This is a genomic window from Caballeronia sp. GAWG1-5s-s (assembly GCF_023631445.1).
In the GTDB taxonomy this organism is placed as follows: Bacteria; Pseudomonadota; Gammaproteobacteria; order Burkholderiales; family Burkholderiaceae; genus Caballeronia.
Genome location: NZ_JALQDC010000004.1, coordinates 1 through 223,411, shown reverse-complemented (window position 1 = coordinate 223,411; position 223,411 = coordinate 1). Strand labels below are relative to the sequence as shown.

222 protein-coding genes, 5 tRNA genes and 2 pseudogenes (1 of these 229 cut by a window edge) are annotated in these 223,411 nt (G+C 64.8%); 82 read left to right on the top strand and 147 right to left on the bottom strand.

The annotated features are described in order from the left end of the window. From NCR34_RS06940 to NCR34_RS06905, 8 genes are all read right to left on the bottom strand, one after another. Window positions 1-985, bottom strand: the 5' portion of a protein-coding gene (locus NCR34_RS06940) for an inorganic phosphate transporter (protein ID WP_175940243.1). It extends 26 nt beyond the left edge of the window; 985 of the gene's 1,011 nt are visible here — the first part of the coding sequence; the start codon lies at window positions 983-985; the stop codon falls past the left edge of the window. Window positions 986-1,087: 102 nt separating this feature from the next. Next, on the bottom strand, window positions 1,088-1,714 hold the full coding sequence (locus tag NCR34_RS06935; RefSeq protein ID WP_175940242.1) for a DUF47 domain-containing protein: 627 nt from the start codon (window positions 1,712-1,714) through the stop codon (window positions 1,088-1,090). Between the two features lie 138 nt (window positions 1,715-1,852). Then, window positions 1,853-3,241, bottom strand: a complete 1,389-nt coding sequence (locus tag NCR34_RS06930; protein ID WP_175940241.1) for a replicative DNA helicase — start codon at window positions 3,239-3,241, stop codon at window positions 1,853-1,855. Between the two features lie 122 nt (window positions 3,242-3,363). Beyond that, window positions 3,364-3,819 (bottom strand): 50S ribosomal protein L9, encoded by a 456-nt coding sequence (gene rplI / locus NCR34_RS06925; protein ID WP_175940240.1) that lies wholly within the window; start codon window positions 3,817-3,819, stop codon window positions 3,364-3,366. A 28-nt stretch (window positions 3,820-3,847) separates the two neighbouring features. Beyond that, window positions 3,848-4,123 carry a 30S ribosomal protein S18 gene (gene rpsR / locus NCR34_RS06920; RefSeq protein WP_007000150.1) on the bottom strand — a complete coding sequence of 92 codons (276 nt, stop codon included), beginning with the start codon at window positions 4,121-4,123 and terminating at the stop codon, window positions 3,848-3,850. A 2-nt stretch (window positions 4,124-4,125) separates the two neighbouring features. Next, window positions 4,126-4,425, bottom strand: coding sequence for a primosomal replication protein N (gene priB / locus NCR34_RS06915; RefSeq protein WP_159836079.1), 300 nt, complete (start codon window positions 4,423-4,425; stop codon window positions 4,126-4,128). A gap of 45 nt (window positions 4,426-4,470) precedes the next feature. Then, complete coding sequence (rpsF, locus tag NCR34_RS06910) at window positions 4,471-4,842, bottom strand: 30S ribosomal protein S6 (protein WP_061117413.1); 372 nt, start codon at window positions 4,840-4,842, stop codon at window positions 4,471-4,473. 142 nt (window positions 4,843-4,984) lie between these two features. After that, the gene (locus tag NCR34_RS06905; protein WP_250499433.1) at window positions 4,985-5,947 is read right to left on the bottom strand and encodes a LysR family transcriptional regulator; all 963 of its coding nucleotides are present in this window, start codon (window positions 5,945-5,947) and stop codon (window positions 4,985-4,987) included. Between the two features lie 171 nt (window positions 5,948-6,118). Here NCR34_RS06905 and gcl point away from each other — a divergent pair, with 171 nt between their 5' ends. From gcl to NCR34_RS06890, 3 genes are read left to right on the top strand one after another with little or no spacing between them, the layout of a single operon-like run. Next, window positions 6,119-7,894 (top strand): glyoxylate carboligase, encoded by a 1,776-nt coding sequence (gene gcl, locus NCR34_RS06900; protein ID WP_250499432.1) that lies wholly within the window; start codon window positions 6,119-6,121, stop codon window positions 7,892-7,894. 44 nt (window positions 7,895-7,938) lie between these two features. Beyond that, complete coding sequence (gene hyi / locus NCR34_RS06895; protein ID WP_250499430.1) at window positions 7,939-8,739, top strand: hydroxypyruvate isomerase; 801 nt, start codon at window positions 7,939-7,941, stop codon at window positions 8,737-8,739. A 28-nt stretch (window positions 8,740-8,767) separates the two neighbouring features. Beyond that, window positions 8,768-9,676: a 2-hydroxy-3-oxopropionate reductase gene (locus NCR34_RS06890; protein ID WP_175940236.1), complete on the top strand. Its 909-nt coding sequence runs from the start codon at window positions 8,768-8,770 to the stop codon at window positions 9,674-9,676. 163 nt (window positions 9,677-9,839) lie between these two features. On the opposite strand, the gene NCR34_RS06885 is transcribed toward NCR34_RS06890, so the two are convergent. From NCR34_RS06885 to NCR34_RS06860, 6 genes are all read right to left on the bottom strand, one after another. Next, on the bottom strand, window positions 9,840-10,841 hold the full coding sequence (locus NCR34_RS06885) for an asparaginase (RefSeq protein WP_250499428.1): 1,002 nt from the start codon (window positions 10,839-10,841) through the stop codon (window positions 9,840-9,842). Between the two features lie 33 nt (window positions 10,842-10,874). Continuing rightward, window positions 10,875-11,801: a CysB family HTH-type transcriptional regulator gene (locus NCR34_RS06880; RefSeq protein WP_175940234.1), complete on the bottom strand. Its 927-nt coding sequence runs from the start codon at window positions 11,799-11,801 to the stop codon at window positions 10,875-10,877. A gap of 39 nt (window positions 11,802-11,840) precedes the next feature. Next, window positions 11,841-12,911 carry a sulfate/molybdate ABC transporter ATP-binding protein gene (locus NCR34_RS06875; protein WP_250499427.1) on the bottom strand — a complete coding sequence of 357 codons (1,071 nt, stop codon included), beginning with the start codon at window positions 12,909-12,911 and terminating at the stop codon, window positions 11,841-11,843. Between the two features lie 15 nt (window positions 12,912-12,926). Then, on the bottom strand, window positions 12,927-13,829 hold the full coding sequence (gene cysW, locus NCR34_RS06870; RefSeq protein WP_250499425.1) for a sulfate ABC transporter permease subunit CysW: 903 nt from the start codon (window positions 13,827-13,829) through the stop codon (window positions 12,927-12,929). Then, complete coding sequence (gene cysT / locus NCR34_RS06865) at window positions 13,826-14,719, bottom strand: sulfate ABC transporter permease subunit CysT (RefSeq protein ID WP_250499423.1); 894 nt, start codon at window positions 14,717-14,719, stop codon at window positions 13,826-13,828. Before cysT ends, cysW begins: the two co-directional genes overlap by 4 nt. A 129-nt stretch (window positions 14,720-14,848) precedes the next feature. Further along, window positions 14,849-15,895 carry a sulfate ABC transporter substrate-binding protein gene (locus tag NCR34_RS06860; protein ID WP_250499422.1) on the bottom strand — a complete coding sequence of 349 codons (1,047 nt, stop codon included), beginning with the start codon at window positions 15,893-15,895 and terminating at the stop codon, window positions 14,849-14,851. Window positions 15,896-16,143: 248 nt separating this feature from the next. Between NCR34_RS06860 and lexA the strand changes: the two genes are divergently transcribed. From lexA to NCR34_RS06845, 3 genes are all read left to right on the top strand, one after another. Further along, window positions 16,144-16,812, top strand: a complete 669-nt coding sequence (lexA, locus tag NCR34_RS06855; protein ID WP_175940229.1) for a transcriptional repressor LexA — start codon at window positions 16,144-16,146, stop codon at window positions 16,810-16,812. A 140-nt stretch (window positions 16,813-16,952) separates the two neighbouring features. Continuing rightward, a complete protein-coding gene (locus NCR34_RS06850; protein WP_250499420.1) occupies window positions 16,953-17,288 on the top strand; it encodes a hypothetical protein in 336 nt (111 codons plus the stop codon). A gap of 80 nt (window positions 17,289-17,368) precedes the next feature. Beyond that, on the top strand, window positions 17,369-17,962 hold the full coding sequence (locus tag NCR34_RS06845) for a DUF2939 domain-containing protein (protein WP_250499418.1): 594 nt from the start codon (window positions 17,369-17,371) through the stop codon (window positions 17,960-17,962). 23 nt (window positions 17,963-17,985) lie between these two features. Here NCR34_RS06845 and NCR34_RS06840 read toward each other — a convergent pair whose 3' ends face one another. Then, window positions 17,986-18,495, bottom strand: coding sequence for a universal stress protein (locus tag NCR34_RS06840; RefSeq protein ID WP_175940227.1), 510 nt, complete (start codon window positions 18,493-18,495; stop codon window positions 17,986-17,988). Window positions 18,496-18,791: 296 nt separating this feature from the next. On the opposite strand from NCR34_RS06840, the gene nodI reads away from it, so the two are divergent. Further along, complete coding sequence (nodI, locus tag NCR34_RS06835) at window positions 18,792-19,745, top strand: nodulation factor ABC transporter ATP-binding protein NodI (RefSeq protein ID WP_250499416.1); 954 nt, start codon at window positions 18,792-18,794, stop codon at window positions 19,743-19,745. Window positions 19,746-19,750: 5 nt separating this feature from the next. Next, complete coding sequence (locus NCR34_RS06830; RefSeq protein ID WP_284506493.1) at window positions 19,751-20,599, top strand: ABC transporter permease; 849 nt, start codon at window positions 19,751-19,753, stop codon at window positions 20,597-20,599. Window positions 20,600-20,653: 54 nt separating this feature from the next. On the opposite strand, the gene gnd is transcribed toward NCR34_RS06830, so the two are convergent. The 3 genes from gnd to NCR34_RS06815 all read right to left on the bottom strand — a co-directional run bounded on the left by gnd (window position 20,654) and on the right by NCR34_RS06815 (window position 25,112). Next, complete coding sequence (gene gnd / locus NCR34_RS06825; RefSeq protein ID WP_250499515.1) at window positions 20,654-21,658, bottom strand: phosphogluconate dehydrogenase (NAD(+)-dependent, decarboxylating); 1,005 nt, start codon at window positions 21,656-21,658, stop codon at window positions 20,654-20,656. Further along, entirely contained in the window at window positions 21,640-23,733 is a 2,094-nt protein-coding gene (gene tkt, locus NCR34_RS06820) for a transketolase (RefSeq protein WP_250499415.1), read from the bottom strand. Before tkt ends, gnd begins: the two co-directional genes overlap by 19 nt. A gap of 326 nt (window positions 23,734-24,059) precedes the next feature. Further along, complete coding sequence (locus tag NCR34_RS06815) at window positions 24,060-25,112, bottom strand: NADP(H)-dependent aldo-keto reductase (RefSeq protein ID WP_250499412.1); 1,053 nt, start codon at window positions 25,110-25,112, stop codon at window positions 24,060-24,062. Window positions 25,113-25,314: 202 nt separating this feature from the next. Between NCR34_RS06815 and NCR34_RS06810 the strand changes: the two genes are divergently transcribed. Beyond that, on the top strand, window positions 25,315-26,763 hold the full coding sequence (locus NCR34_RS06810) for an MFS transporter (protein WP_250499410.1): 1,449 nt from the start codon (window positions 25,315-25,317) through the stop codon (window positions 26,761-26,763). Between the two features lie 308 nt (window positions 26,764-27,071). Next, window positions 27,072-27,287, top strand: coding sequence for a hypothetical protein (locus NCR34_RS06805; protein WP_250499409.1), 216 nt, complete (start codon window positions 27,072-27,074; stop codon window positions 27,285-27,287). Here NCR34_RS06805 and NCR34_RS06800 read toward each other — a convergent pair. The 6 genes from NCR34_RS06800 to dusA form a co-directional block, all read right to left on the bottom strand. Continuing rightward, complete coding sequence (locus NCR34_RS06800) at window positions 27,284-27,652, bottom strand: hypothetical protein (RefSeq protein WP_250499407.1); 369 nt, start codon at window positions 27,650-27,652, stop codon at window positions 27,284-27,286. The genes NCR34_RS06805 and NCR34_RS06800 overlap by 4 nt on opposite strands. Window positions 27,653-27,680: 28 nt before the next feature. Beyond that, entirely contained in the window at window positions 27,681-27,884 is a 204-nt protein-coding gene (locus NCR34_RS06795) for a hypothetical protein (RefSeq protein WP_248322154.1), read from the bottom strand. A gap of 33 nt (window positions 27,885-27,917) precedes the next feature. Then, window positions 27,918-28,307 carry a DUF5594 family protein gene (locus tag NCR34_RS06790; RefSeq protein ID WP_284506492.1) on the bottom strand — a complete coding sequence of 130 codons (390 nt, stop codon included), beginning with the start codon at window positions 28,305-28,307 and terminating at the stop codon, window positions 27,918-27,920. Window positions 28,308-28,328: 21 nt separating this feature from the next. After that, complete coding sequence (locus tag NCR34_RS06785; protein WP_206468076.1) at window positions 28,329-28,631, bottom strand: hypothetical protein; 303 nt, start codon at window positions 28,629-28,631, stop codon at window positions 28,329-28,331. A 151-nt stretch (window positions 28,632-28,782) separates the two neighbouring features. Then, window positions 28,783-28,858: transfer RNA gene (locus NCR34_RS06780), tRNA-His, on the bottom strand. Window positions 28,859-28,998: 140 nt separating this feature from the next. Next, a complete protein-coding gene (gene dusA / locus NCR34_RS06775) occupies window positions 28,999-30,003 on the bottom strand; it encodes a tRNA dihydrouridine(20/20a) synthase DusA (RefSeq protein ID WP_250499405.1) in 1,005 nt (334 codons plus the stop codon). A gap of 143 nt (window positions 30,004-30,146) precedes the next feature. Here dusA and NCR34_RS06770 point away from each other — a divergent pair, with 143 nt between their 5' ends. Both NCR34_RS06770 and NCR34_RS06765 read left to right on the top strand, forming a co-directional pair. Beyond that, window positions 30,147-30,395 (top strand): hypothetical protein, encoded by a 249-nt coding sequence (locus NCR34_RS06770; RefSeq protein ID WP_250499404.1) that lies wholly within the window; start codon window positions 30,147-30,149, stop codon window positions 30,393-30,395. Between the two features lie 93 nt (window positions 30,396-30,488). Then, window positions 30,489-30,914: a hypothetical protein gene (locus tag NCR34_RS06765; protein WP_175940213.1), complete on the top strand. Its 426-nt coding sequence runs from the start codon at window positions 30,489-30,491 to the stop codon at window positions 30,912-30,914. A gap of 33 nt (window positions 30,915-30,947) precedes the next feature. Here the strand turns inward: NCR34_RS06765 and NCR34_RS06760 are convergent, their stop codons facing one another. From NCR34_RS06760 to NCR34_RS06735, 6 genes are all read right to left on the bottom strand, one after another. Continuing rightward, window positions 30,948-32,060 carry an enoyl-CoA hydratase/isomerase family protein gene (locus NCR34_RS06760; RefSeq protein WP_250499403.1) on the bottom strand — a complete coding sequence of 371 codons (1,113 nt, stop codon included), beginning with the start codon at window positions 32,058-32,060 and terminating at the stop codon, window positions 30,948-30,950. 39 nt (window positions 32,061-32,099) lie between these two features. Next, window positions 32,100-32,729 (bottom strand): TetR/AcrR family transcriptional regulator, encoded by a 630-nt coding sequence (locus NCR34_RS06755; protein ID WP_250499401.1) that lies wholly within the window; start codon window positions 32,727-32,729, stop codon window positions 32,100-32,102. 73 nt (window positions 32,730-32,802) lie between these two features. Next, window positions 32,803-32,991, bottom strand: a complete 189-nt coding sequence (locus NCR34_RS06750; RefSeq protein WP_175940211.1) for a hypothetical protein — start codon at window positions 32,989-32,991, stop codon at window positions 32,803-32,805. 199 nt (window positions 32,992-33,190) lie between these two features. After that, a complete protein-coding gene (locus NCR34_RS06745; protein ID WP_248322148.1) occupies window positions 33,191-33,478 on the bottom strand; it encodes a DUF1488 family protein in 288 nt (95 codons plus the stop codon). 176 nt (window positions 33,479-33,654) lie between these two features. Continuing rightward, window positions 33,655-34,017, bottom strand: a complete 363-nt coding sequence (locus NCR34_RS06740) for a hypothetical protein (RefSeq protein ID WP_175940209.1) — start codon at window positions 34,015-34,017, stop codon at window positions 33,655-33,657. Next, entirely contained in the window at window positions 34,014-34,286 is a 273-nt protein-coding gene (locus tag NCR34_RS06735) for a hypothetical protein (protein WP_248322147.1), read from the bottom strand. Before NCR34_RS06735 ends, NCR34_RS06740 begins: the two co-directional genes overlap by 4 nt. Before the next feature lie 326 nt (window positions 34,287-34,612). Here NCR34_RS06735 and NCR34_RS06730 point away from each other — a divergent pair, with 326 nt between their 5' ends. Beyond that, entirely contained in the window at window positions 34,613-34,930 is a 318-nt protein-coding gene (locus NCR34_RS06730; protein WP_502800060.1) for a hypothetical protein, read from the top strand. A gap of 46 nt (window positions 34,931-34,976) precedes the next feature. Here NCR34_RS06730 and NCR34_RS06725 read toward each other — a convergent pair whose 3' ends face one another. Next, the gene (locus NCR34_RS06725; protein WP_250499397.1) at window positions 34,977-35,474 is read right to left on the bottom strand and encodes a heme-degrading domain-containing protein; all 498 of its coding nucleotides are present in this window, start codon (window positions 35,472-35,474) and stop codon (window positions 34,977-34,979) included. 164 nt (window positions 35,475-35,638) lie between these two features. Further along, window positions 35,639-35,715: transfer RNA gene (locus NCR34_RS06720), tRNA-Met, on the bottom strand. Between the two features lie 235 nt (window positions 35,716-35,950). Between NCR34_RS06720 and NCR34_RS06715 the strand changes: the two genes are divergently transcribed. The 3 genes from NCR34_RS06715 to NCR34_RS06705 all read left to right on the top strand — a co-directional run bounded on the left by NCR34_RS06715 (window position 35,951) and on the right by NCR34_RS06705 (window position 37,217). After that, a complete protein-coding gene (locus NCR34_RS06715) occupies window positions 35,951-36,313 on the top strand; it encodes a DUF2946 domain-containing protein (RefSeq protein ID WP_250499395.1) in 363 nt (120 codons plus the stop codon). A gap of 84 nt (window positions 36,314-36,397) precedes the next feature. After that, window positions 36,398-36,760, top strand: a complete 363-nt coding sequence (locus tag NCR34_RS06710) for a copper resistance CopC family protein (protein WP_250499394.1) — start codon at window positions 36,398-36,400, stop codon at window positions 36,758-36,760. 7 nt (window positions 36,761-36,767) lie between these two features. Further along, the gene (locus NCR34_RS06705) at window positions 36,768-37,217 is read left to right on the top strand and encodes a copper chaperone PCu(A)C (protein ID WP_250499393.1); all 450 of its coding nucleotides are present in this window, start codon (window positions 36,768-36,770) and stop codon (window positions 37,215-37,217) included. 59 nt (window positions 37,218-37,276) lie between these two features. Here the strand turns inward: NCR34_RS06705 and NCR34_RS06700 are convergent, their stop codons facing one another. Then, window positions 37,277-39,820, bottom strand: a complete 2,544-nt coding sequence (locus NCR34_RS06700; RefSeq protein ID WP_250499391.1) for a penicillin-binding protein 1A — start codon at window positions 39,818-39,820, stop codon at window positions 37,277-37,279. 557 nt (window positions 39,821-40,377) lie between these two features. On the opposite strand from NCR34_RS06700, the pseudogene NCR34_RS28330 reads away from it, so the two are divergent. The 3 genes and pseudogenes from NCR34_RS28330 to NCR34_RS06685 all read left to right on the top strand — a co-directional run. Further along, window positions 40,378-40,605 (top strand): annotated as a pseudogene (locus NCR34_RS28330) (plasmid mobilization protein); the annotation flags it as partial. Between the two features lie 436 nt (window positions 40,606-41,041). Beyond that, a complete protein-coding gene (locus NCR34_RS06690) occupies window positions 41,042-41,722 on the top strand; it encodes a PspA/IM30 family protein (protein WP_248322139.1) in 681 nt (226 codons plus the stop codon). Between the two features lie 123 nt (window positions 41,723-41,845). Next, a complete protein-coding gene (locus NCR34_RS06685; protein ID WP_250499387.1) occupies window positions 41,846-43,087 on the top strand; it encodes a tetratricopeptide repeat protein in 1,242 nt (413 codons plus the stop codon). A gap of 324 nt (window positions 43,088-43,411) precedes the next feature. Here NCR34_RS06685 and glgX read toward each other — a convergent pair whose 3' ends face one another. Then, window positions 43,412-45,625 (bottom strand): glycogen debranching protein GlgX, encoded by a 2,214-nt coding sequence (glgX, locus tag NCR34_RS06680; RefSeq protein WP_250499386.1) that lies wholly within the window; start codon window positions 45,623-45,625, stop codon window positions 43,412-43,414. Window positions 45,626-45,830: 205 nt separating this feature from the next. Here glgX and NCR34_RS06675 point away from each other — a divergent pair, with 205 nt between their 5' ends. The 4 genes from NCR34_RS06675 to NCR34_RS06660 all read left to right on the top strand — a co-directional run bounded on the left by NCR34_RS06675 (window position 45,831) and on the right by NCR34_RS06660 (window position 48,980). After that, window positions 45,831-47,216, top strand: coding sequence for a DUF2252 domain-containing protein (locus NCR34_RS06675; RefSeq protein WP_250499384.1), 1,386 nt, complete (start codon window positions 45,831-45,833; stop codon window positions 47,214-47,216). A 173-nt stretch (window positions 47,217-47,389) separates the two neighbouring features. Further along, window positions 47,390-47,833 (top strand): large conductance mechanosensitive channel protein MscL, encoded by a 444-nt coding sequence (gene mscL / locus NCR34_RS06670; RefSeq protein WP_250499383.1) that lies wholly within the window; start codon window positions 47,390-47,392, stop codon window positions 47,831-47,833. Between the two features lie 338 nt (window positions 47,834-48,171). Then, the gene (locus NCR34_RS06665; RefSeq protein WP_206468060.1) at window positions 48,172-48,663 is read left to right on the top strand and encodes a hypothetical protein; all 492 of its coding nucleotides are present in this window, start codon (window positions 48,172-48,174) and stop codon (window positions 48,661-48,663) included. 107 nt (window positions 48,664-48,770) lie between these two features. Then, entirely contained in the window at window positions 48,771-48,980 is a 210-nt protein-coding gene (locus tag NCR34_RS06660) for a dodecin (protein WP_175940183.1), read from the top strand. Window positions 48,981-49,061: 81 nt separating this feature from the next. Here NCR34_RS06660 and NCR34_RS06655 read toward each other — a convergent pair whose 3' ends face one another. The 4 genes from NCR34_RS06655 to NCR34_RS06640 form a co-directional block, all read right to left on the bottom strand. Beyond that, the gene (locus NCR34_RS06655; protein WP_250499381.1) at window positions 49,062-50,147 is read right to left on the bottom strand and encodes a BMP family ABC transporter substrate-binding protein; all 1,086 of its coding nucleotides are present in this window, start codon (window positions 50,145-50,147) and stop codon (window positions 49,062-49,064) included. A gap of 189 nt (window positions 50,148-50,336) precedes the next feature. Beyond that, window positions 50,337-51,266 (bottom strand): ABC transporter permease, encoded by a 930-nt coding sequence (locus NCR34_RS06650; RefSeq protein ID WP_248322133.1) that lies wholly within the window; start codon window positions 51,264-51,266, stop codon window positions 50,337-50,339. A gap of 22 nt (window positions 51,267-51,288) precedes the next feature. After that, window positions 51,289-52,395 carry an ABC transporter permease gene (locus tag NCR34_RS06645; protein WP_250499380.1) on the bottom strand — a complete coding sequence of 369 codons (1,107 nt, stop codon included), beginning with the start codon at window positions 52,393-52,395 and terminating at the stop codon, window positions 51,289-51,291. A 2-nt stretch (window positions 52,396-52,397) separates the two neighbouring features. Then, window positions 52,398-53,969: an ABC transporter ATP-binding protein gene (locus NCR34_RS06640; RefSeq protein WP_250499379.1), complete on the bottom strand. Its 1,572-nt coding sequence runs from the start codon at window positions 53,967-53,969 to the stop codon at window positions 52,398-52,400. A 271-nt stretch (window positions 53,970-54,240) separates the two neighbouring features. Here NCR34_RS06640 and NCR34_RS06635 point away from each other — a divergent pair, with 271 nt between their 5' ends. Then, window positions 54,241-55,173: a LysR substrate-binding domain-containing protein gene (locus NCR34_RS06635; RefSeq protein ID WP_175940178.1), complete on the top strand. Its 933-nt coding sequence runs from the start codon at window positions 54,241-54,243 to the stop codon at window positions 55,171-55,173. A gap of 148 nt (window positions 55,174-55,321) precedes the next feature. Here NCR34_RS06635 and NCR34_RS06630 read toward each other — a convergent pair whose 3' ends face one another. Further along, window positions 55,322-56,692 (bottom strand): 8-oxoguanine deaminase, encoded by a 1,371-nt coding sequence (locus NCR34_RS06630; protein ID WP_250499377.1) that lies wholly within the window; start codon window positions 56,690-56,692, stop codon window positions 55,322-55,324. 466 nt (window positions 56,693-57,158) lie between these two features. Here NCR34_RS06630 and uraH point away from each other — a divergent pair, with 466 nt between their 5' ends. Both uraH and NCR34_RS06620 read left to right on the top strand, forming a co-directional pair. Beyond that, window positions 57,159-57,512: a hydroxyisourate hydrolase gene (gene uraH, locus NCR34_RS06625; RefSeq protein ID WP_250499376.1), complete on the top strand. Its 354-nt coding sequence runs from the start codon at window positions 57,159-57,161 to the stop codon at window positions 57,510-57,512. A 75-nt stretch (window positions 57,513-57,587) separates the two neighbouring features. After that, a complete protein-coding gene (locus NCR34_RS06620) occupies window positions 57,588-58,781 on the top strand; it encodes a urate hydroxylase PuuD (RefSeq protein ID WP_250499375.1) in 1,194 nt (397 codons plus the stop codon). A gap of 54 nt (window positions 58,782-58,835) precedes the next feature. Here NCR34_RS06620 and ltaE read toward each other — a convergent pair whose 3' ends face one another. The 23 genes from ltaE to guaB all read right to left on the bottom strand — a co-directional run bounded on the left by ltaE (window position 58,836) and on the right by guaB (window position 81,643). Then, on the bottom strand, window positions 58,836-59,855 hold the full coding sequence (ltaE, locus tag NCR34_RS06615; RefSeq protein WP_250499373.1) for a low-specificity L-threonine aldolase: 1,020 nt from the start codon (window positions 59,853-59,855) through the stop codon (window positions 58,836-58,838). A 126-nt stretch (window positions 59,856-59,981) separates the two neighbouring features. After that, complete coding sequence (locus tag NCR34_RS06610) at window positions 59,982-60,482, bottom strand: ureidoglycolate lyase (protein WP_250499514.1); 501 nt, start codon at window positions 60,480-60,482, stop codon at window positions 59,982-59,984. Next, on the bottom strand, window positions 60,482-61,492 hold the full coding sequence (gene alc, locus NCR34_RS06605) for an allantoicase (protein WP_175940172.1): 1,011 nt from the start codon (window positions 61,490-61,492) through the stop codon (window positions 60,482-60,484). Before alc ends, NCR34_RS06610 begins: the two co-directional genes overlap by 1 nt. 32 nt (window positions 61,493-61,524) lie before the next feature. Continuing rightward, on the bottom strand, window positions 61,525-62,046 hold the full coding sequence (gene uraD / locus NCR34_RS06600) for a 2-oxo-4-hydroxy-4-carboxy-5-ureidoimidazoline decarboxylase (RefSeq protein WP_250499371.1): 522 nt from the start codon (window positions 62,044-62,046) through the stop codon (window positions 61,525-61,527). After that, window positions 62,043-62,999, bottom strand: coding sequence for an allantoinase PuuE (gene puuE, locus NCR34_RS06595; protein WP_206468054.1), 957 nt, complete (start codon window positions 62,997-62,999; stop codon window positions 62,043-62,045). The genes uraD and puuE overlap by 4 nt, the downstream gene beginning before the upstream one ends. A 133-nt stretch (window positions 63,000-63,132) precedes the next feature. Next, a complete protein-coding gene (locus tag NCR34_RS06590; RefSeq protein WP_250499370.1) occupies window positions 63,133-63,867 on the bottom strand; it encodes an aspartate/glutamate racemase family protein in 735 nt (244 codons plus the stop codon). Window positions 63,868-63,936: 69 nt separating this feature from the next. After that, window positions 63,937-65,439 (bottom strand): NCS1 family nucleobase:cation symporter-1, encoded by a 1,503-nt coding sequence (locus NCR34_RS06585; protein WP_250499369.1) that lies wholly within the window; start codon window positions 65,437-65,439, stop codon window positions 63,937-63,939. 328 nt (window positions 65,440-65,767) lie between these two features. Beyond that, window positions 65,768-66,523, bottom strand: a complete 756-nt coding sequence (locus tag NCR34_RS06580; RefSeq protein WP_250499367.1) for a GntR family transcriptional regulator — start codon at window positions 66,521-66,523, stop codon at window positions 65,768-65,770. Between the two features lie 297 nt (window positions 66,524-66,820). Next, window positions 66,821-67,744, bottom strand: a complete 924-nt coding sequence (gene ldcA / locus NCR34_RS06575; protein ID WP_250499513.1) for a muramoyltetrapeptide carboxypeptidase — start codon at window positions 67,742-67,744, stop codon at window positions 66,821-66,823. Further along, window positions 67,738-68,319: a tRNA adenosine(34) deaminase TadA gene (gene tadA, locus NCR34_RS06570; RefSeq protein WP_502800053.1), complete on the bottom strand. Its 582-nt coding sequence runs from the start codon at window positions 68,317-68,319 to the stop codon at window positions 67,738-67,740. The genes ldcA and tadA overlap by 7 nt, the downstream gene beginning before the upstream one ends. Next, window positions 68,316-68,714 carry a DnaJ family domain-containing protein gene (locus NCR34_RS06565; protein ID WP_159836014.1) on the bottom strand — a complete coding sequence of 133 codons (399 nt, stop codon included), beginning with the start codon at window positions 68,712-68,714 and terminating at the stop codon, window positions 68,316-68,318. Before NCR34_RS06565 ends, tadA begins: the two co-directional genes overlap by 4 nt. A 250-nt stretch (window positions 68,715-68,964) precedes the next feature. Next, a complete protein-coding gene (locus tag NCR34_RS06560; protein ID WP_250499366.1) occupies window positions 68,965-69,714 on the bottom strand; it encodes an ABC transporter ATP-binding protein in 750 nt (249 codons plus the stop codon). Further along, window positions 69,711-70,580 (bottom strand): ABC transporter ATP-binding protein, encoded by an 870-nt coding sequence (locus NCR34_RS06555; RefSeq protein ID WP_250499365.1) that lies wholly within the window; start codon window positions 70,578-70,580, stop codon window positions 69,711-69,713. The genes NCR34_RS06560 and NCR34_RS06555 overlap by 4 nt, the downstream gene beginning before the upstream one ends. A gap of 1 nt (window position 70,581) precedes the next feature. Continuing rightward, window positions 70,582-71,493 (bottom strand): nickel transporter permease, encoded by a 912-nt coding sequence (gene nikC / locus NCR34_RS06550; protein WP_250499511.1) that lies wholly within the window; start codon window positions 71,491-71,493, stop codon window positions 70,582-70,584. 46 nt (window positions 71,494-71,539) lie between these two features. Next, a complete protein-coding gene (locus NCR34_RS06545; protein WP_250499364.1) occupies window positions 71,540-72,610 on the bottom strand; it encodes an ABC transporter permease in 1,071 nt (356 codons plus the stop codon). Window positions 72,611-72,614: 4 nt separating this feature from the next. Then, complete coding sequence (locus tag NCR34_RS06540; protein WP_250499363.1) at window positions 72,615-74,204, bottom strand: ABC transporter substrate-binding protein; 1,590 nt, start codon at window positions 74,202-74,204, stop codon at window positions 72,615-72,617. Window positions 74,205-74,219: 15 nt separating this feature from the next. Further along, window positions 74,220-74,783 (bottom strand): D-alanyl-D-alanine dipeptidase, encoded by a 564-nt coding sequence (ddpX, locus tag NCR34_RS06535; protein ID WP_175940159.1) that lies wholly within the window; start codon window positions 74,781-74,783, stop codon window positions 74,220-74,222. A 63-nt stretch (window positions 74,784-74,846) separates the two neighbouring features. After that, window positions 74,847-75,428, bottom strand: coding sequence for an RNA 2',3'-cyclic phosphodiesterase (thpR, locus tag NCR34_RS06530; RefSeq protein WP_250499362.1), 582 nt, complete (start codon window positions 75,426-75,428; stop codon window positions 74,847-74,849). 171 nt (window positions 75,429-75,599) lie between these two features. Then, window positions 75,600-76,847 (bottom strand): type II toxin-antitoxin system HipA family toxin, encoded by a 1,248-nt coding sequence (locus tag NCR34_RS06525; RefSeq protein WP_250499361.1) that lies wholly within the window; start codon window positions 76,845-76,847, stop codon window positions 75,600-75,602. Next, window positions 76,840-77,178 (bottom strand): helix-turn-helix domain-containing protein, encoded by a 339-nt coding sequence (locus NCR34_RS06520; protein WP_250499360.1) that lies wholly within the window; start codon window positions 77,176-77,178, stop codon window positions 76,840-76,842. The genes NCR34_RS06525 and NCR34_RS06520 overlap by 8 nt, the downstream gene beginning before the upstream one ends. Before the next feature lie 374 nt (window positions 77,179-77,552). After that, window positions 77,553-79,136, bottom strand: a complete 1,584-nt coding sequence (guaA, locus tag NCR34_RS06515; protein ID WP_248322116.1) for a glutamine-hydrolyzing GMP synthase — start codon at window positions 79,134-79,136, stop codon at window positions 77,553-77,555. Window positions 79,137-79,296: 160 nt separating this feature from the next. Beyond that, window positions 79,297-80,127 (bottom strand): hypothetical protein, encoded by an 831-nt coding sequence (locus tag NCR34_RS06510; RefSeq protein WP_250499359.1) that lies wholly within the window; start codon window positions 80,125-80,127, stop codon window positions 79,297-79,299. A gap of 55 nt (window positions 80,128-80,182) precedes the next feature. Further along, window positions 80,183-81,643: an IMP dehydrogenase gene (gene guaB, locus NCR34_RS06505; RefSeq protein WP_175940153.1), complete on the bottom strand. Its 1,461-nt coding sequence runs from the start codon at window positions 81,641-81,643 to the stop codon at window positions 80,183-80,185. A 195-nt stretch (window positions 81,644-81,838) separates the two neighbouring features. Between guaB and NCR34_RS06500 the strand changes: the two genes are divergently transcribed. Further along, complete coding sequence (locus NCR34_RS06500; RefSeq protein ID WP_250499357.1) at window positions 81,839-82,813, top strand: DMT family transporter; 975 nt, start codon at window positions 81,839-81,841, stop codon at window positions 82,811-82,813. Window positions 82,814-82,825: 12 nt separating this feature from the next. Here the strand turns inward: NCR34_RS06500 and NCR34_RS06495 are convergent, their stop codons facing one another. Both NCR34_RS06495 and NCR34_RS06490 read right to left on the bottom strand, forming a co-directional pair. Beyond that, window positions 82,826-83,155: an RnfH family protein gene (locus NCR34_RS06495; protein ID WP_250499356.1), complete on the bottom strand. Its 330-nt coding sequence runs from the start codon at window positions 83,153-83,155 to the stop codon at window positions 82,826-82,828. Next, complete coding sequence (locus tag NCR34_RS06490; protein WP_175940150.1) at window positions 83,152-83,589, bottom strand: type II toxin-antitoxin system RatA family toxin; 438 nt, start codon at window positions 83,587-83,589, stop codon at window positions 83,152-83,154. The genes NCR34_RS06495 and NCR34_RS06490 overlap by 4 nt, the downstream gene beginning before the upstream one ends. A 131-nt stretch (window positions 83,590-83,720) precedes the next feature. On the opposite strand from NCR34_RS06490, the gene smpB reads away from it, so the two are divergent. Further along, on the top strand, window positions 83,721-84,170 hold the full coding sequence (gene smpB / locus NCR34_RS06485) for an SsrA-binding protein SmpB (protein WP_175940149.1): 450 nt from the start codon (window positions 83,721-83,723) through the stop codon (window positions 84,168-84,170). A gap of 51 nt (window positions 84,171-84,221) precedes the next feature. Here smpB and NCR34_RS06480 read toward each other — a convergent pair whose 3' ends face one another. The 3 genes from NCR34_RS06480 to ppsA all read right to left on the bottom strand — a co-directional run bounded on the left by NCR34_RS06480 (window position 84,222) and on the right by ppsA (window position 88,128). Continuing rightward, window positions 84,222-85,148 carry an SPFH domain-containing protein gene (locus NCR34_RS06480; protein WP_250499354.1) on the bottom strand — a complete coding sequence of 309 codons (927 nt, stop codon included), beginning with the start codon at window positions 85,146-85,148 and terminating at the stop codon, window positions 84,222-84,224. A gap of 40 nt (window positions 85,149-85,188) precedes the next feature. Beyond that, window positions 85,189-85,617 (bottom strand): NfeD family protein, encoded by a 429-nt coding sequence (locus NCR34_RS06475; RefSeq protein WP_250499352.1) that lies wholly within the window; start codon window positions 85,615-85,617, stop codon window positions 85,189-85,191. A 93-nt stretch (window positions 85,618-85,710) separates the two neighbouring features. Continuing rightward, the gene (gene ppsA, locus NCR34_RS06470) at window positions 85,711-88,128 is read right to left on the bottom strand and encodes a phosphoenolpyruvate synthase (protein ID WP_248322110.1); all 2,418 of its coding nucleotides are present in this window, start codon (window positions 88,126-88,128) and stop codon (window positions 85,711-85,713) included. Window positions 88,129-88,569: 441 nt separating this feature from the next. Between ppsA and ppsR the strand changes: the two genes are divergently transcribed. Next, window positions 88,570-89,388 (top strand): posphoenolpyruvate synthetase regulatory kinase/phosphorylase PpsR, encoded by an 819-nt coding sequence (gene ppsR / locus NCR34_RS06465; RefSeq protein WP_175940145.1) that lies wholly within the window; start codon window positions 88,570-88,572, stop codon window positions 89,386-89,388. Between the two features lie 12 nt (window positions 89,389-89,400). Here ppsR and NCR34_RS06460 read toward each other — a convergent pair whose 3' ends face one another. From NCR34_RS06460 to rpsB, 16 genes are all read right to left on the bottom strand, one after another. Beyond that, window positions 89,401-90,177, bottom strand: coding sequence for a TrmH family RNA methyltransferase (locus NCR34_RS06460; protein WP_250499351.1), 777 nt, complete (start codon window positions 90,175-90,177; stop codon window positions 89,401-89,403). 24 nt (window positions 90,178-90,201) lie between these two features. Then, window positions 90,202-90,906 carry a ribonuclease HII gene (rnhB, locus tag NCR34_RS06455; RefSeq protein ID WP_250499350.1) on the bottom strand — a complete coding sequence of 235 codons (705 nt, stop codon included), beginning with the start codon at window positions 90,904-90,906 and terminating at the stop codon, window positions 90,202-90,204. Continuing rightward, window positions 90,903-92,069 (bottom strand): lipid-A-disaccharide synthase, encoded by a 1,167-nt coding sequence (gene lpxB / locus NCR34_RS06450; RefSeq protein ID WP_250499349.1) that lies wholly within the window; start codon window positions 92,067-92,069, stop codon window positions 90,903-90,905. The genes rnhB and lpxB overlap by 4 nt, the downstream gene beginning before the upstream one ends. 12 nt (window positions 92,070-92,081) lie before the next feature. Continuing rightward, window positions 92,082-92,870, bottom strand: coding sequence for an acyl-ACP--UDP-N-acetylglucosamine O-acyltransferase (gene lpxA, locus NCR34_RS06445; protein WP_175940141.1), 789 nt, complete (start codon window positions 92,868-92,870; stop codon window positions 92,082-92,084). A 45-nt stretch (window positions 92,871-92,915) separates the two neighbouring features. Next, a complete protein-coding gene (gene fabZ, locus NCR34_RS06440) occupies window positions 92,916-93,380 on the bottom strand; it encodes a 3-hydroxyacyl-ACP dehydratase FabZ (protein WP_175940140.1) in 465 nt (154 codons plus the stop codon). Window positions 93,381-93,498: 118 nt separating this feature from the next. Then, entirely contained in the window at window positions 93,499-94,587 is a 1,089-nt protein-coding gene (gene lpxD / locus NCR34_RS06435) for a UDP-3-O-(3-hydroxymyristoyl)glucosamine N-acyltransferase (RefSeq protein WP_250499510.1), read from the bottom strand. A 30-nt stretch (window positions 94,588-94,617) separates the two neighbouring features. After that, on the bottom strand, window positions 94,618-95,157 hold the full coding sequence (locus tag NCR34_RS06430) for an OmpH/Skp family outer membrane protein (protein WP_175940139.1): 540 nt from the start codon (window positions 95,155-95,157) through the stop codon (window positions 94,618-94,620). Between the two features lie 73 nt (window positions 95,158-95,230). Then, complete coding sequence (gene bamA, locus NCR34_RS06425; protein WP_250499348.1) at window positions 95,231-97,543, bottom strand: outer membrane protein assembly factor BamA; 2,313 nt, start codon at window positions 97,541-97,543, stop codon at window positions 95,231-95,233. 77 nt (window positions 97,544-97,620) lie between these two features. Further along, window positions 97,621-99,003 (bottom strand): RIP metalloprotease RseP, encoded by a 1,383-nt coding sequence (gene rseP, locus NCR34_RS06420; protein WP_250499346.1) that lies wholly within the window; start codon window positions 99,001-99,003, stop codon window positions 97,621-97,623. A gap of 7 nt (window positions 99,004-99,010) precedes the next feature. Beyond that, window positions 99,011-100,228 carry a 1-deoxy-D-xylulose-5-phosphate reductoisomerase gene (locus NCR34_RS06415; RefSeq protein WP_250499345.1) on the bottom strand — a complete coding sequence of 406 codons (1,218 nt, stop codon included), beginning with the start codon at window positions 100,226-100,228 and terminating at the stop codon, window positions 99,011-99,013. 19 nt (window positions 100,229-100,247) lie between these two features. Continuing rightward, a complete protein-coding gene (locus tag NCR34_RS06410) occupies window positions 100,248-101,060 on the bottom strand; it encodes a phosphatidate cytidylyltransferase (RefSeq protein ID WP_250499344.1) in 813 nt (270 codons plus the stop codon). Continuing rightward, the gene (gene uppS / locus NCR34_RS06405; RefSeq protein ID WP_175940134.1) at window positions 101,054-101,836 is read right to left on the bottom strand and encodes a polyprenyl diphosphate synthase; all 783 of its coding nucleotides are present in this window, start codon (window positions 101,834-101,836) and stop codon (window positions 101,054-101,056) included. Before uppS ends, NCR34_RS06410 begins: the two co-directional genes overlap by 7 nt. Window positions 101,837-101,921: 85 nt before the next feature. After that, a complete protein-coding gene (gene frr, locus NCR34_RS06400) occupies window positions 101,922-102,482 on the bottom strand; it encodes a ribosome recycling factor (RefSeq protein ID WP_159835988.1) in 561 nt (186 codons plus the stop codon). Window positions 102,483-102,586: 104 nt separating this feature from the next. Then, window positions 102,587-103,300: a UMP kinase gene (gene pyrH, locus NCR34_RS06395; RefSeq protein WP_159835987.1), complete on the bottom strand. Its 714-nt coding sequence runs from the start codon at window positions 103,298-103,300 to the stop codon at window positions 102,587-102,589. A 251-nt stretch (window positions 103,301-103,551) separates the two neighbouring features. After that, window positions 103,552-104,433: a translation elongation factor Ts gene (tsf, locus tag NCR34_RS06390; protein ID WP_175940133.1), complete on the bottom strand. Its 882-nt coding sequence runs from the start codon at window positions 104,431-104,433 to the stop codon at window positions 103,552-103,554. 134 nt (window positions 104,434-104,567) lie between these two features. Beyond that, window positions 104,568-105,320 carry a 30S ribosomal protein S2 gene (rpsB, locus tag NCR34_RS06385; protein ID WP_087043768.1) on the bottom strand — a complete coding sequence of 251 codons (753 nt, stop codon included), beginning with the start codon at window positions 105,318-105,320 and terminating at the stop codon, window positions 104,568-104,570. Window positions 105,321-105,707: 387 nt separating this feature from the next. Here rpsB and map point away from each other — a divergent pair, with 387 nt between their 5' ends. From map to NCR34_RS06365, 5 genes are all read left to right on the top strand, one after another. After that, window positions 105,708-106,517 carry a type I methionyl aminopeptidase gene (map, locus tag NCR34_RS06380; RefSeq protein WP_175940132.1) on the top strand — a complete coding sequence of 270 codons (810 nt, stop codon included), beginning with the start codon at window positions 105,708-105,710 and terminating at the stop codon, window positions 106,515-106,517. Between the two features lie 88 nt (window positions 106,518-106,605). Continuing rightward, window positions 106,606-109,191 (top strand): [protein-PII] uridylyltransferase, encoded by a 2,586-nt coding sequence (locus NCR34_RS06375; RefSeq protein WP_250499343.1) that lies wholly within the window; start codon window positions 106,606-106,608, stop codon window positions 109,189-109,191. Window positions 109,192-109,465: 274 nt separating this feature from the next. After that, complete coding sequence (locus NCR34_RS28185; RefSeq protein WP_350029425.1) at window positions 109,466-110,329, top strand: hypothetical protein; 864 nt, start codon at window positions 109,466-109,468, stop codon at window positions 110,327-110,329. After that, window positions 110,326-111,108 (top strand): pseudouridine synthase, encoded by a 783-nt coding sequence (locus NCR34_RS28180; protein ID WP_350029424.1) that lies wholly within the window; start codon window positions 110,326-110,328, stop codon window positions 111,106-111,108. The genes NCR34_RS28185 and NCR34_RS28180 overlap by 4 nt, the downstream gene beginning before the upstream one ends. Window positions 111,109-111,324: 216 nt before the next feature. Beyond that, window positions 111,325-111,561 (top strand): hypothetical protein, encoded by a 237-nt coding sequence (locus NCR34_RS06365; protein WP_175940129.1) that lies wholly within the window; start codon window positions 111,325-111,327, stop codon window positions 111,559-111,561. Between the two features lie 61 nt (window positions 111,562-111,622). On the opposite strand, the gene def is transcribed toward NCR34_RS06365, so the two are convergent. From def to NCR34_RS06340, 5 genes are all read right to left on the bottom strand, one after another. Further along, window positions 111,623-112,156, bottom strand: a complete 534-nt coding sequence (gene def, locus NCR34_RS06360; protein ID WP_175940128.1) for a peptide deformylase — start codon at window positions 112,154-112,156, stop codon at window positions 111,623-111,625. Further along, window positions 112,153-114,231: an NAD-dependent DNA ligase LigA gene (gene ligA / locus NCR34_RS06355; RefSeq protein WP_250499340.1), complete on the bottom strand. Its 2,079-nt coding sequence runs from the start codon at window positions 114,229-114,231 to the stop codon at window positions 112,153-112,155. The genes def and ligA overlap by 4 nt, the downstream gene beginning before the upstream one ends. Before the next feature lie 180 nt (window positions 114,232-114,411). Next, window positions 114,412-115,677, bottom strand: coding sequence for a cell division protein ZipA C-terminal FtsZ-binding domain-containing protein (locus NCR34_RS06350; protein ID WP_250499339.1), 1,266 nt, complete (start codon window positions 115,675-115,677; stop codon window positions 114,412-114,414). A 124-nt stretch (window positions 115,678-115,801) separates the two neighbouring features. Continuing rightward, window positions 115,802-119,317: a chromosome segregation protein SMC gene (smc, locus tag NCR34_RS06345; protein ID WP_250499338.1), complete on the bottom strand. Its 3,516-nt coding sequence runs from the start codon at window positions 119,315-119,317 to the stop codon at window positions 115,802-115,804. Between the two features lie 123 nt (window positions 119,318-119,440). Next, on the bottom strand, window positions 119,441-120,397 hold the full coding sequence (locus NCR34_RS06340; RefSeq protein WP_250499336.1) for a DMT family transporter: 957 nt from the start codon (window positions 120,395-120,397) through the stop codon (window positions 119,441-119,443). 203 nt (window positions 120,398-120,600) lie between these two features. On the opposite strand from NCR34_RS06340, the gene dapC reads away from it, so the two are divergent. The 6 genes from dapC (at window position 120,601) to cls (ending at window position 126,902) form a co-directional block, all read left to right on the top strand. Then, window positions 120,601-121,827 (top strand): succinyldiaminopimelate transaminase, encoded by a 1,227-nt coding sequence (dapC, locus tag NCR34_RS06335; protein WP_250499335.1) that lies wholly within the window; start codon window positions 120,601-120,603, stop codon window positions 121,825-121,827. 48 nt (window positions 121,828-121,875) lie between these two features. Then, the gene (dapD, locus tag NCR34_RS06330) at window positions 121,876-122,703 is read left to right on the top strand and encodes a 2,3,4,5-tetrahydropyridine-2,6-dicarboxylate N-succinyltransferase (RefSeq protein ID WP_248322092.1); all 828 of its coding nucleotides are present in this window, start codon (window positions 121,876-121,878) and stop codon (window positions 122,701-122,703) included. Window positions 122,704-122,705: 2 nt separating this feature from the next. Next, window positions 122,706-123,077 carry an ArsC family reductase gene (locus NCR34_RS06325; RefSeq protein ID WP_175940121.1) on the top strand — a complete coding sequence of 124 codons (372 nt, stop codon included), beginning with the start codon at window positions 122,706-122,708 and terminating at the stop codon, window positions 123,075-123,077. A gap of 111 nt (window positions 123,078-123,188) precedes the next feature. Further along, window positions 123,189-124,328: a succinyl-diaminopimelate desuccinylase gene (dapE, locus tag NCR34_RS06320; RefSeq protein ID WP_250499333.1), complete on the top strand. Its 1,140-nt coding sequence runs from the start codon at window positions 123,189-123,191 to the stop codon at window positions 124,326-124,328. Window positions 124,329-124,361: 33 nt separating this feature from the next. Further along, on the top strand, window positions 124,362-125,246 hold the full coding sequence (gene prmB / locus NCR34_RS06315; protein WP_250499331.1) for a 50S ribosomal protein L3 N(5)-glutamine methyltransferase: 885 nt from the start codon (window positions 124,362-124,364) through the stop codon (window positions 125,244-125,246). 162 nt (window positions 125,247-125,408) lie between these two features. Continuing rightward, window positions 125,409-126,902, top strand: coding sequence for a cardiolipin synthase (gene cls, locus NCR34_RS06310; RefSeq protein ID WP_250499330.1), 1,494 nt, complete (start codon window positions 125,409-125,411; stop codon window positions 126,900-126,902). A gap of 5 nt (window positions 126,903-126,907) precedes the next feature. Here cls and NCR34_RS06305 read toward each other — a convergent pair whose 3' ends face one another. Then, window positions 126,908-127,399: a glutathione peroxidase gene (locus NCR34_RS06305; RefSeq protein ID WP_250499329.1), complete on the bottom strand. Its 492-nt coding sequence runs from the start codon at window positions 127,397-127,399 to the stop codon at window positions 126,908-126,910. Between the two features lie 169 nt (window positions 127,400-127,568). Here NCR34_RS06305 and NCR34_RS06300 point away from each other — a divergent pair, with 169 nt between their 5' ends. Together NCR34_RS06300 and NCR34_RS06295 are read left to right on the top strand one after the other, a co-directional pair. Further along, complete coding sequence (locus NCR34_RS06300; protein ID WP_250499327.1) at window positions 127,569-129,515, top strand: ATP-binding cassette domain-containing protein; 1,947 nt, start codon at window positions 127,569-127,571, stop codon at window positions 129,513-129,515. Between the two features lie 21 nt (window positions 129,516-129,536). Then, on the top strand, window positions 129,537-130,568 hold the full coding sequence (locus NCR34_RS06295; RefSeq protein ID WP_250499325.1) for a CaiB/BaiF CoA transferase family protein: 1,032 nt from the start codon (window positions 129,537-129,539) through the stop codon (window positions 130,566-130,568). Here NCR34_RS06295 and NCR34_RS06290 read toward each other — a convergent pair. The 3 genes from NCR34_RS06290 to alr form a co-directional block, all read right to left on the bottom strand. After that, on the bottom strand, window positions 130,565-130,828 hold the full coding sequence (locus tag NCR34_RS06290; RefSeq protein ID WP_241269851.1) for a DUF2866 domain-containing protein: 264 nt from the start codon (window positions 130,826-130,828) through the stop codon (window positions 130,565-130,567). The two genes, NCR34_RS06295 and NCR34_RS06290, sit on opposite strands and share 4 nt — an antisense overlap. 158 nt (window positions 130,829-130,986) lie before the next feature. Continuing rightward, complete coding sequence (gene radA, locus NCR34_RS06285) at window positions 130,987-132,375, bottom strand: DNA repair protein RadA (protein WP_175940113.1); 1,389 nt, start codon at window positions 132,373-132,375, stop codon at window positions 130,987-130,989. A gap of 44 nt (window positions 132,376-132,419) precedes the next feature. After that, window positions 132,420-133,490 carry an alanine racemase gene (gene alr / locus NCR34_RS06280; RefSeq protein WP_250499324.1) on the bottom strand — a complete coding sequence of 357 codons (1,071 nt, stop codon included), beginning with the start codon at window positions 133,488-133,490 and terminating at the stop codon, window positions 132,420-132,422. 302 nt (window positions 133,491-133,792) lie between these two features. Here alr and lplT point away from each other — a divergent pair, with 302 nt between their 5' ends. The 5 genes and pseudogenes from lplT to NCR34_RS06250 all read left to right on the top strand — a co-directional run. Next, window positions 133,793-135,100 (top strand): lysophospholipid transporter LplT, encoded by a 1,308-nt coding sequence (gene lplT / locus NCR34_RS06275; protein WP_206468015.1) that lies wholly within the window; start codon window positions 133,793-133,795, stop codon window positions 135,098-135,100. 52 nt (window positions 135,101-135,152) lie between these two features. Beyond that, entirely contained in the window at window positions 135,153-135,968 is an 816-nt protein-coding gene (gene thiM / locus NCR34_RS06270; RefSeq protein ID WP_250499323.1) for a hydroxyethylthiazole kinase, read from the top strand. Continuing rightward, the gene (thiE, locus tag NCR34_RS06265) at window positions 135,965-136,618 is read left to right on the top strand and encodes a thiamine phosphate synthase (protein WP_250499322.1); all 654 of its coding nucleotides are present in this window, start codon (window positions 135,965-135,967) and stop codon (window positions 136,616-136,618) included. Before thiM ends, thiE begins: the two co-directional genes overlap by 4 nt. 8 nt (window positions 136,619-136,626) lie before the next feature. Then, the gene (gene thiD / locus NCR34_RS06260) at window positions 136,627-137,439 is read left to right on the top strand and encodes a bifunctional hydroxymethylpyrimidine kinase/phosphomethylpyrimidine kinase (RefSeq protein WP_250499321.1); all 813 of its coding nucleotides are present in this window, start codon (window positions 136,627-136,629) and stop codon (window positions 137,437-137,439) included. Window positions 137,440-138,074: 635 nt separating this feature from the next. Then, a pseudogene (locus NCR34_RS06250) lies at window positions 138,075-138,176 on the top strand (bifunctional hydroxymethylpyrimidine kinase/phosphomethylpyrimidine kinase); the annotation flags it as partial. 138 nt (window positions 138,177-138,314) lie between these two features. Here the strand turns inward: NCR34_RS06250 and NCR34_RS06245 are convergent. From NCR34_RS06245 to tsaB, 4 genes are read right to left on the bottom strand one after another with little or no spacing between them, the layout of a single operon-like run. Then, entirely contained in the window at window positions 138,315-139,307 is a 993-nt protein-coding gene (locus NCR34_RS06245) for a DUF1853 family protein (RefSeq protein ID WP_250499320.1), read from the bottom strand. Further along, entirely contained in the window at window positions 139,304-140,476 is a 1,173-nt protein-coding gene (locus NCR34_RS06240; RefSeq protein ID WP_250499319.1) for a uracil-DNA glycosylase family protein, read from the bottom strand. The genes NCR34_RS06245 and NCR34_RS06240 overlap by 4 nt, the downstream gene beginning before the upstream one ends. Then, the gene (gene rimI / locus NCR34_RS06235) at window positions 140,463-140,954 is read right to left on the bottom strand and encodes a ribosomal protein S18-alanine N-acetyltransferase (protein WP_175940106.1); all 492 of its coding nucleotides are present in this window, start codon (window positions 140,952-140,954) and stop codon (window positions 140,463-140,465) included. The genes NCR34_RS06240 and rimI overlap by 14 nt, the downstream gene beginning before the upstream one ends. Next, complete coding sequence (gene tsaB / locus NCR34_RS06230) at window positions 140,951-141,775, bottom strand: tRNA (adenosine(37)-N6)-threonylcarbamoyltransferase complex dimerization subunit type 1 TsaB (RefSeq protein ID WP_250499318.1); 825 nt, start codon at window positions 141,773-141,775, stop codon at window positions 140,951-140,953. Before tsaB ends, rimI begins: the two co-directional genes overlap by 4 nt. Window positions 141,776-141,975: 200 nt before the next feature. On the opposite strand from tsaB, the gene NCR34_RS06225 reads away from it, so the two are divergent. The 3 genes from NCR34_RS06225 (at window position 141,976) to aceA (ending at window position 146,026) form a co-directional block, all read left to right on the top strand. Continuing rightward, window positions 141,976-142,245 carry an acyl-CoA-binding protein gene (locus NCR34_RS06225; RefSeq protein WP_175940104.1) on the top strand — a complete coding sequence of 90 codons (270 nt, stop codon included), beginning with the start codon at window positions 141,976-141,978 and terminating at the stop codon, window positions 142,243-142,245. A gap of 438 nt (window positions 142,246-142,683) precedes the next feature. Then, a complete protein-coding gene (locus NCR34_RS06220; protein WP_250499317.1) occupies window positions 142,684-144,336 on the top strand; it encodes a DEAD/DEAH box helicase in 1,653 nt (550 codons plus the stop codon). 382 nt (window positions 144,337-144,718) lie between these two features. Beyond that, a complete protein-coding gene (gene aceA, locus NCR34_RS06215) occupies window positions 144,719-146,026 on the top strand; it encodes an isocitrate lyase (RefSeq protein ID WP_175940102.1) in 1,308 nt (435 codons plus the stop codon). Window positions 146,027-146,116: 90 nt separating this feature from the next. On the opposite strand, the gene NCR34_RS06210 is transcribed toward aceA, so the two are convergent. Then, window positions 146,117-146,551, bottom strand: coding sequence for a universal stress protein (locus NCR34_RS06210; RefSeq protein ID WP_159835955.1), 435 nt, complete (start codon window positions 146,549-146,551; stop codon window positions 146,117-146,119). Between the two features lie 103 nt (window positions 146,552-146,654). Further along, on the bottom strand, window positions 146,655-147,569 hold the full coding sequence (locus NCR34_RS06205; RefSeq protein WP_250499316.1) for a LysR family transcriptional regulator: 915 nt from the start codon (window positions 147,567-147,569) through the stop codon (window positions 146,655-146,657). Between the two features lie 139 nt (window positions 147,570-147,708). On the opposite strand from NCR34_RS06205, the gene NCR34_RS06200 reads away from it, so the two are divergent. The 3 genes from NCR34_RS06200 (at window position 147,709) to NCR34_RS06190 (ending at window position 150,596) form a co-directional block, all read left to right on the top strand. Then, entirely contained in the window at window positions 147,709-148,518 is an 810-nt protein-coding gene (locus NCR34_RS06200; protein ID WP_250499315.1) for a haloacid dehalogenase type II, read from the top strand. A gap of 42 nt (window positions 148,519-148,560) precedes the next feature. Beyond that, window positions 148,561-150,171: a malate synthase A gene (gene aceB / locus NCR34_RS06195; RefSeq protein WP_250499314.1), complete on the top strand. Its 1,611-nt coding sequence runs from the start codon at window positions 148,561-148,563 to the stop codon at window positions 150,169-150,171. A gap of 164 nt (window positions 150,172-150,335) precedes the next feature. Further along, window positions 150,336-150,596 carry a DNA-binding protein gene (locus NCR34_RS06190; RefSeq protein WP_175940097.1) on the top strand — a complete coding sequence of 87 codons (261 nt, stop codon included), beginning with the start codon at window positions 150,336-150,338 and terminating at the stop codon, window positions 150,594-150,596. Window positions 150,597-150,621: 25 nt separating this feature from the next. Here the strand turns inward: NCR34_RS06190 and NCR34_RS06185 are convergent, their stop codons facing one another. Then, window positions 150,622-150,912, bottom strand: coding sequence for a putative quinol monooxygenase (locus NCR34_RS06185; protein ID WP_250499313.1), 291 nt, complete (start codon window positions 150,910-150,912; stop codon window positions 150,622-150,624). A gap of 476 nt (window positions 150,913-151,388) precedes the next feature. Beyond that, window positions 151,389-152,591 carry an NlpB/DapX family lipoprotein gene (bamC, locus tag NCR34_RS06180; protein ID WP_248322068.1) on the bottom strand — a complete coding sequence of 401 codons (1,203 nt, stop codon included), beginning with the start codon at window positions 152,589-152,591 and terminating at the stop codon, window positions 151,389-151,391. A gap of 398 nt (window positions 152,592-152,989) precedes the next feature. Here bamC and NCR34_RS06175 point away from each other — a divergent pair, with 398 nt between their 5' ends. After that, entirely contained in the window at window positions 152,990-153,448 is a 459-nt protein-coding gene (locus NCR34_RS06175; protein WP_250499312.1) for a DUF2844 domain-containing protein, read from the top strand. Between the two features lie 17 nt (window positions 153,449-153,465). Continuing rightward, window positions 153,466-154,743 (top strand): DUF3443 domain-containing protein, encoded by a 1,278-nt coding sequence (locus tag NCR34_RS06170; protein ID WP_250499311.1) that lies wholly within the window; start codon window positions 153,466-153,468, stop codon window positions 154,741-154,743. A gap of 55 nt (window positions 154,744-154,798) precedes the next feature. Here NCR34_RS06170 and pcaC read toward each other — a convergent pair whose 3' ends face one another. From pcaC to NCR34_RS06140, 6 genes are read right to left on the bottom strand one after another with little or no spacing between them, the layout of a single operon-like run. Beyond that, window positions 154,799-155,191, bottom strand: a complete 393-nt coding sequence (gene pcaC / locus NCR34_RS06165; RefSeq protein WP_175940092.1) for a 4-carboxymuconolactone decarboxylase — start codon at window positions 155,189-155,191, stop codon at window positions 154,799-154,801. Next, window positions 155,188-155,982, bottom strand: coding sequence for a 3-oxoadipate enol-lactonase (gene pcaD, locus NCR34_RS06160; RefSeq protein ID WP_250499310.1), 795 nt, complete (start codon window positions 155,980-155,982; stop codon window positions 155,188-155,190). The genes pcaC and pcaD overlap by 4 nt, the downstream gene beginning before the upstream one ends. A 4-nt stretch (window positions 155,983-155,986) precedes the next feature. Next, the gene (locus tag NCR34_RS06155) at window positions 155,987-157,363 is read right to left on the bottom strand and encodes a 3-carboxy-cis,cis-muconate cycloisomerase (protein WP_250499309.1); all 1,377 of its coding nucleotides are present in this window, start codon (window positions 157,361-157,363) and stop codon (window positions 155,987-155,989) included. A gap of 4 nt (window positions 157,364-157,367) precedes the next feature. Then, complete coding sequence (pcaF, locus tag NCR34_RS06150; RefSeq protein WP_250499308.1) at window positions 157,368-158,570, bottom strand: 3-oxoadipyl-CoA thiolase; 1,203 nt, start codon at window positions 158,568-158,570, stop codon at window positions 157,368-157,370. A gap of 37 nt (window positions 158,571-158,607) precedes the next feature. Continuing rightward, window positions 158,608-159,264, bottom strand: coding sequence for a 3-oxoacid CoA-transferase subunit B (locus tag NCR34_RS06145; RefSeq protein WP_175940088.1), 657 nt, complete (start codon window positions 159,262-159,264; stop codon window positions 158,608-158,610). A 12-nt stretch (window positions 159,265-159,276) separates the two neighbouring features. Beyond that, entirely contained in the window at window positions 159,277-159,978 is a 702-nt protein-coding gene (locus tag NCR34_RS06140) for a 3-oxoacid CoA-transferase subunit A (protein ID WP_250499307.1), read from the bottom strand. A gap of 220 nt (window positions 159,979-160,198) precedes the next feature. Between NCR34_RS06140 and NCR34_RS06135 the strand changes: the two genes are divergently transcribed. From NCR34_RS06135 to NCR34_RS06110, 6 genes are all read left to right on the top strand, one after another. Continuing rightward, window positions 160,199-161,017: an IclR family transcriptional regulator gene (locus tag NCR34_RS06135; protein WP_250499306.1), complete on the top strand. Its 819-nt coding sequence runs from the start codon at window positions 160,199-160,201 to the stop codon at window positions 161,015-161,017. 21 nt (window positions 161,018-161,038) lie between these two features. Beyond that, complete coding sequence (locus NCR34_RS06130) at window positions 161,039-161,962, top strand: LysR family transcriptional regulator (RefSeq protein ID WP_175940085.1); 924 nt, start codon at window positions 161,039-161,041, stop codon at window positions 161,960-161,962. A gap of 43 nt (window positions 161,963-162,005) precedes the next feature. Continuing rightward, window positions 162,006-162,896 carry a LysR family transcriptional regulator gene (locus tag NCR34_RS06125; protein ID WP_250499305.1) on the top strand — a complete coding sequence of 297 codons (891 nt, stop codon included), beginning with the start codon at window positions 162,006-162,008 and terminating at the stop codon, window positions 162,894-162,896. 103 nt (window positions 162,897-162,999) lie between these two features. Next, window positions 163,000-163,389: a hypothetical protein gene (locus NCR34_RS06120; protein WP_250499304.1), complete on the top strand. Its 390-nt coding sequence runs from the start codon at window positions 163,000-163,002 to the stop codon at window positions 163,387-163,389. Window positions 163,390-163,484: 95 nt separating this feature from the next. After that, window positions 163,485-163,561: transfer RNA gene (locus tag NCR34_RS06115), tRNA-Pro, on the top strand. Between the two features lie 190 nt (window positions 163,562-163,751). Then, the gene (locus NCR34_RS06110; protein WP_250499303.1) at window positions 163,752-164,075 is read left to right on the top strand and encodes a hypothetical protein; all 324 of its coding nucleotides are present in this window, start codon (window positions 163,752-163,754) and stop codon (window positions 164,073-164,075) included. A 6-nt stretch (window positions 164,076-164,081) separates the two neighbouring features. Here NCR34_RS06110 and NCR34_RS06105 read toward each other — a convergent pair whose 3' ends face one another. The 15 genes from NCR34_RS06105 to NCR34_RS06035 form a co-directional block, all read right to left on the bottom strand. Beyond that, window positions 164,082-164,681, bottom strand: coding sequence for a short chain dehydrogenase (locus NCR34_RS06105; protein WP_250499302.1), 600 nt, complete (start codon window positions 164,679-164,681; stop codon window positions 164,082-164,084). A gap of 127 nt (window positions 164,682-164,808) precedes the next feature. Beyond that, window positions 164,809-165,192: a MerR family transcriptional regulator gene (locus tag NCR34_RS06100; RefSeq protein WP_250499301.1), complete on the bottom strand. Its 384-nt coding sequence runs from the start codon at window positions 165,190-165,192 to the stop codon at window positions 164,809-164,811. An 83-nt stretch (window positions 165,193-165,275) separates the two neighbouring features. Then, window positions 165,276-165,683, bottom strand: a complete 408-nt coding sequence (locus tag NCR34_RS06095) for an integration host factor subunit alpha (protein WP_159835930.1) — start codon at window positions 165,681-165,683, stop codon at window positions 165,276-165,278. Between the two features lie 47 nt (window positions 165,684-165,730). Continuing rightward, on the bottom strand, window positions 165,731-168,163 hold the full coding sequence (gene pheT, locus NCR34_RS06090) for a phenylalanine--tRNA ligase subunit beta (RefSeq protein ID WP_250499300.1): 2,433 nt from the start codon (window positions 168,161-168,163) through the stop codon (window positions 165,731-165,733). A gap of 77 nt (window positions 168,164-168,240) precedes the next feature. Beyond that, window positions 168,241-169,254 (bottom strand): phenylalanine--tRNA ligase subunit alpha, encoded by a 1,014-nt coding sequence (pheS, locus tag NCR34_RS06085; protein ID WP_250499299.1) that lies wholly within the window; start codon window positions 169,252-169,254, stop codon window positions 168,241-168,243. A gap of 206 nt (window positions 169,255-169,460) precedes the next feature. After that, window positions 169,461-169,820: a 50S ribosomal protein L20 gene (gene rplT / locus NCR34_RS06080; RefSeq protein ID WP_008350196.1), complete on the bottom strand. Its 360-nt coding sequence runs from the start codon at window positions 169,818-169,820 to the stop codon at window positions 169,461-169,463. A 25-nt stretch (window positions 169,821-169,845) separates the two neighbouring features. Continuing rightward, complete coding sequence (gene rpmI, locus NCR34_RS06075; RefSeq protein WP_004191477.1) at window positions 169,846-170,043, bottom strand: 50S ribosomal protein L35; 198 nt, start codon at window positions 170,041-170,043, stop codon at window positions 169,846-169,848. A 241-nt stretch (window positions 170,044-170,284) separates the two neighbouring features. Next, on the bottom strand, window positions 170,285-170,812 hold the full coding sequence (gene infC, locus NCR34_RS06070; RefSeq protein WP_175940639.1) for a translation initiation factor IF-3: 528 nt from the start codon (window positions 170,810-170,812) through the stop codon (window positions 170,285-170,287). Window positions 170,813-170,859: 47 nt separating this feature from the next. Further along, the gene (gene thrS / locus NCR34_RS06065) at window positions 170,860-172,767 is read right to left on the bottom strand and encodes a threonine--tRNA ligase (protein ID WP_175940077.1); all 1,908 of its coding nucleotides are present in this window, start codon (window positions 172,765-172,767) and stop codon (window positions 170,860-170,862) included. A 302-nt stretch (window positions 172,768-173,069) separates the two neighbouring features. After that, window positions 173,070-173,146, bottom strand: a tRNA-Val gene (locus NCR34_RS06060). Between the two features lie 117 nt (window positions 173,147-173,263). Next, window positions 173,264-175,486: a RelA/SpoT family protein gene (locus NCR34_RS06055; protein WP_250499298.1), complete on the bottom strand. Its 2,223-nt coding sequence runs from the start codon at window positions 175,484-175,486 to the stop codon at window positions 173,264-173,266. Window positions 175,487-175,521: 35 nt separating this feature from the next. After that, window positions 175,522-175,875 (bottom strand): RidA family protein, encoded by a 354-nt coding sequence (locus NCR34_RS06050; RefSeq protein WP_250499297.1) that lies wholly within the window; start codon window positions 175,873-175,875, stop codon window positions 175,522-175,524. Window positions 175,876-175,937: 62 nt separating this feature from the next. Then, a complete protein-coding gene (locus NCR34_RS06045) occupies window positions 175,938-176,858 on the bottom strand; it encodes an alpha/beta fold hydrolase (protein WP_250499296.1) in 921 nt (306 codons plus the stop codon). 154 nt (window positions 176,859-177,012) lie between these two features. Further along, complete coding sequence (locus tag NCR34_RS06040; protein WP_248321967.1) at window positions 177,013-177,654, bottom strand: CoA transferase subunit B; 642 nt, start codon at window positions 177,652-177,654, stop codon at window positions 177,013-177,015. Window positions 177,655-177,656: 2 nt separating this feature from the next. Beyond that, window positions 177,657-178,361 carry a CoA transferase subunit A gene (locus NCR34_RS06035; protein WP_206467987.1) on the bottom strand — a complete coding sequence of 235 codons (705 nt, stop codon included), beginning with the start codon at window positions 178,359-178,361 and terminating at the stop codon, window positions 177,657-177,659. Between the two features lie 188 nt (window positions 178,362-178,549). Here NCR34_RS06035 and NCR34_RS06030 point away from each other — a divergent pair, with 188 nt between their 5' ends. Then, window positions 178,550-179,095, top strand: a complete 546-nt coding sequence (locus NCR34_RS06030) for a LuxR C-terminal-related transcriptional regulator (RefSeq protein ID WP_175940071.1) — start codon at window positions 178,550-178,552, stop codon at window positions 179,093-179,095. 10 nt (window positions 179,096-179,105) lie between these two features. Here NCR34_RS06030 and NCR34_RS06025 read toward each other — a convergent pair whose 3' ends face one another. After that, window positions 179,106-179,576 carry an acyl-CoA thioesterase gene (locus NCR34_RS06025; protein ID WP_250499295.1) on the bottom strand — a complete coding sequence of 157 codons (471 nt, stop codon included), beginning with the start codon at window positions 179,574-179,576 and terminating at the stop codon, window positions 179,106-179,108. A 55-nt stretch (window positions 179,577-179,631) separates the two neighbouring features. Further along, the gene (locus NCR34_RS06020) at window positions 179,632-180,405 is read right to left on the bottom strand and encodes an SDR family oxidoreductase (RefSeq protein WP_244848441.1); all 774 of its coding nucleotides are present in this window, start codon (window positions 180,403-180,405) and stop codon (window positions 179,632-179,634) included. Between the two features lie 213 nt (window positions 180,406-180,618). Between NCR34_RS06020 and NCR34_RS06015 the strand changes: the two genes are divergently transcribed. Then, window positions 180,619-182,292: an electron transfer flavoprotein-ubiquinone oxidoreductase gene (locus NCR34_RS06015; RefSeq protein ID WP_250499294.1), complete on the top strand. Its 1,674-nt coding sequence runs from the start codon at window positions 180,619-180,621 to the stop codon at window positions 182,290-182,292. Window positions 182,293-182,336: 44 nt separating this feature from the next. Here the strand turns inward: NCR34_RS06015 and aroC are convergent, their stop codons facing one another. From aroC to NCR34_RS06000, 3 genes are all read right to left on the bottom strand, one after another. Continuing rightward, window positions 182,337-183,443, bottom strand: coding sequence for a chorismate synthase (gene aroC, locus NCR34_RS06010; RefSeq protein ID WP_250499293.1), 1,107 nt, complete (start codon window positions 183,441-183,443; stop codon window positions 182,337-182,339). Window positions 183,444-183,509: 66 nt separating this feature from the next. Next, the gene (locus NCR34_RS06005) at window positions 183,510-185,462 is read right to left on the bottom strand and encodes an MFS transporter (protein WP_250499292.1); all 1,953 of its coding nucleotides are present in this window, start codon (window positions 185,460-185,462) and stop codon (window positions 183,510-183,512) included. A 159-nt stretch (window positions 185,463-185,621) separates the two neighbouring features. Continuing rightward, window positions 185,622-186,089, bottom strand: coding sequence for a CBS domain-containing protein (locus tag NCR34_RS06000; protein ID WP_175940065.1), 468 nt, complete (start codon window positions 186,087-186,089; stop codon window positions 185,622-185,624). Between the two features lie 230 nt (window positions 186,090-186,319). On the opposite strand from NCR34_RS06000, the gene NCR34_RS05995 reads away from it, so the two are divergent. The 3 genes from NCR34_RS05995 to NCR34_RS05985 all read left to right on the top strand — a co-directional run bounded on the left by NCR34_RS05995 (window position 186,320) and on the right by NCR34_RS05985 (window position 188,898). Beyond that, entirely contained in the window at window positions 186,320-187,654 is a 1,335-nt protein-coding gene (locus NCR34_RS05995; RefSeq protein WP_250499291.1) for an O-acetylhomoserine aminocarboxypropyltransferase, read from the top strand. Continuing rightward, a complete protein-coding gene (locus NCR34_RS05990; protein WP_250499290.1) occupies window positions 187,651-188,481 on the top strand; it encodes an alpha/beta fold hydrolase in 831 nt (276 codons plus the stop codon). The genes NCR34_RS05995 and NCR34_RS05990 overlap by 4 nt, the downstream gene beginning before the upstream one ends. Window positions 188,482-188,577: 96 nt before the next feature. After that, window positions 188,578-188,898, top strand: a complete 321-nt coding sequence (locus NCR34_RS05985) for an Mpo1-like protein (RefSeq protein WP_250499289.1) — start codon at window positions 188,578-188,580, stop codon at window positions 188,896-188,898. A gap of 6 nt (window positions 188,899-188,904) precedes the next feature. Here the strand turns inward: NCR34_RS05985 and NCR34_RS05980 are convergent, their stop codons facing one another. After that, complete coding sequence (locus NCR34_RS05980) at window positions 188,905-190,212, bottom strand: YihY family inner membrane protein (RefSeq protein ID WP_371747394.1); 1,308 nt, start codon at window positions 190,210-190,212, stop codon at window positions 188,905-188,907. A 118-nt stretch (window positions 190,213-190,330) separates the two neighbouring features. Here NCR34_RS05980 and wrbA point away from each other — a divergent pair, with 118 nt between their 5' ends. The 5 genes from wrbA to NCR34_RS05955 all read left to right on the top strand — a co-directional run bounded on the left by wrbA (window position 190,331) and on the right by NCR34_RS05955 (window position 194,492). Further along, on the top strand, window positions 190,331-190,948 hold the full coding sequence (gene wrbA / locus NCR34_RS05975) for an NAD(P)H:quinone oxidoreductase (protein ID WP_175940060.1): 618 nt from the start codon (window positions 190,331-190,333) through the stop codon (window positions 190,946-190,948). Between the two features lie 7 nt (window positions 190,949-190,955). Further along, window positions 190,956-191,348 carry a DUF2069 domain-containing protein gene (locus NCR34_RS05970; protein WP_250499288.1) on the top strand — a complete coding sequence of 131 codons (393 nt, stop codon included), beginning with the start codon at window positions 190,956-190,958 and terminating at the stop codon, window positions 191,346-191,348. Between the two features lie 158 nt (window positions 191,349-191,506). Then, a complete protein-coding gene (locus NCR34_RS05965) occupies window positions 191,507-192,964 on the top strand; it encodes an FAD-binding oxidoreductase (RefSeq protein ID WP_250499287.1) in 1,458 nt (485 codons plus the stop codon). Next, the gene (locus NCR34_RS05960) at window positions 192,961-193,764 is read left to right on the top strand and encodes a metallophosphoesterase (protein WP_250499286.1); all 804 of its coding nucleotides are present in this window, start codon (window positions 192,961-192,963) and stop codon (window positions 193,762-193,764) included. The genes NCR34_RS05965 and NCR34_RS05960 overlap by 4 nt, the downstream gene beginning before the upstream one ends. A gap of 20 nt (window positions 193,765-193,784) precedes the next feature. Beyond that, window positions 193,785-194,492 (top strand): SOS response-associated peptidase, encoded by a 708-nt coding sequence (locus NCR34_RS05955; protein WP_250499285.1) that lies wholly within the window; start codon window positions 193,785-193,787, stop codon window positions 194,490-194,492. On the opposite strand, the gene NCR34_RS05950 is transcribed toward NCR34_RS05955, so the two are convergent. Then, window positions 194,489-194,641, bottom strand: coding sequence for a hypothetical protein (locus NCR34_RS05950; RefSeq protein WP_206467974.1), 153 nt, complete (start codon window positions 194,639-194,641; stop codon window positions 194,489-194,491). The two genes, NCR34_RS05955 and NCR34_RS05950, sit on opposite strands and share 4 nt — an antisense overlap. 155 nt (window positions 194,642-194,796) lie before the next feature. Beyond that, complete coding sequence (locus NCR34_RS05945; RefSeq protein ID WP_175940054.1) at window positions 194,797-195,735, bottom strand: LysR family transcriptional regulator; 939 nt, start codon at window positions 195,733-195,735, stop codon at window positions 194,797-194,799. Window positions 195,736-195,987: 252 nt separating this feature from the next. Here NCR34_RS05945 and NCR34_RS05940 point away from each other — a divergent pair, with 252 nt between their 5' ends. The 6 genes from NCR34_RS05940 to NCR34_RS05915 are packed head-to-tail and all read left to right on the top strand — an operon-like array spanning window position 195,988 to window position 201,305. Next, a complete protein-coding gene (locus tag NCR34_RS05940; protein ID WP_250499284.1) occupies window positions 195,988-197,457 on the top strand; it encodes an efflux transporter outer membrane subunit in 1,470 nt (489 codons plus the stop codon). A gap of 11 nt (window positions 197,458-197,468) precedes the next feature. Further along, window positions 197,469-199,649, top strand: coding sequence for an FUSC family protein (locus tag NCR34_RS05935; protein WP_250499283.1), 2,181 nt, complete (start codon window positions 197,469-197,471; stop codon window positions 199,647-199,649). After that, window positions 199,639-199,839: a DUF1656 domain-containing protein gene (locus tag NCR34_RS05930; protein WP_250499282.1), complete on the top strand. Its 201-nt coding sequence runs from the start codon at window positions 199,639-199,641 to the stop codon at window positions 199,837-199,839. Before NCR34_RS05935 ends, NCR34_RS05930 begins: the two co-directional genes overlap by 11 nt. A gap of 50 nt (window positions 199,840-199,889) precedes the next feature. Next, window positions 199,890-200,753, top strand: coding sequence for an efflux RND transporter periplasmic adaptor subunit (locus tag NCR34_RS05925; RefSeq protein WP_250499281.1), 864 nt, complete (start codon window positions 199,890-199,892; stop codon window positions 200,751-200,753). Between the two features lie 18 nt (window positions 200,754-200,771). Continuing rightward, window positions 200,772-200,975: a hypothetical protein gene (locus NCR34_RS05920; RefSeq protein ID WP_250499280.1), complete on the top strand. Its 204-nt coding sequence runs from the start codon at window positions 200,772-200,774 to the stop codon at window positions 200,973-200,975. A 36-nt stretch (window positions 200,976-201,011) separates the two neighbouring features. After that, on the top strand, window positions 201,012-201,305 hold the full coding sequence (locus tag NCR34_RS05915; RefSeq protein ID WP_250499279.1) for a hypothetical protein: 294 nt from the start codon (window positions 201,012-201,014) through the stop codon (window positions 201,303-201,305). A 64-nt stretch (window positions 201,306-201,369) separates the two neighbouring features. On the opposite strand, the gene NCR34_RS05910 is transcribed toward NCR34_RS05915, so the two are convergent. The 13 genes from NCR34_RS05910 to NCR34_RS05850 all read right to left on the bottom strand — a co-directional run bounded on the left by NCR34_RS05910 (window position 201,370) and on the right by NCR34_RS05850 (window position 215,362). Further along, a complete protein-coding gene (locus NCR34_RS05910; protein WP_175940047.1) occupies window positions 201,370-202,182 on the bottom strand; it encodes an ABC transporter substrate-binding protein in 813 nt (270 codons plus the stop codon). A gap of 262 nt (window positions 202,183-202,444) precedes the next feature. Further along, window positions 202,445-203,458 carry a succinylglutamate desuccinylase gene (astE, locus tag NCR34_RS05905; protein WP_250499278.1) on the bottom strand — a complete coding sequence of 338 codons (1,014 nt, stop codon included), beginning with the start codon at window positions 203,456-203,458 and terminating at the stop codon, window positions 202,445-202,447. Beyond that, entirely contained in the window at window positions 203,442-204,818 is a 1,377-nt protein-coding gene (gene astB, locus NCR34_RS05900) for an N-succinylarginine dihydrolase (protein ID WP_250499277.1), read from the bottom strand. Before astB ends, astE begins: the two co-directional genes overlap by 17 nt. Before the next feature lie 15 nt (window positions 204,819-204,833). Beyond that, a complete protein-coding gene (astD, locus tag NCR34_RS05895) occupies window positions 204,834-206,306 on the bottom strand; it encodes a succinylglutamate-semialdehyde dehydrogenase (RefSeq protein ID WP_250499276.1) in 1,473 nt (490 codons plus the stop codon). Window positions 206,307-206,318: 12 nt separating this feature from the next. Continuing rightward, complete coding sequence (astA, locus tag NCR34_RS05890) at window positions 206,319-207,347, bottom strand: arginine N-succinyltransferase (protein WP_250499275.1); 1,029 nt, start codon at window positions 207,345-207,347, stop codon at window positions 206,319-206,321. Continuing rightward, window positions 207,344-208,390, bottom strand: a complete 1,047-nt coding sequence (gene aruF / locus NCR34_RS05885; protein ID WP_250499274.1) for an arginine/ornithine succinyltransferase subunit alpha — start codon at window positions 208,388-208,390, stop codon at window positions 207,344-207,346. The genes astA and aruF overlap by 4 nt, the downstream gene beginning before the upstream one ends. A gap of 34 nt (window positions 208,391-208,424) precedes the next feature. Beyond that, window positions 208,425-209,654, bottom strand: a complete 1,230-nt coding sequence (locus tag NCR34_RS05880) for an aspartate aminotransferase family protein (protein ID WP_250499273.1) — start codon at window positions 209,652-209,654, stop codon at window positions 208,425-208,427. A gap of 130 nt (window positions 209,655-209,784) precedes the next feature. After that, window positions 209,785-210,753, bottom strand: a complete 969-nt coding sequence (locus NCR34_RS05875; protein ID WP_250499509.1) for a GlxA family transcriptional regulator — start codon at window positions 210,751-210,753, stop codon at window positions 209,785-209,787. Window positions 210,754-210,823: 70 nt separating this feature from the next. Continuing rightward, complete coding sequence (locus NCR34_RS05870) at window positions 210,824-211,639, bottom strand: ABC transporter ATP-binding protein (RefSeq protein ID WP_175940039.1); 816 nt, start codon at window positions 211,637-211,639, stop codon at window positions 210,824-210,826. A gap of 33 nt (window positions 211,640-211,672) precedes the next feature. Next, window positions 211,673-212,386, bottom strand: coding sequence for an ABC transporter permease (locus tag NCR34_RS05865; protein ID WP_206467961.1), 714 nt, complete (start codon window positions 212,384-212,386; stop codon window positions 211,673-211,675). 11 nt (window positions 212,387-212,397) lie between these two features. Beyond that, entirely contained in the window at window positions 212,398-213,087 is a 690-nt protein-coding gene (locus NCR34_RS05860) for an ABC transporter permease (protein ID WP_175940037.1), read from the bottom strand. Between the two features lie 270 nt (window positions 213,088-213,357). Then, on the bottom strand, window positions 213,358-213,756 hold the full coding sequence (locus NCR34_RS05855) for a hypothetical protein (protein ID WP_250499272.1): 399 nt from the start codon (window positions 213,754-213,756) through the stop codon (window positions 213,358-213,360). Between the two features lie 19 nt (window positions 213,757-213,775). After that, window positions 213,776-215,362: an EAL domain-containing protein gene (locus NCR34_RS05850; protein WP_250499271.1), complete on the bottom strand. Its 1,587-nt coding sequence runs from the start codon at window positions 215,360-215,362 to the stop codon at window positions 213,776-213,778. A 332-nt stretch (window positions 215,363-215,694) separates the two neighbouring features. On the opposite strand from NCR34_RS05850, the gene NCR34_RS05845 reads away from it, so the two are divergent. From NCR34_RS05845 to rpsU, 4 genes are all read left to right on the top strand, one after another. Continuing rightward, entirely contained in the window at window positions 215,695-216,222 is a 528-nt protein-coding gene (locus NCR34_RS05845) for a GNAT family N-acetyltransferase (RefSeq protein ID WP_250499270.1), read from the top strand. A 31-nt stretch (window positions 216,223-216,253) separates the two neighbouring features. Further along, window positions 216,254-216,847 carry an IMPACT family protein gene (locus tag NCR34_RS05840; RefSeq protein WP_250499269.1) on the top strand — a complete coding sequence of 198 codons (594 nt, stop codon included), beginning with the start codon at window positions 216,254-216,256 and terminating at the stop codon, window positions 216,845-216,847. After that, window positions 216,844-217,176, top strand: a complete 333-nt coding sequence (locus tag NCR34_RS05835; RefSeq protein WP_502800051.1) for a 2Fe-2S iron-sulfur cluster-binding protein — start codon at window positions 216,844-216,846, stop codon at window positions 217,174-217,176. Before NCR34_RS05840 ends, NCR34_RS05835 begins: the two co-directional genes overlap by 4 nt. Before the next feature lie 175 nt (window positions 217,177-217,351). After that, window positions 217,352-217,564 carry a 30S ribosomal protein S21 gene (gene rpsU, locus NCR34_RS05830; RefSeq protein ID WP_006999077.1) on the top strand — a complete coding sequence of 71 codons (213 nt, stop codon included), beginning with the start codon at window positions 217,352-217,354 and terminating at the stop codon, window positions 217,562-217,564. Between the two features lie 468 nt (window positions 217,565-218,032). Here the strand turns inward: rpsU and NCR34_RS05825 are convergent. From NCR34_RS05825 to NCR34_RS05810, 4 genes are all read right to left on the bottom strand, one after another. Further along, a tRNA-Met gene (locus NCR34_RS05825) sits at window positions 218,033-218,109 on the bottom strand. A gap of 39 nt (window positions 218,110-218,148) precedes the next feature. Then, window positions 218,149-219,708, bottom strand: a complete 1,560-nt coding sequence (locus NCR34_RS05820; protein WP_250499268.1) for a peptide MFS transporter — start codon at window positions 219,706-219,708, stop codon at window positions 218,149-218,151. A gap of 249 nt (window positions 219,709-219,957) precedes the next feature. Next, window positions 219,958-220,584, bottom strand: coding sequence for a LysE family translocator (locus tag NCR34_RS05815; protein ID WP_250499267.1), 627 nt, complete (start codon window positions 220,582-220,584; stop codon window positions 219,958-219,960). A 46-nt stretch (window positions 220,585-220,630) separates the two neighbouring features. Beyond that, window positions 220,631-221,809: a porin gene (locus NCR34_RS05810; RefSeq protein ID WP_250499266.1), complete on the bottom strand. Its 1,179-nt coding sequence runs from the start codon at window positions 221,807-221,809 to the stop codon at window positions 220,631-220,633. A gap of 204 nt (window positions 221,810-222,013) precedes the next feature. Here NCR34_RS05810 and NCR34_RS05805 point away from each other — a divergent pair, with 204 nt between their 5' ends. Continuing rightward, a complete protein-coding gene (locus NCR34_RS05805) occupies window positions 222,014-222,757 on the top strand; it encodes an SDR family oxidoreductase (RefSeq protein WP_250499265.1) in 744 nt (247 codons plus the stop codon). Between the two features lie 3 nt (window positions 222,758-222,760). Here NCR34_RS05805 and NCR34_RS05800 read toward each other — a convergent pair whose 3' ends face one another. Further along, window positions 222,761-223,321, bottom strand: a complete 561-nt coding sequence (locus tag NCR34_RS05800; protein WP_250499264.1) for a ribonuclease HI family protein — start codon at window positions 223,319-223,321, stop codon at window positions 222,761-222,763. Window positions 223,322-223,411: the final 90 nt, after the last annotated feature.

Sequence of the window (223,411 nt, the reverse complement as noted above, 5' to 3'; positions counted from 1 at the left end):
AGCCCGCCGCGGCGAGCGCCGAGGAAGCCGGAATCGTCAAAATCCACGCCCACACGATGTTGCCCGCGACGCCCCAGCGCACCGCGCTGAACTTCTGCGTCGCGCCCACGCCGACGATCGCGCCGGTGATGGTGTGCGTCGTGGAAACGGGAATGCCGAGGAACGACGCGACGAAGAGCGTGATCGCCCCGCCCGTCTCCGCGCAGAAGCCGCCGACGGGCTTGAGCTTCGTGATCTTCTGGCCCATCGTCCGCACGATGCGCCATCCGCCGAACAGCGTGCCGAGTCCCATCGACAGATAGCAGAGCCCGATGACCCAGATCGGCGGCGCGTCCGAGCCTACGGAGGCGTAGCCGGTCGCGATCAGCAGCATCCAGATGATGCCGATGGTCTTCTGCGCGTCGTTGCCGCCGTGTCCGAGCGAATACAGCCCGGCCGAAAGCAATTGCAGACGCCGGAAACGCCGGTCCACTTTCGACGGCGGCGTGCGGAAATACAGCCACGATACGAGCAGCATGAAAAACGAGCCGAGCACGAAGCCGAGCAGCGGCGAGATGAAGATGAACGCGACCGTCTTCAGGAGCCCGTCCCAGTTGAGCGAGCCCCAGCCCGACTTCGCGAGCGCCGCGCCGACGAGCCCGCCGATCAGCGCATGCGACGAACTCGACGGAATGCCGTACACCCACGTGACGATGTTCCAGCCGATCGCGCCCACGAGCGCGCCGAAGATGACGTAGTGATCGACAATGTCCGGGTCGATCGTGCCCCTGCCGACCGTCGCGGCGACCTTCAGGTGGAAGATGAAATACGCGATGACGTTGAACGCGGCCGCGAACGCGACGGCTTGCTGCGGCTTCAGCACGCCGGTCGAAACGACCGTCGCGATGGAGTTGGCGGCGTCGTGAAAGCCGTTCATGAAGTCGAACACGAGTGCGACCATGACGAGCGTAGCGACTGCCCAGATAGCGAGTTGAATCGAATGCATCAGTTGGTGTGGTATTGACCGGCGCTGTACTGACGGCCGGTCTGTGTCGTCATCGCCCGCCGCATCCGATAAGTCCTGCGCGAACGGGCTCGGGCGGCATGATCAGGCGTTTTCCAGCACGATGCCTTCGATGATGTTCGCGACATCCTCGCACTTGTCGGTGATCGTCTCCAGAAGCTCGTAGATGGCCTTGAGCTTGATGAGCGTCTTCACGTCGTCTTCTTCGCGGAAGAGCTTTGACATGGCCGAGCGCAGCACGCGGTCAGCATCCGACTCCAGACGGTCGATTTCTTCGCAGATCTTGAGGATTTCGCTCGCGCGTTTCATGTCTTCGAGCAGACTCACGGCCTGCTGCACGCGCAGACACGTGGCCGTGCAGATATGCGCGAGCTGGCTCGCTTCCGACGTCACCGCGCGCACGTCGTACAGCGAAATGGCCGTGGCGACGTCCTCCATCAGGTCGAGGATGTCGTCCATCGTCGTGATGAGCTTGTGAATTTCGTCGCGGTCGAGCGGCGTGATGAACGTCTTGTGCAGCAGATCGATGGTTTCGTGCGTGAGCTTGTCGGCACGCTTTTCGTTGGTCTGGACGTTCTGCTTGTGAACCTCGGCTTCGTCGAGGTTGTCGATCAGCAGTTCGAGCTCGCGGCTTGCATCGACCATGCATTTCGCGTGCGCGTTAAAAATCTCGAAGAATTTGCCCTCGGTGGGCATGAAACGACCGAACATGAAAGTCCCGATAGATGGGTCAATGAGGCTGACATCAAACCGACATATTGTACCTGCGCCCAGCACCCCGCGCACCGCGCTCGGACGCCGCGTGCATGGGGCTCTGATCGAAGGCTTGACAGTCTTGCGCGAACGAGGCTATTCGCCGCCGTAGAAGCTCTGAACGCCGGCGAAGTTGTCGAACTTCGTGTATTGGCCGTGGAACGTCAAGCGGACCGGTCCGATGGGACCATTACGCTGCTTGCCGATGATGATTTCCGCGGTGCCTTTGTCCGGGCTGTCAGGGTTATACACCTCGTCGCGGTAGATGAAGAGGATCACGTCCGCGTCCTGCTCGATAGCGCCGGATTCGCGCAGGTCGGACATGATCGGCCGCTTGTTCGGACGCTGCTCCAGACCGCGATTGAGCTGCGACAGCGCGATCACCGGCACGTCGAGTTCCTTCGCGAGCCCCTTCAGCGAACGCGAGATCTCGGAGATTTCGGTCGCGCGGTTCTCGCCGCCGCCGGAGCCCGACATCAGCTGCAAGTAGTCGACGATGATCAGCCCAAGCTTGCCGCACTGGCGCGACAGACGCCGCGCCCGCGAGCGCAGTTCCATCGGATTGAGGCCGCCGGTTTCGTCGATGAAAAGCTGCGCCTCGCTCATTTTCTGCACGGCATGGGTGAGCTTCGGCCAGTCTTCGTCGGTGAGCCGGCCCGTGCGCATGCGGTGCTGGTCGAGCCGGCCGACCGAACCGAGCATACGCATGGTCAATTGCGTGCCGGGCATTTCCATCGAGAACACGGCAACGGGCAAGCCGTACTCCACGGCCACGTATTCGCCGATGTTCATCGAGAACGCCGTCTTACCCATCGACGGGCGCCCCGCCACGATAATCAGTTCGCCGCCGTGCATGCCCGAGGTCATGCGGTCGAGATCGACAAAGCCGGTCGGCGTGCCCGTCACGTCGCTCGGATTCGCGGTGTGATACAGCGTATCGATGCGCTCGACGACTTGCGTCAGCAGCGGTCCGATTTCGAGGAAGCCTTGCGTCCCGCGCGCGCCGTCTTCGGCGATCGAGAACACGCGCGCTTCGGCTTCGTCCAGAATCTGCCGGACTTCCTTGCCTTGCGGATTGAATGCGTCGGCGGAGATTTCATCCGCCACGGACACGAGACGGCGCAGCACCGCGCGGTCGCGCACGATTTCCGCATAGCGGCGGATATTCGCCGCGCTCGGCGTGTTCTGCGCGAGCGCGTTCAGATACGCGAGGCCGCCCACTTCCTCGGCCTTGCCGGCCATCGTGAGCGATTCGTAGACGGTGATCACGTCGGCCGGCCGCGTCGCGGCGATCAGCTTGCCGATGTGCTCGTAAATGATGCGATGGTCGTAGCGATAGAAGTCGCTCTGCGACATCACGTCGGCGATGCGGTCCCATGCCGCGTTATCCAGCAGCAAGCCGCCGATCACCGATTGCTCGGCTTCGATCGAGTGCGGCGGAACCTTCAGCGCGTCGAGTTGCGGATCTTTGGACGGTGCGTTCATGGGGTGGAATTATCGACGAAATCGGCCATGCGGTGTATTGATCGGACAAACAAAAAAGGCAGGAACCCGCGAAGGTTCCTGCCCTTTCTTACTGCTCGCGAAGCCGAAGCCCCGCGTGAAACTTAGGCGTGTTCGCCGAGCACCGACACCGTAACGTCGACCACGACGTCCGTGTGCAGCGCCACTTGAACCGGATGGTCGCCGACCATCTTCAGCGGGCCTTGCGGCAGACGCACTTGCGCCTTTTCCACTTCCGCGAAGCCTTGCGACTTCAGTGCTTCGGCGATGTCCGCGTTCGTGACCGAACCGAACAGACGGCCGTCGACGCCAGCCTTCTGCGAGATCTGAACCGTGAAGCCGTTCAGCTTGTCGCCTTGAGCTTGCGCTGCAGCCAGCTTTTCAGCGGCGTTCTTTTCGAGTTCGGCGCGGCGAACTTCGAATTCGGCGATCGCGTCCTTGGTCGCGCGGCGAGCCTTCTTGCCGGGGATCAGGAAGTTACGTGCGTAGCCGTCCTTGACCTTGACGATGTCGCCTAGGTTGCCCAGGTTGACGACCTTTTCCAAAAGAATGATTTGCATTTTTGGCTATTCCTTATGCGTCGTCTGATTAGGCCTTGTGCAGGTCGGTGTACGGCAGGAGCGCGAGGAAACGCGCGCGCTTGATTGCCGTGTCGAGCTGGCGCTGATAGTGCGCCTTCGTGCCAGTCAGACGAGCCGGCGTGATCTTGCCGTTTTCGCCGATGAAGTCCTTCAGCGTTTCCGTGTCCTTGTAGTCGATGTACTCGACGCCGGCTGCCGTGAAGCGGCAGAACTTCTTGCGCTTGAAGAGCGGGTTTTGTTGCTGACGACGCTTGTCGAATTTCTTACCAGTCGGGCGGGGCATGTTCAGTCCTTTCCAATGTCCTGCAATTCTGTGATGTGAAACACCAGGGTTCGTGAGTTACGGCCCTTCTTCGCCAGAAAGCCCGTGAAGCGCGTTTCGACGCCCATCGGACAGCTTTCCAGCCTGCCGCTCGCTTCTCCGGCAGCGACCGCGGGCAGTGTCAGTTCGATCTTTCGGGCGATGCCCGCTTCGACGACTTCCGCCGCGTGTTGCAACGTGCAGCTTGCGATCGGGATGCCGGCGGGCGTGTATCGCACCGGTTCGCGTTCCACGACGCTCGCTGTCAGTTGCAGCCGGTTCACGAGTGAGTTTCGGTTCCCTGGTGGCTTGACAGTGTTGAACTGTCCTTAAGCCTGCGCTTCGGACGGCTGGCTGGCCGCCTTCTTGGCTTCTTCGCGCTGCACTTCCTTCATCATCGGCGACGGGCCGGTTTCGGCCTTCTTCATCTTGACGATGAGGTGGCGCAGAACGGCGTCGTTGAACTTGAACGCGTGTTCCAGTTCTTCGAGCGTCGCCTGGTCGCATTCGATGTTCATGCAGACGTAGTGAGCCTTCGCGAGTTTCTCGATCATGTAGGCCAGTTGGCGGCGGCCCCAGTCCTCGATACGGTGGATCTGGCCACCGTGCGACGTGATCGTGCTCTTGTAACGCTCGATCATCGCGGGCACTTGCTCGCTTTGATCGGGATGCACGATAAAGACGATTTCGTAATGACGCATATTCACTCCTTTTGGCTACTTGTGGATTAAAGCCGCCCGGGCGTCGGACCGGTGCGGCAAGTGAGAAGCCAGCGAGTATATACCGTTTGGCGGTCGGACGGCAAGCCAAACCGGAGTTTTCCGACTGACTTTCGCCATTTTTTCAATCATTTAGCGCGCCCGCGCCCGGCTGCCGGTGCGCTTCGCCGGGCGGCTCGACCGCGCGGCTCCAATAACCGGGCTGCGCGTAGATTTCCTTCAGATAATCAATGAAGTAGCGCACGCGCGCCGGCACGTAGCGTTGTTGCGGGTAGACGGCGAGGATGTCGTAGTCGGGCAACTCGTACTCGTCGAGCACGGTTTCGAGTTCGCCCGCCGCCAGTTGGCGCTGGATCTCCCACGTGGAGCGCCAGCCGAGCCCGAGTCCTTCCGACACCCAGCGATGCAGCAATTCCCCGTCGTTGCAGTCGAGGTTGCCGCTCACGCGCACGGTCACGAGTTTGCCGTTGCGCCGGAAGTACCAGCCGCGGTTCTGCCCGCCTTGCAGGTTGAACGCGAGGCAGTTGTGATTCGGCAGATCGTCGAGCGATTTCGGCTTGCCGTGCTTGCGGAAGTACGCGGGCGTGCCGCACACCACGCGCCGGTTGCTCGCCAGCTTCACCGCGACGAAGTTCGGATCGACCGTGCCGCCGATGCGAATCGACAGATCGTAGCCCTCGCGCACCAGATCCACGACGCGGTCGGTCAGATTGAACGACATCTGCAATTCCGGCTTGTCGGCAAGGAACGCCGGCGCGTGCGGGGCGACGTGCATGCGCCCGAATGCCGCCGGCGCCGACACGATCAGATGCCCGCCGACCGCGCGCCGCCCCGCCGCGAGTTCGTTTTCCGCCTGGTCCCACTCGGCGAGCAGATTCTTGCAGCGGTCGAGGAATGCCGCGCCCTCTTCGCTGACGACGAGCCGCCGCGTCGAGCGGTACATCAGCTTGACGCCGAGGCGCTTCTCGAGCGCGTCGATGCGCCGTCCGAGAATGACCGGCGACACGCCCTCTTCCAGCGCCGCCGCCGCGAGGCTACCGGCTTCCGCGACGCGCACGAACGTCTCGATCTGCTTAAAGCGGTCCATTTCCTTGTCTCCTGTGCCGAGCCGCGCCGCTGCGTCATTCGAAACTTTTTGTTTGGGAAAAAGCGACTCCGACTGATCTTATCAAACCTTTTTCACAATCTTAAAGTGCAACGGAACCCTGCTTCGATGCAGACAGCGATAACGGAAAGAGACTGAAGGAAGGAGACATTCATGGCCAAGATGAGAGCCGTCGACGCAGCCGTCCTCGTGCTGGAAAAGGAAGGTATCGATACCGCGTTCGGCGTGCCGGGCGCCGCGATCAACCCGTTCTACTCGGCGATGAAAAAGTCGGGCAGCATCAGCCACGTGCTCGCGCGCCACGTCGAAGGCGCGTCGCACATGGCCGAAGGTTATACGCGCGCCGCGCCCGGCAACATCGGGGTATGCATCGGCACGTCGGGGCCGGCGGGCACGGACATGATCACGGGCCTCTATTCCGCTTCTGCCGATTCCATCCCGATTCTCGCGATCACCGGCCAGGCGCCGCGCGCGCGTCTCTACAAGGAAGACTTCCAGGCGGTCGATATTGAATCGATCGCCAAGCCGGTCACGAAGTGGGCGGTGACCGTGCGCGAGCCGGCGCTCGTGCCGCGCGTGTTCCAGCAGGCGTTCCATCTGATGCGCTCGGGCCGCCCCGGTCCCGTGCTGGTGGATCTGCCGATCGACGTGCAGCTCGCCGAGATCGAATTCGACATCGACACGTACGAGCCGCTCCCGGTCTACAAGCCGAAAGCGACGCGCGCGCAGATCGAAAAGGCGCTCGCGATGCTCAACGACGCCGACAAGCCGCTCATCGTGTCCGGCGGCGGCGTGCTGAACGCAGCGGCCGAAGACCTGCTCGTGCAATTCGCCGAAACGCTGGGCGTGCCCGTCATCCCGACGCTGATGTCGTGGGGCGCGATCCCCGACGATCACCCGCTCATGGCCGGCATGGTCGGCTTGCAGACGTCGCATCGCTACGGCAACGCGACGATGCTCGCATCGGACTTCGTGCTCGGCATCGGCAATCGCTGGGCGAACCGGCATACGGGCAGCATCGAGGTCTACACGAAGGGCCGCAAGTTCGTTCACGTCGATATCGAGCCGACGCAAATCGGCCGCGTGTTCGGACCGGATCTCGGCATCGTCTCGGATGCGAAGGCGGCGCTCGAACTCTTCGTCGAAGTGGCGAAGGAATGGAAAGCCGCAGGCAAGCTGAAGGACCGCGGCGCGTGGGTCGCGGACTGCCAGCAGCGCAAGCGCACGATGCAGCGCAAGACGCACTTCGACAACGTGCCGATGAAGCCGCAGCGCGTCTACGAAGAGATGAACCTGGCGTTCGACCGCGACACCTGTTTCGTCACGACGATCGGTCTTTCGCAGATCGCCGGTGCGCAGTTTCTGCACGTGTTCAAGGCGCGCAACTGGATCAACTGCGGTCAGGCCGGCCCGCTCGGCTGGACGATTCCCGCTGCGCTCGGCGTGCGCGCGGCGGACCCGCAGCGCAAGATCGTCGCGCTCTCGGGCGATTACGACTTCCAGTTCATGATCGAAGAACTCGCCGTCGGCGCGCAGTTCAAGCTGCCGTACGTGCATGTCGTCGTGAACAACTCGTACCTCGGTCTCATTCGACAGGCGCAGCGCGGCTTCGACATGGACTACTGCGTGCAACTCGCGTTCGACAACATCAACGCGCCGGAACTCGAAGGCTACGGCGTGGATCACGTCGCGGTCGCCGAAGGCCTCGGCTGCAAGGCGCTGCGCGTGTTCAAGCCGGAGGACATCGCCGGTGCGCTGAAGCAGGCACAGGCGCTTGCGGCCGAACATCAGGTGCCGGTCGTCGTGGAGATGATCCTTGAACGCGTGACCAACATCGCGATGGGCACCGAGATCGACGCGATCAACGAGTTCGAAGAGCTCGCCGAGAGCCGTGCCGACGCGCCCACCGCCGTCACGCCGCTCGACTGAAGCATCAACTGACGACCCACTGACCGACCATCAGGAAAAGAACAATGCCGAAATTCGCCGCGAATCTGACGATGCTCTTCAACGAAGTCCCGTTCCTCGACCGCTTTGCGGCGGCGGCGAACGCGGGCTTCGAGGCAGTCGAATTCCTGTTTCCGTATCCGTATTCGATCAGCGATCTCAAAGCGCGCGTGCGGGACAGCGGCTTGCAGATCGTCTTGCACAACCTGCCTGCCGGTAACTGGGAAGCAGGCGAGCGTGGGATTGCGTGTCTGCCGGATCGCATCGCCGAGTTTCGCGACGGCGTGCCGCGCGCGATCGAATACGCGAAGGCGCTGAACGTGCCGCAACTGAACTGCCTCGTCGGCATTCCGACGGCGGGCGTCTCGGCGCAACAGGCGCGCGAAACGATCATCGAGAACCTCCGTTTCGCCGCCGATGCGCTGAAGCAGGAAGGCATCCGTCTGCTCGTCGAGCCGTGCAATTCATACGATATTCCGGGCTTCGCGCTGAACCGTTCGCACGAGGGACTCGACGTGATTCGCGCGGTCGGCTCCGACAATCTCTTCCTGCAATACGACATCTATCACATGCAGCGCATGGAGGGCGAACTGGCCGCGACGATCAAGAAGAATCTGCCGTCGATCGCGCATATTCAGCTTGCCGACAACCCCGGCCGCAACGAACCCGGCACCGGCGAAATCAACTACGCGTTCCTGTTCGATCTGCTCGATTCGATCGGCTACGACGGCTGGATCGGCTGCGAATATAAGCCGCTCGCGGGCACGGAAGCCGGGCTCGGCTGGCTGCGCTCGATCGCGACGGACAAGGCGCGCGCCGCTGCCTGAACCACGACACAAAGGAGGAGCACACAGTATGGCAACGATCGGTTTCATTGGCCTCGGCATCATGGGCGCGCATATGGCGCGCAACCTCATCAAGGGCGGTCACGCGCTCGTCGTGAACGGCAAGTATCCGGTGCCCGACGATATCCGCGCGCAAACGAAAGTCGTCGCGGACTCGACGGCCGTTGCGCAGGCAAGCGAGATCGTCATCACGATGGTGCCCGACACGCCCGATGTCGCCAACGTCTTGTTCGCCGATGACGGCGTGGCCAACGGCTTGAGCCAGGGCAAGCTCGTGATCGACATGAGCTCGATCAACCCGCTCGACACGCAGGAGTTCGCGAAGAAGATCAACGCGCTCGGCTGCGATTACCTCGATGCGCCCGTGTCCGGCGGCGAAGTCGGCGCGCGCGAAGCGACGCTCACGATCATGGTGGGCGGCCCGGAGAAGTCGTTCAACATCGCGAAGCCGCTCTTCGAACTGATGGGCAAGAACATCTCGCTCATCGGAGACAACGGCGCGGGACAGACCTGCAAGGTGGCGAATCAGATCATCGTCGCGCTGAACATCGAAGCGGTCGCGGAGGCATTGCTTTTCGCGTCGCGCTCGGGCGCCGATCCGGAACGCGTGCGCAAGGCGCTCATGGGCGGGTTCGCATCGTCGCGCATTCTCGAAGTGCACGGCGAGCGCATGACGAAGCGCACGTTCAATCCCGGCTTCAGGATCGAACTGCATCAGAAGGACCTGAACCTCGCGCTCGACGGCGCGCGCAAGATGGGCCTCGCGCTGCCTCACACTGCGAGCGCGCAGCAGTTGTTCAGCGTGTGCGCAGCCAATGGCGGCAAAGCGTGGGATCACTCGGCGCTGGTGCGGGCGCTCGAGATCATGTCGAATTTCCAGGTGGCGGAAGAACCGCAGCAAGCGAAGGCTGCTGCGTAGGCTCGCGCCTGAACCGTGGGGCGTCCCGCGTATGGGCACGCGGGACAAATGCCGCTCTGGGCTGAGGGCGGCAAGTAAGGTCCGAGAGCGGCATCCGGCGGCGCGCCGGGTTAGCCTTGGTCGGTCAGACGGTTTGCCGTCGGGTGTCCGCGTCGGATTGCATTCAGTAGGTATCGAAGAGGCGTTGCAGCGCCGCGGCGTCCTTCATGCCGGCCGATAGCGCCAGCAGCAACAGCACGCGCGCCTTGTAGGGATTCAACGTGCCCGCGCTGACCGTGCCGAGCACATCGTCGCTGGCTGCGCCGTTGCGCATCACATGTCCCGAGCCGACGCGCGACGCCCGCACGACCGCGACGCCCGACTTCACCGCATCGCTCACGGCTTCTGCGATGCTCTCGTGCATCGAGCCGTTACCCGTCCCCGCGACGACGATTCCCTTCACGCCCGCCGCGACGAGCGCATCAATCGCCACGCGCGAGGCGCCCGCATAGCTCGCGACGATCTCGACCATCGGCCAGTTTTCCGGCACGGTGAATTCGCTTGCCGTCGTATGCGGCTTCGTCACCATACGCTGGAATTCCACGCGGCCGTCCTGCACGAAACCGAGCACGCCGGTTTCGGGCGAGCGAAAGGCATCGACGGCATACGTGCTCGTCTTCGTGACATCGCGGGCGCTGTGGATCTGGTTGTTGAACGCGACGAGCACGCCCTGCCCCGATGCTTGTTTCGACGCCGCGACCGTGACCGCGTTGAGCAGATTGAGCGGACCATCGGCGGATAGCGCGGTCGATGGCCGCATCGCAGCGGTCAGCACGACAGGCTTCGCAGTCTTCACGGTCAAGTGCAGCAAATACGCCGTTTCTTCGAGCGTGTCGGTGCCGTGCGTGATGACGATGCCGTCGATGTCGTCCTGCGCGGCGAGTTCATTGATGCGCGCGGCGAGCGTCGTCCATAGCGCAAGGCTCACGTCCTTGCTGTCGATGCTCGCGATCTGCTCGGCATGAATTCGCGCGACGGAAGCGAGCGCAGGCACGGCGTCGAGCAGCTTGTCGACGCCTACGACGCCTGCCTTATAACCGGCCGTGGACGCGGCATTGCCGGCCTGTCCGGCAATCGTGCCGCCCGTTGCAAGGACGGCGATGCGAGGGAGAGTCTGTGTGTTCATGCCGGCGATTGTAAATCAGCCGGCATGCGTGTTTCAGGCCGCTTCGCGCAGTTGCGCGGCGATCTGCGCTTCGTCGAGTTGCGGCGCGAACATTTCGATCAGCCGGTACGCATACGCGCGCAGGAACGCGCCCTTGCGCAAGCCCACGCGCGTGGTGCTCGCTTCGAACAAGTGCTGCGTATCGAGCGCGACGAGTTCGGTGTCGCGCTTGGCGTCATAGGCCATCGCCGCGACGATGCCGATGCCCATGCCGAGTTCCACATACGTCTTGATCACGTCCGCGTCGATGGCGGTGAGCACGATGTCGGGCATCGCGCCCGCGCTCGCGAACGCCTGGTCGACGTGTGAACGCCCCGTGAAATCCTGATCGTAGGTGACGATCGGATACTCCGCGATCTGCTCCAGCGTGATGTCTTTACGCCCGACGAGCGGATGGTCCTTCGGCACCACAACTGTGTGATGCCACGAATAGCACGGAAACGTGACGATGTCGGGATAGCGGTCGAGCGCTTCGGTCGAGATGCCGATATCCGCCTCGCCGTTCACGATCATCTGCGCGATCTGTTGCGGACTACCCTGCCGCAGCGCCAGATGCACCTTCGGGAATACTTCGGTGAACTGACGGATCACTTTCGGCAGCGCGTAGCGGGCTTGCGTGTGCGTCGTGGCGACCACGAGATGCCCGTTGTCCTGATCCGCGAACTGGCGCGCCACGCGCCGAAGGTTCTCCGCATCGAGCAGCATACGTTCGATCAGCTGATGCACCTGCTTGCCCGGCTCGGTCAGCCCCGTGAGCCGCTTGCCGCGCCGGATGAAGATATCGACGCCCAGTTCGTCTTCGAGATCCTTGATCTGCTTGGACACGCCCGATTGCGACGTGTACAGCACGTTCGCTACTTCCGTCAGATTCATGTTCTGACGCACGGCCTCGCGCACGAAGCGCAGTTGCTGGAAGTTCATGGTTCGCCTCTCTTGTCTTGCTGCCGTTTTATGGATGTCTCATTGCGCCGGAAAGACGCGCAGCGCGCGCGGCACGGCGCGCACGCCATCGCCGATATCGAGCTTCAGCGCGCGCCACGCTTCCCGATCCAGTTCCGCTTCGAGCACGCCGCCCGCGTCGCCTTCCAGTTCCACACGTACCGAGCCGCCGAGCGTCACCACGCGCCGCACGCCGACCACGATACCGTCGCGATGCGCGAGACCCGCGGCATCGTCGGCGCGGTACAACGCGAGGTCATGCGGCCGCACGTAAGCGAGCGCGCGTCCGCTGAAGTGCGCTTGCGCGGCGATGGCTTGCGCCGCGCCATCCGCGACGAAGCCGCCTGCATCGACATGACCCTGAAGGCGATTCGCCGCGCCGAGAAACTCATACACGAACGATGTCTGCGGATGATCGTACACATCCTGCGGGCTGCCGACCTGCTCCACGCGACCATGATTCATCACGACGATGCGATCCGCCACTTCGAGCGCCTCTTCCTGATCGTGCGTGACGAAGAGCGTGGAGATATGCAGATCGTCGTGCAGGCGGCGCAGCCAGCTTCGCAGTTCCTTGCGCACCTTCGCATCGAGCGCGCCGAACGGCTCGTCGAGCAGCAGCACTTTCGGTTCGACAGCGAGCGCGCGCGCAAGCGCAATGCGTTGCCGCTGCCCGCCCGAGAGCTCGGAAGGAAACCGCTGCGCGAGCCAGTCCAGTTGCACGAGCTTCAGCAATTCGTGCACTTTCTCGCGGATCACGGCTTCAGACGGACGCTCGCGGCGCGGCTTCACGCGCAGACCGAACGCGACGTTTTCGAACACCGTCATGTGCCGGAACAGCGCGTAATGCTGGAAGACGAAGCCCACTTGCCGGTCGCGCGCGCCCACTTGCGCGACGTCTTCGCCGTTGAGCACGACCTGGCCGGCATCGGCAAATTCGAGGCCTGCGATCACGCGCAGCAGCGTGGTCTTGCCGCATCCCGACGGCCCGAGTAGCGCGACGAGTTCGCCTGCGGGGAAGTCGAGCGTGACGTTGTCGAGCGCCGTGAAATCGCCGAAGCGCTTTTGCAGATTGCGAACGATGATGCTCATGATGTGTCCTTTGCCTTAATTCGTGGCGCCTGCATCGGCGAGCGATTGCGACATGCGGCGTTCCGCGACGAGCTTGAGCCCGAGCGTCACGAGCGCAAGCAACGCGAGCAGCGAGGCCACGGCGAACGCGGCCGAAAAGTTGTATTCGTTATAGAGGATCTCGACGTGCAGCGGCATCGTGTCGGTCTGTCCGCGAATGTGGCCCGATACCACCGAAACCGCGCCGAACTCGCCCATCGCGCGTGCATTGCAGAGAATCACGCCATACAGCAGGCCCCACTTCACGTTCGGCAGCGTCACGCGGCGAAAGATCTGCCAGCCCGAAGCGCCCAGCACATGCGCGGCTTCTTCCTCGTCGTTGCCTTGCGCTTGCATCAGCGGAATCAGTTCGCGCGCGACGAACGGGAACGTCACGAAGATGGTCGCGAGCACGATGCCCGGCACCGCGAAGATGATCTGCACGTCGTGCGCCGCGAGCCACGGACCGAACCAGCCTTGCGCGCCGAACATCAGCACGTAGATCAGGCCGGAAATCACGGGCGAAACCGAGAACGGCAAGTCGATGAGCGTGGTCAGCAGCGCCTTGCCGCGGAAGTCGAACTTCGCGATCGCCCACGATGCCGCGAGGCCGAACACGACGTTGAGCGGCACGGCAATCGCCGCCGTCGTCAACGTGAGCTTGATCGCAGACCACGCGTCCGGGTCTTTGAGCGACTCGAAGTAATAGTCGATGCCCTTCGCGAACGCTTGCGCGAACACCGCGACGAGCGGCACCACGAGGAAGAGCGCGAGGAACAGCAGCGCGGTGCCCGTGAGCAGCCAGCGCACCGCGCGCGGTTCGGTGACGGGATCGAGCGTGCGGGCATCGCGCGGCGCAGCGGTGTTCATCGCGATGGCTTTGGTGTCGGGCGTGCTCATGCGTGGCTCCCTTGCGCGGACGCGGCATGCGCGGCGTGCGCAGGGATCGCGCCCGTGCGGCTCGTGCGCCGTTGCAGGAACCATTGCAGCGTGTTGATGAGGAGCAGCATCAGGAACGACACGCACAGCATGACGACGGCGAGCGCCGTAGCGCCCGCATAGTCATACTGTTCGAGCTTCGTGATGATGAGAAGCGACGTGATTTCCGACTTCATCGGCACGTTGCCCGCGATGAAAATCACCGAGCCGTATTCGCCCAGCGCGCGCGCGAACGCCAGCGCGAAGCCCGTCAGCAGCGCCGGGAAAAGCGACGGCAACACGACGCGGCGAAACGTCAGCCAGCGCGTCGCGCCGAGGCACGCGGCGGCTTCTTCCTGCTCGCGCTCGAAGTCTTCGAGCACCGGCTGCACCGTGCGCACGACGAACGGCAAGCCGATGAACGTCAGCGCCACGAGCACGCCGAGCGGCGTGAACGCGACCTTGACGCCGAGCGGCGCGAGATACTGCCCGATCCAGCCGTTGCCCGCATACACGGCCGCGAGCGAGATGCCCGCGACGGAAGTCGGCAGCGCGAACGGCAAATCGACGATGGCATCCACGATGCGCTTCATCGGAAACGTGTAGCGCACGAGCACCCACGCGACCAGAAAGCCGAACACCGCGTTGATGAGCGCCCCGCCGAGCGCCGCGCCGAAGGTCAGCCGATACGACGCCAGCACGCGCGGCGATGTCACCGCGCGGACGAACTGCGCCCAGTCGAGCGTCGCCGTCTTCGCGAACGTGGCGGCGAGCGGTATCAACACCACGAGGCTCAGATACGCGAGCGTGATGCCGAGCGTCAGGCCGAAGCCCGGTAGCGCGCTCGGCTTGCGCAAAGTGAAAGTCGTCATCCTTGCTTTCGTCCTGTTCCAGTGCGCCGGGGAGCGCGTGTCATCGAATGCTTGTGTGACCGGCGGCGTCATGGCGCGCCGCTTCGGTTTGCTTACGTTTTGCGCTTACTGCGGCTGTTATTGCGGTTCTTATTGCGGCTGATAGATGGAATCGAACACGCCGCCATCCGCGAAATGCGTCTTCTGCGCCTTGGTCCAGCCGCCGAACGTGTCGTCGATGGTGTAGAGCTTGATCTTCGGGAACTGCTTCGTGAGGTCGGCCGGCACCTTGTCCGAGCGCGGACGATAGAAGTTGCGCGCGGCGATCTGCTGGCCTTCGTCGCTATACAGATACTTCAGATACGCCTCGGCGAGCTTGCGCGTGCCGTGCTTGTCGACGACCTTGTCGACCACCGCGACCGGCGGCTCGGCCAGAATGCTCACCGAAGGCACCACGATCTCGAACTTGTCCGGACCGAACTCCTTCAGCGACAGAAACGCCTCGTTCTCCCACGCGATCAGCACGTCGCCCTGGCCGCGCTGCACGAAGCTCGTCGTGGCGCCGCGCGCGCCGGAGTCGAGCACGCCCGCGTTCTTGTACAGCTTTGCGACGAAGTCCTTCGCGGTTTGCTCGTTGCCGCCCGGCTTGTGCTGCGCGTAGGCCCACGCGGCGAGATAGTTCCAGCGCGCCCCGCCCGACGTTTTCGGGTTCGGCGTGACGATGGAGACGCCCGGCTTCGTGAGATCGTCCCAGTCCTTGATGTGCTTCGGGTTGCCCTTGCGTACGAGGAACACGATCGTCGACGTGTACGGCGAGGCGTTATCCGGCAGCCGCTTCTGCCAGTCCGCGGCCACGAGTCCCTTGCCCGCGAGCGCATCGATGTCATAGGCGAGCGCGAGTGTGACGACATCCGCCTGCAGGCCGTCGATGACCGCGCGCGCCTGTCCGCCCGACCCGCCATGCGACTGCTTGAACGTGACGGTCTCGCCGGTTTCGGCTTTCCACTTCTTGGCGAATGCCTGATTGAAGTCCTGATAGAGCTCGCGCGTCGGGTCATACGACACATTCAGAAACGACGTCTGCGCGTGGCCTTGCGTGCTCGCCGCGACCATCGCGCCGATGCCCGCCGCCGTCAGCGCCAGCGCGGTCAGCGCTTTGCGTGCCCTGGTCCCCAATCCCGCTTTCGTGCTTTGCATTCCCCGTTCTCCGTCTTATCCAATTGACGGAATCAGTCTATCGGCGGGCCTATATGAACAGAAATAATCGTTTTTCAGTCTTTTATATCGAAAGCTGCTAAAGCGAGTCGCCGGCGGTCCCGCAGGGCCGAACGTCGGAGCGTGTTGCGGTTTCGAGCCGAACTTAAAGTAATGCTTGAAAAGCTCTGAATACTGTATAAAAATACAGTCATCTGTTGATCCATACAGTGCACGAGAGGCCCGAGCCAGTGACCAGAACCTCAAAACTTACCGCGCGTCAGCAGCAGGTCTTCGAACTGCTCCAGCGCGCAATCGAGCGCACCGGCTTTCCGCCGACCCGCGCGGAGATTGCCGCTGAGCTCGGCTTCAGCTCCGCGAACTCTGCGGAAGAGCATCTGCGGGCACTGGCGCGCAAGGGCGTCATCGAACTGGCGGCGGGGTCGTCGCGCGGCATCCGGCTGATTGGCGACGCAGGACGTTCAGAAGACGTGCCGCACCAGTTCACGTTGCCGCATGCGAGCATCATGCAGCTCTCGCTGCCGCTCGTGGGCCGTGTTGCAGCGGGCAGTCCCATCCTCGCGCAGGAGCATATCTCGCAGCATTACGCGTGCGATCCCGCGCTCTTCTCGAGCAAGCCCGACTATCTGCTGAAAGTGCGCGGCTTGTCGATGCGCGACGCCGGCATTCTGGACGGCGACCTGCTCGCCGTTCAGAAGCGCACCGAGGCGAAGGACGGACAAATCGTCGTTGCGCGGCTCGGCGACGACGTCACGGTCAAGCGTTGGAAGCGACGTCCCGACGGCGTCGAGCTCATCGCGGAGAACCCGGACTACGAGAACATTTTCGTGCGGTCCGGCAGCGGAGACTTCGCGCTGGAAGGCATTGCAGTGGGCCTGATCCGCTCGGGCGAGTTCTAGTCAGCGGCGGCAGCGCGCGTTCATGCGTCGCTGAGCGCCTCTTCACGCCACGCAAGACGCGGCGCGTTTCGAGTACATCAAGCACGGACGGCAGCCGCTCGCGGCATGCCGCGGTGCGTCCTATCGTCTGGAGAGTCATGATGGAACGTTTTGCCCGTTTGCTGCCCTTTCGCCAGTTCGGCCGTCTGCGTCATCTGCGTGCGTTGATTCCTTGCGGCACCGCGGCGCCTTCGCGGGCCGAAGCTGCGCCGGATCTCTTCTATTCCATGCCCGCACTGCCGTCTCGCCAGCCTGCGTTCGCGCGCGTGTCGCTCACGCAGACGGTTCACGCGGAGCCGCCGCGGAGCACGCCCGTGCGCGTGTACCGGAGCGAGTCGCGGTTGATCCTCGTCGGCAAGATCGGCGAAGTGTCGCGCATGATCGACCGCTGCATCGACGAAGAGCGCGCCGGTCTCACGGGCGGCACGGTGGCGTGAACTGGCGGCGAGTTGGGGAATTAGTCGTGCGTCGGCGCGGTCAATCCTGCATTGACCTCCGCTGAAGGCTTGGCCGTCGCATGTCCCGCACCGCTCGTTTCATTGTCGCCACGCTCGCCGCCGTATTGCTCGTCGCGGCGCTGGGCTTCGTCTATGCGTCGCCGTATATCGTGCTGGACCGCGTCAAGCGCGCGGCCGACGCGCGAGACGCCCAAACGGTCAACCAATACGTCGATTTCCCCGCGTTGCGCGCGAGCTTGAAGGATCAGATCGCCGCGCTGCTCACGCGGCGCATCGATGTGCAGAAGAGCGGCAACCCGCTCGCGATCATCGGCGCGATGATCGGCGCGGCGCTGGTCGGCCCGCTCGTGGATTCATACGCGACGCCGGACGGAGTCGCCGCGATCCTGAACGGCATACCGCCGCGCGGCAATCCCGGCGAACGTCCGCCCGCGGCCGGCCAGGCCGATGCAAATGCGTCGGCGCCGGCGAGCGTGTCCGTGAGCGCATCGAATCCGGCTCCGCAACCGCCGCAGACGACGGCCGGCTATCGCAGCATCAACACGTTCGTCGTGACGTACCAGCACGGCGCAGGCGACGCCCGCTATTCCGCCATATTTCACCGCAGCGGGCTGGTGTCATGGAAGCTCGTCGCCGTCAATCTCAACGGCTGACGTGCGCCGCCAGCCATCCACGCTCAGGCGCCCGCTTCGGCCTTCGCAGGCTTCGCGGCATACGCAGCGGCATCTTCCGCTTCCGCCGATTCGCCTGCCTGACAGACGGCAACCAGAATGCTGCACGACACGCGATCCAGCAAAGGCGTGTTGCCCGCGCCCATCCACCAACGAGCGAGCCCGCTCCGGCAGCGGTGCCCCACGACGACGAGATCGACCTTGAGGCTGTCGGCCAGCGCGGCGATTTCGTCGATCGGATGGCCGAACGCGAAATGCCCCTGCGCCGACAGGCCACGCTCGCGCAGCCACTCGACGCCTTCCTGCAAGATATCGCGCGCCGCGTCTTCGAAGCGCCCGCAGGCCATATCGGTCAGCAATCCGGCGCTCTGCGCGATGCTCGACCGCATGTCGACCACCGCGAGCACGTGCGTTTCCGCGTTGAGGTCGAGCGCGAGATTCGCGCCCTGTCGCAACGCCTTGCGGCCCTCTCTGGAACCGTCGTAGCACAGCAGAATCTTTCTATAGCTTGTCATGATGCCTCCCTGCCGCATCGCAGATTGACTGCGGCGTAACTTCATGATCCTGTGCCGCGCCGGACGTGGCAACGATGGAAAACGCTAACTTCACGCAGTAGCGCGCCGAACCCGCGCCACGTTGGACTCATGACTAGCTGGCCGCGTGCCAGATTGCGACGAAGCCCGTCGCACAAGGCTTCGCGGCTTTCGGCATGCACGCACGACTCTCCCGGCGCACCGCTTCTGCCCGCACAAGCGCCGCGCCGGTGCATTCGATTACACTAGCTCGCTGGACTTTCCCCGGCACAAAACGCATGACACAGCGCACCACGCGCGAGCACGCCCCGGAATCAGCCGGCGCGCCCGCCATCGATTTCAGCGAAGTCATAAAAAGCTACGGCGCGAAGAACGTCGTCGACGGCCTCTCGTTCGACGTGCGTCCCGGCGAATGCTTCGGCCTGCTCGGGCCGAACGGCGCGGGCAAGACGACAACGCTCAGGATGCTGCTCGGCATGACGTCGCCCGATCACGGAAATATTCGGCTCGTCGGCGAACCTGTGCCGTCGCGCGCGCGTTTCGCCCGCGAACGCGTCGGCGTCGTGCCGCAGTTCGATAATCTCGATCCCGACTTCAGCGTACGCGAGAACCTCGTCGTCTTCGGCCGCTACTTCGGCATCGCGGGCGCGCGCATGGACGCGCTCGTGCCGTCGCTGCTCGAATTCGCGCGGCTCGAAAACAAGGCGGATGCGCGCGTCGGCGAATTGTCCGGCGGCATGAAGCGGCGGCTGACCTTGGCGCGCGCCCTCGTCAACGATCCCGACGTGCTGATCATGGACGAACCGACCACCGGTCTCGACCCTCAGGCCCGCCATCTCATCTGGGAACGTCTGCGCTCGCTGCTGGCGCGCGGCAAGACCATGCTGCTCACGACGCATTTCATGGAAGAAGCCGAGCGCCTGTGCGACCGCGTTTGCGTGATCGAAGAAGGCCGGAAAATTGCCGAAGGCCGTCCGCGCGACCTGATCGCGTCGGTGATCGGCTCGGACGTGATCGAAATCTACGGCCCCGACCCGCAGGCGCTGGCCGCCGAACTGCAACCGCTCGTCGAGCGCATGGAAGTGAGCGGCGAGACGCTTTTTTGCTACGTCGACGATCCGCAAGCGGTCCACGCGCGCGTCAAGGGGCGCGAGGGCGTGCGTTATCTGCATCGTCCGGCGAATCTGGAAGATGTTTTCTTGCGCCTGACCGGGCGTGAAATGGTGGATTAATCGCGATGGAAACCTTCGATCAACCGCGCGTCGCCAGCAAAAAGCCGAGCGAGACGCACGCGCGCGACGCCGCGCCGCTCACCAACGCGCTGCCCGCCAACGCGACGCACTGGATGTCGGTCTGGCGGCGCAATTACCTCGTCTGGAAGAAACTCGCGGTCGCCTCGATGATCGGGAACCTCGCCGACCCGATGATCTATCTGTTCGGCCTCGGACTCGGTCTCGGCCTGATGGTCGGCCACGTCGAGGGCGTGTCGTATATCGCGTTTCTCGCCGCGGGCACGGTGGCCTCCAGCGTGATGATGTCCGCGAGCTTCGAGGCGATGTACTCCGGCTTCTCGCGCATGCACGTCCAGCGCACGTGGGAAGCGATCATGCACACGCCGCTCACGCTCGGCGATATCGTGCTCGGCGAAGTGGTGTGGGCCGCAAGCAAGTCGGTGCTCTCGGGCGTCGCGATCATGCTGGTCGCGGGCGCGCTCGGCTACGCGAATTTTCCGTCGATGCTGCTCGCGCTGCCGGTCATCGTGTTGACCGGGCTGGCGTTCGCGAGCACCGCGATGATCGTCACGGCCATCGCGCCGAGCTACGACTTCTTCATGTTCTATCAGACGCTCGCGCTCACGCCGATGCTGCTCCTGTCCGGCGTCTTCTTTCCGGTCGCGCAACTACCCGCGCTCGCGCAGCATGTGACGCAGGCGCTGCCGCTCGTTCACGCCGTCGAACTGATTCGCCCCGCGATGCTCGGCCGCCCGCTCGACGGTTTCGCGCTGCACGCAGGCGTGCTCGCCGCTTATGCCGTGCTGCCGTTCTTCGTCTGCGCGTGGCTCTTCCGCCGTCGCATGATGAAATGAAAAACGGCGATGGACCGTCGCGGTCCATCGCCGTCTAACCGGACGCTCAGCGCGTTACTTCGCCAGAAACTCCTTGTGGCCGCCGAAGCCGAAGCGCATCGCAGAGAGCATGCGCTCGGGGAACAGATCGGCGTCGCGCGAGCGGAAGCGCGTGTACAGCGCCGCCGAGAGCACCTGCGCGGGCACGGCTTCCTCGATGGCCGCCTCGATCGTCCAGCGCCCTTCGCCGCTGTCCGCCACGATGGTCGAAAAGTGTTCGAGCCCGCCGTCGCTCGCGAGCGCGCCCGCCGTCAGGTCCAGCAGCCACGACGACACCACGCTGCCGCGCCGCCACACTTCCGCGATATCCGCGAGGTCGAGCGAATAGCGCTCGTTCTCGGGAAGGTCCGTCGATTCCTTGTGCTTCAGAATGTGGAAGCCTTCCGCATACGCCTGCATCAGCCCGTACTCGATGCCGTTGTGCACCATCTTCACGAAGTGCCCCGACCCGACCGGCCCGCAATACATGTAGCCGTTCTCGACGCGCGGATCGCGTCCTTCGCGGCCCGGCGTCGCGGGAATGTCGCCGCGTCCCGGCGCGAGCGTCGCGAAGATCGGATCGAGCCGGCGCACGACGGCCTCGTCGCCGCCGATCATCATGCAGTAGCCGCGCTCCAGTCCCCAGATGCCGCCCGACGTGCCCACATCGACATAATGCACGCCCTGCTCCCTGAACTGCGCGGCGCGGCGAATGTCGTCCTTGTAGAAGCTGTTGCCGCCGTCGATCACTACATCGTCCGCTTGCAGGATCTTGTGCAGGTCCGAAAGCGTGTCCTCGGTGATCTTGCCGGCCGGCAGCATCAGCCAGATGACGCGCGGCGCGGCGAGCTTCGCGACGAGATCGCCGAGATCGTTCGCGCCGGTCGCGCCTTCGCTCGCGAGCGCGTCGGTGGCTTGCGGATTGTGGTCGTACACGACGCATTCGTGTCCGTCGCGCATCAGGCGGCGGCCGATGTTGCCGCCCATGCGCCCTAGCCCTACGATGCCGATCTGCATGTCGATCACTCCCCGGCGGCGGATTTGACGCGCTCGATCTGCTTTTTCGCCGCTTCGTAGACGCCTTCGAGCGTGAAGCCGAACTTCGTCTTCAGCGCCTTCAGCGGCGCGGACGCGCCGAACGTGTGCATCACGATGGTCGCGCCGAAGCGCCCCACGTAGCGGTCCCAGCCAAGCGTCGCGGCCTGCTCGACGGCCACGCGCGCATGCACGTCGGGCGGCAGCACCGAGTCCTTGTACGCGTCGTCCTGCTTCTCGAAGATGTCCCACGACGGCATCGACACGACACGCGCCGCGATCCCCTCGCTCGTGAGCTTCTCCCATGCCTCGACGCACAGCGACACTTCGCTGCCGGTCGCGAGCAGCAGCACTTCCGGCTTCTTGCCGCCATCGGCATCGGCGAGCACGTAGGCTCCGCGCCGCACGCCTTCAGCCGAGCCGAACTTCGTGCGGTCGAACGTCGGCAGCGGCTGGCGCGTGACGACGATGCACGACGGCTCCTTCGGGAACGACAGCGCCACGCGCCACGCCTCGCTCACTTCGTTCGCATCGGCCGGCCGCAGTGTGCAGAGTCCCGGCACGCCGCGCAGCGAAGCCAGTTGCTCGATCGGCTGATGCGTCGGGCCGTCCTCGCCCACGCCGATGGAATCGTGCGTGAACACATAGATGACCGGCACTTCCATGATCGCGGAGAGCCGGATCGGCGGCTTCATGTAGTCGCTGAAAATCAGGAACGTGGACGCGAACGGCCGCATGTTCGAGAGCGCGAGCCCGTTGGCGACGGAACCCATGCCGTGCTCGCGAATGCCGAAGTGCAGATTGCGCCCGGCGTAGTTGTCATGCTCGAAACTGCCCGCGCCTTCGAACTTGAGATTCGTCTTCGTCGATGGCGCGAGGTCCGCCGCGCCGCCGATCATCCACGGAATGCGCTTTGCGATGGCGTTGAGCACCTTGCCCGACGATTCGCGCGTCGCCATGCCCTTCGCGTCAGCCTCGAACGTCGGGATGTCGGCGTCCCAGTCATCGGGCAGCTTGGATTCGAGCATCTGCCAGAGCTGTTTCGCCAAATCCGGGTTCTGCTTCTCGTAGTCGTCGAAGCGTTGCTTCCACTGGGCATGCGCCGCCTTGCCGCGCGCGCCCATGCCTTCGGCGACGTGCTGCATGACGCCGTCGGGCACGAGGAACTGCGCGTCTTCCGGCCAGCCGTAGAACTTTTTCGCGAGCTTGATTTCCTCGTCGCCGAGCGCCTCGCCGTGCGCCGCCGCCGTGTCCTGCTTGTTCGGCGCGCCCCAGCCGATGATGCTCTTCACGACGATCAGCGTCGGCTTGTCGGTCGTCGCCTTCGCTTGCTTGAGCGCGGCTTCGAGCGCGTTGGCGTCGTTGGCGTCGTCGACGTGCAGCGTGTTCCAGTTGTAGCCGCGAAAGCGCGATTCCACGTCGTCGCTGTATGCGAGGTCGGTGTGGCCTTCGATCGTCACGCGATTGCTGTCGTAAATCCAGATGAGGTTGGACAGCTTCAGATGCCCCGCGAGCGATGCCGCTTCGTGCGAGATGCCTTCCATCATGTCGCCGTCGCCGCACAGCGCGTAGACGCGGTAATCGAAAAGCGGCGCGCCCGACTTGTTGAAGTGCGCTTCCTTCCAGCGCGCGGCCATCGCCATGCCGACGCTGTTGCCGAGGCCCTGGCCGAGCGGCCCGGTCGTGGTTTCGACGCCGGCCGTCATCCGGAACTCCGGGTGGCCGGGCGTCTTGCTGTCGAGCTGGCGGAACTGCTTGATATCGTCGAGCGACACGGCCGGGTTGCCGGTCGGCTTGCCGCTTTCGTCCACTTCCTTGACACCCGCGAGGTGCAGCAGCGAATACAGCAGCATCGACGCGTGCCCGACCGACAGCACGAAGCGGTCGCGGTTCGGCCAGAGCGGCGCGTCGGGGTCGTAGCGAAGATGGTATTGCCAGAGATGGAACGCGACGGGGGCGAGCGCCATCGGCGTGCCGGGGTGGCCGGAATTGGCCTTCTGCACGGCGTCCATCGACAGCGTGCGGATCGTGTCGATCGTGAGGCGATCCAGATCTTGGGACTGCGGCGTTGCTTGAGACATGAGCGACGACTCCTTTCGCGAAGAGCGCGCTGAGGCACGACGGGCGCCTCAGCGGCAACCAGGACCATCGAGCAAGCGCAGTGCCTTGCTAAAAGGCACCGCGCCCGGGTGCGAGCGGCCGCGCGCAGCCGTTTGATGCTGGCGCGGCGGCTTTCGGCAGGACGCGAACGCGCGGTGTTCGGATGCGCGTTCGGTGTTTCAGCCGGGCGACGCGATGCAACGAAGGCGCATCGCCCGGATAGTGCATGCAGCTTCTGAGCCGCGAAAGCGCCCGAACATCAATGCTGACACATTCGCGGCGCGGCGGCCCAAATCATGCCTATGACTTACGGCGCCGGATTCGGCTGGCGCTCGTGCAGCGCCTCGATCTCGGCCAGAATCTCATCGGACAGTTCGATGTCCACGCTCGCGATATTCTCCTGCAACTGCGCCATCGACGTCGCGCCGATGAGCGTGCTCGTCGTGAACGGCCGCGTGTTGACGAACGCGAGCGCGAGCTGCGTCGGGCTCAAACCGTGGCGCTTCGCCAGTTCGACGTAAGACGACGTCGCGGCGATCGCTTGCGGCTTGCTGTAACGCTGGAACCGCTCGAAGAGCGTGATCCGCGCGCCGGCCGGACGCGCCCCGCCCTCGTACTTGCCCGAGAGCCAGCCGAACGCGAGGGGCGAGTACGCGAGCAGACCGATGCCTTCCTTGTGCGTGAATTCGGACAAGCCCAGTTCGTAGGTACGATTCACGAGACTGTACGGATTCTGAATGCTGACGATGCGCGGCAGCCCGGCCTTCTCCGCCGCGCGCAGGAATTGCGACACGCCCCACGGCGTTTCGTTCGACACGCCGACATAGCGAATCTTTCCTGCCTTGACGAGATCGCCGAGCGCGGCGAGCGTTTCCTCGATCGGCACCGCGTATTCGTCGTCGATGTACGGATACGCCGAACGGCCGAAGGTCATCGTGCTGCGGTCCGGCCAGTGCAGCTGGTACAGGTCGACGTAATCCGTCTGCAGGCGCTTGAGGCTGCTGTCGATCGCCTCGTTGATGTTCTTGCGGTCGAACTGGTTGCCCGCGCCGCGAATGTGACGCGGATTGTGCGGCTGGCGCGCGGGCCCGGCGATCTTGGTCGCGAGCACGATATCGCCGCGTTTGCCCGCGTTCTTCGCGAGCCACGTGCCGATGTATTCCTCGGTGCGGCCCTGCGTCTCGGGGCGCGGCGGGACCGGGTACATTTCGGCGGCGTCGATCAGGTTCACGCCTTGCGCAAGCGCATAGTCGATTTGCTCGTGCGCCTCGCTCTCGGTGTTCTGCTCGCCCCAGGTCATGGTGCCGAGCCCGATGAGGCTCACGTCGACGCCCGAATCGCCCAGTTTCCGATACTTCATCGCTTCGTTCCTTTTTGTTGACGCCTGCTGGCGCGGTTCCACGGCGGCATTGCCGACAAGCGCAGAAGCTACCATAGGCGCGCGAGGTCTGCTCCGCCGATAGAATGCAGAGCTTAGCGATGCAGCGGAACCGGTTCCCGAGCTTGCAGTTCGCTTGATATGGCTTACCGAAAACGTCTTCCAACGACAAACCACGCAGCCGATGTCATCCTCCACGACGCCCAGCCAGTCCGACGAAGCGAAGCCCGGTTCGTCGCTGATCGTTTCCCTCGTCGCCGCGACATTCTTCATGGAGAACCTGGACGGCACGATCATCGCGACCGCCATGCCGCAGATGGCGCACTCGTTCGGCGTGCATCCGGCCGACATGAGCCTCGGCATCACCGCGTATCTTCTGACGCTCGCCGTCTTCATTCCGATCAGCGGCTGGGCGGCCGACCGCTTCGGGCTGCGCACGGTGTTCGGCAGCGCGATCGCGGTGTTCACGGCGGCCTCCGTGCTGTGCGGCGCGACATCGACGTTGCCGGCGTTCGCCGCGGCGCGCGTGCTGCAAGGCATCGGCGGCGCGATGATGGTGCCGGTCGGTCGACTGGCCGTGCTGCGCGCCACGCCGAAGGACGGACTGATGCGCGCGATCGCCATCATCACCTGGCCGGGGCTCGTCGCGCCGGTGATCGGACCGCCCCTCGGCGGCTTCATCACCACGTATTCGTCGTGGCGCTGGATCTTCTATCTCAACGTGCCGCTCGGTCTGATCGGCTTGCTGCTGACGCTGCGCCATATCGACAACGTGCGCGAAGACGCCAACCGCCGCTTCGATTTCGCGGGCTTCGTGCTGTGCGGCATCGCCTGCACGACGCTGCTCTACGCGATGGAACTGATCGGGCGCAACGACGCGTCGTGGAGCATGATCGGCGCGCTCGTCGCAGTGGGCGCGGCGGCAGGCATCGCGTCGTGGCGATATCTGATGCGGGCGACACAGCCGGTGGTCGATTTGTCGGCGCTGAAGGTGCACACCTTCGCCGTGGCGATGGGCGGCGGGTCGCTCTTTCGAATCGCGATCAGCGCCGCGCCGTTCCTCTTGCCGCTGATGTTCCAGGTCGGCTTCGGCATGAACGCGTTCATGTCCGGACTGCTCACGCTCTCCGTCTTCGCCGGCAATCTGGCGATGAAACTCGTCACCACGCCCGTGATGCGGCGCTTCGGCTTCAGGCCGGTGCTGGTGGTCAACGGGCTCATCGCCGCGCTATCCCTTGCCGCGATGAGCCTGCTCGCGCCTTCGACGCCCACGCTCGTCATCGTCGTCGTCTTGTTCGTGAGCGGCTTGTCGCGTTCGCTGCAATTCACGGCGCTCAATACGCTCAGCTTCGCCGACGTGCCGAAGACGCAGATGAGCGGCGCCTCCGCGCTATCCAGCACGCTGTTTCAAATGTCGATGGGCGTGGGCGTCGCGGCCGGCGCGATCGCGCTGCGCATCGGCGAGTGGTTGCACGGGCATGATGCGCACTCCATCGGTCCGGAAGATTTCGGCGTGGCGTTTCTGATCGTGGCGTTGATCGGGGCGCTGGGCGTGATCGATCTGTGGCGTCTTCCCAAGGATGCAGGCGCGCTGGTTTCGGGGCATGTCAGAGGGAAAGCTACGGAGCGTTAGGCGCGTGAGAGGCGCGCAATGCGAGCCTTGCAGAACTGGAAGCGTTGGTGTCCTGCAAGGCTCGCACGGGCGGAGACGCTTACAAGACTCCGAGCGGTTCAGAGGTTCGGAACGGCTGCTGGTTCGAAGCTCTCGAAAGGTCGCCAGGCACCAAAGGCTCGGACGGTTTGGGACGCTTTCAAGACTGCCAACAGGTCCAGGGTTCGGAACGGCTGCTGGCTTGGCGCCTCGGAAAGGTCGCCCGGTTCCACAGGCTGGCAAGATCGGACCAGGTTAAAGGTTTGCGCCCTTGCGCCGTAAACCCGCGTATGAATCTGCAAAGTCTCGAATCCCTCGCCGCGTTGAGCGAAGCCGTCGCCGTGATCCGCCATGCGCGCGGGCTGAAGAATCCGGACGACCTGCCGACCGGCACGCCCGAATGGCAAGCCGCCAGCGACGCCTTTGCGGACGACTTCCTGCGCGCGCTCGACGGCGAGCCGACCGTGCGCGCGTGGTGGACCATCTTGGCTTCGCCGAACACCTAGCGTCTGAGTGAATCCAGCCAGCCCAGCGCAATCGCCAAATTGACGATCACGCCCGCTGTCGCCGCCAGTGCCGCGATCATCGTCCAGAACGCCGACCGGCGCGATGCCTCCGCGGATTCGCGAGCGAGTTGCGCCGCGTCGTTGGCCGACGACACCGACGCGAACATCGCCCGGAACTGCTCGTCCTGACGCGCGGTGTCCTTCGCGTGCAGCCATGCGCGCTTGTGCGCCGCTTCGGGGTCGGCGGAGGGCGCCGCGTCGAGTTGCGCGCGTATCGACGCTTCGCCGGCCGCTTCGTAGCTACGAAACCGCGCTTCTCGCGCCTCGCGCGCCTCGTCCGCGTCTTCTCGTTGCTGCTCGGCCATACCCGCTCGCGCGCCGCTGACCGTGCGGCTACCGATCGTTCGACATCGCCTTCAGGCGATCGTTGCCGGCATCGCGCGCGGCGTCGGCCGTGGCGAAGTTGTCTTCGGACACCAACGCGCGCTTGACCTCGCCCGCCGCGAAATCGACGAGCGTGATGACCCACACGAACCCGCCGCCCTGTTCCGCCGTCTGCACGAATGCACGCAGCTTGCCTTCATTCGACGATGCCATCTGATCCTCCACGATCGTCCAAGCGATAGACACTCACGCCTCGAAGTCGAGCCCGCCGAGCAGCACCGACGGCTCCGCCTGCGAGCGCGTCGGCACATCCACTTCGCGGGCGTCCTGCCATGCGCGCAGCTTGTCGCCGAGCGCGTCGAGATAACGCTGCAAACGTGCTTCGCCGCCGGGACGCAGCAATCGCTCGATTTCTTCGTCGTCCCAGGTCAGGAAGACGTTCATGTCGAACGGATAACGCCGCGAGCGCGCGCCATCGTCCGACGGCGGCGCGCTCACGCGTAGCCGCGCCGGCTCGCGCGGACTGCCGCCGGGTACGATTTCGACGCGCAATTTCGCATCGACCACGCGGGCCACGCCCTCGGCGATGCGCGGCATGATTTCGGTTTCGAACCTGTGCGCCTGTTCGCGATTCAACGCCTTCCTCTCAAACCAGATTCAGACGTGCGGCAAGTCTTCGAGCGATTTCTCGATCTGCCCTTCCTGCACGCGCGCCTCGATGCCCACGTGGCCGTTCGAGTACGGCAATGCGGTGACTTTGGGTCCGAGAAACGTGCGGCCGCCTAGCCTGAAGAGCGTGCGCACTTCCTTGCCGCTTTTGATGGCGTCCACGACTTGATGGACGTCGACGATGGCGGTCGGCGCCGTCCAGTCGTTCGTCGCGGAATCGAAGCTGCCCCAGCGCACATTGGTCACGCGGTCGTTGACCCAACGCACGCCGTCGATCGCCAAAGTAGCCATAGCTGTCTCCGTGGTCGTTCGTTCGGGGTGGTGGTGCGTTGATGCTAGCACGGTGCGGGCGCGGTGCGGGGGCTGTGTTTAGCGGCGGAAAAGCAAAAAGCAGAAAGCAAAAAGCCCGGTCGCGATGACCGGGCTTTTCGTATGAATTCTTTGGGGTGGCTGATGGGACTCGAACCCACGACGACAGGAATCACAATCCTGGACTCTACCAACTGAGCTACAGCCACCGCTGACAACTGATTTGCTACTTCGCTTTGTTACTTCTCGACTTCGCAAGATTGCCTGCCAATCGAGAAGCGAGATTATACGAACAAAGTATTTGCTTGCCTAGTCCTCTTGAGCATTCTTTTACGATCGACGCGTACTGTCATGACTCGACCGCTTCCGCCGCTTCGCGCAAGTACGCGCGCGCCTCGTCGAAGATGCTCAGGTCGCCCTTCGCAAGCCGGCGGCTGTCCGACAGCGTGCGCCGCCATCCGCGCGCGCCCGCGACGCCGCGATATAGCCCCAGCGCATGGCGCGTCACCGCGCCGAGATACGTGCCGCGCGCGAGCTCGGCCCGCGCGTAGTCGATCAACTTGGCTTCGATTTTTTCGCGCGTCGGCACCGGCGTCGTCGCGCCGTAGAACCGCGTATCGACGCGCGCCAGCACATAAGGATTGTGGTACGCCTCGCGCCCGAGCATGACGCCATCGACATGCTTCAGGTGCTCCTCCACTTCGTCGAGCGTCGTGATGCCGCCGTTGATCGAGATCTCGAGATGCGGGAAGTCGCGCTTCAACCGGTACGCGTAGTCGTACTTGAGCGGCGGAATCTCGCGGTTCTCTTTCGGACTCAGGCCCTTCAGGATCGCATTGCGCGCATGGACGATGAACACGTCGCAGCCCGCCTGCGCGACCGTGCCGACGAAATCGCGCACGAACGCATAGTCCTCGACCGCATCGACGCCGATGCGATGTTTGACCGTCACCGGAATCGACACCGCGTCGCGCATCGCCTTCACGCAGTCCGCGACGAGTTCCGGCTCCTTCATCAGGCATGCGCCGAACGCGCCCCGCTGCACGCGCTCAGACGGGCAGCCGCAGTTCAGGTTGATCTCGTCGTAGCCCCATTGTTCGCCGAGCTTCGCGCTCTTGGCGAGGTCGGCCGGTTCGCTGCCGCCCAGTTGCAGCGCGACGGGCGCCTCGGCCGGCGTGAACGCGAGATGACGCGCGACATCGCCGTAAAGCAGCGCGCCCGTCGTGACCATTTCGGTGTAAAGCCACGCGTGATGCGACACCATCCGATGCAGCGAGCGGCAATGGCGGTCGGTCCAGTCCATCATGGGAGCGACGGACACGCGGCGGGGACTGGTTTTCGAAGCGGCGGACATGGCAGACGTCTGTTTCAGCTAATCCGCAATTTTACCGCAGCGCGCAACGGGCGGTTCTGGGCGCGCATCCCGAATCTTTCCCCGCGCCCGCTGTCACACCGAACATGCGACGCCCGCGTGCGTCGAGCCTCGCGGAGACTGACATGAAAAGCAAATCGATCGCGGCCGCTGCGCTTCTGTGCATGGCGTTCGCCGCACAGGCGCAAACCGCGCGACCGGGACCGGACGAAGGCGCGTCCATGGTCAAGCCGCCCAGCGCGCCGGGTTCGCCGGCAACGAGCGCCGCGCGCCCCGACAATCCCGACAACATGCCGGTCAAGCGCCCCGCGCCGCCGCCCAACAGCGACCGCATGCTGCATCACAGTCCCGCAAGCGACGCCATCGCGAAGTAGGCATCGGCTCCGGCTGGCGGGCGCGCGCCCCTATAATGGCGCTCGTCCCGATTCTCGCGCGAACCGCGGTCTCGCCCGCCAGCGGGTAAGCCAATGCAAAAACTCATTCTGCCGTTCGTCTCCGGTTTTCTCGCCGCACTCTTCTTTCGCGAATCGACGCTCGCGCTGCTGCATGCAGCCGGAATGATCGACGCCGCCGGCTTTTCGACCGCGCCGTTCCTGCCGCTCGGCATTCCGGAATTCATCGCCAATGCGTTGTGGAGCGCCGTGTTCGGCGTATTGATGGCGTGGCTGTTGCGCGTCGCGCCGGAACACCGCGCGCCGTGGATCGGTGCGCTCGTGTTCGGCGGCATCGTGCTGACGGCGGTCAGCGCGTTCGTGATCGATCCGGCGCGCGGCATCTGGCCGAGCGGCAACATGCTGCCGCGCCTCGCGCCGGGCTTCATCGCAAACGCTATCTGGGGCTGGGGCGCGCTGGTTTTCATGCGCGCTTTCATGGCGGGCAGCGAGACCGCCTGAACGCAAGCACAAGCGGCCAAGCGGCCGCTTCCGTTAATCCTTCAACGACCGCAGCGGATGCGTCGCCGGCGTCCAGGCGCTGTCGAACATGCGCTCGACGTCATCGGGCCGCACGTCTTCTGCGCGCGCCACTTTCCATTGCGGCTGGTTGTCCTTGTCGACGATGCGCGCCCGGATGCCTTCCAGCACGTCGCCCCGCTCGAAGACGGAGCGCGTGAGATCGAGATCGCGGCGCAGCGTTTCGGCCATCGTCGAGAAGCGCGCGCGGTCGACCTGCTGAAGCGACACATCCACGGAGAGCGGCGAGCGCTCGCGCAATGCGGCCGCCGTGGCGCGCAGCCATTCGTTGCCGGATGCATCCGCGTCCCGCTCCAGCGAAGCGAGAATGGCCGCGCCGTTGCCGGCGGCGAAATGCTTGTCGATGAGCGTGCGCGCCTCGGCGAGCGCGCTCGTATCCGGAATCGGCGAGACCTTGTACTTCGTGGTCTCGTTCTCGACGAAGCGCACGATGGCGACGCCATCCAGGAAACGCTGATGACGCAGCGATTCGATCAGGCCGGGCAGCGCGCCGTCGTCGAGATACGCGTCGGCCAGGCGGGCATAGAGCGCGTCCGCCGGGCCGATGCTCGCGCCGGTGGCGGCGAGATAGCGGCCGATCGCGCCGGGCGCGCGGGCGAGAAACCAGCTCACGCCGACATCCGGAAAAAGACCGATGCGCGTTTCCGGCATGGCCATCTTCGTGGATTGCGTGACGATGCGCAGTCCGCCCGTATGATGCGCGCCCTGCGAAATGCCCATTCCGCCGCCCATCACGACGCCGTTCACCACGGCGATATACGGCTTCGGAAACGTGAAGATGGCGTGATTGAGCTTGTATTCTTCCGTGAAAAAGGCGTCGATCGAATCGCGGTCGTCGGCCTTCGCGGCTTCATAGAGGAAACGGATGTCGCCGCCGGCGCAAAACGCGCGCACATGCGGGCTGTAGACGATTACGGCGCGAATCGCCTGATCGTGACGCCACGCGCGCAACGCCTCGCCGATGGCGTGCAGCATCGAGGGCGTCAGCGCGTTCAACGCTTTCGGGCGATCGAGCGCAATGAAGCCGATGCCGTTAGCGGTGTCAATACGAATGTCTTCGGTGGTCATCGTGTCGAGAAGTCGAAACGGTTCGTACGGTCACTTCACTCAGCAGGCGGCGAGCCACGCATCGAGCGACAACTCGACGAGTTCTCTCGCCGCGACGTCGGCGCTTGCCGCGCCGTTCAATTGTAGCGCGGTGATGCCATGCAGGTTCGCCCAGAAAGCCTGCGCGCAGGCAGCGGCAGCCGCGCCGGACGGCAGCCTTACGAGCCGGTTCGCTGCCTGAAGTTCAAGGAATGCGTCTGCTATCAGCGAGAGCATGGCGGCGTTGTCGTCCGACACGTTCCCGCTGTTGGCGTTCGCGTTGTCCATGAACATCAGGCGGTACGTTTCCGGCTCGTTCAGTCCGAACTGCACATAGGCGAGGCCGATTGCTCTCAGGCGCGCAGCGGCATCCGCGATGCTCGCGTGCGGCTCGAACGCCGCGCGCAGTTGCGCATGCCCTTCTTCGCGCAACGCCCGCTCGATCTCGCCGCGATTCCGAAAATGCAGATACAGCGCGGCGGGCGAGTAATCGATCGCCTCCGCGAGCTTGCGCATCGAGAGCGACGCGAGCCCTTCCCTTTTGACAATGCCGCGCGAGACTTCGAGTATGCGCTCGCGCAGCGCGTCGCGCTGCTGCTTCTTATGTCGTGACTGGCGCGTGGGCGCGTCGTCGACACTCATACGAGGCATGGTCGGCTCCGCCCGTTTTGATGCCGCTTTCGAAGACGAGCCGCGTGCTGGCCGACTCGCAGACCGGAGACGGTCAGACGATCATCGGACCGTCGTCGTCGCGGCGAGATCCCGAAGCCGCGCGATACAGCGGCTCCTCTGAGTCGCCTAGCACGACCGACGAAAACACGATGCAAAAGCCCAGAATCAGGACACCGACCGCCGCCCAGATGAGCCACAGTGCATTGGACTCGACGAGCGCGTGAAGAAAGGAATGGAACATGACGACCCCGCGCGATTTTTATAATGGCTGCTCAACGCTTACAAAGACTGGTGAGCAAGTGACATGCCGTGCGAATCGCATCGCAAGCGGCAGAATGACAGGATTTTACTCCGTTGCTGCGCCGCGGGAAAGCACGCGCAGCCTTTTCAGGCGCGGCTGGACGGTCGATTAACGCTCGAAGCCGTTAGATGCGCTGCCGCTATTCGACGATCACGCGCCCCGGCGGAAAGTGGCCGCTTTTCAGCAGCACCGGCATGCCCTGCGTGACCTGCAGATGTTCGCGCGCCACGGCTTCGATGCGGGCGCGGCCTGCATCGAAGGCATCGATCCAGCCCGCGCTGTCGAAGGTCTTCGCGCCGAAATGGTCTTCAAGCGCTTCGACGGAAATGGCGCATGGCACGCGTCGGCCATCGACGAGCGCAGCGAATTCGATCGTGAGATTGGAATCGCGATAATCGGGCGCGTCGGAAAGAAAACGAATGTTCATGAGACTCTCGTGGATCGGGCGGCGAGCGGCAGGCGGTGCCTGCGCCCGCACGCGATGAGGTTGACGCACTCGGTTCGGTACGCGGCACCGTATCGCTTGCGTGCGCGTGAATCGATTCGCGGTCTATGGTACTCGCGCTCGCGCCGCGGGGTCCAGCGGCGCGGCGCGCAAGCACCTCACGGATCGAGCACGTCTTCGTTCACGTCGACGACGAGCAGCGAGCTCGCGAGCGGGTCGGCGTAGTTGAAGTCGAGCGAGCGCGTCATGTCGCGCACGCGCTCGCAGACGCGCTGCCGCGCTTCATCCGACAGAGGCGGATAGTCGCGCAGCACTCGCGCGTCGAAGCGGTAATGCACGCCCCAGCCGATATTGCCCGCATGATTCGCCACCCCGCCCGTGCGCCAGCTTACGAACAGCGCGGGCGCGACATCGGCTCCGCCTCCGATTTCGATGATGTCCGCGCCGATCGGAAACAGGTCGACGAGGCAGTTCGCGATATCGTAGAGCACCGCATGGCGAAGATGGATCGGGCGCATCATGTCGGTTGCAGCAATCGGTCGATGTAATCGCGCGCCGCCTTCTCGACGCTCGCGAGCGCTTCGTCTTCGGTGGCGAAGCGCTGCTCGGGACCGAGATCGACCAGCGCCTCGAAATGACGCGGCTCGTCGGGGCCGTTCTGCGCAAGACTCACGGACCCGACATAGATTGCCGTGCCGGGCTCACCCGGCTTCGCGTCGTGCGCCGGAACGAGCCGCGCCGATGCGCTGATGTAATAGCCTCGATACGGGCCCGTCACTCTGTCGACCATTCCCTTGCCTCCGTATGTGTTCCGGGATGTGTGTTCGGCCGCGCTCCATCATGCGTTCGACGGCAAATCGAACCGATGCCCCAGTAGCATAAGGCGCGCGACCCGGAAAATAGTTCACGGCTCATCAGCCGCGATCGATGACGCGAGTTCGTCGATTCAGGCATCGCAAGCATTGCGCCCGCACTGCTTCATCCCGTGCGCTCGGCTTCCTGCAAGCGGCCTATGGGACAATGCTCATCCCAAAATACGGCGGCTCCGAACACAACGAGGAAAAGATGAATCGAAACGATCGGCCGATGCGCCGACTCCCGGCGTGCGCAAGCACGATGCCGAAAGCATGGCGCGCGGCGAGCATTAGCGCGGCCATGGTACTGGTCGCGAGCCTCGGCGCATGCGCGTCGTCGAACGAAGCGTCGCTGATTAATTTGCCGGATGGCCAGACGGGCTATGCCGTCAATTGCAGCGGCGCCGACGCGGGCTCGAGCTGGGCGAGCTGCTATGTGCTCGCGGGCAAGGCGTGCGGCGCGACGGGCTATGACATCGTCTCGAAGGACAACGAGGAAGGCGGGCCGAGCGGCGGCGGCATTAGCAACGTGATCTCGGCGAACGTGAAGAACCGTTCGATGATCGTGCGGTGCAAGTAGAGGCAACCGGCAACGACAAGGCGCGCTCGCCCGCGTGGCGGGAGCTTCAACTATGGTCCAGCGACAGTGCCGCGAAGCTATGGCCGAGCACGGCGCAGAGCGCTTCGACGACCATCTGGTGATCGCCGCGCTGCGGCAGGCCCGACACCGTCACGGACCCGATGACGCCGGCACTCGCGACGCGGATCGGGAAACTGCCGCCGTGCGATGCAAACTGCGCGGGATCGAGGCCGAACTTGTCGGCGAGCGTGGTGCCCGCCTGTTGCAGCGTGAGACCGATGGCATACGAGCTGCGTCGAAAGTGCTCGACCGTCTTCGATTTGCGCTCGGCCCAGCGCGCGTTGTCCGGGCTCGTGCCATCGAGCGCGGCGAAGAAGAGCCGTTGACCGAAGGTGCGCACGTCGATCACCACGGCAGCATCGCGTGCCAGCGCCATCTCGCGCAATTGCGTGCCGACTTGCCACGCCTGATCGGCGTGAAACTGCGCAAAGACGAGCGTGTTTTCCTGATGCGCGATGGTTTGCAGGTCGTGCGGAATGTCCATGAGCGGCGCCTCTTCGTTAGCGTGGTGGCTGTTGTCGAATGCAGGATTTTGACACGGGCGCGCGCTAGGGTGAGCGATTCGATAGGAATACTGACGCTCGGAGAAAATACCCGGCGGAAAAACAGAAAGGGGTTACAGGCCGAAGCACTGTAACCCCTTGAATTTGGTTGCGGGGGTAGGATTTGAACCTACGACCTTCGGGTTATGAGCCCGACGAGCTGCCAGACTGCTCCACCCCGCGTCCGTCGAAGAAAAGATTATAGAGCATCGTTTATGGAAAAGCAACGGCAACGGTCCATGACGATCAATACTCGAAACGATGCCCGCGCGCTGCGTCGATTCGACTCGTTACGCACCGGGCGCATCAGGAAAGCCGCACTTTCGTGCATGGCATAATCGCCCGTTCAGCGGCATCGGTTATGCGGTTATTGGTTATCGGCTCGGGAACAGGCATGCATTCCTTGCGGCGCGGCATCATGAGAAAGATCGGCGGCATCGCGGCGGTATGGGCGATGCTGCTCCTCTCGCTCGCGCCCGCCGTATCGCAGACGCTGAAGGCCGAGCCGTTCGAAGCGCTGCTCGCATCGATATGCGCGTCGCGCATCGATACGCCCGACATCCACTCGGCGCACCATGCCGGGCACAGCGCCGTCGGCGCGCTCGACGCCTGCGGCTATTGCGGCTTCGTCGGACACGCGCCGGCGCCGCCGAGCTTCGTTCGCGCGAGTATCTTCGCGCGCTTCCCTCGCGACGCTTTCTCGGTAGCTAACGCCGACAGCGCGTCGCCTCTTTCGCGCTTCGCTAACGCGCAACCTCGCGCTCCGCCTGCATTCGGCTGAGTCGCTCATCATCCGCACGCGTGGACCGCTTCTTTCCGAAGCGATAAGGCGCGTCGCGACACCATGTTTTCGACAGGACACACCATGACGTTTCAATCCGCATTGCGGAGCGTGCTCGCGTTCGCGCTGGCCGCTTCCACGCAACTGGCGTTCGCTCACGCGCTGCCGAAGCTCCAGCAGCCCGGCCCGGGCGCGACGGTCAGCGCGCCGCACGAAGTCTCCATCGAGTTCGGTGAACGCATCGAGCCGACTTTCAGTTCGCTTCTCGTCACCGACGCGCACGGCACGCAAGTCAACACCGCGAAGTCGGCCGTCGATGCGAGCGACAAGAAGCACATGAGCGTCGCCCTCGGCGATCTCGCGCCGGGCGTCTATACGGTGCAATGGACCGCGGTCGCAGCCGACGGTCATCGCACGCAAGGTCACTATAACTTCACGGTCAAGTGAGGCCGCTTTGAACAAGAACACATTCCTCTCGGGCGCGCTCGCATGCGCGTCGTTCGCCGTCTTCGCCAGCGCCGCGCACGCGGCCACGCTCGAAGCGCATGATTGCTGGGTCCGCGCGATGCCGCCGAGTCTGCCGTCATCGGGCTACTTCGTCGTGTTGAACACCGGCGACGCGCCCGCGACGCTCACCGCCGCAACGAGTCCCGCGTTCGCCATGACGATGATGCACAAGTCGGAGAACAAGGGCGGCACGGCAACGATGGCGCCCGTCGATACCGTCGAGGTGCCCGCGCACGGCTCGCTGGAATTCGCGCCGAAGGGCTATCACCTGATGATGGAACAGCCCGCCAAGCCGCTCAAGATCGGCTCGACGATTCCGCTTGCCCTCACCTTCGCCGACAAAAGCACGCTCAACGTGGAGTGCGCGGTGAAATCGGCGGCGACAGTCGGCAAGTAAGTCGCCGCCGACGCAAAAAAACGCGCCATCACGGCGCGTTTTTCTTTGCAGCAAGCCGATCAGGGCCGGTTGAACATGTCCATGATCTGCTTGCGCTCGTCGGTGGTGACTTGCGGGACCGGCGGCGCCTGCATGCCCGCCGGGCCGACGCCGCCCGCGGTCGTCGAATCGCCGGCCATCGGATTCGTATTGTCGAGACCGATACTCGCGACGAAGCCCGCGCCCGGCGTGCGGTCCGCATAGAACAGTTCGCCGTCGACCGTCGTCACGCCGTCGGGCATTGCCATCTGCTGTTGCGGGATGCCGCGCAGCGCGCGTCCCATGTACTCGACCCAGATCGGCAACGCGAGCTGCGCGCCGAACTCCTTCGTGCCGAGCGACTTCGGCTGGTCGTAACCCATCCACGCCACCGCGACGAGCTGATGCTGATAGCCCGCGAACCAGCCGTCCTTCGCGTCGTTGGTCGTGCCGGTCTTGCCCTGCAAGTCGTTGCGCTTGAGCACGTTGGTGCCCGAGCCCGTACCCGAAGTCGCGACCGTGTGCAGCAGGCTGTTCATCACGTACGCGTTGCGCGGTTCGAGCGTCTGCGGCGCATTCGCGCCCGCGGTCAGCGGATCGGCGCGCGAAATCACTGTGCCGCGCGCATCGGCGACCTGCGCGATCAGATACGGATTGATGCGATAGCCGCCGTTCGCGAACACCGAATACGCGCCGCTCAGCTGCAACGGCGTGACGAGCCCGGCCCCCAGGGCGAGCGGCAGATACGGCGGCGTCTTGTCCTTGTCGAAGCCGAACTTCTGCGTGACGAAGTCCTGCGCGTAGCCCGTGCCGATATACGACAGGATACGGATCGACACGAGGTTCTTCGACTTCTGCAAGCCGGTGCGCATGGACATCGGGCCGTCGGGCTGATCGTCGTCCTTCGGCTCCCACGGCTCGCCGCCCGCGGGCGCCGGGAAGTACAGTGGCGCGTCGTTGATGATGGTCGCCGGTCCGAGACCCTTGTCGAGCGCCGCCGAGTAGATGAACGGCTTGAAGCTCGAACCCGGCTGACGCCACGCCTGCGTGACGTGATTGAATTTGTTCTTGTTGAAGTCGAAGCCGCCCACGAGCGCGCGGATCGCGCCGTCCTGCGGCACCATCGAAACGAGCGCGCCTTCCACCTGCGGCAACTGCGTGACTTGCCAGTTGTCCTTCGCGTCCTTCGTCAGGCGGATGATCGACCCCGGTCGGATCGCGAGCGCCTTCGACGCATTGCTGCGCAACGCCGCTGCCACGAAGCGCAGCCCTTCGCCGGAGATCGTCGCCGTTTCGCCGCCGACGAACTGCACGTTCACCTGCTTCGGGCTCCCCGCCGTCACCACGGCCGCGACGAGATCGCCATTGTCCGGGTGATCGACGAGCGCGTCTTCGATGGCTTCGGCGCGGTCATCCGCCGCCGACGGCAGCGCGATGTTGCCCTCCGGCCCGCGATAGCCGTGACGCCGCTCGTAGTCCATCACGCCCTTGCGCACGGCGCGGTAAGCGGCGTCCTGATCGGCGGAATCGATAGTCGTCGTCACCGTCAGGCCGCGCGTGTAGGTCTCTTCCTTGTACTGCGCGTACATCATCTGCCGGACCATTTCCGCGACGTATTCCGCATGCACGCCGTACTCGGTGCCCGCCGACTTCGTGTGGATTTCCTCGGCGACGGCCTGATCGTACTGCTCGCGCGTGATGAAGTTGAGATCCAGCATGCGCTTCAGGATGTACTGCTGGCGCACTTTCGCGCGCTTCGGATTCACGACCGGGTTATACGCGGACGGCGCCTTGGGCAGACCCGCGAGCATCGCGGCTTCGGCGAGCGTGATGTCCTTCAGGTCCTTGCCGAAGTACACGCGCGCCGCGGCCGAAAAACCGTATGCGCGCTCGCCCAGATAGATCTGGTTCATGTACAGCTCGAGAATCTGGTCCTTCGTGAGCGCGCGCTCGATCTTATACGCGAGCAGCATCTCGTAGACCTTGCGCGTGTACGTCTTCTCGCTGGAAAGAAAGAAGTTGCGCGCCACCTGCATCGTGATCGTGCTCGCGCCCTGCGATGCGCCGCCGTGCATCAGGTCGGTCACGCCCGCGCGCAGGATGCCGACGAAGTCGACGCCGCCGTGATCGTAGAAGCGGTAGTCTTCGATCGCGAGGACCGCTTTTTTCATCTGGTCCGGGATGTCCTGGAAGCGCACGAGGCTGCGCCGCTCTTCGCCGAATTCGCCGATCAGCACGTGATCCGCCGTGTAGACGCGCAGCGGCACCTTCGGCCGATAGTCGATGAGCGCATTGAGCGACGGCAGGTTCGGCTCCATCACGACGAGCGCATAGCCCACAATCAGCGCGCCGACCACTGCCGCCACTGCGGCAAGACCCGCGAACCACAGCGCGATGCGCGCGAACACCGAGCGGCCGCCATCGCGCCGGTCCCCGCCACTGCCATTGTTCCGGCCGTTGCGGCCGTTTCCACCGCTACCGCCGCCGTCGCGGCCTGCCCCCGAGTCGTTGCGTGAGTCGTTCCAGCGCGGCTCGCGATCGTGTCGCGATGAATTCGAAGAGTCGGGGCGTTTGATGATAGGCATGACTGGGATGGTTCGGCGCGCTTTATAGCGCGCTTGGTAGCGCGCACTGCGCGGCGTATCGAAAGAAGCGGATCAGGCGGCGGATCAAGGCGCGCGTGGAACAACGCAAGCGCGGCAAAGACCGGCGAGCGAATGCATGAGCCGGTCCGACCGAAGAGTAACGGCACATTTTAAAGAATTCGGGCGGCCCGCTACAGAATGGGCGGGCATTTTTTGTAAGCAAATGCCGCCGGTCGACTCGAAGATGCAGGCCAAAGACAAACGTGCGCTTACCCACAGAAAGTGTTGAGAGCCTTGTGGACAACCCTAAGAGAAAATAGCCAAGCCATTGAACGGACGCGTTTTTTCGTGCACGCTCATACGATGATCCAGGACGCGCATTCGGTGGACGCTGCAAAACAGCCAGCACGCACAGCCGCCTCGCGAACCGATATGATGGATACATGTATAGCCGGGGCTTTTCGCCGGCGAACGACCTGCGGTAACGAAGTGAGCGATCCCGGCGCCGGGACCGCGCATGCGATGTTTGCAATCGCCTTACTGTCTGCGAGCCGCTCATGACGACCAAGCCTACCGAACGCATCGTTGTATTCGTGACCCCCGCGCAGAAGCTCGCCATCAGCAAGACCGCGGACGACCTCGGCATCAGCGTGAGCGAACTCATGCGGCGGGCGGTGCTCAACTTCAACGCGACGAGCGAGCAGATCAAGGTGGCGGGCATCGTCGACCGTCTGCGCGCGCCGAAAGCCCCCGATCCGCTCGATGTCGCGCTACGCAGCGTGGCCGCTAAAGCAGCGGCCCGCGAAGCGCGCGAAGCTGCCGCGGGCGCGGCCAAGATCGCGCGATCGCAGGCGGCGGCCGCGGCTGCATCAACGGTAGCGACGGTGGCGACGGTGGCGACGGTGGCGACGACAAGCGTTCCCGTCAGCCGCGACGACACCGAAAGCGCCGGCGAAGACGCTTCGCTGACCGGCGACGAACGGCTCGGCGGCTAGGCTCGTCGGCACGCCTCCCTCTTCACGGCGCGCGTCTGCGCAGCCGTTACATTCCTTCACCTTGCTTAAGTCCATATTAAGTCGCGACGTGCTCTAATGAACGGGTAAACCCGCGCGTGAATGCCGCGCGCTTGCGCTTGCATTCCGGGCGCGGCGCCTCACATTCGATGCGCGGCGCGCCAGCCGCGGTCTAGTGGTCCGTGGTTTTCATCCAGGAGATACATACATGTCGCTTTTCGATTCCATCTCGCGCACGGTCAAAGGTCTGCTGAACGATGCGGCCGACACCATGCAGGATCCCTCGCGCGACGCCCGCCAGATCGTGCGCGAACTGGACGACAGCATCGCGAAGGCGGAGAACTCGCTGATCGAGATCGAGGCGCAGGTCGCCACGCAGCAAAGCAAGCGCGACGCCGCCGCCGAGAAAGCGAAGAAGTACGAAGACGGCGCCAAGCGCGCGCTGCAAAGCGGCGACGAAGGTCTCGCGCGCGAAGCGCTCGCGGCGCAAGCCAATGCCGAAACGGAGCGCGACGCGCTCGCGGCCGAGCTGCAAACGCTCGTGCCTTCGGTCGATCACCTGAAGCAGCAGATCGCCGACATGCGCCAGCGCCGCAACGATCTCAACGCGCGCTCCAACATCCTTCAGGCGAAGCAGCAGATCGCGCAGGCGAAGGACACGGCGGCGACCGCGCTGGGCGGCATCGGCGGAAGAAACCTGTCGGAAGATTTTCAGAAGCTGGAGGACAAGGTCCAGCTCGCGAACGCCCGCTCCGACGCGCGCCTGAATTCGGCGGACCAAAAGTCCGGCAAGGCGCTCGATGACAAGCTCGCGGCGCTCAATCGCGGCCCTTCGGTGGAAGACCGTCTGGAAGCCCTGAAAAAGCAGCTGAATACGCCGGCGCAGTAACCCCGGCGGCTGCCGCCGTCGCTTCGCGGACTTTTGCGCTTTCGGGTATCCGCCTTGCGATGTCTCGGCAATCACCGATCGCAGCTTCGAATGGAGACGGGCGTCGCAACGCCCGGCCCGCACATGAAAAAGACTTTGACGGCTCTCGCCTTATCGATGTCCCTCGCGCTGGCGGTCGCCTCGCCGCTCGCATCGGCCGCCGTGCCGACCGCGCAGCAGGTCGAGCAATCGATGACGCAGGGCAACTGGCAGAAAGCCGACGCGCAGTTGAGCGAAGTGCTCGACGCGCATCCGAACAACGCGCACGCCCACTATCTGTACGCGCAGGTGCTGGACCGCGAAGGCCGCGCGAGCGACGCGCTTTCCCACTTGCAGCAGGCGAAGACGCTCGATCCGTCGCTGAGCTTCACAGACCCGTCGCGATTCGCGTCCACCGAGGCGCGCATCCGCAGCGACGCCAACCGCGCCAATGCGACGACCAATCGCGGCTCCAACGGCTCAGTCGCGCTGAATCCGTTCAACCCGGCGCAAGCCGCCGCGCCGCAGAAGCATGGGCCGTCGATGGGCATGTGGATCGGCCTGGCGGTGCTGATCGCGGCGATTGCGCTGGTGCTGCGCTGGGGCCTGCGACGCGCCCGCGCCCGTGACGACGGCCGCAGCGAAGACGACCGCCGCGCGCAGCTCAAACGCGCGACCGAGTTGCTCAACGATGTGCGCACGCTGAAGCTGGACGTGAGGCTCTCGACCGCGCCCGGTCATGAGGCGCTTCTGCGCGACGTCGAGGGCGCGGAGACGCAGTTGCGCGAGATGGTGGAGTCGCTCTCGAACGCGAAGAACCCGGTGCCGCCCTATGCGATCGAGGATCTCGAGAATCAGGTGGCGAGCCTGAAGGCGCGCGCCGAAGGCCGGCCGGATCCAAATGCGGCGAATGCGGCGAATGCCGGTGCGCAAGGGCAGTCGCCGTTCGCGCAGGAAGCCGAGCGCTTCGGGCGCGGCCAGCAGCCCTATGGTCCGCAGGCGCCGTATCCGCAGCAGGGACCGTATCCGCCGCAACCAGGGCAGCAGCCGCCCGTCATCATCCAGCAAGGCGGCGGCGGCTTCGGTGGCGGCATGGGCGGTCTTTTGACCGGCGTGCTGCTCGGCGAAGCCATGTCGCACGGACGCGACCGCGTGATCGAGCGCGAAGTGCCGGTCGAACGCCGCGACGTCGGCAACGACAATGGCGGGCTGGACTTCGGCAACAACAACGGCGGCGGCCTGGACTTCGGCAACGGATCGAACGACTGGGATGACGGCAGCGGCGGCGGAGGCGGCGGAGGCGGTCTCGATCTCGGCAGCAACGACGACAACTGGCGCGACACCTGAAGCGCTTTGTCGAGCCGCAAGCAAGCAAGGCCCCGTTCGCGGGGCCTTCTTTTTTCGTATGCGCGCCTCAGCCGCCGCCCAGAAAACGCAGCAGCGCCCACAGAAACTTGAAGAAGCCGACGACGAATTCCCAGATGCGTTCGAGCTGATCCCACGTCGCCACGCGCAACAACGTGTGCAGGATCATGCGAGGGAGCGTGGGACGGAACGTGAAGAAGGCATCGTGGAAACAAAAAAGGCGGCTTGCGCCGCCTTTTGCGATTGCAAAGATCGCATGATAACCAATCGGCGCGAGCTCCCGCGTGATCGGCGGGAGCCCGTGCGTCAACTGGCGGACGGCGTGTCGCCCTGCTCCGGCGGCACCTCGTCGGTCAGCGCTTCTTCCAGCCGCTCGAACACGCGTTTCGTGGCCCCGCGCGCCTGAAGCGCGAAAAGCAGCAGCGACCGGCCCGTGACCTGATACACATCGCCCGAATCGAACTGCGGCAGTTCCTCGCGGACCGGCGCGTTCGTGTCGATCAGACAGCTCCACTGATCGGGGCCGGGAATGTCCGGCAGCGTGAAATCGACGACATCGTGGTACGCGTTCACGATCAAGAGAAGCGTCGCGTCCGATGCCGGCTTGCGGATGCCGGTGGCCTGCGCGCGGCCGTCGATCACGAGGCCGAAACAGCGCATGCCGGGGTCGCCCCACTGCTCGGGCGTGAGCGCGTCGCCGCTCGGACTCAGCCATTTGACGTCGGCCACGCCCATATCCTCGCGGACTTCGCCCGTCAGGAAGCGCTGGCGTCGCAGCACCGGCAGCGTGTGACGCAGCGTCGTCAGCTTGCGCACGAACTCGGTCAGCGCGCGGCCGTCGTCGTCGATGCCCTCCCAGTCCACCCAGCTGATCTCGTTGTCCTGACAATACGCGTTGTTGTTGCCCTGCTGCGTGCGGCCGAACTCGTCGCCCGCGAGAACCATCGGCGTGCCTTGCGAGAACAGCAGCGTCGCGAGCAGATTGCGCTTCTGGCGCTCGCGCAGCGCGCGGATCTCCGGGTCGTCGGTCGGGCCTTCGACGCCGCAGTTCCACGATTTGTTGTCCGAATGACCGTCCTTGTTGTCCTCGCCGTTCGCCTCGTTGTGCTTGTCGTTGTACGAAACGAGATCGTTGAGCGTGAAGCCGTCGTGCGCCGTGATGAAGTTCACGCTCGCCCACGGACGACGCCCGCGCTTGTTGAACTTGTCGCCCGAAGCGGTGATGCGCGTCGCCAGTTCTGCGGATTCGCCCTCGTCGCCCTTCCAGAACGCGCGCACGGTATCGCGATAGCGGTCGTTCCATTCGGCCCAGCCCGGCGGGAAGCCGCCGACCTGATAGCCGCCAGGACCGCAATCCCACGGTTCCGCGATCAGCTTGACGCTGGAGAGAATCGGGTCCTGCCGGCAACTGTCGAGGAAGCCGCCGCCCTCGTCGAAGCCATACGGCTCGCGGCCGAGAATGGTCGCGAGATCGAAACGGAAGCCGTCGACGTTCATCTCCGTCACCCAGTAGCGCAGGCTGTCGGTGACCATCTGCAAGACGCGCGGATGCGAGAGATTGAGCGTGTTGCCGGTGCCCGTGTCGTTGATGTAGTAGCGCGTCTGGTCCGGCATCAGCCGGTAGTACGACGCATTGTCGATGCCGCGGAACGACAGCGTCGGCCCGCGCTCGTTGCCTTCGGCCGTATGGTTATAGACCACGTCGAGAATCACTTCGAGGCCGGCTTCGTGCAAGCGGTCGACCATCTCCTTGAACTCCGCGACCACGCCGGCTCCGCGCGAGAAATAGCGCGGATCGGCCGCGAAGAAGCCGATGGTGTTATAGCCCCAGTAGTTCGTCAGGCCCTTGTCGAGCAGATAGCTGTCGTTCACGAATGCGTGAATCGGCAGCAGCTCGACGGAGGTGACGCCGAGGCTCTTGATGTAATCGACCACTTCCTTCTGTCCGAGCCCTTCGAACGTGCCGCGCATGTTTTCCGAAATCGCCGGGTGCCGCTTCGTGAAGCCGCGCACGTGCGTCTCGTAGAAGATCGTGTGTTCCCAGGGCACGCGCACGCGCGTCGCATGCGTCCACGTGAAGTTCTGGTCGATCACCTGGCATTTCTGCATGAACGGCGCGCTGTCGCGTTCGTCGAAGGTCAGATCGTCGCCTTCCGCGTTGAGCGTATAGCCGAAGAGCGCCGGGTCGAACTTCATCTCGCCGACGTGCGCCTTCGCGTACGGGTCGAGCAGCAGCTTGTTCGGGTTGAAACGATGCCCGTTCTCCGGCTCGTAGGGCCCGTGCACGCGGTAGCCGTACACGGCGCCCGGCGCCAGGCCATGCAGATAGACGTGCCAGACTTCGTCGGTGTATTCGGGCAGTTCGATGCGCTGCGTTTCCTTTTCGCCTTTCTCGTCGAAGAGGCACAGTTCGACTTTCGTCGCGTTCGCTGAAAACAGGGCGAAGTTGACGCCGTTTCCGTCCCACGTGGCGCCAAGCGGAAACGGGGACCCTTCGGCAATGCGGAATTGATTCGGCATGAGATGATCGGCAGAGAATGACGCGCGATGCGTCGGGATAAGGGTGCCGCATTGCACGGCATTAAGCGGATTGGGTTAGAGCAAGGCACGTGCCCGGCATCGGCGAAGCAGCGCTTCCCGAGTTGCGCCCCGTTACCGCGCGCGATCTGCGGTATGCTGGCCTGTCCATCGCACATGCAGCATTCGCTCGCCGAAGGAGGCACGTTTGTCCACGCGCTTCAGCTCCATCCCGACGACCTCGCAAGCCAGCGGCACCGCCGACGAAAGCCGCGCCGCCGGCCGCGCGCTGCGCGACGCCATCCCTTTCGAAGCCCACGCGAACTGGCAGCCGGAGCCGGACCGCCCCGATCCCGTCGAGCGCGTGCTCGCCGTCAACGCCGGACGACAGGAACGGCTCGTGCCGCTGCGCATGTCGCGCATGGCCGAATCGCCGTTCGCGTTTCTGCGCGGCGCGGCGACCGTCATGGCGTGGGATCTGTCGAGATCGCCGTCGATCGGCCACAACGTGATGATCGACGGCGACGCGCACATCAATAACTTCGGACTCTTTCGCACGCCGCGTCAGGACGTCGTGTTCGATCTGAACGATTTCGACGAGACGATCGTGGCTCCGTGGGAATGGGACCTCAAGCGCCTGACCGCGAGCATCAACGTCGCGGCCCGCGAAAACAGCGTGGACATGGAAGGCCGCGAGCGCGCCGTGCGTTCCGCGTGCGAGGCGTACCGCACGACGATGAACGAACTGCGCCAGGTGAGCCCGTACGATTTGTGGCAGATGCGCTCTTACGCGAGCGCGCTGCACATCGACGCGCCCACGCATCTCGACGCCGACGAAAAAGCCACCATCGAGCGCACCGTCGAGCGCGCGATGAAACGCTCGCACGCGACGATGCTCGCCAAGGTCGCGGAGCCGGCCGGCAAGAGTTGGCGCTTCAAGGTCGATCCGCCGATCCTGACGCAACTCGACGCCGCCGAGAAGAATCACGTCATTGACGGCTTCAGGGCGTATCTGCAGACCATCGCGGGCGAGTGGCGCATGATGCTCGAACGCTACGATGTCGTGGATGTCGCGCATCGGGTGGTCGGCGTCGGAAGCGTCGGCACGCGTGCGTATCTGGTGCTGTTGATCGGCCGCGCGCTCGGCGATCCGATCTTCATGCAGGTGAAGGAAGGCATCGTGCCGGCCGCCGCGCCGTTCGTTCCGCCGCTCGAAGAGCCGTTCCGGCATCAAGGCAGGCGCGTCGTGCATGGTCAGCGGCTCCTGCAAAGCTCATCCGATGCGCTGCTCGGCTGGACGACCATTGCCGGGCGCGATTTCTACGTACGCCAGATGAAGCAGATTCGCGGCTCCGTTCCCGTCGACTGGCTGCACGGCGCCACGTTCGACTTCTACGCGTGGTGTCTCGGGCTGCTGCTTGCCCGCGCCCATGCGCGCACCGGCGACCCGGCGCTGATCGCGGGCTACTGCGGCGCATCAGACAAGCTCGACGCCGCCTACGCGGTCTGGGCCGAGCGATACGGCGCTCAGACCGTCGCGGATCACGCGGCCTTTTGCGCGGCGATCAGCGTGGGGCGCGTCAAGGCCGCGTAGCCGTACGTGTCGCCCGCGCAGTCACTCGCCGCGCGACGCGCCACCGGATTGACTATCATTGCCTTGCCTGCGAGCAAAACGCACGGCTTGCGTAAGTACTGCTCGCGCTCGATGCAGCGGCCCGCCGCACCCTCACAACAATCGTTTCGGACCTGAAAAGGAGGAATCCCCGCATGAGCATGATCGAGGAATTCAAGAATTTCGCCCTCAAGGGCAACGTCATGGACCTCGCAGTCGGCGTCATCATCGGGGGCGCGTTCTCGACTATCGTGAACTCCGTCGTCAAGGATTTGATCATGCCGGTCGTCGGCCTCGCGACAGGCGGGCTCGATTTCTCGAATCTCTTCATCCGGCTCGGCCACATACCGCCGACCTTCAAAGGCAATCCCGATTCGTACAAAGATCTGCAAACCGCGGGCGTCGCGGTGTTCGGCTACGGCTCGTTTATTACCGTGCTGATCAACTTCATCATCCTCGCATTCATCATCTTTCTGATGGTCAAGTTCATCAACAATCTGCGCAAGTCCACCGAAACGCCGGCGCCCGCCGCGCCGCCCGAAGACGTGCTGCTTTTGCGCGAAATCCGCGATGAACTCAAGAGGACGCCGCGCGTCTAGATCAGCAAGTGCGTCCAGCGCCACGAACGGGCCCTGAGAGCCCCGCTTTAGGGCACGCTATCCGCCTTTCGTTAGCATGGGCGCTTTTTTTCTTCGCGAAGTCTGTCCGCGCGGCTCGCAGCAGGACTATTATTGAGACAGATGTCAGATAGATACCCATAGGAAATGCCGAGGGGATGCCAGCGGGCCGCCAACGGGTCATCGGCACGATTCGTGCGCTTCTGACGCCTGTCGGCATTTTGCCGATCGCGCGTTCCGGAGGCCCGAATCACCGTGACCCGATCACATCGATGCGCTATAAAAGATCGACGTGCGGCACGCAAGACGGGAGTGGCCGCATGAGGACGCTGCGTTTCTTGCAATTCTTTTTCAGGCGAGTTTTTATGTCCTTCCCGAAAAAGCGTAGACGCGTGAAGGCTGATGGCGATGAGTCGTTTCTCGCCGTGCTGAGGCATTTCAAGCCGTTCGGCCAGCTCGATACCAAGATTGCACGCGCTCGCGCGCAGGACGAACCGGTGCTGTATGCCCATGCGCTGCCAGGACTCGATGTCCTGCTGTGCAGCGTGCGCGGCGCCCAGCCGCCCTACCCGGCCATCGACGAGCTGCACCGGCGCTGCGTCGAATCCATCACGAATGCGCTGGAGCAGCCGCTCGACGGACTCGAGAACGGCGGCTACTGGTATGAGGCGAACGGCTTCGGCTTTCTTGTCTTTGCAAGCCGCGCCCGCACGCAGATTCTGAGCGAATTCGGCGCGACCGTTTCGGCTCGCAGACGCCGCGGCACGCGCCGTCAGGATGCGGGCGACGCCGCTTCGCGTCCGCTGCGTTGAACGCCGGCATTTTGCATTCGATGTCTCTTGCGTGACACGGCAGTCTCGATGCGCCGTGGCGCGCGCCTTGCTGGATCGCAGTCCGAGCACACCACAAGGAGAACAGCATGTCGGATCACGTCTATAAGCAGATCGAACTCACCGGCTCCTCGACTCAATCGAGCGATGACGCCGTGCGCGTCGCGCTGGCGAAGGCCTCGAAGACCTTGCGCAATATGCACTGGTTCGAAGTGACCGAGACGCGCGGGCATATCGAGAACGGCGAGGTCCTGCACTGGCAGGTGACGATCAAGGTGGGGCTGCGGATCGATGACTGAGCGTCGAGTGTTGGCGTTTTGCATGCGATAACTGAAAACCGCGCCCTCGGGCGCGGTTTTCGTTTCGGCTGACGACGCGCCTTACTTCGGCAGCGACCCGTCCACGCCTTCCACATACCAGTTAATACGCTGCAGCTCCGGATCCGTCAGCGTCTTGCCCGTCGACACCTTTTCCGCGCCCGACTGATCCTTGATCGGGCCGCTGAACACATCCCACTTGCCCGAGTGCAATTCGTCACGCTTGGCGGCAACAGCCTGCACCGCCTTCGCCGGAATCGCGCCGGTGTTCAGATCCTCCAGGTCCACGGCCTTCTGCGGAATGCCGAGCCAGACCGGATCGTTCTTCCACTTGCCGTCGAGCACCTTCTGAATCACGTCGTTGTAGTACACGCCCCAATGCGCGACCACGGAACCCAGATGCGCGTCCGGTCCGAACTTCTTCATGTTCGAATCCCAGCCGAACGCATGCACATGCTTTTCGTTCGCGGTGTTGAGCGTCGCGTTCGAATCGGTGTTTTGCAGCAGCACGTCCGCGCCCTGTCCGATCAGCGTCTCGGCCGCCTGCTTTTCCTTGCCCGGATCGAACCAGCTATTGATCCAGATCACCTTCGTATGGATCTTCGGATTCACCGAACGCGCGCCCAACGTGTACGCGTTGATGTTGCGGACCACTTCGGGAATCGGCACGGACGCGACGAAGCCGAGCGTATTCGTCTTCGTCACATAGGCCGCCGCGACGCCGGCGAGGTACGCGCCCTGATACATGCGCACGTCGTACGTGCCGAAGTTCTTCGCCTTCTTGAAGCCCGTCGCGGTCAGGAAGATCGTGTCGGGAAAGTCCTTCGCGACCTTCAGCTGAAAGTCCTGATAGCCGAAGCTCGTGCCGAAGATGACCTTGTTGCCCTTGTTAGCCAGATCGCGGAACACGCGTTCGGAGTCCGCGGATTCCGGCACGTTCTCGACGCGCGTGATCTTGATCTTGTTGCCGAACTTCGCCTCGGCTTCCTTGCTGCCGGCGTCGTGCGCGAAGGTCCAGCCCGCATCGCCCGGATTGCCGAGATAGACGAAGGCGACGCCGGGGGCGTCGGCGGCTTGCGCACTCGCGGCGGCGAGCGTCGCGGAGAGCGCGACAGTGGCCGTGATCGCCTTCAGCCAGGTTTTCTGCATCGTGATGCTCCTCTTTGGATGTTGTATGCAAAACGGAAAACGGTTCGCCTGAAGTTTCGTCGGTCAAAAAACGCGGCGGAACCTCAGGCGCATGCGGTGCGGTGGCGGAACAACACACCGACCGCGCGAATTGAATGCAGCACTTTGCATGCGGTACCGCGAATGCAAAATGCCGTCGTGCCACAAGCATTAACTCGCTGCGAAAAACGGCTTGCCGAGCGATGCAGGCGCGTTGAGCTTGATCGTGTTCGGGTTGCGCGAGATCAGCACGAGCACGACGATGGTCGCGATATACGGCAGCATCGCGAGGAACTGCGTCGGCACCGGCACGCCGATGGCCTGCGCGTAGAACTGAAGCGCCATCACCGCGCCGAACAGCAGCGCGCCGATCAAGAGACGCCCCGGCCGCCACGTCGCGAAGACGACGAGCGCGAGCGCGATCCAGCCGCGGCCTGAAGTCAGTTGCTCCTGCCAGACATGCAGATAGACGATCGAGTAGTAGCCGCCCGCGATGCCCGCCATGCCGCCGCCGAAAAGGGTCGCGCCGTAGCGCACGCCGACCACCGGGAAGCCGACCGAATGCGCCACCGCCGGCGATTCGCCGACCGAGCGCAGCACGAGCCCCGCGCGGGTCTTGTACAGAAACCAGCCGATCACCGCGAACATGAAGAACGCCAGGTAGCCGAGCGGCGTCAACGAGAAGATGGCCGGGCCGAGAACGGGAATCGACGAGAGGCCGGGAATCGGCACCACGTCGATGGTCGCGCGCACCGCGGCCGACGTGTACGGCTTGCCGACATACGCCGAGAATCCGATGCCGAAAATCGTCAGCGACAAGCCCGTGGCGACCTGATTCGCAAGCATGGTGATGGTGAGGAAGCCGAAAAGCAGCGCCATCGCGAGCCCGGCGAATACCGACGCGACGATGCCGAGCCACGGACTGCCCGTGATCGACGTGACTGCGTAACCCGTCACCGCGCCCATCAGCATCATGCCTTCGACGCCCAGATTGAGCACGCCGGACTTTTCCGCGACGAGTTCGCCCGCGCCCGCGTACATCAGCGGAATGGCCGCGATGACCGCGCTCGATGCGAGATTGCTGGCTTGATTGATATCCATCTTCGAGTTCTCTTATGCGGTCTCAAGCAGCGCGGTGCGCCGCGGCCCTGCGCCTGATGCGGTAAATCACGAACAGATCGCAGCCGAGCAGACAAAACAGCAGCAACCCCTGAAACACGCCCGCGAGCGCCTGCGGCAATTGCAGCGATGTCTGCACCGCTTCGCCGCCGAGATACAGCAGCGCCATCAACAGACTCGCGAGCACGATTCCCACCGGATGCAGCCGCCCGACGAACACGACGATGATCGCGGTGAAGCCGTAGCCCGGCGACCAGCCGGCCTGAAGTTGCCCGATCGGTCCCGCGACTTCGCCCACGCCCGCGAGACCCGCGAGTCCGCCGGAAAGCAGCAGTGAAGTCCAGATGGTCTTCTTGTCCGAGAAGCCCGCGTAACGCGCGGCGAGCGGCGCGAGGCCGCCGACGTTCATCCGGAAGCCCGCGAAACTCTTGCGCATGAAAAGCCAGATGAGCGGAATCGCGATCACCGTCAGAAACACCGACGCGTTGATGCGCGTGCCCTTCAGGAAGCTCCAATGCCAGTCGCCGTAGAGACGCGGGAACAAGGCGTCGTCGACGAACATCGCGGAAATCGGGAAGTTCATGCCTTCCGGGTCGCGCCACGGGCCGCTCACGAGATAGATCAGCAGTTGCGTCGCGACGTACGTGAGCATCAGGCTCGTGAGAATCTCGTTGGTGTTGAAGCGGCTCTTGAGCAACGCGGGAATGGCGGCCCACAGCATGCCGCCCGCGATGCCGCCGATGACCATGAGCGGCAGCGTCCACCAGCCGGACGCATCGCCGACGTGTATCGCAATGCCGCCCGCGACGATGCCGCCGAGCAGCATCTGCCCTTCCGCGCCGATGTTCCATACGTTCGCGCGATAGCCGACCGCGAGCCCGAGTCCGATCAGGCACAACGGCGACGCCTTCAGCACGAGTTCGGACCAGCCGTTCACGGTCGAGAGCGGCTCGATGAAGAACGCGTGCATCGCGCGTAGCGGATCCTGGCCGACGACGCTAAAAATCAGGAAGCCGATGACCAGCGTCGCGACGGCCGCCACGACCGGAACCGCAAGCTGCATGGCGCGCGAGGGCGTCGGGCGCGCTTCGAGTCGATAGGGAAAGATCATGCTTATTTGCTCAAAGAATCCAGTTCGGCCGCGGCCGCGCGCTTGCCTTCGAAGAGCCCCGCCATGAAGAGGCCGATTTCCTCGGCGTTCGTCTCGCCCGTCGCGCGCACCGGCGAGAGCTTGCCGCGCGCGAGCACCGCGAGCCGGTCGCAGATGTCGAACAGTTCTTCGAGCTCTTCCGAGATCACGAGAATGGCGACGCCGCGCGACGCAAGATCCAGCAGTTGCTGGCGGATGAAGCCGGCCGCGCCGACATCGACGCCCCAGGTCGGCTGCGCGACGACGAGCACCTTCGGCGCCTGCAGAATCTCGCGTCCGACGATGAACTTCTGCAAGTTGCCGCCCGACAAGCTTTGCGCGAGCGCGCCGCTGCCGCCACAGCGCACGTCGAACGCCTGGATGCAGCGGTCAGCGAAGCTGCGCACCGCGCCCGCGCGAATCCAGCCGCCGCGCACCATCTGTTGCCGATGCGCGGTCAGCAGACCGTTTTCCGCGAGCGACATCGCCGGGACCGCGCCGCGCCCGAGCCGTTCTTCCGGCACGAACGCAAAGCCGAGCCGCCGCCGCGCGCCCGCCGTGAGCCGCGCCGCGGGCGTGCCGCAGATCCGCACGGCATCGGCCGGGACGTGGCGATCGCGAATCTCGCCCGACAGCGCCGCGAGAAGTTCCGCCTGGCCATTGCCCGACACACCCGCGATGCCGAAGATTTCGCCCGCGCGCACCTCGAACGACACGTTCTGGAGCGACGTGCCGAACGGGTCCGGACTCGCCACCGAAAGATCCTTGACCGCGAGCAGCGCCTCGCCCGGCGTGTGGGCGCGACGCGTGTAGTCGGGCAGCGAATGACCGACCATCAACTGCGCGAGCGACGCATGCGTCTCCTTGCGCGGATCGACATTGCCGGTCACGCGGCCGCCGCGCATCACGGTGGCGTTTTCGCAAAGCGCCTGGATCTCGTCGAGCTTGTGGCTGATATAGAGAATGCTGCAGCCCTCGGCCGCGAGCCGGCGCAGCACCGTAAAGAGCTTCTGCACCGCCTGCGGCGTGAGCACGGAAGTCGGCTCGTCCATGATCAGCAGCCGCGGATTCTGCAAAAGGCACCGCACGATCTCCACGCGCTGCCGCTCGCCCACCGTCAGGCTATGAACGTGCCGCTGCGGATCGACATCGAGGCCGTAGTCCTTCGACACGTCGCGAATGCGCTTCGAAAGCGCTTTCATGTCGAACTTCTCGTCGAGCGCGAGCGCGATGTTTTCGGCGACCGTCAGCGTTTCGAACAGCGAGAAGTGCTGAAACACCATGCCGATGCCGAGCTTGCGCGCCGCCGCCGGACTGCCGATGTCGACGGTCTCGCCCTGCCAGCGGATCTCGCCTTCGTCCGGGCGCACCGCGCCGTAGATGATCTTCATCAGCGTGGACTTGCCCGCGCCGTTTTCGCCGAGCACCGCGTGGATCTCGCCGGGCATGACGACGAGATTCACGCCGTCGTTCGCCTTGACGGACGGGTACTGCTTGCTGATGCCGGACAACGCCAGGCGCGGTGGCGTTGTCGACTTTTGAATGGCGTCGCCCATTGAGCTCTGAATATGCGTCCGGCCACCGAGCAGGCCGGACTGGGAAGAATTACCGCGAGAGCGAGCGCAAGACACCGTTGTCGCACGAACTCATATCGCGGGCAGAATTTACAGAATTCGAGGCACTAAGTCGATCACTCAAAATTAGCGCGACTCCCCCGCCTAGCGAGCATTTGCGGGTTAGCCACACCTTGACGCAAAGTCTATGTCATATTAAAAATGATATGTTGTACCCCGCCGTCGATCAGCCAGAACATATAGTGGAGATAACATGAGTCAGCAACGCGAGGCGATCGATACGTACTTATTGCGCGTCTTGCATACCTTGCTGATGGAACGCAGCGTCACCCGCGCGGCCGTCAAGCTCAATCAGTCGCAACCCGCCATCAGCGCCGCGCTGCGCCGCCTGCGCGACATCACCGGCGACCCGCTCCTCGTGCGCGGCAAATCCGGCATGGTGCCGACCGAATACGGCCTGCGCCTGCTCGAACCGACGCAGAACGCGCTGCGCGAAATCGAGCGGATCAAGGTCCAGCAGCACAACTTCGACCCTTCGACGTCCGTGCGGTGCTATCGCATCGGCTGTCCCGACTATCTGAACGTGCTCTTCGTGCCGACGGTCGTCGAGCGTTTCCGGCAGGCCGCGCCGAACGCGACGCTCGAGTTTCATTCGCTCGGCCCCGCGTTCGATTACGAACTGGCGCTCGAAGACGGCAAGCTCGATATCGTCGTCGGCAACTGGCCGGAACCGCCCGAGCAACTGCATCTGTCGAATCTCTTCGTCGACAAGATTGTGTGTCTCGTCAGCAACACGCATCCGTTCGCGAAGCGCGGCGGGCTCACGCTCGACCAGTATCTGAACGCGCCGCACCTCGCGCCGACGCCCTATTCCGTCGGTCAGCGCGGAGCAATCGACGTGCATCTGGCGCGCGAGCGCCTGAAGCGCCATGTCGTCGTCACGCTGCCGTACTTCAATCTTGCGCCTTACGTGCTCATCAAGTCGGACCTCGTGTTCACGACCACGCGCCTTTTCGCCGCCCATTACGCGAAGTTCCTGCCGCTCGCGGTGGTTCCCGCGCCGCTCGACTTCCCGCCCATGCAGTATTACCAGCTTTGGCATGAGCGCTGCCACTACTCCGACGAAGTTCGCTGGCTGCGTAGTCTCGTCGCCGAGGCGACGCGCTCGCTGATCGACCAGCCTTGACCTCGCAAGAGGCGCGGCGCACCTTCAGCGCGCCGCGTTCGCCAGTTCACGCGCCAGCGTTTTGTGCGGCGCTATGACCGCACTCTTTCACGACCACTTCCGCGCACTGGGAGGCCACGCGCTTCGCCCTTAAGCGGGCTCCACGCCTTCAGTGCGCGGCGTTCGCCAGCTCACACGCCAGCGCGTTATGCCGGTCGACGACCGCGCGCAGATCCACCGTCGTCAGCCGCCCTTCCTTCACAACCACTTTCCCGTCGATGACGCTCGTCGCGACCTGCGACGGCGCGCAGAACACGAGCGCCGCGACGGGATCGTGCAGCGCGCCCGCGAACGCCGGCTGCGACAGATCGAACGAGACGAAATCCGCCGCCATGCCGGGCGCGAGCGCGCCGATGTCGTCGCGGTTCAGTACCTTCGCCCCGCCGAGCGTCGCGATTTCGAGCGCTTCGCGCGCGGTCATCGCGTCCGGCCCGAAGCCGACGCGCTGGAGCAAAAGCGCCTGCCGCACTTCGGCGACCATTTGCGCGCCATCGTTCGATGCCGAGCCGTCCACGCCCAAGCCCACCGGCACGCCCGCGTCGCGCATCGCGCGGATCGGCGCGATGCCGGACGCGAGCCGCATGTTCGAGCACGGACAATGCGCCACGCCCGTTCCCGTGCGCGCGAAAAGCTCGATGCCCGGCTTGTCGAGCTGGACACAATGCGCATGCCATACGTCATGGCCGACCCAGCCCAGGTCTTCGGCATATTCGGCCGGCGTCATGCCGAACTTCTCGCGGCTGTACGCAACATCGTTCACGTTTTCCGCCAGATGCGTGTGCAGCGAGACGCCATACTGACGCGCAAGCGCCGCGGAATCGCGCATCAACTCGCGGCTCACCGAAAACGGCGAGCACGGCGCGACGACCACGCGCAGCATCGCGTAGCGGCCTTCGTCGTGATACGTCTCGATGAGGCGCTGCGAGTCCTTCAGGATCGCGTCTTCCTTCTCGACGACCGAATCCGGCGGCAGCCCGCCGTCTTTCTGGCCGACGCTCATGCTGCCGCGCGCCGCGTGAAAGCGCATGCCGATCTCGCGCGCCGCCGCGATGCTGTCGTCCAGACGGCTGCCGTTCGGATAGATATACAGGTGATCGCTCGATGTCGTGCAGCCGGAGAGCAGCAGTTCGGCCATCGCGGTCGTCGTGGAGACGGAGATCATCTCGGGCGTCAGATGCGCCCAGATCTTGTAGAGGTTCGTGAGCCAGCCGAAAAGCTCGGCGTTCTGCGCGGCCGGAACCGCCCGCGTCAGGCTCTGGTACATGTGGTGATGCGTGTTGACGAGACCGGGAATGACGAGATGCCCGCGCATGTCGAGCACGTCGTCGGCGGTCTGCGGAAGCTCGCTCGTCGGCCCGACCGCGACGATGCGGTTACCCTCGATATACAGGCCGCCATCGGCGATTTCGCGGCGCTCTGCGTCCATCGTGACGAGCATGTGGGCGTTCTTGACGAGCAGGCTGCGGGGTGTCGCATTCATCGAATGTTCTCCGGGAACGGGTTGCATCAGGGTAAGAGGACCAGTGAAAGCCCCGGTTACCCAGCGTGGAACGCCGTCTTCGGGACGCGGCTCGATTGCGCGCGGTGTCACTGTCGGCAGCCAAAAACATGGCGGCAATCACGGAGCCGTCATAGTCGAGTTCAGCCCGGCGATATATTTGTGAATTTTGGCGCAGGTAGCATCGCAGCAAAAGCCGTGCAGATTGTCCGCGGGCCGTGGCTTTGCGCGAGCGGCGGCGCTCATGCGCCCGGCATTATCTTTCCTATCGCGGACGCACAGCGCGTCTCGAATTTCTACAATGCTGTACACGGCGCGCATCTGAAACGCCGACGGGTATGTAGCCACTGACGTGGAGCCTCGATCCGCCGCCGCCGCACGGTTCCCCACAGTGCGGATTTCGGATCGATGCGCGAGCCGGACATCGCACAACACAAGGAACATGCGAATGGGCAAGCTCACCACCCACGTCCTCGACACCGCGCACGGCCGCCCCGGCGCGAGCATCCAAGTCGAGCTCTTCGCGCTATCCGGCGACACCCGGCGCGCAATCAAGACCACCCTGACCAACGACGACGGCCGCTGCGACGCGCCGCTGCTCGAAGGCGCGGAACTCGAAGCCGGCGAATACGAACTGGTCTTTCACGCGGGCGATTATTTCGCCGCGCTTGGCGTGAAAGTGCCCGAGCCGCGCTTCGTCGATCGCGTCGTGCTGCGCTTCGGCATCGCGGACGCCGCCGCGCATTATCACGTGCCGCTCTTGGTCTCGCCGTGGGCGTACAGCACGTATCGCGGCAGCTAACACGCGCCAAGCAAGCGACCAGAGCACGCCGCGCATCGACGGCGTGCGCATAACGAATCGGTAGTGGAGGAGTTCATGGAAGGCTTTATCACCGACTGGCTGAACCTGGTCTTGCGCTGTCTGCACGTGATCGTGGCGATCGCGTGGATCGGCGAGTCGTTCTATTTCGTCGCGCTCGACAACAGCCTGAAACCGCCGCAGGACCCGAACGCGCGCCGGCGCGGCGTGTTCGGCGACTTCTGGCACGTCCACGGCGGCGGCTTCTATCACATGCAGAAGTATTCGGTCGCGCCGCAGGACATGCCGGAGAACCTGCACTGGTCGTTCTGGCCGTCCTACACCACGTGGATGTCCGGCTTCGGCCTCTTCTTCGTGCTGTATCTGCTCTCCCCGAGCACCTATCTGATCGACAAGAACGTGCTCGACATGGGACCGGTCGTTGCGGTGTCGGCGGCGCTCGGCTTTCTGATGGCCGGCTGGATCGTCTACGATTCGCTGTGCCGCCTGCTCGGCCACAACGACAAGCTGCTCGGCATCTGCGTCGGCATCTACGTGCTGATCGCGGCGTTCGTCGCGTGTCACGTATTCTCGGGCCGCGCGGCGTATCTGATCACCGGCGCGATGATCGCGACGATCATGTCGGCGAACGTGTTCTTCGTCATCATTCCGGGACAGCGCAAGATGGTCGCGGCGATGCTCAAGGGCGAAACGCCGAACGCCATCTACGGCAAGCGCGGCAAGCAACGTTCCGTGCACAACACGTACTTCACGCTGCCGGTCGTCTTCGCGATGCTGTCCAACCACTACGCGATGACCTACACGCACAAGTACAACTGGGTGATCCTCGTGCTCATCATGCTGGCGGGCGCGCTCATCCGGCAGTTCTTCGTGATGCGTCACCGTGGGCAGGTGCTCTGGTACATGCCGGTCGCGGGTCTCGTGCTGGTGCTCGGCGCATTTGCGTGGACGATGCCCGCGCCGACGGTGCCGGTCGCGCAAGCCGCAGGCGCGCCGACGATCAAGGTCGCCGATATCCAGCCGATCATCCAGCAGCGTTGCGCGGCGTGCCACTCCGCGCATCCGACGATGATGGGCAGCGCGCCCGCAGGCGTTCTGCTCGATACGCCCGCGGAAATTCGCCAGAACGCGCAGCGCGTGCATCAGCAGGCTGTGACGTTGAAAGCGATGCCGCTTGGCAACGTCACGCAAATGACGGATGCCGAGCGTCAGAAGATCGCTGCATGGTTTCACGGAGGCGCGGTGCAGTAAGCATCGCTGCCGATGCGAGACGGGCCGATCGGTTAGCGCCGATCGGCCCGTTTTTCATTGCGCGGCGAAGTAGGCTTTGACCGCGTCGATGACCGTGTCGATATCTTCGCGCGACACATCACGATGCGTCACGAACCGCGATGCGTAGAGCATCTGCGTGAGAACGCCGCGTTCTTTCAGCCACGCTTCGAGCGGCGCGCAGTGCTTCTCGGGAATTTGCGCGAACACCATGTTGGTGGCTTGCGACTGAATCACGATTCCGTCGATTGCACCAAGCCCCGCTGCGAGCCGCGCCGCGTTGTCGTGATCCTGCGCGAGGCCGTCGACATGATGATCGAGCGCATGAAGGCACGCCGCCGCGAGCACGCCCGCCTGCCGCATGCCGCCGCCGAGCACCTTGCGCCAGCGGTGCGCGACATCGACGAGCGCCTTGCTGCCGACCAGCACCGACCCGACCGGCGCGCCGAGCCCTTTCGAAAAGCAGATGGAGACGGTATGGAACGGCGCGCACAACTCGCTCACAGGCCGCTCCGACGCCACCACCGCGTTGAAGATGCGCGCGCCGTCCAGATGCGTCGAAAGCCCGCGATCGCGGGCCAGCTTCGTCGCCTGCGCCACGTAGTCGGCCGGCAGCACTTTCCCGCCGATGGTGTTCTCCAGCGCGAGCAGGCGCGAACGCGCGAAGTGGTCGTCGATGGGCTTGATCGCCGCCGCGATCTTTTCGAGCGGCAACGAGCCGTCCGGCGCGTTCTCGATAGGCTGCGGCTGAATGCTGCCGAGCACCGCCGCCCCGCCGCCTTCGTATTTGTACGTATGCGCCGCCTGCCCGACGATGTACTCGTCGCCGCGCGCGCAGTGCGCCATCAGCGCGGCGAGGTTGCTTTGCGTGCCGCTCGGAAAGAACAGGCCCGCTTCCTTGCCGGTGCGCTCCGCGAGCGTGGACTGGAGCTTGAGCACCGTGGGATCGTCGCCCCAGACGTCGTCGCCTACTTCGGCGGCTGACATGGCGGCGAGCATCGCTTGGCTCGGGCGGGTGACGGTATCGCTGCGTAGGTCGATCTGGCGTGCTGGCATCGTGAGTCGCTTGGTCGGGGTGAGCGGCATAGTGTAGCGCGCAACAAAAAAGACCGGCCATGCTGCGCCGGTCTTTCCGTGACTGCTATGGGCAATACGCGCAATACGTGCAATACGCGCGACGACTCAGCGCAGCGCCTCTTGTGTCAGCCACAACGACTCTCTCAGGTCCTGCTCGTTCAGATTCAAGCCATCGCCACCGCGATCGACGACGATGAAATCGCTGACCTTATCCAGCGCAATCAGCGGATGATGCCAGACGCCTTTCGCGTAATTCACGCCCTGCCAGCCGCGCGTGACGAACGCGCGGATCTGCGACTCGTCGAGTTCTCCCGCCGGCGCGACGACCACGAGATACGGCCGCTCGTCGAGCGGAATGAACGCCTGCGAGCCGAGCGGATGACGCTCCATCATCTTCACTTCGAACGGCAGCACGCGCGGCTGTCCGCGAAAGAGATTTACGAGCGTTCGGCCGCCCTCGTCGGTCACGTCGACCTTGCACAGATCGTGAAAGCGGATCGTCGTGCCGAGGTTGATCGGAATCTGCTTCGCGCCGTCGAGCTCGATCACATCGCCGAAAGGCTCGAACGCCGCGCGCGTCAACGGTTCGATCGCGAGCGTCTTCATCATGCAAGCGTTCCGAAAAGACGCAGGCGCGACACGCCGCCGTCCGGGTAGATGTTGAAGCGCACGTGCGTGACCGGGCCGAGCGCCGCGAGTTCGGACTCGAAGAAGTGCTGCTTGTCCATCTGCAGCTTCTGTTCCGACAGCAGCACCGGCCAGAACATGGCCTGCGTAACGAGCGAGCTGTCCGTGCCGCCCTTCACATACGCCGCCTGCAAAGAGCAGCGGTCGGGGAAGTTGCCCTTGAAGTGCGCGGTATCCACTTCGACTTTCTTGATGATGCCCGGCTGCGCGAGCGCGACGATACACCAGTCGTTGCCAGGCTCGCGGCGGCGGCGCGTTTCCCAGCCGTCGCCCATGTTGACGCCGCGGCCCGGCATCAGCAGCGTCGACGCGAGACCGAAGTGCTGGTTGTTCGTGCCGACCATGTACGCGCCGTTTTCCATCGCGGCGAGATCGAACAGTTCATTGCGATCCGCGTTGCGCCAGTCCAGTTGCGGCTGACCGTACACGCGCAACCGCGCGATGCCGCCGTCCGGATAGATGTTCACGCGCAAGTGCGTGAACGGCTCGGCCGAGGCGACGTCGAGATAATGATGGCTATTGCCCTGCAGCGTCGTGGACGGCACGATTTCCGTCCATTGCGTGGACTGGCTCGGCGCGCCATCCGCGACATGCGCGCCTTCGATCGACGCCGCCGGCGGGAAGTTGCCCGTGAAGTGGCTCGTATCCAGATCGATGCCCTTGATCACGCCCGGCCGCGCCAGCTTGACGATGCACCAGTCGTAGCCCGTCGTGCGCTTGCGTCGCGTTTCCCAGCCGTCCATCCACTTGCCGTGTTCGTCGTATTTGCCGGGGATAAACACGGCCGGCTCGGGGTTCAGCATGCGTTCCTTCGGCGCGAAGAAATCGTCGCTCGCCTCGAGTGCCTGCGCGCCCAGACGCGGGTCCGCGAGATTCACATAGCGGCGCGTGAAGTCGGGCGCGTTGGGATCGAGTGTCGGAATTGCCATTGTCTTCGTCCTATTGTCGTTGCAAGGGGGGATCAGGCGCGGATCAGGTCGTCGAGCCTGAAGCGCGCGATCCGGTAAATCTGGTCGAGACTCGTGCGAAGCTCTTCGTCGCGGTCGTGATTCACGCGGGCCTCGAAGTTCGCGATGATGCCGTGACGGTCATAGCCGCGCACCGCGAGAATGAACGGGAAGCCGAACTTCTCGCGATACGCCGTGTTGAGCGACTGGAGCTTGTCGAACTCTTCCTGCGTGCAGAGGTTCAGCCCCGCGCCGCTCTGCTCACGCGTCGATTCGGCCGTGAGTTCGCCGCGCACGGCGGCCTTACCCGCGAGTTCCGGGTGAGCGTTGATGAGCGCGAGTTGCTTCTCTTCGCCCGCTGTCTCCACCGCTTGCGACATGGTCGCGTGCAATTCGTCGATGCTCGAAAACGGGCGCTTCTCAGCCGCGATCTCCGCGACCCACGGCGAATGCTCGAAGATGCCGGCGAGCACGGTCACGAACGCGTCGGCGGGCATGGTGTTGAGTTGATCGAGTGTGGTTTGCATCGCCTTCATGCCGCCGTCCCGTTGTCTGCCTGCGTTTGATCGTAAGGGTGATGTTCGCGCCAGTGCCGCGCGATATCCACGCGCCGCGTCACCCAGACGCGGTCGTGCTTTTCGATGTGATCGAGAAACTTCTGCAGCCCGCGAAAGCGCCCCGGCCGGCCGAGTAGCCGGCAGTGCATGCCGATGGACAGCATCTTCGGTGCTTCGTCGCCTTCTTCGTACAGCACGTCGAACGCATCGCGCAGGTATGTGAAGAAGTGGTCGCCCGTATTGAAGCCTTGCGGCGTGGCGAAACGCATGTCGTTGGTGTCGAGCGTGTACGGCACGATGAGTTGTGGCGTGCTCTTGCCGTTGCCGAGCTCGACGTCCATCCAGAACGGCAGGTCGTCGCCGTAGTAGTCCGAGTCGTAAAGGAAGCCGCCGTATTCGGCCACCAGCCGATGCGTGTTCGGACTGTCGCGGCCCGTGTACCAGCCGAGCGGCCGCACGCCCGTCACGCGTTCGATGGCTTCCATGCCGAGACGCATATGCTCTGCTTCGCGCTCCGGCGACATGTCCTGATAGTGAATCCAGCGATACCCGTGGCACGCGATCTCATGCCCCAGCTCCACGAACGCCCGCGAAAGCTCGGGATGCCGCTCCATCGCCATGCCGACGCCGAACACGGTCAGCGGCAGGCCGCGCTTCTCGAACTCGCGCAAGATGCGCCAGACGCCTGCGCGCGAGCCGTATTCGTAAATGGACTCCATGCTCATATGACGCGCCGGATACGATGCCGCGCCCACGATCTCCGACAAGAACTGCTCGGAGCCGGGATCGCCGTGCAGCACGCAGTTTTCGCCGCCTTCTTCGTAATTGAGCACGAATTGCACGGCGACGCGCGCGCGGCCCGGCCAGTTCGCCTGCACGGGATGGCGGCCGTAGCCGATCAGGTCGCGTGGATAGTTCGGATCTAGAGACATGGCTGGGTCAGGAAACGGGCGTTGGGAAGCGGAATGTCGACGATTCAGTGTAGCGAAAACGCCCGGATGCGCCCATACAGCGGCGCAGATATTGCGGGTCACGTCACCGGTATGTGTCGATCGTTTCGGGCGTTCAGCGCGGGCCGAAATCGGCGAGCACGCCGTCGTAGCGTTTCGGGAGCGGCCGCGCGAAGTCGCCGCGCTTCGCCGTATGCAGCCTGAGCGCGATGAGCGCCTCGGTCCATTTGACGGCCGCCGTCACGCCTTCGACGACCGGCGCGCCGATAGCGTCTTCCACTTCGCGGCAGAATTCCGCCATGCCCGCGCAGCCGAGCACGATGGCGTCCGAGCCGTCTTCGTCGAGCGCGCGCCGGCATTCGTCGATGATCGTCTGCCGCGCCGCCGAGCCCGGCTCGTCGAGTTCGAGCACCGCGACGTCCGTCGCACGCACGTTCTTGCAGAAGCGCGTCATGCCGTAGCGCTCGGCGAGATGCCATGCCATGCCGCACGTGCGCCGCAGCGTCGTCACGACCGAGAAGCCCGGCGCGATGACGCTCGCCGCGTGCATCGCCGCTTCCGCGATGCCGATGACCGGCCCGCGCGCCAGTTCGCGCGCCGCATAGAGCGCCGGATCGCCGAAACACGCGATCACGTAGCCGTCGAAGCCCTGCCGCTCGCCCGCCTCCACTTCGGCGAGCAGCCCGAGCGAGGCAATGGCTTCATCGTAATAGCCTTCGATGGAAGGCGGACCCATCGTCGGGCTCACCGCGATGATTTCCGTGCCCGGCGCGGCGACCTCGCGCGCGCAGCGGGCCATCGATTCGGTCATGCGCTGCGTGGTGTTCGGGTTGATCAGTTTGATGCGCATTGCTGCCTCCTGCTCATTGCGTCTTTCCGTCCGCCGCGACGTGTCGCGGCGGCTCGGGTTGCCTTCACTTCAAGCCGCGTGCTTGCGATCCGCCAGCATCCAGTAGAACAACGCGCCGAGCCCCGCGCCGATGAACCACGAGAAGTTCGCGGCGCCTTCGAGCGAAGGCAGCATCACACACAGAATCGCGATGACTGCGGCGGGCAAGAGCGCCATCACTGCGCGACGATTCACGCCCTTCGTGTACCAGTACTTGCCGGTGTCGGACGTCGTGTAGAGGTCGTTCACCGCGAGCTTGCCGCGCTTGAGCAAATAGAAGTCGAGGATCAGCACGCCGTACAACGGTCCGATGAAGCTGCCGAGAATGTCCAGCGTGTAGTGGATCACCGCGGGATTGTTGAAGAGGTTCCACGGCGTGATGAAGATCGACGCGGTCGCGGCCATCATCCCGCCCATGCGCCAGCTGATGAGACGCGGCGCGACGTTGGAGAAGTCGAACGCCGGCGACACGAAGTTCGCCACGATATTGATGCCGATGGTCGCGATGGTGAACGTCAGCGCGCCGAGAATGACGGCCGTCGGATGATCGATGCGGCCCACCGTCTCCACTGGATCGGTAATCAGTTGTCCGAACACCGGCAAGGTGGCCGCGGTCGTGATGACCGTCACCAGCGAGAACGCGAGGAAGTTGACCGGCAGCCCCCAGAAATTGCCGCGCTTCACGCTGCGAAAGCTCTTGCAGTAGCGCGAGAAGTCGCCGAAGTTCAGCATCGGCCCGGAGAAATAGGACACGACGAGCGAGATCGCGGTAATCATCACCGGCACGACTTCCATGCCGTGATACTTCACGCCGCCGAGATTCAGCCCGATGTTGCGGATGCCCGCGCGCCACACCATGTATCCGGCGAGCCCGAACATCACGACATACACGGCAGGTCCCGCGAAGTCGATGAACTTCTTGATCATCTCCATGCCGCGCCAAAACACGACCGCCTGCAACACCCACAGCAGCATGAAACCGGCCCAGCCGAGCGCCGACAGCCCGACGAAGCCATAGCGATGCACGTCCGCATAAGGCATCAGCGACGGCACGAACTTCAGCACGACGATCACGAGCGCGCTCGAAGCCAGATACGTCTGGATGCCGTACCACGCCACGGCGATCAACCCGCGAATCACGGCAGGAATGTTCGCGCCGAGCACGCCGAACGTCGCGCGGCACGCGACCGGATACGGCACGCCCGCCACCTGACTCGGCTTTGCGATGAGATTGCACAGCAGATTCACGAGCCCGATGCCGATGAGAAGCGACACGAGCACTTGCCAGCTCGTCAGCCCGAGCGCGAAGAGACTGCCCGCGAACACATAGCCGCCGACGCTATGCACGTCCGACATCCAGAACGCAAAGATGTTGTACGCGCCCCACGTCTGATTTCTGAGCGGCGCGAGATCTTCGTTGTACAGACGATCGCTGTAGCCGGCGGGCAAGCCGGTATCGTGCTCGGAAGATTCGTACGGGGTTTCATACGGCGGCAGTGCTGAACTGCCGGGCGTTGCACTGAACTGAGCCATGACCTCTCCTTGGATGGGCGGCTTGCGTCATGAAAAAGCGGCAATTGCTTGGGATCAAGCGTCGTCGGATACCTTCGCGAACGGGCTCGCCGCCACGCTCGCGCGGTACTCTTCGGATTTGCTCCATCGCCTGCGGCGTAGTGCCGAGAGCGAGCGGGCTTCGGCCCAACTCGCTCGCCGTCAGGCGCTTTTCATTGCACGCTCATCGATGAGCGTCTCGTTCAGTGCGGCGCATGCTGCGAAGGGGGTCGCGCGTGCGTCTCGCCACGCGTGCGCTGCATCAGCGCGGGCGCGGTCTCCAGTCATGTGTGTTCGTGCTACGGCTTGGCTACGCGCCGAACGCCTTCTCGCGTTCGCCCGGCCTTGCGAATACTTCCTTCAGATCGACCGCGCCACGGGCGGGCCGCTCCAGCATCTTCAATTCGACATCGCGCAGATGTTGCGCCATCAGATCCGCGGCTTTCGCGGCGTCGCCGGCATCGAGCGCAGCGAGAATCGCTTCGTGATCTTCGAACGAGCACGAGCTCTTGCCGAGCGATTCATACAGCGCCGAGATCAGCGTCGAGCGCGCGACGAGTCCGGACAGACAATCGCACAGCACGGCGTTGCCGGTGAGCGCGGCCAGTTCGGTGTGGAACTCGCCCGACAGCCGAATCCACGCGGAGAAATCGCGGTTCTCGAAGGCTCGTCTTTCGCGCCCGATGGTCGCGCCGATCGACTTCAACCGCCGCGTGCCGTGCCCTTTGCAGATGCGCTCGACGACAGCCAGCTCGACGATGCGTCGCATCTCGAACACGTCGTGCACTTCCTGCAGCGACGGACTCGCGACGAACGCGCCGCGATTCGGTTCGAGATCGACGAGCCGCTCGCCTGCCAGTTGCGACAGCGCCTGGCGCACCGGGCCGCGTTTCACGTCGAACACTTCGCACAACTGCGCTTCGGTCAGCTTCGCGCCCGGAGCAAGCCGGTGTTCGAGGATCGCGGCGCGGATGTTCTCGGCGATCGACTCGGGGCTCGCTGCGACGGCTCCGTTCAGAGAACCGGCGGAAGCGTTCGATGCAGCACTCGTTTTACGGTCGGACATGATGTTCTCGCTTGCATGATGACCATCTTAGAATCGACATAAAGATTGTCAACAATTCAAATTAAAAATCTTCGCGGAGGACGGGGTCGCGCGAGATGATGTCTGCCTGCAAGCCAATACCGGCAAGCCATTCAGGCGATTACGCCACTTTTTGTCGGCATTGCCGGCCGGATTTTGTCGACAATCCGGTGTGCTCGAATGGTGCATCGCGATTCACGGTGACGCACAAGAAAGACCGTTAGTTGCGCCACCAGTCGAACAAAAAGGCACTTGCCACGAGTGCCCTCACCCGCAAAGTCAAGCCAGATGCGGATAGTCCGACAGCGCCAGCGTGAAACCGCGCTCGTTTGCGACGAGGTGTGCAGTCGCACCAAAAGGCAGCGTGAGCAGATTATCGACGTGTCCGAACTGCAAGCCCGTCACGAACGGCACGCCGGTCGCCGCCCTCATCTGCTCGATCACCGCGTCGAGCGAGAAGCCGTTGTCGTAGTCGGACAGGCGCCCGCCCGAGAACTCGCCCATGATGACCGCCTGCTGCCGTCCGAGCACGCCCGCCTGATGCAGCTGATAGATCATCCGTTCGATGCGGAACGGATGCTCGTTCACGTCTTCGATGAAGAGAATCCCGCCATCCACAGGCGGCAGATACGGCGTGCCGACGAGCGCGGCGAGTATCGCGAGGTTGCCGCCCCACAGCATGCCGGTCACATCCACTGACTGGCGCTGCGGCGCGTGGCTCGTCACGGTGAAGCTCGGCTGCGAGATCGCCTGCCAGAAGTGGTGCATGGTGAACGCGCTCAGCTGCTCCGCGCCGAAGTTCCCGGCGAACATCGGGCCGCCGAAGCTCTTCACCGCCGAACGCGCGTACAACGCGCACTGAATCGCCGTGAAATCGCTATGGCCGACGAGCGCCACGGGTTCATCGGCCAAGCGCCGCAGGCCGTCGTAATCGAGGCCGTGCAGGATGCGCGATGCGCCATACCCGCCGCGCACGGCCAGCACGATATCGGGCAGCGGCCGCGACGGATCGGCGAGACGGTTCAGATCGGCGGCGCGTTCGCTGTCGGTGCCGCCGAATCGCTGGAAGCGCCGGCGCGTCGCATCGAGATTTTCGAGCCGATGACCCTGCGCCCGCAAACGCCCGATGCCCCGCTCGACAGCGGCGGAATCGTGCGGATAGCCGGACGGCGCGATGAGGTCGATGGTGCGTGATTTCACGATGTTCGGTTCGTGTTGGTGATGGAATCGGCTGTTAGGCGAGCGGCGCGCTCTTCCCGCGCGAGAAGCCGGCGCTCGGCGAAGAAGTTCTTGAGCGCGTGGCCGCATTCGTCGGCAAGCACGCCGCCCGTCACGGCCGTGTGATGATTCAGCCGCTCGTTCCCGAACATATCGACGACGCTGCCGCACGCGCCGGTCTTCGGGTCGGCCGCGCCGTACACGACCCGCGCGATGCGCGCGTGCATGATCGCGCCAGCGCACATCAGGCACGGCTCCAGCGTCACGTAAAGCTCGCAGCCCGGCAGCCGATAGTTCCGCAGCGTCTGCGCGGCGGCCCGCAGCGCGACCATTTCGGCGTGCGCGGACGGATCGTGCCCGCGAATCGGATGATTGAACCCCGTGGCGATGACTTCATCGCCCAGCACGACGACCGCGCCCACCGGCACTTCGCCGGCGCGACGCGCTTCGTCGGCGGCGCGTTGCGCGAGCGCCATGAAGCGGCGATCGCGGTCGCTGGCGGGAGCGGTGTTTTCTGATGTGTCGGGAGAAGCGCCGGGCAGCGGCTCGGTGAGCGTCAAGGCTGCTCCGGCTCCGTGTCGCCGCGCGCCGCGACGCGCTCGGAGAGCCGCTCAGCGATGCGCCGGCGATATTCGTGCGGCACGCAGCCGCCGCCGCGCAGCGATTCGAGCGCCATGTCGAGCGCGAGCATCTTCACCTGAATGCGGCAGCGGGCGGCAGGATCGGTCACTTTGTCGAGTTCGTCCTGCAGGCCGCGCAGTGCGCGAAGCTGCTCGACGGCGGGCGGAACGAAACCCGCGTTTTTGAGAATACGGTTGGCGACGCGCACTTCCTCGGGAACGAGAAGATCGTCGTCCAACTGAAGCGGCGCGCCTGCGCCCGGCAAGTTGTTCAACTCGCCGCGAGACACGGCTTCGTTGATCCGCTGTTCTACCAGAGCATCTAGCAATTTCATCGGGGATTACGACCGGCTTTCGAATGACGCCGAAGCGGTCTGTCACGATTTGCGGGGTTAGCGTGAAGTCGGAGCCGCCGGAACAACGCGCTCGCGCGTGGTTCGGCTGGCTTCGACAATTCATCTCGTATTCTATCAGCGGCGGCCCTGATTGCTTCGCGCGGCGCACGGCCGTTCGCGCGCGCCGGCCGTATAGCCAAGATATGCGGGGTTTTCGCGACATCGCTTGCCGCGCGTCGGCCGTCTGTGCTTACGAGCGCACAGGCTCGCGCGTGTAGCCTTGCGTCGCGAGGAAAAGCCGCCGCGTGTATTCGTGCTTGACGTCGCGCGCCCTCACCGCCTCCACGCCGAGTTGTTCGACGACTTCGCCGTTGCGCATGACGGCCACGCGCTGACACAGGAAGCCGACGACCGCAAGATTGTGGCTCACGAGGATCATCGTGAGCTTGCGCTCGCGATGCAGACGCCGCAGCAGGTTCAGGATTTCGGCCTGCACGGAGACATCGAGCGCGGACGTCGGCTCGTCGAGCAGAAGCACGCGCGGCTCGACGATCAGCGCGCGAGCAATCGACACGCGTTGCCGCTGCCCGCCCGACAACTGATGCGGATAGCGAAAGCGGAACGCGGCCCCGAGGCCGACTTCGGTGAGCGCATCGAGAATGCGCGCGTCCTGATTGCCGATGCCGTTGATCGCGAGCGGCTCGCGCAATGTCCGGTCGACGGTGAAGCGCGGATGCAGCGAGCCGTACGGGTCCTGAAACACCATTTGCACGTCGCGCTGCGGCCGATGCGCGACGGCCTGCCCGTCGATGCGCATGCCGCCTTCTGCAAGCGGCACGAGGCCAGCGAGCGCGCGCAGCAGCGTCGACTTGCCGCTGCCCGACTCGCCGACGAGACCGAATACTTCGCCATCCTCAACGCGCAGCGACACGTCGCGCACGGCATCGACGTGGCCGGTCTTCGTCTTGAAGCGAATGTGCGCGTGGTCGATCTCGATCATCGCGCGGCGTCCTCGATCGTTTCCGCGAGCCACGACGGATCGCGGCGCAGCGTCGGCAATTCGTCGGGCGGATTGGTCAGCGGCGGGCTGGCCGCGAGCAGTCCGCGCGTGTACGGATGCCGCGCGTTGGCCAGTTCACGCGCCGCGCACGTTTCCACGACGCGCCCGCCGTACATCACCGCGACGCGATCGCAGAACGACATGACGAGCGGCAAGTCGTGGCTGATGAACACGAGCCCCGTGCGATGACGCTCGATCATCTCGTCGAGGACGGCGAGCACCTGCATCGACACGAGCACGTCGAGCGCGCTCGTCGGTTCGTCGGCAATCAAAAGGCGCGGACCGGCGCTGACCATCATCGCGATCATCACGCGCTGGCCCATGCCGCCGGACAACTCGTGCGGATACGCATCCGCCACGCGCTCCGGATCGCGGATATGCACGGCCGCGAGCGCCTCCACGATGCGCGCACGCATCGCGCGCCGGCTCAAGCCGCCGTCCTGACGCGCGATGGTTTCGCGCATCTGCTGCGCGACCGTCATCACCGGATTGAGCGAGTACTTCGGGTCTTGCAGGATCATGCTCATCTGCGTGCCGCAGAGGCGCCGGCGCGCGCTCGGCTTCATCGCGAGCAGATCGTGGCCATCGAAGCGCAAAGCCTTGGCCGACCATCGCGCTTCGGGCGGCAAGAGGCCGAGCAGCGCGCGGCCGGTCAGCGACTTCCCCGAGCCCGATTCGCCGACGATGCCGAGCCGCTCGCCGCGCCGCACCGTGAGCGAGACGCCGCGCACCGCGGGCATCGCGACGCCGTCGTGGCCGGCGAAGGCGACTTCGAGACCGTCGATTTCAGCGAGCGCATCTTCCATGTCAGACTCCATGACGCGGATCGAAGACATCGCGCAAACCGTCGCCGAGCAGATTGAACGCGAGGCTCACCGCGAGTATCGCGAGGCCGGGAATGGTCGCGACCCACCAGGCGTCGAGCAGCACGTTGCGGCCCGAGGCGACCATGTAGCCCCATTCCGGGCTCGGCGGCTGCGCGCCCAGCCCGAGAAAGCCGAGCCCCGCGACCGCGAGAATGATGCCGGCCATATCGAGCGTCGCGCGCACGATCACCGACGACGAGCACAGCGGCACGATATAGCGCAGCAGGATGCGTGTATGCGATGCGCCCGCGAGCCGTGCCGCGTGGATGAAATCCGCCTGCGCGAGCCGCAGCGATTCGGCCCGCGCGAGCCGCGCATAAGGCGGCCACGCGGTGATGGAAATGGCGATGACCGCGTTCAGCACGCCCGGCCCCAACGCCGCCGCGAACGCGAGCGCCAGCACGATCTTCGGGAACGCGAGCGCGACATCGGTCACACGCATGAGCGCCGTGTCGACGAATCCGCCGCAATAGCCCGCCAGCGTGCCGATCAGGAGTCCGACGGGCACGACGAGCACGACGACGAGCATCGCGATGGATAGCGTGAGACGCGAGCCATTTACCAGTCTCGACAGGATGTCGCGGCCGAGTTGATCCGTGCCGAACCAGTGCGCCGCGCCCGGCGGCATCAGACGATCGGGGAGCACCTGCCGCAGCGGGTCCTGCGTGACCAAAAGCGGCCCGACGGCCGCCGCCACGACGAGCACGATGAGAATGACGAGGCCCAGCATGCTGAGCGGATTTCCCGAAAACCGCCGCCAGCGCCGGTACGCGCGCCCGAGCGCGGCCTGTCGCGGGGACGCGGGCGTGTCGGTCAGGAGCCACGCGCGCCAGGTGGTCGGCGCGGGTTTCATCGGCGTGCGCTTGGCGGGCGAATGCATGCGGCTAAGTTCTCCGTTGTCAGCGAGCGCGCGGATCGAATACGCGGTAGAGCGCATCGGTCAGCAGATTGAGCGCGATGAACGTCGCGCCGATCACGAGCGTGCTGCCGAGCACCGCGTTCATGTCGGCGTTCAGCAGCGCGCCCGTCAGATACGAGCCGATGCCCGGCCACGCGAACACGATCTCGGTCAGCACCGAGCCTTCCAGCAAATAGCTGTACGCGAGCGCGATCACCGTGAGCAACGGCACCGCGATATTGCCGAACGCATGACGCCAGATCACGCGGCGCTCGGGCAGACCCTTCGCGCGCGCCGTGGTCACGTATTCCTGGCTCAGTTGTTCGAGCATGAACGAGCGCGTCATGCGCGACAGATACGCGATCGAATAGAACGCGAGCACGCCCGCCGGCAGCGCAATATGCGAGAACGCGTTGGCGAACACGTCCCACTCGCGGGCGATGAGCGCATCGATCAGAAGACTGCCGGTGCGCGTATCGACCATACCGTCGTACAGCGGATCGATGCGGCCCGGTCCCGACACCCAGTGCAGCCGCGCGTAGAACAGCAGCAGCCCCATCAGCGCGAGCCAGAACACCGGCACTGAACTGCCCGCGAGGCCGATCACACGCGCGATGTGATCCACGATGCGATTGTGGCGCACCGCCGCGATCACGCCGAGCGGCACGCCGATCATCACGCCGATGAACGTCGAGAGCGTCGCCAGTTCGAGCGTCGCGGGAAAGACGCGCCGGATATCGTCGATGACCGGATTCGCCGTCAGCAGCGACACGCCGAGATTGCCGTGCAGCACGTCGCGGGCATAGATCAGGAATTGATCGACGAGCGGCTTGTCGAGCCCGAGCTGCACGCGCGCCGCGGCATACGCGCTCGCCGATGCGCGGTCGCCGAGAATCGCGAGCACGGGGTCGATCGGAATCTTTCGCCCGATGAAGAACGTGATCGCGAGCAAGCCGGTGAACGTGACGGCGAGCATCGCGATCCAGCGCAGCAGCGCCAGCGCGATCCGCGCGCCGCCGCGATTCGCGTTCGCGGCGCGCAGGCGGTCGAGCACGGTCGGATGCGGCGTCATCGCGTCACTGCTTCTTCAGATTGCGATACGACACGAGGTCATTGATCGGCCCGACTTCGAGACCGGTCACGCCCGGACGCGCCGCCACTTGCGACACCTTCTGGAACATGATGACGAACGGCGACTTCGCGAGCACTTCGCGCTGCATCTTCTCGTACATTTGTGCGCGCTTCGTGGTCGAGCTTTCCGCGAGCGCCGCGTTGGTTTCCTTCGTCAGATCGGGAATATTCCACGCATTGCGCCACGCGAGCATCTTGAAGCTGGACGCATCCGAGTTGTCCGGATTCCACACGAAGCCCTGCGCGTTGCTGTGCGGATCGATATAGTCCGCCGACCATTCGCCGATATAGATGTCATGCGCGCGCGCCCGGTAGCGGCCGAGCGTCTGCTTGTTGTCGCTCGGAATGAGCTGCACCTTGATGTTCGCGAGCGCGAGATTCGCCTGCACCGCCTGCGCGATCTCGCTGTACGGATAGTCGTTGCGCACGTCCATCTTCACGGTGAAGCCGTCCGCGAGCCCGGCTTTGGCGAGCAGCGCCTTCGCTTTCGCGACGTCCTGGTGATACGGGTTCTCGTTGAGCGCGCCGAGAAAGCCTTCGGGCAGAAACGTTTCGTGGACCTTGTACGTCGTGCGAATCACGTTCTTCTGGATGCCCTGATAGTCGATCAGCCACTTCATCGCTTCCCAGACTTCCGGCTTCGCCAGGTACTGATTCTTGTTGTTCAGACCGAGATACATGAGCGTCGCCTGCGGCACGGCCGTCGCCTTGATGACGCCGTTCTTCGAGAGCGTGTCGAGGTCGTCGGGGCTCAAATCGCGCGCCACGTCGATATCGCCGTTCTGGATCATCAGGCGCTGGCTCGCCGCCTCGGTCACATGGCGCAGCACGATGCGCTTCATCGCGAGCGGCAGGCGATACCCGTCGAAACGTTGCAGCACGATGCTGTCGTTCGCCGTCCACTTCACGAGCTTGTACGCGCCGGAACCGGCCTCGTCGGTCTTGAGCCAGTCGTTGCCGTAGTCGTTACCCTTCGCGTGCGATTCCAGCAGCTTGCGGTCCACCACCGACGCCGGCCACGCGCCCAGCACGTTGAGCACGAAAGTCGGCGCGTAGCGTTGATCGGTCGTTACGGACACCGTGGTGTCGTCGATCTTCTTCACGTTCGCGAGCGCGTTGGCCTTCGTGATGCCGATGCCCGCGAGCACCGCCGCCGCGCCCTTGTCGAGCAACGCCGTGCGCTGGATGGACCACGCGACGTCATCGGCCGTGAGCGGATTGCCGGAATGGAACTTGAGGCCGGAGCGGATCTTGAACGTGAACGTGAGCCCGTCCGGGCTGACCGTCCACGACTGCGCGACGTCGCCGTTGAACTTCGAGGGGTCTTTCAGATCGACGCGCACCAGCCGGTCGTACGTGTTCGCGACGTATTCCTCCGGCACGAGCTCGTAGACTTCGCCCGGATCGAGCGTGGTGAATTCGTCGAGCAGCGTCGCCATGACGAACATGTCTTTCGGCGTCGCCGCGTGCGCTGCGCAGGCGACGCTCAACGCCAGCGTCATCGCGACAAGGGCCTTTCGTGCGCTCAGTCTCATGGTTGTTTTTCCCGTTCACATCAGCCGCAAGGGGCCGCTTTCTTCGTTGTCGATGAGCGCGAGTTCGCGCGATCCGGGTAACTCGTAATGCCACCATTCGCTCGGAATATGCGCGAAGCCCGCGCCGTGCATCACGCCGAGCAACAGCGTGCGATTGCGCTGCACGTGAGCCGGCAGTCCCGCGTGGAAGTGGCCGGACTCCGGCACCATCGCGTCGAAGCCGGTGCCCATGTCGAACTCGATGCCGTCGCTATCGACGAGCGTCAGGTCCACCGCCGTGCCGCGGCTGTGATTCGAGCCGCGGCCGAGATCGGCGATGAACGTGGGATCGGGCAGGAAGTTCCACAGCACTTCCTGCGCTTGCGGCGGGCGGTAGGCGTCGAAGATCTTCAGCGTCGCGCCGAAGCTCTGCGCGATCGTCACCGCTTGGCGCAATGCCGCTTCGGCGGGTTCGAGCAGCAGGCAATGCTGCGTCTTGTAGATGGGCTTGCCGGTGAGATTGCGATCGGTCGCGTAGACGAGGTCGATCTGGACGTGATGCGTTTCGGGCGTGACGGGCAGCAGACGGGATCGAGTCATGTATTCGGAATCCTTGGGTCGAACCCTTCAACCTTAACCCGGACGAAAAATCCGCGAAACAGTTTATTCCGAATGTGCGGTGTCTTGTGCGTCGAGCGGCCAGCGTTCGATGACCTGATGTTCCGAGCGTCCGAGCAGACTGCGCACGAGCACGAACTCGCGCACGGTCCATGTGATCGGCTCGACGGCTTGCCGCGCGACGCGATGCTCGTCGTAGAGCAACGTCACGTGCGGGATGAAGCGCGGATGCGATTTGACGAAGATGCCGACCGATTGCAGCGACTTGTCGAGCGTATCGACGAAAGCGGAGAACGCGTCGCCCGGCTCGCCGGCTATGACGAGCGGCCGCTTGGGACGGCGCGTGGCGAAGGTTTCGACGCGGTCGAGCGTCACGTCGAACGACGGCATGTGGACCGATGACGCCGCCGCGCGCGCTGCCGCCAGCGTGTCGGCCGGCACGCCCGCGAAGGCGCCGAGGTAATGCAGCGTGATGTGCACGCGGTCGGTGGGAATGGGCCGCGCCTTCAGCGCATGCGCGGCGCGAAGCCGGGCCGCGTGGTCCCCGATGCGCGCGGCTGCGGCGGCGTCGGGGTAGACCGCGAAGAAGAGGGAGTCGGTGGGGTGGTTAGGGCGAGGGGTGTTCATGCGTCTTAATACGTTTAACTGGCATTCTTATCTTTGACGGCTGACGTCGGCACACACCGAATCAGCGCCCATGTTGTTTGGAAATTACGAACATTGTCTGTCTGAGGCGACTTGTCAGCGCCTTACCGTCATTGATACTGTTCGACGCATTAAAAAGAGGTCGAGATACCGTCACAACCGCAATGCCGCATCAAGATCATCATGTTCGAAAGCACTTGCCATGCGAGCAATCTCTGCGCGCCGGCAACCGACTTCCTGAGCAACCGCTTGCCATGTACGGGTCACGGCAGCCACCTCGCGGATCGCGGCCCGAGCCTGCTTCACCGACAAACCGAAGAACTCCGCCGCGCTCTCTAGCAGGTCGAGCGAACACGTCCCCTCGTCAAGATCGATGTTGGTCGTCAGAATGCGCGCCTTGAGGTCGGTTGGCGTGGGGTTGAGGTCATAGGCCGGTGACAACACCCAGCCGTCGCGGCCGGTCCAGAGGAAACCATGATTACGCAGATGGTCATCGACATTGGAAACCAGTACGTTGAAGGCCACGCGGCGATACAACTGGGCAGCGTCGGCTCTCGCCCTGGCACCATGTTGTGTCAGTGCATCAACCAGTTCGGGATAGCTGCCGCGTTGGCCGTCCCGAGATCCTGTCATCGACATTGCCGAGAGAAAGGGAATGCGAACACCGCCAGCGCGATCGAAGCGGCGCGACAACAGCACAGGCTTGCCCGCTACCTGTAGCAGTTCGTGATGCGGGGTCGAAATGCCGGCGCGTTCAGCCAATCGGAGGGCGACTTCCTCCCAGGCCTCGATGCTGTATTCGTCGAGCTCCTTCGGGAATTTGGCAATCGACAAATGACCGTACTGGTCGATGACCGACGCCTTGGGACGCGCGCCACCGAGCGATGATCCAGGCGCGAAGATCAGTTGCAAATCTTCATCGGTTTCCTCGTCTCGCAGGATACGCTCGGTGATTTGAAGCAGCCGGCCCAATTCGATCAGCGCGGGGACACCCGCGGGCACGGGAGCCTGGAATTCACATTCTCCGCCCCAACGGAATCGCAGCGCGCCGAGACGCGTTTCATCCGCCACGCCCAACAAGTAGTCAAGTTCACCAAGCGTCCGGACGCGCCGCCCCTCCCGTTCGGCCTGTCGACGCTCCGCGCGTTGCATGAGTCGCCGTCCCCAGGTATCGGGCGCTGAATCGCCGATCGAACCGAAAATGGACTGGTCTGGCGGCGGTGGAAAAACGCCGCGCGTCAACGCCAGCGCCGGCTCAATCGAGAACCGCCCGTCGTCGGCCAGCCATGTCTCGTCGTATTCGAACGTGACCGTTTCTTCTCGACGCGACGCATGACGCCTGAGGAGGCCTACCGGACGCGGCGAGCCATCTAGATCGATGTGCACCTCGACATCAGTCATGATCGCCCTTTCCTCTACCGCTGCGAGGCAACCTGACGCGCTGAGGCAACGCGGCGGTTGCCAGCGACTGCCCGACGGTGTCCCGCGAGGCGTCGGCGACCTGAGTCAGTCCGTCCAGCAGCCCAAGCGCCTGTAACACGGCCGCGTAGATGCCGATGCTTACCCCCGGATCGCCCGCCTCGACGCGCTGCAAAGTCGCTCTCGACGTGAACGCACGGTCGGCGACCACCGCCATGGTCAGTCGGCGACGGCGGCGGGCGTCGTGAATATCGGCGCCCAATTTGCGCAGCGCGCGCCGGACGCCGGCCGGAGGCGCGTGAGGTGTTGGCATGTTGCTAACTTCGTGAGTCTTTAGAGCTCTTAATGTATCACGAAGTTGGCATTCCCCAACCGTTGGAGTCAGAGGGAAACTTGACGTCGGGCGATACTTGAAACGCGTTCTCGTCGAGCCAGGTATTTGACCATGACCAGCCTGTAGCGCGCCGCCGGGTCATAGTCCCCGGAAGGGCCCCGGCAGGTCTCTTGCACACGGCCCCCGCATACCGTCAGCACTACCGTAGAATCGCGCCCGCTACAAGCCGGCACGAATGGATCGACGAGAAATCCTTGTAGCTTTTGATTGGTTAAAAAAGAACCCGGCAAGCGATAAACAAGCACCGACTAGTCACCGGTCGCAGGAGCCAATACTGCGACCATTTACTCCCCTCACTCCCACTCGATCGTCGCAGGCGGCTTGCCCGAGATGTCATACACGACCCGATTGATCCCGCGCACTTCGTTGATGATGCGGTTGCTCACATGCCCGAGCAGTTCATGCGGCAGATGCGCCCAGTGCGCGGTCATGAAGTCCATCGTCTGCACGGCGCGCAGCGCGACGACGTAATCGTAGGTCCGGCCATCGCCCATCACGCCGACGCTCTTCACCGGCAGAAACACCGCGAACGCCTGGCTCGTCAACTCGTACCACGACTTGCCGGTTTCCTTGTCGATGGTATTGCGCAGCGTCTCGATGAAAATGGCATCCGCGCGGCGCAGCAGATCGGCGAACTCGCGCTTCACTTCGCCGAGAATCCGCACGCCGAGACCGGGACCGGGGAACGGATGGCGATACACCATCGCGGGCGGCAGTCCCAGCTTCACGCCGAGTTCGCGCACTTCGTCCTTGAAAAGCTCGCGCAGCGGTTCGAGCAGCTTCAGCTTCAGCGTCTCGGGCAGTCCGCCGACGTTGTGGTGGCTCTTGATCGTATGCGCGCCCTTCTTGCCCTTGCCCGCCGATTCGATCACGTCCGGATAAATGGTGCCCTGCGCAAGCCATTTAGCGTCGGTGAGCTTGTGCGATTCGGCGTCGAACACTTCGATGAACTCCGCGCCGATGATCTTGCGCTTCGCCTCCGGATCCGTCACGCCGGCGAGCTTCTCGAGAAACGCTTCGCTCGCATCGACATGAATGACCTTCACGCCCAGATGATCCGCGAACGTCGACATGACCTGCTCGGCTTCGTTCTCGCGCAAGAGGCCGTGATCGACGAACACGCACGTCAGTTGGTTGCCGATCGCGCGATGCAAAAGCGCCGCGGCCACCGACGAATCCACGCCGCCCGACAAGCCGAGAATGACGTGCTCGTCGCCGACCTGCGCGCGAATTTTCGCAACGGCTTCGTCGATGTAATGGCCCATCTCCCAGTCCGCCTTCGCGCCGCACAGTTCGAGCACGAAGCGGTCGAGCATCGCGCGGCCCTGCACCGTGTGCGTGACTTCCGGGTGCCACTGCACGCCGTAGAAGCGGCGGTCGTCGTCGGCCATCGCGGCTATCGGGCACGCGGGCGTCGAGGCCATCAGCTTGAAGCCGGCCGGCATGTCGGCCACCTTGTCGCCGTGGCTCATCCAGACCTTGAGCATCGACTCGCCTTCAGCGGTCTTGAAGTCTTCGATGCCTTCCAGAAAGCCCGTGTGGTTCAGCGCCTGCACTTCCGCGTAGCCGAACTCGCGCACCTTGCCGAGCTCGACCTTGCCGCCGAGCTGGTCGGCCATCGTCTGCATGCCATAACAGATGCCGAGCACCGGTACGCCGAGATCGAACACGATCTGCGGGGCGCGCGGCGACTTCGCCTCGGTGACCGAATTCGGGCCGCCCGACAGGATGATGCCCTTCGGCGCGAACTCGCGGATGAACGTCTCGTCGACGTCGTACGGATGGATTTCCGAGTAGACGTGCGACTCGCGGATGCGCCGGGCGATCAGCTGGGTGACTTGGGAGCCGAAATCGAGAATCAGGATTTTGTCGTGCATGGCTGCGGCCAAAGGCTAAGTGAACGAATGGTGTGGGCGGCCGTCCCGGTGCTGCCGGGTCCGGCTGCCAATAAATCGACGGCCGGCGCGAAGGCCGACCGTCCTTGTGTTTCCTTGCTGCGCGCGTCGCCGCGCTCGCTTTCGCGCATCTGCGGGCGCCTCAGCGCGGCGTCCCGCTTGCCGGGTCCGGCGCCACGCGGCCTGTCAGCGGGTCCACGCGCCGTCCGGTGGCCGGATCGATGTCGCTGCCGATCACCGGGTCGATGCGCCTGCCGGTGGCCGGATCGATCTCGCGGCCCGTTTGCGCATCGAGCGTGCGGCCCGTGACCGGATCGACGACGCCGGCTTCCGTGCGCGTGCGCGCAACCGGTGGCGTGGTATCGGCATCGATCGGACGCCCCGCCGGATCGACGGCGCGGCCGGTGACGGGATCGATGGCAGTGGCTTCGGGCGCGCGGGCGGCGGGACGCGTTGCCGTATCCGACGGCGACACGGCGGTCGTGGCAGGCGGCCGCGTTTCGTCGCGCTTTTGCGCCGCCTTCTTTTCCGCCCGCTCCGCCGATGCCGCGCCGGCCAGTGCCGCGCGTTCCCGCCGCCGCACCGCGCCCGCGAGCCTCACGCTGCCGAGGCCGAGCACCAGCAACACGATGCCGATCAGCGCCGCGCCGACCTGCCCGAAGCCGTCGACCTCAGGCGTGCGCAGGCCGAGCAGCCAGACCAGCACGACGATGCCCGACAGCCATTCGACATGGCCCGACGCCCTTGCGGCTGCGGCGGTCAGCGCACCGTCGATGGCCGCGTGCAGCGACAGCCACGCGAAACCGATCAGCGCGATGCCGAGCAGTTGCCCGGCGAACGCCGGTTCCACTCGCATCGCGTCGAGTTGCAGCGCGTCGTAGAGTCCCGCCCACGGCGTCAGCAGGAACAGCACGCCGAACACCAGAAAAATGAGGGCATTGACGACCAGCACGACGCGCAGCAACGGTTTCATGATCGGTCCACGAGGTTATCGGCGCAAAAGCCGGGAGACGGCGCGAGCAAGCCGGTCAGTCGACGTGATAGTTCGGCGCTTCCTTGGTGATCTGCACGTCATGCACGTGCGATTCGCGCATGCCCGCCGCCGTGATCTGCACGAATTCCGCCTTGTCGTGCAGTTCCGCGATGGTGCGGCAGCCACAATAGCCCATGCTCGCGCGCACGCCGCCGACGACCTGGAACAGGATGGCGTTGACCGAGCCCTTGTAGGCCACGCGGCCTTCGATGCCTTCCGGCACGAGCTTGTCGATGTTCGCCGAGTTGTCCTGGAAATAGCGATCCGCCGCGCCGTCCTTCATCGCGCCGACCGAGCCCATGCCGCGGTACGCCTTGTACTGACGGCCCTGGAACAGGAACACGTCGCCCGGCGACTCTTCGGTGCCGGCCAGCATGCTGCCCATCATCACGACGTTCGCGCCTGCCGCGAGCGCCTTCGCCACATCGCCCGAGAAACGCACGCCGCCGTCCGCGATAACCGGCACGCCGCTGCCGCGCAGCGCCTCGGACACGTTCGCGATAGCCGTGATCTGCGGCACGCCCACGCCCGCGACGATACGCGTCGTGCAGATGGAGCCCGGGCCGATGCCGACCTTCACGGCGTCCGCGCCGTACTCGACGAGCGCCTTGGCCGCCGCCGCCGTCGCGATGTTGCCGCCGATCACCTGCACGCGCGGATAGTTCTGCTTGACCCAGCGCACGCGCTCCAGCACGCCCTGGCTATGTCCGTGCGCCGTGTCGACGACGATCACGTCCACGCCCGCCTGCGCCAGCAGATCGACACGCTCTTCGTTGTCCGGGCCCACGCCGACCGCCGCGCCCACGCGCAGCTTGCCGTCTTCGTCCTTGCAGGCGTCCGGGTTCTCGGTCTGCTTCGTGATGTCCTTCACGGTCATCAGGCCGCGCAGTTCGAACGCGTCGTTGACCACCAGCACGCGTTCCAGGCGATGGCTGTGCATCAGCGCCTTCGCTTCGGCGAGCGACGTGCCTTCCTTGACCGTCACGAGACGCTCGCGCGGCGTCATGATGTTGCGCACCGGTTCGTCGAGCCGCTCTTCGAAACGCAGGTCGCGGTTGGTGACGATGCCGATGAGTTGCGTGCCTTCCACCACCGGGAAGCCCGAGATGCCGTGCTGCTGCGTGAGCGCGATGACATCGCGCACGCGCATTTGCGGCGGCACGGTGATCGGGTCGCGCACGACGCCGGACTCGAAGCGCTTGACCTTCGCGACTTCGCGCGCCTGTTCCTTCGCGGTGAGATTCTTGTGAACGATGCCGATGCCGCCCATCTGCGCCATGGCGATGGCGAGCCGGCCTTCGGTGACCGTGTCCATGGCGGCGGACACGAGGGGCATATTCAGGGAGATGTTGCGAGTCAGCTGGGATTTCAGGCTGGTATCGCGCGGAAGAACGCTGGAGAACGCAGGCACGAGGAGCACGTCATCGAACGTGAGTGCTTTCTGGATCAGACGCATGGCAAATCCTATGGGCGCAAAAGCAGATTATACCGATAGTTCCCCGCATTTTCACTGCCCGAACAGCAGGTTACGGCCGATCGACGCAAAATCCGGGCCGGCGGCGGCGCGCCACGCGGTGCAGGTTTGAACAAGACGCGGGCGGCGCGCCGCGCTACGCTTTCGCGTCATTCGAGTGCAAGTCGGAGTCGGTTCATGCAGCGCGGTGTCGCTTACGGAATGCTGGCGGGAGCCATCTGGGGTTTCATTTTTCTCGCGCCGCGCCTGTTGCCGGACTTCTCGCCGCTCATGCTGAGCATCGGGCGCTACGTGATGTATGGCGTCGTGTCGCTGGCCGCCGCCCTGCCGTTCGCGCGACGGCTCGCCGCGAAGCTCACGCGCGCCGATGTGATCGCGCTCGTGAAGCTTGCGCTCGTCGGCAATCTGCTCTACTACATGCTGCTCGCGAGCGCGGTGCAACTCGTGGGCGTGGCGCCGTCTTCGCTAATCGTCGGCATTCTGCCGGTGACGGTGACGCTCGCGGGCCGGCGCGATCATGGCGCGGTCGAGCTCAAGCGCCTCGCCGCGCCGCTCTTGCTGGTGCTCGCGGGCATCGCGTGCATCAATCTGGACGTGTTCAGCGACGTCTTCACGCCTCACGGCGACGCAAGTGCGAGTAGCGTGCTCACGCGCCTTGCCGGGCTCGCGTGCGCGGTCGGCGCGCTGGCGTCGTGGACGTGGTATGCGGTTGTCAACGCGCGCTATCTGCAGGCGAACCGCCACTTCGACGGCAACGAGTGGTCCGTGCTGTGGGGCATCGTGACAGGCGTGCTCGGCGCGGTCCTCGGGGCGGTTGTCTGGATGTTGCCCGCCGGTGTCGCGCAGGCGAGCGTGCCGGCCGCGCGCTGGCATCTGTTCTGGACCGTGTGCTTCGCGCTGGCGACGGGCGGTTCGTGGCTCGGCAACATGCTGTGGAACGCGGCGGCGAAACGCCTGCCGCTCACGCTTTCCGGGCAGATGATCGCGTTCGAAACGCTCTTCGCCCTGCTCTATGCTTTTGTCTACGACGCCCGCTGGCCGCGCGCTCCGGAAATGCTGGCTATCGTGCTGCTGCTGGCGGGCGTGAGCTGGTCGGTGCGGCAACATACCGTCGAGCCGGCGGCGGCATCGAAGGAAGCGCCCGCGCATTGATGCGATCGTGGATCAGCGGGAATCCTTCGACTGCCACTTGCGCCCTTCGATGGACCCCGCCTTGCGGGCCTTGTCCACGCGGCGCTGGCGCGCGGTCTTCGGATCGACCTTCAGCGGCCGATAAATCTCGACGCGGTCGAAATCGGCGAGCGCCGCATCGAGCGCCTGCAGCTTGCCGAACACGCCGACCTTCTGCGTCGTCAAGTCGATCTCGGGATGCGCTCTCAGCACGCCGCTCGCCTCGATGGCTTCGCGCACGGTCGCGCCGTCGCGCAGATCGACGCGCGCGAGAAAGCTCTTGCCGCCCGGCAGGCCGTAGCAGACATCGATATGCAGATTCATTTCTTGCCGTACCGCTGATCCGCGCGCTTCACGAACGAATCGACGAAGGTGTTCGCGATATGGCTGAACACCGGCCCGATGATTTTCTCGAGAATCAAATTCGAGAACTCGTAGTGCAGCGCGAATTCGATCTTGCACGCGTCCGCGCGCAGCGGCGTGAAGCGCCAGTAGCCCGTGAACTTCTTGAAAGGGCCGCTCAGGAACTCCATATCGATGTTCGTCGGGCGCTTCTGCACGTTGCGCGTCGCGAAGTGCTGCTTGATGCCCTTGAAGTTGATGTCGATCTTCGCTTCCATGCCGGTCTCGTCCTGGCGGCCGATCTCGACGCCGCCGCACCACGGCAGGAAGTTGGGGTAGTCGGCGACATCGGTGACGAGGTCGAACATTTCTTCCGCTGAATGGCGGATCAATACGGTTTTCTGGACGTCGGCCATAAGGGCGCAGCGGGTTACTGGATCGGGTGGCGGCGCGTGCGGCTTTAAGCGATGAGCTATGTCTGCCCATCGTGCGTCAAGCGGCGCGCTGCTAAAATCGTGATTTTAAACGAGTTGGGCACTTTCCATTCATGAGCATCATTGACAACAGAAAAGCCTTCTTCGATTACTTCATCGAAGAACGCTACGAGGCCGGTCTCGTGCTCGAAGGCTGGGAAGTCAAGGCGCTGCGCGAAGGCCGCGGGCAGATCAAGGAAGGCTATGTCGTGATCAAGAACGGCGAACTGTTCCTGATCGGCACGCACATCAGCCCGCTGCCCGAGGCGTCGAAGTTCGCCAATCTGGACCCGGTGCGCACGCGCAAGCTGCTCTTGCATCGCGAGCAGATCGACAAACTCATCGGCAAGGTGGAGCAGCGCGGCCATACGCTCGTGCCGCTCAATTTCCATTACAAGGAAGGCCGCGTGAAGTGCGAGATCGGCCTGGCGAAGGGCAAGAAGCTGCACGACAAGCGCGAGACCGAGAAGAAGCGCGACTGGGAACGCGAGCGCGCGCGCCTGATGCGCACGGCCGCGCGCTGATCGTTCACGGTTGCATACAACAAGGGGCGCTTCGAAGCGCCCCTTCTTGCATCAACTCGTTCGGATGACGCCGCCGCCCTCGCCCTTCACGATGGCGAGCGCCGACGCGATCATCGAACTCATGTCGGACATGTTGCCCGGCACGATCAGCGTGTTGCCGGTCTTCGCGATGTTCGCGAACGCGCCGACATACTGCTCCGCGACCTTCAGGTTCACCGCGTCCATGCCGCCCGCCGACTGAATGGCGGCGCCGATCTTCTCGATGGCCTGCGCGTTCGCCTCGGCCACCGCGAGAATCGCCGATGCCTCGCCCTGCGCCTGATTGATCGCCGCCTGACGTTCGCCCTCGGACTTCTGGATGGCCGCTTCGCGCGCGCCCGACGCCAGATTGATCTGCTCCTGCTTGCGCCCTTCCGACGCCGCGATCAGCGCGCGCTTCTCGCGCTCGGCGGTGATCTGCGCCTGCATCGCGTGGAGAATCTCCTTCGGCGGCGTCAGGTCCTTGATCTCATAGCGCAGCACCTTCACGCCCCAGTTGGACGCAGCTTCGTCGAGCGCATTCACGATGCTGTGATTGATGTACTCGCGCTCCTCGAACGTTTTGTCGAGCTCCAGCTTGCCTATGACCGAGCGCAGCGTGGTCTGCGAAAGCTGCGTGATGGCCAGCACAAAGTTGCTCGAACCGTACGACGCCTTCATCGGGTCGGTGACCTGGAAGTACAGCACGCCGTCCACCTGAAGTTGCGTGTTGTCGCGCGTGATGCAGACCTGGCTCGGCACGTCGAGCGGAATTTCCTTGAGCACGTGCTTGTACGCGATCCGATCGACGAACGGCAACACGATGTTCAGCCCCGGCGTGAGCGTGGCGTGATAGCGGCCGAGGCGTTCCAGCACCCACGCGTGCTGTTGCGGAACGATCTTGACCGTGTTGACCACGATCACGATTGCGATGACGAGCAGGACGACGGCGATAGTCATGTGTGACTCCTTCAGTTCTTATGCGGCGAGTGTGCGTGCTCTAGCGTTTGGCGGCGACCACGAGCCGGCTTCCGTCGAGCGCGGTGATGCGATACCAGCGCGCGCTTTCCGATTCGCCCGGCGCCAGCTCGACGTCCCACTCCGCGCCGCGGTACATCGCGCGGGCGCGGCGGTCGTGCCATTCGGCGACTTCCAGCGTCGCGCCGATGTCGAGGTTCACGGCGGCATCGCGCGAGGCGTCGCGCCGCTTGCGGCTTCCGAAGCGGGAACGACGCAATGCGGCGACGGCGATCAATGCGACGAGCGCCGCGACGCCCAGTTGCACGTGCAGCGCAAGCCCGACGGCGAACGCGATGCCGCCCGCGATCATCCCGAGCGCGATCATCAACAGATAGAACGTGCCGGTGAAAAGCTCGGTGACGATCAGCGCGCCGGCTGCTATCCACCAGATGAGTTCATGGGTCGCCATGCCAGTCTCCAAACGAAAACACCCCGGAGGGTCCGGGGTGTTTTTTATAGCACGCAGCGCCTTCCCGAAAGCATCCGGAAAGGCGTGACCGACTTATTTTGACAATGTGGTCGCGAGCTTCTGCCACGTGTCGATGATCGTGTCCGGGTTCAGCGACATCGATTCGATGCCCTGCTTCGCCAGCCACTCGGCGAGGTCCGGATGATCCGACGGCCCCTGGCCGCAGATGCCCACGTACTTGTTCAGTCTCAGGCACGTTTCGATGGCGCGCTTCAGCATGAACTGCACGGCTTCGTCGCGCTCGTCGAAGTCGGCCGCGAGCAGTTCCATGCCGGAGTCACGGTCGAGACCGAGCGTCAACTGCGTCAGGTCGTTCGAGCCGATCGAGAAACCGTCGAAGTATTCGAGGAACTGTTCGGCGAGAATCGCGTTGCTCGGCACTTCGCACATCATCACGAGCTTGAGACCGTTCACGCCGCGCTTCAGGCCGAACTTCTCGAGCAGCCCGACCACGCGCTCCGCCTGCTTCAGCGTGCGCACGAACGGCACCATGATCTCGACGTTGTCCAGACCCATTTCCTCGCGCACCTTCTTCAGCGCGATGCATTCCATGTGGAACGCCTCGGCGAAGTCTTCCGCGATGTAGCGCGACGCGCCGCGGAAACCGAGCATCGGGTTCTCTTCGTCCGGCTCGTAGCGCGAACCGCCGATCAGCTTCTTGTACTCGTTCGACTTGAAGTCCGACAGACGCACGATGACGGGCTTCGGATAGAACGCCGCCGCGATCGTGGCGATGCCTTCGGTCAGCTTGTCGACATAGAACGCGCGCGGCGACGCGTGGCCACGCGCGACGCTTTCGACCGCTTTCTTGAGATCGGCGTCGACGTTCGGGTACTCCAGAATCGCCTTCGGGTGCACGCCGATGTTGTTGTTGATGATGAACTCGAGCCGCGCGAGGCCGACGCCCGCGTTCGGCAACTGCGCGAAGTCGAACGCGAGCTGCGGATTGCCGACGTTCATCATGATCTTGACCGGAATCTTCGGCAGTTCGCCGCGCTGGACTTCGGTCACTTCGGTTTCGAGCAGGCCGTCGTAGATCTTGCCTTCGTCGCCTTCCGCGCACGACACGGTGACGAGCGCGCCGTCCTTCAGCACGTCGGTCGCGTCGCCGCAGCCGACCACCGCCGGCACGCCCAGCTCACGCGCGATGATCGCCGCGTGGCAGGTGCGCCCGCCGCGATTCGTGACGATGGCCGATGCGCGCTTCATCACCGGCTCCCAGTTGGGATCGGTCATGTCGGCGACGAGCACGTCGCCCGGCTGCACGCGTTCCATTTCCGACGGATCGTAGATCACGCGCACGGGACCCGCGCCGATCTTCTGCCCGATGGCGCGGCCCGTGGCGAGCACGTTCGACTGGCCCTTCAGCTTGAAGCGCATCTCGGCCTTGCCCGCCGCCTGGCTCTTCACCGTTTCAGGACGCGCCTGAAGGATGAACAGCTTGCCGTCGCGGCCGTCCTTGCCCCACTCGATGTCCATCGGACGCTGATAGTGCTTCTCGATGATGACCGCGTACTTCGCGAGCTCGATCACGTCTTCGTCCGAAATCGAGAAGCGGTTGCGCTGCTCGTGCGGCACGTCGACGGTCTTCACGCGGCCCGGTTCGCCCGGCTGCGTGAACTCCATCTTGATGAGCTTGGAGCCGATGGAACGGCGGATGATCGGATACTTGTTCTGCGCGAGCGTGGTCTTGAAGACGTGGAATTCGTCCGGATTCACCGCGCCCTGCACCACGGTTTCGCCGAGGCCGTAGCTCGACGTGATGAAGACCGTGTCCTTGAAGCCGGACTCGGTGTCGATGGTGAACATCACGCCCGCGGCGCCGACGTCCGAGCGCACCATGCGCTGCACGCCGGCCGACAGCGCGACTTCCGCGTGCGTGAAGCCCTTGTGGACGCGATACGAGATGGCGCGGTCGTTGTACAGCGACGCGAACACGTGCTTCATGCGGTCGAGCACGTCTTCGATGCCGACCACGTTCAGATAGCTTTCCTGCTGCCCCGCGAACGATGCGTCGGGCAGGTCTTCGGCCGTGGCGGACGAGCGCACGGCGAACGACAGCTCTTCGGGCGAGCTTTTTTGCAGGACTTCGAATTGACGGCGGATTTCGTCTTCGAGACGCGGCTGCAGCGGCGCGTCGACGATCCACTGACGGATTTCCTTGCCGGCCTCGGCAAGCGCCTTCACGTCGTCGACGTCGAGCGTCTCGAGACGTTTGGCGATGCGCTCCGTCAGTTCATTGTGATGGAGGAAGTCGCGGAATGCGAGCGCGGTCGTGGCGAAGCCCGTCGGCACGCTGACGCCGGCTTCGGAAAGCTGGCTGATCATTTCGCCGAGCGACGCATTCTTGCCACCGACGATTTCCACGTCGGTCATTCGCAACTGCTCGAATGGAACTACATACGCTTGATCCTTTGCGACATCGTTCGCAACATTGACTGCGTTGGTCATACAAGCCCCTAAGGTGGATGGAATTCACGATCGCACGAGTGGGCTCGCATGCGGCGGCGCTCATTGGAAGCGCCGGCGCATCTCGTACAACCTGTTTGATAAGCCTTCGCGGCGGTGAATGAACCGCACTCCGGTTTACCGAAAATCGCGCAGTCATGCGGTGAAAACGCACGAACTACCCGTCAATTGAGGAAGATCAGGCTCAATCTCGACGCAATTGCTTATCGAACAGGTTGCCGCTATTCTACCGTGCCGATTCTCGCATTTGTCTGGGCACGGACAGTAAATCCACGGCAAAATCGAGGTCTTTCACGCCTCTTGGTGCGCCTGCGCACACGTTTGGGCCGCTCAATGTAACACACGCTCAGGCGAGGCCGCCTGACCGCGCACGCTCCGGTTGGAGCGTGCTGTTTTCAACTCGTTCCCACTGGTTCACCGCTGATGCCGCCTTCCGTATTCATCGTTTCCGACGGTACCGGGATCACCGCCGAAACGTTCGCGCACTCGATCCTCGCCCAGTTCGACCAGAAATTCCGGCTCGTGCGCGTGCCGTTCGTCGATTCCATCGACAAGGCGCATGCCACCGTCGAGAAGATCAACGAAGCCGTGTCGCTCGACGGACGCCGCCCGATCGTGTTCACCACGCTCGTGGACAGCGCATCGAACGAGATCGTCAAGCGCTGCAACGCGCTCGTGCTCGACATGTTCCAGACGTTCATCGAGCCGCTCGAACACGAACTGGAAATCAAGTCGACGCATGCGATGGGCCGCGTCCACCAGAACGCCGACACCGAGGAGTACAAGAATCGCATCGAGGCGATCAACTTCTCGCTCGCGCACGACGACGGCCAGTCCAACCGCAATCTGACCGAAGCGGACGTGATTCTGGTCGGCGTGTCGCGCAGCGGCAAGACGCCGACGAGCCTCTACCTCGCGATGCAATACGGCGTGAAGGCCGCGAACTATCCGCTGATTCCGGAAGACTTCGAACGAGGCAAGCTGCCGACGCCGCTTTTGGAACATCGCGACAAGATGTTCGGTCTGTCGATCGATCCGCAGCGCCTAGCCGAAATTCGCAACGAGCGCCGGCCCGGCAGCAAGTACGCGGCGCTGGAAAATTGCCGGTACGAGATCAACGAAGCCGAGAGCATGATGAAGCGCGAAGGCATCAAGTGGCTGTCCTCGACGCATAAGTCGATCGAGGAAATCGCCACGACGATCCTTCAGGAAATCAAGCCCGAGCGGCCTTCGTACTATTGATTGAAGTTTGATTCAGCGCTGCTGGCGGCACTGCTCGAAAAGGCAGATGGCCGCCGCGGCCGCGACATTGAGCGATTCCATGCCGCCCGGCTGCGGAATCGTCACGCGATGCGTCACGGCATCGCGCCAAACCTGCGACACGCCCGCGCCCTCGTTGCCGAACACCCACGCCACGGGCGACGACAGATCGCAATCATAAATGGCGACGGCGCCGTGCGAATCCGTGATCGTGACCGGCACGTCGAGCCGCGCGATGAGTCCGGCCGGATCGGCGTCCTCGAAGATATCCAGCAGAAAGTGCGCGCCCATGCCCGAGCGCAGCACCTTCGACGACCACGCGTACGCGGTGCCCGGCGCGCAGAACACGCGCCCGACGCCCGCCGCCGCCGCGCTGCGCAGAATTGAGCCGACATTGCCCGAATCCTGAATGCCGTCGAGGATCACGCACGTCTCGCCGACGCGCTCGGGTAGAGCCGCTTCGATCTTCTCGACGAGCAGCAACATGCCCACGCCGTGCACGACGCTCGATAGCTGTCCGAAAAGCACATCCGGCAACACGATCACGCGCTTCTCTTCGATGCGCGCCACGATCTCGCGGGCTTCCGCGTGCGTGAGCGCGCCCTCGGTGACGACACACGTTTCCGGCTCGCCGGCGGTGTCCAGATAAGCAGCGGCGAGATGCAGACCTTCGAGCAGCGCGTGACCGCTGCGCCGCTGCTGCGCCGTCGAGCCGGCGAGCGCCTTCAGGCGCTTGTAGAGCGGGTTGTCCCGCGAAGTGACGGATTTCACGTTGGAATGGAACGGCGAGGCTGCTCAGAACGGATGCGCTTCGGGATCGGCGTCGAGCGCGGCGGTGGCCTGAATGACTTCGGGCGCGATGTCGGGCAGCACCGAGCCGAAGCGAAGATGCGCCTCGCGCACCGGCGCGAACGAACGCCGGTGATGCTCGCAAGGCCCGTGTTCGCGCAGCGCGGCGAGATGTTGCGGCGTGCCGTAGCCCGCGTGCACGTTGAAACCGTACATCGGATGAGCCTCGTGCAGTTCGCACAGCAGACGGTCGCGCGTGACCTTGGCGAGAATCGACGCCGCCGAAATTTGCTTGACGAGCGCGTCGCCGCCAATCACGGCTTCCGCGCGTATCGACAGCACCGGGCAGCGATTGCCGTCCACTTTCACGAGCGTCGGCGCGACCGACAAGCCTTCGACCGCGCGCTTCATCGCGAGCATCGACGCGTGCAGGATGTTGATGGTGTCGATTTCCTCGACGCTCGCCGACGCGATGCAATACGCGAGCGCGCGATCCACGATCTTCTCGTAGAGTTCCTCGCGCTTCTTCGCGGAAAGCGCCTTCGAATCGTCCAGTCCGTTGATGCGCGGCTTCGCCGGATCGAAGATCACGGCGGCGGCCACGACCGGCCCCGCGAGCGGGCCGCGCCCGGCTTCATCGACACCGCAGACGATGTCGAACGGCGAGCTGAAGTCGAGTCCGCGTTGCGCCGACCGGTTCGCAGCCTTCATTGCGGTCTCCGCGTGTCGAGCACTCGCGCCACGGCTTCGGCCGCCCGCTGCGACGTGTTTTGGCGCAGCGCGATGTGCATCTCGGTGAAAATCTCGGTCAGGGTACGGCGGTTCGCGTCGTCGTTCAACTGTTTCAGCGTGGCCTCGGCGAGGGCTTCGGGCGTCGCGAAATGCTGGAGGATTTCCGGCACGACGAAACGGCCCGCGAGAATGTTCGGCAAGCCCACGTACGGCAGATAGCCCTGCCGCTTCATGATCTGTCCCGTGAGCCAGGGCACCTTGTACGAGATGACCATCGGCTTTTTGAGGAGCGCCGCTTCGAGCGTGACCGTGCCGCTTTTGACGAGAATCGCATCGGCGGCGGTCATTGCGGTTTGCGCGCGGCCGTCCGTGATCGTCAGCGACAGATGCGGATGCGCCTCCACCAACGGTTGCAGCAACTCGCGCAGCGCCGGGTTCGCGGCCGGCATCAAGAATCGCACGTTCGGCTCGCGAAGCTGCATCAACTCCATGGCGTCGAAAAACGTCGGGCCGATCAGCGCGATTTCGGAACGGCGGCTGCCCGGCAGCACCGCGATGACCGGCCCGCCTTCCGCGATGCCGAGCTCGCGCCGCGCGGCCGCGGTATCCGGTTCGAGCGGAATTTCGTCGGCGAGCGGATGGCCCACGTAGCTTGCCGCGACGCCCGACTTCGCCAGCAGCGCCGTTTCGAACGGAAACACGCAGAGCATGTGATCCACGGCTTTCACGATCTTCTTGATGCGCCCGCCGCGCCACGCCCAGATCGACGGACACACGAAATGCACGGTCGGAATGCCGGCTTCGCGCAGCGGCTGTTCGAGCCCGAAGTTGAAGTCCGGCGCATCCACGCCGATGAACACCGACGGTGGATCCGCCAGCAACTGCCGCTTCAGCTCGTTGCGAATGCCGAGGATTTCGGGAATATGCCGCAGCGCCTCGACGTAGCCGCGCACGGTCAGCTTGTCCATCGGCCAGTGCGCTTCGAAGCCGGCCGCCGTCATGCGCGGGCCGCCGATGCCGCTATAGCGCGTTCCGGCCGGCAGCCGCTCCTGCAAGCCTGTGAGCAGCGAGGCCGCGAGCAGATCGCCGGACGGCTCGCCCGCGACCATCGCGATACGCGGCGCAGTGGTGATAAGCGTCATCGGATGGCGCGATCAGCGGATGATGCCGCGCTGCGACGCCGCGATGAAATCGGTGAACGCCTTGACCGGCGCGTCGCCGTCGCCGCCTGCCGCGCCCAGTTCCTTCAGTTGCGCCTTGGCTTCTTCGAGCGACAGGCCGCTCTTGTAGACGATGCGATACGCCTGGCGCAGCGCCGAAATGGCGTCCGGCGTGAAGCCGCGGCGGCGCAGACCCTCGACGTTGATACCGTGCGGTTCCGCCTTGTTGCCGGCCGCGATGACGAACGGAGGCACGTCCTGCACGAGCGCGGATGCGCCGCCGAGCATCGAATGCGCGCCGATGCGCACGAACTGATGCACGCCCGACATGCCGCCGACGATCGCGTGGTCGCCCACCGTCACGTGCCCGGCCAGTTGCGCATTGCTCGACATGATGACGTGGTTGCCGAGCGTGCAGTCATGGCCGACGTGCACGTACGCCATGATCCAGCAATCGTCGCCGATCGACGTCACGCCCCGGTCCTGCACGGTGCCGGTATGCAGCGTGGTGAATTCGCGGATGGTGTTGCGGTCGCCGATCACAAGACGCGTCGGCTCGTCGCGGTACTTCATGTCCTGCGGCCGTCCGCCGATGGACGCGTAATGCCCGATGCGGTTCTCGCGTCCGATGGTCGTGTGACCTTCGATCACGCTGTGCGAGCCGATTGTCGTGCCCGCGCCGATGACGACATGCGCGCCGACGACCGCGTACGGTCCGACTTCGACCGAATCGTCCAGTTGCGCGCCTGGCTCGATGATCGCGGTGGGGTGAATGATGGTCATGCGCCTCGCCTCTGTATGCTGTGTTTCTGCCGTTGTCTGCTGCGCTTAAGCGCCGGCGTCCGTGTTCTTCACGGTGCACATGAGTTCCGCCTCGGCAGCCGTCACGCCATCCACTTCGGCGCGCGCCTTGAACTTCCAGATGCCCCGCATGTACCGCTCGAAGTTGACGTTGAGAATCAGCTGATCGCCCGGTTCCACCACGCGCTTGAAACGCGCGCCGTCGATGCCGACGAAGTAGTAAAGCGTGGTCGTCGGGTCGTGCGGCTCTTCGGCGAACGTGAGCAACGCGGCGGTTTGCGCGAGCGCTTCGAGAATGAGTACGCCGGGCATCACGGGCCGCGTCGGGAAATGTCCCTGGAAATACGGCTCGTTGATCGACACGTTCTTCAGCGCCTTGATGCTCTTGTGCGGCTCCAGTTCGAGCACGCGGTCCACGAGCAGGATCGGGTACCGATGCGGCAGCAGCGTGAGGATCTTATGGATGTCGAGGTTGATTTTTTCTGTGCTCATGGTGGTTCTGCTCGCGCGCATCTCCTGCGCGGAAATTGACTGCGGGCGTCGTGCGCCCGCTTGGTGAATCTTACTGTGTTGCCGGTGCTCGCCTGCGCGCTCTCCGGCAGCCTTGCGGTTATGCTTCGTCGCCCTGCTCGCCTGCCTTCTGGCTTAGCGCCGATTCCAGCGCCTTGATGCGATCGCGCAGCTTGTCCAAATTGCGCACGAGCGCGGCGCTCTTGTTCCAGTCGGCGTGATTCACGGCCGGAAATGCGCTCGTGTACATGCCGGGCCGCGTGAGCGACTTCGAGACGCCCGACTGCGCGGTGACGATCACATGATCCGCCAGCGTCACGTGGCCCGCGATGCCCACCGCGCCGCCGATCATGCAATGCCGCCCGATGTTCGTGCTACCCGCGATGCCCGCGCAGCCCGCGATCACCGTGTAGGCGCCGATGCGGCAGTTATGGCCGATCTGCACGAGATTGTCGATCTTCACGCATTCTTCGATGACCGTATCGGCCATGGCGCCGCGGTCGATGGTCGTGTTCGCGCCGATCTCCACGTCGTCGCCGATATCGACCGCGCCGACCTGCGGAATCTTCACCCAGCTCCCCGTACGCGCCTCGCCCTCGCCGACGAAATCCGGCGCGAAACCGAAGCCGTCCGCGCCGATCACTGCGCCCGCATGCACGATCACGCGCGCGCCGAGCTTGCAGCCATGATAGACGGTGACATTGGGATACAGATGCACGTCGTCGGCCAGCGTGACGCCCTGACCGACGGACACGCCGGCGTCCAGCCGCACGCGCTCGCCGACGACCGCGCCCGCTTCCACCGTGACATGCGGGCCGATGACCGCGCTCGCGGCCACTTTCGCGGCCGGGTCGATCCACGCGCTCGGATGCACGCCCGGCACCGCCTTCGGCGACGCCAGCTCGATAAACGCCTGCGCGACGCGGGCGAAGTAAGCGTAGGGATTCGGCGTGACGATGAAATTACTGCCTTCGCGCGGCGCGGGCAGTTTGTCGAGGTCCGCGCGGGAAATCAGCACGGCGCCGGCGCGCGTCGTCTCGACCTGCGGCAGATACTTGTGGTTCGCGAGAAACGCGAGTTGCGCAGGCCCCGCCTTGTCGAGCGGCGCAAGGCCCTCGACGCGATGCGCGCCCTGGCCGACCACCTCGCCGCCAAAGCGCCTGACCAGTTCGTCGAGCGTGATCGCCATGCCTGATGCCATGCCTATGAAAACTCCTCGTCAGTTCGGGCTCGCGCCGCCGTTCTGGCTCGTCGCCGCCAGCGCCTTCAGCACCTGATCCGTGATGTCGATGCGCGGGCTCACGTACACCGCTTCCTGCACGATCAGGTCGTAGTGCTGCTGCTCGGCAATCTGCTTGATGACCTTGTTCGCGCGATCCAGCACCGCCGCCAATTCCTCGTTGCGGCGCTGGTTCAGGTCTTCGCGGAATTCGCGCTGCTTGCGCTGGAAGTCCGCGTCGAGTTGCGCGAGATCGCGTTGACGCGCGGCGCGGTCGGTGGCCGACATCGAGGCGCCGTTCTTGTCGATGTTGTCCGACATCGACTTGAGCCGCTGCGCCATGTCCTGCAGCGCCTTGTCGCGCTTGGAGAACTCCTGCTCCAGCTTCGACTGCGCGGCCTTCGCCGCCGACGATTCGCGCAGGATGCGGTCCGAATTGACCGCTGCGATGCGCGCTTCCTGAGCGTCCGCTTTCGCGACGGCGCCGAGGCCGAAGACCAGAGACAAAGCCAGCGCCAGCGCCGCATGTTTCGAAAGCATACCGGTTCGCAAAGTGTTCCTCACGTCACGTCGATTTGAAGGAAGTGTCCGTTCGTTCACGTCGGGCCGTCTCTTAGAAGGCCGTACCGATCTGGAACTGGAACTTCTGGTATTGGTCGCCCGTGTGTTTCTGCAGCGGGAAGCCGAGGCTCAGCTTGAGCGGGCCGATCGGCGAAATCCACGCGAGACCCACGCCGTAGCCGTAACGCAGGCCGTTCGCGCCGCTCGTCGTGCCGCCCTGACCCGGATCGCCCCAGACGTTACCGGCGTCGAGGAACGTGAAGACGCGCAGCGTGCGGTCGTAGCCCGTGCCCGGCAGCGGGAACGTCAGCTCGATATTGCCGACCGCCATGCGCGAGCCGCCGATCGGATCGTTCGTGGTGGCGTCGCGCGGACCCAGCGAGCTCGGCGAGTAGCCGCGCACCGAACCGATACCGCCCGCGTAGTAGTTCTTGAAGATCGGGAACGTCTGGCCGTCGAGACCCTTGCCGTAACCGCCTTGCAGGTTGAAGCCGAGCACGAAGCCGCGAGCGAACGAGTAGTAGTACTGGAACTGCGCGTCGAACTTCGCGTACGTGGTGTTGCCGAGCGGCGTGCCGTATTCCGCGTTCGACTGGATGTAGTAGCCGCGGCTCGGCACGAGCGCGCTGTCGCGATTGTCGCGCGACCAGCCGACCGTGAGCGGAAAGTTGTTGACCACGCGGCCGAACTCGGCGACGTAGTTCTTGTACGACTGCGGCGTGGATGCGTCCACGTCCATCGTGTTCTGCTCGGCGCCGACGCCGAAGAACACCGTATCCTGCTCCGAGAACGGAATGCCGAACTTCGTGTCCGCGCCCATCGTCACGATCTTGAAGCTCGAATCCGTCGAGTAGTACAGCGGCTGATACGTGCGGTAGTAAGCGTCGGTGATGCGCTTGATGCCGTCGATGGTGAAGTACGGATCGACCTGCGTGACCGTGAGCGTGCGATAGGTCTTGGCCGTGTTCACGTTGACGGAAAGGCTCGTGCCCGAGCCGAACACGTTGTCCTGCGACACGCCCGCCGACAGCACCACCTTGTCCGTCGACGAGAAGCCCGCGCCCAGCGTGATCGCGCCGGTCGGCTTTTCGGCCACCTTGACGTCGACATCCACCTGGTCGTTCGTGCCTTCCACCGGCGTCGTGGTGACGTCCACGTCCGTGAAATAGCCGAGACGATTCACGCGGTCCTTCGACAGCGCGAGACGGCTCGAATCGAACCACGAGCTTTCGAGCTGGCGCATTTCGCGGCGCACCACTTCGTCGCGCGTGCGCGTGTTGCCGACGATATTCACCCGGCGCACATAGACGCGGCGGCTCGGATCCACTTGCAGCGCGAGCGCGACCGTGTGATGCGCCTGATCGATTTCCGGCTGCGCATTGACTTGCGCGAACGCGTAACCGTACTGGCCGAGCTTGTCGACGATCGCCTTGGTCGTTGCCTGCAGCTTCTCCGCCGAGAAGAGCTGGCCCGGCTTGACGGTGATGAGCTTGTTCAGCTCGGCTTCGCGGTCGAGCAGATTGCCGGCGAGCTTGACGCTCGCGACCTTGTACGGCTCGCCCTCATGCACCGCGATGGTCAGGTACATGTCCTTCTTGTCGGGCGAGATCGACACCTGCGTGGAGTCGATGCTGAACTCGAGGTAGCCGTGGTTCAGGTAGTACGAACGCACGTTCTCGAGGTCGCCCGTCAGCTTTTCCTTCGCGTACAGGTCGCTCTTCGTGTACCACGAGAACCAGTTCGGCGTGGACAGCTGCATTTCGCTCAGCAACGTGCCGCTGCTCACCGCCTTGTTGCCGACGAAGTTGATCTGGCGGATCTTGGCGCTCGGACCTTCGGCCACCGAGAAGAGGATGGACACGCGGTTGCGGTCCACCGGCGTCACCGTGGTGGTCACTTCGGCCGCGTAGTAGCCGCGCGTCAGGTATTGGCGCTTCAGTTCCTGCTCGGCCTTGTCGAGCAGCGACTTGTCGTAAGAACGGCCCTGCGACAGACCGACCGAGCGCAGCGCCTTGGTGATGGTGTCCTTGTCGAACTCGTGCAGACCGCTGAATTCGATGTTCGAAATGGCCGGCCGCTCCTGCACCTGCACGACCACCACGTTGCCTTCGGTTGCAATCTGTACGTCGTTGAAGAAGCCGGTTGCATACAGCGCGCGAATCGCTTCGGAGGCCTTGTCGTCGGTGAACGTGTCGCCTTGCTTGATCGGCAGATAAGCGAATACGGAGCCCGGCTCGATGCGTTGGAGACCTTCGATCCGGATATCCTGCACGACGAACGGCGTGGTGGCGTGTGCCGCCATGCCCGTTGCGGCGAGCGCCGCGGCCACAGCCGACTTAGGAACAAAGCGATGAGGTTTGAACAACGTGCTTCCCCAGTATTTAAAGCTGCATTCGTTCCGGCGGTCGCGTGAGGAGCGCCGCCAGACATTATCAAAGTGGATCAGAAACGGATCAGGCGAGTCAGGTCGTTGAAGAGCGCGATCACCGACAGAGCGACGATGCAGACCAGCCCCGCCCGCTGCAGAACCAGCTGCCAGCGATCGGACACGGCTTTGCCGGTAACGGCTTCAACCAAATAATATAACAGATGCCCACCGTCCAGAACCGGAATCGGTAACAAGTTCAACACACCCAGGCTGATGCTGACGAGCGCCAGGAAAGACACGAACGCGGTCAGACCGAGCCGCGCGCTCTTGCCCGCGTAATCCGCGATGGTGACCGGACCGGACAGGTTTTTCAGCGACGCCTGCCCGACGATCATGCGGCCGAACATGCGCAGCGAATACACGCTGATGTCCCAAGTCCGATTGACGCCGAGACGCAGGCTTTCGAGCGGACCGTAGCGCACGTCGACGGTCGGCAACTGGTTCGCGAGCGCCGCGCCGATGCGACCGATGTCCTTGCCCGTCGCCGCATCGCGCTTCACATCGGGCACGATCTGGACGGAGGCGCGCTTCGCATCGCTGCCCGCGCCGCGCTCGATCTGAAGCGTCACGGGCTTGCCGCCGTGCGCCTTGACGTAGTCGATGAAGCTCGTCGCGTTGTCGACCGGACGGCCGTCTATCGCGCGCAGCCGGTCGCCGGCGACGAGACCGCTTTTCTGCGCCGCGCTGCCCGGCTCCACGCCCGCGACCGTCAGCGTGCCGCCACCCGGCGTAAAGCCGAGCTTGTCCATGAAATCCTGCTCAGCATCCGCGTCCGTGATGCCCGCGACGTTCACCGGAAAGTCGAACGTGCCGTCGTGCGTCTTCGCCATCAGCACGACGCGCCGGTGATCGAACGACGCGTCGAGCAGCTTCCAACGCAGGTCGGACCACGAGCGGATCGGCTCGGTCTGGCCGCCTTGGGCATCGCGCATCGACACGATCTTCTCGCCGCCCTCGAAGCCCGCGCGTGCGGCGGCCGTCGCCGGTGCGGGCGTCGACACGATGGCCTGCGGTTCGGTCACGCCGCCCGCGAACACGGCGGAAAAGAGCGCAATGGCCAGCAGGAAGTTCGCGACCGGCCCGGCGGCGACGATCGCGATGCGCTTGATGACCGGCTGCCGGTTGAATGCGCGCGGCAGGTCCTCTGACGGGATGCTGTCTTCCGTCTCGCGCTCGTCGAGCATCTTCACGTAGCCGCCGAGCGGCAGCGCCGCGATCGTCCACTCGACGCCGGTCTTCTTGCTGACCCAGCGCACGAGCGGCTTGCCGAAGCCGACCGAGAACCGCAACACCTTGACGCCGCACAGTCGCGCGACGCTGTAGTGACCGAATTCGTGGACGACGACGAGCACGCCAATCGCGACGACGAAGGCGACGATTTCGGTCAGGAAGTTCATGAGGGCCTCAATGGGCGATGGGTTCCGCGCCTGGCGCGCTCGCAGTGAGCTCTGCGACGAAACGGGACGCGAGACGGCGCGCGCTGGCATCGGCGGCGAGCACGTCGTCGAGCGATGCGGCGCTCGTGTTCGGCAGGGCGCTCAGCACCCGCTCGACCACGCCGCCGATCGACATGAAGCCGATGCGCCGTGCGAGGAACGCTTCGACCGCGATCTCGTTCGCCGCGTTCAACGCCGCGCTCGCGATGCCGCCGGCTTCGAGCGCGTCGATGGCGAGCGCGAGGCACGGAAAGCGCGCGAAGTCGGGCTTCTCGAAAGTCAGCGAGGCGATCTGCGCGAGGTCCAGCGGCGCGACGCCCGATTCGACGCGATCCGGGAACGCCAGCGCATGCGCGATCGGCGTGCGCATGTCCGGATTGCCGAGTTGCGCGAGCACCGATCCGTCGGCGTACGACACCATCGAGTGAATCACGCTTTGCGGATGGATCAGCACTTCGATGCGCGAGCCCGGCAGATCGAAGAGCCAGTGCGCCTCGATGACTTCGAGGCCCTTGTTCATCATCGTCGCGGAATCGACGGAAATCTTGCGGCCCATCGCCCAGTTCGGATGCTTGCAGGCTTCGTCGGGCGTGACGTCGACGAGCGTCGCAGGCTCGCGCGTGCGAAACGGACCGCCGGACGCCGTGAGAATGATCTTCGACACGCCGCCGTGCAAGCGCGCCTCGTTGTCCGCGCAGGGCGGCAGGCATTGGAACACGGCGTTGTGCTCGCTGTCGACCGGCAAGAGCACGGCGCCATTGTCGCGCACGGCGTCCATGAAGATCTGGCCGGACATGACCAGCGCTTCCTTGTTCGCGAGCAGAATGCGCTTGCCGGCGCGCGCGGCGGCCAGCGTCGGCGCGAGGCCCGCCGCGCCGACGATCGCCGCGACCACGGTGTCGCACTGCGCGGCGCGGGCCACGTCGACGAGCGCGTCCGGGCCGTACGTCACTTCGGTCTTGCTGCCGGCGGCGCGCAACGCAGCGGCGACGCGCGCGGCGGTTTCGGCATCGCCCACGACCGCTACTTCGGGCTGGAAACGCAGGCACTGCGCGACGAGTTTGTCGCCGTTACGGTGAGCGGTGAGCGCGTAGACCGAGAACCGGTCCGGGTGCCGCTCCACGACGTCGAGCGTACTGTCGCCGATCGAGCCCGTGGAGCCGAGCAATGTAAGACGTTTTTGCATGAAATCTTCTCTGGCCGATCTATCCGAGCATGAGCAATGCGATCGGCAATACCGGCAACAATGCATCGATGCGGTCGAGCACGCCGCCGTGGCCCGGCAGCAGACCGCTTGAGTCCTTGACGCCGGCCTGGCGTTTCAGGAGCGATTCGAACAAATCGCCGACCACGCTGAACGCCACCAGCACGGTCAGCGCGACGAGCGCGCGCGCCCAGCCGAGATGTCCGACGAAAGCGGAAAACACGGTCGGCGCATAGACGCCGGTGGCCGCCGCCAGCGAGCCGATCACCATGACGGCCGCCCAGCCGCCGATGGCGCCTTCCCACGTCTTGCCCGGGCTGATGGACGGCGCGAGCTTGTGGCGGCCCAATGCTTTTCCGGCGAAGTATGCGCCTATGTCAGCCAGCCAGACGACTAGGAGAAGCGATAGCACGAACGCGACGCCGACGGTGCGCGCCGCGACGACCGCATGCCAGCACGCGACGAACACGATGATTCCGGCGAAAAGCAGGAACGCGCGCCACGCGCCGCCTGCCAGAACCGGCTTGCGCAACAGCGCGTACGGTCCCGCGAGCACCCAGAAAATCGCCGCCATCTGGAAGAGCGCCTTGGGCGCGACGCCGAGGTACGTGCTGAAAATGAGCGCGAGCCCCGCGACCAGCGCGTACGCCACGGGCCCTGCCCCGTTGAGCTTCAGCAGGCGTCCCCACTCCCACGCGGCGAACACGACGACGAAACCGATCAGCGCGCCGAATGCGCCGATCGGCGCGAACAGCGTGACCGGCACCAGAACCGCCAGCAGCACGATTGCCGTGATGACACGGGTCTTTAGCATGAAAGGGTGTCGGCCTTCTGCGATTGGGACGCGAGTTGCGCGCTGGTGCGCCCGAAACGGCGCTCACGGCCGCCGTATGACGCGATCGCGCGGTCGAGCGCGTCGGCGTCGAAGTCGGGCCAGTAAGTGTCGGTGAAATAGAACTCGGTGTACGCAAGCTGCCACAGCAGGAAATTGCTGATGCGCTGCTCGCCGCCCGTGCGAATGAAGAGGTCGGGCTCCGGCGCGTAAGCCATGGCCAGATGCTCGGCGAAGGACTCGTCGTCCACGCGGGCGGGCGTGCCCTGTTCGAGCGATTGCGCGATGAGCTTCTTGGTCGCCTGCATGATGTCCCAGCGCCCGCCGTAATTGGCCGCGATGGTCAGCGTGAGGCGTGTATTGCGCGCGGTCTTGGTTTCGGCGCGCTGAATCAGCGCGCGGATGCGATCGTCGAACATGGAGATGTCGCCGACGACGCGCAGGCGAATGCCGTTGGCGTGCAGCTTGCCGATTTCGCGTTCCAGCGCGGTCACGAAAAGCCGCATGAGGAACGACACTTCTTCCGTCGGACGACGCCAGTTCTCGGAACTGAACGCGAACAGCGTGACGAATTCGACGCCGCGCTTGGCGCAGCTTTCGACGGTCGCGCGGACCGCATCGACGCCGCGCGTATGACCGGCGACACGCGGCAGGCGCCGCTCGGTCGCCCAACGGCCGTTGCCGTCCATGATGATCGCGACGTGGCGCGGGACAGCCGCGACATCGGGCACGCGAACGGTAGAGCTGGTATAGGTCATGGCCGCTGAATCTTGTAATCGACGGGAAATGAAAAGCCAGCCTGGGTTTTTCGTCACCCGAGGCTGGCAGGACCGGCTTTCGGCCTCACACCGTCATGATTTCGGCTTCTTTCGTCTGAACGAGCTTGTCGATTTCCGCCACGAATTTGTCGGTGAGCTTCTGAACGTCGTCGCTGGCGCGGCGCTCGTCGTCTTCCGAGATTTCCTTGTCTTTCACGAGCTTCTTCAGTTGCTCATTCGCGTCGCGGCGCAGGTTGCGCACCGCGATCTTCGCCGTTTCACCTTCGCTCTTCACGACCTTCGTGAGTTCGCGGCGGCGCTCTTCGGTGAGCGCGGGCATCGGCACGCGGATCAGATCGCCTTGCGTGGCCGGATTCAGGCCGAGATCCGATTCGCGGATCGCCTTTTCGACGACGGCGACCATCTTCTTTTCCCACGGCTGCACGCCGATCGTGCGGGCGTCGACGAGCGTCATGTTCGCCACTTGCGAGATGGGCACGTTGGAGCCGTAGTAATCAACCTGGATGTGATCCAGCAGGCCGGTGTGCGCGCGGCCCGTGCGGATCTTGGCGAGATCGGCCTTGAATGCTTCGATCGATCGCTGCATCTTCTGATCGACGCCCTTTTTGATGTCAGCCACACTCATTTGAACCTCCAAAACCTGGGTTTACTGGCGATGCGGGCGCCCGCTTCGCCCTCGCCCGGCGCGGTTGACGCCGGGGTGCGCGCGGCGCCCGATTACGCGAGAGTTTACACGTGGACGAGCGTCCCTTCGTCGTCGCCTTGCACGATGCGCTTGAGCGCGCCGGCCTTGGTGATCGAAAACACGCGGATCGGCAGTTTCTGGTCGCGGCACAGGGCGAAAGCCGTGGCGTCCATCACCTGCAGATTGCGGCCGATGGCCTCGTCGAAGCTGATCGTGCTGTAGCGCGTCGCGCTCGGGTCCTTCTTCGGGTCGGCGGAGTATACGCCATCGACCTTCGTCGCCTTCAACACCACTTCGGCGCCGACTTCCGAGCCGCGCAGCGCGGCAGCCGTATCCGTCGTGAAGAACGGATTGCCCGTGCCGGCCGCGAAAATCACGACCTTGCCTTCTTCGAGCTGGCGAATGGCGCGCGGGCGGATATACGGCTCGACCACCTGGTCCATGCGCAGCGCCGACTGCACGCGCGCCTCGATGCCCGCGTGGCGCATGGCGTCCTGCAGCGCGAGCGCGTTCATCATCGTGGCGAGCATGCCCATGTAGTCGGCCGTCGCACGGTCCATGCCGGCCGCGCCGCCCGCGACACCGCGAAAGATGTTGCCGCCGCCGATCACGACGGCCAGTTGCGTGCCCATCCGCACCACTTCAGCGACGTCCGCCACCATCCTTTCGATTGTTGCGCGATTGATGCCGAATGCATCGTCGCCCATGAGGGCTTCGCCGGAGAGTTTGAGGAGTACGCGTTTGTAGGCTGTGGGCATATGAGGTTCCGATCGCGCCGAGGAGGGTTGCAACAACGTAGAACTGTAGGGGTGAAACAATAGTTACCGCAAGCGGCCCGGATCGGACTGACGGGCGCGGCATGCACGGGTTAACCCGAACCTACCGCGCCCGCCACATGATGCGAACCGGAACGCCTTGAATCTTTCGGCAGACGCGTGCTGCGATCCGCCGCGGGTGTTCGCTTCGACGCGGCGCCGCGCCATTTGCGCGCAGGCGCCGCGAATACCGCTTACGACTGCTTGGCCGCCGCGACTTGCGCCGCCACTTCGGCTGCGAAGTCGTCCTGGCGCTTCTCGATGCCCTCGCCCACGACGAACAGCGCGAACTTCTGCACCGACGCGTTGGCTGCCTTCAGCATCTGCTCGATCGTCTGCTTGTCGTTCTTCACGAACGGCTGGTTCAGCAGCGAGACTTCCTTCAGATACTTCTGGATGCTGCCGTCGACCATCTTCGCGACGATCTCAGCCGGCTTGCCCGACTCGGCGGCCTTCTGCTCGGCGATGCTGCGCTCCTTGGCGATCAGGTCCGCCGGCACTTCGTCCGACGACAGCGACACCGGCTTCATCGCGGCCACGTGCATGGCCACGTCCTTGCCGACTTGCTCGTCTGCGCCCGTGAACTCGACCAGCACGCCGATGCGCGTGCCGTGCAGGTACGACGCCAGCTTGTTCGTGGTTTCGAAGCGCACGAAGCGGCGGATCGACAGGTTCTCGCCGATCTTGCCGACGAGCGCGAGACGCACGGCGTCGACCGTGTTGCTTTCGTAAGGCAGCGCCGACAGCGCGGCCACGTCAGCCGGATTGCTCTTCGCGACCAGCGCCGCGATGCCCTTGCCGAACGTCATGAAGTCGTCGTTCTTCGCGACGAAGTCGGTTTCGCAGTTCAGCTCGACGAGCGCGCCCACGCCGCCTTCGACGTGCGCCACGACGATGCCTTCGGCCGTCACGCGCGATGCCGCCTTGCTCGCCTTGTTGCCGAGCTTCACGCGCAGCAGCTCTTCAGCGCGCGCCATGTCGCCGTCGGCTTCGGTCAGCGCCTTCTTGCATTCCATCATCGGCGCATCGGTCTTCGCGCGCAGTTCTGCCACCATGCTTGCGGTAATTGCCGCCATCATTCGCTCCTTGAGTCTGTTTGATACGTGCCGCCGGCGTCTGCGCCCACGGCAAAGATTGGTTCAACCATCGCGCCGACTAAAAAAAAGGGGCCTTTCGCAAAGCCCCCTTTTTTGTCGGCCACAGGGCTCGATTACGCCTCTGCGTTGACCTCGACGAACTCGTCGCCTTCGCCGTTGCGCACAGCCTGAACGACGTCGTTCACGGCGTTCGCGCGGCCTTCGAGGATCGCGTCCGCGACGCCTTCGGCGTACAGGGCCACGGCCTTCGACGCGTCGTCGTTACCCGGGATCACGTAGTCGATGCCTTCCGGCGAGTGGTTCGTGTCGACCACGGCGATGACCGGAATGCCGAGCTTCTTCGCTTCGGTGACGGCAATCTTGTGGTAGCCGACGTCGATCACGAAGATCGCGTCCGGAATGCCGCCCATGTCCTTCACGCCGCCGATCGACTTTTGCAGCTTGGCGATTTCGCGTTCGAACAGAAGGGCTTCCTTCTTGCTCATGCGCTCCGTTTCACCCGACTCAACCGCTGCTTCCATGTCCTTCAGGCGCTTGATGGACACTTTCAGCGTCTTGAAGTTCGTCAGCATGCCGCCGAGCCAGCGGGCGTTGACGAAAGGCATGCCCGCGCGCTGGGCTTCCTGCGCGATGGTGTCGCGCGACTGGCGCTTGGTGCCGACGAAAAGAATCGTGCCGCGATTCGCTGCCAACTGGCGCACGTACTTCAGCGCGTCGTTGTAGAGCGGCAGCGTCTTTTCGAGGTTGATGATGTGAATCTTGTTGCGATGACCGAAGATGTACGGGGCCATCTTGGGGTTCCAGAAGCGCGTTTGGTGACCGAAGTGGACACCGGCTTCCAGCATTTGACGCATCGTGACTGCCATGAAATTCTCCGCGAGGGTTGGGTCTTAAGCCGGCTGCCGCATCCTGCGCCCGGTTCAGCATCTCTCTGACCGGACGCCGGACACCCTGGGTGCGCCGGCTTGAGTTTCGGCTTCAGTTTCGAATCAGCGCCGCTTCTTGAACCGCGAACGCTCCAAGTCTTGCCACTCCGAGTGACCAAGAAAGTGGACTAAGACTTAGCCCATGAGTATAGCATGTGACGATTACACCGCTCAAGCCGCCCGATGCCCGCAAAAACCGGCGCGCGGACCGGCTGCGCCGTCTCGCGCGCCGCAGAATCGCCCTGCGGCGCCTTTCCTAAGGTGCGATAATGCCGGCTTCGCGGCTCACGCCCGCCTCCCTGCAAAACCGCGCATTCAGAGCCCGTCATGTCCATTACGCTGAAAAACGAACACGATATCGCGCACATGCGCGTCGCCTGCCGGCTCGCCAGCGAAGTGCTCGATTTCATCACGCCGCATATCGTGCCCGGCGTGACCACCGAAGAACTCGACCGCCTCTGCCACGAATACATGGTGAAGGAACAGGGCACGGTTCCCGCGCCGCTCAACTACCAGCCCCCGGGCTATCCGCCGTATCCGAAGGCCACCTGCATTTCCGTGAACGACGTGATCTGCCACGGCATTCCCGGCGAGAAGGTGTTGAAGAACGGCGACGCGCTCAACATCGACATCACGGTGATCAAGGACGGCTATTTCGGCGACACGAGCCGCATGTTCATCGTCGGCGAGGGCTCGATTCTCGCAAAACGCCTCGTGCAGACGACGTTCGACTGCATGTGGCTCGGCATCGATCAGGTGCGCCCCGGCGCGCATCTGGGCGACATCGGCCACGCCATTCAGAAGCACGCCGAAGCGCAGGGCTACAGCGTCGTGCGCGAATACTGCGGTCACGGCATCGGCACGGTGTTCCACGAGGAGCCGCAAGTGCTGCATTACGGGCGGCCGGGCACGGGCATCGAGTTGCAGCCGGGCATGATCTTCACCGTCGAGCCGATGATCAACGCCGGCCGGCGCGACATCCGCACGATGCCCGACCAGTGGACCGTCAAGACGCGCGACCGCAGTCTGTCGGCGCAATGGGAGCACACGGTGCTCGTCACGCCGACGGGCTACGAAGTGCTGACGGTGTCCGCCGGCACGCAGGCGCCGTCGCAACTGATCGCGGCGACCGCCTGAGGCGCACCAACGCGCTGCGCGCGCCGCGCGAGAGCCACCTTCCGGTTCCCTCGTCCGCCGTTCCATTCATCTCTCGCCGATCCGTCCCATGAGCGTCACTGCCGTCGTCGCCTCGCCTTGCGAAACGCTGCGCGCCGCCTACAAGGCGGCGAAGGCGGCACTCATCGAACGCTTCGAGACGGCATCGAATGTCGACTCGTTGATGCAGGCGCTCGGCCGCGCCACCGACGACGCGCTCAAAGGCGTCTGGTCCGCCTCCGACATGCCCGCGAACGCCACGCTCGTCGCGGTCGGCGGTTACGGGCGCGGCGAGCTTGCGCCCTACTCCGACGTCGACATTCTCGTGTTGCTGCCGGACGCCGTGCCGCAGGCTGAGGAGGCCGATCTCAACGAACGCGTCGAGCGGTTCATCGGCATGGCATGGGATCTCGGGCTCGATATCGGCAGCAGCGTGCGCTCGGTCGAGCAATGCATCGCGGAAGCCGCCAACGACGTGACAGTGCTGACGTCGCTGCTCGAAGCGCGACGCCTTTGCGGCGACGCGGCGCTCTTCAGTCGCTTCACGGAGCGCTATCGCGAAACGCTCGATCCGCGCGCCTTCTTTCAGGCGAAGGTGCTGGAGATGCGGCAGCGTCACGCCAAGTTCCAGGACACGCCGTACAGCCTGGAGCCGAACATCAAGGAAAGCCCGGGCGGGCTGCGCGACCTGCAACTGATCCTCTGGATCACGCGGGCGGCGGGGTTTGGCTCGAGTTGGCGCGAACTGGATGCGCGCGAGCTGATCACCGAGCGCGAGGCGCGCGAACTGCGCCGCAATGAAGCCTTTCTGAAAACGCTGCGCGCCCGCCTGCATGTGATCGCCAAGCGCCGTCAAGACATTCTCGTGTTCGACTTGCAGACGCCGCTCGCCGAGAGCTTCGGCTTCAAGGCGACCGCCGCCAAGCGCGCGAGCGAACAGCTGATGCGCCGCTATTACTGGGCGGCCAAAGCCGTCACGCAGCTCGCCACGATCCTGATCCAGAACGTCGAAGCGCAGCTTTTCCCGTCGACGTCGGGCGTCACGCGCGTGCTGTCCGAGCGTTTCGTCGAGAAGCAAGGCATGCTCGAAATCGCCAGCGACGACGTGTTCGAACGCGAACCGCACGCCATTCTCGAAGCCTTCCTGCTTTACGAGCAGACGCGCGGCGTGAAGGGCCTGTCCGCGCGGACACTCCGTGCGATCTACAACGCGCGCGAAATCATGGACCGCAACTGGCGGCGCGACCCGGAGAACCGGCGTCTTTTCATGGACATCCTGAAGCAGCCCGAAGGCATCACGCATGCGCTGCGGCTCATGAACCAGACGAGCGTGCTCGGGCGCTACCTGCTGAACTTCCGGCGCATCGTCGGCCAGATGCAGCACGACCTCTATCACGTCTATACGGTCGATCAACACATCCTGATGGTGCTGCGCAATCTGCGCCGCTTCGCCATTGCGGAGCACGCGCACGAATACCCGTTCTGTAGTCAGCTGATGGGCAACTTCGAGCGGCCGTGGGTGCTTTACGTCGCGGCGCTGTTCCACGATATCGCGAAGGGCCGCGGCGGCGATCATTCGACGCTCGGCATGGCGGACGCCCGCCGCTTCTGCCGCGAGCACGAGATGAGCGCGGACGACACGGAACTCGTCGTGTGGCTGGTGCAGCAGCATCTGACGATGAGCCATGTCGCGCAGAAACAGGACACGAGCGATCCGGAAGTCATCAAGCAATTCGCGTCGGTGGTGAAGACGGAGCGGCGCCTGACCGCGCTCTACCTGCTGACCGTGGCCGACATTCGCGGCACGAGCCCGAAGGTCTGGAACAACTGGAAAGGCAAGCTGCTCGAAGATTTGTACCGCGCGACGCTCGCCGTGCTCGGCGGCGCGCGGCCCGACACGCATTCGGAACTGAAGTCCCGGAAAGAAGCCGCGCTTGCGCTCCTGCGCCTCGAAACCGTGCCCGAGCACGCGGAAAAGCGGCTGTGGGATCAACTCGACGTCGGCTATTTCCTGCGTCACGATCCAGCGGACATAGCCTGGCAGACGCGCGTGCTGTACCGGCACGTGGAAAGCGACGCGCCGATCGTCCGCGCCCGTCCCTCGCCGATCGGCGCGGCGCTGCAGGTGCTCGTCTATCTGCGCGACCGGCCGGATCTCTTCGCCGGCATCTGCGCGTACTTCGACAAGAACGGCCTCTCCGTGCTCGATGCGCGCATCACGACGACGCGCCACGGCTACGCGCTCGACAACTTCCTCGTCGCGCATCCGGATCACGACGGGAGCTATCGCGATATCGCGAATCTTGTGGAACAGCAACTGAGCGCGCGCTTGACGGACGAAAGCATTTTGCCGGAGCCGTCGAAAGGCCGCGTCTCGCGGCTCGTGCGCACTTTCCCGGTCACGCCGCGCGTGGATTTGCGCCCCGACGAGCGTGGCCAGTACTACATCCTGTCCGTGTCGGCGAACGACCGGCAGGGCCTTCTTTATTCGATCGCGCGCGTGCTCGCGCAACACCGGATCGGCGTGCAGGCGGCGCGCATCAACACGCTCGGCGAACGCGTCGAAGACGTGTTCCTGCTCGATGGCCGAGGCCTGTCGTCGAACCGCACGCAGATCCAGGTCGAAACCGAACTGCTGCGCGCGATCGCAGCCTGAGACTTTATGCGCGTCAAACTGACAGCCAAACATCCGCGTCCCACGTCGTCGACGCGATCGCCGATCCGTTCCGGATCGATCACTGGGCGCAAGCCTGCGCGCGATGCCGCGCCTGAGAAGGCGCTGGTCAAGCGCGGGAAGCCGGCCGATGCGCGGGCGGGATCGACCGGACGGTCGGATGCTTCGGGCGAGCGGAGGCCTTTCAAGTCGCGTGATGCGGCTGGGGATCGCGATACGCGTTCCGACCAGCGCCGTCCGTTTAAACCGCGCGGCGATGATTCGCGTGCTGCCTTCGGTGATCGTGGTCCGCGTCGCACAGCGGAAGGACACGGCGACCGACATTTCCGCAGCGACGAGCGCCGTCCGTTCAAGCCGGGCGGCGATGATGCGCGCCCGGCATTCGGTGATCGTGGCCCGCGTCGGCCGGCGGAAGCGCGCGGAAACAGCGATTCCCGCAGCGACGAACGCCGTCCGTTCAAACCACGCGGCGATGACTCGCGTGCCGTGGGCGATCGTGGTCCGCGTCGTGCGACTGAAGGACACGGCGACCGCGATTCGCGTTCCGACGAGCGGCGTGCTTTCAAACCACGCGGCGATGATTCGCGGGCTGCGTTTGGCGATCGCGGTCCGCGTCGGGCGGCTGAAGGACGCGGTGAGCGACATCCCCTCAGCGACGAGCGCCGTCCGTTCAAACCACGCGGCGATGATGCGCGTCCAGCCTTTGGTGATCGTGGCCCGCGTCGGGCGGCGGAAGCGCGCGGCGACCGCGATTCGCGTTCCGACGAGCGGCGTGCTTTCAAACCGCGCGGCGATGATTCGCGTGCTGCGTTTGGCGACCGCGGTCCGCGTCGGCCGACGGAAGGACGCGGCGATCGCGATTCCCGCAGCGACGACCGCCGCCCGTTCAAGCAACGCAGCGACGACTCGCGCCCGACTTTCGGCGATCGCGGCCCGCGTCGGCCGACCGAAGCGCGCGGCGACCGCGATTCCCGCAGCGACGACTCCCGCCCCTCATTCAGCGACCGCGGCCCCCGCAAACCGACTGAAGCGCGCGATTCCCGCACAGACGACCGTCGCCCATCGAAAACGCGCGGCGACGCTGCCCGACCGGCCTTCGCAGCCAACGAAGGAGCCCTGAAGAAACCCCACGCTCACGGCGACAACCTCGTTCGCCTGTCGAAAGTCATGTCCGAACTCGGCCTGTGTTCCCGCCGCGAAGCCGACGAGTGGATCGAAAAAGGCTGGGTGCTCGTCGATGGCGAAGTGATCGACACGCTCGGCTCGCGCATTCGCCCGGATCAGAATATCGAGATCCTGCCCGCCGCCCGCTCCGCGCAGTCGCAACTGGTGACGATCCTCTTGCATAAGCCCGTCGGCTACGTGTCGGGCCAGGCGGAAGACGGCTACGAGCCCGCCGTCACGCTCATCAACCCGTCGAATCACTGGGACGAAGACCGCTCGGGAATCCGTTTTTCGCCGGGACATCTGCGCACGCTCGCGCCGGCGGGCCGTCTGGATATCGACTCGACCGGCCTGCTGGTTCTGACGCAGGACGGCCGCATCGCGAAGCAACTGATCGGCGGGCACTCCGAAGTCGACAAGGAGTACCTCGTGCGCGTGCGCTACGGCGAGCATACCGTCGATGTCGACCAGCACCTGCCCGCCGAAAAGCTCGCACTGCTGCGTCACGGCCTGGAACTCGACGGCGTGCCGCTCAAGACCGCGCAGGTGAGCTGGCAAAACGGCGAGCAGCTTCGCTTCGTGCTGCGCGAAGGCAAGAAGCGTCAGATTCGCCGCATGTGCGAACTCGTCGGGCTGGAAGTCGTCGGCCTGAAGCGTATCCGCATGGGACGCGTGACGCTCGGGGCGCTGCCGCCCGGCCAGTGGCGTTATCTCGCACCCGACGAGACCTTCTGATTCATCACACGTCGCAAAAACGCGACATTCGAAGTCCGAAAACGGCGCGATCGCTTATCGATCGCGCCGTTTTATTTTGTTCACATTTAGGCTAAAGAAAATCGGTCAAATGTCCGTTAGGTACGGAATGTCCGAGAACTTTTGACAGCCCCAACGCGTCGAGGACGGGCATCGGAATAACGGCAATCAGCATCAACGCTTCAAGGAGAAATGGCCATGTCAGTTGAGATCATCGTTCGTGCGACAGAAACCGGTCTTGAAATCGTGAGCGGCCGACGACGGCTCGAAGCCCTGCTCGCCCTGCGCGATGAAGTCGTCGTGACGAGCCCCGGCATCGGAGAGATGGTGTTCGCCCGCCTGCCCGACGGCCGTCTGCAAGGCTCGGCCAATCCCAAGCACGTCGCGCTCTTTCGCCAGCCCGACACTACGCGCGATTCGGAAACGTTGGCCTGAACGAAAAAAACCCGCTTGCAGCAAGCGGGTTTTTTCTTGGGCGGCGCGAGAATCGGCCGGCTCAGTCGTCGCGCGCCGGGTCGAGGCCCGGAAAAAGCACTTCGGTGAAGCCGAACTTCGAAAAGTCGGTGATGCGCATCGGATACAGCTTGCCGATCAGATGATCGCACTCGTGCTGCACCACGCGCGCATGAAAGCCCTCCGCGAGCCGTTCGATCGCGTTGCCGTATTGATCGAAGCCCTGGTAGCGGATCATCGAGAAACGCTGCACCGCGCCGCGCAGCCCCGGCACCGAAAGACAGCCTTCCCACCCTTCCTCCATGTCGTGCCCGTTGGGCGTGATGATCGGATTGATGAGCACCGTCTCCGGCACGGGCGGCGCGTCCGGATAACGCTCGTTGTGGCCGAAGCCGAAGATGACCACCTGCAGATCGACGCCGATCTGCGGTGCGGCGAGTCCCGCGCCGTTCGCGTCGCGCATCGTGTCGAACATGTCCTGCACGAGCGTGTGCAGTTCCGGCGTGTCGAAGTGTTCGACAGGCTGCGCGATACGCAAAAGACGCGGATCGCCCATCTTGAGAATTTCTCGGATCATGGAGTGACTCCTTCCAATAGCTTCTTCATGCCGTCTTCGTCGACGACGGGAACCCCGAGTTCCTCCGCCTTCGCGAGTTTGCTGCCCGCTTCGGCGCCCGCCACCACGTAGTCGGTCTTTTTCGAGACGGAACCGGCCACTTTCGCGCCCGCCGCCTCCAGCATTTCCTTCGCTTCCTCGCGCGAGAGCGTGGGCAGCGTGCCCGTCAGCACGACGGTCTTGCCTGCGAGCGCCCCCTGCGGCGCTTTCGGCGCGGGCGGCCCTTCCGGCCACGACACCTTGGCGCGCAACTGCTCGATCACATGCTGGTTATGCGCTTCGCTGAAAAAGTTGTGAATCGCTTCAGCGACGACCGGCCCGACATCATTGACTTCCAACAACTGTTCGACCGACGCCGCCATGATCGGATCCAGCGAGCCGAAGTGCTTCGCGAGATCCTTCGCCGTCGATTCGCCGACATGCCGGATGCCGAGCGCATAGATGAAACGCGGCAGCGTCGTGTGTCGCGCCTTCTCGAGCGAATCCAGCAGGTTCTGCGCTGACTTGTCGGCGAAGCGGTCGAGCGCCGCGAGCGTCGAAAAACCGAGATTGAACAGATCCGCGGGCGTGCGCACGAGATTCTGCTCGACCAACTGGTCGATGATCTTCTCGCCGAGACCGTCGATGTCGAGCGCGCGGCGCTGCGCGAAATGCCACAGCGCCTGCTTGCGCTGCGCCGGACAGAAAAGCCCGCCCGTGCAGCGCGCCACGGCTTCGTCCGGCAGGCGCTCGATTTTCGAGCCGCACACCGGGCATTCCGTCGGCATGACGAACTCGCGGGCGTCGGCAGGACGGCGTTCGAGAATCGCGCCGACGACTTCCGGAATCACGTCGCCCGCGCGGCGCACGGTCACCGTATCGCCGATGCGGATGTCCTTGCGGCGCACTTCGTCTTCGTTGTGCAGCGTCGCGTTCGTCACCGTCGCGCCGCCGACGAACACCGGCGCGAGCCGCGCCACCGGCGTGATCGCGCCCGTTCTGCCGACCTGCACGTCGATGGCCACGAGTTGCGTCAGCGCCTCCTGCGCCGGGAACTTGTGCGCGAGCGCGAATCGCGGCGCGCGCGAGACGAAGCCGAGCTTGTCCTGCTCGTCGCGCCGGTTGACCTTGTACACGACGCCGTCGATGTCGTACGGCAGCTTGTCGCGCTTCTCGCCGGTCTGGCGGAAAAAACCGAGCAAGCCTTCCGCGCCCTCGACCACGCCGCGCTCCGCGTTGACCGGCAGCCCCATCTCACGGTACCAGTCGAGCAGCGCCGCGTGCGTGTCGGGCATCTCGGCGCCTTCGAGCACGCCGATGCCGTACGCGAAGAACGACAACGGCCGCTGCGCCGTCATCTTCGGGTCGAGCTGGCGCAGGCTCCCCGCGGCCGCGTTGCGCGGATTCGCGAACTCGCGCTGTCCGGCGTCGCGCTGGCGGGCGTTCAGGCGGTCGAAGTCGCGCTTGAACATCAGCACTTCACCGCGCACGTCGAGACGCTTCGGCACGTTCGCGCCTTTCAGCGTCAGCGGGATCGACCGGATGGTCCGCACGTTGGCCGTCACGTCCTCGCCGGTCGCGCCGTCGCCGCGCGTCGAGGCCTGCACGAAGCGGCCGTCGTCGTAGCGCAAGGAGATTGCCAGCCCGTCGAATTTCAATTCGCACGCGTACTGCACCGGCGCGTGGCCGAGCGCGTCCGACACGCGTTTGTCGAACGCGGCGATGTCTTCGTCCGCGAAGCCGTTGTTGAGCGACAGCATCGGCACGTCGTGGACGACCGGCGCGAAGCCTTCGGCGACCTGACCGCCCACGCGCTGCGTCGGCGAATCCGGCGTGACGAGTTCCGGATGCGCCGCCTCGATGCCCTGCAATTCCTTGAAGAGCGTGTCGTATTCGGCGTCGGGCAGATCCGGCTGGTCGAGCACGTAATACGCGTAGTTCGCGCGCTCCAGTTCCGCGCGCAGCCACGCGGCGCGCTCCTCCGGCCGGTCGGCGCTGGGCACGGGCGCGAGCGACTTGGCAGTGGCGGCGGATTCGGCTTTCGTTTTTGCGGACATGCGGCTTTCGAGGAATGAAATGAGTCAGTTGAACCGACCGTTCGATTGTCTCAGAAGAACGGTCGTCGCGGCATCGGCCGAACGGTCTAGGCCATGCGCGCATGTGGCGGCGCGTACCAACGGAAAGCGCCCCGGAGCGGGGCGCAATCGCGACACGACATGCAGCTACGAACCAAGCGCTTACTGGCTGAACAACCTGCGCGTGGCGGGCGACCCGGCCGGCATGCCCGCCTGCTCCAGCTTCGCGTACAGCGTCATCAGCTGCTTTTCGATAGCGAGCAGCGCAGATTCCGGCAACGGGCGACGCTGATCGTCGACCACGCGCGCCCCGATGCGCTCGGAGAGCGACTTCGCGTAATCGCACATCAGGCGGAACGGCAAGATGTCTTCGTCGGCGACGGGCACGTCCAGCACTAGCGTAATCATCTGGCCGCCCTTGTACGTGAGGTCGTCGCGCAAGAAATTGGTGTCGCCGAACTGGAGCATGAACACCGGGTTCTGCTTCGCGTCCAGCTTGACGAAGCGCGTGCCGTCGCGCGAGAGCAGCAAGCCGTCCTGCGAGGCTACCGCCTGCACGTAGTTCGCGGACCACGGCGCGCCGTCGGAGAGAATGTTGATCGACAGCTGCGCGTCGCACTGGGCGGCGAACGCGTCCAGCTCGCGCGCCATGCCGACGGTTTCCATCATGTCGGGAAATTCGGGCGCGCCGTCGATGGCGTCCGCGAGACGCTGCACGCCCGTGACGAACTCCGAGAACTCGAGTTCGTTCAGCGGACCGCTGCGGTTGGCGAGTTGCGCGGCCGCGCGCAGTTCCTCGTAGCGCACGCCGTGGCGCAACAGCTCCCACGTGCTCTCGCCTTCGGCCTTGCCTTCGATCGTCACGGGCTTCGTGCCCGCGCGACGCAGCCGCTGCGCGAGCGGAATCACGCGGTCGCCGGCCACGGGCGCGGCGAGCCGGATCGGCACCACGCAGTCGATGCGCCGGTCGACGACAGCGGGCGGCGTCGACGAAATGGTCGTGGCGGCGGGCATGACCGGCTCGCTGCGCTCGTCTTCTTCGACGACCGCGGGTTCATCGGCGACGCCGTTCGCGGAGGTCGCTTCAGCCTGCAGATCGACGGGGGTATCCGCCGGCGCGACGGCTGGCGTGACCGCCGCAGCCTCGGTCGACACAGGGACGCCGCCAAAGCTGGGTTCGACGCGCGCGTCTTCCTGCGCATCCCCCGCGCCGCCGCCCGCGACAGGCTCGCGCCGCGCCGGGCGCACCGGCTCGATGAACGGCTGCTCGTCGTCGGTTTCCTGGCGCGCGAGCGCATCGGCGGCTTCGTCGGGCATCGGGCGCGGCATCTTGCGCCGCACTTTCGCGCTCTGCCACGCGTTGTAGACCACCACGCCGCCGACCACGACAGCTCCCGCTCCGATCAATCCGAGTGTCAACTCGTCCATGCACGCTCCATCGTTCTTTTGAGTTACGAAGCGCCGCGCGATCTGTCGCGCGCATCCGATGCACGCCACTCCGCGCCTGCGCGCCTGGCCGGCTCCACGTCCGGCCTTCATTCATAAAACCGGGTCAGCCGTTTTGCGCGAATCCCGCGGCGGATTCCATATCCACCGCGACGATGCGCGACACGCCCTGCTCCTGCATCGTGACGCCGATCAGTTGCTGCGCCATCTCCATCGCGATCTTGTTGTGCGAGATGAAGAGGAATTGGGTCTTGCTCGACATGGCCCGCACGAGGTTGGCGAAGCGTTCCGTGTTCGCGTCGTCGAGCGGCGCGTCCACTTCGTCCAGCAGACAGAACGGCGCGGGATTCAGCTGGAACATCGCGAAGACGAGCGCCGTCGCGGTGAGCGCCTTTTCGCCGCCCGAGAGCAGGTGAATTGTCGAATTCTTCTTGCCGGGCGGCTGCGCCATGACCTGCACGCCCGCGTCGAGAATTTCGTCGCCCGTCATGATGAGCTTAGCCTGCCCGCCGCCGAAAAGACGCGGGAACAGATCGCCGAAATGGCGATTCACTTCGTCGAACGTGCCTTGCAACAGTGCGCGCGTTTCCTGATCGATCTTCTGAATCGCGTCTTCCAGCGTGCCGATGGCGTCGTTCAGATCGGCCGATTGCGCGTCGAGGAAGTGCTTGCGCTCGGTCGCGGCCGCCAGTTCTTCCAGCGCGGCCATGTTGACCGGCCCGAGCGCGATCACCGCGTTGTTCAGGCGCGTGACTTCGCCTTGCAGATACGACGGCTTCATGTCGGGCGTGAGCTTCGCCTGCAATTCAGCTTCGTCGACGCCCGCGGCCTGCAACTGCTCGGCGAACTGCTCGCCGTTGATGCGCGCCGCCTGCTCCTTCAACTGCAATTCGTTGATCTTGTCGCGCAGCGGCTGGAGCGACCGCTCCGTCTGGAGACGCTGCTCGTCGGCCTGACGCAGCCGCGCGGTGAGATCGTCCAGTTCGATGCGCGCCGCGTGCAGCGCCTCTTCGCGTGCCGCGCGCACTTCGAGGGCGTCTTGCAAGCCAGTCTGTGCCGTCTGCGCGTTGATGGTCTCGAGTTCGGCCCGCGCGTCTTCCAGCGCGCCTTCGACGCGTTCGCTCTGCTCGTGCGCCGTGTCGATGCTGCGCTTGTATTCCTCGATCTTCGCCGCGAGGCCGCGCGCCGCGAAGTTCGCGTCGCTAGCCACGCGTTCCAGTTCGCGCAGTTCGTGACGCGCGTTGGTGAGCGCCTCGTCGAGCGATTCGAACGCAAGCTGATTGTCTTCGAAGCGCGCCTGCAATTGCGCGATCTCGGCGTCATGCTGCTCGAACGCAGCTTCCGATTCGGCCCGCAGCGCGCGCTGTTCTTCGATCTGCGCAGCGATTTCTTCGAGTTCCTCGCCGATCTGCGAGCTGCGCTGCGTGTAGCGCTCGTGCGCCTGCGTGAGCTTGAGCACGTCCATCTGCAACGCATGGACGCGCTGCGTGGCGCGCTCGGCGGCGGCACGCGCGTCGGCGAGAACTTGCGATGCCTGCGTGTGAGCAGCGTCGGCGCGCACGGCGTTGGCCTTTGCTTCGTCCGCGAGCAGCGCTTGAGCGCGCACTTGCCGCGCGAGATTTTCGATTTCCTGCGCGCGCGCCAGCATGCCCGACTGCTCGGAATCCGACGCATAGAGTTGCACGCCGACGCGCGTAACCCTATGCCCCGCCTTCACAACGAACGCGCCGCCTTCCGGCAACTGATTGCGCATGGCGAGCGCCTGCGCGATGTCGTCGGCGATGAACGTGTTGCCGAGCCATTCGTTGAGCACGGCGCGGATGCCGGGGTCGTCGATGCGCACAAGCGAAATCAACGGCCGCAAACCTTGTGGCGCGTCCAGCGGCTTGCCCGCGACGGGCGGCGCGAAGAACGCGAGCTTGGCGGGTGGCGCGTCGCTTGCGAACGCCTTGATCCAGTCGAGATTCGAGACTTCGAGCGCGGCGAGACGCTCGCGCAGCACGGATTCGAGCGCCGGTTCCCAGCCCGCCTCGACGTGCAGCTTCTTCCACAGACGCGGCAATCCGCCAAGTTCGTGCTTGTCGAGCCACGGCTGGATCTTGCCTTCGGTTTGCACGCTCTCCTGCAACGCTTTCAGCGCGGCAAGGCGTGCTTCGAGCTGATGAATCTGCGCGCTTTCCGCCTGCACCCGCTCTTGCGCGGCGCGGCGTTCGGCGTCGAGGCGCGGCACGGTTTCCTGCGCATCGGCAAGACGCGCCTGCGCTTCGGCCAGAATCTCTTCGTTCTCGGCAAGCTGCATGCGCAGTTCTTCGAGTTGCGCTTCGTCGGGAGCGTCGAGGCCGCCCGCTTCGTTCTTCAGGCGTTCCTGGCGCTGCTGCAATTGCTGAAGCTGCTGATCCGCGTTGCGCTGATGCGCGGCTTCGAGCTTCAACGCCTGTTCCGCCCGCGCGATGCCGGCGCGTTCCTCGTTCAATTGCGCCTGCGCGTCGCGCCAGCGGGCTTCGAGCGCGGGCAGCGCATCGTGCTTCGCGGCGGCGTTCTCTTGCGCGATCGCGGCCTTCTCTTCGCCTTCGGCCAATGCTTCGGACGCCGTTTCGATTTCGTCGCGCGCCTTCTGCGCCTGCATCTGCCATTGCTCGCGCTGCGCGGCGAGCGCGGCGATCTGCGCCTGCACGCGGTTGCGCGACTCGACGATGAAGCGGATCTCCGCTTCCAGCCGGCTCACTTCGGCGTTGGCTTCGTAAAGCGCGCCCTGCGCGCCCTGCATTGCGTCGCTGGCGCTGTAGTGCGCGACGCGCAGCGTTTCCAGTTGCGCTTCCACTTCGCGCAGACGCGCCGTTTGCGCTTCCAGTTCGATCTGCGCGTCGCGAATGGCGCGCTGCTGGCGCTCGGCTTCGTTGCCCGCCTCGTTCTTGCGCAAGAGCCACAGCAGGCGCTGCTTCTCTTCGCCTTCGGTCTGCAAGGCCTTGTATTTCGTCGCGACGATGGCCTGCGCTTCCAGCTTCTCCAGATTGGCCGTCAGCTCGCGCACGATATCTTCCACGCGCGTGAGATTCTCGCGCGTATCGTGCAGACGATTCTCCGTCTCCCGCCGACGCTCCTTGTACTTCGAGACGCCCGCGGCTTCTTCGAGGAACACGCGCAAGTCTTCGGGCTTCGCCTCGATGATCCGCGCGATCATGCCCTGTCCGATGATCGCGTAAGCGCGCGGGCCGAGACCCGTGCCGAGAAAGATGTCCTGAATGTCGCGGCGGCGCGCGGGCAGGTTGTTGATGTAGTAGCTGGACGTGCCATCGCGCGTGAGGACGCGCTTCACAGCGATCTCGCCGTAGGCGCTCCATTGACCGGCGGCGCGGCCGTCGGCGTTATCGAAGATCAGTTCGACGCTCGCGCGGCTGCCCGGCTTGCGCGCGGTGGATCCGTTGAAGATGACGTCCTGCATCGACTCGCCGCGCAATTCTGATGCGCGCGATTCGCCGAGCACCCAGCGCACCGCATCGATGATGTTGGACTTGCCGCAGCCATTCGGCCCGACGACGCCGACCAGTTGGCCGGGGACCTGGAAATGCGTGGGATCGACGAAGGACTTGAAACCAGCGAGTTTGATCGAAGTCAGACGCACGGCGATATCGCTGTTTGAAGTGAATGACGGAGGATGAACGGCAGACAAGCCGCGGCGCGGCCGGTCGCGGATGAAGATTTCATGCGCGCCGGACGCCGCCTGCCGCGGCGCGAGCGGACACCATCATACCATCGCGCGTGTCGATTTCTTTTTGGCTTCGGCCTCGCCGGGCGGGCTTTGCGATGCGTCGCGGCCCTGCCTGTGCGCCCATGCCGACAGCACGCAAGCAGCCACGATGCACGCGCCGCCCGCCCATTCGCGCGGCCCCGGCACTTCGCCCGCGATGAGCCACGAGGACAGCGCCGTCACCACGAGTTCGAACAGCATGATGATGGACGCGCGATTGGCCGGCACGCGCGCAAGCCCGATTTGCACGATCACGTTGTTGACCGCGAGCACGACGCCCAGCGCGATCACGATGAACGCGACCGTGCCCATCTGCGCTGCTGCGGGCGGCGCGGGCATCGGCTCGAACAACGTGGCGACCGACGCCACGATCGCCGCGCCGCCGAAGATCACGGCCGTGCGCATCTCCGGCTTCATGCCCGGCAAGACGCGCGTGATCTTCACGACGAGCACGTTGCTCATCGCGAAGCCCATGCCGCCCATGAGCCCGGCCCACTCTGCAAGATTGGCGGGCAGCGGCACGCCGAGTTCGGGCGACCAGAGCATCGTGACCGCGCCCGCGAGCGACAAGAGCGACAGCGCGGCATCGGCGCGCGTCAAGCGGTCGCGCAAGATGAAATGCGCAAACATCGCGGTCCATGCGGGCGTCAGATAGAAAAGCAGCAGCACGCGCATGACCTGCCCGTGGATCGCGCCCCAGACGAAGCCCACGCTCGTCACGCCCGCCGCCACGCCAAGGCACGCGAGCAGCCAGTGCCACGACACCGTGCGGATCGAGCGGCGCTTGAGCAGCAGCACGAAAAGACACGCGGCGCCGCTCGTCGTCGCGCTGGCGGCGGTGCCGGTGAGTCCCATCGATGCGATGAGGCGCATCGGATACCAGACGAAGCCCCACACGGAAGCGCCGATCATGATGGCGAGCGTGGGCAGCGCGTCGTGCAGGCGGCGCGTCATTGCGGCGCTCCTCTGCGCGTGGATTTCGATACGGTTTTGCTACGTGTCATGCGTCTGTCGTCCTTGCCGCCGCGCGCCGTGGAGCGCAAAAGCGCGCGGTATAATCGCCCGTTCTCTGATGTCTTTCTCATGCCGCTACGTAGATCGCTGCGGCCGCATGGCGCCTCGCCGCCGCCCGACGTTCATCGCTCAATCGACACGCCGTGAATCCACTTCTCCAGAAACTCCAGCCGTATCCCTTCGAAAAGCTGCGCGCGCTGTTCAAGGGCATCGAGCCGCGCGCCGGATTCACGCCGATCAGCTTCGGCATCGGCGAGCCGAAGCATGCGACGCCCGCGCTGATCCGCGACGCGGTGATCGACGCGCTCGGCGGCCTCGCCGCCTACCCGGCGACGCTCGGCAGCGAGCCGCTGCGCGAAGCCATCGCCACATGGGTGAAGGCGCGCTACGGACTCGCTTCCATCGACGCGGCCACCGAAGTGCTGCCCGTTTCCGGCTCGCGCGAAGCCTTGTTCGCGCTCGCGCAGACGGTGATCGACAGCCGCAGCACGCCGGAACTCGCGGGCGCGAAACCGCCGATCGTACTCTGCCCGAACCCGTTCTACCAAATCTACGAAGGCGCGGCGCTGCTCGCGGGCGCGGAACCGTACTTCGTCAACAGCGACCCCGCGCGCAACTTCGCGTGCGATTACTCGGCCGTGCCCGACGACATCTGGGCACGCACGCAACTGCTCTACGTCTGCTCGCCCGGCAATCCGACAGGCGCGGTGCTCACGCTCGACAACTGGCGCGAACTCTTCGCGCTCTCGGACAAGCACGGCTTCGTGATCGCCTCCGACGAATGCTATTCCGAGATCTACTTCGACGAAGGGCAGCCGCCGCTCGGCGGTCTGGAAGCCGCGCGTCTGCTGGGCCGCGGCTTCGAGCGCCTCGTGATGCTGTCGAGCCTCTCCAAGCGATCGAACGTGCCGGGCATGCGCTCGGGCTTCGTCACTGGCGACGCTGCCGTGCTCAAGAGCTTCCTCTTGTATCGCACGTATCACGGCGCGGCGCTCTCGACCGTGTTCCAGCGCGCGAGCATCGCCGCGTGGCAGGACGAAGCGCACGTGCGCGAGAACCGCGCGCTCTACGCGAGCAAGTTCCGCACGGTCACGCCGATGCTCGCCGAGGTGCTGGACGTGCGTCTGCCCGACGCCGCGTTCTATCTCTGGGCGAACGTTTCGCGCACCGGACTCACGGATACCGAGTTCGCCGCGCGCCTGTACGCCGACTATAATGTGACGGTTCTGCCGGGCTCCTATCTCGCTCGTCCCGCGCATGGCACGAATCCCGGCGAAGGGTTCGTGCGTATCGCGCTCGTTGCCGGGACCGAGGAATGCATCGAAGGCGCCCGCCGCATCGTCGAATTCTGCCGCACGCTGAACACCTGAACGGTCCTGAACGCGTTGCCGGTTCCTCTCTCCATCCTTGATATCACTATGTCGGAACAACTTCAGAGCATCATCGACAACGCCTGGGAAAACCGCGCCGAGCTGTCGCCGAAAGCCGCGCCCGCGGAAGTGCGCGAAGCCGTCTCGCACGCCATCGAGCAACTGGACCGCGGCGCGCTGCGCGTCGCCGAGAAGCGCGACGGCGACTGGGTCGTGAACCAATGGCTCAAGAAGGCCGTGCTGCTGTCGTTCCGCCTCGAAGACAACGCGCCGATGCCCGCCGGCGGCTACAGCCAGTTCTACGACAAGGTGCCCTCGAAGTTCGCGAACTACACCGCCGAAGACTTCGCAGCGGGCGGCTTTCGCGTGGTGCCGCCGGCCATCGCGCGCCGCGGCTCGTTCATCGCGAAGAACGTGGTGCTGATGCCGTCGTATACGAACATCGGCGCTTACGTCGACGAAGGCACGATGGTCGATACGTGGGCCACCGTCGGCTCGTGCGCGCAGATCGGCAAGAATGTGCACCTGTCGGGCGGCGTGGGCATCGGCGGCGTGCTGGAGCCGTTGCAGGCGAACCCGGTCATCATCGAGGACAACTGCTTCATCGGCGCGCGCTCGGAAGTGGTGGAAGGCGTCATCGTCGAGGAGAACTCGGTGATTTCGATGGGCGTCTACCTCGGCCAGAGCACGAAGATCTATGACCGCGAAACCGGTCAGGTGAGCTACGGCCGCATTCCGGCGGGCTCGGTCGTCGTGGCGGGCAATCTGCCGTCGAAGGACGGCTCGCACAGCCTCTACTGCGCGGTGATCGTGAAGAAGGTCGATGCGAAGACTCGCGCGAAGGTCGGCCTCAACGAACTGCTGCGAGGCGACTGATCGTGGCGCGCGGCCCCAATGCCATGACGGTCGTGTACGGCATCCCCAACTGCGACACGGTGAAGAAGGCGCGCGTGTGGCTGGAAGAGCACGGCGTGCCGTTCGAGTTCCACGACTTCAAGAAGGCCGGCGTGAACGAGAAGCTGCTTCAGGACTGGCTGAAGGACGTGCCGCTGGAACAGCTCATCAACAAGCGCGGCACGACGTGGCGCGGTCTTTCGGATGTGCACAAGGCCGAAGCCGACACGACTTCCGGCGCGATCGCGCTGATGATCCACAAGCCGTCGATCATCAAGCGGCCGGTCGTCGTCGTGAACGGCCGCGTGAAGACGCTCGGCTTCTCGGCCGAGCAGTATGAGACGCTGTTCGCGTGACCGACGTGCGGCGGACTGCTTCGAACGTCCGGCCGTCGCGTCACGCCAAACCGCTTGCCGGCCCCGCGCCGGCATTTTTTTACGCTGTCGAAAGAAATGCAGGCTGAAACCATGTCCGGCACCTTGTCCTTAACCGAAGCCTTGATCGAGCGCGCGTCCGTCACGCCCGACGATCGCCACTGCCAGGCGCTGATGATCGAGCGGCTGGCGGCTGTCGGCTTCGAATGCGAAACCATCGAATCGGGCGGCGTCACGAATCTGTGGGCCGTGAAGCGCGGCACGGACGGCGCGTCGGGCAAGCTGCTCGCATTCGCCGGACATACCGACGTCGTGCCGACCGGCCCGCTCGATCAATGGACTTCGCCGCCCTTCACGCCGACGCATCGCGACGGCAAGCTCTACGGGCGCGGCGCCGCGGACATGAAGACGTCGCTCGCGGCGTTCGTCGTGTCGAGCGAAGAATTCATCGCGAAGTGCCCGCAGCATCGCGGCTCGCTCGCGCTGCTCATCACGAGCGACGAAGAAGGCCCCGCCACCGACGGCACCGTGAAGGTGGTCGAAGCGCTGAAGGCGCGCGGCGAGCGGCTCGATTACTGCATCGTCGGCGAGCCGACATCGAACGAAACGCTCGGCGACATGGTCAAGAACGGGCGGCGCGGCTCCATGTCCGGCAAGCTCGTCGTGAAGGGCGTGCAGGGGCATATCGCCTATCCGCATCTCGCGCGCAATCCGATTCACCTGCTCGCGCCCGCGCTCGCCGAACTCGTCGCGCAACGCTGGGACGACGGCAACGAGTATTTCCCGCCGACCACCTGGCAAGTGTCGAACCTGCGCTCTGGCACCGGCGCGACGAATGTCATTCCGGGCCACGCCGAGCTGATGTGCAACTTCCGCTTTTCGACGGCGAGCACGGTCGAAGGCTTGCAAAGCCGCGTCCACGCGATTCTCGACAAACACGCGCTCGACTACGATCTCACCTGGACGGTGAGCGGCCTGCCCTTCCTGACGCCGCGCGGCGCGCTCTCCAACGCGCTCGAAAAAGCCATCCACGATGAAACCGGCGTGCGTCCGGAACTGTCCACTACGGGCGGCACGTCCGATGGCCGCTTTATCGCGCGCATCTGCGAGCAGGTCGTCGAATTCGGGCCGCCGAACGGCAGCATTCACAAGATCGACGAATATGTCGACGTGCGCTTCATCGAGCCGCTCAAAAACGTGTACCGCCGCGTGCTCGAAGAACTGATCGCGTAAATCTTCACCCGTAAAAAAAACAAGGAGCCTTCGATGGCGCTACCCTTCACCACCGTCCGCGACCTGCTGCGCTTCGGCGTCTCGCGCTTCACCGAAGCCGGCCTCTCGTTCGGTCACGGCTCGTCTAACGCCTATGACGAAGCGGCGTATCTGATCCTGCATACGCTGCACTTGCCGCTCGACACGCTCGAACCGTTTCTCGACGCCCGCCTGCTCGACACCGAAATCGATGCCGTCATGCAGGTGATCGAGCGCCGTGCCAAGGAACGCGTGCCGGCCGCGTACATCACGCAGGAAGCGTGGATGCACGGCCATCGTTTCTATGTCGACGAGCGCGTGATCGTGCCGCGCTCGTTCATCGGCGAGTTGTTGCAGGACGGGCTGCAACCGTACGTGGCCGATCCGGACCACGTCACGCGCGTGCTCGAACTGTGCACCGGCTCCGGGTGCCTCGCGATTCTCGCGGCGCAAGCGTTCGAGAACGCGGATATCGATGCCGTCGACATCTCCGCCGATGCGCTCGCGGTCGCGCGCCGCAATGTCGACGACTACGGGTTGCAGGACCGCATCGCGCTGCACGAAGGCGATCTGTACGCGCCGCTTTCGCCGGCCCGCTACGAGGTCATCATCACCAACCCGCCGTACGTGAACGCGACCGCGATGCAGGCGCTGCCCGAGGAATACCGTCACGAGCCGGAACTCGCGCTCGCGGGCGGTGCGGACGGCATGGACGTCGTGCGGCGCATCGTGCGCGATGCCGGCAAGTGGCTGACCGAAGACGGCGTGCTCGTCGTCGAGATCGGCAACGAGCGGGCCAACGTCGAGGCCGCGCTCGGCGGGCTCGATCTCGTCTGGCTCTCGACCAGCGCCGGCGACGACAACGTGTTCCTGATTCAGGCGGCGGACCTTCCCGCCTGAGCGGCATTCGCCGCGCAAGTCAGGTTCGGTAAGCAGGTTCGGTAAGCGGGTTCGGTAAGCGGGTTCGGTAAGATAAGGCATCGCCGCCGCGGCTCGCGGCGGTGTCCGTCGTCTGGCTCCGCGTGGGATCCGCGCGCATCGAGTTCCGAACCGAACGCATCTATGCAAGCAGCAGACTGGCTCCACGTCGGCACGCTCGTGATGGCCGCGCATGTGCTCGGCGTGATCGCGGCCGTCCACGCCATCATCAATACGCGGACCTCGCAAGGCGCGGTCGCGTGGGCGGTGTCGCTCGTCGCGATGCCCTATCTCACGCTCATTCCATATCTCTTCCTCGGGCGCAGCAAGTTCGCGGGTTATATCGACGAGCGCCGGCTCGAAATCGAGATCCTGCGCAACCGCAGAAAGCCGACCGAGTGGGATTCGACCGACCGCAGCGACGCTCCAACGACAGGCACGGCGCTCGTCGACGCTTCCGGCGCGCGCGGCGAACTCGACACCGGCCCCGCGCGATACTTAGGCAATCCGACGATCCGCACGCTGCAACGGCTCTCCGGCATGCCGTTTTTGCGCGGCAACGCGGTGCGCGTGCTCGTCAACGGCGACGCGACGTTTTCTGCGATCCTCGAGGCCATCGAAGCGGCCGAACAGTATGTCGTCGTGCAGTTCTTCATCGTGCGCGCCGACGCGCTCGGCGAGATGCTGAAGGACGCGCTTATCGCCAAAGCGAAAGCCGGCGTTCGCGTCTATTTCCTCTACGACAGCATCGGCAGCTTCGACCTGCCGCATCGCTACGTGCATGCGCTGCGCGCGGGCGGCGTCGAAGCGCATCCGTTCGCGACCAAGCGCAAGTTCGTGCACCGCTTTCAGATCAACTTCCGTAATCATCGGAAGATCGTGGTCGTCGACGGCAAGCGCGCGTTCGTCGGCGGGCACAACGTGGGGGTCGAGTATCTCGGCGGCAATCCCCGGCTTTCGCCGTGGCGCGATACGCATGTGGAAGTGCGCGGGCCGGCGATCGCCAGCATCCAGTTCGTCTTCACCGAAGACTGGTACTGGGCGACGCAGCGCCTGCCTGAGCTCGGCCCCGCGTCGCATGCGGACGAGAACATGCATTGCATGGTGCTCTCGAGCGGCCCCGCCGACAAACAGGAGACCTGCTCGCTCTTCTTCGTCGAGGCGATCAACGCGGCGCGCGAACGGATCTGGATCACGTCGCCGTATCTGATCCCCGACGAAGCCGTATTCTCGGCGCTGAGGCTCGCCGTGATGCGCGGCGTCGACGTGCGCATTCTCATTCCGAGCCGGCGCGATCATCGCGTGGTGTTCGCGGCGTCGAGGCTGTACGCATACGATCTCGTGCAGGCGGGCGTGCGCATCTTCCGATACAGGCCGGGCTTTCTGCATCAGAAGGTCGTGCTCGTCGACGACATCGCCGCGTCGGTCGGCAGCGCCAATCTCGACAACCGCTCGTTCCGGCTGAACTTCGAGATCACCGTGCTGACCGTCGATCACGACTTCGCCCGCGAAGTGGAGAGCATGTTGCTCGTGGACTTCGCGCATGCGTATGAGATCGACGGCAACGATTATCGCGGCGCCGCGTTCTGGCGGCGCATGGCGATGCACGTCGCTCGGCTCTTCTCCCCGATTCTCTGAGCGCGTCAGAGCAGCTTTTCGATGTCGTCCGCGATGGACTCGGGCTTCGTGATCGGCGCGTAGCGTTTCACGATGTTCCCGTTGCGGTCGATCAGGAACTTCGTGAAGTTCCATTTGATCGCCTCCAGTCCGAGCACGCCCGGCTCCTTCTCCGTCAGATACTTGAAGAGCGGATGCGCATTCGGCCCGTTGACGTCGACCTTGGCGAACATCGGAAACGTGACGCCATAGTTCGACTCGCAGAAGCTGCTGATCTGCGCCGCGTCGCCCGGCTCCTGCTTGCCGAACTGGTTGCACGGAAAGCCGAGCACCTCGAAGCCGCGCCCCGCGTACAGCGTGTACAGCTCTTGCAAGCCCCGGTACTGCGGCGTGAAACCGCATTCGCTCGCGGTGTTTACGATCAGCAGCACCTTGCCGCGGTACGTGTCGAGGCTGACGGTCGTGCCGTCGAGCCGCTCTGCCGTAAAGCCGTAGATGCTGTCGGTAGTCGAATTCATGCCGTGCTCCGCGCGTTGAAGTGGTGAAAGATGGAAGGGTGAAAGTCAGGCGATGCTACTCCGCCGCGCGCTCGCCCGCCATTAGCCGAACGGACGACCCCTTGCGGCGTACGCGCCCGGTCTAAAATAGCGGTTTCCTCCAGTCCGCGCTCTGCCGCCGCCCTCCGACGTGATTCGCTTCAACCAGTTCAGCTTGTCCCGCGGCACCAAGCCGCTCTTCGAAGAGACCAGCTTCACGCTCAATCCGGGCGAGAAAGCCGGTCTCGTCGGCGCGAACGGCGCGGGCAAATCCACGCTCTTTTCCGTGCTGCGCGGCGAGTTGCACGCGGACGGCGGCGATTTCTCGATGCCGCCGTCGTGGCGCATCGCGCATGTCGCGCAGGAAACGCCCGCCGTGGATCGCACCGCGCTCGACTACACGCTCGACGGCGACACGCAGTTGCGCGCCATCGAAGCGCGCATCGCGGCGGCGTCCGCGGCGCACGACGGCGCAGCGGAAGCCGAAGCTCACGCCGCGTTCGCCGATGCCGACGGCTACACCGCGCCCGCTCGCGCGGAAACGCTGCTGCTCGGGCTCGGCTTCACGCTCGAACAGACGCGCGAGCCGGTGGCGAGCTTTTCGGGCGGCTGGCGCATGCGGCTGAACCTCGCGCAAGCGCTGATGTGTCCGTCCGACCTGCTGCTGCTCGACGAACCGACCAACCATCTGGACCTGGACGCCATCGTCTGGCTCGAAGACTGGCTCGGCCGCTATCCGGGCACGCTCGTCGTGATCTCGCACGACCGCGAATTTCTCGATGCGGTCTGCAACGTCACGCTGCATCTGGAAAACCGGCAGGTGAAGCGTTACGGCGGCAACTACAGCCAGTTCGAAGTGCTGCGCGCCCAACAGCTCGCGTTGCAGCAAAGCGCCTACGAGAAGCAGCAGAAGACGGTGCAGCATCTGCAGAGCTTCATCAACCGCTTCAAGGCCAAGGCCACCAAGGCGAAGCAGGCGCAAAGCCGCGTGAAGGCGCTCGAAAAGATGGAGCTGATCGCGCCCGCGCACGCGAGTTCGCCGTTCACTTTCGAGTTCCGCACGCCGGATGCCGCGCCGAATCCGATGATGGTGATGGAAGACGTGCGCTGTGGTTATCGCACCGAGGACGGCGCCGAGATTCCGATTGTCGAAGGCGTGACGCTGTCGATTCAGAACGGGCAGCGCATCGGTTTGCTCGGCGCGAATGGTCAGGGCAAGTCCACGCTCATCAAGACGCTCGCCGGCACGCTCGACGCCCTCTCGGGTCGCGTGCAGCAAGGCAAGGGCTTGCAGATCGGCTATTTCGCGCAGCATCAACTGGAAACGCTGCGCCCGGACGACTCCGCGCTCGCCCATCTCGCGCGCCTCGCGCCCGACACGCGCGAGCAGGAACTGCGCGACTTTCTCGGCAGCTTCAACTTCTCGGGCGACATGGCCACCGCGAAGATCGCGCCGTTCTCCGGCGGAGAGAAGGCGCGGCTCGCGCTCGCGCTCATCATCTGGCAGAAGCCCAATCTGCTGCTGCTCGACGAACCGACGAACCACCTCGATCTCGAAACGCGCCACGCGCTGACCATGGCGCTCGCGCAATTCGAAGGCACGCTCATTCTCGTGTCGCACGACCGGCATCTGCTGCGCGCCACCACCGACACCTTCATGCTGGTGGCGAAGCACCGGCTGAGTCCGTTCGATGGCGATCTCGACGATTATCGCGACTGGCTTCTGCAACATGCCGCCGACACGCGGGCGGCGGCGAAAGAAGCAAACGGCGTCGCGTCGGCTGCCGGCAATGCGCCGGACAGCGCGGCGAATCGTAAGGAGCAGCGCAGACAGGAGGCGCAAGAGCGGCAAAAGCTCTCGCACCTGCGCAAGCCGCTGCAATCGCGGATCGCGAAGATCGAGAAGGAAATGGACGCGCTGAATGCGGAAAAAACGACGCTGGATGCGTTCGTCGCCGATCCCGCGAGCTACGACGCCGCGCTGAAGGCGAAGCTCACCGACACGATTCGCCGTCAGGGCGAAGTCAACGCGCGGCTCGAGACGCTCGAACTGGAGTGGCTCGACGCGCACGAGGAACTCGAACAACTGAGCTCGTAATCCTCCACGGAGACCGACGACTTGACGACCTCCCCCGCTCTCGCCGGTCTTCGCGTGCTGGATCTGACGCGGCTTCTGCCCGGACCGCTCGCCACGCTGCGCCTCGCCGAACTCGGCGCGGACGTGCTGAAGATCGAGCCACCGGGCGAAGGCGACTACGCCCGCTCGATGCTGCAAAGCGACGCCGACCGCGCGAGCGGCGCGCCGAGCGCGTTCTATCGGATCGTGAATCGCGGCAAGCGGTCGCTCACACTCGATCTGAAGACCGATGCCGGGCGAGCAAAGTTAATCGAACTCGCAAGGGACGCGGACGTGCTCGTCGAGAGCTTCCGGCCGACGGTGATGACGCGGCTCGGCGTCGGCTACGACGTGCTGCGGCAGGTCAACCCGAAGCTGGTCTACTGCGCGATCACGGGGTTCGGCAGCGAAGGCGCGTTCGCCGACAAGGCGGGGCACGATCTGAACTACATCGCGTATGCGGGCGTGCTGGATCAGCTTGCCGATGCTGGCGGCGCGCCCATCGTGCCCAATTTCCAGCTTGCGGACCTGCTCGGCGGGGCGCTCGCGGCCGTGACGCAAATGCTTGCCGCGCTCTGGCACGTTGCGCGCGGGGGCGCGGGCCGCTTCGTCGACGTCTCGATGACGCACGCCGTTCACGCCCACAACGTGATGGCGCACATCGCGCTCGCCAATGCCGACGAGCCGGGCACGCGCGCAGGAGCCGGCCTGCTCAACGGCGGCGTGCCCTGCTACAACGTCTATCGCACGGCGGACGACAAGTTCGTGGCCGTCGGCGCGCTCGAACTGAAGTTCTGGCAGACGCTATGCGGCGCGCTCGGCCGCCCGGAGTGGGCCGCGCGGCACTGGAGTCTCGGGCAGGCGATCGGCGGCACGGATGCGAAGGAAGTGACCGCGCGCCTCGCCGCGTGCATCCGCGAGCGCACGCGCGACGAATGGATGGCGCTCCTCGAACCGCTCGACTGCTGCGTCGCGCCGGTGCTCACGCCGGCGGAAGCGGCAGCGCATCCGCTCTTTCGCGGCCGCGAAAACTAGCGTCGCGGCAAGGTCTGGCGCGGCTGACGCTCGTCGTCCACGAGCACGTGCTTTCGGCCCGTAACGTGACGGCGAATGGTGGCGACCACTTCCGCCTCGGTCACGTCCGCGGACACGACGCGCCGCGAAATCTGCCCTTCGCCGTCGATCCATTCGACGATCCGGCATCCGCTGCCGAACGGCTGTTGCAGGGGAGCCGAGACGCGGCAGCCGCGCAGGTGGAATGCTGGGGCGGGCCGGGCTGTTTTGACATGTTTCAAAGCGTGATCCTCTCGATCCATCCAGTCACTTCGGCGCGGCGGCGCATGGTGGCTTTATCCGCCGGTCCTGGGTCCCAGAAGGATATGAAAACCGCGCCCGCGCCAGGTTACAGCGGCGCGCGTTTTTCTTACGGCCCGTTACCGAGGGTCCGATCCGTTCACTCGAGATCACGCACGCGGTCGATGGCTTCTTCGATGCGATCGACCGCGATCACTTTCAGACCGTCCACCGCCTGCTTCGGCGCATTGGCTTTCGGAATCAGCGCGACGGAGAAGCCGAGCTTGGCCGCTTCCTTCAGGCGATCCTGCCCGCGCGGCGACGGCCGGATTTCGCCGGCCAACCCCACTTCGCCGAACGTGATCAGCCCCTTCGGCAGAGGCTTGTTGCGCATCGACGAGTGAATCGCGAGCAGCACCGCGAGATCGGCGGCGGGTTCGGTGATCTTCACGCCGCCCACCGCGTTCAGAAACACGTCCTGATCGAAACACGCGATGCCCGCATGCCGATGCAGCACCGCAAGCAGCAGCGCGAGCCGGTTCTGCTCCAGCCCGACCGCGAGGCGGCGCGGATTCGGCACATGCGCCGTGTCGACGAGCGCCTGCACTTCCACGAGCAGCGGGCGCGAACCTTCCTGCGTGACGAGCACACACGACCCCGCGACACTCTGCTCATGCTGCGACAAGAAAAGCGCCGACGGATTCGCCACGCCGCGCAAGCCTTTCTCCGTCATCGCGAAGACGCCGAGCTCATTGACCGCGCCGAAGCGGTTCTTGAACGCGCGCACGAGTCGGAAGGACGAGTGCGTGTCGCCTTCGAAGTACAGCACCGTATCGACGATATGCTCCAGCACGCGCGGACCCGCGAGACTGCCTTCCTTGGTCACGTGACCGACCATGATGATGGCCGTGCCCGTCTGCTTGGCGATGCGCGTCAGTTGCGCCGCGCATTCGCGGACCTGCGCGACCGAACCCGGCGCGGAGGTCAGCGCCTCGGAATAGACGGTCTGGATCGAATCGATGACGGCGACTTCCGGACGTTGCTCGTCGATGGCCGCCTGAATCTTTTCAAGCTGGATTTCGGCGAGCAGCGCGAGGTCCGCCGCCGCGCTCGCCGAGCCGCCGAGCAGCCCGAGCCGCTGCGCCCGCAATGCGATCTGCGCGCCGCTTTCCTCGCCGCTCACATAGAGCGACGGCCGCTCGCGCGCGATTTCCGCGAGCGATTGCAGCAAGAGCGTCGATTTGCCGATGCCCGGGTCGCCGCCGATCAGCACCACGCCGCCCGGCACGAGACCGCCGCCGAGCACGCGGTCGAACTCGCCGACGCCAGTCGAAAAGCGCGGCACGTCCGCCGCCTCGATGTCGGCGAGCCGCTGCACCGGCGAGCTCTTCGCCAGCGCCTGGAAGCGATGCGCCGACGGCGCCTGCTCCACCGATTCCACGAGCGTGTTCCACGCCCCGCATGCCGCGCACTGCCCGGTCCACTTCGGCGCTTGTCCGCCGCACTCGCTACAGATGTAAAGCGTCTTTGCCTTCGCTGCTTTTGCCACGTATTGCCTTTAGATGTTCAGTGCCAACGCCCGATGCGGCGCGTTCATTCCGCGCGGACCGGCACGCGCTGCGCGATCGCGCACATCAACTCGTAGCCGATGGTGCCGCACGCGCGGGCCACGTCGTCGATCGGCAGGTTCGCGCCCCACAATTCCACGCGCGAACCCATGCCCGCGTTCGGGCACGGCGTCAGATCGACGGTGAGCATGTCCATCGAGACGCGGCCGACGAGCGCCGTCCGCACCCCATCGACGATGACGGGCGTGCCCTCGGGCGCGATGCGCGGATAGCCGTCCGCGTAGCCGCAGGCGACCACGCCGATGCGCATCGGCCGGTTCGCCGTGTAGGTCGAGCCATAACCGATGCTGTCGCCCGGCTGCACCGTCTGCACGGCGATCAGCTCGGAAGTGAGCGTCATCGCGGGCTTGAGGCCCGTATCGGCGATATCGGCCGTCACGCCCGACGGCGACGCGCCGTAGAGAATGATGCCCGGGCGCACCCAGTCGAAGTGCGCGTTCGGGTGCCACAGCACGGCCGCCGAGTTCGACAGGCTGCGCGCGCCCGCGATGCCTTCCGCGCCGCGCTCGAACGCCTCCAGCTGATGCGCGATGCCGCGTTCGCTGTCCGCGTCGGAAAAATGGGTCATGAGCGTGATCTGGCCGATGCCGTGGCAGGCGCGCGCCCGCTCCCACGCCGCGCGGAACCGCTCAGGCGTGTAGCCGAGCCGGTTCATGCCGCTATTCATCTTCAACTGGATGTTGACCGGCTTAGAGAGCCGCGCCATCTCCAGCATGCGCAACTGCTCGTCGCAGTGAATGGCCGTGGTCAGGCTATAACGGTCGATCACGTCGATATCGGTCGGACGAAAGAAGCCTTCGAGCAACAAAATGGGGCCTGCCCAGCCGAGTTCGCGCAACTTCGCTGCTTCTTCGAGGTCCAGAAGACCGAAACCGTCCGTTGCGCGAAGTCCGGGGAACGCTCGCGCGAGACCGTGGCCATACGCATTGGCCTTCACGACGGCCCAGATTTTGGATTTCGGCGCGTACTTGCGCGCAATGGCAAGGTTGTTGGCGAGAGCGGCGGTGTGAATCGTTGCGGAAAGGGGGCGCGGCATGAGTTTTGGTCGGGAATGCGGTTCAAAAGGCGGTTCGGGCGGAAAGGCAAGCATACGCCAACGGGGCAAGCGGCCGGTTCGCCGATCGAGACGCCTTGCGGATCAGTACTTTATGACGAAAGAAACGTGCGAACGTACCGTCTCGCATGTAATCGAGATTACTGCTAGTCAGAATGCGCCTATTTTCGTGTTATAAAGCCGTGCGCACAACCCATTTCGAACGGCATAAGCCCGAACGCGCGACCGGTGTCAGCGGCGGCGTCGGGGGCGGATTCCCGGCAGTGAGGAAAGCTTCGGATCAGATGAAAAAAGGTTTTTACACCATCATGGCCGCGCAGTTTTTCTCGTCGCTGGCCGATAACGCTCTACTGATCGCTGCCATCGCACTGCTGAAAGACCTTCACGCGCCGAACTGGATGACGCCGCTGCTCAAGCTGTTCTTCGTGCTCTCCTATGTGGTGCTGGCGGCGTTCGTCGGCGCTTTCGCGGACTCGCGGCCGAAGGGGCGCGTGATGTTCGTGACCAATTCCATCAAGGTGGTCGGCTGCATCACGATGCTGGTCGGCGCGCATCCGCTTCTGGCCTATGGCATCGTCGGCTTCGGCGCGGCGGCCTATTCGCCCGCGAAGTACGGCATTCTCACGGAACTGCTGCCGCCCGACCGGCTCGTCGCGGCGAACGGCTGGATCGAAGGCACGACGGTCGGCTCAATCATTCTCGGCACCGTCATGGGCGGCGCGCTCATCAGCCCGCATATCGCGAGTCACTTGCTGACGCTGCACATACCGCGCATCAATACGCCCGCCGAAGCCGCGATGCTCGTCATCATGCTGATGTACGTGGTCGCCGCCGTCTTCAACCTGCGCATTCCCGATACCGGCGCGCGCTATCCGAAGCAGGAACACCGGCCCATCAAGCTCATCACCGATTTCGCCGACTGCTTTCTCACGCTCTGGCGCGACAAGCTCGGCCAGATTTCGCTCGCGGTCACGACGCTCTTCTGGGGCGCGGGCGCGACGCTGCAATTCATCGTGCTCAAGTGGGCCGAGGTGTCGCTCGGCATGACGCTTTCGCAGGCGGCCATCCTGCAGGCGGTGATCGCCGTGGGCGTGGCGGCCGGCGCGGTGCTCGCGGCGGCGCGCGTGCCGCTCAAGCGTTCGCTCTCGGTGCTGCCGGTGGGCATCGCGATGGGACTCGCCGTCATGCTGATGGCCTTCTACACGCGGCATCTCTTTCCCGCGCATTGGGGCGTCTATTTCGGCCGGATGCACTTCCCGGGCTATCTGCTGATTGCATATCTGTTCCTGATGATCGTCGGCGGCCTGTCGGGCTTTTTCGTCGTGCCGATGAACGCGCTTTTGCAGCATCGCGGGCACGTGCTGCTGTCCGCCGGCCATTCGATCGCCGTGCAGAACTTCAACGAGAACCTGTCCGTGCTCATCATGCTGTGCCTGTACGCGGTGCTCGTCTGGCTCGACATGCCGATCCAGTTCGTGATCGTGATGTTCGGCTCGTTCGTGTGTCTGATGATGTACTTCGTCATGCGCCGGCATCAGGCGAACCAGCGCGCGTTCGATTCCGTCGCGCTGATCGGCGAAGCGCGGCACTGACGTTGCCGGTTTGGCTGTGTTCATCGGCCGATCGGGCTAATCTCTCCTCATCATGCTTGCTGCCGATCTCTTTTCGTTCGTCACGCGCGTGCGCGAGCGCGCACCGCTCGTCCACTGCCTGACGAACCTCGTCGTCACCAACTTCACGGCCAACGTGCTGCTCGCCATCGGCGCGGCGCCGGCGATGGTCGTCGCGCGCGAGGAAGCCGCGCAGTTCGCGCCGCTCGCCAATGCGCTGCTGATCAACCTCGGCACGCTCGACGTGCCGCAAATGCGCGCGATGCGCGCCGCCGTCGATGCCGCCAACAGCGCGGGCACGCCCTGGGTGCTCGATCCGGTCGCAGTCGGCCCGCTCGCGTTCCGCACCGAATTCGCGCTCGAATTGCTCGACGCGAAGCCGGCCGTGATTCGCGGCAACGCGTCGGAAATCATCAGCCTGTCGGGCGGCGAAGCGAGCGGACGCGGCGTCGACAGCACCGCCGCCACCGACGCCGCGCTCGACGCCGCGCAAATTCTCGCGCTCAACACGCAGGCCGTCGTCGCCGTCACCGGCGCGACCGATTACATCACTGATGGCCGCCGCGTGATCGCGCTCTCGAACGGCTCGCCGCTGATGACGCGCGTGACCGGCGTCGGCTGCGCGCTTTCGGCGACGGTCGCGGCGTTCGTCGGCGCGGCGCAATCGCGCGATGAACACTGGGCGGCGGCGATCGCCGCGATCGCCTATTCGACCGTGGCCGGGGAGCTCGCCGCCCGCGACGCCGCGTTGCCCGGCAGTTTCGCCGTCGCGTATCTGGACCGGCTGGCGTCCGTGGACTCGGCCGCATTCGACGCGACGCTAGTGCTCCGCGAGGTGGCCGTATCGTGAACAGGCGGCGCGCGTTCAATCTTTCGCTCTATCTCGTGCTCGACCCGGTGCAGTGCGGCGGCCACGACGCGGCCGTTTCGGTCGCCCGTGCGGCGCTGGACGGCGGCGTGACGCTGCTGCAACTGCGCGCGCCGGAGTGGCACAAGCGCGCGTGGCTCGCGCTGGCGCTCGACTTGTTGCCGTTGACGCGCGCGCGCGGCGTTCGGCTCGTCATCAACGATCACGTCGATGTGGCGCTCGCAGCCGGCGCGGACGGCGTTCACGTCGGCCAGCGCGATCTGCCCGCCGATGTCGCGCGACGGCTGCTCGGGCCGGATGCGCTGATCGGCCTGTCGGTGTCGAATCTCGCGGAAGTCGCGGATGCGAACCGGCTCGAAGACGTGATCGACTATGTCGGAGCGGGGCCCGTCTACGCGACGCCGACCAAGACCGACGCCTCCGCGCCCTGCGGCATCGACGGCCTCGCCGCGATGCGCGCGAGTTCACGCTGGCCGACCGTGGCGATAGGCGGCATCCAGGCGCACAACGCGGCCGACGTCATGCACGCGAAACCGGCGGGACTCGCAGTCGTTTCCGCGATCTGCAAGGCAGGCGACCCGCGCGCTGCCTCGGCCGAACTGCGCGAGATGATCCGTCGCGCTTCATCCTGACTTTTCTCATGTCTTCGACCCAACCCATTCCCAACGTGCTCACTGTCGCCGGTTCCGACTCCGGCGGCGGCGCGGGCATTCAGGCCGATCTCAAGGCGTTCTCCGCGCTCGGCGCGTACGGCGCGAGCGTCATTACGGCGCTGACCGCTCAGAACACGCGCGGCGTCACGGCTGTCCACGCGCCGGAGCCCGCGTTCGTCACGGCGCAACTCGATGCCGTGTTCGACGACATCCGCATCGACGCAGTGAAGATCGGGATGCTGGCGAACGCGGGCATCGTGCGCGCGGTCGCGGATGCGCTGAGGCGCCACCGCCCGGCGCATGTCGTGCTCGACACCGTGATGATCTCGAAGAGCAATCACGCGCTGCTCGCGCCCGAAGCGGTGGCCGCGCTGCGCGAGGAACTGCTGCCGCTCGCCACGCTCGTCACGCCGAATCTGCCGGAAGCGGCGGCGCTGCTCGGCACGCAGCCCGCCGCAGACGAAGACGCGATGGTGCGTCAGGGCGAGGCGCTGCTTGCCTCGGGCGCGCGCGCCGTGCTGATGAAGGGCGGCCATCTGGCGTCGCCGGACAGTCCGGACTGGCTGATCGAAACGACGGGCGCGCTGCGGCTTGCCGGCGCGCGCGTCGCGCTGAAGAACACGCACGGCACCGGCTGCACGCTGTCGGCGGCGATTGCCGCGCTGATTCCGAAGACCGGCGATCTCGCCAGCGCCACTGCGGAGGCGAAGCGGTATCTCAGCGGCGCGATCGAGGCGAGCGCAAGACTGGACGTCGGACACGGCGTCGGGCCGGTGCATCATTTTTATCGGTGGTGGTGATCGGGCAGCCGTAGCAAGCGGCGAGTGCTTCGCCCTGGAAGATGAAGCCGCGCGATTGCTCCCGCGAGCGCCACGGCCGAGGCGAAGCGGTATCTCAGCGGCGCGATCGAGGCGAGTGCAAGACTGGACTTCGGGCACGGCGTCGGGCCGGTGCGTCACTTCTATAGATGGTGGTGATCGAGTACCTGTAGGAAGCGGCGAATGCTTCGCCCGGAAAGATGAATCCGCGCGATTCCTCCGGTAGCGCCACCGCCGAAGCGAAGCCGTGTTCAGCGGCGCGATCGAGGCGAGCGCACGGTCGAACCTCGGACACGGCGTCGGGCTGGTGCATCACCTCTATTGATCGTGGTGATCGGGCCGCCGAGGAAGCGGCGAACGCTTCGCCGGACGACGTTGTTCGTCCGCAAGTTCAAGCCGCGTGATTCCTTCGGCGAGCGCCGTCGCCGAAGCGAAGCGCTATCCAACGGCGCAATCGAGGCGAGCGCGCGGCTGAGCGTTGGCCACGGCGTTGAACCGGTGCATCACTTGTAACGATGGTGGTGAACGGGTAGCCGTAGGAAGCGGCGAACGCTTCGCCCGGCCACGTTGTTCGTCCGGGAAGATGAAGCCGCGCGATTCCTCCGACGAGCGGCACCGCCGAAGCGAAGCGCGATCTCAGCGACGCGATCGACGCGAGCGCGCGACCGAACGTCGGCCACGGCGTCGGGCCTGTGCATCACTTCTATCGATGGTGGTGATCGGGCAGCCGTAGGAGGCGGCGAATGCTTCGCCCGACCACGTTCTTCGTCCGGAAAGATGAAGCCGCGCGATTGCTCCAGCGAGCGCCACGGCCGAGGCGAAGCGCGCGGCCGAACACCGACCACGGCATCCGATAGTCACGCGGGCGCGGGAAGCCCGGAAGCCGCGAACGCCCTCGCCCGCGCGGGCCAGTCGTCGGGGACGATGAAGCCGCGCGATTCCTCTGCCCAGCCGGTCCCGCCATCGCGCACGTACGCGGCGACCATCGTCGGCGCGGCGATGGCGGCAAGACGCGTGTGAATGGCGGCGGCCTCGTCGATCAGCGAATCGGCATCCGGCGCGTTCAGGCGGCGCGGCGCGAGCCATGCAAGCCGCGGCTGCACGACCCATGCGCGATTCTCGCGCGCTCCGTGCTCTCCATGCGCTCCATGCGCTCCATGCCGATCGCGCCATTCCGTAGCCGTCAGCCACCAGCCGCGCACGTGCGCTTCGCCCACTTCCGGCGCGGGCGCGATGCCTTCATCGTGATAGAAGAGCCGCCCCTTGATGAACAACTGCGCGTGCCACGGCCCCTCCAGGCCGAGCGCGGCGAACTCCGCCCGCGACGTCAAGCGGAGTTGATGCGTCAAAAGCCGCGCGTGCTTCAGATCGAAGCGATCCTGCAGATTGGGCCCGACATAGTCCGACAAGCGCGCCGCGCGCTCGACGCCATCGCCGATGTGCAGGTAGAACTTCACCGCCAGTTCCCAGTGCAGCCGCGCGCCCGTCGCCGTCTCCAGCAGAAAATCGCACTCTCCGATGGTGCGGCGCTGACGCCGCAGCGGCACGTTCGCCGCGATCAGCCGCGCGGCCGGCCCGTGCGCCAGAAAGAATTCGAGCAGGCTTTCGGCGTAGATGCCGAGGCGCGTCGATTTGGGGTTGCGCGAGCGCACATGCAGCGCGTCCGGCGCGGCGTCGAGTGAAGCGAGCCACGTGAGCGTGGCGTCGCGCGCATCGGCCGATTCAAACGGCTGCGCGAGCGGCGCGCCCGCCGCGCTTTCGCGCAGAAGATCGGGCGAGAAAAGCAGCCACGCCAGATCGCGCACCGTCGCGTCCCCGAAGCGATCGACGAGGCGCGACAGGCCGGTCATCCGCGCGCGCCCTTCCCGGCTCCCGGTTCGACACCGAGCGCGGCGAGCGCATCGGCGTGCGTCTTGCGGGCGAGGCACAGATCGGCCCAGGCCTTCGCCTTGTCGGGCAAGCTGCGCAACAGATACGCCGGGTGATACGTGACGACGACCGGCACGCCGCGATACTCGTGCACGCGCCCGCGCAACGACGCGATGCTCGCTTCGCTCTTGAGCAGGCTCTGCGCCGCGAAACGCCCGAGCGCGACGATGATCTTCGGCTTCACGAGTTCGACCTGACGCTGCAGATACGGCTCGCAACGCGCGACTTCGTCGAGTTCCGGATTGCGGTTGCCGGGCGGCCGGCACTTGATGACGTTCGCGATATAGACGTTCGATTCGCGCGAAAGGCCGAGCGCATGCAGCATGTTGTCGAGCAGCTTGCCCGCCTGCCCGACGAACGGCTCGCCCTGCTTGTCCTCGTTCTCGCCGGGCGCTTCGCCGATCAGCATCCAGTCGGCTTCGCGGTCGCCCACGCCGAACACCGCGTTCGTCCGGCGTTCGCACAGGCGGCACAACTCGCAACCGGTGACGCGATCTTCGAGCGCGGTCCAGTCGAGCGTGCGGACGTCGTCGGGGACGGCGGGCGCGACGGGCGTTGCAGGCGATGGCGCGTCGTCGGTCCACGGGAGGTCGTCGTAGGCGTCGAACGGTGGGTAATCCGAGGGTGGCGCGTCGAATTCGGACTGCGGCTCGGTGCGGGGTTTCGCGGATGTGGCGTTGCGGGCGGCGACGGGAGCAGGCGCGTCGAGCGGCGGCGTCGATGAATCGGAGCGGCTCGCGGTTTGTGTCGGCTCTGCGCGGGCCGTCGTGTTTTCCGCGTGCGAGCGGCTCGGGGCCACTGCCGGCTCCGGGCGGGGCGCTGCTTTCGCTGCATCGGGTGCTCGGGCGGCCGCCGTATCCGCGAAATCCGGCGCCGCTGCGCGCGAGGCGTCGATCGGCGGCATCGATGCTTGCGAGCCGGTCGCGCCGACTGCCATGTCAGCCTGCGGTACCGCTTTCGCCGCATCGGCGGCAGCGTCGCGGGAAGCGTGCGGCGGCAGCGGCTCGGCTGCGGTTATCGCCTCCGCCTTCCTCCTCACCCAAAGGAACCCGATCCCGAGTTCCTCGATCAGCGATTCATCGAGCGCCATGCGCACTCTCCTTGAACGACAGACGCATGACGATTGCGTCCTCGCGCGACCGATGCCGCGCGGGATAATAATTCTTGCGACGCCCGATGGCCGTGAAGCCGAAGCGCTCGTAAAGCTGGATGGCGCGCGCATTCGACGGCCGCACCTCGAGCAGCATGCCTTCGAGCTTTTCAGCACGCGCGACGCGCACGGCTTCGCGCAGCAGCGTCAGCCCCGCGCCGGCGCGCTGGGCGGACGGCGCGACGCAGAGATTCAGCAGATGCATTTCATCGACCACAGGCATCAGCACGCAATAGCCGATGAGCGTGCCGGTCACGTGGCGCAGGCACACGCCGTAGTAGCCGTTGCGCAGCGAATCCTGGAAATTGCCGCGGCTCCACGGAAATTCGTAGGCGAGCTTCTCGACGGCGGCGACTTCGTCGAGGTCCGCTTCGGTCATCGGCGTGAGATACCGATCCGCGAGCAACACGCCGCTCACCGAAGCGCCTCCGCGCCGGTAGACTGCGCGCCGGCCTTCGCCGCAGCGGAGCGCGCTTCGGTGCGCTCGGCTGTCGTCTGCGCGACCTTGTTACGCACGTAGTCCGGCGCGGCGAGTTCCGGCGCGACCACGCGTCCGGCCCTGAGCGCGCGCAAGCCGAGCAGCGCGACCGGCAGCGCGTGCGGCAACGCATCTCGGTCCACATGTGCGGCGGCCGCGAGCGCGGGCAGGCGATCGCCGAAGGCCGCCGCCGCGTTGCCCGCGAGCGCGAACGGCACCGAGGGAAGCGGCAGCGCGTCGGGACGATCGAGCGATGCGGCGTGCAGTTCGCGCCAGTCGCCGGGCGCGGGTTCGCGATTTGATTCGTACTGATATTCGGCCCAGTAGACCTCTTCCATGCGCGCATCGAGCGCGACGAGCACCCGATTCGGCAACGACGCGTCGTTGAGCCGCGCCGCTTCCGCGCAGGCGAGCAGCGTGCTCACCGGCACCACCGGCACGTTCAGACCGAACGCGAGCCCTTGCGCGACGCCGGTCGCCGTCCGCAGTCCGGTGAACGACCCCGGCCCCGCGCCGAACGCAATGGCGTTGCAATCGGCGAGCGCGAGCCCCGCTTCGTCGAGCAGCTCGCGCACCGCCGGCAAAAGGCGCGTGCTGGACACCGCGCCCGTCGCTTCGTGGCGGAACCACACTGATGTATTGCCGCTTATGTAAGCGGGCGCGGCAGCGGACGACGGCCTGGCCGCGGCATCGTCGAGCAGAAGCGCGACGGAGCAGAATTCCGTCGAAGTATCGAGAGCGAGCAGTACGGTGCGTGTCATAGGCCGTATTGTAATGCGGGACTGCGCCGGCTTTTGCGGCTCGCGTGACACGCGGCAGGCGTTCGCGGACTTTTCCGCGCGATGACGCCCGCTCGCCGTGCGATTCGATTCGATTCGATTCGATTCGAAGGATGCCTCCACAGCCGGCCCGCTTGCGCTTGTTAAGATCGTCGGCATCTCAAATTAAACAGGACGCCCGCATGACCGACATCGATCAGCAATTCGCCCGCGCGCAAGCCGAGGTCACGCAGTTGCCCGAGCGCCCCGGCAATCTCACGCTCCTGCGTCTTTACGCGCTGTACAAGCAGGCGAGCGTCGGCGACGTGCAAGGCGACGCGCCCGGCTTCACCGATATCGCCGGTAAGTACAAGCACGAAGCCTGGGCCGCGCTGAAAGGCACGCCGGCCGATACCGCGAAGGAGCGCTACGTCGAACTCGTCGAGTCGCTGAAGCGCGGCGAGGCAGGCTGACCGAGCGACATCTGCCGCGCGCCTCCGATGCCCTGCAATGGCGCGCGAATGCGTCAAACTGTGGCGCGGTGCAGCAAATTCCGATATACTTCTTGTCATGCAGCTTGATTACGAGGCGCACGCCGCAAGGCAACGTGCCCCGTGTCAGAGTGCTTCGTAGCGTTTCGCTCCAATCCAGTTTAGAAACTGTCCCTTCCCTGCCAGGCCGTAGCGCATCGTTTGTGCGCTATTCATTTCGCGGCCCGTCATGCACCAGGCTGACGTCAGTGCTTAAGCGCCCTGACGTATCCGATACAGCTTCTAACAACGATGCTCGCCGTCTGTTTGCGCGAGTTGCCCCCGTTTTTCGATTTGCTCGCTGTTTCTTCGCTCGCTGAATCCAACGACCTGGGTATGCCGATTGGCGCCGACGCCTTATTTCCCGTTTCAAGGATCGACATGACTTCGAGCTTCACCCCCAGCCCGTTGGACAACATCGCAGCACAAACGCTTGGCATTTCCCCCGCCGCTGACACGGCAGAACCGGCCGCCGCAGCCTCGGCTGCTGCCTCAGCCGAAACGGCTCCCGCAGCACCCGCCGGCCCCACTTTCGAATCGCTCGGTCTTTCGGCCGATATCGTTTCGGCATTGACCGAAGCCGGCTACCAGTCGCCGACGCCCGTGCAGCAGCGCGCGATTCCCGCCGCGCTCGCCGGCCGAGATCTGCTCGTTTCGAGCCCGACCGGCTCCGGCAAAACGGCGGCGTTCATGCTGCCGGCCATCGAAAAATTCGCGCAACTGGAAAAGCTCCAGGCGCAGCAGCCGCGTCAGCCGCGCGACCCGAACGCGCGTCCCGGCCGCCGTCCGCAGCCGATCGCGCGCCCGCAGTTGCTCGTGCTCACGCCGACGCGCGAACTCGCGATGCAAGTGTCCGCCGCCGCGACCACGTACGGCCGCCATCTGCGCCGCCTGCGCACGGTCAGCATTCTCGGTGGCGTCGCGTACGGCCAGCAATTGATGCTGCTCGCGAAGAATCCTGAAATCCTCGTCGCGACGCCGGGCCGTCTGATCGACCATCTGGAGCGCGGCCGCATCGACCTGTCGAACCTCAAGATGCTCGTGCTCGACGAAGCCGACCGCATGCTCGACATGGGCTTCATCGAAGACATCGAGACGATCGTCGCGGCCACGCCGGCCACGCGTCAGACGCTGCTCTTCTCGGCAACCATCGACGGCAAGATTGCGTCGCTGACCGGCCGCCTGTTGAACGACCCGGAGCGCATCGAGATCGTGCAGAAGCTCGAGGCGCGCAGCAACATCGCGCAAACCGTGCACTACGTCGACGACCGCGACCACAAGGATCGCCTGCTCGATCACCTGCTGCGCGATACCGAGCTGGATCAGGCTATCGTGTTCACGGCGACGAAGAGCGACGCGGATCTGATCGCGAATCGTCTGTCGGACGCGGGTTTCGAATCCGCCGCGCTGCACGGCGACCTGCCGCAAGGCGCGCGCAACCGCACCATCCGCGCGCTGCGCGAGCGCCGCGTGCGCGTGCTGGTGGCCACGGACGTCGCGGCACGCGGCATCGATATTCCGGGCATCACGCACGTCTTCAACTACGACCTGCCGAAGTTCGCCGAAGACTACGTGCACCGCATCGGCCGCACGGGCCGCGCGGGACGCAGCGGCACGGCCGTGAGCCTCGTGCATCACGCCGAAATGGGCGCGCTCAAGCGCATCGAGCGCTTCGTGCACGCGCCGCTGCCGGTGAACGTTGTCGCGGGCTTCGAGCCGCGCAAGTCGCCGCCGAAGGGCGGTTTCGGCGGACGCGGCCGTCCGGGCGGCGGTAACGGCGGCCGGCGCTTCGGCAGCGGCAATGGCGGCGGACGCGGCTACGGCGCGGCCAACGCCAGCGGCTATGGCAACAAGTCGGGCGCCGGTTCGCGCGAAGGCGGCTATCGCGAAGGCGGTTATCGCGGCGGCAATGCCGGCAGCGGCGACCGTGACGGCGGCTATCGTGGCGGCAACCGCGAAGGCGGTTTCGGCCAGCGCGACGGCTATAGCGCGCGCCGCAACGACGGCCCGCGCGCACCGCGCCGCGGCAACTGATGTAAGCGTAGGGACGGCGCGATAACGCCGTCTTCCGCCAGCAGGACAAGGAACCGATGCCTCGCGCATCGGTTTTTTTTCGCTTATCTCCGCATTTCATAATGCGCAACGTTTTTTTGCGTCGCAAAAGCGTTGCTGCGCGGCACAACAGACCCGATTGCAGCATGGGAAAGGACATTGCGCGATATGAAATGAACAGACTAACTGATTGATTCGTAATGCGGTTTCTATCAACCAAAACTCCTTGCGACCGCTTTTTCTCGACCACCGACCGGCCTACACTCTTATATAAGAGTTGAGCAAACCCCAGCAGCACTTGCTCAGACGCGATCAAGCATCGACCACGGTTTCGTCGTACAGCCCAATCTCAAGGAGAAACGACATGACGTCACGTCAACAACAAGCCCAGCAACTCCATCAGCAGTGGGAAACCGATCCGCGCTGGAAAGGCATCAAGCGCGGCTACTCGGCCGAGGACGTCGTGCGCCTGCGCGGCTCGGTGCCGGTCGAGCATACGCTCGCGCGACGCGGCGCCGAGAAACTGTGGTCGCTGATCCAGGAAGAGCCGTTCGTCAATGCGCTCGGCGCGCTGACCGGCAACCAGGCGATGCAGCAGGTCAAGGCCGGCCTCAAGGCCATCTACCTGTCCGGCTGGCAAGTGGCCGGCGACGCCAACATCGCGGGCGAAATGTATCCGGACCAGTCGCTGTATCCGGCCAATTCGGTGCCGCTCGTCGTGAAGCGCATCAACAACACGTTCACGCGCGCCGATCAGATCCAGTGGTCCGAAGGCAAGAACCCGGGCGATGAAGGCTATATCGATTATTTCGCGCCGATCGTGGCGGACGCGGAAGCCGGCTTCGGCGGCGTGCTCAACGCGTTCGAACTGATGAAGGCGATGATCGAAGCCGGCGCCGCAGGCGTTCACTTCGAAGACCAGCTCGCCTCCGTGAAGAAGTGCGGCCACATGGGCGGAAAGGTGCTCGTGCCGACGCGCGAGAACGTCGCGAAACTCGTCGCCGCGCGTCTCGCCGCGGACGTTTGCGGCACGCCGACGCTGCTCGTCGCGCGCACCGACGCCGAAGCCGCCGATCTCGTGACCTCCGACATCGACGAAAACGACAAGCCGTTCCTGACCGGCGAGCGCACCGTGGAAGGCTTCTATCGCACGCGGCCGGGGCTCGAACAGGCCGTGTCGCGCGGTCTCGCCTACGCGCCCTACGCCGATCTCGTCTGGTGCGAAACGGGCAAGCCGGATCTCGAATACGCGAAGAAGTTCGCCGAGGCCATCCACAAGCAGTTCCCCGGCAAGCTGCTGTCGTACAACTGCTCGCCGTCGTTCAACTGGAAGAAGAACCTCGACGACGCGACCATCGCCAAGTTCCAGCGCGAACTCGGCGCGATGGGCTACAAGTTCCAGTTCATCACGCTCGCGGGCTTCCACGCGCTGAACTACTCGATGTTCAACCTCGCGCACGGCTATGCGCGCACGCAGATGAGCGCGTTCGTCGAATTGCAGCAGGCCGAGTTCGCCGCCGCCGACAAGGGTTTCACGGCGGTCAAGCATCAGCGCGAAGTGGGCACGGGCTATTTCGATGCCGTCACGCAGACGGTCGAGCGCGAAGCATCGACGACCGCGCTGCACGGATCGACCGAAGACGAGCAGTTCTTCGACAAGAAAGTCGCGTAAAGAAATGCCCGAGGGCAGGCTGAATCAGGGAGAGCGGTAAAGAAAGCGGCGGCCGAGGCGCGCGTGGCAGGCGCGTCGGCCGCCGCGACATCAGCGGTACACGATGACCGGAATGCGCGTGTGCGTCAGCACGCGCTGCGTTTCGCTGCCGATAAGCAGGCTTCCGAGCCCGCGACGGCCGTGCGACGCCATCAGGATGACGTCGCAGCCGTTCTGCTCCGCCGCGTCGATGATGCCGATATACGGCGCCGCCTCGATGCTCGTCACGCTGTCGCACGGCACGCCCGCCTCCTCGGCCGCGCGCTCGACAGCCCGCAGATGCTCGCGCGCCTCGCGTTCGGCTCGGGCATGAAAGTCGTCGGGCGGCTCGACGGCGACATCCGCGAACGGCGAGTACGGATACTGCGGCAGACACGCGTAAGCCGTGATGCGCGCGCCGACGGACTGCGCGAGGTCGATGGCGCCGTCTATGGCTTTCTGCGACAGCTCGGAGCCGTCGGTCGGTACCAGGATGTGCTTGAACATGGCGTCCTCCTTCGAACGGCGGGGCACGCTTTTCATTGTAGTCAGGCGGCCGCGCGGCGATGCAGTCGAGATAACGATAAGTAGGAATCCGTAGCGAGTCTCGTTACGAAACGAGCGCTTCCCAGTATCCCGGAGCGGCATAGGTATGCTTGAGCAGATCGAGAAACAGCCGCACCCGCAACGGCAGGTGCCGGCGCTGCGGGAACACGGCGTGAATGCCGATGGGCGGCGCGGCGAAATCGTCGAGCACGCTGACGAGCCTCCCAGCGCCGATATCCGCGCCCACTTCCCACCACGATCGCCACGCGAGGCCGCGCCCTTCGAGGCACCAATCATGCAGCACGGCGCCGTCCGAGCATTCCATCGTGCCGGACACCTTGATCGTCACGACCTTGCCGTCCTGTTGAAACACCCAGCCGCGCTGCTGATTGGCGGACGCGCCGAGCGCGAGGCAGTTGTGATCGGCGAGCGCGCTCAGCGTGGCGGGTTTGCCGCGCTTCTGCAGATACTCGGGCGACGCCACGCAGACGCGCCGGTTTTCGCCGAGCTTGAGCGACACGAGCGACGAATCCGGCAACTCGCCGAGCCGCACCGCGCAATCGAAGCCTTCGTTCACGAGATCGACCATGCGGTCCGTCAGGTCGAGGCTCACGGAGACGTCCGGGTGCAGCGTCGTGAAGGTTGCGACGAGCGGCGCGACGTGGCGCCGGCCGAAGCCCGCAGGCGCCGACACGCGCACGTGCCCGCTCGCCTTCACGCCGCCCGCCGACACGCTCGCCTCCGCGTTCTGCATGTCGTTGATGATGCGCTGACAGTCTTCGAGAAACGCGGACCCTTCGAACGTGAGCGTGATCTTGCGCGTCGTGCGCACGAGCAGCTTCACGCCGAGACGTTCCTCCAGCGCGTCCAGCCTTCTGCCGATGACCGCCGGCGCGATGCCTTCCGCCTGCGCCGCCGCCGAAAGACTGCCTTTCGCCGCGACGGAGGCGAACGTCTCTATCTGCTTGAACCGATCCATGCGCTTTGCTCGTCAATGCGGGGAATTGGCGCACAGATTAGGTATGAAAAAGTAAAAGATCAAGTGATCTCGCCAGCCTTTTTCCACCTGTTCGATCACCAATAGAATCGACCCCGACCTCTTTATGGAGCGCACGGCTATGTCGGCCACAACGACACCCGCATCGTCCACACCCTCGCCTGTTCTTCCCCGCGCAGTCATCTTCGACGCTTACGGCACGCTCTTCGACGTTCACTCGGTCGTCGCTGCCGCCGAACAGCTTTTTCCCGGCAACGGCCAGGCGCTGTCTCAGCTTTGGCGGCAGAAGCAAATCGAATACACGCAGCTACGCTCCCTCGCCGATCCGGCCGGCAGCCATTACGCGCCGTTCTGGGACATCACCATCGACGCCCTGCGATACGCAGCCGCGCGCCTCGGCCTCGCGGACGCGCTGACGGCCGCCGCCGAAAAGCGCCTGATGGACGAATACGCCTGCCTCTCCGCCTTTCCCGACACGCTGCCCGCGCTGAAAACGCTGCGCGAACGTCACGGCCTGCCGCTCGCGATTCTGTCGAACGGCAATCCGCCGATGCTCGACATCGCCGTCAAAAGCGCCGGCATGACGGGCTTCTTCGATCACGTGTTGTCGGTCGAACCCGTGCGCGCGTTCAAGCCGGCCGCCGCTGCCTATGAACTCGGCCTGAAGGCGTTCGGCGCGGCGGCGCGCGAGATCGTGTTCGTCTCGTCCAACGGCTGGGATATCGCGGGCGCGACGTGGTTCGGCTACACCACGTTCTGGCTGGATCGCGCGAGCTTGCCGGTCGAGGAGCTCGGCGTCGCGCCGCGCGCGATGGGGCGCGGCATGAACGACCTCGTCGCGTTCATCGAAGGGGGTTGCGCGCAGCAGCCGATTCCCCTCGCCGCCGATCGGGCGGGCGCGCGAAAGCGCTCGTCATCGCCAAAACAGTAGAACCCAAAAGCAAAACCGTCTGACCGACCAAGGAGAAAACACATGACGCACCCTTCGAACCCGCTCGCGTTGCCGGAAGGCATGGCCATTTCGGCTGAGACCAAGCCCGGCTTCGAAGCCATTCTGACGCCCGAGGCGCTCGCGTTCGTCGCAATGCTGCATCGCCGGTTCGAGCCGCGCCGTCAGGAACTGCTCGCCGCGCGCGTGGAGCGCACCCAGCGCCTCGACGCAGGCGAGCGCCCCGTCTTTCTCGACGAAACGAAGGCGATCCGCGAAGGCGACTGGACCGTCGCGCCGCTGCCGAAGGATCTGCAATGCCGACGCGTCGAAATCACCGGCCCGGTCGAGCGCAAGATGATCATCAACGCGCTCAACTCAGGCGCGGATTCCTACATGACCGACTTCGAGGATTCGAACGCGCCCGTGTGGGAGAACCAGATCGTCGGCCAGATCAATCTCAAAGAAGCCGTGCGCCGGACGATCTCGCTCGAGCAGAACGGCAAGTCGTACACGCTCAACGACAAGATCGCGACGCTGATCGTGCGTCCGCGCGGCTGGCATCTCGACGAGAAGCACGTGACCGTCGACGGTCAGCGCGTGTCGGGCGGGATCTTCGACTTCGCGCTTTATCTCTTTCACAACGCGAAGGAACTGATCGCTCGCGGCAGCGGCCCCTACTTCTATCTGCCGAAGATGGAAAGCCATCTCGAAGCGCGTCTGTGGAACGACATCTTCATCGCGGCGCAGGAAGGCGTCGGCATCCCGCGCGGCACGATTCGCGCGACCGTGCTCGTGGAGACGATTCTCGCCGCGTTCGAAATGGACGAGATTCTCTACGAGCTGCGCGAACATAGTTCCGGCCTGAACGCCGGCCGCTGGGACTACATCTTCTCCGCGATCAAGAAGTTCAAGAACGATCCCGACTTCTGCCTCGCGGACCGTTCGCAGATCACGATGACGGTGCCGTTCATGCGCGCCTACGCGCTCGAATTGCTGAAGACGTGCCACAAGCGCAACGCGCCCGCCATCGGCGGCATGTCCGCGTTGATTCCGATCAAGAACGATCCCGCCGCGAACGACAAGGCGATGGGCGGCGTGCGCTCCGACAAGGCTCGCGACGCCACCGACGGCTACGACGGCGGCTGGGTCGCGCATCCGGGGCTGGTGCCGGTCGCGATGGAAGAGTTCGTCAAGGTGCTCGGCGACAAGCCGAATCAGATCGAAAAGCAGCGCCCCGACGTGCAAGTGACCGCGCACGACTTGCTCGATTTCCGCCCGGAAGCGCCGATCACCGAAGCGGGCCTGCGCAACAACGTGAACGTGGGCATCCATTACCTCGGATCGTGGCTCGCGGGCAATGGCTGCGTGCCGATTCACAATCTGATGGAAGACGCGGCCACGGCGGAGATTTCGCGCTCGCAAGTCTGGCAGTGGATTCGTTCGCCGAAGGGCAAGCTCGACGACGGCCGCAAGGTCACGGCCGCGATGGTGCGCGAGATCATCATCGACGAACTGGAGAAGGTGAAGCAAAGCGTCGGCGGCGCGGGCAGCGATACGAAGCCGTATGAACGCGCCGCGAAGATCTTCGAAACGATGTCGACTTCGGAGCAGTTCACCGAATTTCTGACGCTGCCGCTGTACGAAGAAATTTGAAATACGCGTCGCAGATTGCCGCATGAAAAACGGCCCGCGGGTCCACGCCCGCGAGCCGTTCGTACATGCTGGGCGCGTCACGGGGAACGCATGGCGTGTGCTACATTGCGCATCGTCTTTTTCAACGATTCAACCGTGGAGCGCACTCGCGTGCGAACGACAGCATGAGCAATATTCAACTCGATATCGAATGGACCGAAGCGGCATCGCGCAAGATCGAGAAACTGATGCCGCGCAACGCCAACAAGGACGCGTTTCTGGCGCTGCCGCCGGTCGAATGCCTGCCGATGGAGGGCGACGTGCTGTTTCTCGGGCCGGCAGGCAAGCAGCAGCCGTTTATCGTGGCGGAACGTCAGTATCATCATGACGGCGAAGCGGACTGGACCATCATCCTGATCCTCGACATCCCGCACGAAACGCACTGATCCCCGCTGCCGCGCGGGGAACTGCTCAGAGCAGCTTGCTCGCGACGTGCACTTCGCCGTGTTCGCAGAGCTCGGGAGCCTTGGCCCTGAACGCCTGAATGTGCGCGGTCTGGCCGTGGTCCGCGAGCGCGGCCTCGCTTTCCCAACGTTCGACGAAGATAAAGCGGCGCGGCTCCTTGATGTCGCGATGCAGATCGTACTGAAGCGCGCCGCGTTCCTGGCGCGTCGGCGCGACGTTGGCTTCCAGCACTTGCCGCAACTCTTCTTCTCTCCCCGGCTTGGCGATAAAAATGGCGACCACGGCGACTTCTGACATACGCTTTTTCTCCTGTCTTCGCTGAACGATTAAAAACGAAGCATAAACGCGTGACGGAAAACGCGCCGAAAACGATTTAAACGCACAAAGAAAAAACCCGCGTTCCGGGTGGAACGCGGGCAAAAGCCGTCGCCCTACGAGGATAGGCGACGGGGCCATCGGGACTCGCTGTCGCGAGCCGTTATCGGGTATTGTCTGCGGTGACTTGCTGCTTTGAATCGAGCGGCGATGCGTCAATCACGCCATGACCGCAATGTACTGTCCCCGGAGATTTTTTTATAAGCTATTGCGCACATTGAACAGTGAAAAGAATCCTCTGCGCAATATGAGCACGTACTTCGCATGCAATTCGTCTGGCGGCACACTTTGCATTCGGCGCTCAGTTCGCCGTTCGCCTATGTGCGTGGCGAAAAAAAACCGCCTCGTGAAAGGCGGTTCTTTAAGCACTGAGCGACCAGTTCGCACCAAACGCCGGATCAGCTGATCTGATCAGCCAGCAATGCCATGATCTGCCGCGCTTGCGGAGACGAATCGACCTGGCCTTTGTCATCGACGATCGCCACGCGCGTTTCGCCTTCGGTAATGGCGCGCACGTTGACCTGATACTGCTTCACGGCGATTTCCTTGCGGCCGTGGAAAACCTGGCTCCAGAAGCCTTGCTCGCGCGCCGACTTGTCGTTCGGGTCGGCATAACGCACGAAGTAGACGCCGCGCGCCCGATCCCGGTCGTCCACCGTGAAGTTCGCCCGGTCGAGCGCGATGCCCACGCGCAGCCACGCGCGGTCGTACGCTTCGGGCAACGTGAGTTGCGCGGACTCCGCCTGCGGCACCGTCTCGTTGCGAATCGGGCTGTTGCCAGCGTTCGCGACGTTCTGCGCGGCCGTGGCGGCCGCCTTGCTGTCGCCGCCCTTCGCGGGTTGCGCGTTCGCGGATGCAGCGGTGTCGCCTGCGCCCGCGACGCCCGCCGCCTGGCGAGAGTCCGCGATGGCGAGCGACGACATCAGCCGCTTCAGGTATTCGTTCTCAAGCGCGGGATCGTTCGGACGCGCCTGCCACTGGCTCGTGTCGTTGTTCACGCCGGTCAGCGCCTCGCGCATGCCCTTCTGGCTGATGAACACGTACGTGCCGCCGTTCGATGCCGCTTCCAGACGCGTGCGGTACTTGTTGCGCTCGGCGGTCACATAGGAGTTGCCGGTGGCCTTCGCGAGCGTGTCGCGGATGAGGCCGTCGGAAATCTGAGGATGGGTTTCGTTCCAGTCGGTTTCCATCACGCCCTTGTCGCGCGAATCCACGACGAGCAGGAAGCCCTGCTCCTGCCAGAAGCGGCGGATTTGCGGCCAGACCTGATCGGGCGATTTGTTGTCGATGACGAGCCAGCGCTCCGCGCCGTCGCGCTGAATGTGCATGCCGGAAACCGGCGGCACCACGGTCGGCGCGCTCGGCGCGACTTTCTGAACCTGCTGGAGATCCGAGAGCGACGCCTGCCCGCCTTGCGGCGGCAACGAACGCTGGTCGACCGCTTCGTCGAGAAGGTTCGGCGGAACGGCGAGCGACGATTGCTTCGAGCGTTGGTCGCTCTTGTAGTTGATCGCGGTGGGCGATGAGGTGCCGCAACCCGCCACGATTCCGGCCACCGCGAAGAGCGCAGCCATCCGCTTGGTTACACGAAAATCTGTCATGTCTGGAAAGTCCTTCCGCTACGCCACGGCGTCGTCCGTGGATCAACCCAGCATTTTACCGGTCCGGCGCAACGCCGTGCAAAAAGAGGGGTAAGCGACTCGCCGGGCACGCTCGACGGTCGCAGTCACATCGCGGACCGCCGTCCGTAAACGGGGCCGCCGCGATGGCGTCATGCGCCATCAGCATTCGACCGCTCCCCACACATTTGACAATTTATGACATCCGCGCAAATCGTCAATGGGCAGCGCCGGCTCTGCGCAAGGTCTTGTTTTTTCGGATTTATCTGTCTCATTTCTTCAGTTTCCGAGTAAGCCACGTCTGGTATCGCCCTGCTCCGCATTCATCTTAAAGTTCGATCCCAAAAATAGGACTACTCCTAAAACGATCGGAGAGAACGATGCGGGACTTAAGACATCCTCAGTACCTTGTTCCGGCGCTGTGCTTCTCGCTCGGCATCAGCACGCTGTGCCATGCGCAACTCGGCGCGACGAAACGCGCGTCGGATGCATCGGACGGCGCGGTCGTCCACCGGGCGCAGAGCGGGCTCGTGACCTACCGCGAGACGACCGATCCCCACGGCATCGTGGTGCGCGAATACGTCGGTGCGGCCGGCACCGTGTACGCCGTGTCGTGGCGCGGACCGGCGATGCCGAACGTCGAGGCGCTGCTCGGCGCTTACTTCTCGCGCTTTCGGGACGGCGCGAGCGCGACGGCAGGCGATGCCGGGCTGCACACCGCGCGCGTCTCGGACGCGGATCTGAGGGTCGAGAATCGGACGCGATTGCGAGAATTCAGCGGGCGCGCGTGGCTCGCGAGCGCGTTGCCGGCGGGCGTATCGGCGGCGGATATTCAATAGAGCGCGAGAGACCAGTCATGACCATCCGCACGCTTTTCCGCCTGCCCGTGATCGCCGTGTTTCTGTTGCTCCATGCATGCGGCGGCGGTGGCTCGGGAAACACGACCGCTTCGCCCACCACGCCCGCGCCGACGGCCGCAAGTACGCCCGCGCCGGCCAGCACGCCGGTTGCCGCGAGCGCGCCGCCCGCCGCGAGCAACGTCGTCGTTCAGTCGACGACGCCCAACGTGCAGCCGATTCAGGTGACGCACATCCCTACCGGCACGCGGAACATGCTGCAAACGAGCGTCACGCTGTGCGTGCCCGGCACGAACCGGTGCCAGACCATCGACAACATTCAGGTGGACACCGGCTCGCAAGGCTTGCGCGTGCTCGCATCCGCGCTCGATCCGTCGATTGCGTTACCTCTGGCGGCCGGCAAGGCGGGCAACTCGGCAGTCGCGGAATGCGCGGTGTTCGGCTCCGGCTATACGTGGGGCGCGGTCCGCCAGGCCGATGTGCGCCTCGCCGGCCAGGTGGCGAGCGCGACCTCCGTTCAGTTGATCGCGGATCCCGCCATCCCCGCCGCCGCCACGGATTGCAGCCAGTCCGGTCTGCCGATGCTCACTGCGTCGAATCTGCGCGGCAACGGCATTTTGGGCGTCGGGCCGTTCACCGCCGATTGCGGCGCCGGTTGCGCTGCGTCCGCGATGCCGCGCTGGTACTACGACTGCACGTCGAGCGCGTGTTCCGCGACCACGGTCGCCGTCGCGCAGCAAGTGACGAATCCGGTCGCGCGCTTTGCCACGGACAACAACGGCGTGCTGATCGAATTGCCGGCCGTGCCGCCCGAAGGCGCGTCCGCGGTCGCGGGGACGATGACCTTCGGCATCGGATCGCAGGCGAATAACCTGTTGGGCTCGGCGACGGTGCTCAAGTCCAACTCGATCACAGGCTACGTCTCGACGAACTTCGGCGGCAGCAACTACGGTTCGAGCTTCATCGACAGCGGATCGAACGGCCTCTTCTTCCCGTCGACCACGCTGACGTCGTGCGGCGTCTGGTACTGTCCAGCGACGACGCAAACGCTCAACGCGACGCTCAGTTCCGCGACCGGCGCGTCGGTCGGCGTGTCGTTTTCCGTCGCCAAATCGACGACGCTTCTGTCGAGCGGCAATAACGCGTTCAGCAATCTGGCGGGGCCGGCGAGCGGCTTCTTCGACTGGGGCTTGCCGTTCTTCTACGGCCGGCGCGTGTTCACCGCGCTCGAAGGCCGCGCGACCCCAGCGGGCAACGGCCCGTACTACGCGTTCTAAAAGCGCAAAAGCCGTCTCCGGCATCGCGGAGACGGCTTTTTCGAAGGTGATCCGGTTACTGCCCGCCCGACCGCGCTTCCTCCTCGAAAATCTTCTGCGCGAGGTGGAACGCGGAGTTCGCCGCAGGCACGCCGCAATAGACCGCGGTCTGCATCAGCACTTCCTTAATCTCGTCCTGCGTCACGCCGTTGTTTTTCGCGGCGCGCAGGTGCAGCGCGAGTTCTTCGCTGCGGTTGAGCGCCACCATCATCGCGATGGTGATGAGACTGCGCGTGTGCCGCGGCAAGCCTTCGCGCGTCCAGATCTCGCCCCACGCGTAACGCGTGATGAAGTTCTGGAATTCGGTCGTGAGGTCCGTGCGGTTGGCAAGCGACCGGTCCACGTGCGCGTCGGACAACACCGCGCGGCGCACCTTCATGCCGGCTTCGTAGCGTTCGTCGTCGGTCATTGCTGTTCTCCGAGAAAGTCGAGCACGGCGTGCGTGTAGGCGTCGTGCTTCTCGATGTTCGACAGATGCGCGGCATCCAGTTCGACGTAGCGCGATCCGCCGATGGCGCTCGCGAGTTCGCGGCCCTGCTCGGCCGTCGTCGACATGTCGTGCGTGCCCGCGATCACGAGCACCGGCAGCGCGATGGTCTTCGCTTCTTCGCGAAGGTCGGCGTCGCGGATCGCCTCGCAGTTGGACGCGTAGCCGTCGCCCGAGGTATGGCGGAACACGTCGCGAATATTCGCGAGCACGAGCCGCTCCCGCTCGATGAACGGCGCCGTGAACCAGCGCGCAATGACGCTGTCGGTGAGCGCGGCCATGCCGCCGGCCTCGCGTGCTTTCGCGGCGCGTGGCGTCCAGACGGCGTCCGAGCCGATCTTCGCGGCCGTGTTGGACAGCACGACGCGCGAGAACCGCTCGGGATGACGCGCAGCGAGCCCGATGCCGGTCAGGCCGCCCATCGAGAGGCCGCAATAGTTCGCGCGCTCGATGCCGAGATGATCCATCAGCGCGACGACATCGCCGATCAACTGATCGACGGTGTACGGGCCGGGCGGCACATCCGAATGGCCGTGACCGCGCGTGTCGTAGCGCAGCACGCGGTAGTGTTTCGCGAACGCCTCGATCTGCGGCGTCCACATGGACACGTCCGCGCCGAGCGAATTCGAGAGCACGAGCCACGGCGCGTCGTGGCCGGCGGTGGCGTCGATCCGGTAGTGAATCCGGGTTTGGTTGATATCGGCAAAAGGCATGCTGTTATTGCTCCGTATCTTGATCTTGATACTGGCGATGCTGCGCGAGCGCGGCATCGACGAACGCCTGAGCCTGACCGACGTAGTTCGCCGGATCGAGCAGTTCCTTCAGGCGTTCCCGCGAAAGGTGGGCGCTGACCGTTTCGTTCGCGGCGAGCACGTCGAAGAGCGATTGCCCGCTCGCGACCGCCGCCTTCGACGAGCCTTCGACGAGCTTGTGCGCGTCGAGCCGGCCGATGGCGTCGCCGAGCGCGAGCATCACGGCTTCGCCGAGCACGAGGCCGTTCGTCGCGTTCAGATTCGCCGCGAGCCGCCCGACGTTCACTTCGAGCCCCGGCACGATGTCTTTCACGTTGGCGAGCGCGCCCGCCGTCAGCCGCGCGAGGTCCGGCAACGCTTCCCACTCGGCTTGCCAGCCGCCGAGCGCGCGCTCGTGTTCCTGCACCATGCCGGCGAAGATCGTCGCGACGAGATTCGGGGCGCGCGTGGCCGCCGTGAGCACGGCCGCGCAGCCGACCGGGTTGCGCTTGTGCGGCATCGTCGACGAGCCGCCCTTGCCCGCCGCCGACGGCTCGGCCACTTCGCCGAGCTCCGTCTGCATCATGAGCGAAATGTCCCGCGCGATCTTGCCGAGCGTGCCCGTCAGCATGCCGAAGAACGACGCCGCTTCCGCGATCCGATCCCGCTGCGTGTGCCACGGCAGCGCGGGAAGCGCGAGGCGCAGGTCATCGGCGAGCGCGCGCGCCGTCGGCAGCGCCTTGTCGCGCAGGCTCGCGAGCGTGCCCGCCGCGCCGCCGAACTGGAGCACGAGCGCGCGTGCGCGTACATCGGCGAAACGCGCCCGATGACGTGTCACCGCGTCCAGCCATTGCGCGAACTTCAGGCCGAGCGTGATCGGCAGCGCTTGTTGCAGCCACGTGCGGCCGATCATCGGCGTCGCGCGATGCTTGTCCGCCTGATTCGCAAGCGCATTTGCGAGCGCTTGCAGATCAGCGTCGATGTGAGCGAGCGCCGCGCGCAATTGCAGCACGACGCCCGTGTCGATGATGTCCTGGCTCGTCGCGCCCCAATGCACGTACTTCGCGGCTTCGGCGTCGCGCGCCTTGACGACGGCGGTCAGTTGCTTGACGAGCGGAATCGCGAGATTGCCGCCCGCCGCCGCGCCCGACATGAGCGCGGCCGCGTCGATGTTGTCGGCGTCGCACGCGGCGACGATCGCATCGACGGCGCTCGCGGGAATCACGCCCGCTTTCGCCGACGCGCGCGCGAGCGCCGCTTCGACGTCGAGCATGGCCTGCACGGTGGCGCGCGGCGACCATACGGCGTTGGCCGCTTCGCTGCCGCAGATGAGGTCGGTCAGGCGTCCGGTGGAGTCGAACATGTCGTCAGATGCGTTCGATGACCATCGCGATGCCCTGCCCCACGCCGATGCACATGGTGCACAGCGCGAAACGGCCGCCGGAGCGTTCGAGCTGATACGTCGCCGCCGTGACGAGCCGCGCGCCGCTCGCGCCGAGCGGATGGCCGAGCGCGATCGCGCCGCCGTTCGGATTGACGCGGGGATCGTCGTCGCCGACGCCGAGCATGCGCAGCACCGCGAGGCCCTGCGAGGCGAACGCTTCGTTGAGCTCGATCACGTCCATCTGGTCGATGGTCATGCCAAGACGCGCGAGCAGCTTCTGCGACGCCGGGCCGGGCCCGATGCCCATCACGCGCGGCGGCACGCCAGCGGTCGCCATGCCGAGAATGCGCGCGCGCGGCGTGAGGCCGTGGCGCTTCGCGCTGTCTTCGTCGGCGATCAGAAGCGCGCAGGCGCCGTCGTTCACGCCCGACGCGTTGCCCGCCGTCACGCTGCCGTCCGGGCGCACGACGCCCTTGAGCTTCGCCAGCGCTTCGAGGCTCGTCTCACGCGGATGCTCGTCGCGATCGACGACGATCGCATCGCCCTTTTTCTGCGGGATCGTGACCGGCGTAATCTCCTGCGCGAGCGAGCCGTCCTTCTGCGCGCGCGCCGCCTTCTGCTGGCTGCGCAGCGCGAACGCGTCCTGATCTTCGCGGCTCACCTTGTAGTCGTCCGCGACGTTCTCGGCGGTTTCGGGCATCGAGTCGACGCCGTACTGCTTCTTCATCAGCGGATTGACGAAGCGCCAGCCGATGGTCGTATCGTAGATATCGGCCTGACGCGAGAACGCGCTCGTCGCCTTGCCCATGACGAACGGCGCGCGGCTCATGCTTTCGACGCCGCCCGCGACCAGCAACCCTGCCTCGCCCGACTTGATGGCGCGCGCCGCGATGCCGATGGCGTCCATGCCCGAACCGCACAGACGATTCACCGTGGAGCCCGGCACGCCGACCGGCAGGCCCGCGAGCAGCGCGGACATGCGCGCGACGTTGCGGTTGTCTTCGCCCGCCTGATTCGCGCAGCCGTAGATGACTTCCTCGACCGCTTCCCAGTCCACTTCCTTGTTGCGCTCCATCAGCGCGCGCAGCGGCACGGCGCCGAGATCGTCCGCGCGCACCGACGACAGCGAGCCGGCGTAGCGGCCGAACGGCGTGCGGATCGCGTCACATACGAATGCATCTTTCATCGCTTGCTCCAATTCTGTTTGTCTCTGCCTATGTCTCTCAGGCTGCCTCGGATACCGGCGTGTACTGAAGCGGCACGTTCGCCAGCTTCTGCAATTCCTCGAACGACAGACCGTCGACGATCTCGCGCACCGCGAAGCCATCGGGCGTCACGTCGAACACGGCGAGGTCCGTGTAGACGCGATCCACGCACTGCACGCCCGTCACCGGATACGAACACTCGGCCACGAGCTTGCTTTCGCCCTGCTTCGTCAGCAGTTCCATCATCACGTAGACCTGCTTTGCGCCGATGGCGAGGTCCATCGCGCCGCCGACGGCCGGAATCGCGTCGGGCGCGCCGGTGTGCCAGTTCGCCAGATCGCCTTTCGCCGACACCTGAAACGCGCCCAGCACGCAGAAGTCGAGATGTCCGCCGCGCATCATCGCGAACGAATCCGCGTGATGAAAGAACGCGCCGCCCGTGAGCAGCGTGACGTGCTGCTTGCCGGCGTTGATCAGTTCGTCGTCTTCTTCGCCTTTCGCCGGTGCCGGGCCCATGCCGAGCAGTCCGTTTTCGCTGTGCAGGAAGATTTCGCGGTCCGCCGCGAGATGGTTGGCGACGAGCGTCGGCACGCCGATGCCCAGATTCACATAAGCGCCTTCGGGAATGTCCGCGGCCACGCGCTTGGCCATTTCGTCACGAGTCAGTTTCTTCATGGCATTGATCCTTTATGCGGCCTCGGCGGCGAGTTCGGCGGCATGCACCGCTTGCGGCACTTCCACGACGCGCTGCACGAAGATGCCGGGCGTCACGATATTTTCCGGGTCGAGTTCGCCGAGCGGCACGACCTTCGAGACCTGCACGATGGCCGTCTTCGCGGCGCTCGCCATGATCGGCCCGAAGTTGCGCGCCGTCTTACGATAGACCAGATTGCCCCAGCGGTCGCCCTTGAACGCCTTCACGAGCGCGAAGTCCGCATGCAGCGGCGATTCCAGCACGTAATGCTTGCCGTCGATTTCGCGCGTTTCCTTGCCTTCCGCGAGTTTCGTGCCGTAGCCGGTCGGCGTGAAGAAGCCGCCGATGCCTGCTCCCGCCGCGCGAATGCGCTCCGCGAGATTGCCCTGCGGCACGAGTTCCAGTTCGATCTCGCCGGCGCGGTAGAGGGCGTCGAATACATGCGAATCCGTCTGCCGCGGGAACGAGCAGATGATCTTGCGCACGCGCTTTGCCTTCAGGAGCGCGGCGAGTCCGGTGTCGCCGTTGCCCGCGTTGTTGTTCACGATGGTCAGCTCGCGCGCGCCCTGTTCGATGAGCGCGTCGATCAGTTCGGACGGCATGCCCGCCGTGCCGAATCCGCCGATCATGATGGTCGCTCCGTCGTGAACATCCGCCACCGCGGACGCGAGCGATTCGAAAATCTTGTTGATCATTGCCGTTCTTCTCCGGTCCCGTCCGGCGCGCGCAGACACTGCGCGCTGCGTCGAACTTCGGGTTTACCTGCGCGTCGATGACGCTTGCGTGAGTATGTTCGATATGCGAACATCGATTCGTTTAGCGAACAACCGAATGGTAGTCCCGCGTTCGTTGCAGTGTCAACGAAACCCGCGCAATTCGCGGGTTTGTACGGAGCCAGAGCCGTCCGAGAACGTCATGAACAAGCTTCCAACGCCCTCTTTCGATACCGACGTGCAGGACGCGCCGTCGCGTCCCGGCGACGCCTACGTGCAGTCGTTCGCGCGCGGCCTGGCCGTGATTCGTTCGTTCGATGCGAGCCGCCCCGCGCAGACGCTCACCGATGTCGCCGCCGCCACGGGCCTCACGCGCGCCGGCGCGCGGCGCATTCTGCTCACGTTGCAGTCGCTCGGCTACGTGGAAGCGGACGGCCGGCTCTTTCAACTGACGCCGAAGATCCTCGATCTCGGCTTCGCCTATCTCACGTCGATGCCGTTCTGGAATCTGGCCGAGCCCGTCATGGAGGATCTCGTCGAGCAGGTTCACGAAAGCTGTTCGGCGGCCGTGCTGAACGGCGCGGAAATCGTCTATGTGCTGCGCGTGCCGACGCACAAGATCATCACGCAGAATCTGTCCATCGGCAGCCGTCTGCCCGCGTTCTGCACGTCGATGGGCCGCGTGCTGCTTTCGGCGCTCGACGACGCGCGGCTCGACGCGGTGCTCGACGCCAGCAACATCGTCGCGAGAACGCCGCATACGGTCACCGACCGCAATGCGTTGAAAGACGCGATCTCGCTGGTGCGCCGTCAGGGCTGGGCGATCGTCGATCAGGAACTGGAAGAAGGACTGATCTCGATGTCCGCGCCGATCCGCGACCGGCAAGGCCGCGTGATCGCGGCGCTCAACATCAGCGGCAACGCGCAGCGCAAGAACGCTAAGCAGATGGTGAAGGCGTTTCTCGACCCGCTACAAAGCGCGGCGCAACGCGTGTCTGAACTGGTCGCGCGACGCGGCTGACGGCAGCCTGCGCTTCACATCATGAACGACCTCGACCTGAACCTGATTCCGTTTCTCGTCGCCATCGAGGAAACGCGCAACGTGAGCCGCGCAGCCGAACGGCTCGGCGTGAGTCAGCCGCGCGTGTCGACGGCGCTCGGGCGGCTGCGCGAGTACTTTAACGATCCGCTCTTCGTGCGGACGTCGCGCGGCATGGAACCGACGCCGCGTGCGCTCGCGCTCGTGCCTGCGGCGCGCGAGGCGCTGAGCCGCATCGAGCGCGGGCTGCTGGACACGCAGCATTTCGATCCGTCTTCCAGCACCGACACGTTCGCGATCGCGCTCTCGGATGTCGGCGAGATCGTGTTTCTGCCGCGCCTGTTGCAGGCGTTCGCAAAAGAAGCGCCGCACGCGAATCTGCGCTCGGTGTCGGCATCGCACGGCGAAGTCGAGCGCGGGCTCGCGTCCGGCGACATCGATCTGGCCGTTGGCTACTTTCCCGACCTGCATGGCAACAACTTCTTTCAGCAGCGGCTTTTCTCGCATCGCTTCATCTGCCTGATGCGGCGCGATCATCCGTTTGCGAATGCGCCGCTCACGCTGGAACGCTTCGTCGAATGCGGTCACGCGGTGGTGCGCGCCGAAGGTCGCAGCCAGGAGATTCTTGAGAATTATCTGGACAAAGAGCGCGTGCGGCGGCGCGCGGTTCTGGAGACGCCGCACTTCATGAGCTTGCCGTTCATCCTGTCGCGCACCGATCTGATCGCGACGGTGCCGCATGCGATCGGCTTCGCGTATGTCGCCGAGCACGCGTCGATCACACTCGCGGAGCCGCCGCTCCCGTTGCCGCGCTTCGACCTGAAGCAGCACTGGCATCGCAAGTATCACAACGATCCGCGCACGACGTGGCTGCGCGGCGTCGTCGCTTCGCTCTTCAACGACGCGCTCGATGAATGGCCGAAGTGATCCGGCTAAGATCGCGCTTTCCCTTTCCCGCGGACTCTGAACGATGGATGCGCTCACCAGCCTGCGCGTGTTTCGCGAAGTGGTCGAAGCCGGCAGCTTCGTGAAGGCGGCCGAGCGCCTCGACATGTCGACGGCGATGACGAGCAAGCATGTCGCGAATCTCGAACGTCAACTCGGCGTGCGGCTGCTGAACCGCACGACACGGCACCTGAGCCTGACCGAAGCCGGCAGCGTGTATTACGAGCAGTCCCGCGAGGCGCTCGATATATTGCAGGCGGCCGAGGCGGCGGTCGGCGCACAGACCGCCGAGCCGAAGGGCGTGCTGAAGGTAACGGCGCCGGGCTGGTTCGCGAATCGCCGGTTCGCGGATCTGCTCGTCGCGTATCAGGCGCGTTATCCCGGCGTGCTGGTCGACTTGCGGCTGGAGAACCGCTTCGTCGATCTCGTCGAAGAAGGCTACGACATGGCGTTGCGCGCGACGTCGGAGCCTTCGCCCTCGCTGATCGTGCGGCCGCTGTGCACGATGCCGTTCGTGCTGGCTGGCTCGCGCGCTTATCTCGAACGTCACGGCGAGCCTCGCCATCCCGACGATCTTGCGCGGCATCGCATGGTCTTGCCGACATATACGAACATCGAGTCGGTCACGCTTTCCGGCCCGGACGGCGCTGTCACCGTCAAAAATCAAGCCGTGTTGAAAACAAACGACACTTCGATGGCGCTACAACTGGTGAAAGCCGGCATCGGCCTCGCATATTTTCCGCTGTGGATCGTCGAAGCGGAGCTGGAATCGGGCGCGCTCGTGCGCGTCTTGCCGAGCTACGCGGCCTTTGCGCCAGCCGTCTACGCGGTGTACACGAGCCGCAAGTACATGACGACGAAGGTGCGCACGTTCATCGACTTTCTCTCCGGGGCGCTGGCGGATCGGCCAAACTGATTAGGAATACTCTTATTCAAGCGAAACGGGGCTGCGTGTGAAGATCGCGCCCGGCGTCCGGTTGGCGGACTGCCGATCTCTTCAGCGCATGAGGCATCCGCACATGGACTTCCCCTGGGTTCCGTTGCTTTTCAATCTGTTACTGCTGGGCGCCGTGCTCTTCGCGTGCCGCACGGCCAACGCGGCGATCGGCAAACCGGTCTGGAACGGCGCGCTCATCTACTGCGTCTTTTGCGTGCTGGCCATGGTGCTCGACTTTACGCTGACGATGGTGTTCGCGTCCGCGGGCTTCCATGCACATACGCGGTACGAGGCCGTCGGTTCGCGCACGGCGTGGAGCGCGCGCGTGCTCGGTTATCTCGTTCCGTGCGCGGTGTCGCTGGTGCTTGCGCTGCGGTTCCGGCAGCGGCAACGGAGCGTCAAGCCGCGCGTCGGAGAGGAGAAGATGCCGGACATGGTGGATGCCGAAGCCACCTCGGTCGCAGCGTCGTAACGCAGGAGCGGCAGAAGTGGATTCTTCGACGTTTGCCGTAAAAATCGCCGAAGCAGTTCTACTATCCGTTTCGCTCTGATATACTTTCGCTCTTTCGGGGCGTAGCGCAGCCTGGTAGCGTACCTGCATGGGGTGCAGGTGGTCGGAGGTTCAAATCCTCTCGCCCCGACCAAAATTCAAAAGGCTCTCCGGCTTCTGGCCGGAGAGCCTTTTGTCTAATTCGGCTACGGTTTCCTAACTCAGCCAAGACGACGCTCCGCGCCGAGCGCGTGTCTCGAAACCGCTGCGGCGCGCGAGATTTCACTTGCGCAACAGCCACTTAAGCTCTAATGTTCGACTGACACATAAGGAGCGGCACCGCAATGCCTCTGTCCGCTTGCGCGCCTGTCGATCACAGGCGCGCCCAGCCCGATCACGTCCCATCCTCTTTGCGCAATGAGATCGCCAGAAGGTTCGATGCGCGAAGTGCTGCGCGCGTGGCGCGCTTCGGCCGCATCTATCCTGGCGGAAGCCGTTATGTCTGTGTCAGCGCGCCCGATACGATACGCGGCGGCTTCTACGCGCTCTACTTCTTTCACCACGGCGCGAACGACTGGCGCATTTACCCACCGCGCGGTATCGGGCCCAGCATCGTCTATTGGTCGGTCGCGGGATCGGAGAAAAGCGTCAAGGCCGCGCCGGGCTGACACTGCTCATCCCTTGGCGACGAGCAGCACTTCTCCGGTCATCGCTTCGTCAATCGTGCGCTTGTATGCCCGCGCCACATCGGCGGCCGGGATGCCGCCTGACGGGTCCTTGCCCATCGACTGAAGCGTCTCCGCGACCCATCCCGGACTCACCACGTTGACGCGCAGCTTGCCCTGCAACTCGAGCGCCGCCGCACGCGCGAATCCTTCGACGCCCGCGTTGACGATGCTGACCGCCGCGCTGCCGATCATCGGCTGTTGAGCGAGCGTGCCGCTGGTCAACGTGATGCAGCCGCCCTCGTCCACATGGCCGATCGCGCAGCGCACGAGGTTGACCTGTCCCATGAGCTTGTTGGCAAGACTGAACGCGAAGTCGTCGTCGGAAAGCGAGTCGAGCGGCGCGAACTTCGCCGTTCCGCCGACGCACAGCACCGCGCCCGCGTTGCCGACCTTCGAGTACATCGCCGCGATGCTTGCCTTGTCGGACAAATCCACGGCCACATCCGAGCCTTTGCGGCTGGCCGTTATCACATCGTGCTCGGGCGCCAGGATCCGCGCGATTTCCGTGCCCAGCAATCCCGTCGCGCCCACGATCAACACTCGCATAAAGCCTCCCTGAAGAGAACGAGAAAGACACGCGGGTATCGTACAGCCGCCCTGCGATGCACGCTCGATGCAAACGAAAAAGCCGCGATACGCGATCGCGGCTTTGTCGTATTCATGGCACCGGCGCTTACCCGCCGAGCAGATCGATCACCTGCATGATCTCCTTGCGAAGCTGGTCGACGTCGACGGACGGCTGCTGCGCCTCTCCGGCGCCGGACGACTCGGGGGACATGGCATCGTCGCCATTGGCGCGCCCTTGCGCGTCGAGCCGATTACGCGCGCCGTTGATCGTGAAGCCCTGCTCGTAAAGCAGTTCGCGAATCCGCCGGATCAGCAAGACTTCGTGATGCTGATAGTACCGGCGGTTGCCGCGCCGCTTGACCGGCCTGAGCTGCGTGAACTCCTGTTCCCAATAGCGCAGCACGTGCGGCTTGACACCGCACAACTCGCTGACTTCGCCAATCGTGAAATAACGCTTGGCCGGGATCGGAGGCAAGACGACTTTTTCCATCGTCGATCAACCATCGTGGTGAGTGATGTCGATGAAGCGCGGCGGTCGGACAGCGGGATGCGCCCTTCGGCGCGAGATACGCGTCAGCGAGTCAGACTCGTCTCCGCTCCCGTTTCGACCAGCGCCTTCAACTTCTGGCTAGCATGAAACGTGACGACCCGCCGCGCCGCGATGGGAATGGCTTCGCCAGTCTTCGGATTGCGTCCCGGACGCTGCGGCTTGTCGCGCAACTGGAAGTTGCCGAAGCCCGACAGCTTGACGCTGTCGCCGCTTTCGAGCGCGTCGCGGATGACCTCGAAAAACGCTTCGACCATGTCCTTCGCTTCGCGCTTGTTCAGACCGACGTGGTCGAACAGCATTTCCGCCAGTTCGGCTTTGGTGAGCGTCGGCGTGTCATTCGACAACGCGCCCGAAGTGGTGTTGTCTCGGGTCATGGCGCTACGCTGCGCCGAAAGAAGGGCTTCGAAATCACTCGAGTTCATTTGGTTCATATCGGTAAAACGGCAAATGCGATTGAGACGGAGGGGCCAACTGCAGGCTATCCGCGCAACCGCGCGCCGTGTACTCGAGCCAGGCGATCCACCAGCGTGTTGATGGCCGTGTCGACCGTTTCGTCCTGAAGCGTGCCGCCAGTATCTTGCAACGTTACACGGAAGGCAAGACTTTTCTCATGCGCTCCCAAACCGCCGGAAGTGTTTGATTTTGGACGGAATTCATCGAAAAGCACAACCCGCGTGACGTACTTGCAGGCGGGTTCCGAACGGGCGTTTTCGAGCTCGTCGAGAAGCGCCTGCACGGGCACGTTCTGATCCACGACGACGGCGATATCGCGGCGCACCGGCGGAAATTTCGACACTTCGGACGGCGTCGGCAGCGCGCGTTCCATGAGCGCCTCGGCATCGATTTCGAAAAGAATCGGCGCGTGCGGCAGGTCGTACTTCTGCATCCAGCGCGGATGCAGTTCGCCGATCCAGCCGACCGCGCGCCCAGCGACGTCGATGCGCGCGCTGCGTCCTGGATGCAGCGCCGGATGTTCGGCCTTGACGAAGCGCGGCACGACCGGCGCGAACAGCGCCTCGACGTCGCCCTTCACGTCGAAGAAGTCGACCTGACGCGACGCCACGCCCCACTGCTCTTCGAGCGCGGGACCATACGCGAGACCGCCGATGCGCTTCGGCTGCGCGAAGCCTTCCACGGTGAGTTCGCCCGCCTTCACCGATGCATCGCGCAAAAACACGCGCCCTGCTTCGAACACGCGGATGCGTTCCGCGCGGCGGTTCAGGTTGTAGCGCAGTACGTCGATCAGACTGCCGAAGAGCGTCGTGCGCATAACCGAGAGCTGGCTCGCGATCGGATTGATGAGCTTGATCGGATTCTCGTTGCCGGCGAAGTCCTTCTCCCACTCGGCATCCACGAAGCTGAAGTTGACCGTCTCCGAATAGTCGCGCGCGGCAACGGCATGACGCAGCACGTGAATCGAGCGGACCGTCTCGTTCGTGCGGCGCATCTCGCTCGCAGCCACGGGCGGACGCGCCGGGATCTTCTCGAAGCCGTAGATGCGCGCGACTTCCTCGATCAGATCCTCCTCGATCTCGATGTCGAAGCGATACGGCGGCGGCGTGACCTTGAAGGTGTCGCCGTCGCGCTCGAACGCGAGGTTCAGGCGCGTGAAAATCTGCGCGATCTCTTCCGCGCCGATCTCGACGCCGATGATGCGATGCGCGCGCTCGACGCGCATCGTCACCGGCCGACGCTCGGGCACGTTGAGGATCTGGTCGTCCACCGGACCGGCTTCGCCGCCGCAGATATCGAGAATCAGTTGCGAGATGCGCTCGATATGCTCGACGGTCGTCGAATAATCGACGCCCCGCTCGAAGCGATGCGCCGCATCCGTCGAGAAGTTGTACTTGCGCGCGCGGCCGCGGATGGCGTCGGGCCACCAGAACGCGGCTTCCAGATACATGTTCGTGGTATCGAGCGACACGGCCGTGCTGTCGCCGCCCATGATGCCCGCGAGACTTTCCACCTGACGATCGTCCGCGATCACGCCGACGGTTTCATCGAGCTCGACGGTGTTGCCGTTCAACAGCTTGAGCGATTCGCCCTTCTTGCCCCAGCGCACTTCGATGCCGCCGTGAATCTTGTCGAGATCGAACACGTGCGTCGGACGGCCGAGTTCGAGCATCACGTAGTTCGAAATATCGACGAGCGCGGAGATGCTGCGCTGGCCTGAGCGCTCGAGACGCTCGACCATCCATTGCGGCGTCTTCGCGCGTGCATTCACGCCGCGAATCACGCGGCCGGAGAAGCGGCCACACAAGTCCGGCGCCAGCACCTTGACCGGCAGTTTTTCGTAGAGCGTCGTCTTGACGGGCGGCATCTCGAGCGTCTTCAGCGGCGCGCCGGTGATGGCAGCCGTTTCGCGCGCGACGCCGAACACCGAGAGGCAATCCGCCTTGTTCGGCGTGAGCTTGATTTCGAAGACGGTGTCGTCCAGATTCAACGCTTCGCGAATATCCTCGCCGACCTTCGCGTCCGCCGGAAGAATCAGCAAACCGCTGTGGTCTTCGGACAGCTTCAGTTCGCGCGCCGAGCACAGCATGCCCTGGCTGTCGATGCCGCGCAGCTTCGTCGGCTTGATGGCGAACGGCTCGCCGCCCGCTTCGACCGGCGGCAACACCGCGCCGATCAATGCCACCGGCACTTTGATGCCCGGCGACACGTTCGGCGCGCCGCAGACGATGTTCAACTGCTCGCCCGTGCCGGCGTCGACCTGGCAGACGTTGAGCTTGTCGGCGTTCGGATGCTTCGCCACTTCCAGCACTTGCCCGACGACGATCTTCGCGGTCGGCGGCGCGACCGGGCGCAGGTCTTCGACTTCGAGACCGGCCATCGTCAGCGCGTGAGCGAGTTCGTCGGTCGAGAGCTTGGGATCGACGAAGCTACGGAGCCATGATTCGGGGAATTGCATGTGTGTCTACGTTCGAATGAGGTGGTGTCTCTCGCCCGATGCTTCTGCGCAAACCGGGCGTCGCGGGCTGTGCGGCTTCAGGCGAACTGGCGCAGGAAACGCAGATCGTTCTCGAAGAAGAGGCGCAAGTCCTGCACGCCGTAACGCAGCATGGTCAGACGCTCGAGGCCGCTGCCGAACGCGAAGCCGATATACCGCTCCGGGTCCAGGCCCATGTTGCGGATGACGGTCGGATGCACCTGGCCCGAGCCGGAGATTTCCAGCCATCTGCCCGCGTTCTTGCCGTGCTCGAACATCATGTCGATCTCGGCCGACGGCTCCGTGAACGGGAAATACGACGGGCGGAAGCGCACGAGAATGTCGTCGCGCTCGAAGAATTTCTTGAGGAAATCGGTGTAGACGCCCTTCAGGTCCGCGAAACTGATGTTCTCCTCGATCCACAGGCCTTCGACCTGATTGAACATCGGCGAATGCGTGGCGTCGCTGTCCACGCGATACGTGCGGCCCGGCACGATCACCTTGATCGGCGGCTTGTTCATGCGCGCGTAGCGCACCTGCATCGGGCTCGTGTGGGTGCGAAGCAGGAGCGGGCGTCCTTCGGCGTCCTTGCCATCGACGTAGAACGTGTCCTGCATCGAACGCGCCGGATGATTCTCCGGACTATTAAGCGCCGTGAAGTTGTACCAGTCGGTCTCGATCTCGGGACCATCGGCCACGTCGAAACCGATCGAGCCGAAAATCTGCTCGACGCGTTCCCACGTGCGCATCACCGGATGCAGCGTGCCCACGCCCGCGCCGCGCCCGGGAAGCGTGACGTCGATCGCTTCAGCGGCGAGCCGCTGGTTCAGCAGTGCATCGGCCAGCGCCTGACGGCGCGCGTTGAGCGCGGCCTCGACCTGCTGCTTCGCCTGATTGATGCGCGCGCCTTCGGTTTTCTTCGCTTCGGGATCGAGCTTGCCCAAGCCCTTCAGCAGTTCGGTCAGCGCGCCGGACTTGCCGAGAAAGCGGGCCTTCTCGTTTTCGAGCGTCGTGGCATCGGTGGCGTGTTCAAAGGCGCTTTTCGCGTCGGCGACAATCTGGTCCAGATCCATTGATCCCATCTTTTCAACGTCGAAAGTTCAGTCTGATTTACGGTTTTGCGCGTGACCTGGAAGCGAACAGAGCCAACAGGCCAGGTCATGCGCAAAACCGTCCGGCCAACAAAAACGGGGCTCGGTGAGAGCCCCGTTTTCTGCCTTCCCGCAACCGTCTACGACACGGCGGCGCTCAGGCAAACCACGCAGTACTAATTTCGCAATTAGGCTGCGACGGCGGCTTTCACCTGCTTGACGATCGCAGCAAAAGCAGCCTTGTCGAACACAGCCATGTCAGCCAGCACCTTGCGGTCGAGTTCGATCGAAGCCTTCTTCAGGCCGTTGATGAACACGCTGTAGGTCATGTCGTGCTGACGCACCGCCGCGTTGATACGCGTGATCCACAGCGCGCGGAACACACGCTTCTTATTGCGGCGATCGCGATAGGCGTATTGCCCAGCGCGCATGACCGCCTGCTTGGCGATGCGATAGACGTTATTGCGACGGCCGCGGTAACCCTTGGCCAGACGAATGATCTTCTTGTGACGGGCCCGTGCGGTAACCCCACGTTTTACTCGAGGCATGTTGCTCTCCTTAAGTTAGATGAGGTTAGGCGAACGGCAGCATTGCGCGGACGGAGTTCAGATCGGAATCATGAACGGCCGTGGCGCCACGCAGATGGCGTTTGTTCTTGGTGGTTTTCTTGGTAAGAATGTGGCGCTTGAAGGCCTGACCGCGCTTGACGGTACCGCCCGGACGCACCACGAAGCGCTTTGCAGCACTCTTCTTGGTCTTCATCTTCGGCATGAAACAACTCCAGTTTATTAGATGGTCATGGGTGTGCGGCTGATCTTCACGTACCGGCCAAGATCCCTTCCCGCCCTTCGAAACCCACGCGCCACTTGTATGCGGACGATCTCGTTGGTAGACCGCCGCTTTTCATGAACCGCGCCGCTGATCCGGCACGCTTCTGAAACCGCTGGCGATGCCGCGCTGACCGCCCTGTCTACAGACCGGGTGGCGCGCGATCCATCGCTTACTACTGTGCTTACTTCGCCTTCTTCTTCGGCGCCAGCACCATGATCATCTGGCGGCCTTCCATCTTCGGCATCTGCTCGACCTGGCCGACTTCGTCCAGATCCGCCTTCAGGCGTTCGAGCATGCGCATGCCGATTTCCTGGTGCGCCATTTCGCGCCCACGGAAACGCAACGTGATTTTCGTCTTGTCGCCGTCTTCGAGGAAGCGCGTGAGGTTGCGCAGCTTGACGTTGTAGTCACCGTCATCCGTGCCGGGGCGGAATTTGACTTCCTTCACCTGCACGATCTTCTGCTTCAGCTTTGCCTCGTGCTGCTTCTTCGCTTCCGAGTACTTGAACTTGCCGTAATCCATCAAACGGCAGACAGGCGGCGAGGCCTGCGGCGCGATTTCGACGAGATCCACGTCGAGCTGTTCCGATTGACGGAACGCCTCGGCCAGTTTCACGATTCCGAGCGGCTCGTTGTCCACTCCGACCAAGCGCACTTCCGGTGCAGTGATTTCACCGTTGATGCGATGTGACGACTTATCAGTAGCGATGTTACGTTTCCTCTAAAAATGAAAAAACTAGCCGCGCTGCGGGTGACTTACTTGAACGCCCGCACTTCCTGCTGCAGACGTTCGAGGAATGCGTCGACCGGCATGACGCCGAGATCGACACCGCCACGAGCACGCACGGCCACGGTTTGCGCTTCACGCTCCTTGTCCCCGACAACCAGCAAATACGGGACCTTTTGCAGCGTGTGCTCGCGTATTTTATAGCTAATCTTCTCGTTGCGCAAATCGGCCTCAACTCTAAGCCCTTGTTTTTGCAACGATTGGACGAGAGATGCCGCGTATTCGGCCTGACTTTCGGCAATATTCAGCACGACTGCCTGCACAGGCGCGAGCCACGGCGGCATCGCACCGGCATGGTGCTCGATCAGGATGCCGAGGAAACGCTCCATCGAACCCACGATCGCGCGGTGAAGCATCACGGGGCGGCGACGGCTGTTGTCCTCCGCGACGTACTCGGCGCCGAGACGCTCCGGGAGCACCATGTCGAGTTGCAGCGTGCCGCACTGCCAGGACCGGCCGAGCGCGTCCTTGATGTGATACTCGATCTTCGGACCGTAGAACGCGCCCTCGCCCGCCAGTTCTTCCCACTTGAGACCGCAAGCGGTCAGGGCTTCGCGCAGGCCCTGCTCCGCGCGGTCCCAGATCTCGTCGGTGCCCGCGCGCTGTTCCGGGCGCAGCGACAGCTTGATGTCGATGTGCTCGAAGCCAAAGTCCTTATACACGCTCATGGCGAGCGTGTTGAAGGCGATCGACTCGGCGATGAACTGGTCTTCGGTGCAGAAGATGTGCGCGTCGTCCTGAACGAAGCCCCGCACGCGCATGAGACCGTGCAGCGCGCCCGACGGCTCGTTGCGGTGGCAGGAGCCGAACTCCGCGTAGCGCAGCGGCAGATCGCGGTACGACCGCAGACCATGGTTGAACACCTGCACGTGGCCCGGGCAGTTCATCGGCTTGATCGCGTAGTCGCGCTTTTCCGATTCGGTCGTGAACATGTTTTCACGATAGTTCTGCCAGTGACCCGACGCTTCCCACAGCGAACGGTCCATGACCATCGGAGTCTTGATCTCCAGATAGCCGGCCTCGTTCACGCGACGGCGCATGTACTGCTCGACCTGTTGCCACAGCGACCAGCCCTTCGGATGCCAGAACACCATGCCGGGCGCCTCGTCCTGCAAGTGGAACAGGTCGAGTTGCTTGCCGAGCTTGCGATGGTCGCGCTTTTCCGCTTCCTCGAGCATGTGCAGGTACTGATCCTGATCTTCCTTCTTGGTCCAGGCGGTACCGTAAATGCGCTGCAATTGCTCGTTCTTCGAATCGCCGCGCCAGTACGCGCCCGCGACCTTCATCAGCTTGAAGACCTTGAGCTTGCCGGTGGACGGCACGTGCGGGCCACGGCACAGGTCGATGAAATTGCCGTGCGAGTAGAGGCGAATCTCGTCGGATTCCGGAATCGACGAGATGATTTCGGCCTTGTACTGCTCGCCGATGCTCTTGAAGTACTCGACCGCCTCGTCGCGCGAGACGACGCGGCGCGACACCGGCTCGTCCTTCTTCGCGATTTCCTGCATGCGCTTCTCGATCTTCTCGAGGTCTTCGGGCGTGAAAGGACGGCTGTACGAGAAGTCGTAGTAGAAGCCGTTGTCGATGACCGGCCCGATGGTCACCTGCGCTTCAGGGAACAGGTCCTTGACCGCGTAGGCGAGCAAGTGCGCCGTGGAATGACGAACGACGTCCACGCCTTCCGGATCTTTGTCGGTGACGATGGCGAGCGAAGAATCGTGGTCGATCACGAAGGACGTATCGACGAGCTCGCCGTTCAGCTTGCCGGCGAGCGCCGCCTTGGCGAGGCCCGCGCCGATCGATGCCGCGACTTCCGCGACGGTCACCGGGTGGTCGTATTGGCGGACCGACCCATCAGGCAAACGTACCGAAACCATTTCGTTCTCCAGGACGCCGGCGCACGCCGAGCGAGTTCGAATAAGCACTGGCCCGCGGTATCGAGAAACAGAAACCGAGGGACAAAAAAAATGCGGCCCCGCTTTCGAGGGGCCGCATTCACTTTTCACACATACCGCGAAACAAAAAGGGCAGAAGGCGAAAGAGGTCCTCGACTAGCGTCGCTCCGAATATGTTTCGGTCAACGTTCGAAGTGCCATTTCTTTATTCGCCTTTTGCGCCTTCGCGCTTCTTGCGGAGTGAAACTCCGTGAACCAATGATTCGCCGAAGTCTCGTTTTCGTTGGTAGGCTCGATTGGACTCGAACCAACGACCCCCACCATGTCAAGGTGGTGCTCTAACCAGCTGAGCTACGAGCCTGAAAGAAGTGAGATTATATGGAGCGTTTCGAATATTGGCAAGTGTTTCTGTACATGAATCGCGAAAATATTCGCCGATCCGTTCAAGTTTCCGCGCGATGAAACGCCAGGCGAACCGCTAGGCGCGCCGCGACGCGCGGATGACGCCCGGCACTTCGCCGAGCAACGTGCACGCGCGCTGGATCTGCGCCGCGTTCGACACCTCGACCGTGAACTGCATGAACGCGATGTTCCGCCGGCTTTGGCTCTTGACGCCGATCACGTTCATCTTCTCCCGCGCGAACACTTCGGAGATATCGCGCAGCAGCCCCTGCCGGTCCGCCGACTCCACCGCGAGATCCACCGGATAGACCGACGATCCGCGGCCGTTCATCACCTCGGCCGACCACGTCGTATGCAGCACGCGCTCGGGAGAGCGATGCGCCATGCGCTGGAACGTCGCGCAGTCGGTGCGGTGAATCGACATGCCTTTGCCGCGCGTGACGAAACCTGCGATCGGATCGGGCGGCGCCGGACGACAGCAGCGCGCGAGCTGCGTGAGCAACGCGTCGACGCCGACGACCAGCACGCCCGTCGACGCGCCATGCGCGACGCTTTGCCCGCTGCTGCGCTTTTCGAACTGCGCGGGCGCTTCCGGCTCCGGCTCGGGCGGCGGCGCGTCCGAGAGCGCCTGCTCGATGTTGCGAAGGCTGAACTCGTCCTTGGCGACGACCGCGTATAGCTCTTCCGGCGCCTTGAAGCCCAGCTTGGCCGCGAGCTGATCCAGATTGACCGACGTCTTGCCTTCGCGCTGCAACGTCTTTTCGACGATCGCGCGGCCTTGCGCGACGTTCTCGGCCGCGTCGATCGCGTTGAACCACGCGCGCACTTTCTGCCGCGCGCGCGGGCTGTGCAGATAGCCGAGTTGCGGATTGAGCCAGTCGCGCGACGGTCCGCCCTCCTTCACCGCGATGATCTCGACCGTCTGACCGTTCTGTAGCGGCGTGTTCAGCGGCACCATCGCGCCATCGACACGCGCGCCCCGACAGCGATGCCCGAGCTCGCTGTGCAGGTGATACGCGAAATCGACCGCCGTCGAACCGTGCGGCAGCGCGATCACGCGCGCCTGCGGCGTCAGCACGTAGATGTGGTCGTCGTCGAGCGTGGCGTCGCGCAGATGCTGCCAGCCGGGACGATCACCCTCTACGTCGTCTTTCCACGCGAGAAGCTGACGCAGCCAGGCGATCTTTTCGTCGTACTTCTCGCTTGCCATGGCCTGGCCCGCGTAGCCGCGCGCCCCGGCCTCCTTGTAACGCCAGTGCGCCGCCACGCCGTACTCGGCGAACTGATGCATCTCGTGCGTGCGGATCTGCACTTCGAATGCGCGTCCGTCGTCGCCGACGACCACCGTATGCAGCGATTTGTAGCCGTTCGGCTTCGGCCGCGAGATGTAATCGTCGAATTCGCGCGGCACCGGCTGCCACAGGTTATGCACGATGCCGAGCACCGTGTAGCAATCCTTGATATCGCCGACGATCACGCGGAACGCGCGCACGTCGTTGAGTTCCGAGAAGTCGAGATGCTTGCCGCGCATCTTCTTCCAGATGCTGTAGATGTGCTTGGGCCGGCCGCTCACTTCGGCCTTGATGTGCGCGGTGTCCAATTCCTTTTGCAGCCGCGCGATCGCCTCGGTCACATACGATTCGCGCTCGATGCGCTTTTCGTCGAGCAGCTTGGCGATGCGCTTATAGGTGACCGGGTCTTCGAAGCGAAACGACAGGTCTTCGAGTTCCCACTTCAGTTGCCAGATGCCGAGACGGTTGGAGAGCGGCGCGTAGATGTCGAGCGTCTCACGCGGCACCTCGGGGGGCGGCTCGGTCTTGTTCGCGGCGTGGTAGCGCAGCGTCTGCAGGCGCGAAGCGAGCCGGATCAGCACCACGCGAATATCCTGCGCGAACGCGAGCAGCATCTTGCGCAGCGATTCGACCTGCGCGCGGCGCGCCGCCTGCGCGTCGCGCGTGTTGTCGGGCAACGCGGCGAGCGTCGCACGGGAACTGACCGAGCCGAGGCGCAAGAGCTTGCGCACGTCGCTCACGAGCCGCTGCACTTCCGGGCCGAAGCGTTCGGCGATCAACGTCTCGGGATGGTCGAGATGCGGCGCAAGGGCGAACAACGCGGCGGCGGCGACCGCATGCGGGTCGACGTTGAGCGTCTGCATGATGCGCGCGGTGCCCGCCGCGTGGTCCGCCAGCAATTCGCCCGTCGAGAGCCGCGCGTCCTTCGCGTGCTCGCGCACGAACGCGAGCGCGTCGTCGAACGACGGCTCGGGCAGCGTGTCAGCGGGGACGGTGCTCTCGGTCATACGGTAAAGCCACGACGGTCGTGCTGCTCGCCGGTTCAGCTACGCTGCGCCGCCACCACGACGACTTCGACGAGGCAAGCCGGATTCGCGAGCTTCGCCTCGACGGTGGCGCGCGGCGGCGTGTGGCCCGGCGCGACCCACGCGTCCCACACGGCGTTCATGCCGGCGAAGTGCACCATGTCCGAGATGAAGATCTGCACGGACAACAGGTGCGATTTGTCGCTGTTCGCCTCTTCGAGCAGACGGTCGATGTGGCCCAGCACTTCGCGCGTCTGGCCGGTGATGTCTTGCTCCGTGTCCTCCGCGATCTGGCCTGCGAGGTACACCGTGCCGTTATGAATGGCGATCTCGGAAAGGCGCGCGCCGACGTGATGACGAGTAACTGCCATGGGTTATCCAGTCCTGTGATGAGTTCAAAAACGAGACAGAGCGTCACGCGCTCAGCCCGATATTATGCCCCGCGGGCCTCGTTTTCGAGAAAGAAGCGCCGCGCGACGGCGATCTGTTCGCTGTCGAGAAACGCGGGCGCATGGCCGGCGTTGGGCACTTCCACGCTCGATACCGCCTGCCCCTTCTCGACCATCAGCGCGACCGTCTCGCGCGACAGCAGGTCCGAGCTTTCGCCGCGCACGACGAGCACCGGCGTCGCGATCGACGCGAACGAATGCCACAAGAACGCTTCGCCTGCGGCGTTCTGTTCGTCCGTGGCCTTGGAAAAAGGCGCGGCGATGCCCGGGTCGTAGCGGAACGTCCACGCGCCGTCGCGCTCATGCAGAAGCGGCGCGTTGATGCTCGCCCACTCCTCGTCCGTGAGCGGCCCGAAGGACGCCGCGAGCGCCGCCGCCTGCCGGATGCCTTCATCGAGCGATGCAAAACGCGCGGGCTTGCCGAGGTAGCTGCGAATACGCTCGAGCGCCACCGGCTCGATATGCGGCCCGACATCGTTCAGGAGCAGCTTGCGGATCGGCGTGTTTTTCAACCCGCCGAGCACCATGCCGATCAGCCCGCCCATCGACGTGCCGAACCAGTCGACCGTTTCCACATTGAGCCGCGCGATCAGCGTGACCATGTCGGCGACATACTGCGCGAGACCGTAGTAACGCGAATCGGCGAGCCAGTCCGAGAGGCCGCGGCCGACCACGTCCGGACACACCACGCGATACTCGCTTGCGAAAGCCTGCGCGACCTTGTCGAAGTCGCGGCCGGACCGCGTCAGCCCGTGCACGCACAGCAGCACGCGTGGATTGGCGGGATCGCCCCATTCGGTGTAAGCCATGCGATGCAGCCCCGCCGGACTCGCGCACTGCACGAAACGCTGGCGCGGCGCGGTGAGCGTGGAATGTGAAGCTTCGACGACGATGGATGCGCTCATGGAGATTCCTCGTGGAAGATGTCCGATCGATTCTAAAGCGTCCGGCGCACGGCCGAGCGTCGTTAGCCAAACGGACGATGCCTTGCGCGCCCCAAAAGCAAAGCGGGCGAAGCCTTCCGCCCCGCCCGCTTTCGGACCGCGTTCTCTTGCGAACTTACTGCACGCTGCTGACGTCGAGCGGCGCGCCGGTCTTGCGCTGAATCTCTTCGACGGTCACGCCGTCGGCGAGTTCGACGAGCTTGAGGCCGCTATCGGTCACGTCGATCACGCCGAGATCCGTGATGATGCGATCCACGACGCCCACGCCGGTAAGCGGCAGCGTGCACTCTTCGAGAATCTTGTGCTGGTCGCCCTTCGCCACGTGTTCCATCAGCACGACGACGCGCTTCACGCCCGCGACGAGGTCCATCGCGCCGCCCATGCCCTTGATCATCTTGCCGGGAATCATCCAGTTGGCGAGATCGCCCTTCTTGCTGATCTGCATCGCGCCGAGAATGGCGAGGTTGATGTGGCCGCCGCGAATCATCGCGAACGAATCCGCCGACGAAAAGATCGACGAACCCGGCAGCGTCGTCACCGTCTGCTTGCCCGCGTTGATGAGATCGGCGTCGACTTCTTCCTCGGTCGGCGACGGCCCGATGCCGAGCAGCCCGTTCTCCGATTGCAGCCACACTTCGACGCCCGGCGGCACGTGATTCGCGACGAGCGTCGGCAAGCCGATGCCCAGGTTCACGTAGAAGCCGTCCTGCAATTCCTTCGCCGCACGCGCGGCCATCTGGTCACGAGTCCAAGCCATGGTCATTCTCCTTTCGCGCGGACGATGCGTTGTTCGATGCGCTTTTCCGGATGCGCATTCAGGACGAGCCGTTGCACGAAAATGCCCGGCGTGTGGATCGCGTCCGGATCGAGCTCGCCGACTTCCACGATCTCTTCCACTTCCGCGACCGTGATCTTGCCGGCCATCGCGCACATCGGGTTGAAGTTGCGCGCCGTGCGGCGATAGATCAGATTGCCCGACTTGTCGGCTTTCCACGCCTTGACGAGCCCGACGTCCGCCGTCAGCGAATGCTCCAGCACGTAGTGGTTCTCGCCGAACTGGCGCGTTTCCTTGCCTTCCGCGATGATCGTGCCGTAGCCGGTATTCGTGAAGAACGCCGGAATGCCCGCGCCGCCCGCGCGCAGCTTTTCGGCGAGCGTGCCCTGCGGCGTGAATTCGAGTTCGAGTTCGCCGGCCAGATATTGCCGCTCGAATTCCTTGTTCTCGCCCACGTAGGACGAAATCATCTTCTTGATCTGGCGCGTCTCCAGCAGCAGGCCGAGACCGAAGCCGTCGACGCCCGCGTTGTTGCTGATGCACGTGATGCCCTTCACGCCCGAATCGCGCAGCGCGGCGATCAGCGCCTCCGGAATGCCGCACAAGCCGAATCCGCCGACGGCGAACGTCTGCCCGTCCTTGACGATGTCATCGAGCGCCGCTTTCGCGCTGGGATAGACCTTGTTCATCTGTTTGTCCCTTCCATGTTGAACCCGACTAAAGAACCGGTTTTAGCGCCGCCAGGCAGCGCGCGGCGGCGTTTTCATCTGGCCGAAAGGGTACGCTGCGCGATCCATCCTGCACAATACGCAAAAATACATAAGTCATTGCCCGCGCCCGTCGTTGCTTGCGACGCCGGCCGGGCGCCGGAATCGACATGCGTGAACTGGACTATCAAACCGCGTTTCATCTCGCGCCCGTCGGGCTGGTGTTGTCGCGAGAGCGCACCATCGAAGACTGCAACGAGGAGGTCTGCGCGATTTTCGGCGCGACCCGCGAGACGCTCATCGGCTGCTCGTTCGAGGTGCTCTATCCGACGCCGGACGAATTCGCGCGCATCGGGGAGCGCATCGCGGCGCATATCAGCGGCCGCGGCACGTACAGCGACGACCGCATAATGAAACGCGCGAACGGCGAACTCTTCTGGTGCCACGTGACCGGCCGCGCGCTCGACCGCGCCGCGCCGCATGCGGCGGGCGTCTGGACGTTCGAGGACCTGAGCGCGACGCGGCGCGTCGCCATCGAACTGACGCCGCGCGAACGCGAGATCGCCGCGCAACTCGTCACGGGCAAAACGAGCAAGCAGATCGGCCGCGTGCTCGATATCAGCCCGCGCACGGTGGATATCTACCGCGCGCGGCTCATGCGCAAATACGACACGGGCAACGCAACGGAGCTTCTGCAGCGGCTGCTCGGCAACTGAGCTTAGGCGATCAGGACGCGACCGGCGCGGCCGTTTCGATCAACTGACGCAGTAGATCGGGAATCGGCACCGACTTGCCCGCCGCGTAGTCCACCCACACGACCTTCGCCGCGCCCCGCGCGTACAGCGTGCCCGGCGCGTCAGCGCGATACAGCTCGAAGCGCGTATCGAAACTGCTGCGTCCCGGCTTGCCGACCGACATGCGCGCGATCACGTCGCCGGGATAGTGCAGTTGCTTCAGGAACTCCATCGACGCATTCACGATGACGGGCCCCTGGCCCTCGCCGTTGGCGCCCGCCGCGCCGATCTGCTCGAACCACGAGATGCGGACCTGCTCCATGTAGCGGAAATAGACCGTGTTGTTGACGTGCCCGAAGGCGTCCATGTCGCCCCAGCGGATGGGCATGGACATTTCGAAGACCGTGTGAAATTCGGGGTCTGCGTTCGTGGGCGCGTTCGTGGGCGTATTGGTGTTGCTCATTCAACCTTCCAGTGTCTGAAAACAGCGCACCGCACGGCGTTTGCCCGCGCGATGCTCATAGTGAAAAACCGTCGTCCGCCGAAATGACCGAGCCGTTCATGAACTGCGATTCGTCGGCCGAAAGCAGCAGCAACAGGCCGTCGAGGTCTTCGGGCGCGCCGACGCGCCGGCGCGGCAGCATCGACACGAGTTTCTGGCCCTGCTCGGTCTTCCAGTGGTGGTGATTGATCTCGGTGTCGATATAACCCGGGCAGATCGCGTTCACGTTGATGCCGTGGCGGCCCCATTCCATGGCCATCGCCTTGGTCATCTGCACGACGGCGGCCTTGCTCATGGAGTACAGGCCGATTTGCGGAAACACGCGCAGCCCCGCCACGGAGGCGATGTTGATGATGCGATAAGCGGGCTTGGCCGCGCCGTTGCCGCGCATGATCATGCGCTTGGCCACTTCCTGCGCGACGAAGAACGCGCCGCGCACATTCGTGCCGAAGACGAACTCGAAGTCCGCCGGCGTCACGTCGGTCAGCTTTTGCGTGGTCGAGACGCCCGAGTTATTGACGAGAATGTCGATGGTACCGGCTTCCGTTTCGGCGTGCGCAACGGCGGCCTTGACGCTCAGGTAGTCCGTCACGTCGAGCGACACGACGTGCGCGGCGCCGCCCGACGCCTCGATTTCGGCGCGCAGTTCCTTCAGCCGCTCGACGCGGCGGCTTGCGAGCACCACTTTCGCGCCCGCCTGCGACAGCACCTGCGCAAAACGCTTCCCGAGCCCACTGGACGCGCCGGTAATCAGCGCGACCTTGCCTTCCAGGTTGATCGAACGGCCCATTGTGCTTCCTTCTTGTACGGTTGATTCAGCCTTGCGGGGGACGCGGGCAGCGCGAGGCGCGCGGTCGCGCCACTTGGCGTAGACACCGATACCACGGCATCACAAAAAATAGTACGATCGTGCAGATCAAGACACCTTCGGTTGCAGCCCGCCTGACGTTCGCTGACAATACGCGATCTTGGAAGGCCATTCTAACGGTAGAGAGGAACATTGATGACCCCGGCGAGCCTTATCGAGCAATACGGTCCCCGCGAATCGATGGAATACGACGTGGTGATCGTCGGCGGCGGCCCAGCGGGTTTGTCGGCTGCAATTCGCCTGAAGCAACTGGCGGCGGAAAAAGGCGTCGAAATCGGCGTCTGCGTGCTGGAGAAAGGCTCGGAGGTCGGCGCGCACATTCTCTCGGGCGCGGTGATGGACCCGCGCGGCCTCACGGAACTCATCCCCGACTGGAAGGAACAGGGCGCGCCGCTCGACGTCGAAGTGACCGAAGACCGGTTCCTGTTCCTGTCGCCGACCGGCGCGAAGCAGGTCCCGAACTGGCTGCTTCCCGACAACTTCAAGAATCACGGCAACTACGTGGTGAGCCTGGGCAACGTCACGCGCTGGCTCGGGCAGCAGGCCGAAGCGCTCGGCGTCGAGATTTTTCCCGGCTTTCCGGCAGCGGAAGTGCTCTATGCCGACGACGGCTCGGTGCGCGGCGTCGTCACCGGCAACATGGGCGTCGGCAAGGACGGACAACCGACGGAGAACTTCCAGCTCGGCATGGAACTGCACGCCAAGTACACGCTCTTCTGCGAGGGCGCGCGCGGGCATCTCGGACGCCAGCTCATCGACAAGTTCAAGCTCAATCAGAATGCCGATCCGCAGGTGTACGGCATCGGCATCAAGGAATTGTGGGAGATCGATCCGGTCAAGCACAAGCCGGGACTCGTGATTCACACGGCCGGCTGGCCGCTGGAACCCGACACGTACGGCGGGTCGTTCCTCTATCACATGGACAACAATCAGGTCGTGGTCGGCTTCGTCGTCGGGCTCGGGTATTCGAATCCGTACCTGTCGCCGTTCGAGGAATTCCAGCGTTACAAGACGCATCCGTCAATCCGCGGGTTCCTCGAAGGCGGCAAGCGCCTCTCCTACGGCGCGCGGGCCATTACGGCGGGCGGCTTGATGTCGCTGCCGAAGCTCACGTTCCCGGGCGGCGCGCTCGCTGGCGACGACGCCGGTTTCCTGAACGCATCCCGCATCAAGGGCAGCCACGCGGCGATCAAGACCGGCAAGATGGCCGCCGAAGCCGCGTTCGACGCCGTGCAGGCCGGACGTCAGGCCGACGAACTGACGGCTTACCCGGAAGCCTTCGAGAACTCCTGGCTCAAGACCGAGCTCTACCGGGCGCGCAACTTCAAGCAGTGGATGAGCAAGGGCCTGTACCTCGGCTCGTTCATGGTCGGGCTGGAGCAGAAGGTGATGGGCGGCAACGTGCCGTGGACGCTGCATCATCAGCACTGGGATCATGAGATGCTGAAGCCGGCGTCGCAGTGCAAGCCGATCGTCTATCCGAAGCCTGATGGCAAGCTCACGTTCGATCGCCTCTCGTCCGTGTTCATCTCGAACACGAATCACGAAGAGAATCAGCCGGCGCATCTGACGCTGAAAGATCCGAGCGTGCCGGTCAACGTGAATCTGCGGACGTATGCCGGTCCCGAAGGCCGTTACTGCCCCGCCGCCGTCTACGAATTCGTGAAATCGGAAGACGGCAGCGATCGCCTGCAGATCAACGCGCAGAACTGCGTTCACTGCAAGACGTGCGATATCAAGGACCCGACGCAGAATATCGTCTGGGTGACGCCGGAGGGCGGCGGCGGGCCGAACTATCCGAACATGTGACGAGAGCGCCGGTCCCAGGACCGGCGTTACTCTTTGATGCGGCGTTACTTGCCCGGAACGTGCGCGGGAATCTTCGGGGTCGCGACGGTCACATCGCCGCATTGCGCGCGGTGCCGCAGCGCGTGGTCCATCAGCACCAAAGCGAGCAGCGCCTCCGCGATGGGCGTCGCACGGATGCCGACGCACGGATCGTGGCGCCCGAACGTCTCGACGGTAGCGGGCGCGCCCGTCTTATCGACGGACTGACGCGGCGTGCGAATGCTCGACGTCGGCTTGATCGCGATGGACACGGTAATGTCCTGCCCGCTCGAAATGCCGCCGAGAATGCCGCCCGCGTGATTGGTAGCGAAGCCTTCGGGCGTCATCTCGTCGCCGTGCTGCGAGCCGCGTTGCGCGACGCTCGCGAATCCCGCGCCGATCTCCACGCCCTTCACTGCGTTGATGCCCATCATCGCGTGGGCGATGTCGGCATCCAGCCGGTCGTACAGCGGTTCACCGAGTCCGACCGGCACGCCGCTCGCCACCACTTCGATGCGCGCACCGACCGAATCGCCATCGCGGCGCAATGCGTCCATGTACGCTTCGAGCTGCGGCACGACATCCGCGTTCGGCGCGAAGAACGGATTCTCGCGCACGTGCTTCCAGTCGACGAACGGAACCGGAATCTCGCCGAGCGCGCTCATGTAACCGCGCGTCTCGATGCCGAACTTCTCGCGCAGCCACTTCTTCGCGACCGCACCCGCCGCGACTGTAGGCGCAGTCAGGCGCGCGGACGAGCGCCCGCCGCCGCGATAGTCGCGCACGCCGTACTTTTGCCAGTAGGTGTAGTCGGCATGACCCGGACGAAACGTCTCCGCGATGTTGCCGTAGTCCTTGCTGCGCTGATCCGTGTTGCGGATCAGGAGCGCGATGGGCGTGCCGGTGGTGACGCCTTCGAAGACGCCCGACAGAATCTCGACCTGATCGGCTTCCTGCCGCTGCGTCACGTGACGCGACGTGCCCGGACGGCGCCGGTCCAGTTCCACCTGAATGTCGGCTTCGGTGAGCGCCATGCCCGGCGGGCAGCCGTCGATCACGCAGCCGATCGCCGGTCCATGCGATTCGCCAAAATTCGTGACGGTGAAGAGCGTGCCAAGGGTGTTGCCGGACATGAGCGTCGACCTGAGAGAAGTGTCGGGGGAGACCGCTATTATGCCAGCGCCGTCTGGCGTCTACCGCTATCGCCGCGCGCCGCGCAGCGCCGTCACGCGATCCTGCAAGTGCTGCGGCGTCGCGTCTTCCGGCGCGATGGGCTCGCCCACCGCCAATGTCAGACGCGTCATCACGCCCCGCCGAATGGGACGCGGCCACTGCGCGTTCTGGTCGCGCGAGAAGACGCTGCCCCACAGTCCGCGCAGCGCCATCGGCACGACGGGTGCCGGATGCCGCCGCAGAATCTCCGAGATGCCGTGCCTGAACGGGTTCATTTCCCCGGTTCGCGTGAGTTTCCCCTCGGGGAAGATGCAAATCAGATCGCCGTCTTCGAGCGCGCGCTGACATGTCTGATACGCGCGTTCTAGCAGTTCCGCGTTTTCGTGCGCGGGCGCAATCGGGATCGCCTTCACATGACGGAACAGCCAGCCGACGAACGGCGTGCGAAAGATGCGGTGATCCATCACGAAGCGGATCGGGCGCGGACTCTCGGCCATGATGACGACCGCATCCACGTAACTCACGTGATTGCACACGAGCACCGCCGCGCCGTGGGACGGAATGCGCGCGGCATCGACCAGGCGAATGCGATAGAACGTGTGCACGAGCATCCACGCGATGAATCGCAGCAGGAACTCGGGCACGAGCGAGTAGATATAGACGGCGACGAGCACGTTCAGCAGCGCCGTCACGAGAAAGAGACCGGGAATGCCCACGCCCATCGAGGTGAGCGCGAGCGCCATGAGCGCCGAGACGATCATGAAGAACGAATTGAGAATGTTGTTCGCGGCGATGATGCGCGCGCGGTGCGTCGGCTGGCTGCGCGCCTGAATGAGCGCGTAGAGCGGCACGCTGTAGAAGCCGCCGAACATCGCGAGGAGAAACAAGTCCGCGAGAATGCGCCAGTGCCGCGACGCGAGCAAAAATTCGCTGACGTTGAGCAGATGCGAGGCAGGCGCGATGCGGTGACTCGCGAAGAACAGGTCGATCGCAAACACGCTGATGCCGATGGACCCGAGCGGCACCAGCCCGATTTCGACGCGGTGTTTCGAGAGCCGCTCGCACAGCAGCGACCCGGTGCCGATGCCGAGCGAGAACGTCGCGAGCAGGATGGTCACGACATCGGGGTTCGCGGACAGCACGTCTTTCGCGAAATTGAAGAAGGACGTGAGAAACGTCGCGCCGACGAACCACAGCCACGAAATGCCGAGCAGACTCAGAAACACAGTTCGGTCCGACCGCGCGAGCTTCAGATTGCGCCACGTCTCGGACACCGGATTCCAGTTGATGCGCAAGTCGCGCTGAGACGGGTCCGACTTCGGCACGAAGGCCGACACGACGCGCCCGACGATCGCCAACGCGAGGCACGCCGCCGCGAGCAACAGCGCGCCGTGCTCGGCCGCGCCCGCCGCCGCCCCGCCGATGATCGTGCCGATGAGAATGGCGACGAACGTGCCCATTTCGACGAGGCCGTTGCCGCCGACGAGTTCCGTGCCTTTCAGATGCTGCGGCAGATAAGCGTACTTCACGGGACCGAAGACGGTTGAATGCACGCCCATCAGGAAGGTGCAGACGTACAGCAGCGGCGCGCTGTGCAGCACGAATCCCACGCCGCCGATCAGCATCACGACGATCTCGAAGCTCTTCACCAGGCGCGCGAGGACAGCCTTGTCGTACTTGTCGGCAATCTGTCCGGAAGTCGCCGAGAACAGCACGAACGGCACGATGAAGATGGCGGAAATCAGAAACGCCGCGGTCTTCGGATCCACGCCGGAGAAGCGTGCCGCCTGAAACGTCACCAGCGACGTGAAGCCGACCTTGAAGACGTTGTCGTTCATCGCGCCGAGGAACTGCGTCCAGAAGAACGGGGCGAAGCGGCGCTCGCGCAGCAGACGAAACTGGCTCTCGCCTGCGGCGGGCGACTTGCGGGAAGCACGCGGGCCTGCGTCGTTTTCTGCGCCCAACGGGTTGTCACTCATAGGTTGTCGGTCAGATTGTGTCTTTGTGTGCTCAAACGCCGGGCGAAAAAAAACGCGCCCTTCGGCGCGCTGCGATGTTCCGGCTCGACTTCTGTATGGCGATTTCGGTCACTTCAGGCTGCCGCGCGACGACGACGCGCGCGGCATGTAGCCCGGACTTCAGCGAACGTTCTGCTGCTCCTGCTGCCCCTGCTCTTCCGGCCAGTCGCGGATATACGCCTTCAACATGCGATTCTCGAAACCCTGCTCCTCGACCACGGCCTTCGCCACGTCGTAGAACGAGATCACGCCCATCAGCGCGCGATTCTCCATGACCGGCAGATAGCGCACGTGATGCTCCAGCATCATGCGGCGGATTTCGTTCACGTCGGTTTCCGGCGTGCAGGTGAGCGGGTGATCGTCCATGACCTTGCGGATGGTCGTGGTGCCGACGCCGCCGCCGTTCTCGCGCAGCGTCAGGATGATTTCGCGGAAAGTCAGCATGCCGACCAGATCGCCGTATTCCATGACGACCAGCGAGCCGATGTCGTGCGCCGCCATGACGTTGATCGCGTCGGAGAGCGGCGTATCGGGCGTAACGGTGAATAGCGCGTTGCCCTTCACCTTCAGAATGTCGCTGACTCGCATGACTTTCTCCTTGCGAAATGCCTGTTCAGATGCCTAAGCGTTTGTGAAACCATGGGTCGATGCTATCGGAAAGGCCCGCAAAAGGAAAGCGAACGGCGCCCGCGTTAGCCTTTCGGATAAGGCTTCGCGGCCCGGCGGCAGGCGTTCGCCCTAGGTTTGCGCGCGCCGCCGCGATGATAGGATGGCCGACCGACATTTTCGCCGGACGCACGCCGCGCCGGCCGCCGACGATGCCCGCCAACCGCTTCGATACGCTCGCGCTGCACGCGGGCGCCGCGCCCGATCCCGCCACCGGCGCACGCGCGACGCCCATCTATCAGACCACGTCGTTCTCGTTTCGCGACACCGACCACGCCGCCGCGCTGTTCAACATGGAACGCTCGGGGCACGTCTATTCGCGCATCTCGAATCCGACGGTCGCGGTTTTCGAGGAGCGCGTCGCGGCGCTGGAGAACGGCGTCGGCGCGATCGGCACCGCGAGCGGTCAGGCGGCGTTGCATCTGGCGATCGCCACGCTGATGGGCGCGGGCTCGCATATCGTGGCGTCCGCCGCGCTGTACGGCGGCTCGCACAATCTGCTGCACTACACGCTGCGGCGCTTCGGCATCGAAACCACGTTCGTGCCGCCGCACGATCTCGACGCGTGGCGCGCCGCCGCCCGGCCGAACACGCGCCTGTTCTTCGGCGAGACGCTCGGCAATCCGGGGCTGGACGTGCTCGATATCGCCGGCGTCGCGGAGATCGCGCACGCGCACGGCGCGCCGCTGCTCGTCGATTCAACCTTCACGACGCCCTACCTCCTGCGCCCGTTCGAGCACGGGGCGGATCTCGTCTATCACTCCGCGACGAAGTTTCTCGGCGGCCACGGCACCACGATCGGCGGCGTGCTGGTGGATGGCGGCACGTTCGACTTCACCGCCAGCGACCGTTTCCCCGAATTCACCGAGCCTTACGAAGGCTTTCACGGCATGGTCTTCGCCGAGGAAAGCACGGTCGCGCCGTTCCTGCTGCGCGCCCGGCGCGAGGGCCTGCGCGACTTCGGCGCGTGTCTGCATCCGCAGGCCGCGTGGCAGCTGCTTCAAGGCATCGAAACCTTGCCGTTGCGCATGGACCGGCATGTCGCGAATACGCGCAAGGTGATCGAATTCCTGCTGAGTTCGCCCGCGGTCGAAGGCGTGGCCCATCCCGAACTGCCGACGCACCGCGATCATGCCCTTGCCAGGCGTCTGCTGCCGCGCGGCGCCGGCGCCGTCTTCAGCTTCGATGTGCGCGGCGGCGTGCCGGCAGCGCGCGCGTTCATCGAATCGCTGTCGCTCTTCTCGCATCTGGCGAACGTCGGCGACGCGCGCTCGCTCGTCATTCATCCCGCCTCCACGACGCATTTCCGCATGGACGCCGCCGCGCTCGCCGCCGCGGGCATCGGGCCGGGGCGGATTCGCCTTTCGATCGGGCTGGAAGATCCGGACGATCTGATCGACGATCTGAAGCGCGGGCTGAAGGCTGCGCAAAAGGCCGCCGAGAGCGGCGACGGCGCGAACGCGACGCCGCTCGGGAGCCGCGCATGATGCTCGATCTCGACGGCCGCCGCGCCTACGCCTACACCGGCGGCAAGCCTTTCGACGCGGCGCGCCCCGCCGTCGTCTTCATTCACGGCGCGCAGCACGACCATAGCGTGTGGGCGCTGCAGACGCGCTACTTCGCGCATCACGGCTTCGGTGTGATGGCGCTCGATCTGCCCGGCCACGGCCGCAGCGACGGTCCCGCGCGGCACGACATCGGCGGGCTCGCGGACTGGGTCATCGGCGTACTCGACGCCGCCGGCGTGGGCCGAGCGATCCTCGTCGGCCACAGCATGGGCTCGCTGATCGCGCTCGACGCCGCCGCGCGCTATCCCGACCGCGCCGCCGGCCTCGCGCTGATCGCAACCGCCGCCCCGATGACCGTCTCCGACGCCTTGCTCGACGCCGCCCGCGAGCGCGAGCCGCAGGCCATCGGCATGGTGAATCAGTGGTCGCATTCGACGATTGCAGCGAAGCCTTCCAGTCCCGCGCCCGGCTTCTGGCTGCAAGGCATGAATCAGCGGTTGATGGAGCGCGTGAGCGCATTGGGCGAGGCGCAGCTTTTCCACACTGACTTCAGCGCCTGCAACGGTTATACGGAGGCGCTCGACCGCGCCGCGTCCGTGCGCTGTCCCGTCACGGTGCTCTACGGCAAGCGCGACGTGATGACACCGCCGCGCGCCGCCCGCGCGCTCGTCGATGCCTTCCGCAAAACGGGCGCGCGCGTGCGCACGGTCGAACTGGACGGCGGGCATGCGCTGATGTCGGAACAGCCGGACGCCGTTTTGGATGCGCTATTCGCGTTCGCGCTGGAGTGTGCCGAAGGACAGTGAAGCGCGGCTTGCGCGCCTGGGCCGCCGGTCGCAGAATGAATCTTGCTGATGAATCGGATACCCGCCCGGTAGCGGCTCGTCGACACGGAGGCCATCATGGCGCACACGGCACACGGGGAGCACTTCGCGAGCTTCGCCCAGTTCTATCCGTATTACCTCGAAGAGCACCGCAACCTGATCTCGCGCAGGCTGCATTTCATCGGCTCGCTGGGCGTGATCGGGTGCCTGGCGATGGCGCTCGCCACCGGCGACTGGCTCTGGCTTCCGGCCGCCGTCGTCTGCGGCTACGGCTTCGCGTGGATCGGACACTTCTTCTTCGAAAAGAACCGTCCGGCCACCTTTCGCCATCCGCTCTACAGCCTGATGGGCGACTGGGTGATGTTCAAGGACATCTGCATCGGCCGCATTTCGCTTTGAGCCCCATTATGCCGTTTGTTGCGGCATCGGCGAACGCGGCGTCTCGCGCACCGGCGCATTCGGCAGTTCCTTCGCGCGCGCCGCGATCAGCGAGCCGAGCGTCGCTTCGAGTTTCTCGTTCTCCAGCGCGTTGATGAGCGCATCGCGCTCGATCTGCGTGGCATCCAGACGCAGCTGATAGTCCAGTTCTTCGCGGTCGACGACGAATTCCTGGAACAGCATGGTCAGCGTGATCTGGTTCGGATTCGCGATCATCACGTAGCGCGGCATGCGCGCGTCCTCCAGCCTGCCGATCCAGCCGAGCGTGTCGAGCCGCGCGATGATGCGCGTGGACGTATCGAGATCGCTGCGCACCATCTTCGACAATTCGAGCGCGGTATAGCCGGGCTTGCCTTCCTCGCGGGCCTCGACGAGCCGGGCGAGAATTTCGAGCGCGTCCAGGAGATCGCTGCCCGGAAACGCGCGCCGGTGATACTGCCCGATGCGGATAGCGGGCAGTGCCGAAGTCAGCATCGCGCCGACGAGCGCGATCATCCAGCAGAGATACACCCACAGCAGAAACACGGGCAGCGACGCGAACGCGCCATACACGGCGGTATAAGTCGGGATGCTGCGCACGTAGAGCCCGAAGCCGCGCTTGCCGATTTCGAACGCGACCGCGGCGATCAGCCCGCCCACGACCGCATCGCGCCACTCGACCTTGCAGTTCGGCATGTAGACGTAGGTAATCGTGAAGCCGAACACGGTGAGCGGCAATGAGACGCCGGTGAGCAGCCATTCGACGACGGGCGGCATCAGGTTGTGCGAGCCCGCGTACGCGACCGAATGCGCGAAGACGTAGGACGAAATCGACAGACTGCAGCCGAAGAGAATCGGGCCGAGCGTGATGATCGACCAGTAGACCAGCACGCGCTGCGCGAGCGGGCGCGCCTTCTTCACGCGCCAGATGACGTTGAATGCCGATTCGACGGTCATCATGGTCATCACGGACGTGACCAGAAGGATGATCATCCCGACCGTCGTGAGCCCTTTGGCCTTCGACGCGAATTCGTTCAGGTATCCGAGAATCTGGCTGTTGATCTGCGCGGGCATCAGGTGATCGGCGAGGAAATCCTGCAACGAAGCCTGGAACGACCCGAAGATCGGGAACGCCGTAAACAAAGCGAAAGCGACAGTGGCGAGCGGCACGAGCGACAGCACGCTGGTAAACGTAAGACTGCCCGCCACTTGCGCGACGCGATCCTCGCCGATGCGCCGCGCGACGAAACCGGCGAGGCGCTTCACTGCTGCGAGATCGATTGAAGGACGCTGCAAACGTTTTCTCCTGTGCATTGCATCGGGTCGCCTCGGTTCACGAACAGCCAGACCGCTGACCGCCTCGCCCACGCGCGCCGACCCAATCCCTATAATAGCCGTTCACCAAAAAGCTCATATGAACGACATCCTCGTGCTTTACTACAGCCGCCACGGCGCGACGCGCGAGCTTGCGCTCGCGATCGCGCAGGGCGTCGACAGCGTTCCCGGCATGCAAGCCCGCGTGCGTACGGTGCCGCCGGTTTCCACCGTCTGCGAAGCGACGCAACCCGATATTCCGGCAGACGGCCCGCCGTACGCGGAGTTGCGCGACCTCGAAGAATGCGCGGGCCTCGCGCTCGGTTCGCCGACGCGCTTCGGCAACATGGCCGCGCCGCTCAAATACTTCCTCGACGGCACCACGCCGCAATGGCTTTCTGGCGCGCTCGCCGGCAAGCCCGCGAGCGTCTTCACATCGACTGGCAGTCTCCACGGCGGCCAGGAAACCACGCTGCTTTCGATGATGCTGCCGCTCTTGCACCACGGCATGATGATCGTCGGCATTCCGTACACCGAGTCCCGGCTGACGACGACGCAAACCGGCGGCACGCCGTACGGCGCATCGCATCACGCACGCACCGGCGACGAGGCCGGCCGGCAAGGCATCTCCGCCGACGAAAAGGCGCTCGCCGTGGCGCTCGGCGCGCGTCTTGCCCGCACGGCGCGCGACCTCGTGCGCGGCGCGCAGGCGAACTGAGCCGGCCATGCGCGCGCCTTCCGTCGACGAAACCCGAAACCACGGCGCGTTCGCGCTCGGCGCCACCGCGAGCCTCGCCGCGCTTATCGCGCTCACGCTGCTCTGGGAGCTGTGGCTCGCCCCGCTGCGCCCCGGCGCGTGGGTGCTCGCGTTGAAGGCGCTGCCGCTCGCGTGCGCGCTGCCGGGCGTCGCGAAACGCAACGTCTACACGCTGCAATGGTCATGCATGCTCGTGCTGCTGTATCTCGCCGAAGGCATCGTGCGCGGCATGAGCGAAGCAGGCTTGTCGGCGCGGCTCGCGTGGCTCGAAGCGCTGCTTGCGCTCGCGTTTTTCGTCTGCGCGATCGCCTATGTCGCGCCCTTCAAGCGCGCCGCGCGTGCGAGGAAGCGCCAGGGATGACCGCTGTCGTGCCGCTTCGTGCTTGCGCTGAGAAGCTTTGTAGCACGAAATACGGCCGAAAGCGCATCCGGCGCGCGTGCCTATGCCATTCGGCGGATGCTTCGCGGATTGCCCGCCTGCGCGATACTGTCGCTTAATCTCAGCACTTCCCTTCGCCCATGACCGCTTCTGCCGCAACTTTCATCGACGCCTGCGTTCAACTGCTCGGCGCGTCGCACGTCCTCACCGATGACTACGACACCGAGCCGTATCGCGTGGACTGGCGCAAGCGCTATCGCGGCAACGCCTGCGCCGTGCTGCTGCCCGCCGACACCGAACAGGTCGCCGGCATCGTGCGGCTCGCGCGTGAGCATCGCGTGGCGATCGTGCCGCAAGGCGGCAACACCGGACTCGCGGGCGGCGCGACGCCGGATGCAAGCGGCGCGCAAGCCATCGTCAGCCTGAAGCGGCTGAACCGCATTCGCGGAGTGGACCCGCATAACAATACGATCACCGTCGAAGCGGGCGTCGTGCTCGCCGAGATTCAGGCGCGCGCCGAAAGCGCGCAGCGTCTCTTCCCATTGAGCCTCGCGGCGGAAGGCAGTTGCACGATCGGCGGCAATCTGTCGACGAACGCGGGCGGCACCGGCGTGCTGCGCTACGGCAACACGCGCGAGTTGTGCCTCGGTCTGGAAGTCGTCACGCCGCAAGGCGAAATCTGGGACGGCCTGCGCGGACTGCGCAAGGACAACACCGGATACGACCTGCGCGACCTCTTCATCGGCGCGGAAGGCACGCTCGGCATCATCACGGCGGCCGTGATGAAGCTGCATCCCGCGCCGGTCGCCAAGGTCACGGCGCTGGCCGGGCTCGCGTCGCCGCATGCCGCGCTCGACTTTCTCGCCATGGCGCAGCAGCACGCCGGCCCGCTTTTGACCGGCTTCGAACTGATGTCCGACTTCTCGATGCGCCTCGTCGGACGCCACTTCCCGCAACTGCGCTACCCGTTCGGCGAGCCGCACGGGCAGACCGTGCTACTGGAGTTGTCCGATAGCGAAAGCGACGCACACGCCCGCGCGCTCTTCGAACGCCTGATGGAGCAAGCCATCGAAGAAGGCATCGTCGAAGACGCGGTGGTGGCCGAGAACCTCGCGCAGTCGCAGGCGTTCTGGGACTTGCGCGAGCACATTCCGCTCGCGCAGGCGCAGGAAGGGCTCAACATCAAGCACGACATCGCCGTGCCCATTTCGAGCATCGGCCGATTTATCGACGAAACGGATGCGATCATCGCGAAAGCCGTGCCGGGCGCGCGCATGGTCACGTTCGGGCATCTCGGCGACGGCAACCTGCACTACAACGTTCAGGCACCGGAAGGCGTCGATCAGAAGGCGTTTCTCGTCGAGTATCAGACGCCGATCAACGCGCTCGTGTACGAGCAAGTGCACAAGCATCGCGGGAGCGTCAGCGCGGAGCACGGGCTCGGACAGCTGAAGGTGGACGAAGCCATGCGCCTGAAATCGCCGGTCGAAGTGCGGCTGATGCAAACCATCAAGGCCGCGCTCGACCCCGAGAATCTGATGAACCCCGGCAAGGTCGTGCGCTGGAATGCCGAAGCCGGCAAGGAGAAGACCGCATGAAGATTCGTGTGCTGTCGGACCTGCATCTGGAATGCGACGAGCCGCTCGCGATTCCCTATGCTGACGCCGATCTCGTCGTGCTCGCGGGCGACATTCACAACCACGCGGAAGGCTTGCGCTGGGCAGCGGAGAACTTCGACAGCGGCGTGCCCATCGTCTATGTGCCCGGCAATCACGAGTATTACGACGGCGAATTCGGCGCGATGGAAGCCGCGATGCACGACGCCGCGCGCAGTGTCGACAACGTGCACTATCTGAACAACGCCGCGCTTACCGACCGCAAAGGCGCGTGGCGCGTGCTCGGCACGACGCTCTGGACCGACTTCGCCTTGTTCGGGTCGGGCCAGAACGAAATCGAGAAAGCAAAGGAAGCGTGCGCGAAGGTGATGCTGGACTATCGCGGATTGATTCAGCTCGCCTGGCCCGAACCGGACGGCGAACCGCGCGCCTTCGCGCCGGACGATTCGCTCGCGCTGCACGTGCAGGCGCGCGCGTGGCTCGAAAGCGAGCTGGCGAAGCCGTTCGCGGGGCAGACCATCGTGGTCACGCATCACGCGCCGCTGCGCGAAAGCCTCGCGCCGCGTTATGCAGAGGACATCGTGTCGGCCGGCTTCATCAATCACTTGCCGGCGCTCGCCCGAGAGCCGGTCGCGCTCTGGATTCACGGCCACACGCATACGGCGTTCGACTACACCGTGAACGGCACGCGCGTCGTGTGCAATCCGCGCGGCTACTTCGACAAGCGCACGCAGCGCTGGGAGAACCCGGAATTCGCCTGGGACAAGGTCGTCGAAATCTGACGCCGAAGTGGAGGAACGCCATGTGCGGCCGAATCAGCCAGTACCGACTGCCGATGCATTATGCCGAGCGCCTGCATCTGAAGAACCCGTTCGTACTCGTGGACGCCGCCGACCGCCGCCCCGGCTATAACCTGTCGCCCGGCACGCATCCGCTCGCGGTCTATCCCGACGAGACCATCCGCGCGGTGCATTGGGGTTACTGCCCGCCGTGGGCCCGAGAAAAGAAGCTGCCGCAGACGATCAACGCGCGCGTCGAGACGGCATCGACGAGCGCGTATTTCCGCGACTTGTGGCGCAACGCGCGCATTCTCGTGCCGGCGGACGGCTGGTTCGAATGGCGCGTGGAACCGCGCCCGGGCGATCGCGCGGGCAAGCCGTTCAAGCAGCCGTATTACATTCGCCGCGCGGACGGCGAGCCGATGTTTCTCGCGGCGCTCACGAGCATCGTGCGCGATGAGGACGCCGCGACGCCGGGCGCGGGCTTCGTGATCGTGACGTCGAAGGCAGACGAAGGTCTAGTCGATGTGCACGACCGCCGTCCGCTCGTCTTCTCGCCCTCCGCGGCCCGGCGCTGGCTGGACGCGACGGCCACGCCCGCCGATCTTCACGCGCTCGTGAAAAGCGATGGCGTGCCGGCGGCGCACTTCGTCTGGCATCGCGTGACGAGCGACGTCAATCGCACGGTCAACGACGAACCCCGTCTCATCGAGCCCTTAGAAGCCGCTTAGCGACGATAGCGGTCACGCTCGTCGTCGATCCGCACCGGCACGAGGCGCCGCTTGGCCTCGCGCTCGGACTGGGCGCGCATTGCCTGAAAGAGATCACGCGAGGCAGGCACGGCGACCAACACCAGCAGCGCGGCAAGGGCGAACAACAAAGGCGTACTCATTCGACGTTTTCCCGGAGAAGTTGCGTTGAAGGGAGTCCAGACGAGTCCAGACGAGTCCAGACGTTACCAAGCTGCGGACGAACCGGGAGTAAGCAAGTGTTGCACCGCGCTTTATTCGGTAACCAAAGGCTCGGACGCGCGCATCAGGTCGCGACGAACTCTTTGAGCGACTCTTCGTCGGCCGCCAGCGTCGCGGGCAGCGCCTCGCGCAAGAACTCGACCCATGTGCGGATCTTCGCGTCCAGATACTGGCGCGATGGATACAGCGCGTAGACCCGCAACTCCTGCATCGTGTATTGCGGCAGCACCCGCACGAGCGTCCCTGCGCGCAGCGCGGGCAGCGCGGAGGACGTCGGCAGCACGCCGATTCCCATGTTCTCGCGAATCGCGACGACCATCGCTTCGGCGACGTTCACCGTGAACGTGGACGGCCCGAGCGTCACGGTCTCCTGCCCGTTCGGTCCGTCGAAGACCCATCGGCCGGGCGGAAACACCGGCGTGATCAGATGCAGACAGGTGTGGTGCGCCAGATCGGCCAGAGTGTGCGGCGCGCCGTGCTTTTCGATATACGCCGGCGACGCGCACGCGATGCTGAACACCGTGCCGAGCCGCGCCGAAACAAGGCCCGAGTCCGGCAGCTCGGAGGCGAGCACGAGCGAGACGTCGTAGCCTTCGTCGAGCAAGTCCGGCATGCGCTGCGCGAGCGTCAGATCGACCTGCACTGACGGATGCCGCTCCTGATAGCGCGAGATCATCGGCACGACGTAATGCTGGCCGAAGCTCGTCATCGAATGCACTTTCAGACGGCCGGCCGGACGCGCGTGGGCGTCGCTCGCCTCGGCTTCGGCCTGATCGACATACGCCAGAATCTGCTCGCAGCGTTGCAGGTAACGCTCGCCCGCTTCGGTCAACGCGATGCGGCGCGTCGTGCGATTCAGAAGGCGCGTGCGCAGATGCGCCTCCAGATCCGACACCGCCCGCGACGCGTACGCGGTCGTCGTATTCAGATGTTGCGCGGCGGCGGTGAAGCTGCCCGCCTCGACCACGCGCACGAATACGCGCATGTTTTGGAGCGTGTCCATATCGTTCTTCGACCCTGAACTGTCCTGTCGTCTCGTCAGACTCGAGCGACTGCCCTCGCATTGTTGCATGGGCTAGAAGTCCGCATTCTCTCACGATCTGCAAGAATTCTTTGCGTGAGCGCCGGTTATTCGCGGATCGTTGCAAAAATATAATCACCGCTTGGTCGATTCTTTACGATTGAGGAGCGGAACGTGCAAGGCCGGGGGTTCAGACGCGCAAGCTGCGCGGCGCTGCTTACAACAATACTCACGATGGCCGGCTGCGCAAGCACGGGCCACATCGCGCCGCAGGACTCGCTGAAAGACGCTTCGACGCTCGATGCCGGCCACGCAATCGAAGCGGCCACGCGCGCCGCCGATGCCGACGCCGCCTGGCCCGATGCGCAATGGTGGCGCGCCTACCGCGACCCGCAACTCGACGCATGGATCGCCCGCGCGACGACCGGCAATCCGACACTGGCGATGGCCGCCGCGCGCGTGCGCGAGGCGCGTGAGCAAGCGGGCGTCGCGCGCTCGGCGTTGTATCCGCATGTGGACGGCAACATGAGCGTCATGCGCAAGAAATGGCCGGACAACGCGTTCTACGGGCCCGGGCCTTACGCGGACGCCACGACTTGGGACAACACGGCCGGCCTCACGCTTTCCTACGATCTCGACCTGTGGGGCCGCGACGAGCACGCCGCCGAGCGCGCGCTCGATGTCGCGCACGTGCGGGCTGCCGATGCGCGGGCCGCGCAACTCGAACTCGAAACGAACGTCGTGCGCGCCTACGTCGGCTTCTCGCAGTCTTTCGCACTGCTCGACATCGCGCAGCAAACGTACGACCAGCAGGCGCGCATTGCCGAACTGGCGCGGCGGCGGCTGAAAGGCGGGATCGGCACGCAACTCGAAGTGAGTCAGGCCGAAGCGCCGCTGCCCGAGTACGAACGGCAGATCGATCTGTACAAGGAAGCGATCCAGCTCGCCCGTCATCAACTGGCCGCGCTGGCGGGCGAAGGTCCCGGCGCGGGCGAAGCGCTCACGCGCCCGGCGCTGTCGCTCGCGACGCCGCTGCCGCTGCCCTCCTCGTTGCCCGCGGAACTCGTCGGGCATCGGCCGGATATCGTCGCGGCACGCTGGATGGTCGCGGCACAGGCGCGCGGCATCGACGTCGCGAAAGCGCAGTTCTACCCGAACATCAATCTGGCGGCGTCGCTCACGCAGATGTTCGCGGGCGGCGCGCTATTGAGCTTTCTGACGAGCCAGGCCACCGGCTACGCATTCGGCCCGGCGCTCTCGCTGCCGATCTTCGAAGGCGGACGGCTGCGCGCGCAACTCGGCGCGGCGTCGGCGCAATACGATCAGGCGGTCGATCACTACAACGCGACGCTCGTCGCGGCGCTCAAGGACATCGCCGATCAGGTCGTGCGCGTGCAGTCGCTCGACACGCAGCTCGAAACGTCGGGCCGCTCGGTCGCCGCCGCGCGCAAGAACTACGACCTCGCCAACGAAGGCTACAGGCGCGGCCTCACCGACTACGTCAACGTGCTGATCGCGCAGTCGCAACTGCTGCGCGCAGAGGACGGCGAAGCGCGCGTGCGGGCGCAACGGCTCGGCGCGTACGCGACGCTCACGGCCGCGCTCGGCGGCGGCATCGACGATCCCGCGAACGGACCGGACGCGGCGAAGCTCGCGCCGTCGAAGCATATCGGGCCGTTCGCTCGCATTGCCGGCGAGAAGTAGAGGGAACGCCCATGTCGCCCTTAACTGCCAAACCCGCGCGTCCATCCGCGATGGACGCGTTCGCCGACTGGGCGCGCACCGACGGCCTCGCGTGGGTCTATATCTTTAAGGCCGTGCTCGCGGCCCTGCTCGCGCTCTGGATCGCGATGCGCCTCGACATGCAGCAGCCGCGCACCGCAATGACCACGGTCTTCGTCGTGATGCAGCCGCAAAGCGGCATGGTGCTCGCGAAGAGCTTCTATCGTTTCTGCGGCACGATGGTCGGTCTCGTCGTGATGCTCGCGCTGATCGCCGTCTTCGCGCAGCAGCCGGTGCTTTTCCTCTCGGCGACGGCGCTGTGGGTCGGCATCTGCACGGCGGGCGCGGCGCGCAACCGCAATTTCCGCTCGTACGGCTTCGTGCTCGCCGGCTACACGGCCGCGCTGATCGGCATTCCGGCCGCGCAGCACCCGGACGGCGCTTACCTCTCGGCGCTCACGCGCGTGGGGGAAGTGACGCTCGGCATCGTCTGCGCGGGCACGGTCAGCGCGCTCGTTTTTCCGCAGCACGCGGGCGAGCAAATTCGTGCGACGGTGCGCCGCCGGTTCGCGCAGTTCGTCGATTACGTATGCCGCGCGATGTCGGGCGACATGGAGCGCGCGCAGATCGAGCGGGCGAATCTGGGCTTCGTCGCCGATGTCGTCGGCTTCGAGGCGGCGCGCAGTGTCGCCGTGTTCGAACACCCGGAATCGCGGCGGCGCGGCGGGCGGCTCGCGCGTCTGAACAGCGAATTCATGACCGCCTCGACGCGCTTTCATGCGCTGCATCAGTTGATGAACCGTCTGCGCGACAGCGCGTCCGCAACGACCATCGTGGCGCTGACGCCGTTCATCCACGAAGTGCCGCCGCTCTTGCTCGACGCCGGCCAGCCCGTGCGCAATGCGGCCGAAGCCGCGCACGCCGCCGCGCGATTGCGCGAGTTCAAGGCCGCGCTGCCGAAGCGCGTGCGTTTGGCGCGCGAGACGATCGCGAGCGACGCGACGTTCGCGCCGCTCGAATTCGACACCGCGACCGAACTACTCTGCCGCTTCGTCGACGACATGCTCGCGTACGCGGAAACGTACGCGTCGCTGGCTGCGCCGTCGCATGAACGGGAACGCTGGGCCGCGCGCTACGTGCCGAAGACCAACCTCCTTGCCGCCGCGATCTCCGGCGTGCGCGGCGCGATCGTGATGTTCGTGCTCAGCGCGTTCTGGATCGCGACCGCATGGCCGAGCGGCGGCACGATGGTGCTGAACGCGGCGGCCGTTTGCGCGCTCGCGTCGTCCTCGCCGCGCCCGACGCTCATGTCGGCGCAAATGGCCATCGGCACGGCGCTCGCCGCGGTCGTCGGCATGATCGTCGTGTTCGGCGTCTTCCCGCACATGGACGGCTTCGTGCTGATGTGCGTCGCGCTCGTGCCGGCGCTCCTGCTCGGCACGTTCCTGAGCACGCGGCGCGCGGTGGCGGGCGTGGGCATCGGCTATTGCATCTTCTTCTGCTTTCTCGCGGGGCCGGACAACCTCGTTCACTACGATCCGACCGGCTTCATGAACGACGGCATCGCGCTCGTGCTGTCGATGATCGTCTCGGCCGTCGCGTTCGCGATCATCCTGCCCACCGATGCGCCGTGGCTGCGGCGACTGTTGCTTGCCGACCTGCGCCGCGAAGTCGTGCTCGCGCGACGCGGCCGCCTGACGAACGTGGCGACGCGCTTCGAAAGCCGCACCCGCGACGTGCTCTCGCAGATCGACGCGCTCGCCGCCGGCCAGCCCGCGCTGCAACGCGAGGCGCTGCAATGGCTCTTCGCGGTGCTGGAGGTCGGCCGCGCGGTCATCGACTTGCGGCGCGAGATCGCCTCGCTGTCCGACGCGCCGGACCATGCGGCCGCTCAACCGTGGCGGCGCGCGATCGACGCCACGCTCGATGCCGTCGCGCGTCTCTTCGATCGCCCGAACACGGCGCGCTTCGATGCCGCGCTGCGCTGCGCGGAAACCGCCATCGCCGAAGTGCAGCGTCTCATCGCCGCGTCGGAGCGTTCGCGCGAGGAGCGGCATCGGTTGCAACGCATCGCGAGTCATCTGCATTTCATTCGCACCGCGCTGCTCGATCCCGAGTCGCCGTTCGCCGCGCCCGGAACCGATTCGCCCGAAGGAGTGCCCCATGCCGCGTGACACCGCGATTCTCGAAGCCTATGTGCCGACGCTCCTGCTGCTGTTCGTCGCGGGCGCGGTCATCACATGGGTGATCGACCGCGCGCTCGCGCTGACCGGCATTTATCGCGTGGTCTGGCATCCGGCGCTGTTCCGAGCGAGCCTGCTCGTCTGCATCTGCGGCGCGCTCGGGCTCGCGGTGTATCGCTAGAAGCATTCGTTCACTCATACACGTTCACACACGTTCACAAGAGTTGCATCATGGTTCTCAGGAAAATCATCGGCTTCGTCATGACGATCGTCATTTTCGCGGCCGCGCTCGTCATCGGCCGCATGCTGTGGGTGCATTACATGGATGAGCCGTGGACGCGCGATGGCCGGGTGCGCGCCGATGTCGTCAACGTCGCGCCGGACGTGTCGGGCGCGGTCGTGCAGATGCCCGTGCGCGACAACCAGTTCGTGAAGAAAGGCGATCTGCTGATGGAGATCGATCCGTCGCATTACCGCATCGCGGTCGAGCAGGCCGAGGCGAACGTCTCGGCGCGCGCGGCCGAACTGCGCATGCGGCGCTCGGACGCGGCGCGGCGCGCGGACATGGACAGCCTCGTCGTCTCGAAGGAAGCGCAGGAGAACGCGATGCAGACTGCATCGACGGCGGCGGCGCAGCTTCAGCAGGCGCAGGCGGCGCTCGATGCGGCCAAGCTCAATCTCGAGCGCACCAAGGTCTATTCGCCGGTGGACGGCTATGTGACGAACCTGAACGTGTATCGCGGCGACTACGCGACGGCGGGCGCGGCAAAGCTCGCCATCGTCGATAGTCATTCGTTCTGGGTCTATGGCTACTTCGAGGAAACAAAGCTGCCGCACGTGCGCGTGGGCGACCGCGCGCAGATTCGCCTGATGAGCGGCGGCGAACTGACCGGACATGTGGAGAGCATTTCGCGCGGGATCTATGATCGCGACAATCCGCAAAGCCGCGAACTGCTCGCCGACGTGAACCCGACGTTCAACTGGGTGCGGCTCGCGCAACGCGTGCCGGTGCGCGTGAGAATCGACGAGGTGCCGCAAGGCGTCATGCTCGCGGCAGGGACGACGTGCACGGTGGTGATCGCGCCGTCGATGTGATAGCTTCGGCGTATCCGGATGAACGCGAGTCCCATCGAAATGGCACCCAAAAGAATAGGTCGATTGCTGGCCGACGAGATCCCGCCCCGCGCCAAGATTGCACCACGCGCGGACAGAAATATCGACATGTCCACGCCTGAAGCGCGCGAACGTGTCATGCAAGCCGTGCGGAAGGTGATTCGAACGCACAACGTCGCGATCAAGGCCCTCGCCAAACGCTGATGCTGCTCGATGCGCAGTACGTCATCGCGGTGCACGATGACATTCTGGAGCACGAAGGCGGCCTTCCCGGCTTCGCTCAGGCAGGCCCCGGCGGCGTGGAAGCGGTTCTCGCTCGCGTTGAAAACCACGCGAACTGCGCCGGACTGGACGATGTATGCGGTGGCCATCGCAAGAGGCCACGTCTTCAACGATGGAAACAAACGTACTGACCTCGCTTCGACCGTGGATATCGAAGACGATCTCGTCGAAGTGATGGTCGAAGTCGCCGAAGGAAAGATCGACCGCGAAGAACTGGCGGACTATCTGGCTGTCGTCTGCATGTGTTCGTGAGATCGACGCAAAAAAGCCCGCCCCGGCCACCACCGGAAGCGGGCTTCCCACGACCCTCACGCCATTACTTCAACACCACCTTCACATCGAAGTACTTCGCGGCAAGCCGGTCGATGGAGCCGTCGTCCTTCAGCTCCTTCAGCGCGCGGTTGAGCGCGTCCTTCAGCGCCTTGTCGCTCTTGCGCACGCCGAAGCCCACGCCCGAGCCCAGCAGCTTGTCGTCCGTCACCGCCGGACCCGCAAACGCGAAGCCCGCGCCCTGCGGCTGCTTCAAAAAGCCTTTCGACGCCGCTTCGGCATCCTGGAACGCCGCATCCAGACGCCCCGACGCGAGATCCGCGTAGATCTGGTCCTGCGCCTGATACGACTCGACATCGATGCCCGCGGGCGCCCACTTCGCCTTCGCGTACGTCTCCTGAATCGAGCCCTGCAGCACGCCGACGCGCTTGCCTTTCAGGCCGTCGACCGTCGGAAGAATCGCGCTGCCCTTCTTCGCGATCAGCTGGTTCGGAATCGTATAGATGGGATCGGTGAAGTCGATCGCGAGCTTGCGCTTGTCGGTGATCGTCATGTCCGAATTGATGCCGTCGAACTTGCGCGCCTCCAGGGCCGGAATCAGCCCGTCGAACGAGTTCTCGACCCACACGCACTTCATCTTGAGCTTCGCGCAGACCGCGTTGCCGATGTCGATATCGAAGCCGGTCAGTTCGCCCGCCGGCGTCTTCGATTCGAACGGCGCGTACGACGCCTCCACGCCGAAGCGCAGTTCCTTCATGTTATCGGCGGCGTGCGCGGTCAGCGACGCGGCGCCCGCGGCGGTCATGGCGCCCAGCACGGCGAGCGCGGCGAATTTGCGGTTGATCCATTGCGATTTCATCTACTGCGATCTCCTTCCAGTGTGTTTCGTGATCTGTCGTCCGATGCGGCACAACGCCGGCCAATGCAGAATCGCGGCGTCAATAAAAACGCTCAAACGAGGCGCACGCTTTTGATGCGCCGCATCATGGACAGGGCCGCGATTGTATCGCGCGCCCGAAGCCGCACCCGCGCGGCGGCGGGCGGCGTGTGCGGCAAAAGAGGAAACGAAAACTGGCAAGCGGATGTCGCGCCCATGCAAGTCCGGGCGCGACGAGGCGGGATTATTCGAGCGATGCGAGCGTCGCGTCGGTAGTATCGACGACCATCAGACCCGCGCGCAGGCCCGGCTTCACCTTGGGATTCGGAAACACGATGCGCTCTTCGGCATGCTTCACGCGATAGGTGTAATCGCCGTCGCGCGCGAGCTCCGCGCCTGCCGGAAACGCCGTGAAGTTCGGCACATCGGCCGCGACATTCAGCACGAATGCTTCGCTCTGCTTGTCGATTTGCGCGACGACGGTGAATACGCGCAGCGGCGCGTCTTCAACCGGCGCGCTGCCCGCGACGAGCCGCCGCAAAGCCGCATCCGATGCCGCGAAGCGCGCGAGATCGTTCTGACCGAAAGGCCGCACCTTGCCCAGTTCGAGGGTGCAGGCGAGCGCGCCGCACTGCTCGGCGGTGAAATGCGTGAACGTGTTGCCCTTTTCCCGATGCAGCAGCACCGCTTGCAGACGCGCATCCCGCAGCCAGTCGAACATCGCACGCGAAAGCGGCGCGCCGGTGTGCGGCAACAGCGCGAACTGCTCGAAGACCGACGCGCGAATGGCCGTATGCATGTCGATATGCCACTTCGGATGCGCGACGCCCTCGAAGAAGCCGCGCGCCGCGCGTTCGAGCTCGGCTGCGCGCGGCGCTTCCGCGCTCGAAGGCAAGTTCGCGTGACGGCCGCTGAAGAGGCGATTGAGGTCGTCGTCGGCGTAGCGCACGCCCGCTCGCATCGCGCCGATGTTGCCGAGAATCACCAGCACGCGGGCCGCGAGCGCGGCCTTTCCGCTCGCGATATCGGCGACAAGGCGCGACAGCATTTCGATCGGCGCGGTTTCGTCGCCGTGAATGCCGGCCGACGCAATCACGCTATGCGTCGCGGCTTGCGCGGCGGGTTCCAGCAGCAAGACGCCTTCGCCCTGCCACGTCCAGCGCGCGCCGGATGCCGCCGTGCCGGACGCAACCGGCGGCTGCTTTCCCGCGAGACAGAACGCGAGAAAATCGTCGAGAAACTCAGTGCTGGAAGTCATAGATCGCGCCCAGTCCGAGAAGCGTCGTCAGTTCGTCGAGCGCCCTGCGCGATTGATCCAGCAGTTGCGGATCGGCGAGATCGGCGGGCGCGAGGCGATCGCGATAATGCGTGTCGATCCACGCGTCGAGGCGCGCGAAAAGCGCGTCGTTCATCCACACGCCGGGGTTCACCGCCGCGCGCTCGGCAACGTTGAGCACGACGCGCAGCCGCAGGCACGCCGGGCCGCCGCCGTTCTTCATGCTTTCGCGTAAGTCGAAGACGAGCACTTCGTCGATAGGCGTCGCGCGCGTGGCGAGCGAATCGAGATACGCCGCCACGCGCTCGTTCTCGCGGCATTCCTGCGGCACGACGAGCACTTGCGTGCCGTCCGCCCGCGACAGCAACTGGCTATTGAACAGATACGACGACACCGCATCCGCCACGCTCACTTCGCTCTGCGGCACTTCGAGCGCCGTGAACGCCGCGCCGTGTTGCGCGAGCTTCGCGGCGAGCTCGTCGTAGACCTTCTGCTGATCGACGAACGCCCGCTCGTGGCAGAAGAGCGTCGTGCGATTGCCGACCGCGATGACGTCGTTGTGGAACACGCCGGCGTCGATCACATCGGGGGATTGCTGCGCGAACACCGTCGATGCATCCGAGAGTCCGTGCAGGCGCGCGACGGCGCGGCTCGCCTCCAGCGTCTGCCGCGCGGGAAAGCGCTGCGGCTGCGGCCCCTGGCCGTATTCGCTGCGGCCATACACGAAGAATTCCACGCCCTTCTCGCCGTATTCCCGCGCGAACCGCGTGTGATTGGCCGCGCCTTCGTCGCCGAGCGCGGGCGTGCCCGGCAGCGCATGATGAATGCGAAAGCGCGCTTCGTCGGCGAAGATCGCGGCAAGCGAGCGGCGCGTTTCGCCGTGCTCGATCGCGCGATGCAGCTTCGCCGCCAGATTCGCGGGCGTGAAGTGGACGCGGCCATCGGCGGTATCGGCCGAAGGACTCACGGTCGCGGCGTTGGCGGTCCACATCGCGGAGGCCGAACTCGCGGCCGCGAGCAGTTCCGGCGCTTCGCGGGCGGCGCGCTCGATCACGGCGGCGTCCGTTCCGGCGAAGCCGAGACTCTTCAAGAGCCGGATCGACGGACGTTCAAGCGGCGGCAGCACGCCTTGATGAAAGCCCAGATCCGCGAGCCGCTTCATCTTGCGCAAGCCCTGCTTCGCCGCGGCCTTCGGATTCGCGACGGACTTCTCGTTATTGCGCGACGCCACGTTGCCGAACGACAGCCCCGCATAGTTGTGCGTCGGCCCGACGAGCCCGTCGAAATTCGCTTCGCTCGCCGCGCGAGCTTCGTGGGACTGATTGGCTTGCTGTGCCTGCATGTCGGATTCCGGTGCTTAGAACGTGAGACCCGGCGATACGCTCGCGGGCATCTGCAATTGCGCGCTTTCCACGGACGCCATCGGATACGAGCAGTAGTCCGCCGCGTAATACGCGCTCGGCCGATGGTTGCCCGAGCGCCCGACGCCGCCGAACGGCGCCGCCGACGACGCGCCGTTGGTCGGCCGGTTCCAGTTGACGATGCCCGCGCGAATCGTGCGCTGGAAGTGCCTCCAGGCGGTTTCGTCATCGGCGAGCAGGCCGGCGGAAAGGCCGAAAGCCGTGTCGTTCGCGCGCTCGATGGCTTCATCGAAAGTCTTGTAGCGCGTGAGTTGCACCATCGGGCCGAAGTGCTCTTCGTCGGGAACGTCGCGGGCGTCGGTCACATCCAGAATCGCGGGCGTGACGAAACCGAGATTCGCCGCGCGCTGCTGCATCGCAAGCAAGGGCCGTGCGCCGGCTTCGATCAGCTGCGTTTGCGCCGCGACGAGCCGCGCCGCCGCCCGCGCCGAGATGACCGCGCCCATGAACGGCTGCGGCTCGTCGTCGTAGGCGCCGATGCGGATGCCCGAGCTCACTTCCGTGAAGCGTTGCAGGAAGCGCTCGCCGAACGCATCGTCCGGAACGAAAAGACGGCGCGCGCACGTGCAACGCTGACCGGCCGAAAGAAACGCGGATTGAATCGTGTGATGCACGGCTGCGTCGATGTCCGCGACCGGCGCGACGACGAGCGGATTGTTGCCGCCCATTTCCAGCGCCAGCACGATTTCCGGCCGCCCGCCGAACTGGCGATGCAACAGCGTGCCCGTATCCGAACTGCCGGTGAAGAACAGCCCGTCGATCTGCCGATGGTTGGCGAGCGCGACGCCCGTGTCCTTTTCGCCTTGCACGAGGTTGAGCACGCCCGCCGGCAGCCCCGCTTCGATCCACAGCGCGACGGTCGCCGCCGCGACGCCCGGCGCGAGTTCCGAAGGCTTGAACACGACCGCGTTGCCCGCGATCAGCGCCGGCACGATGTGGCCGTTCGGCAAGTGCCCCGGGAAGTTGTACGGCCCGAACACGGCGACCACGCCATGCGGCCGGTGGCGCAGCACGGCGACGCCATCGGCCATCGGCGCGCGCTTTTCGCCGGTGCGTTCGTGATACGCCTGCACGGAGATGTCGACCTTCGCGGCCATCGACGCCACTTCGGTGCGCGCTTCCCACAGCGGCTTGCCGGTTTCCCGGCCGATGGCGTGCGCGAGCGATTCCTTGTTTTCGTTGAGCAGCGACGCGAAACGCTTCGCCACCGCGACGCGCTCGTCGAAGCTCAAGGCGGACCAGGAAGCGAACGCGCGCCGCGCCGCCGACACCGCGCGGTCCACGTCGTCCGCGGATGCGCTCGCGCCTTGCCACACGGTTTCATCGCTTGCAGGATTGCGCGACGCGAACGACGCGCCCTGCCCGTCCTGCCACTCACCGCCGATATACAACTGGTTTCGGATATCCATGACGTCTCTCAGTTATTTCGCACGCTGCGATGTCAGCACGCGCACGGTGTCGCCGTTCTTCACGCGCAACGCCGCGGCTTCGTCGGCGGTCAGCAGGAACGTGCCGTCTTCGACCGCGCCGGTGGTTGCACCGCAGCGGAAGTCGTCGAGCGAGGTGTTCGACACCAGGCTCTTCGCATCGCTCTGCGCGTCGTCGCGCTCGCCGATGCGCACGGTCGCGAGCACGCTTTCGCGCACCGTGCGCAAGTCTGCGATGTGGCATTCGAGCACCGGACCGGCATCGAAAATATCGACGTGGTTCTCGTAACGCAGGCCTTCGGCTTCGAGCATCTTGCGCGCGGGCGCGGTGTCGCGGTGCGTGACGCCGACCGTCTGCTGCGCGGACTCCGGCAGCAAGTCCAGATACACCGGATAGCGCGGCATCAGTTCCGCGAGGAACGACTTCTTGCCGTGCGAGCTCAGGTAATCGGCTTCGTTGAAGTCGATCTGATAGAAGTGCGAGCCGACCGCGTTCCAGAACGGCGATTCGCCGTTCTCGTCGAAATGGCCGCGCAACTCCGCGCACAGCCGCTGCGGAAAGCGTTCCCGGAATTGCGCGATGAACATGAACCGCGACCGCGACAGCAACCCGCCCACGCCCGCCGTGCGATAACGCGGGCTCAGGAATAGCGAGCAGACTTCCGAGTAGCCCGTGAGATCGTGCGAGATGTTGAGCAGCGACATGCGCGTCCACACGCCCATGTCCTTGCTCGCATGCACGACCGTCGACACGCGATAGTTGTAGAACGGCTGCTCCAGCCCGACTTCCGTTTCGATGCCGCACACGCCCGCGACGTCGCCCGTGGCAGTGTCTTCCATCACGAAGAAGTAGCCCGCTTCGAACGGCTCGGCCTCGCCCGCGAGCGTGCGCCGCGCCCGTTCGACGCGCGCCGCCAGCGCGGCGCGATCCGGCTTGAACGTGGTGAGCCCCGGGCCCGTTTCCAGCGCCAGCGCGACGAGCGCGTCGACATCTCCCGGCTGCACGCAGCGCACGACGATCATTGCAATTCTCCCGAGGCTTGATGCAGCGGCACGCAGCGCACCGTGTCTTTTTCCGCGACGCCGAGCGCGCCGCACGCATCGGCGCTCAACGCCGCGCCGTCCGAGCGCGTGCCCGTCAGTTCCGCGACGATGCAGCGGAATTCGTGCGCCCCGCCTGCCGCGACGAGATACGCCGCGCCTTTCGTGTCCGTGCCTTCGCGCACCGCGCGCAGTTCGCCGGAACTCGCGGATGCGCTCTTGTCCACGGCGAGGGTCAGCACCGGGCCGGCGTCGAAGATATCGACGAAACGATCCGGCTCGAAGCCTTCTTCGAGGTGGATGTCGTAGGCGAGCAGCGTGCTCGCGTTCGGCTCGCCGAGGACGCGCTGCGCCTCGCCGGGCAGAAGCGGCACGTAGAGCGGATACGTCGGCATGACTTCCGCGATGAACGTGCGGCTGCGTCCGCCCGATTCCAGTTCCACCTGCTCGAAGTCGCGGCCGAAGAACTTGCGGCCGACGGCTTCCCAGAACGGCGACACGCCCGCGTCATCGGTGACGCCCAGCATCAGCGAGAACACTTCGCTCGAAAAGCGCTTGCGGTTCGCCGCGATGTACATCATGCGGGCGCGCGAAAGCAGATGCGCGGTCGCTTCGCCTTCGGGCGTGCGCAGCGACGGATCGATGTAAAAGCCCGTGAGCCGGCTCTTGCCCGTCAGTTCGTGCGACATGGTGAGCGCGTGAATCTTGCGGTTCACCTTGAGTTCGCGCGATGCGTGGATCAGCGCGTCGTTGCGAAACGTGTAGAACGGCTCGGAATAGCCCGCCGCCGCGACGATGCTCGACGTGCCGTAGAGCTTGCCCGTGCGCGCGTCTTCCAGCACGAAGAGATAGAACTCCTCGCCCGGAAAATCGACTTCGGCGCGGAACGAATCTTCGGAGAGCGCGACGCGCGTTTCCAGCGCGCGCCGGTCGCGCGGCAACGAGTGCAGCACGGGCGCGGCCGAACGCGCCATGCGCTCGAGCTCGTCGAGATCGGAGAGTCTTGCCGGACGAACGAATAGCATCGCCGTTTCCTGTAAAGCGGTGATCAACGATGAATCAGCGCGCGACGGCCGTCGCGCCCACGACCTGCTCGATCGCCTGCTCGATGCGCGCGAAGCCTTCGTCGAGGTCGGCCATCGGCATGATGAGCGACGGCGCGAAGCGCAGCACGTTCGGCCCGGCGATCAGCATGATGACGCCGTTGGCCGCCGCCGCATTGAGCACGTCCTTCGCGCGGTCCTTGTAGGCGTCGGCGAGTTCCGCGCCGATCAAAAGACCGCGGCCGCGAATGTCCTTGAACAGGCCGAACCGCTCGTTGATACGCGCAAGATGCGCCTTGATCGCTTCGCTGCGCGCGCCGACGCCTTCGAGCAATTTCGGATCGCTGATCAGTTCGACGACCTTCTCCGCGATGGACGCGCCGAGCGGATTGCCGCCGTACGTCGTGCCGTGAACGCCGACCTTGAAGTGCTGCGCGATCTCATCGGTAGTCAGCATCGCGCCGATGGGAAAGCCGTTGCCGAGCGCCTTCGCGGTCGTGAGGATGTCGGGCGTCACGCCGTATTGCATGTACGCGTAGAAGGTGCCCGTGCGGCCGACGCCCGTCTGCACTTCATCGAAAATCAACAAAGCGCCGTGCTTGTCGCAGGCTTCGCGCAGGCCCTTCAGGAACGCGGGATCGGCGGGCAGCACGCCGCCTTCGCCCTGCACCGGCTCGACGATCACCGCGCATGTGTTGTCGCCGATGGCTTCGAGCGCCTGTGCAAGATCGTTGTACGGCAGATGGCGGATGCCCTGGGGCTGCGGACCGAAGCCTTCCGCGTACTTCGGCTGGCCGCCGACGCTGACCGTGAAGAACGTGCGGCCATGAAACGACTGCGTGAACGAGATGATCTCGATCTTCTCGGGACCGAACTTGTCGATGGCATAACGGCGCGCGAGCTTCAGCGCCGCTTCGTTCGCCTCCGCGCCGGAGTTCGCGAAGAACGCACGATCCGCGAAGGTCAGGTCCGTCAGGCGTTTCGCGAGACGCAATACCGGCGCATTCGTGTAGCCGTTGCCGATATGCCAGAGCTTCTCGCCCTGCTCGTGCAGCACCTTGAGCAGTTCGGGATGGGCGTGGCCCAGCGCCGTCACCGCGATGCCGCCGGCGAAGTCGATGTAATCGCGGCCTTCGGTGTCCCATACGCGCGAGCCGCGGCCTCTGTCCGGCACGAAATTGGCGGGCGAAAACACCGGAACCATTACTTCGTCGAACGTACCGCGATTCACATTGATGTCGGTCATGTGCCACTCCTCTACGGGTTCTTGCTGCAGTCGTATTGCAATGCTTTCGATATTAGGCGCTTGCGTGCGTTCCGTCTTGCGCGTTCGCGACATGCTTTCATGCGCTTTCACGCTAGGCTCAAGCGTCGATTCAATGAGACTCGGGCGGCTCGATCAACGCCCCGCCGCGCGGTTCGTCGAGCGCGCCGCGCTGCTTTTCGATCCAGTTGCGCCGCTCCTCTCGCGGCGTCACGCCGAAGCGGTCGCGATACGCATTTGAAAAATGCGCCGCCGATGAAAAACCGCACGCGAGGCTGATCTGCACCACGGACTTGCTCGTGCGCTGCAATTGCGTGCGCGCCTTCGTCAGGCGCAGATTGAGGTAATACTTCGAGGGCATCGCGCCGAGATACTGACGGAAGAGCCGCTCCAGCTGTCTGCGCGAGATGCCGACGAGATTCGCGATGTCGTCGGTGGACAGCGGGTCTTCGATATTCGCTTCCATGAGTTGCAGCGCGTCGTTCAGGCGCGGATGCCGCTCGCCGGGCGCGGTGACGAACGGTATGCGCTGCCGCTCGGTGCCCGCGCGCAACGCGCCGACGCCGAGCGAATCCGCGATGCGCTCCGCCAGATCCTGACCGTGATCGCGGGCGATCATCGCGAGCATGAAGTCGATGCTCGCCTGACCGCCGGCGCATGTCGCGCGGTCGCGGTCGATTTCGAAGATCTGCTGCGAAACAATGGCGCGCTCGAACTGCTCGGTGAACTGCTGGTACGTCTCCCAGTTCACGGCCACGCGATACTGCGCGAGTTGCCCGGCCATCGCGAGCCACCAGACGCCGTGATGAATGCCGGAAACGAGCGGCGTGCGCGGCGCGACGCGCGCAAGGCTCGCGAGAAAGAGCCGGTAGTCGGCGAACTGCTGATAGCGTTCGGAGACGACGATCAGCCAGTCGCAATGAACGGCGTCGTTGAAGGCGCAGTCGGCGGGAAGCTGCGCGCCGCCCGAAAGCGGCACCGGACGGCCGTCCCACGAACAAACGCGCCAGTCGTAGAGACGATGCCCGTCGATTTCGTTGGCGAGCGCGAGACTGTCGATGATCGGCGCGATGCCGCTCATCGATACCGGCGGCAGCGCCACGATCGCCACTTGCAGCGGCCCGCGCGCCGGGCCCGAAGCGCTCGCCACGTTACTTGAGACTGCCCGACAGGAACTGCTTCAGGCGCTCGCTCTTCGGCGCGCTCAACACCTCGGACGGCGCGCCTTCTTCTTCCGTGCGTCCCTGATGCAGGAACATGACGTGATTCGACACGTTGCGCGCGAAGCCCATCTCATGCGTCACGACGATCATCGTGCGGCCTTCTTCGGCAAGCCGCTGCATGACCTTGAGCACTTCGCCCACGAGTTCGGGGTCGAGCGCGGACGTGGGTTCGTCGAAGAGCATCACGTCCGGATGCATGGCGAGCGCGCGTGCAATGGCGACGCGCTGCTGCTGCCCGCCCGACAGATGCGACGGATACTGCTTTTCCACGCGCGGCGGCAGGCCGACCTTTTCCAGATACTCGCGGGCGCGGTCCTCGGCTTCCTTCTTCGAGATGCCGAGCACGTGAATGGGCGCTTCCATCACGTTCTCGATGGCCGTCATGTGCGACCAGAGATTGAAGTGCTGGAAGACCATCGCGAGCTTCGTGCGCACGCGCTGGAGTTGCTTGTGATCGGCGACTTCGAGATTGCCGTTGCGGTCGGTCTTCGTGCGCACGGCTTCGCCATCCACGACGATCTGCCCCGCGTTCGGCTTCTCCAGAAAGTTGATGCAGCGCAGGAACGTGCTCTTGCCCGAGCCGCTCGCGCCGATGATGCTGATGACATCGCCCGCGCGCGCCGCGAGCGACACGCCCTTCAACACTTCGTTGTCGCCGTAGCGTTTGTGGATGTCCTCGGCGACGAGCTTCGTCGCGACGTCTTTGGCTTTCGGCTCCAACGCAATCTCCTCGGGTGATGACATGATTCTCCGCACGGCTTGGAATTTTACCGCTCGTCAGGCGCGCGACGGGCTCAGGTACGCGAGCCAGCGGCGCTCCGCGCGTCGAAACGCCGCGACGAGCGCGAACGAAATCGCCAGATACAGAAGCGCCGCGATGCCGAACGAACCGAACGATTCATACGTGGCCGAATTTGCATCGCGCGCGACCTTCAGGATGTCCGGCACCGTCGCCGTGAACGCGACGGTGGTCGCGTGCAGCATCAGGATCACTTCGTTGCTGTACAAAGGCAAGGCGCGGCGCAGCGCGGACGGCAGGATCACGCGGCGATACATCGTGAACGTGCCCATGCCGTAGGCGCGCGCGGCTTCCACTTCGCCGTGCGGAATCGCGCGGATCGCGCCGGCGAAGATCTCGGTCGTGTAGGCGCACGTGTTCAGCGCGAAGGCGAGCACCGCGCAGTTGAAGCCGCTGCGAAAGAATGCTTCGAGCAAGGAATGCGTGCGCACGAATTCCAGGCTGTACATGCCCGTGTAGAGCAGCAGCAGTTGCACGTACAGTGGCGTGCCGCGAAACACGTACGTGTAGAGGCGCACGGGCGTCGAGAGCCAGCGGCGCTTCGAGACCCGCGCGCACGCGAGCGGCACGGCCGCGCAAAAGCCGATGGCAATGGACGCCGCGAGCAGCCACAGCGTCACGACGAGGCCCGAGGCGCGCATGCCGTCGGAATACAGAAACGGACGCCAGTATTCGGCGAAGATCGACATCATGGTCTCTGTCCTCAAAGATCGGCGTGGCGCACGCCCGTCGAATAGCGTTGTTCCAGCGCCATCAGCACGAAGTTCGACGCCGTGGTGATCGCGAGATAGATGAGCGCGGCGATCAGAATGAAGAAGAACATGTTGAACGTGCTCTTGCCCGCGTCCTGCGCGGCCTTCACCACATCCGCGAGGCCGATGATCGACACGAGCGCCGTCGCCTTCACGAGCACTTGCCAGTTGTTGCCGATACCGGGCAGCGCGAAGCGCATCATCTGCGGAAACAGGATGCGGCCGAACACGCGCATGCCGCTCATGCCGTACGCGCTGCCTGCTTCGAGCTGGCCACGCGGCACCGCGAGAAACGCGCCGCGAAACGTCTCGGTGAAATACGCACCGTAGATGAAGCCGAGCGTGAGCACGCCCGCCGTGAACGGATCGATATCGAACTGATCCCAGCCGAACGCATCGGTGACGTGATTGATCGCGATCTGGATGCTGTAGAAGAGCAGCAGCATCAGCACGAGATCGGGCACGGAGCGGATCAGCGTCGTGTACGCGGTCGCGATGCCGCGCAAGAGTCCGTGCCGCGAGAGCTTCGCCGACGCGCCGACCAGTCCGAGCAACACCGACACCGCGAGCGAAAGCAGCGCGAGCGCGAGCGTTTCCTTTGCGCCCGCCCAGAGCAGCGGGCCGAAGCCGTACAGCGACATGAGCGCCTCCTGTTTCGTCTAACGGAGGCGGGCGTCCTGCCGATGCGCGCCTCCCGGATTGGCGCGGATAGTCGCAAGCGAAAAATAATCGCTCAAAGAAGCGGCGTCGGCTTGCTGCGATGCAGCATCCGGTACGCGGGCGCGGCGCGCGGTTCATGCGCCCGCGCTGCAACGTCGGCGACGCGCGACAGCCGTGAAAACCCGCATGGGCGCGTCGTGCGGAATTCGTGCTTTTGCGTCGCTTTTTCGATAGCGGAGGACGCGGCGCCGTCAGCCCGCCGACACGCCCCGCACGACCTGCACGACATGGCCGTTGGCGACCGCAATGTCCGGGGATTCTTGCAGAAGCGGCAGAAAGCGTTCGGCGAAGGCGGGATCGCGCGTTTCGGCGCGGAACATGCCGATGACCGCCTTTGCGTGCCCGACGCGCGCATCCGGCGTGGCTTCGTCGTCGTCAAGCACGTCGTCTAGGGCGGCGATCAGCGTCGACAGCGGCGAAAGCCAGCGATACGCGCTGCCGTTGATCACGATCTGCAGGAATTCGCCGGGCGACACCGGCCCGAACTCGGCCTCGTGCGCGTGGCGCAGATGCGCGAGCACCGCGCGATGCAGCGCGAGCAGCGGATGTCGAACATCGCGGAGAAAGGAAACGGCGGTTTGATCGTCCATGAAGGCGTCCGGTTGGGGCTTAGCGTGCGCGTGTCGCGCCCGCATAGCGAATGAACTCGGCGGCCGTGAGCGGCGGCGAAAAGAGCCAGCCTTGCCCGAACTGCGCGCCGCGTGCATGCAGATAGGCCGCCTGCTCTTCGCGCTCGATGCCTTCGGCGATCACCTGCACGCCGAGCGTCGCGGCCATCTCGATGATATGCGAAGCGACGCTGCTCGACGCCGCGTCCTGCCCGACCGTATCGACGAACGACTTGTCGATCTTCAGGCCGTCCACACGAAACGTCTGCAAGTGCGACAGGCTGGAGTAACCGGTGCCGAAGTCGTCCAGATAGACGGCGTGGCCCGCCTCGCGGAACGCGCTGATGACCTCCTTCGCCGCGTCGGCATCCAGAAAGCCGCGCTCCGTGGCCTCGATGCGGATCTGCTGTGGCCGGATGCCTTGCCGCGCGAGCGCGGGACCGATCACGCCGAGAAAACGATGCGTCGTCAGGTCCGGCGCGGACACGTTCACGGAGATGTAATAGTCGGCGTAGCGCCTGAGAAAGTCGCCCAGTTCCAGCAGAACGGTGTCGAGCACTTGATCGGTGATCGCCTGAATGAGCCCGCGATGCTCGGCGAGCGGGATGAAATGGTCCGGCCGCACGATGCGGTCGTGATGCTTCCAGCGCACCAGCGCTTCCGCGCCGACGCATTGGCGCGTCGCGAGATCGACGATCGGCTGATAAGCGACGATGAACTGGTGGCGGCGCACGGCGTCGCGCAACTGACCGCGCGGCGAGAGCCTGCGCACGATGACATAGGCCGCCCAGCCCGCGCACAGCACGCCCGTCGCGATCCCGGCGAGCAGCCACTCCCACGGCAGCGAGAGCGCGCGCGTGCGCCACGTCTCGCGCGGCGTGCTGACGACGACCGCGAGCGGCATCGTCGCCGAGCGGCGCACGGCCACCGACGCGCAATCCAGCAGCGACGGCGAGCTGCGATAAACGGCGAGGACCGCGGACGCATCGGTGGCGGGCGTGCCGGCGATCACGCGTCGCGCCTCGGTATTGATGACGGCGACATCGCCCGAGCGCCCTATGTTCGCGTCGATGCCGTCGACGTAGAGAGAAGGATCGGCGGCAATGTAGACGCCGCCGCGCCCCATCACGAGCGAATCCTTGCCTCCGGGCAGGCGCGCCATGCCGTACCACGCGCTCACGCCATCGCGAGAACGCCAGTCGGGCGGCGGCAATGCGAGACTGTCCGACGCGCCCGCCGACACCGCGCCCAGCGACGACGAGCATTGCCACCGGCCGTCGCGGTCGTAGGCGCCCGCATCGCGCAGCGGCGCCCCCGTGAGCGCAATGTGCCGCAGCGCCCGAAGATAGCTGGTGGAGCACGGCGCGTCGCTCACGTTGCCGATGTCGCCCAGCGCGCCCGACAGACGCCGCGTCAAGTCTTCCGCGCGAAGGAGCGTGGCATCGGCGAGCTTGCCGAGCCGCTCGACGCGCGCCTGCCGTTCGCTGCGCACGGCGAGCGTCAAGGCGATCACCGCCGGCGCGAGCGCCGCGATCATCACGACGACGATCAGGAGCGCCGCCAGCGCCCCGCGTTGAAGTTTGTTCATTCGTATTGTGGTCGTGCGCCGCAAGGCAAGGACGCTCGGGCGCGTTGCCGCGCCGCATGGGCTGATCGCGCTGACGTGCCTGCGTTGCGACGGCTGCGCTCGAAGCGGGGAACGGGACGCCGCACGAGGCGCATGCGCCGGCTCGGTCGACAGGCGCCTTAGTGTAGAGGGCGGCCAGCGCGCGACTCAACGCTTATTTAGCCAGAAAGTCGCGCATTGAGTGGGCTGGCGCACGGCCGCAAGCGATTTTCCGGTCACAGCGCGGCGTGCGAAAATCCCGGCTGCGCAGCCCGCCGGTGCGGGCTGCTCCGACCGCCACCCGAGAAACCGCCATGACATCGAATCGCGCGCCAGCGCCCATCATTCGCGACGCCGCGTCCAGCGACTTCGACGCCATCGCGCGCATCTATGCGCACTATGTGCTCCACGCGCTGGCGACGTTCGAGGAGGCGCCGCCGACGGCCGACGAAATGCGCGCGCGTCACGCGGCGGCGGTCGCGGCGGGCCTGCCCTATCTCGTCGCGGAACTCGACGGCGAGGTCGCGGGTTACGCGTATGCCTCGACGTATCGCGCGCGCTCGGCGTACCGGCATACGATCGAAGATTCCGTCTATGTCGCCGACGGCCTCGGCGGACGCGGCATCGGGCTCGCGTTGCTTTCGGCGCTCGTCGAGCGATGCGAGCGCGGTCCGTGGCGGCAAATGATCGCGGTGATCGGCAACAGCGGCAACGCCGGGTCGATCGCGCTGCATGCGCGGCTCGGGTTCGAGCATGTCGGCGTGTTGCGCGACGTCGGCTTCAAGTTCGACCGATGGGTCGATACCGTGCTCATGCAGCGCCCGCTTCGCGCCTCGGCCTGAATCCACTCCGTTTTAGTAGACGCTGCCCGCCTTGCCCACCTATACGCTCGCCTCTCCCGTCAGCGCCGAAATCGACGTGCGCAAGAGCCGCTTCATCGCGCTCGCCATTCCGGTGTCCGACCGCGACGCCGCCATGCAGCAACTCGACCGCCTGCGCGCCGAGCATCCGACGGCCACGCACGTGTGCTGGGCGCTGCTGGCGGGCGGCCAGTCGGGCATGTCCGACGACGGCGAGCCCTCCGGCACTGCGGGCCGCCCGATTCTCGAAGTCCTGCGGCATCACGAAGTGGACGGCGTGCTGGCGGCGGTCGTGCGCTACTACGGCGGCATCAAGCTGGGCGCGGGCGGACTCGTGCGCGCGTACACCGACGCCATCGCCACCGCGATGCAGTCGGCGGAGCGCATCGAACGCATCGAGCGCGGCCTGCTCGCCATCGGGATCGACTACGCCGACGAAGCGCGTGTGCGCCGCTGGATCGAGCAGCACGAAGCCGAGCTGGTCGACAGCGCCTATGGGATGACGGTGCGGCTCGTCGTGCGAATGGCCGCCGCCGCGCGCGAATCGGCGGCCGCAGAACTGCGCGATCTCACGCACGGACGCGCGAACGTCGAGGTGCGCACGTGAGCGAGCCGCGCGTCTTCGCGATGACCGTCGCGCCGCGCGGCGATGTCGTCGAAGTGCAGCCGGGCGAAACGCTGCTCGACGCGGCATGGCGCGCGGGGCTGTCGCTGCCCCGCTCGTGCCGCAACGGGACGTGTCGGACATGCATGTGCAAGCTGGAAGCGGGCGACGTGGACTATCGCATCGAGTGGCCGGGGCTCACGGCGGAGGAGAAGGCGGACGGCTGGATTCTGCCGTGCGTGGCGCTCGCGCGTTCGGACGTGACCATTCATCAGCCGGACGCGGGACCGCGCGAGCCGGAAGACCGTCCGCGCCGTTCTCGCGGCTTCTAAGCCGACACGAGGGCGGGTTATTCAGGATTTGTCGTCTTGATTCAACGACCTACGATGTGAATCCCGAGCCGCGCCGCGCAGATTCTCGTGTAAAGAGGATGCAGCGCGCCTCTCAGAAAGTGTACAATTGCGCTTTGCCCCAAATTCTGGCAGGGCCAGATCAACCGAGATTTCAATGACTAAAGTACTGTTGAAAGAGAATGAGCCTTTCGACGTCGCCATGCGACGTTTTCGTCGTACCGTCGAACGCACGGGCCTGATTCAAGAACTCAAGTCGCGCATGGCATACGAAAAGCCGACGACTGAGCGCAAGCGCAAGAAAGCTGCTGCTGTCGCTCGTCTTCGCAAGCAGATCCGCCGCGCGCAACTGCCGAAGAAGTTTTATTGATCGCTGCGCGAAGCCATCGACGGTGGGTGTGACGCCCTCGTCTTTCGCATTGCGTGGTGGGTCGGTGGTCTGAATTCGAACGGGTCGCGGTTTCGCGGAGGCGGCGGTGAAAACCCCGGACGCGAAAGCTCGCTGATAGCACGTCTCGCGCGTGCGCCCGGTCGGACGACGGCCGAAGGATTCGCAAAAAGCCTGCATGAGTTGATGCTCATGCAGGCTTTTCGTGTATGGGGTGGTCCGCGCTGAGCGAGGGCTTCAGGCGAACCAAGTAAGTCGAGCCGACGACGAACGCACTCGCCTAGCGACGGAACAGGAGCACAGAGAGTTTGACGATGGACGGACGACAAGCAACGCAACTGCGTCGTTCCGATGCGTCGAGGAAGAAATACTAGATTGGCGCTTACGCCACTGAGACAACGTCTCCAAGCGGCCTGATACACCGGCCGCCGGAAACGCGATTTTGAATTCTGGTTGCGGGGGTAGGATTTGAACCTACGACCTTCGGGTTATGAGCCCGACGAGCTGCCAGACTGCTCCACCCCGCGTCTGAAGAATTAGATTATAGACCGAATCGCTTCGCGTCGTCAAACGGTGTTTCGCTCAAGACGCAGAAACCGGCGCCATGCGCTCGCCATCGGCGCTCGCACCGCGCCCGCGCCCGCGCCCGCGCCCGCTGCGCGATGATGCGCCCGCGACAGTCTGCGGAGCAGCGGCAACAACACGAGCGCGATCGCCGCCCCGCCCGTCGCCAGCCAGCCGAGCGACACGAAAAGATGCGTGTACAAAGGCAAGGACTGAAGCGGATCGAGATGGCCCGGCGGCATGCGCGCGACGTTCGCCACGACGGTGCCGAGATACTGCGACACGCCTGTCGCCACGAAATACGAGCCCATCATGAAGCCGCTCATGCGGGCCGGCACGTAGCGCGCGATCATCGCGAGGCCGAGTCCGGACACCAGCAATTCACCCAGCGAATAGAGGCCGTAGCCCGCCACCATGAACCACGACGACACACGGCCCTCCACCGCGTAGCGTCCACTCAGGCCGAACACGAAAAAGCCCACCGCGACCACCACGAAGCCGAACGCATATTTCGCGGCCACCGACACGTCTCGGCCGCGCCGCGCGAGGCCGGCATAAGCGACGGCGAGCAGCGGACTCAGAATCATGATCCAGATCGGGTTCAGCGCCTGGAACTGCGCCGCGCTCCACGTGAAAAGACGCACGCCGGCAACCGAGAAGGCAGGATCGACATTGCGCAGCGCGAACAGCGTGAGCGACGTCGACATCTGCTGATAGAAGACGAAAAACAAGATGACTTGCAGCGTCAGAATCAGCGCCGCCCAAAGGCCGGCCCGCTCGCTGCGATCGCAGCGCACGAGCATATAGCCGAAGATCGCGAGAATGCCGAGTGCGGCGGCCCAGACGCAAACCCTCGCCACCGTCTGATGCTGGAGGATGAACACCGTCGCCGCCGCGAGCACGACACTGCCGGCCGCGACCGGGACAAAGCGGCCCCAGCGCATCGGCTGATCGTCCGGTGCGGAGCCCACATGGGCAAGCGTGCGGCGGATCAGCACGAAATTCACGAGACCGAGCACCATGCCGCCGCAGCAGACGGCGAACGCCGCGTGCCAGCCCCAGTGGTCCTTGATCCACGGCGTCGCGAGCATCGAGAACGTCGACCCGATATTCACCGCCATGTAGTAAATCGTGAAGGCACTGTCGATGCGCGCTTCATCGCCTTCGTAGATGCGGCGCACGAGATTCGCCGCGTTTGACTTGAATAGCCCGTTGCCCACCACGATCACGCCGAGCGACGCATACATGAAGCCGAGCGCGTCGTAGGGCAGCGCGAGCATGAGGTAACCGAGCGACAGCACGATCGCGCCGAAGGTCATCGTGCGGCGGGCGCCGAGCACCTTGTCGCCGATCCAGCCGCCAATCGACGGCGCCGAGAACACGAGCGCCGAAAATGCGCCCCATGTGAGATTGGCGTAATCGTCGGCGAAACCGACTTTATCGATCATGAACAGCACGAGTAGCGCGGCCATGCCGTAATAACCGAAACGCTCCCACATTTCGATCAGAAAGACGGTCGCAAACGCGCGCGTCTGCGACGCGGCGGGCGATTGATTATTCATGGGAAATTCCTTCAACCACAGAAGCGGTACGACGCCTTCGAGAATGCGTAAAGATTGAAACGAACTCGTCCTAAAACGGACGACGACTGAGTAAAAGCACGTGATTATCGCTTATCGCTGCTTGAGAAGGCGTGCATAAGCCGCAACGACTTATTCCGAATCAAGTCGCCGAGCGTTCAAACGCGCGATTGGAGAAAATCGCGAAAAGAAAAATGACAAACGTCCCGGTGCGCGGACGAGGCGCGTTTGTCAGGCCGCCGGACGGCGCACCAGCGCGAGCATCACGCCGAAGCCGATCATCAGCGCGCCGCTCACGCGATTGAACCACCTGAAACCGCGAGCGCCGCGCGAAAGCGAACCGAGTCGCGCGCCGAGCGCTGCGTAAATGACGATCGCGACAAGCTCGAACAACAGGAATATCGCGCCGAGAATCGCAAAGCTCGTCGCATACGCGCCGCGGTCGACGAATTGCGGAAAGAAGGCGGTGAAGACCAGAATCGCTTTCGGATTGCCGGCGGCGACGAGAAACTCCTGCTTCGTCAGCCGCGCGAGTCCGGCAACGCCCGCGCCCTCCGCGCCCGTGACGGTTTGCGGTCCCGAGCGGATCAGCTTGATGCCGATCCACACGAGGTAAGCCGCGCCCACGAGCTTGATCGCCGTGAAAAGCGTCTCGGACGCGAGCAGCAACGCGCCCAGTCCCAGGCCGGCAATCGCGATCATGACGGCGAACGCGGCGAGCCGTCCGAACGACGCGAGCACCGACACGCGCACGCCCCGACGCGCGCCGTTAGAAAGCGAAAGCATGTTGTTCGGGCCGAACGCCATGTTGATGGCGAAACACGCGGGCACGAACAGCGAGAACGTCTGAATCGACATGAGACACCCTTCGAGGCGAGCAACCGATCCCGCCAAATTACCAGATTCAGAAGCGGTGGCGAATGCCTGTCGTGAACATCAACTGATTGCGGCCGCTCGACGGGTCGTTCGTGTTGATGACGGCGGGCGCATCCGACGACGCGCGCTGATAGATGGACTCGACATACACGTCCGTGCGCTTGCCCAACAGATAGTCCACCTGCAACGCGCCTTCGTGCCAGTGCGCGCCGCCGCCGTTCGTGTACACGTACATGCCGGCGAGCAGGATCGCGGGCGTCAGCTTGTAGATGCCGTTGATCTCGTAGTTATTGAGCGCGAGCGAGGGCAGCGCGGCGCCGGTATCCGCGTCGTTCACCCCGGAATTGATCGAGCGGGAGAACGCGCCGGCAAGCTGGAAGTCGCCGATGCCGTAGCTCATCGCGACGCCGAAGGTATTCTGCCGCTGCACGTTCGCCGCGACGACGGCGCCCGGCGCGTTGCCGGGCAGCGCGAGCGCGTCGTACGCGCCGCCGGTCGTGTTGCCGCGTCCGTCGTTGTGCAGATAGGCCGCCCCGGCGCTGAACGAATCGAGCGTGTAATTCGCGCCGACGCTGTACGCGCGGTTATTGGCGAACCCGCCCGCCGCGTTCGAAAACGCGTACAGGCCGCCGAAGCTGAAGCCGCCGTACGTCGCGCTCGTGTATTTGACGGCGTTGGCCGCGAGGAACGAGTTGTTCGCGTTGTCGTTGTCGAGCACATGCGCGAAGGCCGTGCCGCCCGTGCCGCCCGTCAGCGTGAAGGGCGCGAAATAGTCGTGGATGGAGTCGTACTGATGGCCGAACGTGAGGGTGCCGAGCGCGTCGGTGCCGAGGCCGACGTACATCGGGTGATCGTTGAGCCCCTGCCCCGTCGATACCGCGTAGCCGCGTTCGAGCCGGAAGATCGCCCGCGCGCCGCCGCCCAGATCTTCGCTGCCTTGCAGCCCCCAATAGCTGCCGTCGATGGTGCCGGTCGTCAGCCGGTATTGCGAATGCCCGCCGACATTGCTGACATACGCGAGGCCGGCATCCAGTTCGCCGTAGAGTTGCACGGAGCTTTGCGCCCATGCCGCGCCCGGCACGCCGATGAATCCGATGCATGCCGCGAGCGCCGCCGCGAAGTTCGGCCGGGCGGCTGCGGGAGATGCTGTGCGCCGGGCACGGCTGACGGACGGCGCGGCGTTGCGCGCGGTTGGACGGATGGGCATAGAAAAACTCCAGATCGTTTCGCGGCTGACGATTGTCGATTCTGCAGCGCATCTTGTCAGGTAAAAAAGCGCCCGGCGCACGGGTGTGACCCATTACCAACGGATGAGCGCGAGCCCCTTCCCAATTCGGCATTTCGGCGCTATTGAGGCGAGCGCCGCTAGAATCGGAAGACATCGACTCCTTTCATGCCACCGGATCTTTTCATGCCACAGACCACTCTCGCGATCGTTACCGGCCACACGCGCGGCCTCGGCGCGGCGCTCGCCGACGCCCTGCTCTCGCGCGACGCCGAGATTCTCGCGATCTCGCGCAAACGCAATCCAGCGCTGGCGGCGCGTTATCCCGGCCGGCTGCACGAAGCCGAGCTGGATCTCGCCGATCTGTCCGCGCTCGGCGCCTGGCTCGCGGACGGCGCGCTCGGGCGCTTTCTGGCTCGCGCCGATCGCGTGCTGCTCGTCAACAATGCGGGCATGCTCGCGCCCGTCGGTCCGCTCGCGGATCAGGATGCGGACGCGGTCGCGCGCGCAGTCAGCGTGAACGTCGCGGCTCCGCTGATGCTTGCCGCTGCCTTCGCCGCCGCGAGCGCGCACGCGGCGGACCGCCGCGTCGCCCATATTTCGAGCGGCGCGGCGCGCAACGCGTATCCGGGCTGGAGCATCTACTGCGCGACGAAGGCCGCGCTCGACCATCACGCGCGGGCGGTCGCGCTGGACGACAATGGCGGGCTGCGCATTTGCAGCGTCGCGCCGGGCGTCGTCGATACGGACATGCAAGCCGAGATTCGCTGCACCGCGCTCGAGCGTTTCCCGCTGCGGGAGCGCTTCGACACGCTCAAGCGCGAGGGCCAGCTCGCGACGGCCGAGCAGTCGGCAAGCAAGCTCGTCGACTTCCTGCTGAGCGATGCCTTCGGCAGCACGCCGACCGCCGATATCCGCGAACTCGGCTGACCGTCAGGCCGCCGATACCGCGCACGCGGGCGCATCGGCGACGGCGAGCGCCTCGCGCGACAGCCGGTCCGCGTGCGCGTTGCGGGCGCGCGGAATCCATTGCAGGCGAACTTCGCCGATTTGCGCGATGAGCGTCCGCACGCGCGCCGCGTGATCCGCGAGCGAGCGGATGCCCTCCGGTTCGCCGGCCTGAACGTCGTCGATGACCACTCGGCTGTCGCCATAGATCGTCAGATTGGCGACGCCTTCGCGCTGCGCCGCTTCGAGAAGCGCAGTCAGCGCGAGATATTCGGCCACGCTGCTGTCCCCTTGCCCCGCCGTCGCGCTGATTTGCAACGTGCTGCCCTCGGGACTCTTGAGCACCGCGCCGATGCCGATGCGCCCCGGATTCGGCAGCGCGGAACCATCGAACCAGCCTGTCCACGCGCTGGCATCGTCCGGTCGCGGCGAGGAGGCATGCGGCCGCGGCGGGCGGTTCGCGCGCGCCAGCCTGCGCAGGCGCAGCGCGTCGGCGGCTCGCGCGTGCGCGGCGCGCCCCGCCAAGACCAAAAAACTAAATAACATCGGGCCCCCTTGCTAACTCACCGTCTTAAACATCGCCCCGTGAAACGTAAAATACGCGCCAGTCAACAGCCGGCGGGTCATAAATACTTT

What these genes read in the sequence shown, in the direction of transcription:
- NCR34_RS06935 (WP_175940242.1), bottom strand. Translation starts at nt 1,714, where the DNA reads ATGTTCGGTCGTTTCATGCCCACCGAGGGCAAATTCTTCGAGATTTTT.
- NCR34_RS06930 (WP_175940241.1), bottom strand. Translation starts at nt 3,241, where the DNA reads ATGAACGCACCGTCCAAAGATCCGCAACTCGACGCGCTGAAGGTTCCG.
- rplI (WP_175940240.1), bottom strand. Translation starts at nt 3,819, where the DNA reads ATGCAAATCATTCTTTTGGAAAAGGTCGTCAACCTGGGCAACCTAGGC.
- rpsR (WP_007000150.1), bottom strand. Translation starts at nt 4,123, where the DNA reads ATGCCCCGCCCGACTGGTAAGAAATTCGACAAGCGTCGTCAGCAACAA.
- rpsF (WP_061117413.1), bottom strand. Translation starts at nt 4,842, where the DNA reads ATGCGTCATTACGAAATCGTCTTTATCGTGCATCCCGATCAAAGCGAG.
- NCR34_RS06905 (WP_250499433.1), bottom strand. Translation starts at nt 5,947, where the DNA reads ATGGACCGCTTTAAGCAGATCGAGACGTTCGTGCGCGTCGCGGAAGCC.
- gcl (WP_250499432.1), top strand. Translation starts at nt 6,119, where the DNA reads ATGGCCAAGATGAGAGCCGTCGACGCAGCCGTCCTCGTGCTGGAAAAG.
- hyi (WP_250499430.1), top strand. Translation starts at nt 7,939, where the DNA reads ATGCCGAAATTCGCCGCGAATCTGACGATGCTCTTCAACGAAGTCCCG.
- NCR34_RS06890 (WP_175940236.1), top strand. Translation starts at nt 8,768, where the DNA reads ATGGCAACGATCGGTTTCATTGGCCTCGGCATCATGGGCGCGCATATG.
- NCR34_RS06885 (WP_250499428.1), bottom strand. Translation starts at nt 10,841, where the DNA reads ATGAACACACAGACTCTCCCTCGCATCGCCGTCCTTGCAACGGGCGGC.
- NCR34_RS06880 (WP_175940234.1), bottom strand. Translation starts at nt 11,801, where the DNA reads ATGAACTTCCAGCAACTGCGCTTCGTGCGCGAGGCCGTGCGTCAGAAC.
- NCR34_RS06875 (WP_250499427.1), bottom strand. Translation starts at nt 12,911, where the DNA reads ATGAGCATCATCGTTCGCAATCTGCAAAAGCGCTTCGGCGATTTCACG.
- cysW (WP_250499425.1), bottom strand. Translation starts at nt 13,829, where the DNA reads ATGAGCACGCCCGACACCAAAGCCATCGCGATGAACACCGCTGCGCCG.
- cysT (WP_250499423.1), bottom strand. Translation starts at nt 14,719, where the DNA reads ATGACGACTTTCACTTTGCGCAAGCCGAGCGCGCTACCGGGCTTCGGC.
- NCR34_RS06860 (WP_250499422.1), bottom strand. Translation starts at nt 15,895, where the DNA reads ATGCAAAGCACGAAAGCGGGATTGGGGACCAGGGCACGCAAAGCGCTG.
- NCR34_RS06850 (WP_250499420.1), top strand. Translation starts at nt 16,953, where the DNA reads ATGGAACGTTTTGCCCGTTTGCTGCCCTTTCGCCAGTTCGGCCGTCTG.
- NCR34_RS06845 (WP_250499418.1), top strand. Translation starts at nt 17,369, where the DNA reads ATGTCCCGCACCGCTCGTTTCATTGTCGCCACGCTCGCCGCCGTATTG.
- NCR34_RS06840 (WP_175940227.1), bottom strand. Translation starts at nt 18,495, where the DNA reads ATGACAAGCTATAGAAAGATTCTGCTGTGCTACGACGGTTCCAGAGAG.
- nodI (WP_250499416.1), top strand. Translation starts at nt 18,792, where the DNA reads ATGACACAGCGCACCACGCGCGAGCACGCCCCGGAATCAGCCGGCGCG.
- NCR34_RS06830 (WP_284506493.1), top strand. Translation starts at nt 19,751, where the DNA reads ATGGAAACCTTCGATCAACCGCGCGTCGCCAGCAAAAAGCCGAGCGAG.
- tkt (WP_250499415.1), bottom strand. Translation starts at nt 23,733, where the DNA reads ATGTCTCAAGCAACGCCGCAGTCCCAAGATCTGGATCGCCTCACGATC.
- NCR34_RS06815 (WP_250499412.1), bottom strand. Translation starts at nt 25,112, where the DNA reads ATGAAGTATCGGAAACTGGGCGATTCGGGCGTCGACGTGAGCCTCATC.
- NCR34_RS06810 (WP_250499410.1), top strand. Translation starts at nt 25,315, where the DNA reads ATGTCATCCTCCACGACGCCCAGCCAGTCCGACGAAGCGAAGCCCGGT.
- NCR34_RS06805 (WP_250499409.1), top strand. Translation starts at nt 27,072, where the DNA reads ATGAATCTGCAAAGTCTCGAATCCCTCGCCGCGTTGAGCGAAGCCGTC.
- NCR34_RS06800 (WP_250499407.1), bottom strand. Translation starts at nt 27,652, where the DNA reads ATGGCCGAGCAGCAACGAGAAGACGCGGACGAGGCGCGCGAGGCGCGA.
- NCR34_RS06795 (WP_248322154.1), bottom strand. Translation starts at nt 27,884, where the DNA reads ATGGCATCGTCGAATGAAGGCAAGCTGCGTGCATTCGTGCAGACGGCG.
- NCR34_RS06785 (WP_206468076.1), bottom strand. Translation starts at nt 28,631, where the DNA reads ATGGCTACTTTGGCGATCGACGGCGTGCGTTGGGTCAACGACCGCGTG.
- dusA (WP_250499405.1), bottom strand. Translation starts at nt 30,003, where the DNA reads ATGTCCGCCGCTTCGAAAACCAGTCCCCGCCGCGTGTCCGTCGCTCCC.
- NCR34_RS06770 (WP_250499404.1), top strand. Translation starts at nt 30,147, where the DNA reads ATGAAAAGCAAATCGATCGCGGCCGCTGCGCTTCTGTGCATGGCGTTC.
- NCR34_RS06765 (WP_175940213.1), top strand. Translation starts at nt 30,489, where the DNA reads ATGCAAAAACTCATTCTGCCGTTCGTCTCCGGTTTTCTCGCCGCACTC.
- NCR34_RS06760 (WP_250499403.1), bottom strand. Translation starts at nt 32,060, where the DNA reads ATGACCACCGAAGACATTCGTATTGACACCGCTAACGGCATCGGCTTC.
- NCR34_RS06755 (WP_250499401.1), bottom strand. Translation starts at nt 32,729, where the DNA reads ATGCCTCGTATGAGTGTCGACGACGCGCCCACGCGCCAGTCACGACAT.
- NCR34_RS06750 (WP_175940211.1), bottom strand. Translation starts at nt 32,991, where the DNA reads ATGTTCCATTCCTTTCTTCACGCGCTCGTCGAGTCCAATGCACTGTGG.
- NCR34_RS06745 (WP_248322148.1), bottom strand. Translation starts at nt 33,478, where the DNA reads ATGAACATTCGTTTTCTTTCCGACGCGCCCGATTATCGCGATTCCAAT.
- NCR34_RS06740 (WP_175940209.1), bottom strand. Translation starts at nt 34,017, where the DNA reads ATGATGCGCCCGATCCATCTTCGCCATGCGGTGCTCTACGATATCGCG.
- NCR34_RS06735 (WP_248322147.1), bottom strand. Translation starts at nt 34,286, where the DNA reads ATGGTCGACAGAGTGACGGGCCCGTATCGAGGCTATTACATCAGCGCA.
- NCR34_RS06730 (WP_502800060.1), top strand. Translation starts at nt 34,613, where the DNA reads ATGCCGAAAGCATGGCGCGCGGCGAGCATTAGCGCGGCCATGGTACTG.
- NCR34_RS06725 (WP_250499397.1), bottom strand. Translation starts at nt 35,474, where the DNA reads ATGGACATTCCGCACGACCTGCAAACCATCGCGCATCAGGAAAACACG.
- NCR34_RS06715 (WP_250499395.1), top strand. Translation starts at nt 35,951, where the DNA reads ATGAGAAAGATCGGCGGCATCGCGGCGGTATGGGCGATGCTGCTCCTC.
- NCR34_RS06710 (WP_250499394.1), top strand. Translation starts at nt 36,398, where the DNA reads ATGACGTTTCAATCCGCATTGCGGAGCGTGCTCGCGTTCGCGCTGGCC.
- NCR34_RS06700 (WP_250499391.1), bottom strand. Translation starts at nt 39,820, where the DNA reads ATGCCTATCATCAAACGCCCCGACTCTTCGAATTCATCGCGACACGAT.
- NCR34_RS06690 (WP_248322139.1), top strand. Translation starts at nt 41,042, where the DNA reads ATGTCGCTTTTCGATTCCATCTCGCGCACGGTCAAAGGTCTGCTGAAC.
- NCR34_RS06685 (WP_250499387.1), top strand. Translation starts at nt 41,846, where the DNA reads ATGAAAAAGACTTTGACGGCTCTCGCCTTATCGATGTCCCTCGCGCTG.
- glgX (WP_250499386.1), bottom strand. Translation starts at nt 45,625, where the DNA reads ATGCCGAATCAATTCCGCATTGCCGAAGGGTCCCCGTTTCCGCTTGGC.
- mscL (WP_250499383.1), top strand. Translation starts at nt 47,390, where the DNA reads ATGAGCATGATCGAGGAATTCAAGAATTTCGCCCTCAAGGGCAACGTC.
- NCR34_RS06665 (WP_206468060.1), top strand. Translation starts at nt 48,172, where the DNA reads ATGAGGACGCTGCGTTTCTTGCAATTCTTTTTCAGGCGAGTTTTTATG.
- NCR34_RS06660 (WP_175940183.1), top strand. Translation starts at nt 48,771, where the DNA reads ATGTCGGATCACGTCTATAAGCAGATCGAACTCACCGGCTCCTCGACT.
- NCR34_RS06655 (WP_250499381.1), bottom strand. Translation starts at nt 50,147, where the DNA reads ATGCAGAAAACCTGGCTGAAGGCGATCACGGCCACTGTCGCGCTCTCC.
- NCR34_RS06650 (WP_248322133.1), bottom strand. Translation starts at nt 51,266, where the DNA reads ATGGATATCAATCAAGCCAGCAATCTCGCATCGAGCGCGGTCATCGCG.
- NCR34_RS06645 (WP_250499380.1), bottom strand. Translation starts at nt 52,395, where the DNA reads ATGATCTTTCCCTATCGACTCGAAGCGCGCCCGACGCCCTCGCGCGCC.
- NCR34_RS06640 (WP_250499379.1), bottom strand. Translation starts at nt 53,969, where the DNA reads ATGGGCGACGCCATTCAAAAGTCGACAACGCCACCGCGCCTGGCGTTG.
- NCR34_RS06635 (WP_175940178.1), top strand. Translation starts at nt 54,241, where the DNA reads ATGAGTCAGCAACGCGAGGCGATCGATACGTACTTATTGCGCGTCTTG.
- NCR34_RS06630 (WP_250499377.1), bottom strand. Translation starts at nt 56,692, where the DNA reads ATGAATGCGACACCCCGCAGCCTGCTCGTCAAGAACGCCCACATGCTC.
- uraH (WP_250499376.1), top strand. Translation starts at nt 57,159, where the DNA reads ATGGGCAAGCTCACCACCCACGTCCTCGACACCGCGCACGGCCGCCCC.
- NCR34_RS06620 (WP_250499375.1), top strand. Translation starts at nt 57,588, where the DNA reads ATGGAAGGCTTTATCACCGACTGGCTGAACCTGGTCTTGCGCTGTCTG.
- ltaE (WP_250499373.1), bottom strand. Translation starts at nt 59,855, where the DNA reads ATGCCAGCACGCCAGATCGACCTACGCAGCGATACCGTCACCCGCCCG.
- NCR34_RS06610 (WP_250499514.1), bottom strand. Translation starts at nt 60,482, where the DNA reads ATGAAGACGCTCGCGATCGAACCGTTGACGCGCGCGGCGTTCGAGCCT.
- alc (WP_175940172.1), bottom strand. Translation starts at nt 61,492, where the DNA reads ATGGCAATTCCGACACTCGATCCCAACGCGCCCGACTTCACGCGCCGC.
- uraD (WP_250499371.1), bottom strand. Translation starts at nt 62,046, where the DNA reads ATGAAGGCGATGCAAACCACACTCGATCAACTCAACACCATGCCCGCC.
- puuE (WP_206468054.1), bottom strand. Translation starts at nt 62,999, where the DNA reads ATGTCTCTAGATCCGAACTATCCACGCGACCTGATCGGCTACGGCCGC.
- NCR34_RS06590 (WP_250499370.1), bottom strand. Translation starts at nt 63,867, where the DNA reads ATGCGCATCAAACTGATCAACCCGAACACCACGCAGCGCATGACCGAA.
- NCR34_RS06585 (WP_250499369.1), bottom strand. Translation starts at nt 65,439, where the DNA reads ATGGCTCAGTTCAGTGCAACGCCCGGCAGTTCAGCACTGCCGCCGTAT.
- NCR34_RS06580 (WP_250499367.1), bottom strand. Translation starts at nt 66,523, where the DNA reads ATGTCCGACCGTAAAACGAGTGCTGCATCGAACGCTTCCGCCGGTTCT.
- NCR34_RS06565 (WP_159836014.1), bottom strand. Translation starts at nt 68,714, where the DNA reads ATGAAATTGCTAGATGCTCTGGTAGAACAGCGGATCAACGAAGCCGTG.
- NCR34_RS06560 (WP_250499366.1), bottom strand. Translation starts at nt 69,714, where the DNA reads ATGATCGAGATCGACCACGCGCACATTCGCTTCAAGACGAAGACCGGC.
- NCR34_RS06555 (WP_250499365.1), bottom strand. Translation starts at nt 70,580, where the DNA reads ATGGAAGATGCGCTCGCTGAAATCGACGGTCTCGAAGTCGCCTTCGCC.
- nikC (WP_250499511.1), bottom strand. Translation starts at nt 71,493, where the DNA reads ATGAAACCCGCGCCGACCACCTGGCGCGCGTGGCTCCTGACCGACACG.
- NCR34_RS06545 (WP_250499364.1), bottom strand. Translation starts at nt 72,610, where the DNA reads ATGACGCCGCATCCGACCGTGCTCGACCGCCTGCGCGCCGCGAACGCG.
- NCR34_RS06540 (WP_250499363.1), bottom strand. Translation starts at nt 74,204, where the DNA reads ATGAGACTGAGCGCACGAAAGGCCCTTGTCGCGATGACGCTGGCGTTG.
- ddpX (WP_175940159.1), bottom strand. Translation starts at nt 74,783, where the DNA reads ATGACTCGATCCCGTCTGCTGCCCGTCACGCCCGAAACGCATCACGTC.
- thpR (WP_250499362.1), bottom strand. Translation starts at nt 75,428, where the DNA reads ATGAACACCCCTCGCCCTAACCACCCCACCGACTCCCTCTTCTTCGCG.
- NCR34_RS06525 (WP_250499361.1), bottom strand. Translation starts at nt 76,847, where the DNA reads ATGACTGATGTCGAGGTGCACATCGATCTAGATGGCTCGCCGCGTCCG.
- NCR34_RS06520 (WP_250499360.1), bottom strand. Translation starts at nt 77,178, where the DNA reads ATGCCAACACCTCACGCGCCTCCGGCCGGCGTCCGGCGCGCGCTGCGC.
- guaA (WP_248322116.1), bottom strand. Translation starts at nt 79,136, where the DNA reads ATGCACGACAAAATCCTGATTCTCGATTTCGGCTCCCAAGTCACCCAG.
- NCR34_RS06510 (WP_250499359.1), bottom strand. Translation starts at nt 80,127, where the DNA reads ATGAAACCGTTGCTGCGCGTCGTGCTGGTCGTCAATGCCCTCATTTTT.
- guaB (WP_175940153.1), bottom strand. Translation starts at nt 81,643, where the DNA reads ATGCGTCTGATCCAGAAAGCACTCACGTTCGATGACGTGCTCCTCGTG.
- NCR34_RS06500 (WP_250499357.1), top strand. Translation starts at nt 81,839, where the DNA reads ATGCAGCGCGGTGTCGCTTACGGAATGCTGGCGGGAGCCATCTGGGGT.
- NCR34_RS06495 (WP_250499356.1), bottom strand. Translation starts at nt 83,155, where the DNA reads ATGAATCTGCATATCGATGTCTGCTACGGCCTGCCGGGCGGCAAGAGC.
- NCR34_RS06490 (WP_175940150.1), bottom strand. Translation starts at nt 83,589, where the DNA reads ATGGCCGACGTCCAGAAAACCGTATTGATCCGCCATTCAGCGGAAGAA.
- smpB (WP_175940149.1), top strand. Translation starts at nt 83,721, where the DNA reads ATGAGCATCATTGACAACAGAAAAGCCTTCTTCGATTACTTCATCGAA.
- NCR34_RS06480 (WP_250499354.1), bottom strand. Translation starts at nt 85,148, where the DNA reads ATGACTATCGCCGTCGTCCTGCTCGTCATCGCAATCGTGATCGTGGTC.
- NCR34_RS06475 (WP_250499352.1), bottom strand. Translation starts at nt 85,617, where the DNA reads ATGGCGACCCATGAACTCATCTGGTGGATAGCAGCCGGCGCGCTGATC.
- ppsA (WP_248322110.1), bottom strand. Translation starts at nt 88,128, where the DNA reads ATGACCAACGCAGTCAATGTTGCGAACGATGTCGCAAAGGATCAAGCG.
- ppsR (WP_175940145.1), top strand. Translation starts at nt 88,570, where the DNA reads ATGCCGCCTTCCGTATTCATCGTTTCCGACGGTACCGGGATCACCGCC.
- rnhB (WP_250499350.1), bottom strand. Translation starts at nt 90,906, where the DNA reads ATGAAGGCTGCGAACCGGTCGGCGCAACGCGGACTCGACTTCAGCTCG.
- lpxB (WP_250499349.1), bottom strand. Translation starts at nt 92,069, where the DNA reads ATGACGCTTATCACCACTGCGCCGCGTATCGCGATGGTCGCGGGCGAG.
- lpxA (WP_175940141.1), bottom strand. Translation starts at nt 92,870, where the DNA reads ATGACCATCATTCACCCCACCGCGATCATCGAGCCAGGCGCGCAACTG.
- fabZ (WP_175940140.1), bottom strand. Translation starts at nt 93,380, where the DNA reads ATGAGCACAGAAAAAATCAACCTCGACATCCATAAGATCCTCACGCTG.
- lpxD (WP_250499510.1), bottom strand. Translation starts at nt 94,587, where the DNA reads ATGGCGATCACGCTCGACGAACTGGTCAGGCGCTTTGGCGGCGAGGTG.
- NCR34_RS06430 (WP_175940139.1), bottom strand. Translation starts at nt 95,157, where the DNA reads ATGCTTTCGAAACATGCGGCGCTGGCGCTGGCTTTGTCTCTGGTCTTC.
- rseP (WP_250499346.1), bottom strand. Translation starts at nt 99,003, where the DNA reads ATGAACTTCCTGACCGAAATCGTCGCCTTCGTCGTCGCGATTGGCGTG.
- NCR34_RS06415 (WP_250499345.1), bottom strand. Translation starts at nt 100,228, where the DNA reads ATGCAAAAACGTCTTACATTGCTCGGCTCCACGGGCTCGATCGGCGAC.
- NCR34_RS06410 (WP_250499344.1), bottom strand. Translation starts at nt 101,060, where the DNA reads ATGCTAAAGACCCGTGTCATCACGGCAATCGTGCTGCTGGCGGTTCTG.
- uppS (WP_175940134.1), bottom strand. Translation starts at nt 101,836, where the DNA reads ATGACCTATACCAGCTCTACCGTTCGCGTGCCCGATGTCGCGGCTGTC.
- frr (WP_159835988.1), bottom strand. Translation starts at nt 102,482, where the DNA reads ATGAGTGTGGCTGACATCAAAAAGGGCGTCGATCAGAAGATGCAGCGA.
- pyrH (WP_159835987.1), bottom strand. Translation starts at nt 103,300, where the DNA reads ATGCCCACAGCCTACAAACGCGTACTCCTCAAACTCTCCGGCGAAGCC.
- tsf (WP_175940133.1), bottom strand. Translation starts at nt 104,433, where the DNA reads ATGGCGGCAATTACCGCAAGCATGGTGGCAGAACTGCGCGCGAAGACC.
- rpsB (WP_087043768.1), bottom strand. Translation starts at nt 105,320, where the DNA reads ATGGCAGTCACGATGCGTCAAATGCTGGAAGCCGGTGTCCACTTCGGT.
- map (WP_175940132.1), top strand. Translation starts at nt 105,708, where the DNA reads ATGTCCATTACGCTGAAAAACGAACACGATATCGCGCACATGCGCGTC.
- NCR34_RS06375 (WP_250499343.1), top strand. Translation starts at nt 106,606, where the DNA reads ATGAGCGTCACTGCCGTCGTCGCCTCGCCTTGCGAAACGCTGCGCGCC.
- NCR34_RS28185 (WP_350029425.1), top strand. Translation starts at nt 109,466, where the DNA reads ATGATTCGCGTGCTGCCTTCGGTGATCGTGGTCCGCGTCGCACAGCGG.
- NCR34_RS06365 (WP_175940129.1), top strand. Translation starts at nt 111,325, where the DNA reads ATGTCAGTTGAGATCATCGTTCGTGCGACAGAAACCGGTCTTGAAATC.
- def (WP_175940128.1), bottom strand. Translation starts at nt 112,156, where the DNA reads ATGATCCGAGAAATTCTCAAGATGGGCGATCCGCGTCTTTTGCGTATC.
- ligA (WP_250499340.1), bottom strand. Translation starts at nt 114,231, where the DNA reads ATGTCCGCAAAAACGAAAGCCGAATCCGCCGCCACTGCCAAGTCGCTC.
- NCR34_RS06350 (WP_250499339.1), bottom strand. Translation starts at nt 115,677, where the DNA reads ATGGACGAGTTGACACTCGGATTGATCGGAGCGGGAGCTGTCGTGGTC.
- NCR34_RS06340 (WP_250499336.1), bottom strand. Translation starts at nt 120,397, where the DNA reads ATGACGCGCCGCCTGCACGACGCGCTGCCCACGCTCGCCATCATGATC.
- dapD (WP_248322092.1), top strand. Translation starts at nt 121,876, where the DNA reads ATGTCGGAACAACTTCAGAGCATCATCGACAACGCCTGGGAAAACCGC.
- dapE (WP_250499333.1), top strand. Translation starts at nt 123,189, where the DNA reads ATGTCCGGCACCTTGTCCTTAACCGAAGCCTTGATCGAGCGCGCGTCC.
- prmB (WP_250499331.1), top strand. Translation starts at nt 124,362, where the DNA reads ATGGCGCTACCCTTCACCACCGTCCGCGACCTGCTGCGCTTCGGCGTC.
- cls (WP_250499330.1), top strand. Translation starts at nt 125,409, where the DNA reads ATGCAAGCAGCAGACTGGCTCCACGTCGGCACGCTCGTGATGGCCGCG.
- NCR34_RS06305 (WP_250499329.1), bottom strand. Translation starts at nt 127,399, where the DNA reads ATGAATTCGACTACCGACAGCATCTACGGCTTTACGGCAGAGCGGCTC.
- alr (WP_250499324.1), bottom strand. Translation starts at nt 133,490, where the DNA reads ATGCCGCGCCCCCTTTCCGCAACGATTCACACCGCCGCTCTCGCCAAC.
- lplT (WP_206468015.1), top strand. Translation starts at nt 133,793, where the DNA reads ATGAAAAAAGGTTTTTACACCATCATGGCCGCGCAGTTTTTCTCGTCG.
- thiM (WP_250499323.1), top strand. Translation starts at nt 135,153, where the DNA reads ATGCTTGCTGCCGATCTCTTTTCGTTCGTCACGCGCGTGCGCGAGCGC.
- thiD (WP_250499321.1), top strand. Translation starts at nt 136,627, where the DNA reads ATGTCTTCGACCCAACCCATTCCCAACGTGCTCACTGTCGCCGGTTCC.
- NCR34_RS06245 (WP_250499320.1), bottom strand. Translation starts at nt 139,307, where the DNA reads ATGACCGGCCTGTCGCGCCTCGTCGATCGCTTCGGGGACGCGACGGTG.
- NCR34_RS06240 (WP_250499319.1), bottom strand. Translation starts at nt 140,476, where the DNA reads ATGGCGCTCGATGAATCGCTGATCGAGGAACTCGGGATCGGGTTCCTT.
- tsaB (WP_250499318.1), bottom strand. Translation starts at nt 141,775, where the DNA reads ATGACACGCACCGTACTGCTCGCTCTCGATACTTCGACGGAATTCTGC.
- NCR34_RS06225 (WP_175940104.1), top strand. Translation starts at nt 141,976, where the DNA reads ATGACCGACATCGATCAGCAATTCGCCCGCGCGCAAGCCGAGGTCACG.
- NCR34_RS06220 (WP_250499317.1), top strand. Translation starts at nt 142,684, where the DNA reads ATGACTTCGAGCTTCACCCCCAGCCCGTTGGACAACATCGCAGCACAA.
- aceA (WP_175940102.1), top strand. Translation starts at nt 144,719, where the DNA reads ATGACGTCACGTCAACAACAAGCCCAGCAACTCCATCAGCAGTGGGAA.
- NCR34_RS06210 (WP_159835955.1), bottom strand. Translation starts at nt 146,551, where the DNA reads ATGTTCAAGCACATCCTGGTACCGACCGACGGCTCCGAGCTGTCGCAG.
- NCR34_RS06205 (WP_250499316.1), bottom strand. Translation starts at nt 147,569, where the DNA reads ATGGATCGGTTCAAGCAGATAGAGACGTTCGCCTCCGTCGCGGCGAAA.
- NCR34_RS06200 (WP_250499315.1), top strand. Translation starts at nt 147,709, where the DNA reads ATGTCGGCCACAACGACACCCGCATCGTCCACACCCTCGCCTGTTCTT.
- aceB (WP_250499314.1), top strand. Translation starts at nt 148,561, where the DNA reads ATGACGCACCCTTCGAACCCGCTCGCGTTGCCGGAAGGCATGGCCATT.
- NCR34_RS06190 (WP_175940097.1), top strand. Translation starts at nt 150,336, where the DNA reads ATGAGCAATATTCAACTCGATATCGAATGGACCGAAGCGGCATCGCGC.
- NCR34_RS06185 (WP_250499313.1), bottom strand. Translation starts at nt 150,912, where the DNA reads ATGTCAGAAGTCGCCGTGGTCGCCATTTTTATCGCCAAGCCGGGGAGA.
- bamC (WP_248322068.1), bottom strand. Translation starts at nt 152,591, where the DNA reads ATGACAGATTTTCGTGTAACCAAGCGGATGGCTGCGCTCTTCGCGGTG.
- NCR34_RS06175 (WP_250499312.1), top strand. Translation starts at nt 152,990, where the DNA reads ATGCGGGACTTAAGACATCCTCAGTACCTTGTTCCGGCGCTGTGCTTC.
- NCR34_RS06170 (WP_250499311.1), top strand. Translation starts at nt 153,466, where the DNA reads ATGACCATCCGCACGCTTTTCCGCCTGCCCGTGATCGCCGTGTTTCTG.
- pcaC (WP_175940092.1), bottom strand. Translation starts at nt 155,191, where the DNA reads ATGACCGACGACGAACGCTACGAAGCCGGCATGAAGGTGCGCCGCGCG.
- pcaD (WP_250499310.1), bottom strand. Translation starts at nt 155,982, where the DNA reads ATGCCTTTTGCCGATATCAACCAAACCCGGATTCACTACCGGATCGAC.
- NCR34_RS06155 (WP_250499309.1), bottom strand. Translation starts at nt 157,363, where the DNA reads ATGTTCGACTCCACCGGACGCCTGACCGACCTCATCTGCGGCAGCGAA.
- pcaF (WP_250499308.1), bottom strand. Translation starts at nt 158,570, where the DNA reads ATGAAAGATGCATTCGTATGTGACGCGATCCGCACGCCGTTCGGCCGC.
- NCR34_RS06145 (WP_175940088.1), bottom strand. Translation starts at nt 159,264, where the DNA reads ATGAAGAAACTGACTCGTGACGAAATGGCCAAGCGCGTGGCCGCGGAC.
- NCR34_RS06140 (WP_250499307.1), bottom strand. Translation starts at nt 159,978, where the DNA reads ATGATCAACAAGATTTTCGAATCGCTCGCGTCCGCGGTGGCGGATGTT.
- NCR34_RS06135 (WP_250499306.1), top strand. Translation starts at nt 160,199, where the DNA reads ATGAACAAGCTTCCAACGCCCTCTTTCGATACCGACGTGCAGGACGCG.
- NCR34_RS06130 (WP_175940085.1), top strand. Translation starts at nt 161,039, where the DNA reads ATGAACGACCTCGACCTGAACCTGATTCCGTTTCTCGTCGCCATCGAG.
- NCR34_RS06125 (WP_250499305.1), top strand. Translation starts at nt 162,006, where the DNA reads ATGGATGCGCTCACCAGCCTGCGCGTGTTTCGCGAAGTGGTCGAAGCC.
- NCR34_RS06120 (WP_250499304.1), top strand. Translation starts at nt 163,000, where the DNA reads ATGGACTTCCCCTGGGTTCCGTTGCTTTTCAATCTGTTACTGCTGGGC.
- NCR34_RS06110 (WP_250499303.1), top strand. Translation starts at nt 163,752, where the DNA reads ATGCCTCTGTCCGCTTGCGCGCCTGTCGATCACAGGCGCGCCCAGCCC.
- NCR34_RS06105 (WP_250499302.1), bottom strand. Translation starts at nt 164,681, where the DNA reads ATGCGAGTGTTGATCGTGGGCGCGACGGGATTGCTGGGCACGGAAATC.
- NCR34_RS06100 (WP_250499301.1), bottom strand. Translation starts at nt 165,192, where the DNA reads ATGGAAAAAGTCGTCTTGCCTCCGATCCCGGCCAAGCGTTATTTCACG.
- NCR34_RS06095 (WP_159835930.1), bottom strand. Translation starts at nt 165,683, where the DNA reads ATGAACCAAATGAACTCGAGTGATTTCGAAGCCCTTCTTTCGGCGCAG.
- pheT (WP_250499300.1), bottom strand. Translation starts at nt 168,163, where the DNA reads ATGCAATTCCCCGAATCATGGCTCCGTAGCTTCGTCGATCCCAAGCTC.
- pheS (WP_250499299.1), bottom strand. Translation starts at nt 169,254, where the DNA reads ATGGATCTGGACCAGATTGTCGCCGACGCGAAAAGCGCCTTTGAACAC.
- rplT (WP_008350196.1), bottom strand. Translation starts at nt 169,820, where the DNA reads ATGCCTCGAGTAAAACGTGGGGTTACCGCACGGGCCCGTCACAAGAAG.
- rpmI (WP_004191477.1), bottom strand. Translation starts at nt 170,043, where the DNA reads ATGCCGAAGATGAAGACCAAGAAGAGTGCTGCAAAGCGCTTCGTGGTG.
- thrS (WP_175940077.1), bottom strand. Translation starts at nt 172,767, where the DNA reads ATGGTTTCGGTACGTTTGCCTGATGGGTCGGTCCGCCAATACGACCAC.
- NCR34_RS06055 (WP_250499298.1), bottom strand. Translation starts at nt 175,486, where the DNA reads ATGACCGAGAGCACCGTCCCCGCTGACACGCTGCCCGAGCCGTCGTTC.
- NCR34_RS06050 (WP_250499297.1), bottom strand. Translation starts at nt 175,875, where the DNA reads ATGGCAGTTACTCGTCATCACGTCGGCGCGCGCCTTTCCGAGATCGCC.
- NCR34_RS06045 (WP_250499296.1), bottom strand. Translation starts at nt 176,858, where the DNA reads ATGAGCGCATCCATCGTCGTCGAAGCTTCACATTCCACGCTCACCGCG.
- NCR34_RS06040 (WP_248321967.1), bottom strand. Translation starts at nt 177,654, where the DNA reads ATGGCTTGGACTCGTGACCAGATGGCCGCGCGTGCGGCGAAGGAATTG.
- NCR34_RS06035 (WP_206467987.1), bottom strand. Translation starts at nt 178,361, where the DNA reads ATGAACAAGGTCTATCCCAGCGCGAAAGCGGCGCTCGATGACATCGTC.
- NCR34_RS06030 (WP_175940071.1), top strand. Translation starts at nt 178,550, where the DNA reads ATGCGTGAACTGGACTATCAAACCGCGTTTCATCTCGCGCCCGTCGGG.
- NCR34_RS06025 (WP_250499295.1), bottom strand. Translation starts at nt 179,576, where the DNA reads ATGAGCAACACCAATACGCCCACGAACGCGCCCACGAACGCAGACCCC.
- NCR34_RS06020 (WP_244848441.1), bottom strand. Translation starts at nt 180,405, where the DNA reads ATGGGCCGTTCGATCAACCTGGAAGGCAAGGTCGCGCTGATTACCGGC.
- NCR34_RS06015 (WP_250499294.1), top strand. Translation starts at nt 180,619, where the DNA reads ATGACCCCGGCGAGCCTTATCGAGCAATACGGTCCCCGCGAATCGATG.
- aroC (WP_250499293.1), bottom strand. Translation starts at nt 183,443, where the DNA reads ATGTCCGGCAACACCCTTGGCACGCTCTTCACCGTCACGAATTTTGGC.
- NCR34_RS06005 (WP_250499292.1), bottom strand. Translation starts at nt 185,462, where the DNA reads ATGAGTGACAACCCGTTGGGCGCAGAAAACGACGCAGGCCCGCGTGCT.
- NCR34_RS06000 (WP_175940065.1), bottom strand. Translation starts at nt 186,089, where the DNA reads ATGCGAGTCAGCGACATTCTGAAGGTGAAGGGCAACGCGCTATTCACC.
- NCR34_RS05995 (WP_250499291.1), top strand. Translation starts at nt 186,320, where the DNA reads ATGCCCGCCAACCGCTTCGATACGCTCGCGCTGCACGCGGGCGCCGCG.
- NCR34_RS05990 (WP_250499290.1), top strand. Translation starts at nt 187,651, where the DNA reads ATGATGCTCGATCTCGACGGCCGCCGCGCCTACGCCTACACCGGCGGC.
- NCR34_RS05985 (WP_250499289.1), top strand. Translation starts at nt 188,578, where the DNA reads ATGGCGCACACGGCACACGGGGAGCACTTCGCGAGCTTCGCCCAGTTC.
- wrbA (WP_175940060.1), top strand. Translation starts at nt 190,331, where the DNA reads ATGAACGACATCCTCGTGCTTTACTACAGCCGCCACGGCGCGACGCGC.
- NCR34_RS05970 (WP_250499288.1), top strand. Translation starts at nt 190,956, where the DNA reads ATGCGCGCGCCTTCCGTCGACGAAACCCGAAACCACGGCGCGTTCGCG.
- NCR34_RS05965 (WP_250499287.1), top strand. Translation starts at nt 191,507, where the DNA reads ATGACCGCTTCTGCCGCAACTTTCATCGACGCCTGCGTTCAACTGCTC.
- NCR34_RS05960 (WP_250499286.1), top strand. Translation starts at nt 192,961, where the DNA reads ATGAAGATTCGTGTGCTGTCGGACCTGCATCTGGAATGCGACGAGCCG.
- NCR34_RS05955 (WP_250499285.1), top strand. Translation starts at nt 193,785, where the DNA reads ATGTGCGGCCGAATCAGCCAGTACCGACTGCCGATGCATTATGCCGAG.
- NCR34_RS05945 (WP_175940054.1), bottom strand. Translation starts at nt 195,735, where the DNA reads ATGGACACGCTCCAAAACATGCGCGTATTCGTGCGCGTGGTCGAGGCG.
- NCR34_RS05940 (WP_250499284.1), top strand. Translation starts at nt 195,988, where the DNA reads ATGGCCGGCTGCGCAAGCACGGGCCACATCGCGCCGCAGGACTCGCTG.
- NCR34_RS05935 (WP_250499283.1), top strand. Translation starts at nt 197,469, where the DNA reads ATGTCGCCCTTAACTGCCAAACCCGCGCGTCCATCCGCGATGGACGCG.
- NCR34_RS05930 (WP_250499282.1), top strand. Translation starts at nt 199,639, where the DNA reads ATGCCGCGTGACACCGCGATTCTCGAAGCCTATGTGCCGACGCTCCTG.
- NCR34_RS05925 (WP_250499281.1), top strand. Translation starts at nt 199,890, where the DNA reads ATGGTTCTCAGGAAAATCATCGGCTTCGTCATGACGATCGTCATTTTC.
- NCR34_RS05920 (WP_250499280.1), top strand. Translation starts at nt 200,772, where the DNA reads ATGAACGCGAGTCCCATCGAAATGGCACCCAAAAGAATAGGTCGATTG.
- NCR34_RS05915 (WP_250499279.1), top strand. Translation starts at nt 201,012, where the DNA reads ATGACATTCTGGAGCACGAAGGCGGCCTTCCCGGCTTCGCTCAGGCAG.
- NCR34_RS05910 (WP_175940047.1), bottom strand. Translation starts at nt 202,182, where the DNA reads ATGAAATCGCAATGGATCAACCGCAAATTCGCCGCGCTCGCCGTGCTG.
- astE (WP_250499278.1), bottom strand. Translation starts at nt 203,458, where the DNA reads ATGACTTCCAGCACTGAGTTTCTCGACGATTTTCTCGCGTTCTGTCTC.
- astB (WP_250499277.1), bottom strand. Translation starts at nt 204,818, where the DNA reads ATGCAGGCACAGCAAGCCAATCAGTCCCACGAAGCTCGCGCGGCGAGC.
- astD (WP_250499276.1), bottom strand. Translation starts at nt 206,306, where the DNA reads ATGGATATCCGAAACCAGTTGTATATCGGCGGTGAGTGGCAGGACGGG.
- astA (WP_250499275.1), bottom strand. Translation starts at nt 207,347, where the DNA reads ATGATCGTCGTGCGCTGCGTGCAGCCGGGAGATGTCGACGCGCTCGTC.
- aruF (WP_250499274.1), bottom strand. Translation starts at nt 208,390, where the DNA reads ATGCTATTCGTTCGTCCGGCAAGACTCTCCGATCTCGACGAGCTCGAG.
- NCR34_RS05880 (WP_250499273.1), bottom strand. Translation starts at nt 209,654, where the DNA reads ATGACCGACATCAATGTGAATCGCGGTACGTTCGACGAAGTAATGGTT.
- NCR34_RS05875 (WP_250499509.1), bottom strand. Translation starts at nt 210,753, where the DNA reads ATGAGCGGCATCGCGCCGATCATCGACAGTCTCGCGCTCGCCAACGAA.
- NCR34_RS05870 (WP_175940039.1), bottom strand. Translation starts at nt 211,639, where the DNA reads ATGTCATCACCCGAGGAGATTGCGTTGGAGCCGAAAGCCAAAGACGTC.
- NCR34_RS05865 (WP_206467961.1), bottom strand. Translation starts at nt 212,386, where the DNA reads ATGATGTCGATCTTCGCCGAATACTGGCGTCCGTTTCTGTATTCCGAC.
- NCR34_RS05860 (WP_175940037.1), bottom strand. Translation starts at nt 213,087, where the DNA reads ATGTCGCTGTACGGCTTCGGCCCGCTGCTCTGGGCGGGCGCAAAGGAA.
- NCR34_RS05855 (WP_250499272.1), bottom strand. Translation starts at nt 213,756, where the DNA reads ATGGACGATCAAACCGCCGTTTCCTTTCTCCGCGATGTTCGACATCCG.
- NCR34_RS05850 (WP_250499271.1), bottom strand. Translation starts at nt 215,362, where the DNA reads ATGAACAAACTTCAACGCGGGGCGCTGGCGGCGCTCCTGATCGTCGTC.
- NCR34_RS05845 (WP_250499270.1), top strand. Translation starts at nt 215,695, where the DNA reads ATGACATCGAATCGCGCGCCAGCGCCCATCATTCGCGACGCCGCGTCC.
- rpsU (WP_006999077.1), top strand. Translation starts at nt 217,352, where the DNA reads ATGACTAAAGTACTGTTGAAAGAGAATGAGCCTTTCGACGTCGCCATG.
- NCR34_RS05820 (WP_250499268.1), bottom strand. Translation starts at nt 219,708, where the DNA reads ATGAATAATCAATCGCCCGCCGCGTCGCAGACGCGCGCGTTTGCGACC.
- NCR34_RS05815 (WP_250499267.1), bottom strand. Translation starts at nt 220,584, where the DNA reads ATGTCGATTCAGACGTTCTCGCTGTTCGTGCCCGCGTGTTTCGCCATC.
- NCR34_RS05810 (WP_250499266.1), bottom strand. Translation starts at nt 221,809, where the DNA reads ATGCCCATCCGTCCAACCGCGCGCAACGCCGCGCCGTCCGTCAGCCGT.
- NCR34_RS05805 (WP_250499265.1), top strand. Translation starts at nt 222,014, where the DNA reads ATGCCACAGACCACTCTCGCGATCGTTACCGGCCACACGCGCGGCCTC.
- NCR34_RS05800 (WP_250499264.1), bottom strand. Translation starts at nt 223,321, where the DNA reads ATGTTATTTAGTTTTTTGGTCTTGGCGGGGCGCGCCGCGCACGCGCGA.